Origin of the sequence: Oricola indica (assembly GCF_965227485.1) — a bacterium.
GTDB classification, from domain to species: Bacteria; Pseudomonadota; Alphaproteobacteria; order Rhizobiales; family Rhizobiaceae; genus Oricola; species Oricola indica.
On sequence record NZ_OZ245747.1, the window covers coordinates 557,165 to 777,666 of the forward strand.

Sequence of the window (220,502 nt, forward strand, 5' to 3'; positions counted from 1 at the left end):
CTGATCCTCGCGCGCACGCGCCAGCTTGATCAGCATCGGTAGGTTCATGCCGGCAAGGATCTCGATGCGGCCGGTTTCCATGACGGAGATCGAGAGGTTGGACGGCGTGCCGCCGAACATGTCGGTTACGATGATAACGCCCTCTCCGCCATCGACATCGGCCACGCGCGCGAGAATGTCCCGGCGGCGCTGCTCCATGTCATCATCAGCGCCTATGCAGACCGTGGCGAACTGCACCTGGGCGCCCACGACATGCTCGACCGCATTCTTGAATTCTTCCGCGAGGTTTCCGTGCGTTACGAGCACGACGCCAATCATTACGTTATTTCTCCCGTCCTGCCCAACGGTGTCCGGCCGTTCGACGACGGCCACCTCCCCTCCGGGCGCCCGCATCATGATCAGCAATTTTCCCGCATGACAAGGTGTTTCCGGTCAATTCTCGGCAATCGCTTTCGCTCTGTTCGAGATGTGCGATCAGAGGATGCGATCCGACAAACCGAGCCATCCGAAGATGGCGCAGGCAGACACGGTGTGCTGGCGCATGGGAAGTGCCAGTTCCGGAAGATCGATGCCGTTGGACGAAAAGACCCGGTCCGGATCGGCGACCCGCTCCGTTTCTTCCTGCGGGCACAACAGAGCGGACAAGGCAAGGCGGGTTTGCGGTCGATGCCGGTCCGGCGCGACATTCACTATGCCGAAGCCCCTGAACTCGATCTGGCCGGCAGTCTTTTCCGGAGCCGTCGCGACCAGACCCGCTGAATCAGCATCGGGTCTCAAAAACGCATAATCGTCGGCGATCAGGGCGGATGATATGCCGCAGAGGCGGCACCGGAAGAGAAGCTCGATGGCAAGCGCTGTCTTGCCCGATCCGGAGGCGCCGCGTATCAGCACGCCGCGCCCGTCGATCTCGACCACCGTGGCATGTTCCAGCGATTGGCCAATATCGCCGGTTCCCGCATTCGTCATTCGCGCGGCAACCGCATGATGAAGCGCGCACCGGCCGGCTGACCGTCGGGGCCCCCTGGGATGTTCTCCGCCGTCAGCTTGCCGCCATGCGCTTCGACGATCTGGCGCGAGATCGACAGACCGAGACCGGAGTTCTTGCCAAACTGATCGGGCCCCGGCCGGTCCGTGTAGAAGCGCTGGAAGATGTTCTCGATGTTTTCGGCCCGAATGCCGGGACCGTTGTCCTCCACCGCGACGACCACGTGGGTCGGCGTCATGGATAGATGGACATCCACGCGACCGTTCTTTTTCGGAATGAAGGAAAACGCATTCTGAACGAGATTCGTGATGACCTGGCCGATCCGCAATTCGTGACCGTTGACATGGAAGCCTTTCGCGCCGGCCGGCAGCTTGCCTACATGAAGCTTGAGCTTCGCATTTCCCGCGGCGACACTCTGATCGAGGATACCAATCAGTTCCGAAAGCAGCCGGGACAGATCGACGGTCGATGCGTCCTCGCGAACCAGTTCGGCATCGAGGCGCGAAGCATCCGAGATGTCGGAGATCAACCGGTCGAGGCGGCGGACATCGTGCTCGATCACGTCCGTCAGGCGCTTGCGCATGTCATCGTTCTTCGCAAGCGGCAAGGTCTCAACGGCGCTGCGAAGCGATGTCAGCGGATTCTTCAATTCGTGACTGACGTCGGCGGCGAAACTCTCAATGGCGTCGATACGCGCATAGAGCGAGTTCGTCATGTCGCGCAGCGCGACCGAAAGATTGCCGATCTCGTCCTGCCGGGACGAGAAGTCGGGAATTTCCTCGCGCAGCTTGATCGAGCGCCGGACCCGCACCGCGGCGGCGGCAAGGCGGCGCAGCGGATTGGCGATGGTGCCGGCCAGGGCGATCGATAGGATGATGTTGACGATGACAGCGACCCCGAACACGCGCATCATCGCGAAACGCTCGGCCTTGACAATCTTGTCGATATCACCGCCCTGCGTCGATAGCTGCAACACGCCGAGGACCGCGCGAAAACGCTGGATCGGCACGGCGACCGAGACGATAAGCTCGCCCTGCGGGCTGATGCGAACGATCTGCGAACGCCCGCCAGCGAGCGCCGCCATCACCTCCGAATAGGCCGTCCCGCTGCCGCCCGGCTGCTCTGTGTAGACGCTCAGGTCGCGGCGGCGGAAGATACGCGAGATCAGCCGGTCGATCCGGTCCATCAGGCCCTGATCGTTGTCGTCGATCTCCGGCAGGTCGTAGCGCAGCACCTGTCCGCCAGCGTAGAGACGGCGCGAGTCGAGCAGCAGGATCGCCTCGCGGTCATAGATGCGCGCACGCGTGCGGGTCGGCGAAATCAATCGTTGAAGGACCGGGGCGACGCGCTCCGGATTGATCGGGAAATCCAGATTGTCGAACCGGTCGGCATTGGGAACGATCGACTCGCCGGCCTGCAGTTCGAGCAGCTTGTCGGGATCGATCAGGATCGCGTTGGTTTCGACATTGGCCGAGGCCGCGATCGCACCGGCTATGATCTCGCCCTGGATCATCAGGCTTTCGACGCGCGCATCGATCAGCCCGTCTCGGAACTGGTTGATGTAGAGGATACCCGACATCAACACGCCCAGCGCGGCGAGGTTGAGGAAGAGGATACGATGCGTCAGCGAGGAGAAGATGTACCCGCCGAACAGTCTGCGCAGCGGCCGAAGGAAGCCGCCCCGCGACGCGCCCGGAGCGCGCGGCGCGGCCTTTTCTCGGCCGCCGCGCGTTTCGGGTTTTTCGGTCCCGGTCCTGTAGGCGATGTGATCGGCTTCCAGCGTCATTGCGCCTCGTCTTCAGCCTCGGATCGGCGGCGGTTCAGCTTTCCCGGAACCGGTAACCGACGCCATAAAGCGTTTCGATCATGTCGAAACTATCGTCGACGACCTTGAACTTCTTGCGCAGGCGCTTGATGTGGCTGTCGATCGTCCGGTCATCCACATAAACCTGGTCATCATAGGCCGCATCCATCAGGGAATCACGGCTTTTCACGACGCCGGGGCGCTGCGCCAGCGCGTGCAGGATCAGGAATTCCGTTACCGTCAGCGTGACGGGCTGGTCCTTCCAGGTGCAGGTGTGGCGTTCCTGGTCCAGAACGAGGTTGCCGCGCACGATGGACTGGGCCTGGCTGGCGGCATCGCCCTTGACCGCGATTTCGCGGGCGGCGGTCCGGCGCAGCACGGCCCGGACGCGTTCGACCAGCAGGCGCTGGGAAAACGGCTTGGTGATGAAATCGTCGGCGCCCATCTTCAGGCCGAACAACTCGTCGATCTCGTCGTCCTTGGAGGTCAGGAAGATCACCGGCAGGTCGGTCTTCTGACGCAGCCGGCGCAGGAGCTCCATGCCGTCCATCCGCGGCATCTTGATATCGAGGATCGCGAGATTGGGTGGACGCGTGACCAATCCCTCGAGCGCGGAGGCGCCATCGGTAAAGGTCTCGACCCGATATCCTTCCGCCTCAAGGGCGATCGATACCGAAGTCAGGATGTTCCGGTCGTCATCGACCAGCGCAACTGTCTGCATGCTGAAATTCTCCCCAGCCATAACGCCTTGTCCCTTGCTCGCCTCCAGAAGGTGAGCGGTTGACGCCGAAACTTGGCGCAAAATGTGGCACAGAACGCAACTGGTGTCATGGAGCGCCCCTTTCCATGGGCGGACGATGAAACCGGTGCGCTCCGACAAATTGCCGTACGACAAGGCTCCCAACTACGTCTTTTACGCACAACTTGAACCGATTAAATTATTTTTTTAAAGATTAAATCGATTAATTATTTGAAATCCATGGTTATTTCTGTTTCACGCTCTAACCCTGTTTAAACGCAGACTTAAACAGATTTAAAATTTTCGCGGCTGCTGGCGGCGACAGGAGCAACCAAAAAGAGACCCGACTGGTGAGGACAATGAAGACAAACGGATTGTACAATACGGCGCACGGACTCGAGAAACACGGCTTTCGGGCACCGTCCTCCGTCTATTACAACCTCACCGAGGCGGAACTCTACGAGGAGGCGATCGACCGCCGCGAAGCGCAGCTCAGCGCACATGGCGCCCTCGTCGCAAAGACCGGCGTGCATACCGGCCGCTCCGCCAAGGACAAGTTCGTCGTCAAGGACGGAACCGTCGATGACCACATCTGGTGGGACAACAACAAGGCGATGACGCCGGAGGACTTCGACCGTCTTCTCGAGGATTTCCTCGAACAGGCACAGGGCATGGAGTTGTTCGTCCAGGACCTGATCGGCGGCGCGGACGCGGATTACAGCCTTCCGGTGCGCGTCATCACCGAAAATGCCTGGCATTCACTGTTCATCCGCAACCTGCTGATCCGGCCGGACCGCGACACGCTTTCCGCCTTCGTGCCGGAAATGACGATCATCGATCTTCCCTCCTTCGAGGCGGATCCGGAGCGGCATGGCTGCCGCTCGGGCACAGTGATCGCGGTCGACCTGACCCGCATGATCGTGCTGATCGGCGGAACCTCCTATGCCGGCGAGATGAAAAAATCGGTCTTCACCGCGCTCAATTACATCCTGCCGAAAAAGGGCGTCATGCCGATGCATTGCTCGGCGAATGAAGGCCCGGACGGCGATGTCGCGGTGTTCTTCGGCCTGTCAGGCACCGGCAAGACCACGCTTTCCGCTGATCCGGCGCGTACGCTGATCGGCGACGACGAGCATGGCTGGAGCGAGAACGGCGTCTTCAACTTCGAGGGCGGCTGCTACGCCAAGACAATCCGCCTGTCGCGCGAAGCCGAGCCGGAAATCTACTCGACAACGGAGCGCTTCGGCACCGTGCTCGAAAATGTCGTGCTCGACGACAACAAGATGCCGGATTTCCACGACGCCACGCTGACCGAGAACACGCGCTGCGCCTATCCGCTGCACTTCATCCCGAATGCCAGCGCGACCGGCAAGGCCGGCCAGCCGAACAACATCATCATGCTGACCGCCGACGCGTTCGGCGTGATGCCGCCGATCGCCAAGCTCACGCCGGCGCAGGCGATGTACCACTTCCTTTCCGGCTACACGGCGAAAGTCGCCGGTACCGAGAAGGGCGTAACCGAGCCGGAAGCGACATTCTCGACCTGCTTCGGCGCACCGTTCATGCCGCGCCATCCGAGCGAATACGGCAATCTGCTGCGCGACCTGATCGCCAAACACGGCGTCGATTGCTGGCTGGTCAATACCGGATGGACCGGCGGCGCCTATGGCGTTGGCAACCGCATGCCGATCAAGGCGACCCGCGCGCTGCTCAAGGCCGCCTTGTCGGGCGAACTGAACGACGTGGAATACCGCACCGATCCCAATTTCGGCTTTGCCGTTCCGGTCGCGGTCGAAGGCGTGGACAGCGCCATCCTCGATCCGCGCTCGACCTGGGCCGATCCGCGTGCCTACGACCTGCAGGCCGAAAAGCTCGCCGGCATGTTCACGGAGAACTTCGAAAAATTCGCCAACCATGTCGATCTCGACGTGATGGACGCGGCGCCTCGATTTCTCCAGGCCGCTGAATAACAGCAGCCCGCAAGGGTGAGTCCACGGCGTCTGCTTCGCGGCAGACGCCGTTTTTCTTTTGCCACGGCTTTTTTCGAACCGGTGCAACGCTTAACGTCTCGCTCCATGATGAGACATTCGAACCCGGGCGAGAACAATGAGCGTCGATGACCTGCCGATCCGGCACGGGATGATCCTGCCCGGCTGGTCGATGACGGAGGATTTCGTGCTCGCCTCCGGGCCCGGCGGTCAGAACGTCAACAAGACGTCGAGCGCCGTGCAGCTGCGCTTCTTTCCCGGCTCCGCCGGCGTGTTCAACGATCAGCAATTGAAGCGACTCGTCCAGATCGCCGGCAAACGCGCCGCAAAGGACGGGTCGATCCTCATCCACGCGAGCCGGCACCGGGCGCAGGAGCGCAACCGGGAGGACGCACGGGAACGCCTGAAGGGCCTCGTCCTCAAGGCACTCGAGCCGCCACCCCCTCCGCGCAAGAAGACGAGGCCGACGCGCGGCTCGGTCGAACGTCGGCTGAAGGCCAAAGCCGGCCGGGCGCAGATCAAGAAAATGCGCGGCAGCGTCGATGCCGAGGACTAGCCCGCCGCAATTGTGCGCATTAAGGTCGATCCGGTCGCGAGGCGCGGCGTTATAAGTTTATCGGGAAGGATGTTGCGATGGGATTTTTCGATTTCGTGAAATCGGCAGGCAAAAAACTCGGCTTCGGCGACGATGAAGAGGAAAATGCGAAAGAACTGAAGAAAGAACTCGATTCGCACGCCCTCGGCACGGAAGGCGTGGAAGTCGAGGTGAAGGGCGATACCGCGATCATCAAGGGAGCCGTTGAAGACCAGTCGATTTTTGAAAAGGCGGTCGTCGCGGTCGGCAACACGCTCGGGATTTCCAAGGTCGAGGCCAGCGAGCTCAAGGTCGCCGACGCGCCGGCCGGAGACCCCAAATTCCATACGGTGGAAAAGGGCGACACGCTCTGGGCGATTGCCGAGAAGGCCTATGGCAACGGATCGAAATACAATCTCATCTTCGAGGCGAACACGCCGATGCTGACCCATCCCGACAAGATCTATCCCGGGCAGGTCCTGCGCATCCCGGACGCTGGCTGATACTCGAATAATCCGGCGGCGGCGCATGGCGTTTCGCCGCCGGAAACCCATATCCTGACCATGCTGGTACTTCCAAAGGGTGTCCGCCACATACCCGGCTGTCTGTCGCCGGATGAGCAGCGCGGACTGGTCGAGGACATTCGGTCGGTCGTCACGAAGGCGCCGCTGTTTACGCCGCGCATGCCGCGCACCGGCAAGGAAATGAGCGTTCGCATGACCAATTGCGGGTCGCTCGGCTGGGTCACCGACAAGGAGCGCGGCTATCGCTATCAGGCGACGCACCCGGTTTCCGGCGCGCCCTGGCCCGATATTCCGGCATCCCTCATGAAACTCTGGGAAGACTACAGCGGCTATGCGCATCCGCCGGAGGCATGCCTCGTCAATTTCTACGAGGATACGGCGAAGATGGGTCTCCACCAGGACCGCGACGAGGAGGATTTCGACGCACCGGTTCTCTCGGTCTCGCTCGGCGATACCTGCCTGTTCCGGATCGGCGAGACCACACGATCCGGTCGGACCGTCTCGCTCAAGCTGGACAGTGGCGACGTCATCCTGCTCGGCGGACCGGGCAGGCTTTGCTATCACGGCGTCGACCGGATCTATCCGGCGACGTCGGCGCTTTTGAAGAATGGCGGACGCATCAACCTGACGCTGCGCCGGGTGACGAAGCCCACGTAATCGCGATCAGAGCTTCCTGAGCAGCACTTCCTCGACGAGGTGGTCGGAGCCCTTCTTGAGGATCAAATCGGCGCGCGGGCGCGTCGGCTGGATATTCTCCCTGAGGTTTTTCAGGTTGATATTGGTCCACAACCCCTCCGCGATACCGAGCGCGGAATCCTTCGACAGTTCCGAGTAGCGGTGAAAGAAACTCTTCGGATCGCGGAACGCCGTCTCGCGCAACCGCATGAAGCGGGTCACGTACCAGTCGTGGATCTGCTCCTCGTCGGCATCGATATAGATCGAGAAATCGAAATAGTCCGACACGAAGGGCACCATCTTGCCGTCCTCCGGCAGGTCGCGAACCTGCAGAACGTTGATCCCTTCGAAGATCAGGATATCCGGCCGGTCGATGGTTATGTATTCGTCCGGCAGCACGTCATAGACGAGGTGCGAATAAAGCGGCGCGCGCACCGAATGCTCGCCCGCCTTGATGGCCGACAGGAACCGCAGGACGGCGGGGACGTCGTAGCTCTCCGGAAAACCCTTTCGTTCCATCAGGCCCTGTTCGCGCAGGACGGCGTTGGGCAGGAGAAACCCGTCCGTCGTCACGAGGTCGACCTTCGGGTTGGACGACCATCGCGCCAGCAATTCCTTCAGGATACGCGCCGTGGTCGACTTGCCGACGGCGACCGATCCGGCGATGCCGATGATGAAAGGCGTCTTGATCGCCTCATCGACATTGAGAAAGGTCTTGCGCTGCTCGAACAGGCTCTGCGACGCCTCGACATGGGAATAGAGCAGGCGCGACATCGACAGGTAAATGCGCCGGACCTCCTCGAGGTCGACCGGGTCGTTCAGCGAGCGCAGCCGCATGACCTCGTCCGATGTCAGTGTCAGGGGCGTATCGGCCCTGAATTCGGACCATCTGGCCGCCGAAAAGCGCCGATAGGGCGACAACTCGCTGCCCGACAACTGGTCGAGTGGATCGGTATGCACCGTGTGCCCGCTGCGCTTGACGGATTGGTCCATGAAGTTGCCTGTGATTTACTCCCCGGGACGGGACGTCTTTTCCTCGATCCCGGTCCGGCCCGTGCGGCTTTCAAGTTCTGCCAGAACCTCGTCCAGCGCAACGCCGCGAATGTGGAGGACGACAAGGAGATGGTATAGCAGGTCGGCCGTTTCTCCCACAAGCTGTCCGCGATCCTGACCGATCGCCGCGATCACGGTCTCGACCGCCTCCTCACCCAGCTTCTTGGACGCTTTCTCGATACCCTTGCCGACGAGTTTCGCCGTCCAGGAGCTTTCGTCTCCGGAGGCTGCGCGCGCGGCGACGATTGTCTCGAGGTCGGCAAGCGTGAAATCGGTCATTGTTTCTTTCCGTTCAGGCGTCGCGGCGCACGGCGATGCCGGCTTCGGCCATATGATCCTTGGCCTCACCGATCGTATAGGTTCCGAAATGGAAGATCGAGGCGGCAAGCACGGCGGTGGCATGACCGTCGCGAATACCCTCGACAAGATGATCGAGCGTGCCTACGCCGCCGGACGCAATGACCGGAACGCGCACGGCATCGGCCACAGCGCGCGTCAGCGGGATGTTGTAGCCGATCTTGGTGCCGTCGCGGTCCATGGAGGTGAGCAGGATCTCGCCCGCGCCGAGCTCAGTCACCTTACGCGCGAACTCCACCGCATCGATACCGGTCGGCACGCGACCGCCATGGGTAAAGATTTCCCAGCGCGGCTCGGCGTCCCCCTCGTCAACCGCCTTGGCGTCGATGGCGACGACGATGCACTGGTTGCCGAACTTGTCGGCGGCTTCGGCGACCAGTTCCGGCCGTTTCACGGCAGCCGTGTTGATGGAGACCTTGTCAGCGCCGGCCAGCAGCAGCTTGCGCACATCCTCGACCGCGCGCACCCCGCCGCCGACGGTCAGCGGCATGAAGCACTGTTCGGCGGTGCGGGCGACGACGTCATAGATCGTCTCGCGATCATCGGAGGAGGCGGTGATGTCGAGGAAGCAGAGTTCATCGGCCCCCGCCGCATCATAAGCCTTGGCCGCCTCTACCGGATCGCCGGCATCGACCAGATCGACGAAATTGACCCCTTTGACGACACGGCCGCCGGCGACGTCGAGGCAGGGGATGACGCGGGCTTTCAGGGTCATTTCCCCCTCCCTTCGCCGCGCAGAACCGCCAAAGCCTGTTCCGGGTCGATCCGACCGTCATAGAGCGCACGGCCGGATATTGCACCTTCCAGCTTGGCCGCATCCGGCATCGTCATGCGGACGACATCCGCAATCGAAGCCAATCCGCCAGACGCAATGACGGGGATCGAGACGGCATCGGCCAGATCGATGGTCGACTCCCAGTTGATGCCCGTCAGGATGCCGTCACGGTCGATATCGGTGTAGATGATCGCGGCGACGCCAGCGCCCTCGAATTTCTTCGCCAGCTCGATGACGCCGAGTTCGGAGGCTTCGGCCCAGCCTTCGACGGCAACCTTGCCGCCCTTCGCGTCGATGCCGACGGCGATCTTGCCGGGAAATTGCCTGCAGACCTCGATGACGAGATCCGGATCGCGCACCGCGACCGTGCCGAGAATGACGCGGGATAGGCCCTTGTCCAGCCAGGTCTCGATATGGGCGAGCGTGCGGATACCGCCGCCGAGCTGCACAGGATTGGTCGTTGCGGCGAGGATCGCCTCAACCGCCGCGCCATTGACCGACTGGCCCTCGAACGCGCCGTTCAGATCGACAACATGCAGCCACTCGAAGCCCTGGTCCTCGAAGGCTTTCGCCTGCGCGGCGGGGTCCGGGTTGTAGACGGTCGCCTGGCCCATGTCGCCCTTGACGAGGCGCACGCACTGGCCGTCCTTCAGATCGATGGCGGGAAAGAGGATCTTGTTTGCGGGCATGGCCTTACGGCGTCCATTTCAGGAAGTTGGCAATCAGGGCGAGACCCAGTTTCTGGCTCTTTTCCGGGTGAAACTGGGTGCCGAACATGTTGTCACGCACCACGGCGGCGGTGACCGGTCCGCCATAGTCCGTGCGGGCGACCACCTCCGCCTCGTTTTCGGCGGCAAGGTGATAGGAATGGACGAAATAGGCATGCAACCCGTCCTCGCCGGTCTCGATGCCGTCAAAGAGCGGGTGCGACCGGACAAGATCCAGCGTGTTCCAGCCGATCTGCGGAATCTTCAGGGACGGGTCGGACGGCGTCATCTCGACGACATCACCGGCAATCCATCCCAACCCCTGCGTGACTGTCTTTTCCAGCCCGCGCGACGACATGAGCTGCATGCCGACGCAGATGCCGAAGAAAGGGCGGGCTTTTTCGAGGACCGCCTCGTTCAGCGCATCCACCATGCCGGGCACCGCATCCAGACCGGCGCGGCAATCGGCATAGGCGCCCACGCCCGGCAGGACGATCCGGTCCGCGGAGGCGACACGGGCAGCATCAGAGGTCAGGTCGATCTCGGCGGAAACACCTGCCTCACGCGCCGAGCGTTCGAAGGATTTCACCGCCGAGCGAAGATTGCCCGAGCCATAATCGATTATCGCAACACGCATGGCGCTCATCGTCCCGTATCGTCGTAGCCGAACAGCATGTCGGATTGTGGCGGCAATGGCGGCGGAAGCACGCCGGATCTCATGGCCGCCGGCCGGGGGCGGTCGACCGATTTCGGTGCGCCGCGACCGGCAAACCAGCGAATTTCCGCGTCGTCGAGATTCGACGCGATCACCGCGCCGACCTCGCAATAACCGAGCCGCCGGAAACGCGCGAGCCGCCATGCCGGCCCTTCCAGCGCAACGTAGACACTGACGACCAGACCCGCAAAAACCATGGCCGCGCTTGGCGCGATATATTCGCCCGCCATGCCGATCCCGGCGGAAACGAGCAGCAACATCAAGGCAGCGAACCAGAGGCGGTGCCAGACCAGCCAGACAAGCGGAACGATCAGCGCGGGAAAGGAGAATTCATCACGCACGAAAGTCGTGTCCGGGCGCGACGGTGCCCCGGAGCGACGCTGCATGACAACATAGCTCGCCATGATATCGGCCTATCCGTTCAACGTGCCCTTGGTGGACGGGATCGCGTCCGCCTGACGCGGATCGATCTCGACGGCCGCACGCAGCACCCGCGCCACGGCCTTGAAACAGGTCTCGGCGATGTGATGGCTGTTGGCGCCGTAGAAATTCTCGACATGCAACGTGATCCCCGCATTCTGGGCGAATGCCTGGAAGAATTCGCGCACCAGTTCGGTGTCGAACGTGCCGATCTTCTGGGTCGGAAAGTCGACCCTGAATACCAGGAAGGGCCGACCCGACACGTCGATGGCGGCGCGCGTCAGCGCTTCGTCCATGGCTAGATCGAGGCTCGCATAGCGCGTCACGCCGCGCCGGTAGCCAAGCGCCTTCGCCAGAGCCTGTCCGAGCGCGATGCCGGTATCCTCCACGGTGTGGTGGTCGTCGATGTGCAGATCGCCCTCGGCATTGACCGTCATGTCGATCAGCGAATGGCGCGCGAGCTGGTCCAGCATGTGGTCGAAAAAACCGATACCGGTCTTCATCTCATGCTTGCCGGTTCCGTCCAGATCGACTGCGACGGAAATGGCGGTCTCGTTTGTCTTGCGGCTGATTTCAGCCGTGCGCGCGGTCATGGCGAATGCCCCTTTTTCTCGGCGACTGCGCCTCATAACAAGGGTTCGGGGCAAATGCCAGCGTATCGCCAGCGCGTTTGCATTTGCCGACGGCCCGCTTACATAGCGGGAACGAAACAGGGCCGTCGCGCCCGCGCCAGTTTATAATCGCGTTTCCGAACGGCGAGCCGGATTTCGCTTCGCCCGGAAACGCCCTGCAAAGGACGGACCATGAGCAAGGACGAGAATCCCTACGGCACGATGCATGCCACGACCATCGTCACCGTACGCAAGGGCGACAAGGTGATCATCGCCGGCGACGGACAGGTCAGCCTTGGTCAGACGGTGATGAAGGGCAATGCCCGCAAGGTCCGCCGCATCGGCAAGGACGGCGAGGTGATCACCGGCTTCGCAGGCGCGACCGCCGACGCCTTCACCCTGCTCGACCGGCTGGAGAAGAAGCTGGAGCAATATCCCGGCCAGCTGATGCGCGCTGCGGTCGAGCTCGCCAAGGACTGGCGCACCGACAAATATCTGCGCAATCTCGAGGCAATGATGCTGGTCGCCGACAAGTCGGTATCGCTGTGTGTCACCGGCAACGGCGACGTGCTGGAACCCGAGGAAGGCGTGATGGCGATAGGCTCGGGGGGCAATTATGCGCTTGCCGCCGCCCGCGCGCTGATCGACACGGACATGGATGCCGAAGCCATCGCCCGGCGCGCCATGCAGATCGCCGGAGAGATCTGCGTTTACACGAACGGCAACGTGATCGTTGAAAGCCTGGATGCCGACTGACACGCCATTGATCGCATTCGCGGCGATGACGCCCGCCGACTATCCGATGCTGCAACATTGGCTGGAAAACCCGCCCATGAACGAATGGTGGGGCGATCCGGCAGGCTATATCCAGTATTGGTCCGTCGGCAACGAGGTCGACAGCGGTCATGGCGCCGAAGCGCCGTGGCTGCTCGAGCTGCCAAGGACGGCGGTCGGCGTGGATTTGTCACTCGGCCGGCCAGAGCTCCTCGGCAGGGGCATCGGCACCGCAGTGTTGCGCGCTTTCCTCGCCCGGCTTTTCGCCGAAGGGCACGAAACCGTCGTGATCGATCCCGATGAAGCCAATTCGCGCGCGATCCGCGCCTATGAAAAGGTCGGATTTCGCGAGTATGGCCGCTATCCACACGGATCAGGTGTAACAGTGCTGATGACAATCACCTCGGAACGCTTCGCGGAGATAGAGGGATGATTTCCCAGAACACGCTGTCACACGCCGTGGAGCACGGCATCATCACCGCGGACCAGCGCGACAGGCTCGTTGCGCTGGCGACCGAACCGATCGATCGGGGCAGTGACGATACGATAACCAATGACGAGCCGATGCGGCTTGTCGGAGGCGGAAACGATCTCTTCGTGACGATCGGCATCCTGCTGCTGTTCGCCGGCGGGTTGTTCGCGCTGCAATCGGTCTCGCAGTTTTCCACCCCCGTGATCGCGGCCATTCTCGGCGTTTTCGCGTGGCTGGTCGCCGAATTCGTCACCCGCCAGCGGAGGATGCGTCTGTCGAGCACGGTTCTGGGGCTCGGCTTCATCGCCGCCATACTCTTTCTTCTCGGCAACTATCTGGAGACCCGTTTCGGTCTGGCAGGTGTCGAAAACCCGTTGCAACTGGCCGGCTTGCGCCCGCAGGCCGAGTTGGTCGCGGCCATCCTGTTCGGCGGCACCGCGATTGCTGCGATCATCTATTTCGCCCGTTTCCGGGTGCCGATCATGGCTGCGGTCCTGGCGTTGTCCTTCACCGGCGCGGCCTTTTTCCTGACGACGCTTTATTTCTACGACGGCGTGGTCGATGGCCAAATGCTGCTTCCGACCATGGAGCAGATCCCCGACGTTCTAGCGAGAGCGCTCTATGTCCCGCTCATCTGCGGGTTCCTCGTGTTCGGGGTCGGGCTGGCGCTCGATCTGCACGACCGCGAACGCTTCACGATATGGTCGGACTGCGCCTTCTGGCTGCATGTCATCTCGGCGCCGCTTCTCGTCCATCCCCTCTTTATTCTGGCGACGGGCCAGGATGTCGTCTTCGGCGAGATCGAGCCGGGGGCATCCGCATCGATCATGCTCGGCGTGCTGATCGCGGCATTCGTCTATGTGGCACTCGCCATCGACAGGCGGTCGCTGCTGATCCCCACGCTTGCCTATTTCGGATCGCTTGGGATCTACTATCTGGTGAACAGCGCCGCGAACACGACGGGAATCCCGCCATTCGCCCTGATCCTGCTGGTGATCGGCGCGCTGATCATCCTCTTCGGCGCCGGCTGGCAGCGCATCCGGCGCTTGATTGTCGGCTCGACGCTACCCACATCGCTGCTTTCGAAACTGCCTCCCATCAAATCGTGAGTGCCCATGTCTGAATTCTCTCCGCGGGAAACCGTTTCCGAACTCGACCGCTTCATCATCGGCCAGCAGGACGCCAAGCGCGCGGTCGCAATCGCGCTGCGCAACCGCTGGCGGCGGCAGCGTCTCGAAGGCACGCTGCGCGACGAGGTCATGCCGAAGAACATCCTGATGATCGGGCCGACCGGTGTGGGCAAGACCGAGATCTCGCGCCGCCTCGCGAAGCTGGCGGGCGCACCCTTCGTCAAGGTCGAGGCGACCAAGTTCACGGAGGTCGGCTATGTCGGCCGCGACGTCGAGCAGATCATCCGCGATCTCGTCGAGGCCGGCATCACGCTGGTGCGCGAGAGAAAGCGCGAAGAGGTCAAGGCCAAGGCGCATGTCAATGCCGAACAGCGCGTGCTCGACGCGCTCGTCGGACCGACCGCGAGCCCGGCGACCAAGGAAAGCTTCCGCAAGAAACTGCGCGACGGGCTGCTCGACGACAAGGAAATCGAGGTCGAGGTCGCCGACACGGCTTCGGGCGGAATGCCGGGCTTCGAAATCCCGGGCATGCCCGGCGGCAATATCAGCATGATCAATCTCAACGACATGCTGGGCAAGGCGTTCGGCGGCGCGAAGACGAAAACGATCAAAACGACTGTGCGCGAGTCGCACGACATGCTGGTTGCCGACGAATCCGACAAACTGCTCGACCAGGAACAGATTACCCAGGAAGCGCTGCGTTCGGCGGAAAATGACGGCATCGTCTTCCTCGACGAGATCGACAAGATCGCCGCGTCGGAAGGCCGGTATGGCGCCGGTGTCAGCCGCGAAGGCGTCCAGCGCGACTTGCTGCCGCTTGTCGAGGGCACGACCGTCGCTACGAAATACGGTCCGGTGAAAACCGACCATATCCTGTTCATCGCGTCGGGCGCCTTCCACGTCTCGAAGCCCTCGGACCTGCTTCCGGAACTGCAGGGCCGCCTTCCGATCCGCGTCGAATTGAGGGCGCTGGAGCGCGACGACTTCCGCCGTATTCTGACAGAAACCGAGGCCAGCCTCATCAAGCAGTATGTCGCGCTGATGAAGACCGAGGACGTCACCATCACCTTCACGGATGACGCGATCGACGCGCTGGCGGACATTGCCGTCGACCTGAATTCGACGATCGAGAATATCGGCGCGCGACGGCTCCAGACTGTCATGGAGCGCGTGCTCGACGAGATTTCTTACGAGGCGCCGGACAAGTCGGGCGAGGAATTCATCATCGACGGCGACTATGTCCGCAAGCAGATCGGTGACCTGGCGCGCAATGCGGATCTGTCGCGCTACATACTGTGACCGAACGGCCATAGCCGGATTTTCGTTGCGGCAAACTCTCGACTCCTGCCGGCGCATTTCTTACTAGCAAATGAGGGGCGCGCTGGCGGAAAACCAAATGATGTCGTCATTCCGATCATTAACGGCAGGTATGTTCGTGGCCCTGACGCTGGCCGCGACGCCGGCCGCTGCCGTAACCAAGGTCGAGCCCGGCAATCGCAATTCGGAACAGCCGTCGATCCCCGGAGCGTCGAAAAACCGGACCAAGGCGCTCAAGACCACCTTCGACAGGAAATACGAGAAGGTTCTCGGCCTGTTGCGTCGCGACCGCCGGCTGATCGCGCGGATCAAGGACGCCGCCAAAGACTTCGGCATCGATCCGATTCACATGATCGGAGCCATCGTCGGCGAGCACACCTACAATGTGGACGCCTATGACCGTGCCCAAACCTACTACATCAAGGCGATTTCCTACCTGAAGGGTTCGATCGACTTTCAGTATGACGGCGAGGAAATCGACGATTTCATCGCCAGGCCGCAATTCGACAAATGCAATGAGCTGACCGGCAGCAAAGCGATTTGGACCTGTCGCGAGGATGTCTGGAATGCGAAGTTCCGAGGCAAGAAGGTCGACGGCAAGGCGTTTCCGAACGACCGGTTCAGCGCCGTCTTCTTCCAGCCCTTTTATGCCGGACAGACATTCGGTCTCGGCCAGCTCAACCCCCTGACCGCCCTGATGATGACCGATCGCGTCAATGCGGTGACAGGCGCGCGCAAGCTGTCACACACCGACGGCAAGGACGTCTACAAGGCGATCATGGACCCGAAAGAGACCGTGCCCTACATCGCCGCCACGCTGGCGAGCGCGATAGACGATTACCGCGAGATCGCGGATTTCGACATCTCCGCCAATCCGGGCCTCACCGCAACGCTTTATAATACCGGCGACGCCGCCGGTCGGGCACGCGAGCTTGCGCGGCGCAACAAGCGCTCGGGCAAGACGGTCTATCCGGAAGAAAACTACTATGGCTGGATGATCAACGACCGCGAAGACGAATTGCGGGCGCTGCTGGACAACTGATACCGGCGTTCAAGACATCCGGTCCGGGCGATTGAGCAACACCTTGATGCGATGCATCAGGTGGTCGAGGTCTTCCGGACGCAAATCTCCGATCGACTGTTTCAGAAGATTGGCGAGTTCGGTCGCCATCGGATTGAGGCCCGACGTATCGATCGTGACCTTCGGGTGCGACTGCAGCGCAAGCCGCTGCAATTCGTCCGCTTCGTCCCAGATGATATTGAGACAGGCGATGATCCGCTGGAGCAGCACCCAGGAAGGGACGCCGCGATGGCCGTGTTCGAGCGCCGACAGATAGGCCGCCGATACGCCGACCTTTTCGGCCATCTCCTTCTGACTGATGCCTTTTTCGGCACGAAGCTGGCGCAGGCGTTCCCCGAATGGCGTCATCGGCGCATACTCCCGTCCGGCCGCGAAAGCCGCCGAAGCCGGACATAGATCGCCCCCTCGCCACCATGATGACGACTCGCTGAGGAGTATCCACTCACCAGTTCCGAAAAACGCGGGCCATTGAGCCAGACAGGCACCATTCGTTTCAACACTCCCTCGCTGCCGGGAGACCGGCCCTTTCCGGTGACGACAAGAACGTGGCGGTCGCCCCGCGACCTGGCACTGGCTAGAAACGCATAGAGCCGGTCATGCGCCTGGTCTTGTGTCATGGCATGAAGGTCGACACGGGAATCGATGGAAATCCGGCCCTTGGCGATTTTGCGGGTGGTTGGCCGGTCGATCAGCGGTTCGGGTTTTCGCGATTTCGGCGCCGGCGGCCGGTGAACATGCTGGATCGGCGAGCGAATATCGGCGGCGCGGCTCTTTTCAGGCTTCGGCGATTGGTCCCCGCCGGACAGCGCCTCGCGGAATTCCCGTGCCATTTCGTCCTGATTGAATTCGGGACGAACAACAGCCCGGTCCCGCAGCGGCGTCACCGTCCGCTCCACGCGGTACCAGAGTATGGTCTCTTCATCACTCAGTTTGCGTCGCGTCTTGCCGTCCTTCATGGCGCGACCACTCTGCCGGGCTCGATCGCAGCGGATTTCGGAACCAGCAGGAAGAAATCGGCAGGCGACCGGACCGCGCTCGCGCGATGACCCGCTTCCTCCCCGGAGCCCATGAAGAGATCGCCACGCGCCGGACCGACGATTGCGCTGCCGGTGTCCTGCGCGATCATCAACTTCGCCCAGGCTTCGCCATTGACCGCATCCGCCGAAACGAAAACCGGCGTGGAGAATGTGTGAATCAGGCGGTCCACGGCAAGCGACCGGCCGGCCGTCAGCGGGACCTTGGCGGCGGCGACCGGACCGGCATCGGCGTCTGCGACCCGGGCCTCGCGAAAAAAGATAAAGGAGCGGTTCTCCTGCATCAGCGCGCGCGCCCGATCCGGATGCGCGGCGAGCAAGGAACGGATCGCCGCCATTGAAACCGCATCCGGCGCGATCTCGCCGCGCTCGACGAGTCGTTTGCCGATTGCGGTAAAGGCGTGGCCGGTCTTGCCGTCATAGGTGATGCGCATGACGGAACCATCGGCGAATTTCAACCGTGCCGCGCCCTGTATGTGCGCAAAGAAGGCATCGGCGGGATCCTCGACCCAGGCAATTTCCAGGCCCTTGTGGTCCAGAAAGCCCTCCTCGATCCGCTTTCGGTCCGGATAGGCTTCGAGTGTCCCGTCAGACATGAGACGGGCAAAACGAATTTCGGAATCCCATTCGGAGGGCCGGTTTTCCGACGTTACCGCAACAAGATCGGACGGCCGCCGGTAAAACGGCGTATCGAACCGCGCCGTCCGGTCGCGGGAGGCATCGATTTCAGGTTCGTAGAACGCGGTTACGAAGCCGCGCCCGCCATTATCGTCGGCAAGTGCGTAGCAGTCGAAATTGTCCTCGAAGAAACCGCGAGGATTTTCCCTGGCGGATTTTTCGCCGGCAGCTTCGTACAGCGCGCAAAGGCTTTCCGGTGACACGCCGATCGATCCTCGCCGGTACGCCTCATCCGCGGGTCGGCCGGCATGGCGGGCAAACGCCGCCAATGCCTGCGAAACATCATCCTCGCCCCATCCCGGCAAGCCGGAAAAGGAAATGGGGCGAAGTCTCCACACGACGCGGTGATGTCAGTCTTCGGATTCGGTGGCGACCAGCCGCCAGTTCGGATCGCGGTCGCGGGTATCTCGCGCGAAGGTCCACACGTCCTTGACCTCCACGACCGCGTCCGGATCGCCGTCGATCACGTTGCCGTCCTTGTCACGGGTCGCCGAGATGAGCTGGCTAACCACGCGAATGGTGACCAGCGCGTCATCGTCGCGCATCTCCGCCGCGATGATGTCCGCATTGTCGATGCCGATAAAGCTCGACTGCACGGTTTCGCCCTTGGCCTCGCGTTCATCGAGGGCCGCGGCAAATCCATCATAGACTTCGTTCGACAGGAGATTTTTCAGTGTCTTGCGATCGGCGTCGGCGAACGACATGACGATCATCTCGTAGGCCATCTTGGCCCCGGACAGGAAGCTGGCCGGCTCGAAATCAGCCGAACGGTCCTTGATGGCGCGCATGCCCGTATTGAGATCCGTTCCCGGCTTGGCGACACGATCGATGTCGCGATACGGATCGGCGCGCATTTCGCCGCGTCCGGGAAGAGTGATGACATTGTCCGACTCCCCGTCTGCTTCCGCATCCTGCTCGGTCGGCGCTTCGCGCTTGCTCGAATAGGGATCGAAAGGCCGGCGCTCGTGTCCGGTGCGTTTGCCGAGCACATTGCGCAGCTGCAGGAACACGAAAACCGCCGCTACGACGAATATCAATGTGACGAGGTTGGAGCCTTCCATCAAATGTCCCGCATTAAGAGAAATCCACTGCTCTCCATATAACCATGAATGGCGAGCATTCAAATCGCGTCGCGAATAACTACATTGAGATCACAAAGCTTAACGAAGAAGGCGGTTTGATGCCCTTTTCCCTGATTCCGTTCGCACTGTTGATCATCCCGCTGCTGGAAATCGGCGTGTTCATTGCCGTCGGCTCGCAAATCGGCGTGTTTCCGACACTCGGCATGGTCGTCCTGACGGCGATCATCGGCTCCATCCTGTTGCGGGTTCAGGGCTTCGGCCTGATGACGCGGATGCGCACCGAACTCGACCAGGGACGCATGCCCGGCCGCGATCTCGTCCATGGCGTCATGATCCTCGTCGCGGGCATTCTGCTGCTCACGCCGGGATTCGTTACCGACACGCTCGGTTTTCTCCTTTTCGTTCCGCCGCTGCGCGACGCCGTGTGGCGTTTCGCGCGCTCGCGCGTTCATGTCGTATCGGCTGGCGGAACCCGTTACGAGACGCGCCCCGGCTATGACGCCAATACGATCGACCTTTCGGAAGACGAGTATTCCGGAGAAGGCAGTGACGACAGTCCGTGGTCGAAGGACCGATAGGCGCGGGTACCCTGTCCTTGCCAGCCTGCAAGGGCCGTGCTAGCCAGCCGCGACTCCAATCCGCGCGAGTAAAACCGCGCTCTCATTATTCAGACAAGAGGCTTTCCACATGGCAGAAGACGGCAAGAACGGCGGTGAAAACCAGCCCGCGGGTGCAGCAACCAGCAATGGAAACGGCGCGGCTCCGCAGCTCTCCGTGCTGACCCAGTATGTCAAGGACCTGTCTTTCGAAAGCCCCGGCGCGCCGCTGTCACTGCGTCCGCGCGAGAAGTCGCCGGCGATCAATATCAATGTCAACGTACAGGCCAATCCGCTCGCCGACACCGATTACGATGTCAGCCTGACCCTGACCGCCAAGGCCGAGGACGGCGATAACGTCCTGTTCAACGTCGAACTGGTTTATGGCGGCGTTTTCCGCGTGGCCAACTTCCCGCAGGAACACGTCCTTCCGGTGCTGTTCGTCGAATGCCCGCGGCTGCTCTTCCCCTTCGCGCGCCAGATCATCGCCGAGTGCACCCGCAATGGCGGCTTCCCGCCGCTGATGATCGATCCGGTCGATTTCGCGCAGATGTTCCAGCGCCGCATGGCTGAAGAACAGAGCAAGCAGAAAGCCCAGGCCTGATCGGCTTCGGCTCAATCGGATTTGTCAGAAGGGCGGCTCTGCCGCCCTTTTCATTTTCCGGCGTTCCAGATCGCGCTTTCGCCGAGCCGGGCTACCATCTCGGCATGGGCGGCGACTTCCTGTTCACTCAGGCGTGACGGAAGCGGTTCCGGCCTCGGGCGCAGTTTCACCCCGCCTGCGGAACCGCCATCGGTTTCCTGCGCCGTTTGATCGGCCGATTCCTCGACTTCCAGGCCAAGCTTGGCCTGCTTGCCGCCGACCAGTTCGATATAGACTTCCGCCAGCAATTCGCTGTCGAGCAGGGCGCCATGCTTCTCGCGCATCGAGTTGTCGATGCGATATCGCTTGCAGAGCGCATCGAGCGAATTGGGGCCCATCGGGTGTTTGCGACGGGCGAGGTGCAAGCTGTCGACGACACGGTCCGGGTCGACCGGACCAAAACCGAGCCTGGCATATTCCGCGTTGAAAAAGCCCACATCGAAGCTCGCATTGTGCGCGATCAGGGTCGCGCCCTCGGTGAAGTCGAGCCAACCTTGAAGGACTTCGGCGAATTTCGGCTTGTCGGCAAGCTGTTCATTGGAAATCCCGTGAACGGCCAGCGCCTCCGGATGGACCTCCCGCCCGTCCGGGTTCACGAAGACATGAAACGTCCGCCCGGTCAGAAACCGGTTTTCCAGTTCCACCGCGCCGATCTCGATGATCCGGTCGTTTTTCGCGTCGAGGCCGGTGGTCTCGGTATCGAATATGATTTCCCGCATGTCGTCATCCCTGCTCCAGACCATATCATGGTCATCGTCGCGAAAGCCCTCAATGGGGCGACACGCTCATCCAACGCTTAGTCGGCTTCGGCGCGCCGTTTTTCGCGGCCGCCGGCGGACAGCACGGAGACAAGGTCGCGTACCTTGGCGCGGGCGCAGTCCATGCCAAGCGACGTGTCGATGATGAAGTCGGCGCGGCGTCTCTTTTCCGCATCGGGCGTCTGGCGCGCGAGCAGGGCCTCAAACCGTTCTTCCGTCATGCCGGGCCGGCTCATGACACGCTCGCGCTGCACCTGAGCCGGCGCGGTAACCGTGACGATCCGGTCGACGCGGCTGTCGCCACCGGTTTCGAACAACAGCGGAATGTCCAGGATAACGAAGGGCCGGTTTTCGGCGCGCGCCTTGTCGAGGAATTCGATTTCCGCTTCGCGTACCAAAGGATGGACGATGGCTTCGAGCCTTGCCATCGCATCTGCATTGCCGACGACGTGCTTGCCAAGCTCCGAACGATCGACGACGCCGTCCTTCACCGTTCCGGGAAACGCTTTCTCGATCAGAGGCGCGGCCTTGCCTGAATAGAGCGCATGAACGGTTGCATCCGCGTCATGGACAGGCACGCCTTCGTCGGCGAACATTTTTGCCGTGGTCGATTTTCCCATGCCAATCGAACCGGTCAATCCGACGACGATCATCCGTGAGCAGCCTTGTCGAGATCCGCGATGACGAGATTGCGCAGCACGTCATCCACTTCCGGCCAGGTTCCGAACCAGTGCTCGAAGCCGGGCGCCGCCTGATGAAGCAGCATGCCGAGTCCGTCTGCGGTGCGCAGGCCCGCGCGCGACGCCATTTCGAGGAAGGGCGTTTGCAGCGGCACATAGACGATGTCGGTCGCCATGGCGAAAGTCCGCGCCCGCGTAATGTCGAGCGGCAGCGGCGGCTGGCCTTCCATGCCCAGCGAAGTCGTGTTGACGATGAGATCGGCCTCAGCGAGCCGGTTGTCCGCTTCGTCCCAGCCATGCGCCGAAACAGCTTCTCCGAACCGGGCGGCGAGTTGTTGAGCGCGCGGGACAGTCCGGTTGACGACGTCGATCCGTTCATAGCCTGCTTCGATCAACGCATGCAGGACCGCGCGGCTCGCACCGCCGGCGCCCAGCACCAAAGCCGACGAGCCGTCACGCCAACCGGCGAGGCTCTGATCGAGATTGGCCGCGAAGCCATAGGCGTCGGTGTTGCCGCCGACCAGCTCCTCACCGTCCATCCACAGCGTGTTGACCGCGCCGATGGCCTCTGCAGCGGCATCGCGTCGATCGACAAGTTCGAAAGCCCGCTCCTTGTGAGGGATCGTGACATTTCCACCGGTCCATCGCCCTGCGCGGATGTCGATGAGAAGCGCAGCGAAATCTTCCGGCGCGACATCCACGGCGCTATAGACGCCGTCGATCCCGTAGCGCATCAGCCAGCTTCCGTGAATCAGCGGCGAGCGCGAGTGACCGACCGGATGCCCGGCCACGAAGGCACGAGGCGCGTTAGCCATCGATTTCCCCCAACTCGCGCAGTTTTGCGAGAAGCGGAAGAAGCGGCAGACCGATGATCGTGAAATAGTCGCCCTCGATGCGCTCGAACAGCTGGATGCCCTCGCCCTCATACTGGTAGCAGCCGACGCTGGACAGGGCGCTGTCGCCGACGGATGCGAGGTAGCGTCCGATGAAATCCGGCGTGAGCGGTCGCATCGTCATATGTGCGACCGATACATGCCGCCAGATCGTTTCACCGTCGCGCGCGAGCGCCAGCGCGCTCCACAATTGATGGGTCTTGCCGGAAAAGCGCAGGAGGTTGCGACGCGCTTCTTCCATGTCCGCCGGTTTGTGAAACAGCTCACCTTCCAGCGACAGGGTCTGATCGCCGCCGAGGACAAGCGCGCCGGCATTGCGCTCGGAAACATCGAGTGCCTTGGCTTCTGCGAGAATGGCGGCGACATCTTCGGGCGTCGCATCGGCCTCGAGCAGCGGAGCCTCGACGGCGCGCTCATCGATGTTTGACCCCTCCGCCCTGAACCCGATGCCGGCATTCATCAGGATCGCAGCACGAAACGGGCTGGTGGACGCTAGAACGATGGACATCTCATCTCTTTCTGTTGGGCAGGCGGTTAGACGCTTGAACCGGTTTTTGCAAGTTGGTCCGCCGCGACCTCACACGGGAGAGACTGTGGACAATTCGCGCTCCGACATCACCGGACCGTCCGGCTCGAAACGAAAGTGATGGTCATGCACAATTCACACCCGTCAGACGGCGTTCTGTCCACTGTGGGGAATTGTGTGGATGATACGTCCTTGCCACGAATTGCGGAAACTATCCACAGCCAGCTTCGGACAACGTAATCTAACTCTCTGAATTTACGATGGAAATTCATCCACATTGATTCACAGGCAGATATGGCCTTGTTTCCCGCGGCCGAATTGTCGCGGTGGTCGATCCCGGCTTCTGCATAAGTGGCGATACCTGCTATTCACAGACTCATAGAATCATCAATCAGCTTCGCTGACATATTTTATGGAAAAGAAAGTAAGCGAGGAAACGGGGATAATGGCTGTCGAGCGGAAGATCATGAAGGTCCTGAACGGAGAGACGCTCAGTCCTCCGCCTGTCTGGATCATGCGCCAGGCCGGTCGTTATCTGCCTGAGTACCGGGAAACGAGAGCGACCGCGAAAGGCTTCCTCGATCTCTGTTACACCCCGGATCTGGCCGTGGAAGTGACCCTGCAGCCGATACGGCGTTATGCCTTTGACGCATCGATCCTGTTTTCGGACATTCTGGTTCTCCCCGATGCGTTGAAACGCAATGTTCGTTTCGTGCAGGGCGAAGGACCGCAGATGGATCCGATCAATGCGGAGGGTATCGCGAAACTCGATCCATCGGGCATGCATGATCATCTGGCGCCGGTTTATGAAACGGTGAAGCGCTTGCGGCAGGAATTGCCGGAGGAAACGACGCTTCTGGGGTTTTCCGGTGCGCCCTGGACCGTCGCCACCTACATGATCGCGGGGCATGGGACACCGGACCAGGCGCCGGCGCGCCTTTTCGGTTATCGCGACCGGGCTTCGATGATGCGATTGCTTGACCTGCTTGCGGATATGTCTGCGGACTATCTTTTGCAGCAATTCGAGAATGGCGCGGATGCCGTCCAGATTTTCGATAGCTGGGCTGGTGTCCTCGACGAGGATTGTTTCGATGCTTTTTGCGTCCAGCCGATGAAGCGGATTGTCGGGAAGGTGCGTGCGGTAAGGCCGGACGCGAAGATCATCGGATTCCCGAAGGGCGCCGGTAGCCTTTACCGGGGCTATCGGGAAAAAACCGGTGTCGATGCGCTGGGTCTGGACTGGACCGTGCCATTCTCGTTTGCGGCGGAGCTTCAGAAAGAGGGACCGATTCAGGGCAATCTCGATCCGTTGCGGCTAGTGGCGGGCCGTGACGCGATCCGCGAAGGTGTCGACCGTATTCTCGATGCGCTTGGCAACGGACCTTTGATTTTTAATCTCGGCCATGGGGTGACGCCGCAGGCGGACCCGGATGATGTCGGTTATCTGGTCGATCGCGTGCGGGGCAACGCATGAGCGAGATTTCCGCGCAGAGCGGCCGCAAAGCGGCGAAACGCGCGGTCATCGCGCTGGTTGTTTTCGGCCTGCTTGCGGCGCTGATCTTCTGGCTGGATCCGGACGGGCTCTATCTCTGGATCAAGGCGCTCCATGTGATCGCGATCATCGCCTGGATGGCGGGCATGCTCTATTTGCCCCGGCTTTTCGTCTACCACGCGGATACAGAACCTGGTTCGCAGCAGAGCGAGACGTTCAAGGTGATGGAAGGTCGGCTGTTACGGGTGATCATGAATCCGGCGATGGTCATCGCCTGGGCCGTGGGATTGTGGCTGGCTTGGTCCGGCGGCTTTCTTATGGACGGGTGGTTCCATGCCAAACTGGCCTGCGTTCTCGCATTGTCGGCCGTGCACGGCATCTTTTCGCGTGCGGTGCGGCTCTTCGCCGAGGATCGCAATGATCGGAAACCGCGCTACTGGCGCATGATGAACGAAGCCCCGACGCTGCTGATGATCGCCATCGTCGTGCTTGTTATCGTCAAACCCTTCGCCTGACTGCTTCATCAAAAGTGACTTGAAGTCGAATTGGCTACGGCTTATGTGAAGGTAAACGCGCCCCGGGATTCCCCTCCCCTTTCTACGGGCCGACTTCCCTTCTTCCATTTTTCTTCCAAGAACAAAGCACGTTTTCATGCAACAAATGAAACTACAGGACCTCCAGAACAAGTCCGCCACGGATCTCGTCGAATTCGCCGAGAGCCTCGAGGTCGAGAACGCCAGCACGATGCGCAAACAGGAATTGATGTTTGCGATCCTGAAGAAACTGGCCGCGGACGATGTCGAAATCATCGGCGACGGTGTCGTCGAAATCCTGCAGGACGGTTTCGGCTTCCTGCGTTCGGCCAGCGCGAACTACTTGCCGGGCCCGGACGATATCTACATCTCGCCATCGCAGATCCGTCGCTTCTCCCTGAAGACCGGTGACACGGTTCAGGGTCCGATCCGGGGTCCGAAGGAAGGCGAACGCTATTTCGCGCTTCTCAAGGTCAACACGATCAATTTCGAAGACCCGGAAAAGATTCGTCACAAGAGCCATTTCGACAATCTGACGCCGCTCTATCCGGACGAGCGGTTCAACATGGAAATCGACGGTGCGCCGACGAAGGACAATTCGGCGCGCGTCATCGATCTGGTGGCTCCGCTGGGTAAGGGCCAGCGTGGCCTGATCGTGGCGCCGCCGCGGACCGGTAAGACCGTTCTGCTCCAGAACATCGCCCATTCGATCACGGCCAACCATCCGGAATGCTACCTGATCGTGCTTCTGATCGACGAGCGCCCGGAAGAAGTGACCGACATGCAGCGTTCGGTGAAGGGAGAGGTCGTGTCCTCCACCTTCGACGAGCCGGCATCCCGTCACGTCCAGGTCGCGGAAATGGTCATCGAAAAGGCCAAGCGACTGGTCGAGCATGGCCGCGACGTCGTCATCCTGCTCGATTCGATCACCCGCCTCGGTCGCGCCTACAACACCGTTGTGCCCTCTTCGGGCAAGGTGCTGACCGGCGGTGTCGATGCCAACGCCCTGCAGCGTCCGAAGCGTTTCTTTGGTGCCGCGCGTAATATCGAGGAAGGCGGGTCGCTGACGATCATCGCGACGGCGCTGATCGATACCGGTAGCCGCATGGACGAAGTGATCTTCGAGGAGTTCAAGGGCACCGGTAACTCGGAAATCGTCCTTGACCGCAAGGTTGCCGACAAGCGCACCTTCCCGGCGATCGACGTGCTCAAATCCGGTACCCGCAAGGAAGACCTGCTTATTCCGCGTCAGGATCTGCAGAAGATCTTCGTTTTGCGCCGCATTCTCGCGCCGATGGGTACAACGGACGCGATCGAGTTCCTCATCGACAAGCTCAAGCAGACCAAGAACAACGCAGAGTTCTTCGATTCGATGAACGCCTGATTGGATTATCCGGCTCGTTAGCCGGATTCATATCGCGCTTTTCAGAAGCCTTTCGAGTTCGCCGTCGGTCTTGACCGGCGGCGAACATTTCATTTCAGCGCAGAGGTAAGCGCCTTTGTCCTGAAATTGCGGATTGTCGGTACCTGCAGCAAGGAACACATCCAGTCGGCGCGGGTCGGGGTGACGCGTCGTCCAGGACCATAGGGTTTCGGTCTCGGCGCTGTCTCCGACGACGACCAGTTTGCGCGAGGCGTGCACAGTGTCCGCGGCGTTGAGAAAGCCTGCCTGGCCGAACCGGCTTTGCATGATGCGTCCTGCGGCCTGCGCCATCAATTTGTCGGTCAAGCCGGTTAGCTCGATGTCGTCTGTGGCAAGCGCCAAACGTGAAAGCGCTTCGAGAATTTGTGCCGTCGCCGATGGATTCGCTTCATCGAGATCGTCCCAGGTCAGCATGGGGGTATCAGAGCGGTTCTGCTCCTGCATCCAGAATCCCCGACTCGATTCGAAATCGAAATGATTTTGCTTGAGCAAACCTGCCAGCTTCAGCGCCTTTTCCAGAAATTCGGTGTCAGATGTCGTTTCATACAGAGCGAGAGCTGCGCTGATCATGGCGGCGTAGTCGGTCGCGAAACCGAACTCGCTGGCTTTCTCGCCATCAAAGACATGGGAGAGCCGGGTGTCCGACAACATCCTTTCCATCAGGGCCCGAAAATGCCCGGTCGCCAGCGCGGTCCAGGATTCGGATCCGAAATAACGTGCCGCTTCGGCGATGGCCCGAATTGCATAACCATTCCAGTCGGCGAGTATTTTCCCGTCCTGGCCGGGTGGTATGCGACCGAGGCGGTGGGCTAGCATGGCTTCGCGGCTTTTCGAATGATGAGCGATGACTCTTGCGGCTTCGTCGGGATCAGCGCGGAGGGTCGAGAGGTTGAGGATATTGGTTCCTTCCCAGTTACCGCCGCGCGTGACGTCGTAGTCCGACACAAAAGCCTCGGTTGAGCCGGCGAGGATCTCCTCGATCTGAGGCAGAGACCATACATAGTACTTGCCCTCCTCGCCCTCGGAGTCCGCGTCGAGGCTGGCCGCAAATCCGCCGCCGGGCATCGTCATTTCCCGTTGCAGCCAGCCAATGGTTTCCTCGATTCGTAACCGGAACAAATCGGACTGCGTCTGCGAATGCGCCCAGATACAGTGGCGGATGAAATGGGCATTGTCGTAGAGCATCTTCTCGAAATGCGGCACCAGCCATTGGCCGTCGACGGAATAGCGCGCGAGGCCGCCACCGAGGTGGTCATAGATCCCGCCGAGTGCGATGGCGGTAACCGTCTCGAGAAACCGGTCCCGAGCGTCTTCGTCGCCGTCGCGCAACCACCCTCGCCAAAGGGTTTCGAGAAATGGTGCGTTCGGAAATTTCGGCGCGCCATTCAGGCCGCCGTGATCAGGATCGTACAGCGTCGCGACACGTTTGGAGAAGCTGCGGATCGTTTCCGGGGTCAGCGTAGCGGGCGTCGCGGCGCCTGCGAGCTGGTTTTGCAAATGCGCCTGCAGGCGATCGGCATTTGCGTCTATGTCGTCGCGGCGTTGGCGCCAAGCAGTTTCGACCTGGACAAGAACGTCGATGAAGCCGGGCCGTCCGTAGCGGGCTTGTTTCGGGAAATAGGTGCCGCCCCAGAATGGTTTTCCGTCCGGTGTCAGCACTATGGTCAGCGGCCATCCGCCCTGTTCTCCCATGGCGGTCAGGGCGGCCATATAGAGCTGGTCGATATCCGGCCGCTCTTCGCGATCGACCTTGATGTTGACATAGAGGCTGTTCATCAGCTTCGCGACGTCGGTATCTTCGAAGCTCTCATGCGCCATGACATGGCACCAGTGACAGGCAGCGTAGCCGATGGATAGAAGGATCGGCCGGTCGAGGTTTTTTGCCGCTGCGAGCGCGGCCTCGTCCCAGGGCTGCCAGTGGACAGGGTTGTCCTTGTGTTGCAGTAGATACGGGCTGGCGGCGTCCGCGAGCCTGTTGTGCAGGGCATCCGTCAATTCAGCTTCCTTTGTCGCGTCGGGCCTTTAAGGATATGGAAACCATATATGCATTGTCGAGCGGCGGTCTTCCGTCCGGTGTCGCGGTCGTGCGGGTTTCCGGTCCTGGCGCGGGCGATGCGGTGAAAGCGTTGTCAGGTTCATTGCCGGAGGCGCGAGAGGCGGCGCTTCGTTCGATTCGCAGCCGCAATGATATGGAGATCGACAGGGGGCTCGTTCTCTGGTTTCCGGGTCCCGGCAGTTTCACGGGTGAAGATGTCGCTGAATTCCATCTTCATGGCGGACGGGCCGTTGTAGATCGACTTCTGGAAGAGTTGTCGGGTTGTGATGGTTTTCGGTTGGCTGAGGCGGGCGAGTTTTCAAAGCGGGCTTTCGCCAATGGAAAGTTCGACCTGACCGAGGCGGAAGGCCTCGCGGATCTCATTGCGTCGCAGACGGAAGCTCAGCGAATACTGGCGCTTTCACAGGCCTCGGGCGCTTTGAAGGGGGTGTATGAGGGCTGGCAGAAGCGCCTACTCCATGCGCGGGCGATGATCGAAGCTGAAATCGATTTTACGGACGAAGAGGACGTTCCTGGTTCGGTTTCGGATAGTATCTGGCAGGATATGTCGGCGCTGGCCGACGAAATGCTGCGGCATCTCGCGGGTGCGGATCGAGCCCGGGCTGTGCGAGACGGATTCCGTATCGTGATTATTGGTGCGCCGAATGCGGGCAAGTCGAGCCTGCTGAACGCGTTGGCGGGAAGCGACGTGGCGATCGTATCGGATGTACCCGGGACGACGCGGGACGCGGTTGAATCGCGGCTTTCTATTGGCGGACGGTTGGTCGTCATTACCGATACGGCCGGGATTCGCGATGCGGGTGATGCAATCGAGACAGAAGGCATCCGGCGAGCCCTCATGAAGGCCGGTGAAGCGGATCTTGTGCTTCATCTTTCTCCGGATGGGTCATGGGAAGCGATGGAGGATCTTGGGGATGTTCCGGTGTGGCGCATCGCTTCGAAGGGGGACATCGAGAACACAGGAATCGATTCGGATGCGTTATCGATTTCGGTTCGGCGAGATGATGGCCTGGATGAACTCCTGAATCGGCTTGGTTCCCATCTGGCAGAATCTGTCGGGAATGACGTTAGCTCGCTTCCGACCCGCCAAAGGCACATCGAGAATGTGCGGTCTGCGCTGTCCGAACTCCTGAATGCGACGGAGAATGGCTCTCTGCCGTTTGAACTTCGTGCGGAATCGCTGCGTCTTTCGGCCTATAGCCTGGGGCGCATAACTGGACAGTTTGGCGTAGAGGACGTTCTCGGTGTGATTTTTTCGGAATTCTGTATCGGCAAATGATTCACGTGAAACGGATCAGAAGGCCTGGAATGGAATGTTTCATCAGCGGTCAGTGTTTCACGTGAAACATGGCAACTCTTGACGCGGGCCTGATCCTGCTTCATCTCCCGGACATTCAAACAGGTGGAACCATGAAACGCGAATTCGATGTCATTGTCATCGGTGGCGGCCACGCCGGGTGCGAAGCGGCTCGCGCGGCGGCAGCCGTTGGCGCGCGTACTGCGTTGGTGACGCACTCATTCGCGACGATCGGAACGATGTCTTGCAACCCCGCCATTGGAGGGCTCGGAAAAGGGCACCTGGTCCGAGAGATCGATGCGCTGGACGGTTTGATGGGCCGTGTCGCCGATGCGGCAGGTATTCAGTTCCGAATGTTGAATCGCCGCAAAGGGCCGGCCGTGCGCGGGCCGAGAACCCAGGCGGATCGAAAGCTCTACCGCGAAGCCATGCAGCGCGAAATTTCGGCCATTGAGAACCTTGAGGTTATTGAGGGTGAAGTCGCCGATCTGGAACTGGATTCATCCGGAACGGTTGGCGGCGTGATTCTGGCGGATGGAGAAACCATTTCGTGTCGCGCCGTCGTGCTCACGACTGGGACATTCCTGCGCGGCCTGATCCATATTGGTGACAAGACGATACCGGCCGGCCGAATGGGCGAGGCGCCGAGTGTTGGCCTGTCGGCAACGCTTGAGAAACTCGGCGTTCCACTCGGCCGGTTGAAGACCGGGACGCCACCGCGTCTGGATGGCCGTACGATTCATTGGGATCGGCTTGCCATGCAGGCAGCCGATTCGGATCCGGTACCATTTTCCACGATGACGGAGCGGATCACGAATCCGCAGATTGAATGCGGGATTACCCGCACGACACCGGAAACGCATGGGATCATCGAGGCTAATCTCGGCCGGAGCGCCATGTATTCCGGGAATATCAAGGGCGTCGGTCCGCGCTACTGTCCGTCGATAGAGGACAAGATCGTCAAATTCGGGGAACGGGACGGTCATCAGATATTTCTGGAGCCGGAAGGCCTCGACGAACATACGGTCTATCCAAACGGGATCTCCACCTCGTTACCGGAAGAGGTGCAAAGTGCATTGCTGCGAACCATCCCAGGTCTCGAGGATGCGGTGATACTCCAGCCGGGTTACGCCATCGAATATGATCATGTCGATCCGCGGGCGCTTGAAACGTCCCTGCAGCTGCGTGGAACATCCGGTTTCTTCCTGGCAGGGCAGATCAATGGAACAACCGGATATGAAGAGGCGGGGGCGCAGGGTCTCGTTGCGGGGCTGAACGCTGCGCGTATGGCTTCCGGTGGAGATCCTGTCGTCTTCAGTCGAACGGACTCCTATATTGGCGTGATGATTGACGACCTCGTCTCGCGCGGGGTCTCGGAACCCTATCGCATGTTTACGTCGCGTGCGGAGTACAGGCTTTCTTTGCGTATCGATAATGCGGATATGCGGCTGACACCGAAGGCTATCGAGGTTGGTTTGGCCGGGAGTAACCGCTCTTCTCATTTTGAAGCGGTTTTAGGAGAGCTGAATGCTGCACGGGATTTTGCGAAAGACCATATGGTTACGCCGCAAGAGGCTTTTCGATTCGGACTCGAAATCAATCAGGATGGCGTCCGTCGTTCGGCGTATGATCTGATGTCTTACCCATCCGTCTCCTCAGACGATATCGCGCGTATCTGGCCAGAATTCGCTGAATTCCCCGCTTCGATTCGGGAGCGTCTTGAAATCGAGGCGCAATATGCGGTCTATTTGAGACGCCAGGAAGCGGATATCGCGGCTGTGCGCCGGGAAGAGCAAACGGCGATTCCAGCCGAGATGGATTATTCTATTATCGCGGGGCTTTCGAATGAGCTGCGACAGAAGCTGGAAAGCCGGAAGCCCGAGACACTGGCAGCGGCGCAGCGCATAGAAGGCATGACGCCAGCGGCGATTGCGCTGGTTATCGCCCATATTCAGCAGCAGCGGCGCGCTGCGAAGTCGCGCGTCGCTTGATCATGGTCGGAAACGCTGCCTTCGACGATACCGATTTCCTTGGCGGTGTTTCACGTGAAACACATGCGCGGTTGCGTGATTACGCGACGCTTTATGAGAAGTGGTCGCCGAGGATCAACCTGACCGCACCGTCCACACAGAAAGATTTCTGGCGGCGCCATATCGCAGACAGCGCTCAACTCCTCGATCTCGCGACTGAGGCGCAACACTGGGCGGATCTCGGTTCGGGCGGTGGATTTCCGGGCATGGTGATCGCGATACTTCTGCAGGACCAACCGGATGCGCGGGTTGAGTTGATCGAAAGCAACCGGAAGAAAACGGCGTTTCTGCAGGCGGTCAAGGCACAATGCGCACCGTCGGCGATCATCCATCCTGCCCGTATCGAGGCAGCAATCCCGGCGATGAAGCGGCCCGATATCGTAACGGCGCGGGCGTTGGCCGCGTTGCCGGCGCTTCTCGACATGACCTCCGCCTGGCTCTCGTCCGGCACCCGCGCTCTGTTTCACAAAGGCCGTGGATATGCCGGCGAGATCGAAGAAAGCCGTGCCAAACACGTTTTCGATCTGGTAATACACAAGAGCCGGATCGACGCGGATTCCGTCATTCTCGAAATCTCGAATCTGCAACCGAAACCGGCCTGAATCTTTCCTGCAACCGGGGACTTTCGATGTCGGATCGTTGTCGCGTGATAACCATAGCGAATCAGAAGGGCGGCGTGGGAAAGACGACCACGGCGATCAATCTGGCGACCGCGCTTGCCGCTATTGGCGAGCGCGTTCTCATTGTCGATCTCGATCCGCAGGGCAACGCGTCCACCGGGCTCGGTATCGACCGCGAAGATCGCGAAATTTCTTCCTATGACGTCCTTCTCGGTGAGATTGACGCGCTTGACGCGGCTGTGCCAACGGCTGTGCCCAATCTCTCCATCGTTCCGTCCACAATGGACCTTCTGGGTGTCGAGATGGAGATTTCGGGCAAGCAGGATCGTGTATTCAGGCTGCGGTCTGCGCTCGATCGCGTCTCGACTCGTTTCAACTATGTGCTGGTGGACTGCCCTCCGTCGCTCAATCTGCTGACGCTCAATGCAATGGCGGCCGCCGATTCTATCCTCGTGCCGCTGCAAACGGAGTTCTTCGCGCTCGAAGGCCTGAGCCAGCTTCTCAAGACCGTCGACCAGGTCAAACGGTCGATCAATCCGAAGCTCGAAATCCAGGGTATCGTGCTCACGATGTTCGACAAGCGTAACAACCTTGCCTTGCAGGTCGTCGAGGATGTGCGGTCGCATCTAGGAGACAAGGTCTACGAGACGATCATCCCGCGCAATGTCCGGGTCTCGGAGGCGCCATCGCATGGAAAACCGGCGATCCTTTACGATCTGGGTTGCGCCGGCAGCCAGGCCTATCTGCAACTGGCGTCGGAAGTGATCAGGCGCGAACGCCGGCTGACGGCGGCCTGAAGCGATTCGATAACGAAACAAACGGTACGACCATGGCAGACGACGCTTCCCGCAAACGACTTGGACGCGGCCTCGCGGCACTGATCGGTGAAATGGACCAGCCCGCGGAAGAGGCGAAGCAGCCGCAACCCGCCGATCGCCGGCTGCCGATCGAGTTTGTCGTCCGCAATCCGAACAATCCGCGCCGTGAGTTCGCCGAGGAAGAACTGGTCGATCTCGCGGCTTCGATCCGTGAGCATGGCATTATCCAGCCCGTCGTCGTGCGACCGCAGGCCGGCCATGCCGACATGTTCGAGATCATCGCGGGCGAGCGGCGCTGGCGCGCTGCCCAGCGAGCCGGGCTTGTCGATATCCCCGCCATTATCCGTGACGTGGACGACAAGATCGCGCTCGAACTGGCGATCATCGAGAACGTCCAGCGCGCCGATCTCAATCCGATCGAGGAGGCGGCCGGATATCAGCGGCTCCTCGATGAATATGCCTATACCCAGGCCGACCTTGGCGATGTCATCGGCAAGAGCCGAAGCCATGTCGCCAACACGCTGCGCCTTCTCAAGCTGCCGGATCCCGTCCGCGAGCAGGTTCGTATCGGTGCATTGTCGGCCGGCCATGCGCGGGCATTGATCACCGCGTCCGATCCGGAATCCCTTGCGCGTCGCATAGTCGAAGGCGGTCTTTCGGTGCGACAGGCGGAACAACTCGCGCAAGACGCGGACGGTACGCAAAAGACCAGCCGGTCCGTCGGCGCTGCCGCCAAACAGAAAGACGCCGATACGCTGGCTCTGGAGAAATTGTTGACCGATCAACTCGGCTTACGTGTCGAAATCGCCCATAGCGGTCAGGGCGGGGAACTGAAGGTTCGCTACAAGACTTTGGAACAGCTCGATTCGCTTTGCCATCGGCTGCAGGGCGTCTGAATTCCCGCTATTATAAGCCGGCTAACGTCTTCTGGCGCTTTGTATCGTGATGGCGAGCAAAGCCGTTCTCGCGACCGGCACCGTCAGTGCTGAGTTCATGCGGCTTTCCAGAACGCAATCCTTTAATCGTCTCAATGCGTGGCGAATTCCCTGCGCTGTCCAGCGTGTCAACGCCTGTTCCACCGTTTTGCGCCGGGCAAAGAACACGGGTGGCCGCGCGGCGGCGATGACGGCACCCGCCGGCTTTCCCGATTTGTCCATTTCGGCGCGCAGAAGATCGAGCTGCTGGAATTGTCGGATCGCCGCGGCAAGCAGTGGCTGGGGATTCGAACCGGCGGAAATGAAAGCCTGCATCGAATCATCGAAATCCGCCAACCTGCCGGTTATGACCGCATCCACGACCTCATCGAAGGAGACCGCCGACGCGTCGCCGATACTCTGGCGCGCCATGTCGAGCGTAATTTCCTTCTCGCCATGGGCATAGAGCGCAAGTTTCTCCAGTTCCCCTCGCGACGCGCGCCGGTCGCCCCCGATATGATCCTGGATATAGCGACGCGCATCGAGCGAAAGGCGCTGACCCGCTTCGCCGAACGTGGCGTCGATCAGTCCGTTGAGAGCCTGCGCGTTGTCGGCATAACAAGGGAGCGTGATCCCGTTCGGCGATTTCTCGACGATCGCCCGAAGGCCGGTTCCCTTCTTCAGGTCGCCTGCCTCGACAAGGAGTTTTACCGCTTCGGGCGGTTCCTTGAGAATTTTTTCGATATTGGCCGAGACGTCCTTGTGATTGCCCGCGTTGCGGATCCAGATCAGCCGGTCGCCGCCGAACATCGCAACAGTATATGCTTCATCGACCAGGCGAACGGGATCGCTTGCCAGTTCATTGGCGTCCAGCTTGATGGTGGAAAAGGTGTCGGAAAGATCGACACCGGTCGAACGCGCCAGCCTTTCGGCCCGCTCGGAAACCAGGCCACGGTCCGGCCCATAAACGAGATAGACGAGCCTCGAAGTGTCCGGTTTCGTGAGGAACCGGTCGACCTCACCGGCCTTGAGTTCGCTCACGCCTACTGCCTGCCTGCGCGCGCCAGATCGGCGGCGAGCAATGCACGAATTCGTTCGGCGACGTCACGGGCGGCACGGTTCTCGGCATCCCGCTCGGCGCGCGCATTGGCGAACTCCTGGCCCGAAACATCATAGGATGCGGACGCACTGGCGCGACGTGCGGAGATCTTCGTCTCGTCGACCGTGTCGGTCAGGGTGTAATTCGTGGTCACGGTGACGGTGCTCGCGGTCGGTTCGCCATCGTTTGGCGTCTGGATGACGAGCGTACCGCGATTCGATCTCGAAACCTTGAGGTCGAGTTCGTATGCCGGATTGGCCGGCTGGCCCGACCCGCCATTCAGGAGGAAGATAAGCGCGTTCCGCACCTGCTGACCGACCCGATCGTCAGCCGGCTTAACATATATGGAGGCAAGCGCTGCATTTTGCGCGGCAGATGCCGGACCCGATGGCGCATAGAGCGGCTGAACCGTGCAGGCCGTGGCCAGGAAGCCCGTGATGGCGAGGGCGGCGATCTTCGCGCCAATTCTTATCATCGAACAAGCCTTTTCATTGCAATCGGGCTCCCGTCTGCATCAGGCGACAATGTTGACGATGCGGTTGGGAACCACAATGATTTTTTTCGGCGCGGCCCCGCCGAGGTGATGAATGACGAAATCCGCCTCCAGCGCCAACTTTTCGATCGACTCCTTGTCGGCGTCCTTGCCCACGGAGATTTCGCCGCGCCGCTTTCCGTTGATCTGGACGGGGAGCGTGATCGTATCCTCGCGGACGAGGTCCGGGTCGAATTCAGGCCAAGCGGTTTCGGCGACCATGGTCTCGTGGCCGAGAACGCGCCAGCATTCCTCCGCGAGATGCGGCATGACCGGTGCGATGACCTGTACCAGGATCGAAAGCGCCTCATGGGCGGCTGCCTTGTCGGCGGGAGATCCTTTTCCGGCTTTTTCCGCCGCCGGCGCGATCTCATTGACCAGTTCGTGCACACGGGCGATGGCCCGGTTGAAGCCGAGCCGTGACAGGTCTTCGCCGATCGCCTTCAGCGCCTTGTGGGCGGCCTTGCGCATGCCGAGCGCTTCCGCGCCGGCCTCGTCGGGATTTCCGGCGGCGATTGCAGGCGCCGCGCCCGATACGACACGCCAGATCCGCTGGACGAAACGGTGCGCGCCCTCGGCGCCGCGATCGCTCCACTCCACGTCGCGATCGGGTGGCGAATCGGAAAGCATGAACCAGCGCGCCGTGTCGGCGCCGTAACTCTGGGTGATTTCTTCCGGCCCGATCGTGTTCTTCTTCGATTTCGACATCTTTTCCAAAGAACCGATCGCAGCTTCTTCGCCGGTTTCGATCACGATGGCGCGGCGCTTTCCGCCATTGTCTTCCAGGCGAATCTCGGATGGCGCATGCCATTGCCCCTTCGCGCTGGTTCCAGTGCGGTAGGTCTCGTGCACCACCATGCCCTGGGTAAACAGGCCCTTGAATGGTTCGGCGAGGTCGAGATGGCCGGTTTCGCGCATCGCGCGGGTGAAGAAGCGCGAATAGAGCAGATGCAGGATCGCGTGTTCGATGCCGCCGATATACTGGTCGACCGGCAACCAGTCATTGGCCGCGACCGAATCGGTCGGGTTGTCGGCTTTCGGTGCGGTAAAGCGCGCGAAATACCAGGACGAATCGACGAACGTATCCATCGTATCGGTTTCGCGTTTCGCGGCTTTTCCGCAGGCGGGGCAGTTCACATCGCGCCAGGTCGGGTGGCGATCAAGCGGATTGCCGGGCTTCTCGAAGTCGATGTCGTCGGGCAATTTAACCGGCAGATCGGCTTTCGGTACCGGCACCACGCCGCAATCCTCGCAGTGAATGACCGGGATCGGGCATCCCCAGTATCGCTGCCGCGAAATACCCCAGTCGCGCAGGCGGAAACGCACCTTGCGCTCGGCCTGCGGTGCGTTTCCGATCGCCGTTTCCTCGAGCCGTTTCGCCACTTCTTCGAAGGCGGCTTCCGGGCTCATGCCGTCGAGAAAGCGCGAATTGATCATGACGCCATCATCGACATAAGCCTCCTCGGTGACCTGGAAGGTCGCCGCATCAGCATCCTTCGGCATGACAACCGGGATGACCGGCAGGCCGTATTTGTTGGCGAAATCGAGGTCGCGCTGATCGCCGGACGGACAGCCGAAAATCGCGCCGGTGCCGTAATCCATCAGCACGAAATTGGCGACATAGACCGGTAGCGTCCAGCCGGCATCGAAGGGATGGACAACCCGGATACCGGTGTCGAAGCCCTTCTTCTCGGCTGTTTCGAGCTCTGCGACCGAGGTGCCGGCACGCCGGCATTCCTCGCAGAAGGCCGCAAGGTCCGGATTGTTTTCCGCGGCCTTTTTCGCCAGCGGATGATCGGCCGCGATCGCCATGAACGAAGCGCCGAAGATGGTGTCCGGGCGAGTCGTATAGGCCTCGAGCTCGGTCTCGCCTTGCGGGGCCGTGTCCCCGGTCAGCTCCCAGCGGATCTGCAGACCCTCGGACCGGCCGATCCAGTTGCGCTGCATGACGCGCACTTTCTCCGGCCACTCGTCGAGCGTGTCGAGCGAATCGAGCAGATCCTGGGAAAAATCTGTGATCTTGAAGAACCATTGCGTCAGTTCGCGCTGCTCGACCGGAGCGCCGGAGCGCCAGCCGCAGCCATCGATCACCTGTTCGTTGGCGAGCACGGTCATGTCCACCGGGTCCCAGTTCACCTTGGATTGTTTGCGGTAGACGAGGCCCTTGTCGAGGAAATCGACGAACAGCATCTGCTGGCGGTGATAGTAATCGACATCGCAGGTGGCGAATTCGCGCGACCAGTCGATCGACAGGCCCATCAACTTGAGCTGCTCGCGCATCGTCTCGATATTCGCATAGGTCCATTCGCCGGGATGGACCTTGTTCTGCATCGCGGCGTTTTCAGCCGGCATGCCGAAGGCGTCCCAGCCCATGGGATGCAGCACGTTGTAGCCGAGCGCGCGGCGGTGCCGCGCGACGACGTCCCCCATCGTGTAGTTGCGCGTGTGGCCGATATGGATGCGGCCCGACGGGTAGGGGAACATTTCCAGCACGTAGTATTTCGGCCGCGGGTCGTCGTTGTCGGTCTCGAAAAGCTTCGCGTCCGCCCAGGCCTTTTGCCATTTCGGTTCGGCTTCGCGCGGATTGTATCGTTCGGTCGTCATGGAGTTGAAACTCTTGAATTCTTCGTGGCGGCGTGCAGGTTTGCGCCGCGAAACAAATCAACGGTCTCTTGCCGGTAAAAGGGCAAGCCGTCAACAACTGGCCGGATCGGCCGGAACGAAGCCGGAGGCATGCATGTCGGCAGTGGATGGTTTGAAGGACGTGCAAAGCCGCGTCGATGCGGCAGCGCGGGAGGCGGGCCGCCAAAGCCAGGATGTCGAGCTGATCGCCGTTTCCAAGACCTTTGACGCCGACGCGATCCGGCCGGTGCTGGACGCGGGCCAGAGGGTGTTCGGGGAAAATCGCGTCCAGGAAGCGCAGGGCAAATGGCCGGATCTGAAAGCCGACTATGCCGACGTCGAGTTGCATCTGATCGGACCGCTGCAATCCAACAAGACGAAGGAGGCGGTTGCCCTTTTCGACGTGATCCAGACGGTCGACCGCGAGAAAATCGCGCGCGCCATCGCGAAGGAAATTGAAAAACAGGGCAAACCGGTGCGGCTCTATGTCGAGGTCAATACGGGCATGGAACCGCAGAAAGCCGGGATCGCGCCGGATGATTGCGCGGCATTTATCGCACTCTGCCGCGATGAACTCGGGCTGACGGTCGAGGGGCTGATGTGCATTCCACCCTTCGATGAAAACCCGGGGCCGCATTTCGCGCTGCTGCGAAAGCTCGCCGGCGAGAACGGTGTCGAGAAGTTGTCGATGGGCATGTCAGGCGATTTCGAAACGGCTATTGGGTTCGGCGCGACCAGCGTGCGGGTGGGCACCGCGATCTTTGGCGGGCGCTAAATGGACGTGATTTTGGTACGAAATCAGCGCTGACTTTTCACGTTGAATAGGGCATGTTCCGCGCGGGGTGACCGAATTTACGCTTCATCTGGAGAACATGGCATGAAATCGAGATTGGCGAGACTGGCATTGGGTGTGGTCGTCGCGACGGCGATGCTGACCGGTGTCGGGCACGCGGCCCAGTGCGGCAACAATGCCGGCGGCTTTGAGCGCTGGAAGGCCCAGTTCGCGGCGGAAGCCAAGGCAAACGGCATCCGAAACAGGGGGCTGCAAGCGCTTGCCGGCACCCGCTACGCGACAAAGACCATCCACGCCGACCGCAATCAGAAGAGTTTCCGCTATTCGCTGCAGAAGTTCATGCAGGTGCGTGGTTCCAACACGATCATCTCGCAGGGCAGGCGGCGCAAGGCGTCCAACGCCAGCTTCTTCTCGGCGATCGAGCGCAAATACGGCGTTCCGGCCGGGCCGCTCATTGCTATCCATGGCATGGAAACCGGATTTGGCCGTTTCATGGGCAACGCCAATGTCGTCTCGGCCATCGCGACGCTCGCCTATGATTGCCGCCGCTCGGCGTTCTTCACCGACCATCTTTATGCCGCGCTTAAGCTGGTCGACCGCGGTGTCCTGTCTTCAAAAACCCGCGGCGCGATGCATGGCGAGGTCGGGCACACGCAGTTCCTGCCGGGCAGCGTTCTTCGCTATGGCGTCGATGGCGATGGCAATGGACGGGTCGATCTGGCGGGATCGCAGTGGGACGCGCTCGCCTCGACGGCGAATTTCCTGCGTGCGCATGGATGGCGGCGCGGTGCCGGATATCAGCCGGGACAGGCGAATTTCCGGGCGATCCAGGGTTGGAATGCCGCCGGGGTCTACCAGAAGGCCATCGCCATCATGGCCGCTGAAATCGACAAGTAAAACTCAAACAGAAAAAGGCCCGCATCCTCGTGGATGCGGGCCTGATGCGCATTCGAAGGCGAGAAAGGCCTCAGCCTTCCTTCGGCTCGAGAACCTGGCGACCGCGATACATGCCGGTCTTCAGGTCGATATGGTGCGGACGGCGCAGTTCGCCGGAATTCTTGTCCTCGACATAGGACGGGTTTTTCAGTGCGTCAGTCGAACGGCGCATGCCGCGCTTCGAGCGGGTCACTTTTCGCTTCGGAACAGCCATTTTACGTCTCCAGTTACATCAGGCGAGCCGGTGTGCTGACCGCTCCGGTCGACATTCGCCCGACATGTGCTTGAAAAAGATTGCGGGCCTATACACGCTCAAATGCGTCTTGACCAGACTCGCCGGCAAATTTTGTGCCGCTCTCAGTAGAGGCAGCGGACATAAGCGCCGGATGAGGCCGCGCGTCCAAGTATGACATTCGCCAACCGGCTGAGCCGCGGTCCGGGGGATAGCGGATCGCGCTTATAGGGGTTCGGCAGGGTCACAGCCAGCAGCGCCGCCTGTCGCGCGGTCAATTCGGATGCCGGGCGACCGAAATAGGTCCAGCTTGCCGCCTCGATGCCGTAGATGCCGTCACCCCACTCGGCGATGTTCAGGTAAATCTCCATGATCCGCTTTTTCGGCAGGACGAGATCGATCCATACCGCCAGCGGCACCTCGAGGCCCTTTCGCAGAAAGGAGCGGCTGGACCACAGGAACAGGTTCTTGGCGGTCTGCATGGTGATAGTGGATGCTCCACGCGTCGGAGAGCCGTCCAGCGCATCGATGATAACCGCGTTCAGGGCGCCCCAGTCGACGCCGTTATGGGCACAGAACTGACCGTCCTCGGACATCATGACGGATTGGACCAGGACCGGGGCGATTGCGTCGAACTCGACCCAGTCGCGCTCCCAATGCCTGAGCAGCACGGTGTCGCGCAGCATCAGGGTCGATATCGGACGAACCGCCTCGATGCGATAAAGGGCAGCAACCACGACCGGCGCGATCAGCAGAACCGCAAGGCCGATCAGCCCGTAGCGCAGCACGCGGGCACCGCGATTGCGCCACGCCGCAGCGGACCAGCGGGATTTTTTCTTCCCGGAGGATGCGTTTCCGCTTTTCCTGCCGGCCGCGGCGGCGGTTTTCCGTTTCGGGGCCAAATCGTCGATGGTCCTGGGCGTTGCGTATCTGCCGGGCGCGGCGTCGCAGATTCCTAGGCAATTCGACGGGACCCCGCAACATGGATCGTGTTGCGGACTTGACCGGAACGCGCGGAGCGGCCATCGGAAAGCCATGTCCGACACGTCCTTCACACGAGCGCTCACCGCTCGCGCCGCCGAAATCGAAACCTATCTGGAGCAGGTGCTCGGTTCCGTTGCGTTGCCGGGCGAGACGATGCGTCCGGAACGCCTCATGGCGGCGATTCGTCACGGTGTTCTGAATGGAGGGAAGCGCTTCCGGCCGTTCCTCGTCCTCGAGACAGCACGGCTGTTCGGCGCAGCGGAGGGTCAGGCGTTACCGGCCGCCGCCGCGCTGGAATGCGTGCACTGCTATTCCCTGATCCATGACGATCTGCCGGCCATGGATGATGATGACATGCGCCGTGGCCAGCCTACGGTTCACCGCGCCTATGATGAGGCGGCGGCGATTCTCGCCGGTGACAGCCTGCTGACCTTCGCCTTCGATCTGGTGAGCAGCCGGGACAATGGATTGCCTGGCGATATCCGGGCCGAACTGGCCAACCGGCTGGCGCGTGCCGCGGGGTTCGGCGGCATGGCCGGGGGACAGGCGCTCGATCTGGCGGCGGCGGAGCAGAAACCGGACGCCGACGGTATCGTCACGCTGCAGGCGATGAAGACGGGCGCGCTGATCCGGTTTGCCTGCGAGGCCGGGGCGCTGGTCGCCGGCGCAGGCGATGAGGATGTCGCCCGCATGCGGTCCTTCGGGGAGATCATCGGTCTCGCTTTCCAACTGGCCGACGACCTGCTCGACGTGACGCAGACGCCGACGGCCATGGGCAAGGCGACGGGAAAGGATGCCGACGCGGGCAAGGCGACGCTGGTCAGCCTGCGCGGGGAAGACTGGGCGCGGGGCGAACTGGACCGGCTGGTCAGTTCGGCGGAAGCGCTTCTTGCTCCGTTTGGGACGAAGGGAACGGTACTTGCCGAGGCGGCGTGGTTCGTCGCCGATCGTCAATCGTAGCCGGGAAGAGATCCCGAAAATTCAGGGATCGATTCGGAAACGGAACGGGTCAATTCCGGACAACGACGCATGAAGCGCCGGCGATTCGAAGCCGGTTGCACAGATCGCTCGCCTCGCGCCGGTCGGACGCTCCGATCTGGACCACATGCATCGCCTTGAGACCGATCGCACCGCGCTTGGCGAAAATCGCGGGTTCGACGTCGCCTATGATCCGCGCGTGGCGATCGCGGATGCGCTCCCATTTCTTCACCGCAATCGCGAGATCGAAATTGCCGGCAATCTGTACCCCCCAGGGCGGAATATCGGTCGACGCATAGAGGGTGGCCGTGGCGGGTCTCACCGGCAGTGCGCGGCATGCCTCCTCGAACGGCTTTTCGGCGTCGAGCGGCTGCTGGATTTCGTCTTCGGTCATGTTGCGAAAATTCTCCGCGGACTTGCCGAGAATGGTCAGGACATAGTCCTCGGTCTCGTATGGCAGGCGTCCGCCACGCACCAGCCAGCGCGAAACGCGCTCCTCGCCGGAATTGTAGGCTGCGGCTGCAAGGCCGAGATTGCCGAAATCCCGGCGCAGATCGGCGAGGTAGGCCGCCGACGCCGGAAGTGCCTGTTCCGGATCGAAGGGATTGCGCAGTTTGCGCCGCAGGGCGGTCGCCGGCATGAATTGCGCGATGCCCTGCGCACCGACCGGCGAGACGGCATTGATGTCGAACCGGCTTTCCTTCCAGATGAGGCGGGCGAAAAACGGGCGCGGCAATCCATGCTCGTCCGCCGATGCCGCGATCATGTCGCACAAGGCGCCGATATCGTAGGTTTTCTTGCCCTCTTCGGGATCGACGCGCTCGAAATCGGCTTCCGGAGACGCACCGTCGAGTTGCAACGGCAGGACGACGCGAACGCCGTCATCTTCGGCAAATCCCGGATGGGCGGACAGGAGCAGCGCCGCGATAACGCAAAGGGCGCGAATTGCAGCGGAAACTGCCCCTCGCCGCCTTCTCATTAGCCGGCTTTCCTTTGCGTGCCGTCACCGAATCGCTGTTCGATATATTCGCTGACCATCGCTTGGAAATCGCGCGCTATGTCGGGGCCGCGCAGGGTCGCCGCTTTCTTGCCGTCGATGAAGACCGGTGCGGCCGGTGTTTCGCCGGTGCCAGGCAGGGAAATGCCAATATCGGCGTGTTTGGATTCGCCGGGTCCGTTGACGATGCAGCCCATCACCGCGACCTTCAGATTCTCGACGCCGGGATATTTGTCGCGCCAGACCGGCATGTTGTCGCGCAAATCGCCCTCGATGGTCTGGGCGAGCTCCTGAAAGACGGTGGAGGTCGTCCGACCGCAGCCGGGACATGCGGCAACGACCGGCAGAAACTGGCGGAAGCCCATGGTCTGGAGCAGTTCCTGCGCGACCTGGACCTCGCGCGTGCGGTCGCCTCCGGGCTCCGGCGTCAGCGAGATGCGGATCGTGTCGCCGATTCCCTGTTGCAGCAGGATGCCCATGGCCGCGGAGGACGCCACGACGCCCTTCGTGCCCATGCCGGCCTCGGTGAGCCCGAGATGCAGCGCATGGTCGCTGCGGCGAGCCATTTCGATATAGACGGCGATAAGGTCCTGCACCTGGCTGACCTTGGCCGACAGGATGATCTTCGAGCGCGGGAGGCCGACATCCTCGGCGAGATCGGCCGAAAGCAGGGCCGACTGGACGATGGCTTCGCGGGTCACCTCGCGGGCGGTCAGCGGCGCACCGTTCGCGTGGTTCTCGTCCATAAGGCGCGTGAGCAGTTCCTGGTCGAGCGAGCCCCAATTGACGCCAATGCGTACCGGCTTGTCGTGGCGGATGGCCATCTCGACGATGTCGGTGAACTGGCGGTCGCGTTTTTCGCGGAAACCCACATTGCCGGGATTGATCCGGTACTTGGCAAGCGCTTCGGCGCAGGCCGGGTGATCGGCGAGAAGCTTGTGGCCGATATAGTGGAAATCGCCGACCAGCGGCACGAAGACGCCAAGCCGCTCAAGCCGTTCGCGGATTTTCGGCACGGCCGCGGCGCTCTCGTCTCGATCCACAGTGATGCGCACGATCTCCGAGCCGGTGCGATGCAATGCCGCGACCTGCGCCACTGTCGCGTCGATATCGGCCGTGTCTGTGTTGGTCATGGACTGGACGACGACCGGCGCGTCGCCGCCGACGATCACGCCGCCGACATCGACGCCGACGGTGCGGTGGCGGAGAAGGGGTTCGCTCTGGTACTGGCTCATCGGTTACCTGTGCCTGCCATTGGCGGCTTCCATATCGTGTCGCCGGATCGGGCGCAATCGCGCCCGCATGTCACCGGAAGGCGGCTTCCCACTCCGGTTGTTTGAACCCGGTGAGCACCGTCTTTCCATTTGTGCCGACCGGCCGCTTGATCAGGCGCGGATCGGCGGCCATGGCCGCGATCTTCGCGTCGTCGCTCGCCGTGATCGCCTGCTGTTCGGATTCCGGCATCTTCTTCAGCGTCTGTGCGCGGTCGTTGAAGACGGAATCGATGCCGGCCTTTTCGATCCATTCGGCGAGGCTGGCTTTCAGGTCCGGCAGTTTCGAAAAATGCGCATAGTGCGGATCCAGTCCCTCGGCCTCGGCCCATTCGCGCGCTTTCTTCACGGTCGTGCAGCCCGGATAGCCATAGATATGAACGGTCATCGGATTCATCAATTCCCCTGATAATCGGCAATGCGTGACAGGATTTCGAAACGTGCCCCGGTCCCGCCGTCATCCGCGAAAAGATTCGATCGATTTGGCAAGGTCAAGGCAATCTAAGCCTGACATCGCGATTGCGGCGCACTATGTTGCACCGCAGCAGAAACCTCGCGGAGACGAATCATGACGAAGACGGCTGTCATCACGGGATCGAATTCAGGCATCGGGCTGGGCGTCGCCCACGCGCTCGCCGCCGAAGGGCATAATGTCGTCATCAACTCCTACAGCGATCGCGACGTGGATCATGCGCTGGCCCGCGAGATCGCCGAGAAGCACGGCAACAAGACGGTCTATATCAAGGCGGACATGTCGAAGGCCGATGAGTGCCGCGCCTTGATCACGAAGGCGGCGGCGGAGTTCGGCTGCGTGGATATCGTGGTCAACAATGCCGGCATTCAGCATGTCGCGGCGATCGAGGATTTTCCCGTCGAGACCTGGGACCGGATCATCGCGATCAACATGAACTCGTCCTTCCACACGATGGCCGCCGCCTTGCCGATGATGCGCGAGGCCGGCTGGGGCCGGATCGTCAACATCGCCTCGGCGCATGGCCTCACGGCCTCGCCCTACAAATCGGCCTATGTTACGGCCAAGCACGGCGTTGTCGGCATGACAAAGGTGGTGGCGCTGGAGACGGCCGAAGACCCGATCACCTGCAATGCGATCTGTCCCGGCTACGTGCTGACACCGCTGGTCGAGGCGCAAATTCCCGACACGATGGAGAAATACGGCATGGACCGCGATACGGTGGTGCGCGAAGTGCTGCTGGAACGCCAGCCCTCCAAACAATTCGCCACGGTCGAACAGATCGGCGGCACGGTGGTCTTCCTCTGTTCGCCGAATGCCGAGCAGATCACCGGGACAACGATCTCCGTCGATGGCGGCTGGACCGCGCTCTAGCCATGGCTAAGAACGGCAAGGCTGAGAAACCGAAACTCGTCAATCTCGCGCTGCAGGGCGGCGGCTCGCATGGCGCGTTCACCTGGGGCGTGCTCGATGCGCTGCTGGAAGACGGGCGGCTCGCATTCGACGGGATTTCCGGCACTAGCGCCGGCGCGATGAATGCCGTCGCGCTGGTGGACGGTTATGAGCGGGACGGGCGCGACGGTGCGCGCGAGGCGCTGCACGATTTCTGGTACGCGGTGAGTCTGAAAGGCCGGTTCTCGCCGGTGCAACGTACGCCGATCGACATGCTCTGGGGCAATTGGAGCATGGAAAATTCGCCGAGCTACCGCATCTTCGACCTCTATTCGCGGGTGTTTTCGCCTTACGATCTCAACCCGCTCGATCTCAATCCGCTGCGCGACGTCGTCGAAAGGCGGGTGGATTTCGATCGCGTGCGCAGATGCACCGCCATCAAGACCTTCGTTTCCGCGACCAATGTGTGGACCGGAAAGGTCCGGGTCTTCGACCATAACGAGATCACGCCGGATGTGGTGATGGCGTCGGCCTGCATTCCGACGATCTTCCAGGCCGTGGAAATCGACGGGGTGCCCTATTGGGACGGCGGCTTCGGCGGCAATCCGGCGCTGTTTCCGTTTTTCTATGACTCCGGCACAGATGACTGCCTGCTTGTCCAGATCAATCCGATCGAGACGCGCAAGACACCGCGCACGGCGCTGGAAATCCAGGACCGCATGAACGAGATCACGTTCAATGCGGGTCTGTTGCGCGAATTCAGGGCTATCGAATTCGTTCGGCGGCTGATCGATGCCGGTCGGCTGGAGGGCATGAATTACCGTGACATCCGCATGCACCGGATTGCCGCCGACGCGGTGGTCGAGGAGCTTTCCGCTTCGTCCAAGATCAATGCGGAGTGGAATTTCCTGCTCTATCTCAAGGAGATGGGTCGTGCGGCGGCGGCCGATTTTCTCGAGCAGAGCTTCGATGCCGTCGGAGAACGCGCGACGCTGGACCTCTCGGAGGAGATCAGCCCGCATATCCTGCCGGAGGCGTCGAAGAAGACCACGGGTCACCGCATGCGCGAAGCGATGAACAGGCTGCGCACGAAACGCGGCTAGTGCATTTCAGGTCGCAATCGAACCAAAATGCGCTGCCTCTCGCCTTCGGCTCGAACGCGCATTCCAATGCTGATGTTCAGCCAAGACCTGATTTGCACTCGCTGGTGGTTCTTATGGAAATGGCGAGGGCACCAGCGACGAAATTCACCATGTGGCGAACATCGTCCTCGATCGGTTCTCCACGCAGGTATTTCGCCTTCATGCCTTCCATGGCCTGCATGACGATTGTCGCAACCCGGTGTGCATCCACACCGAGCGGCGCGAGCGCGATCTCGCCCCTGCTTTCGGCTTCGGTGACGCCTTCGGCAATCGCATCGACCATCATGTCGCACCATTTCTCCTCGATGTCGCCTGCGACTTCCGCGTTGACGCCCATGAGTTCCGCGCCATGCGGGGTCGCATCGATCTTGCGGTGCAGCGAGAGGATGCTCTGGTCTATGGAGTTGAAAAGCCGCTCGGCGAAGGGCTTGTCGCTGTCGAACGCGGCACGCGTCTCGTGGCCGAACTTGACGAGAAGGCTCTGGCTGGCGGCGCGGAAAATCTCCGTCTTGTTCCGGAAGACCTGATAGAGCGCCGGACGCGACATGCCGGCGGCGCGTGCGATATCGTCCATCGAGGTTTTCCGGAAGCCGTAGCTTATGAAAACCTCGAAGGCGGCGGCGAGAATCGTTCCGCGTTTGTCTGGAGTGGTGTGGAGCATCATCACTTGACGGTATGACATTTTTCGTTATTTTGTCAATTTGTCAAACGGCGTATGCGCTGAACATCGTTCCGCGTTCACGAGATTTCCAAGAGGGAATACTATTTCGCAACTTGCCTCTTAACAGAGAGATTCAATTCGCGTAGTCGATGATGGATTGTTTTGTGCAGTGCAATATGTGGTAATCCAACAACAATCGATCCCGTAAATGTTAAGAATCGACCGGTCATAAGATCGGAAGTGTTGAACAAGTAGTGCTCGCGGCCATTTGAAGTCAGTTTCCTGGCGCTGGCCCGTTCCCGACGTATCGAAGAGACGAATATGAAAGCGAACCGCTACATAGCCATTCTTGTTTTCCTTGGCTCGGCCGCATGGATCGCCACCGGCGAATTCTCGTCGGTTGGAAGCGCCCAGGAAAGTGCGAGCGAAACGCCGGCCGAACAGGCCGCCGCGTCCGAGCCATCCAAAACGCTGCAGGTTGTCGGCGTCGCGGTGATTCCGCAGATCCGGCACGCGCGTTCGGTCAATATTTCCGGCGTGACCAAGGCTGACAAGGTGACGACGCTGACGGCGCGCGCTCCAGGGATCATCGGTGAACTCGCCGTCAAGCAAGGCGCTATCGTCAAGGAAGGCGACGTCATCGCCCGTATCGCGCCGGAAGGCCGTATTTCCGCGCTGCGTTCAGCCGAACAGGCGCTGGAACAGGCGAAGGCGGAAGCCGAAGCCAAGATGAAGCTCGTTGAACAGGGCACGCTGGCGAAACTGCAGGGCGATGCCGCGCAGTCCGCATTGCGCGCCGCAGAAAGCCAGGTCGAGGCGGCGCAGGCCGAAGTCGACAAACTGGAAGTCGTGGCAGCCTATGACGGGGTGGTCGATTCCGTCGATGTCGAGGAAGGTGCGTCGGTGTCGACCGGGACGCCGGTCGCCACTCTTATCGCGCTCGATCCGATTATCGGCACCGGCGAAGTGAACGAAAGCGACCTTGGCGTGGTCAAGGTCGGCAACCCGGCCGATCTGCGGCTGGTCGACGGGTCCACGGTGACGGGTACGATTCGCTACATAAGCAGATCCGCGCAGGCGGCGACCCGCACCTATACGGTCGAAGTCGAGGTATCCAACCCGGAACTCGCGATCCCGGCCGGAATGACGGCAGAAGTTGTTCTGCGTGGCGAGCCGGTCCTGGCGACGCCCGTACCGCGGTCCGTCGTGGCACTCAACGACGACGGCGAGATCGGCGTGCGCACGGTCAACGAAGATGACGTCGTCGTCTTCCACCCGATCGACATCGTCGACGATTCCACGGGTGCGCTGATACTCGGGGGCATTCCGGAAGGCGCCCGGGTGATCGTCGCCGGCCAGAATTTCGTCGGTGACGGCGTGAAGGTGAAACCGGTCGAGGCCGATGGGGAGACCATCCAGCGGCTTATCGAGGAAGCATCCGCGGGAGCGATCTGAACATGCTGAATTTCCTCGGAGTCGCGGTCAACAACGCGCGACTGACGATCACGGCGCTGATCTTCATCATCGTTGCGGGCGCCGTGGCCTATATCAACGTGCCGAAAGAGGCCGAGCCGGATGTCCAGATTCCGGTGATCTATGTGAGCCTGCATCTTCAGGGCATCTCGCCCGAAGATGCGGAACGCATGCTTGTGCGGCCCGTCGAGACCCAGGTTCAGAATATCAAGGGCGTCGACAAGATGACGTCCAACGCCTACCAGGGCGGCGGCAACGTCGTTCTCGAATTCGAACCTGACGCCGATCTTTCGACGGCGCTGGAGGATGTCCGCTCAAAAGTGGACGACGCCAAGCGCGAGTTTCCCGACGGGACCGACGAACCGTCCGTCAACGAGGTCAACATCTCGGAATTCCCGGTTCTGGTCGTGACGCTTTCGGGCGATGCGCCGGAGCGCGTCCTGACGCGTGCCGCCAAGGAATTGCAGAAAAAGATCGAGGACGTGTCCGGCGTACTTGAGGCCAATTTGCAGGGTTCGCGCGACGAGATGGTCGAGGTGATCATCGATCCGGCGAAACTCTCCTCCTACAATCTCCAGCTTGACCAGATGATCGGCGGCGTGAGGGCCAACAACCAGCTCGTTGCGGCCGGCACGCTGGAAGGTAGCGAAGGCAAATATGCCGTCAAGGTGCCGGCGTTGATCGAGACGGTCGAGGATGTCGCTAACCTGCCGATCGCGGCGAACGGCAATGCCGTCGTGCGCGCCCGGGACCTAGCGACGATCCGGTCCACCTTCGAGGACGAGAAAAGCAAGGCGCGGCTGAACGGCAAGCGGGCTGTCGCGATCGAGGTATCGAAGCGCACCGGCGCAAACCTGATCGAAACCGTGGATGGCGTGAAAGCGGCGGCCGAGGAGTTCAAGGCCAACTTGCCGACCGGTGTCGAAGTCACCTACAGCCAGGACAAGTCGACCGACATCCGCACGCTGCTTGAGGACCTCCAGAACTCCGTTCTGACGGCGGTCATCCTCGTCTTCATCGTGATCCTTTATTTCCTCGGCATCCGGTCGTCGATCCTGATCGGTCTGGCGATCCCGACCTCGTTCCTGATGGGCATCCTCGCGCTTTCGCTGGCCGGGCTGACCGTCAACCTCGTCGTGCTGTTCAGCCTGATCCTGGCCGTCGGCATGCTGGTCGATGATGCGATCATCGTGACTGAATACGCAGAGCGGCGCATGACCGAGGGTATGCCGTCCGGCCCCGCCTTTGCGGAAGCCGCGCGGCGCATGTTCGGTCCGGTCGTGGTGGCGACCGCGACGCGTATCGCCGCGTTCTCGCCGCTTCTGTTCTGGCCCGGCATTGTCGGCGAGTTCATGGGCTATCTCCCGCTGACGCTGATCTTCACCCTGTCGGCCTCCATTCTCTACGCCCTGTTCTTCGCGCCGACGCTCGGCTCTATCTTCGGCAAGGCCGTGGTCGAGGAGCGCAAGCCGGACGGGCTCTATATGGCGGTCGTCAAGAAAGCGGTGCGTCATCCGCTGCCGACGCTTGGCTTCGTTTCGGCCCTGATGGTCGGAATCGTCTTCGCCTATGGCAAATACAATAGCGGGACCGAGTTTTTCCCGAGCGTCGAGCCGCAATACGGGCTCGTCTATGTGCATGCGCGCGGAAACCTGTCGCTCGACGAGCAGGACGAGGCCGTATCGACGGTCGAGGAGCGTGTGCTCGGTTGGCCCGGAATTGAAACCGTCTATACCCGCGTCGGCGCTTCGAGCGGTGGCGGCGGAATGGGCGGTTCGCCGGACGAAGATGTCATCGGAACGATCCAGTACGAATTTGTCGACTGGCGCGAGCGCAAGGAAGCCAGCGAGATCCTGACGGATCTGCGCGGCGCGCTTTCCGGCCTTCCCGGCGTCGAGGCCGAGGTTTCGGTTCCGGATGCAGGTCCGCCGCAAGGCAAGCCGATCCAGGTCGAACTGTCCGCGAGCAATCCGGAGGGGCTCGACGAGGCTGCGGCGACCGTCGCGAATTACCTGCGCACGATTCCGGAGGTCATCGACCTCTCGGACGGCGCGCCGCCGCCGTCGATCGACTGGGAGCTGAAGGTGGATCGCACCGAGGCAGCGAAATACGGCATCGGCCCCGGTTCCGTCGGGACGGTCGTGCAGCTCGTGACGACCGGCCTTAAATTGTCGGATTATCGTCCGGCCGGCGCCGATGACGCGGTCGATATAAGGTTGCGCCTGCCGGAAGACCGGCGCACCCTGTCGACACTCGAGCAGTTGCGGATCGAGACCCCGCAGGGTTCGGTGCCTCTTTCGAATTTCGTGACGCGCGAACCGGCCAAGAGCCTTGGCACTCTCAAGCGCATCGACGGTACACGCACGGTCATCGTGTCAGCGAACCTCACTGAAGGCGCGCAGGATTCGGTTTATCAGCAGCAGGTGGCGGACGCGTTGCCCACGCTCGACTTGCCTGAAAACGTGCGGTGGAAGCTTGGCGGCTCGAACGAGGAAAGCGCGGAGGCTTCGGCCTTCCTCGGCAAGGCGTTCGGGGTCGCGATCTTCCTGATCTTCGCGTTGCTGCTCGCCCAGTTCAACCGGTTCACTTACGTCTGGCTGGTGCTGACAGCCGTCGTCATGTCGACGGTCGGCGTGCTGCTCGGTCTTCTGATCATGCAACAGCCTTTCGTGATCGTGATGACAGCGGTCGGCACGATCGCGCTGGCCGGTGTGGTCGTGAACAACAACATCGTCCTGATCGACACCTATGTGCATCTGCGTTCGGAAGGCTGGGACAAGCTTGAAGCGGTTCTGGAAACCTGCCGCGAACGCGTGCGTCCGGTCATGCTGACGGCGATCACGGCCATTCTGGGCGTGCTGCCGATCGCCTTCGGCGTCAACCTGGCGCTTCTCAGCCATGAGGTGACGATCGGCGCGCCATCGACGCAATGGTGGATCTCCCTCTCGAGCGCGATCGTGTTCGGCCTCGCCTTCTCCACCATGCTGACGCTGGTGGTGACCCCGGCCGCCCTGATGGTGTTCACGCGCGACAATGCCTGGATTGCCGATGATCGCAGCCTGCTCGCCAAGCTGTTTCGTCGCAAGAAGAAGGCAGTTGCCGAACAGCCGAAGAACGAAGAAGCCGAGACCGGAGAGCAGTCCGAGCCCTATGAGAACGTGCACGAGTTTCCGAAAGCCGCCGAATAGGCCCCGGACGACAGATGGATCAAAAAGGCCGGCTGTGTAGCCGGCCTTTTTCGTTCAGGAAAGGGCCAGCAGATCGGTGCGCAGGCGGTCGGGATCGGCGATCATTTTGTCGATCAGCGCATGGGTTTCGCGCCAGATCGGATAGGCCCTGTTCATCAGTTCCTCGCCCTCGGCGGTCAATGCCAGACGCCGGCTGCGACGATCGTTCGGATCGGGAGAAACGACCACGAGGCCGCGCCGTTCAAGCGGTTTCAGATTGGCCGTCAATGTCGTTCGATCAAGCGCCAGCAGTGCGGCGACATCGCCCATGACGGGCGGTTCCGGTCTGTTGAGCGAAATCAGGAGCGAAAACTGCCCGTTGGTAATGCCGAGCGGTCGAAAGGCGTCGTCGAAAATGCGCGCGACCTTGCGCGCGGCGCGTTGCAGATGCAGGCACAGGCATGCGTCGCGCACCTCGAGCGTGGACTCGAAGGGAAAGGCAGATGTTTTTTTCATCGCCGAATTATATTGATATCAACCTAAGCATTCCAGTGCGTCCGCCCGGAATGCACAATTTGCCGCGGTGCGGCGCATGAAAAAGGCGGGAAGGTTCCCCTCCCCGCCCGGTATCGAACAGTCGCCAATCAGGCGGCCTTCTTCTTCGGCTCGATCAGGTGACGATTGACCAGGAGTTCGGCGATCTGCACCGTGTTCAACGCCGCGCCCTTGCGCAGGTTGTCGGAGACGACCCAGATGTTGAGGCCGTTTTCGACCGTGGCGTCCTCGCGGATGCGGCTGATATAAGTCGCGTCCTCGCCGGCGCTTTCGTAGGGCGTGATGTAGCCGCCGTCCTCATGCTTGTCGATGACGAGGCAGCCCGGGGCCTCGCGCAGGATCTCGCGGGCCTCGTCGGCCGTGATCGGCTTCTCGAACTCGATATTGACGGCTTCCGAATGGCCGATGAAGACGGGCACGCGCACTGCGGTGCAGGTAACCTTGATCTTCGGGTCGAGCATCTTCTTGGTTTCGGCCAGGACCTTCCATTCCTCCTTCGTGTAGCCGTCCTCCATGAAGACGTCGATATGGGGAATGACGTTGAAGGCGATGCGCTTGGTGAACTTCTTGTTCTCCAGCGGATCGGATACGAAGACCGCGCGCGTCTGGGTAAAGAGCTCGTCCATGCCTTCCTTGCCGGCGCCCGAGACCGATTGATAGGTCGATACCACGATACGCTTGATGGTCGCCGTGTCGTGCAGCGGCTTCAGGGCGACGACGAGCTGCGCCGTGGAGCAGTTCGGGTTTGCGATGATATTCTTTTTCCGGAAGCCCTCGACCGCGTCGGCATTGACCTCGGGAACGATCAGCGGAACGTCGGAATCGTAACGCCATGCCGAGGAATTGTCGATGACGACGCAGCCCTTGGCCGCGATCTTCGGCGACCACTCCTTCGACACGTTGCCGCCCGCCGACATCAGGCAGATATCGGCTTCCGAGAAGTCGTAGTTTTCCAGCGCCTGGACCTTGAGTGTCTTGTCGCCGTAGGAGACTTCCTGCCCGATGGACCGGCGCGAGGCGAGCGGCACGACCTTGTCTGCCGGGAAGCCGCGTTCTTCCAGTATGTTGAGCATTTCGCGACCGACATTGCCGGTTGCGCCTGCGATGGCGATTGTAAAGCCCATGGCCCTTCTTGCTCCTCTCTCCCCTTTGCTTGGCAAGCACCACTCGTCCCGCCCCCGGGAGAGTGAGGGGCGGAGCGGTCAGGTCGTCTTCGTGGTTTTCGACGTTGCGGTGCTCATGGTGGCGGCGTTTTGATGCAGGACTGTGCGAAAGTCAACATCGGGCTTCAGTCGGCCGCGTTTAGTCTCCTCGCAAACGCCGCTTCCGGCGACGCAAGGAGAAAAGACCATGCACATCCTCATCAAGGCCGCGGCCGTCCTGGCCGTGATTGCCGGCGCGACATCCGAAGCCAGCGCCGACTTCATCCGGTGTCCGCTCGACCAGGCGCGGCGCACGATCACCGACAGTCTCCCTTCCGGCTGGTGGACCACACCCATGATCAACCGGCTGTCGGAAACAAAGGTTCAGGCCATCGGCGGAAAGCCCGCCTTGATGTGCATTTACGGGTCATCGGGCAGCATCCAGCGCGAGGCGCCGCGGGGCCAGACCTGCCGGGCCGCGCGCGGCGGGTTCGATTGCCAGGCGTCCGGCGGTGGCGGACCTAGAACCTCGGCGACCGGGCGGCTTGATATCCCGCAGACTTACCTGTTCGATCTCGACCGTGGCGCGGTGACGCGCAACGGCGCGGATTTCTGGTTCCAGGCCGAGACGCGGGCGTTGCTTTATCTCGTTCCGCAGAACGGCGCACGCATCGGCGTCGGCAACCGCGCCAATCGCGGTGCGGCGGGCTGCGCCTCTGCGCGGATGACCCGGGATCGCGTGTCGTTGAGCGACCTTCCGGTCGGCAGCTATATCTGCGCCAAGACGAACGAAGGCCGGATTTCCCAGTTCCGCATCAATGCGCTTTCCGGCGGATCGCCCAAGACGCTGTCGATCGGTTTCACGACCTGGCAGTAGGCCGCATTCTCCGGGAGTTGACGACCGAGGCGGGGATCACCCTGTCTCGGCGCGTCGGGCTTGGCTAGCCTGTTCCGTCCGGTCGGGTCGCAAGCCGTTCCAGGCTCGACGTTTCGAAACGCAACGACACCTTCTGGCGCTGGATTTCCGCGCCCTCGCGTTCGTAGAAGCGAATTCCGGCGTCGTTGTCGGCCGCGGTTGTCAGGTCGATGCATTCGATGTTTTCGGAGAGACAGAATTCGGCGAGAAAGGTGAGCAGTTCGCGGCCGATGCCAAGGCTTCGCACGCTGTCTGAGACGTACAGCTCTTTCAAGTAGAGCGCGGCGGAAAGCCCCATGGCAGGCGGGGTGACCGCGACGCTCGCATATCCCGCCGCAGTATCATCCACCAGCGCAATGGCGAAGAGCGCATGGCCCGGTTTCGATGTGAGCCAACCAGCGACGGCGGCTTCCGTCGCGGCGGCTGTTTCCGGCTCTTCGCCATAGTGGCGCTTTGTCTGTTCGACGAGGTCGACGATCGCGGTGCGATCGCCGGGTTCCGCCCAGCGGACGGTGATAGCGTCATGCTCCGGCATAGGCTTCGAGCACGGCGTCTCCCATTTCGCCTGTGGTCACCTTCGTGCAACCGTCGGACATGATGTCGCCGGTGCGGAGACCCTTGTCGAGGACGGCGGAAATCGCCTTTTCCAGCCGGTCGGCCTCGTTGATCAGGGCGAAGGAATAGCGCAGGCACATCGCGAAGGACGCAATCATGGCGATCGGGTTGGCGATGCCCTGGCCGGCGATGTCGGGCGCGGAACCGTGTACCGGCTCGTAGAGCGCCTTGCGCTTGCCGGAAACAGGGTCCGGCGCGCCGAGAGACGCCGAAGGCAGCATGCCCAGCGAGCCCGTCAGCATGGCGGCAACGTCGGACAGCATGTCGCCGAAGAGATTGTCGGTGACGATGACGTCGAACTGTTTGGGCCAGCGCACGAGCTGCATGCCGCCGGCATCGGCGAGCATGTGGGTCAGCTCGACATCGGAATATTTCGCCTTGTGGGTCTCGGTGACGACATCCTTCCAGAGCACGCCCGATATCATCACATTGTGCTTTTCCATCGAACAGACCTTGTTGGCGCGAGTGCGCGCGAGTTCGAAGGCGACGCCGGAGATGCGCTCGATCTCGAACGTATCGTAGACCTGCGTGTCGATGCCGCGCTTCTGGCCGTTGCCGAGATCGATGATCTCCTTCGGTTCGCCGAAATAGACGCCGCCGGTCAGTTCACGCACGATCAGGATGTCGAGGCCTTCCACGACTTCCGGCTTCAGCGAGGAGGACGCGGCGAGCGCGGGGTAGCAGATGGCGGGGCGCAGATTGGCAAACAGCGCCATGTCCTTGCGCAGGCGCAGGAGGCCGGCTTCGGGGCGCACATCGTAAGGCACGCCGTCCCATTTGGGTCCGCCGACCGCGCCGAACAGCACCGCATCGGCCGCCATCGCCTTTTCCATGTCCGCGTCCGAAATGGCCTTGCCATGCGCGTCATAGGCCGAGCCGCCCACCAGTCCCTCGTCGGTGACGAAGCCGGCGCCTTCCTTCTCGTTCATGTGGCTGATCAGTTTGCGGACCTCGGTCATGGCCTCGGGGCCGATACCGTCGCCGGGGAGAAGGAAGAGGGAACGCGTCGTCATATCTGGATATCCGTCGGTTTGAAGTGTCGATGAGGGCAATAGAGGCTGTACGGCGCGAATTCAACTGGCCGTTGCTTCCTGCCGCCAGGCGCCTAGCCGCGCAGCGCGGTCACCTCGATCTCGACCTTCATTTCCGGCTGGATCAATCCGGCGACGACCATTGTGGCCGCGGGCCGGATTCCATCGAAATATCGTCCCAGGATCGGAAATACTTCGTCGGCAAAAGATGCATCGGTGACTGTATATTGCGCGCGCACGACATCGCTGCGCGAAAAGCCGGCTTCGGCCAACGCATCGTCGATGGTGCGAAGGATGTTCTCGGTCTGCGCCGCGACGCTTTCCGGCATGGTCATGGTTGCGTAGTCGTAACCGGTGGTGCCGGACACGAAACACCAGTCACCCTGGACGACGGCGCGCGAATAGCCGGCCTCCTTCTCGAAGGGCGAACCGGTGGAAACCAGGCGGCGCGTTTTCATCGTGTGTTCTCCGTCTTGTCGGCATCATCGGAATGGCCGAGCAGGTGAGCGGCGATACGACGCATGCAATCGCCGACCATCTCGCATTCCTCCGGTGTCGACAGCGACATGATGTCGTCGATGATTCCGGCCTGTATCGCGATCGCCTCTTTGGCAAGCGCCTCGCCTTGCGGCGTCAGGTAGAGGCGCAGAGCCCGACGGTCGCCGGGATCCGGCCTGCGTTCCACGAGGTCGCGCTTTTCGAGTTGTGGCAGCAGCATGGTCATGTTGGACCGGCCGACGAACAGCTTGCGGGCGAGGTCCTGCTGGCTGATGCCCGGCGACCGGACGAGATTCACCATGATGTCGAGATGCGGCGTCTTGAGGTCCAGTGACTTCAGCTTGCGCGCCAGCTCCTGCTGAACGAGATGGCAGGCGCGGGCAACGGCGATCCAGTTGCGGAATCGCGGATTCGCCCACATCGGCGCGTCTTCGACGGCGGAGTCCTGCGAGACACCTTGTTTATTGTTCATCGTTGTACTATTCTGTTCATGGTTGAACATAAGGTCTTATGCCGATGATGCATGCGGGACAACGAATTGCAAAGGGATTGGTCGCACGCGCGGGCACCCTCTGGCCAAAAACCACCGCCGACTTCGCGTTCAGGCTCTTCACGCGGACGGCACGGCCGAAGGGAACGTCCGGGACCACGGGAATGCCGGAGGGAGTCCGTCCCCTGATGCTGCAACACGCCGGCGGCCTCGTCGCGACATGGGACATGCCGTCGGCGCAGCCGGTCGGCCGGAAGGCGTTGCTCGTGCATGGCTGGAACTCGCGCTCGCTGCACCTGCTGGCGCTTGCCCGATCGCTCAACGATGCCGGTATCGACACTGTGCTGCTCGACCTGCCGGGTCATGGTGCATCGACCGGTCGCCATCTGCATCTCGGCAAAGGTATCGAGGCGGTCGATGCCGCATGGCGTCATCATGGACCATTCGATGCGATGATCGGGCATTCCTTCGGCGGTTCCGTCGTGCTGAACACGGCGCTCGGCTCGGCGATGTGCGTCCCCGCGCGGCGGCCGGAGAGGCTGGTCACCATTGGAGCACCCAATTCCCTGCCGGCGCTGTTTCGCTGGTTCGGCCGCCGAATCGGCTTGCCGCCAGTGGCGCAGGAGGCGCTGGAGCGGCGCGTGTTGTCATTGCTGGGCCGGTCGCTCGATCTGTTCGTCGCGGGTGACCAGCTCGCCGATACGGATCTCCCGGTCCTTGTCGTTCACGACATGGACGATACGGAAGTTCTCTATACGGATGCGCTACGCATGGCGCGCGCCGGACGGCATGTCCGGCTGCATACGACCAGCGGGCTCGGTCATCGCCGCGTGCTTCGCGACGAAAGCGTTCATGCCGCGATCGCAACCTATGTCACCGCCGGACAGGATGATGCCGACGAAAAGCCGATTGCGCTGGTGCGCGATTACGCCTGATCGTATGCGCGGAACGCCACGACGGCATTGGCGCCCCCGAAGGCGAAGGAATTGCTGACCGCCACGCTTACATCGCGCTTGCGGGCTTCGTTCGGCGTGATGTCGAGATCGCATTCCGGATCGGGCTCGGTGTAGTTCACCGTCGGCGGTATGACGCCGTCACGGATCGCGTTGATGCAGGCGATGGCTTCCAGCGCGCCGGATGCGCCAAGACAATGGGCATGCATCGATTTCGTCGAAGACACCGAAATCCCGTCCGCATGCTTGCCGAATACCTCGCGGATCGCCGCGGTCTCCGTACGGTCGTTGCCGAGCGTCGCCGTGCCGTGCGCGTTGATATAGTCGATGTCGGAAATATCCAGGCCGGAATCGGCGAGGCATTCGCGTATGGCTGTGACCGGACCTTCGAGCGTCGGCGCAACGATATCGCTCGCATCGGCCGACATGCCCGCGCCGAGCAGCTCAGCCAGGATCGGCGCACCGCGCTTTTGCGCGCTTTCAAGCGTTTCCAGCACCAGCGCGCCCGCGCCGTCGCCGAGCACCAGGCCCTCGCGGTCGGCGGAAAACGGCCGGCAGCCGGTCTTGGCGAGGATCCGCATGGATTCCCAAGCCTTGACGACTCCATAGGAAAGCGGCGCATCCGAGCCTCCGGCGACGATCGCGTCCGCACGGCCCGCTCGCAAGAGGTCGAGCGCTGACAAGAATGCGTGATTGGAGGAGGAACAGGCGGACGTGACACCGAAAACCGGGCCGGTCAGGCCATGGATCATGCTGGTATGCACCGCGGCGGTGGACGGCATCGCCTTTGGCACCGTGAAAATATCTGTGCGTTTCTTGTGATTCAGGAAAATCGCCCGGTAGGCCGCCTCGACGGCATCGCCGCCATAGACGCCGACACCGGTTACCGCGCCAATGCGCATCGGTGGGCGGTCTTCGGCCGATAGCCCCGCCTGTTTCAGCGCTTCGGCAGCCGCAAGCGCCGCCAGAAGGCCGATCCGACCTGTCGAGGTCAGCTTGCGGCGGTCGAATTCGTGCGGCGGGAGTTCCTTTATCTCGCCCGCGATGTCGGTTTTCAGATCGTCCTTGTCGGCGATGGTGAGCGGACCGATGCCGCACCGTCCCGCCTGCATCGACTGCCAGATTTCATCGACGTTCCGGCCGAGGCAGCAAAGGCCTCCGATGCCGGTGACGACCACGCGCGGTCTTGTCATTCAATTGCCCTTGTCGATCAGGGCCGATACCGAATCCGCGATATCGGAGACGGTCTTGAGCTTATCCCATGCGGACGCCGCGTTTAGGTCGATATCGATGTCGATTTCGTCCTCGAGCTCGAAAATGATATCCGCGAGGTCGAGCGATTCGATTTCAAGCGACTCCAGCTCGGTGTCCGGCTTGATCTTGTCCGGATCGATTTCCGTCTTTTCCGCGATGATCCGTATTGTCGTGTCGAGAACCGTGGCCGCCATTAAAAAACTTCCCTGAAACGCTTCACCGGCAAACTGTTTGCCGACCCCCGCCCTCCTTTTTGCTCCGAAGGAAAAACGAATGTCAATCTGGCGGACCGGTATGCGTTCGATCAGTTGATGCCGAGGCGGCTCAGCTGAGTGCGTGCCGGCTCGGGCCATTTGTCGAGTTCCGGCCAGTGGGCGACGGTGTTACCGCGCATCTGCGCGAACCAGGCCGTTTCCGACTTCAGATCGACCACGAGCAGCGAATCGGCGCCGCCGCAATTATGCGGCACGCATCCGCTGGCGGCGAACAGGGCGTCGCCGACCTCCTCCATTTCCGAGGAGACGCGCAAGCCTGTCGCATATTCCTCCAGATCGTCTCCCAGCGCGTTTGACGCGGCTGTGAACAGCGCCTCGTTCAGGAAATAGTCGATCGGGTGGCGTGCGGGGTCGGCGGTCAGGTCCGACCACGTCGTGCCCGGTTCGGGTGCGAATCGCAGCATTCCGGCCATCGAGAAGCCCGCATCCGGCTGCCAGCTGCGGATGGCCAGTTCCTCCCCGGGCCCGACCCAGGGAACGAAAAGGATACGGTAATCGGAGACGGCCGGAGCAGGCCAGCCGCAGTCGCCGGGCAGCGAATCGGTCTTCACGCCGCCTTCCCCGTCAGGCCAGACCATCAGCGTGTTGGCCCCGCAGGCATTGCCGCCCGGTCCGATGGAAATCAAGGCGACTTCGGTGTCGTTTATGGAGACGATCCGGTCGAAGAAGACCATGTAGTCGCGCGCGATCTCGCGGTCGTCGAAGGTGACGACACGTTCGTAATCGTCGTTTTCGGCGATGCGGATCGTTCCGCCGGCAAAAGGAATTCCCTGATCCTGGGCCTTGACCGGCATTGCCATGCCGGCAAACGCCATGGCCGCGACCAGACAACCGATGAACGTCTTCATGTCCCGCCTCGCTTTCCGGATCAGTCGGGCTTGACGATCCTGTGGAGGATTTTGCGCACAATCGGCGTGACGACAAGTACCGACGGGAATGCGAGCACCCATGACGACAGCCATGCCTTCGCCCAGAGCGCGGCGAAACCGGCCACGGCGCCGGCCGCGAGAAAGGTCGAGAGGCCGGATACCAGCGCACTCATCATGCCGGTCAGCAGCAATCCGAATATGACGGGCTCGAGCCGCCGGGGAACAAAGAGCTTCAAGGGTACGTCAGGCCCAGGGGCGGTTTTCGGCGAGTTGTGATTCGAACGTGTCGATCTTGGCGGATTTCGCCATGGTCAGGCCGATATCGTCGAGGCCGTTGAGCAGGCAGTGTTTCTTGAAGGCGTCGATATCGAACTTCACCGAGCCGCCATCGGGACCCTTGATCTCCTGGGATTCGAGATCGACCGTCAACGTGGCGTTGGAGCCGCGCTCGGCATCGTCCATCAGCTTGTCCAGGTCTTCCTGGCTGACAACGATCGGCAGGATGCCGTTCTTGAAGCAGTTGTTGTAGAAAATATCGGCAAACGAGGTCGAGATCACGCAGCGAATTCCGAAATCCAGCAGGGCCCAAGGCGCGTGTTCGCGCGAGGAGCCACAGCCGAAATTGTCGCCGGCGACGAGGATCTTCGAATTGCGGTAGGCCGGCTTGTTGAGGACAAAGTCCGGATTCTCGCTGCCATCCTCATTGTAGCGCATCTCGGCGAACAGGCCCTTGCCCAGGCCGGTGCGCTTGATGGTCTTCAGATAGTCCTTCGGAATGATCATGTCGGTGTCGACATTGACGATCGGAAGGGGCGCGGCGACGCCGCTCAGCGTGGTGAACTTGTCCATGGTGACCGCTTTCGCTTGGAATTCTCGGCAGGCCAATAGCAAAGCGCGCAGCAAAAATGAAGCGCTGTCGATGCGTCAAATGATATTGCGCTCGGCGAAAGGCCGTGCGGCGGCGACGCGATCGGGCGCGAAGGCTGTGCAATCGACCGATCGATATTCGCCGAAAAGGATCAATTCGGCGAGCGCTTCGCCTGCCGCCGGGGCCTGCTGTACGCCGTGGCCGGAAAAGCCGGATATCGCGTAAAGCCCGCCGATACCGGGCATGATGCCGATCAGCGCGTTGCGATCGAAGGGATTGTAGTCGTAGTGACCGGCCCATGCAGAGTGCAGCTTGATCGCCTCGAAAGCGGGAACGCGTTCCGCGAGAAGCGGCCAGATCGTCTCCTCGAAAAGCGGCCAGTCCGGGTCGAAATCGTCGGGGTCGGCCGGACCGTCCGCGTCCGGGCGCGGTGAAATGCCCGTGATGTAGCCGTCACCCTCGGGTCGGACATAGAGGCCTGTCGGGTCGACGGTCAGCGGCATGTCCGGAAAACGGTCCTTCGCGTGAAAGAAAAACACGGTGCGTTTGCGCGGCTCGACCGGAAAGTCGAGGCCGGCCATGCGCGCGACCGCGCCGGAGGATGGCCCGGCGGCGATGACGATCGTGCCGCAGCGCCATTGCGAGCCGTCATCGAGGCGCAGGCCGCTGACTCTGCCATCGGCGCTGTCGATCGAAGCGACCGAACCGGTTGCGAGTGTCACGCTCGGATGCGCTTTCAGGCTTCGCCGGAAGGCGGAGAGCAGCGCCATGGCGTCGAACCAGCCCTCGCGCGACAGTCCGAAGGACCCGGCTGCGACGCCCTCCAGATTGAGCCAGCCGAATCTTTGGGCCAGCGCGGCCGGATCGAGCAAGACGACATCGGCCTCGCATGCCTTTTGCACCGCATGATTGGCTGCGAGCGCCTCGCGGCCGGCATCGCTCGCGAGGAGGAGATAGCCGTTTTCGCGAAAGCCGATATTCGTTTCGTTTCCGAAATTTTCTGAGGCATTCAGCATGAAATCCAGCGAGCGCCGGGACAGGGCGATGTTTTCGGCACGCGAGAATTGTTGCCGGATACCCGAGGCCGAAAGGGCCGTGGCGGCGCGGGAAAAGGCGGGATCGCGCTCGAACACGGCGATGGAGGCGCCGGGATCGAGCCGGGCGAGGTGCCAGGCCGTCGCCGCGCCGGCCAGTGCGCCGCCGATGATCGCGATATCGCAGCTTTGATGGGTCATGGGCGACTCCGTTCGCAACGCTACTTGCGGGGTGTCGCGCAATATTGTCAAACGTGGCGATGACCAAGCGCCCGCTTCGCCTTCGCCGCTCCGTTCTCTACGTGCCCGCCTCCAACGAAAAGGCCGTCGCCAAGACCGTTTCGCTGCCTTGCGACGCGGTTATCTATGATCTGGAGGATGCGGTCGCGCCGGCCGCCAAGGAGGAGGCGCGCGAAAGGCTGCGCGATCATTTCAAGGCGAATCCCGAAAGCCGCTGCGAGCGCGTCATCCGCATCAATTCGCTTTCGAGCGCGTTCGGCCCGGAGGATTTCCTCGCCGCGCGCGCCTGCAAACCGGACGCGATCCTGATCCCCAAGGTCGACATGCCGCGCGATATTGCCGATGTCGCCGACATGCTGGCCGAAACGGACGCCGCCGACGCGATCCGGCTGTGGGCGATGATGGAGACGCCGAAGGCCTTTCTCAATGTCGGCCAGATCGCCGAATGGGGCGAAACGCCGGGTTCCCGGCTCGATTGCCTCGTGGCGGGCACCAACGACCTCGCCAAGGATCTGCGCCTGCCGGGCCGGGACCATGCGGTACTGATGCCTCTTATGGCGGATCTCGTCCTGTCCGCCCGCGCCTTCGGGCTCGACGTGCTGGACGGTGTTTTCAACGCGTTTCGCGACGATGATGGTTTCCGTTCGGAATGCGGCCGTTCGGTCGCGATGGGCTTTGATGGCAAGACGCTGATCCATCCGGGCCAGATCGCCGTTGCGAATGAGATTTTCGGCATTTCCGAGGCGCGCGAGGCCGAAGCAAACGCGATCGTCGAAGCTTTCGAGCGGCCGGAAAACCGTGATGCCGGCGTGATCGGGCTTGACGGACGCATGGTGGAACGATTGCATCTTGAAGAAGCGCGCCGCACGCTGGCGCTTGCCGCTCTCCAGCAGGGCGGCTGAAAGGACAGGAAATTCATGCAGCTTTATCGCCTGCTGACAGGCCCGGACGATTCGACCTTCTGCCACAAGGTGACCGCGGCGCTGAACAAGGGCTGGTCGCTGCATGGCTCGCCGTCCTATGCCTTCGATGCCCAGACCCATTCCCTGCGTTGCGCGCAGGCGGTGGTGAAGACCGTCGAGGGCGAGGAATACGACCCCGCGATGAAACTCGGCGAACAATAGGAGCGGCGGTATCCGGGTTCTTGTCGCGATAATCCTTCTCTGCGGCCTCTTGTCGGGCCCGGTCTCCGCTCAATCGCGATGCGGCGTGTCGCTGGTTCTGGCGCTCGACGTGTCCTCCAGCATCGACGAGAACGAGTTTGCCCTGCAGATGGGCGGCCTGTCGCGTGCGCTGCGCGATCCCTCCATCGTGCAGGCGATCGTCGAGGCCGGCGGCATCCAGGCGATGGCGTTCGAATGGAGCGGGCGCACCCAGGTCGTCGACATCGTGCCATGGACGTTTCTTGCCAGCGAGGCGGATGTTTTTGCCTTCGCGGGGGCGATCGGGCTGCATGAGCGCGGGTTCGACGAATTCCCGACGGCGCTCGGTTACGCGCTCGGCCATTCGGCGATCCGCTTGTCTCGCGCGCCGCTTTCCTGCGCGCGCGCCGTGGTCGATGTGTCGGGCGACGGCGTCAACAACGAGGGTTACGAACCGGCGCTCGCCTTCAAGAATTTCGATTTTTCCAATGTCACGGTGAATGGTCTGGTCATCGAGGGCGAGAAGCCGGACCCGGTGGCCTATTACCGCGCCGAAGTGATCCACGGTCCGGGCGCCTTCGTCGAGATCGCGCGCGATTTTGCCGATTACGAGGCGGCGATGAAGCGCAAGCTCCTGCGCGAGATCAATGGTGCGGCGCTCAGTTCCCTGTCCGCGCCGGGCGAGGGAAAAGCGGACGACGTCGCGGGTTCGCGCTACCTCCGCTAAGCCTGCGGAAAAAACCGCCCTTTTGCGGCGCCGATGGCGAAATCCTGCCAGGCAGTATCGCCCGGCCTTACTCGGCTGCTTCCTCGATACGTTCCATGTCGGCGTCGGAGAGGCCGAAATGGTGACCCAGTTCGTGGATCAGCACATGGGTGATGATGTCGCCCAGCGATTCCTCGTTTTCCGACCAGTAGTCGAGGATGGCGCGGCGATAGAGCGTGATGCGGTTGACCTGCTCGCCGGTGCCGGGGTTCCAGCGCTCGGCGACGCCGCGCCCCTCGAACAGGCCGAGCAGGTCGAACGGGGTTTCGAGACCCAGATCGTCGCTGATCTCCTCGGTCGGGAAGTTCGCAATGACGATCTGCACGTCGCCGGTGAGCGCGCGGAATTCCTGCGGCAGGTGCGAATAGGCCGTCAGCGCGATCGATTCGATGGTGGCGAGGTCGGGCGAGAGCCGGTCGGCCCAGTCGCCGCTCTGGTCAGTGCGGTCCATGGTGTTTTCTGCATCGTTTTCGCGCCCTCTATATCGCGTCTTTGCGGCCCGCGCGAGGGGGCGGGAAATGGCGCATATTTAGAGGAATAGTTTCAAAATTATATAGTTGACGTACCAGAATAAATTCCTAGGGTGATTTGTGCGTGACAGGCCGGGAACAATCGATCTATTGGCGCGCTATTTAAGCGACCAGTACGATGTAATTTTTGAGAGCGCGCAGGAGGCTGCGCGGGAGATTTTAGTTATCGTTCAAGAGTCATGTCAGGAAAGTAGCGATATAAGTGATCGCCAAACGAATGAATCTCGCGGGAAAGATCGTGAAAGCGGCTGCTGAAGAACTCAATCTCCGGTGAGCAATACGCGTAGCTCGGCTTGTCTTTAGGAGGGTATTTTTTAGGCATATGATGCGGAACGAGGGAGCAGCATAAGTTCTGGAATTATCGGGGCGTATGCCGGGTTTTCTAAGATATTCTCTCCCACGATATGCTGGTCCTCACCGATCCTTCGCGCTTCGAAGCGATGTGAATCGTTCTCGAAGCCGTTGAACTTATTGGCGTCCTCGTCGGACAAGAGGATGAAAAGCCCCTTTAAAGGTGACCACATGACAGAAACTCCAAAAGACAAAGACCAAGAAAAGGGCGACGAGGTATTGCGTCGCCTGCTCAAAACCCCTCCCGATCCGAAGACCGGGAAGGACGAGAAACAAGAGAAGCCCGGTAAGGACCGGGAAAGCGCTGACCGTTAAGCTGCCTTACGGCGTTCGTTGGCTTCGAACGTTGTCTTGAAGGCAGGCCCGTCAACAAGGAGCTTTGTCCATGCTGCATTGTCCACCTCTGCCACGATTAGAAGATCATTGTTGCTCAGGATACGCTGGACATATTCCCGCAACAGAACTGAGGTTGACGGACCAGCGACATACCAGACCGTTTCAAGAATGCGGGCACGCACGAAGCTTGGCCCCAACGCCTGCAAATGATCATCCATCTGCTTATGTGTCGGGCGAGGCCCGTTCAGGTCATACGAGATAAGAAAGTTCGCCATCGAAGGCTCCTGTTTTTGACCACAGGTTGATTGACCGGATCGATGGCTTGAGTAGAGTGGGTTTCCATATTCGATGCCGGCCCCTGTGGTTGGTTTCTGGAACGGCGGTGCGTGCTCTGGGGAGAGAATCACCGCCGTTTTCTATTGGGGCATGACTTGGGCAGCGGGAACAAGGCGCGAACAGCCTGATTCTCGCAATTCACAGGGCCTTTTTCTTCCGCTTGCGAAGCAGTCGGCGTGCTTTCTGCTTAAGCGTGACCGGACTTCGTTAGTCCTTCGGTAGGTCAGGCGCTTGCCGCGAGCGGCTTCAAGCAGTTGTTCTGCTCGTTCCGTGTTCGAAACCTTCAAGGCGGCGCGGCGATTATAACGGAAGTCGAACTCTACAAAGTAGCGGTGCAGGTGCGCTCCGCCGCAATGCTGGTAAACACAGATCATGCCGCGCTTAAATACGGAGAACGCATTTTCGATAGTGTTGGTGTGAATCACCTTGTCGCCTTCATATCGGACGTACTCGTTGGCCGAATGCTTCACACACAGTCTTGTGCGCGCCGTACTCCTTACCGCCCCACTCAACGAGGGCAACGACAGAGCGCTTCATGGGCTTCTTGCGCTTGAGGTAGGGGCGTCCCTTGCGGTGCGGAGAAACATAGCCATCCTCGCGGCGACCGAAATATGTTTCGTCGGCTTCAATTGTCTGGCCTTCACCGCCCATCGGGCCGGAAGTGGACACGTCCTCTTTCATTGCCTCGCGGATGCGATGCGCCATGAACCACGCGGTCTTGTAGGTCACTCCAAGCATGCGGTGCAGTTGGTGAGCCGACATACCTTTCTTGGATGACGCAAGAAGATGCGTTGCCAGCACCCACTTGTTGAGCGGGATTTTGGAGCGTTCAAACACGGTGCCGACAGTCACGGAGAACGGCTTGCGGCATTCATTGCACTTGTAGACGCCGGGGCGCGTGGACTTGCCCTCCAGCTTCTTGATGCGGGCAGGATCGATATTGCCGCAATGCGGGCAGATCGGGCCATGCGGCCAGTGAATGGCTTCAAGGTGCTCGCGGGCCTTGTCGGCGTCTGTGTAGATCTCGTTGGTGATGTCGAACATGACCGTATCTCCTTGATTCTCATATGTGGAATCTGGCGTGGTACGTTAAGTATATAATTGGGAATAAATTCTTTCCCCCATCCATCTTGACTCTTTGGCGGTTTGTCGGATTCAATAGGAACATAACAAGAACATAGCCGCGAATGCGTGAATGAACACGCTGCGGCCGGATTTTAAAACAGGAACACGGGACGAACGCCATGGCGTCAGCACAACGCGCCGCGGCGCGGGCGACGCTTTTGTCCCTGCGCCGGCAGATTGCCAGCATTGAGAAGGCTCCGCCGGCCCTCGCCGAAGGGGGCCAGGGCTGGTCCGGCGGCCCGGAAGCCGGGCGGGACACGGTCCTGGCCACCGGCGTCGCGGACTTCGACCGGGAACTGAATGGCGGCATCGCGCTGGCCGGACTGACCGAGATTCACGCCCGCGCGGCGCGTGATGCGGGAACGGCCTCCGGCTTCGTCGCCGCGCTGCTGTCGCTGGCGGCCGCGCCGGGCTTCCTGTCGGGGCTTCCCGTCCTGTGGATCGGCGCGCGCGGCGCTTTTGCCGAGGCCGGGCTGCCGCACGGGCGCGGGCTTTGCGCTCTGGGTCTCGCGCCGGAGCGACTCCTGCTGGTCGAGCCGAAACGGCTTTGCGATGCGCTGTGGGTCGCCGAGGAAGCGGCGCGCACGCGCGGCCTCGCCGCAACGGTGCTCGACATGCGCGGCGCGGCGCCGGGCTTTGGCCTGCGCGAGACGCAGCGCCTGCATCGGCGCGGCCAGGCTTCCGGGCGGCCGGTCCTGCTGCTGCGCCAGTCGGCGGAGGCCGACGCGACCGCCGCTCCGCTCCGCCTCGTCCTCGCGCCGGCTCCGTCCGCGCCGGCGATGGTGCTGGCAGGCACGCCGCATGCCCGCGCCGTGCCGGGCGGTATCGGCCCGCCGGGATTCGCCGTGACGATCGAGAAGAACAAGGCCGGTCCCGCCGGGCGGACCCATCTGCTGCACTGGAACAGCCATGAACGCATATTCTTTACCGAACGGGACGAACGCCGCCGCGACCGCCGTGACGCCGCCGCCGGCGAGCGCGGCACGCTCGTCGCATTCCCCGGTGCGGCGCATCCTGGCGCTGACCTTTCCGCATCTTTCGACCGACCGCATCGCGCGGGGCCGCCACGGCAGGACATGGCGGCAGACGGGAGCTGAAGCGCCGCCGCTCGTCACCGCGCACAAGGAGAAGAACGCCATGCGCATCGCCGGCCTCGACGCGGCGGCGGAGGCGCGGGGCCTTCGGCGCGGTCAGGGGTTGGCCGATGCGCGCGCCGCCCATCCCGATCTCGACATCGTGCCCGCCGACGCGGAGGCCGACCGCCGCCTGCTGACCGCGCTGGCCGACTGGTGCGACCGCTACACGCCGCTGGTGGCGCTCGACGCGCCGGACGGGCTGTTTCTCGACATCACCGGCTGCGCGCATCTGTTCGGCGGCGAGCAGGGGCTTCTGGCCGATCTGCTTGCGCGGTTGTTCGAGCAGGGGTTCACGGCGTGTGCCTCGGTCGCCGCGACGCCGGGGGCCGCCTGGGCGGCGGCACGGTTTGCCGACGGGCCGCTGATCGTCGAACCGGGCGCGGAGGCGCCCGTGCTCGGCCCTTTTCCGCTTGCCGCGCTCAGGCTTGACGGCGAGACGCTGGCCGGTCTCGCCAAGGTCGGTCTGAAGACCGTCCGCCAGCTCGCCGAAGCGCCGCGCGCGCCGCTGGCCCGCCGTTTCGGGCGGCAGTGCCTGCTCCGGCTCGACCAGGCGCTCGGCGCTGTCGAGGAGGCGATCTCGCCGCGCCTTCCGGTGCCGGCGCTTTCGGCGGAGCGCCGGCTTGCCGAGCCGGTCGGTCGTATCGAGGATGTCGAGCAATTGCTGCTGGCGCTGGCGATCCGGCTGCAGGGCGGGCTGGAACGTCGCGGCGCGGGCGCGCGGGCGCTGGAATATGCGCTGTTTCGCGTCGACGGCGTCGTCTACCGGCTTTGCGTCGGCGCGTCGCGCCCGGTGCGCGATCCCGAAACCGTCGTCAAGTTGTTCCGCGAACGGCTGGCGAGCGTCGGCGACGAACTGGATGCCGGTTTCGGCTTCGACGTGGTCCGGCTGTCCGTGCTGGCGGACGGCGCGATGGATGACGGGCAGGGCGACTTTTCCGACGGGACGGATGGTGGCGATCCCGATCTCGCCATCCTGCTCGATCGCATCGCCGCGCGGCTCGGCGCCAATGCGCCGGTGGATGCGCGGCATCCGGTTTCACGCCTGCAGGCGGTCGAAAGTCACGAGCCGGAGCGCGCCGAAGAGTTGCGGCCTGCTCCGCAAGATACATCTCCTTTGCCGGCAAATAAAATGTCTGTGCCACCCGCGGTGCCGCGTCCCGCGAGGCTTCTCGCACGGCCGGAACCGGTCGAGGTGGTGGCCGGCGTGCCGGAAGGTCCGCCACAGCACTTCCGCTGGCGCCGCGCGCATTACCGTGTGACCAGGGCGGAAGGGCCGGAGCGGATCGCTGGAGAGTGGTGGGGCCACGAGGCGTCCGAAGACCTGCATCCCGCGCCCCGCGACTATTACCGCGTCGAGGATGAGGACGGGCGGCGCTACTGGCTGTTTCGCCGCGGGCTTTACGGTGCGGCGGGCGGTGGTGTCGCGCCGGAGTGGTTCCTGCACGGGATGTTCGCATGACGGAGGATGAGCCGGCCTATGCGGAACTCGCCGCCGCATCGAATTTCTCCTTCCTGCGCGGCGCGTCGCATCCCGAGGAACTGGCGGTCACGGCAAAGCGGCTGGGGCTTGCCGGGTTGGGGCTCGCCGATCGCAATACGGTTTCCGGTACGGTGCGCGCGCATATGGCGGCCAAGGAGGCGGGGCTTTCCTACCGGCCCGGCGCGCGGCTGGTCTTTTGCGACGGCACGCCGGATGTGCTCGCCTATCCCGTCGACCGGCGCGGATGGGGGAATTTGTGCCGGCTTTTGACTGCCGGCAATCTGCGCGGAGAGAAGGGCGCGCCGTTGCTCGAGCGCGGCGACCTGCTCGAATGGGGCGAGCGGCTGGCGCTTGCCGTCCTGCCGCGCCCGGAGGCGCTGGACGAGGCCTGTCTCGCCTTCCTGAACGCGTTGCGATCCGGCTTCGGCCGGGCGGTGCGGCTGGCGCTGACCCCCGGCTATGACGGGCGCGACCGGGCGACGCTCGAGGCGAGCCGCGCTCTCGCCGCCGCATCGCGCGTTTCGCTGATGGCGGTTGGCGACGTCATCTATCACGATCCGCAGCGCCGCGTTCTCGGCGACGTGCTGACAGCGATCCGCGAGCACAGTCCGCTCGGCGAGGCCGGCTATCGTCTTTCGGCCAACGGCGAGCGCTATCTGAAGCCGGCAAAGGAAATGGCGCGGCTCTTCCGCTCCGAACCTGCCGCCATCGCCGAAAGTATGGCTTTTTTCGGCGAGCTCGACTTTTCGCTCGAGGAATTGCGCTATCAATATCCCGAGGAGCCCTATGGCGACAGCCCCACGCCGCAGGCGGAGCTGGAACGGCTGGCATGGGAGGGCGCGCATAATCGTTACGGCGCGACCATCCCGGAGAAGGTCACGAGCCAGATCCGTCACGAGCTGGCGCTGATCGCGGAGCTTGATTACGCGCCCTATTTCCTGACCGTGCATGACATCGTGCGCTATGCGCGCGCACAGAACATCCTGTGCCAGGGGCGCGGTTCCGCGGCCAATTCGACGGTCTGCTACTGCATCGGCATCACCGAGGTCGATCCGGCGCTGACCGATCTCCTGTTCGAGCGCTTCATCTCGCCGGAGCGGCGCGAGCCGCCCGATATCGATGTCGATTTCGAGCATGAGCGCCGCGAGGAGGTGATCCAGTACATCTACGAGAAATACGGCCGGGAACGGGCCGGGCTGGCGGCGACCGTCATCACCTACCGGGCGCGGTCGGCGGCGCGGGAGGTTTCCCGGGCCTTCGGTCTCTCGGAGGATGTCGCCGGCGCGATCTCCGGCTCCATCTGGGGCTGGTCGAACGCCGATCTCGGCGACCGCGAGGCGCAGGCGGCCGGTCTCGATGCTGACGATCGCACGACGCGCAACGTCCTGCGGCTGTCCTCGGAGATCATGGGCTTTCCGCGGCATCTCTCGCAGCATGTCGGCGGGTTCGTCATCACGCGCGACCGGCTTGACGAGGTGGTGCCGATCACCAAGTCGGCGATGGACGGGCGCACCATGGTCGAATGGGACAAGGACGATCTCGATTCGCTCGGCATCCTGAAGATCGACATCCTGGCGCTCGGCATGCTGACCTGCATCCGCCGCGCCTTCGACCTGCTGGAGGATCATTACGACCGTCCACTGTCGCTGGCCTCGATCCCGAAGGAGGAGCAGGACGTTTACGACATGATCTGCCGGGCCGACACGCTGGGCGTCTTCCAGATCGAGAGCCGGGCGCAGATGACCATGCTGCCGAGGCTCCGGCCGCGCAATTTCTACGATCTCGTCATCGAGGTGGCGATCGTGCGGCCCGGCCCGATCCAGGGTGACATGGTGCATCCCTATCTCAGGCGCCGCCAGGGTCTCGAGGATGTCAGCTATCCGAGCCGGGAGCTCGAAGGCGTGCTCGGCAAGACGCTCGGCGTGCCGCTTTTCCAGGAACAAGCGATGAAGATCGCCATCGTCGCCGCCGGCTTCACGCCCGGCGAGGCTGACCGGCTGCGCCGGGCCATGGCGACGTTCCGGCGGGTCGGCACGATCCATACCTTCCAGAAGAAGATGATCGAGGGCATGGTCGCCAATGGCTACGAGGCCGATTTCGCCGAACGCTGCTTCCGCCAGATCGAGGGCTTCGGCGAATATGGCTTCCCGGAAAGCCATGCCGCCTCATTTGCCCTGCTCGTCTATGCGTCCTGCTGGCTGAAGGCGCATTACCCGGATGTCTTCTGCGTGGCGATCCTCAACGCGCAGCCGATGGGCTTTTATGCACCGGCGCAGCTGGTGCGCGACGCGCGCGAGCATGGCGTCGAGATCCGTCCCGTCGATATCAACGCGTCAGCCTGGGACAACGCGCTGGAAGACCGGGACGCGGACGAGGCGGAGACCGCCGCGCGCATCGCACCGCGCCACCGCGAAATGAAGACTGTCATCGACGCGATAAAGGCGGTGCGGCTCGGCTTCCGGCAGGTCAAGGGCCTGCGCGAGGAGGACATGGCGCTGCTCGCCGCGCGGCGCGGTGCGGGCTACGACTCGGTCCGCGACCTGTGGCTGCGCTCCAGGCTCGACCGGGCATGCATCGAGCGGCTTGCCGACGCGGACGCCTTCCGCTCCATCGGGCTCGACCGGCGCGCCGCGCTCTGGGCGGTGCGGGCGCTGGATCCGAAATCCGCCGAGGAGCACCTGCCGCTGTTCGAGCGCGGAAGCGCGGCCGCCGACCCGGACGAGGCCGGCATCGAGATCGCCGGCGAGGCCGAGATGCGGCTTCCGCCGATGCCGCCGGGCGAACAGGTCGTGCATGATTACCGCTATGTGTCGCTGTCGCTGAAGGCGCACCCGGTCTCGTTTCTGCGCGGACGGCTCGACCGCAAGGGCGTGATGCGCCACGAGGCACTGGACGCTGTCCCGTCCGGGCGTCGGGCCGATGTCGCCGGCCTCGTTCTCGTGCGGCAAAGGCCGGGATCGGCCAAGGGCGTGATCTTCATGACGCTGGAAGACGAGACCGGGGTCGCCAATGTTATCGTCTGGCCGAAGACCTTCGAGCGTTACCGGGCGCTTGTGCTGGGTTCCCGGCTGGTGCGCGTTTCGGGCCGGCTGCAGAACGAAAAGGGCGTGATCCACGTCGTCGCCGACCGGATCGAGGATCTGACCCCGATGCTTGCCGAACTGGAACGCGACGACCTTTGCGACATGGAGCTCGGCGATGCGGGCCTAGCGAATGCCGATGAGGTTCGCCGGCCGGTCATCGAAATCCGCGAGAAGCTGAAACCGCGCTCGCGGCTCGCGCAGCTGCTCAAGGATGCGCCGCAACTGCGAGGCGATTACGAGACGCTGAAACATGACGAGTCCACCGCCAGGGCCATGCCCCGGGGGCGCAATTTTCATTGACGGTCGAGACGGCGGTCTGTCGCGTGTGACAAGGTCTTGGGCTTTGCCAAAGAATTAAGCCTGCTCAGCGCGATGGCAGAACCCGGCTCGACGTCGCGCAGCACGACTCCTGTCGCCCCGTCCGCGCATTTCACCATGCCCGAAAAAGCAAAAGCCCCGGAAACCGGAGCTGCTCCCTGGCTCTTCGCCAGTTACCTCACGGATTGCCGCCCATAGCGCCTGAGAAAGCCGCTGGATGGCTTTGTAGTCATCGCTGAGAGCGAGAGGGCGATTAGGTAGGGTGCAAGCCTGTGATGCGCGTCCGTGGCTTCCCGGACGAATTGCAGGCGGTCGGCTTCGGTGAGGGATTTGCGGCGGGCGGCGCGATCGGACATCGGTAATCCTTCCCTTGGTAAGTGTCGCCGCAATTATCGCGGGCCTTCAACCATGCTCGCTGTACGGACAAGATGCCATCGGCAAGAGCGATCTCCGGATTGTCACGGAGACTCGGACGCCCGGTCGGGCCTGCTGATCCTGCGGGTTCGAAGCGTCTGCGCCGAATGCCTGCCCAAGTTGACAAGACAGACGCGCCTGTTGTCAGATATGACCCTGCGTCAAGAAAGCATGAATTTGCCGATTGCGCTGCGACAAGTCGGGTCTTCGTCTTGAGACGCCGTGATTGACGCTGGCGCACAGTTTCGGGGGGAGCGATGTCCGGCAAGACATTCAGCGGTGCTCATTTCGTCCGGCGGGCGGTTCAATGGCGATGATCTCAAGCTGGTCTCAGGCGGTGACGCCATGACGAGTGCTTCTTCGTCACGGAAAACGCGTTTCGTTTCCGCCATGGCCGGGCTTGCGCTGTGGACGTTGCCGGCCGTGCCGTCGGCGGCCCAGACGATCGAGGATCTGCCGCGCATCGGCCCCGAGATACGGGCGAGCCGGCTGGCCTACGAGACGGCGAAAGAGGAAGAACGCAACTTTGTCGCGCGCATTGAGGCGGTGGAGACGCGCGCGGAGGCGGCGCGACGCTCCTATCTCTTCTCCCTGGTGGAATACAATCGCCGCACCGAAGAACTCGGACAGGCTGTGATCGATGCGCAGAAGGCCGTCGAAACCACCAGCGCGCGCGAGGTCGAGGCTGACAGGCTCTATCAGCAACTCAGGCCGGCGCGCGGCGAACGTGTCTCCGAACGCGCCAGCGAGGCCCAGAAGACAAGGGACGCGGCGCGCGAGGCGAGGCGTCAGGCAGAGGGGAGGCTGGAGGCGGCGCGTGCCGCATTGTTCAAGTTCGAGCCACTCGAAGCCGGCACATTCTACCTGAAATGGCGGGCGGCCGACCTCGCGGCGCAAAGAATGTCGAGAACGCTGGGATATTTCGAGGATCAGGTCGCCAAGGCCTTCGAAGCCTATACCACGCTGGTTCTTCGCCATCCGCCTCCGCACCTCGCCGCAGTCACCATGGATGCGGGCGGTGACGTCTTCTATACGGGCGTCTGGTCGCCGGACCCCGACGCCGATGCCGAGGGCGGCGCGGACGATCCGGAATACGAGGCGCTGCTGGATGGCGCGATCGCGCGCATCGAATCGGAGATCGCCGAGGCCGACAAGATCCTCGAGACCCTCAGCCGGGCGCGCGGCGATCTCATCGGTTATCAGCAATCCTCCAATTTCAGGCTGGTGTTTCTCGCGAAATATGTGGCGCTGACGGAGCGAAACGAGGTTATCGCGCCGGCCTTGCTGGAACTCGCGGCGGCCGTGACGGGTGCGATCAATGCGGGAACGGTCGTTGAAGGCCTGGATGGGGTTTTGGAACTCGCAAAGAAGAACTCCAAAATCACCGCATTGTCGCAGACCAGTCTCGGCGGAGCGAACGATGCGTTCGGCAAGCAGTGGGCTGCCATTCTTCTGGATCACTGGAGCTTCGATTTCATCGGCTGGACGTCGGATTTTGTCGGCATCACCGGGGATCTTCCGATCGCCACCGGCAACGCGAAAGACGTCATCATCGGCGATACGATCGAAACGCTTCTCGCGGCAGGAGCGGACGCCATCACGACCCAGTCGTCCCTGCAGACGTTGAAGTCCTTGCCGGGGCTCAGGAATTTCGTCTCCAAGCTCGGCTCCGAGGCCAAGAACTTCGCGCTCGTCACGGGAATGAAGGCGGTCATCGCTTCCATCACCGAAGCGACCAGCGAAGGGGTCATGAGGGATTTTAATCAGGAACTGGTCACCGCGGTCTGGTTCGCCGGCCAATACGACCTGGCGCTCCGCGCGGGTCGCGGCGTCGAGGAGATGCGGGCGCGGCTGAAGGCGCGGCTTGCCTATCTTCGATACATGAAAGAAGCGGGCGAGCAGCCGCTGGCGCTGTCGGTCGCACGCAATGGCGCGCCGAGCTTCCTGGGGGATCTGACGATCGCAATGCGCTTCTCGCAGCCGCTGGACCGGGCGCCGCAGGTCCTGCTCGATGAAACGCCCATGACCGTGACGGGCGGGGCGGGGAATGCGACCGGCTGGCGGGCGACGCTGGGCGGTGGACGGGGCGTCGGAATCGACACGAACGGCGATGGCTACCTGCAGCTCTCGGTGTCGCCGGGGCCGGGCGCGACGCCGTGGCCCAGCCTCGACAGCAATCCCGCGACGCCGGTGAAGCTCGATCTGGGGCAACTCCTCTGGCTGTCCCGGGAGGACGGCCCCGACCTCAATCACCGTTTCCGGCTGGGTATCGAGGGGTTGTGGAAAGATCAGTGGGGCACGGTCGTCGAGATCAGGGCCAGGGGGGAAACCGACCTGGTCAACACGGACAGCGCGCAGGGAACGCTCTACGAGGCGGCGATGATCGAAGCCGGGCGCCATTGGGCCGATCATGGCTATACGCCCGGCAACCTTCTCTTCTCGTTTCGGGCGAATCCCTCCACCTTGCTGATCTCGGACGGCTCTTTCCGCTACCGCTATCCGCAGGCCACTGGGGCGATCTGCGCGCCGGGCAGCCGCGACCTGCGAGCCAGAATGCAGTACCTCGCGTCGAACGACACGATCTCCGCATCCTTCAACGTGCCGTGGATCAGCGATCGAGAGACCTGCGCGATTTCCGACAATCTGCTGCGGTATTTCGAGTATTCCCGCCTCGATCCTGGCGTAGAGGCCGAATTGCGCAGCAAGTTCGCGCCGGACGGCGGCTAGCATGGAACATGGGCTGCCCATTCTCCGGACTGACGGTATCGTCGGGCTTCGGGACAGCGGCGGCCTCCACGACAATCGCAGGGAAGGAAGCCGGTCATGAGTGATGCGAGAAAAGTCAGTCTGATCGCACTGGCGCTGGCGGGATACCTGTCCGCGTCCGTCGGCGCGAAGGCCGAGGACTGTCCGGTTTGCGAAGCGTTGACCGCGTTCGGAAAGGACGCGCCGACCGAGGAACTCGAGACGGTGTTGAAATCGGTCGATAAGGGCCCGTTCGCGCCTCCCGAGGCCAATCCGGCCGCCGCGTGCTCCAACGCCTCGCTGCTGGCCGATCCGGGCGACCTTCGCGCGATGAGCGACCGGGCGTTCTTGCGCGCCGAACGTCTGGCCGTTTCCATCGAAACCTGCGGCGGAACGTGTGCGCCGGTGCTCAACGAAGCGGAACGGTGCGGGGCGCAGATGGGTCTCGATGCGCGGGCCGCCGCTTTCGAGCGCGCGGCGTCGGCGCTCGGACAGGCGAGCGTTCTGGCGGAGGAGGCGGTGGCGCGGGCGGTCCCGTTCGAAGCCGCGCTCGCCGAACGATACAGCCTCTACGCGGGAGGCGTCTTGCGGCTGCTGGAGCGAGCCATGGCGTCCGTTTCCGGAGGATCGGGAGCATCGGTCGCGGATCCGGAATGGAAGGCGTCGGCCGAGGACCTGTCCGATCTGGCGGCGCTTGTCGAAACACTCGACGGTCTGGAGGTACTGGAAGGCGCGGAGCCTCTGGGTGACTCCATGATCGATATCGCGGAGAGGCTGCCGATTCTCGGCGGCGACATCGAAGCGGCTCTCTCCACACCTGCCGAGCTTCAGCCATCGCAGCAGGGCATGTTGCGCGTTCGCTTGCTCGAAACCGTACGCGATGTCCTCACGCTGGAGGAGCGCCTGACGAAAATGGCCGAAGCCGCGCGGATGGCGTCCGCGGACGTCTCGACGGACGCCAATGCGCCGTCGTCCGAAGATGGCGCGACCGTATTGCGCGACTCCGCGAAGTGCATGGACGATCTGGCGCTCGATCTGGGCGTCGCCGCCACCGCGGAGGAACTTGCCATCGAGCTTCTGGAGTCTTGCGGCGCGAGGCCGACATGCAATCAGTCCATACCGCCAAGGCTGTCATTGCCGGCACTGGCGGATGCGGAAGGCAAGGCCGACAAGGAGATCGCTTCGCTGGCTCACGCCCTCTGCGCGCGATAGCCGCCGGTCAATCTTCCGCGTTCCCGGTGGTCGTCTCGTAATTGGGCTGCAGCACCGACCGGATCGCGGCGGAATTGGTCTCGACCGAACTGCGTATGAAATCCTCCAGATCCCGGTCCGACCGCGCCCCGGCGTCGGTCGCCGCGCGATACTCCAGAACCGCTTGCATGATTTGCCCGGCTTCTTCGGGAAAAGGCGGCTGCGGCATGCGCAACCGATATGTCCAGCCTTCGTCGCCGGACCATCCGCGACCGTCGGGCGCGAACTGCAGTTCGCCGAGCGGCGGCGCGGCCGCGAGGCGGTCGTCGACCGCCAGCACGACATGGACCGCATCGGCGTCGTTCGCGTCCGCTAGGTTTCGCGCGGCCTGGCGCAACAGGACCTCGTGCAGGGAGTTCAGATGCGGCCCGATGGGCGCTGCGGGCGCGATCGTGACCTGAATCCGCGCGCGGCCCTCCATCGACAGGTCCTCGCGGTCGATCTCGGTGAAAAGGATCTTGTCTTCGGCGGGCGTCGGCTGGAAGGCCTCCGGGAACAGCAATTGACCGCCGAAGAAGACGCCGAGCACGACGGCTAGGCTGACGACGACATAGAGCAATGCCCGCTTGGCGAGCCCCCCGACCCAGTCCATCCGTCAGCCCGCGGTCAGGATGGTGACGCCGTCGGCGAGCCGCACCTGGCCCGCCGTGGCGTCCGGATCGGGCTCCAGTTGAAACCGGAAGATGACCGTCGACTCCATCCCGTCTCCGTCTTCCACGCCGGCCAGATCGAGAAACAGGTCGCACTGGAAACCGTCATCCTCCGCTGCGCACTCATGATGCACAGTGACAAGTTGTGGCTCCGCGGCACTCGGCGCATCCGGGTCGTTGATCGTGAGAACCGCGGCCAGCGCGCCCGGCAGATCGGCGCGAAAGCCTGCTTCGGACAGGTATGTCCGGAAACCGGGATCGGCTATCACCACCGGCCGGGAATCCCCCGCGCGAAACAGGGCGGCGAGGACCTGGCCTGAGGTGAGCTCCTGGGCCCGGGCGGAACCGGCGCAAAGGCTCAGCGCGACGGCTGCGATCAGGCTGCGCTTCAAAAACATACTCATGATTGCCCTCGGCTGGTCGGGATCGATGTCGTAGGGGAAGATGCTAGCAGCTTCAAAGGTCGATAGCCAAGCGCTATCGGACCAGTGTGGCGCAGGGCAGAGCTCGACCGCAGGGTCTTCGACATCGGCGCGGGCTGAGCGCCGCCGCCCCTCGGTTCACGACATTCAGGGGATTGCCGTCGAGATAGCCGGAGATGTTGCACCTGAGCTGGTCGGCGAGGGTCTGCGTGGCGCGTCGGCTCGCCCGATGAACGGTTCGAGACATACTCTAGTATCCTGTCGACGATCACGTCTTCATCGAAGTCATTCGGATCAAATGACGGCAGATCGTCGCCGTCACCAGAGAGTTGGCCTTTCGCAGCGGAAAAAATCGGATTTCAGGGCTTTTGCTTGCCTCGCGCGCATGATCACGAGCGCATGGGCGCGCGTATTGCTGAGGAAAAATATTCAGGGTCGTCGGAAAAATTGGTCGGCTATCTTCGGCGCTGTGGCTACTTGGTGGCTACACGGACGCAAGCGAAGCGAAATGGCAGACATCCTGCCGCCAACAATGGGTTGAAATTGTTGGAAGAAAACTGGAGCGGGCGATGAGATTCGAACTCACGACCCCAACCTTGGCAAGGTTGTGCTCTACCCCTGAGCTACGCCCGCTCGGCGCGCCTTGAAATCGGCTGCCGCGCTCTATGCCGCAAGCGCAGATCGAATGCAACACCAAAATACGGGGCCGTCGCGCAGTTTTTCGGCGAAAGGCCGTCCGGCTTGCCAAGTGGCGGGGCCAGACCCTATTGAGACGCCAAACCGGACAAGGGCGGACAGATGAGCGACACGGCGCACAAGACGAGGGATGATCTCTTTTCATTTCTCGACGGTCTCGGCATCGAGGTGACCACGAAGGACCATCCGCCGGTCTTCACGGTGGAGGAATCCAAGGCGCTTCGCGACGAGATTGCCGGCGGTCACACCAAGAACCTGTTCCTCAAGGACAAGAAGGGGCGGTACTTCCTGCTCACCGTGGGCGAGGATGCGACGATCGATCTCAAGACGATTCACACGCTCATCGGGGCCAACGGCCGGGTGTCCTTCGGCAAACCGGAGCAGATGATGGAGTTTCTCGGCGTTATTCCAGGCGCGGTCACGGCGTTCGGCGTCCTCAACGATACGGAAAACGCCGTGACGCTGATTTTCGACGAAGCGCTGGCCGCCCATGACGTGATCAACGCCCATCCGCTGACGAACGACGCGACGACCTCGATCGCGATGTCCGACATGAAGCGTTTCGTCGAGGCAACCGGTCACAGCTGGAATGTCTTGAAACTGGCCGGTGAAAACGCGACATAAGCGGACAAGTTTTGGCACCTGGTGCGAAGGAAGACATCATGAATTCGAACGACAATCCGTTTGCCTCCGATCAAGGTGGTTATGGCGCACAGACGGTGGGTTTCGGCGCGGCCGGTAACGGTGCCGCTCAGCCCGCGCCCGCAATGGGCGGCGCGGCGGCGGGAGACCTGATCAAGGACACGACAACCGCCGATTTCCAGCAGGACGTGATTGCGGAATCGCGCAACCAGCCGGTTCTGGTCGATTTCTGGGCGCCGTGGTGCGGTCCGTGCCGGCAATTGACGCCGCGCATCGAGGCTGCGGTGAAACAGGCCGGCGGCAAGGTCAAGCTGGTCAAGATGAACATCGACGATCACCCGGCGATCCCGGGCCAGATGGGCGTTCAGTCGATTCCGGCCGTGGTCGCCTTTCACAACGGCCAGCCGGTGGACGGGTTCATGGGGGCGGTGCCCGACAGCCAGCTGAACGAGTTCATCGCCAAGCTTGCCGGTGCGTCGAGGGGCGACGACAAGGAAAAGGCGGTCGAGCAGGCGCTCGGCGCGGCCGAAGCGGCGCTCGAGGCCGGCGACACGGGCCAGGCGGCGCAGATCTACCAGATGATCCTGCAGCAGGTTCCCGACAACGCCGCCGCCTATGCGGGGCTTGCGGGCATGCTGCTCGACGCGGGCGAGACGGCTCAGGCGAAGCAGATGGTCGAAGGCGCGCCGGAAGGCATCGCCGAATCGGTGGAACTGGGCTCCATCAAGGCGCGGCTGGAACTGGCCGAAAAAGTCGCGGGTCTCGGCGATCCGGCGGAACTGGAACGCCGGCTGGCCGAAAAGCCGGACGATCACGATGCCCGTTTCGACCTCGCGCAGATCCGTGCCGCGACCGGCGATCGGGCTGCTGCGGCGGACTTGCTGCTCGAGATCATGAAAGCGGATCGCGAATGGCGCGAGGATGGCGCGCGGCTGGAACTTCTGAAGTTCTTCGAGGCGTGGGGGCCAACCGATCCGGCGACCTTGAAAGCGCGGCGCAAGCTTTCGGCGCTGCTGTTTCGCTAAGGGGACGTCCCGCCCCTTGAGTTTGGCGGCGTCCGACACAGATTCGAAATGGTGAACCCGGGGAGGAGCGCTTTCGAAAATGCAGGCCGGCAACAAGACATACAGCACCGAAAAGGACATTCCGGCTTGCGTGCCGGTTTTTCCCCTGTCGGGCGCGCTGCTTTTGCCCGGCGGGCAGATGCCCCTGAACATCTTCGAACCGCGCTACCTCGAAATGATCGACACTGCGCTTCGCGGCGATCGCACGATTGGCATGATCCAGCCGAAATTCTCCGGTGACACCGGTTCCGCCGACAGGCCGCATTTGTGTGCGGTCGGTTGTCTCGGCCGCATCGCCTCCTTCGCCGAAAGCGGAGATGGGCGCTATCTGATTTCGTTGCAGGGGATATGCCGTTTCCGCGTCGCGGAGGAACTGGCCGTGCGCACACCGTTCAGGCAGTGCCGCATCAGCCCTTTCATTTCCGATCTCGACGAGGATGCGGATGGGTCCTGCGTCGATCGCGAGGCGCTTTTGCGCGTGTTTCGGGCCTATCTGGAAGCCAATGAACTCGAGGCCGACTGGGAAAGTGTCAAGCGTGCCGGCAATGATACGCTGGTCAACGCGCTGTCTATGATGTCGCCCTACGGTCCGGCGGAAAAGCAGGCGCTGCTCGAAGCGCCCGACCTGAAGAACCGCGCCGACACGCTGATCGCGATCACCGAGATGGCTCTGGCGCGCGACACGGATGACTCCGCGCCGACGCTGCAATAGGGTCGCTTTGAAGGCGGAGCGCGCGACATGTCCAAGACCACTGCAGAAGCGCCGGAAGAAGGGCGCGCCGAGAAGAGCGAGGGGATCGATCCGAAGCTGCTCGATCTTCTCGTCTGCCCGCTGACCAAGACGCGTCTGACATTCGATCGCGAGCGCTGCGAACTTGTGTCGGACGCGGCGAAGCTCGCTTATCCGGTGCGCGGCGGCGTGCCGATCATGCTGCCGTCGGAAGCGCGTTCGCTCGACAAAGCCTGAATGGCGGATAGGCTGGCGGGAACCGAATCGGGGAACGCGGCAGGTGGAAGAAAAGCCGAAACGAAAACGCGGAGAGGCCCGTCGCGAGGCGCTGGTTCAGGCGGCGGCGGAGCTGTTCTGGACACGCGGTTTCGAGGCATCGAGCCTCGCCGATATCGCTTGCGCCGCCGATGTGCCGCTCGGCAATGTCTATTATTATTTCAAGACAAAAGGCGATCTTGCGGGCGCGGTCGCCGATCTCTTCGTCCACCAGACCGAAACGCTGATCGAGGATGTGCGCACGGAGACGCCGGAGCCGCGCCGCCGGCTGAAACTGCTGGTTGCACGATTGCAGGCGGGCCAGCAGAGCCGGGTGCAGCATGGCTGTCCGATCCTCGCGGGTGCGCGTGAGTTCCGCCACACGCTGCCTGAACATGGCGCGCGCGCGGCCGAGAGCTTTTCCCTCCTGACCGGGTTCGTGGCGACGGAACTCGGGCGCACGGGCCTCAGACCGTCCATTGCATTGCAGCGCGCGCGTGCGGTCATCGCGGACTGGCAGGGCTCGATCGCGCTTGCCCATGCGCTCGGAGAGCCGCCGGTTCTGGCCGAGTGCTTTGCCCGCATGGAACGCACGCTCGGTCTCGCTTCCGCCTGACTTTCGCCGCCGGGCTCCACCGAAATGACTTCCGTATGAACCGATTGCCGCCGCGATCGTCGATTTTGCTGCTGCGGCACTGCCCGATGAGACGGCGGCTTAATTCGTCAGATCGGCTCGCCGCGCAAAAGACGCGGGGCCGGACCGGAAAGCCCGGCGGCCTGTCCGATGAAAAAATTCTTCACGCCCGGCATCCGGTCGACCAGGCCAAGGCCAATATCGCGGACCGCCCTGAGCGGCGTGAAGTCGTTGGAAAAGAGTCGGTTGAGCACGTCCGTGGTCACGCCCATCTGCCAGGTGTCGAAACGCCGCCAGCGCTCGTAGCGCTGCAAGACGTCGAGCGCCCCGAGGTCCAGGCCCAGCCGGTCGGCCTCCACCACCGTCTCCGCGAGCGCAGCGGCATCCTTGAAGCCGAGATTGAGACCCTGGCCGGCGATCGGATGGATGCCATGCGCCGCATCGCCGACCAGCGCCACGCGCGGCTTGACGAAGTCCCGCGCCAGCGTGAGACCGAGCGGATAGGCGCGTTTCGGACCTTCGACCCGGATTTCGCCAAGCTTCAGGCCGAAGCGCTGTTCCAGTTCGACGTCGAAGGTGAAATCGTCGCCGGCGAGCAGCCTTTCGGCGGTTTCCTTCGTCTCCGACCAGACGATGGAGGACCTGTTTCCCTTTAGTGGCAGGATCGCGAAGGGGCCGGCGGGCAGGAAATGCTCCTCGGCGCGCCCCTCATGCGGCCGCTCATGCGCGATCGTGGCGACAATGCCCATCTGGCCGTAGTCCCAATGCACGGTCTTGATGCCCGCGAGACCGCGCAGCGCCGATTTGACGCCATCGGCTGCGACCAGCAGCCGCGCCTTGACCTCCTTGCCGTTGGTCAGAGTCACGGTCAGCGGCGCGCCTGGCGCCTCCTCGAAAAAGCCGGAAACGGCGACGCCCTGCGAGATGGTGACGCCCGAGGCCTCGCATTTGGCGCGCAGCGCGCCGTTGAGCGCGGCATTGGGCAGCATGTGGGCGAAGGGTTCTCCTTGCAGCACCTCGCCGTCGAATGTGAGGAAGACCGGCCGCGTCGGGTCGCCGGTCTTCGAATCGGTGACGATCATTTCCCTGATCGGCTCGGCCTCTTCCAGCAGTGCATCCCAGCAACCGAGTTCGGCGAGCATGCGCGAGGCGGCCGCCGCGATCGCGGAGGCGCGTGCATCCTTTTTCCAGACGCCTTCGGGCGCAGGATCGACCACGCGGATGGCGAGATGCGGCGCGGCATGCGCGATCGCCGCGGCGGTCGCAAGCCCGACATAACCGGCTCCCGCGATCAGGATATCCGGATTTTCGGGCGCTTTGGTTGAGCCTTTTGCCGTGGTCTTGCGCTTGGCGGTGGTGGCCATGGTGTTCTCCGTGGCGCGGAACCTGTCGCGCCGTAAACTTGACTTGTCCGGCTTCCCCTGTAGCAAAGCGCGGTCACATATCCAAACCGGATCACCGTCATGTCGTCTGCCATCGAGGAACTGATCTCCATTCTCGACCTGGAGGATCTGGAGCGCAATCTGTTCCGTGGTCGCAGCCCGCAAACCGGGTGGCAGCGCGTCTTCGGCGGCCAGGTAATCGCGCAGGCGCTGGTCGCCGCACAGCGCACGGTCGAGCCGGACCGGGCCGTGCATTCGCTGCATTGCTATTTCATGCGGCCGGGCGATCCGGCGGTTCCGATCATCTACGAGGTCGACAGGATCCGCGATGGCGGCAGTTTCACGACGCGCCGTGTCGTGGCGATCCAGCATGGCCACGCGATCTTCTCGTTGTCGGCCTCGTTCCAGATCGACGAACCCGGCCTCGAACATGCCATCGAGATGCCCGAGGGTATTCCGGGTCCGGAAACGCTCTTGCGGGAGAAGGACCTGATCGCCCAGTTCTTCGACCAGTTGCCCGAGCACATCAAGCGATACTGGCTCAGCGAGCGACCGATCGAGTTGCGCCCGGTCTCGCTGACCCATTACATCACGCGCGAGAAGCTGCCGCCGAAACAGCATATCTGGGTGCGCGCCACCGGCGAGATACCCGATGACAGGGCACTGCAGTCGGCGGTCCTTGCCTATCTGTCGGACATGACGTTGCTCGACACGTCGCTTTTCGCGCATGGCCGGTCCGTCTTCGATCCGGAGATCCAGGCGGCGAGCCTCGATCATGCGATGTGGTTTCACCGCCCGCACAAGCTCGACGACTGGCTTCTCTACACCCAGGACAGCCCGAACGCGTCCGGCGCGCGGGGCTTCACCCGCGGCTCGCTCTACGCGACCGACGGGACATTGGTCGCATCGGTGGCACAGGAAGGCCTGATCCGGTTGCGGACCAAAAACGCCTAAAAATTCATCATTTCTTCGCTTTTTGCCAATTTGTCAGGCGGCATTCTGGTGAATTTCCGGTCATCCTGGAGAGAGTTCCCCAATTTCCGGCGATTCGGACGAAGCGTGAACTGGCATGGCTTTTGATTATAGAACTGCGCCGGGATCGGTCCGGCGCGGGCGAAACCGCTCATTTGTCAGGGAGGAGCCGTCATGAAACTCATCATGGCCATCATCAAGCCGTTCAAGCTGGACGAGGTGCGCGAGGCGTTGACCGACGTCGGTGTCGAGGGGCTGACCGTATCCGAGGTCAAGGGATATGGCCGCCAGAAGGGCCACACCGAGATCTATCGCGGCGCGGAATACGCGATCAGTTTCCTGCCGAAGATCAAGATCGAGATCGTCGTCGATGACGACATGGCCGACAAGGTGATCGACGCCGTTTCCGGAGCCGCCAAGACCGGCCAGATCGGCGACGGGAAAATCTTCGTCTACAGCATAGAAAACGCGGTGCGTATTCGCACCGGTGAAACCGACTCCAGCGCGCTCTGACGCGGGATTGCACAGGGGCTTTCCATGAAAAGCAAATATCTCTCCGGCGCGGCGGCGCTTTTCTCACTCCTCGTTTCGACCGGGGCGGTCTTCGCCCAAGATGCCGCGACGACAACCATCGACAAGGGCGATACCGCCTGGATGATGATGTCGTCGCTGCTCGTCCTGTTCATGGTCATTCCGGGCCTCGCGCTCTTCTACGGCGGTCTCGTGCGGGCCAAGAACATGCTCTCCGTGCTCATGCAGTGCACCCTGATCACCTCGGTGGTCATGATCATCTGGGTCCTGTGGGGTTACTCCTTCGCCTTCGGGGGATCGACCAGCCCGTTCTGGGGCGGCCTTGGAAAGATGTTCCTCGCCGGCGTGACGATGGACAGCGAGGCTGCGACCTTCACCGACGGCGTCATGATCCCCGAATATGTCTTCATCTGTTTCCAGATGACATTCGCCGCAATCACCCCGGCGCTGATCGTCGGTGCGTTTGCGGAGCGCGCCAAGTTCTCCGGCGTGATGCTGTTCACCGTGTTGTGGGTCACTTTCATCTATTTCCCGATCGCCCACATGGTCTGGGATGGATCGGGCCTGATCTTCAACTGGGGCGCGATCGATTTCGCCGGCGGCACCGTGGTGCATATCAATGCCGGCATCGCGGGGCTTGTCTGGGCCATCATGCTTGGCAAGCGCATTGGCTTCGGCAAGGACAACATGGCCCCGCATTCGATGACGCTGACCATGGTCGGCGCGGCGATGCTGTGGGTCGGCTGGTTCGGCTTCAATGCCGGCTCCAACCTTGAGGCGACCTCCAACGCGACACTGGCGATGATGAACACCTTCATCGCGACGGCCGCTGCGGTTGTTTCCTGGTCGGTGGTGGAAGGCTTCATGCGCGGCAAGTCCTCCGGCCTTGGCGCTGCATCGGGCATGGTGGCGGGTCTCGTCGCCGTCACGCCGGCCTGCGGTACCTCCGGTCCAATGGGCGCACTCGTGCTCGGTCTCGCCGTCTCGCCGATCTGCTACTTCTTCGTGACGACGATAAAATCGAAATTCGGCTATGACGACAGCCTGGACGTTTTCGGCGTCCACGGCGTCGGCGGTATCGTCGGTGCGATCGGCACCGGCATCCTGTGCGCGCCGTTCCTCGGCGGAACGGGTTATGTCGTGGAGGCCGGCACGATGGGCGCGCAGGTCCTTGCGCAGGTCCAGGCCGTGCTGCTCACCGTGGTGTGGTCGGGCGTCGGTTCCGCGGTGCTGATCCTGATCACGAAGGCGATCACCGGAATCCGCGCCAGCAGCGATGCGGAGCGCGAGGGCCTCGACCTCGCCTCACACGGCGAATCGGCCTATCACGCCTGAAAACAGGGATAATTCTCCCGACAGGAAACCCGGGTTTCGGCCCGGGTTTTTGGTTTCCGAAGCGTAAAGATTAAGAAATCATCAAGATTTCAGAAATGCCTATTAATTAGGCATGTTGCACTGCATATGAATCGGTGCGACAAAAAGCATCACGTAAATATGCTTTTTTTTCAACGCGTTGCGCGGTTTTCAACAATTTGGCACGGGTCTTGAATGGTGTTTCCCGACAGCGTTCGGCATCGATGTCGCGCTGCACCCAGTATCGCCGGCCAGCTGGCGAAAATGAGTAAACATAGGGAACTACAGCGCATGAAAATAGTCATGGCCATCATCAAGCCCTTCAAACTGGATGAGGTGCGCGAAGCTCTCACCGGGCTTGGCGTCCAGGGCCTGACCGTCACCGAGGTGAAGGGGTATGGGCGTCAGAAGGGGCACACCGAGATTTATCGCGGAGCGGAATACGCCATCAGCTTCCTCCCGAAGCTGAAGATCGAGCTCGCGGTCGACGACGACATGGTCGAGAAGGTGATCGAAACCATCTCCGGAGCGGCCAAAACCGGCCAGATCGGCGACGGCAAGATCTTCACCTACACGATCGATCAGGCCGTTCGTATCCGTACGGGCGAAACCGATTCCGAAGCGCTTTAAGGCGCCGGTGCAAGTTACTTCAGGAGTTCAATCACAATGACCATATCCAAAGGTTTTCGATACGGCCTCGCCGGCCTTGCCGCAGCGGTGGCGTTGAGTGCGGGACCCGCATTCGCGCAGGACACCGAAGCGGCGGCTGAGGCCGCGTCCACGGTGGCTTCGCCCGACGTGCAATATATCTTCAACACGTTGCTGTTCCTTATCGGCGGCTTCCTCGTGATGTGGATGGCCGCGGGCTTCGCCATGCTCGAGGCCGGCCTCGTGCGTTCCAAGAACGTGTCGATGCAGTCCCTCAAGAACATCGCGCTCTATTCCATCGCCGGCATCATGTACTGGCTGGTGGGCTACAACCTGATGTATACCGGCGTTGACGGCGGCTACATGGGGTCCTTCGGCACCTACGCCTTCGATCCGGTCGGCGGTGACGCTCTCGACGTCGGCTATTCGACGGCTTCCGACTGGTTCTTCCAGATGGTGTTCGTCGCAACCGCCGCCTCGATCGTGTCCGGTACGGTCGCCGAGCGCATGAAGCTCTGGCCCTTCCTGATCTTCGTCGTTGTCCTGACCGGCTTCATCTACCCGATCGCCGGTTCCTGGCAGTGGGGCGGCGGCTGGCTCTCCGAGATGGGCTTCTCCGACTTCGCCGGTTCGACGCTGGTTCACTCGGTCGGTGGCTGGGCTGCTCTCGCCGGTGCATTGTTGGTCGGCGCGCGTGCAGGCAAGTATGAAGGCGGCAAGATCAACCCGATGGTCGGCTCTTCGATCCCGCTCGCCACGCTCGGTACGTTCATCCTGTGGCTCGGCTGGTTCGGCTTCAACGGCGCGTCTCAGCTCGCCATGGGCACGATCAGCGATGTCACGGACGTTTCGCGCATCTTCGCCAACACCAACCTGGCCGCTGCGGCCGGCGTGGTCGTCACCATCATCCTTCTGCAGGTCCTCTACAAGAAGGTTGACGTGACGATGGTGCTCAACGGCGCTCTTGCCGGTCTCGTCTCCATCACTGCCGAGCCGCTGGCTCCGGCCGTATGGCAGGCGCTTCTGATCGGCGCAGTCGGCGGTGCCATCGTGGTGTTCACGGTTCCGCTGCTCGACAAGCTGAAGATCGACGACGTCGTCGGCGCAATCCCGGTCCACCTGTTCGCGGGTATCTGGGGCACGCTGATCGTTCCGTTCTCCAACGCCGACACGAGCTATAGCACGCAGCTGGTCGGTATCGTCGCCTACGGTGTCTTCACGCTGGTTGTCTCCTTCGTCGTCTGGTTCATCCTGAAGGCGATCATGGGCATCCGCGTCTCCGCCGAGGACGAGATGATCGGTCTCGACAAAGCCGAAACCGGCGTCGAGGCTTACCCGGAATTCTCTCGCGGCTGACGTCGCGGGCGAAACCCGGAGACGGGCGATACCTCCTCCCATCGCCCGTCTCCGTGACTTGATCCCGTCGTGATGTTTGACATCACACCAACTGGCCCGGTCATCGCGACCGGGCCTTTTTTATGCCCGTGCGCGATCTCCTGTCGGACGCGATTGCATGGTTAATGCCTGTTTAACCAAGCTTTACTAGGCTGCGGCCGGGAAATTGTGTCCGCCGCCGTGGCGGAGGGAAGACGGGAATTTCGGATGCACGCCGATCACGCCATATCACTTCACGCCGACCGGACGATGGGGAGGAGCCATCGCCGCGACCGATCACTGACAGCGGGAATGGCCGATCTGGTTCGCCGACAGGTGGAGTTCATGGCCGGCATCCTTCTCTGGGTGCTGAGTGCCTTCGCGCTTTTCGCGCTGGCCACCTGGAACGCCGGCGATCCAAGCTGGAGCTATGCCGCCGACGCGCCGGTCAGCAACGCGATGGGCTATCCCGGCGCGATCGTTTCCGACATCTTCATGCAGTTCTTCGGCCTCGCCGCGCTTCCGGCCCTCTTACCGACCGTGTTCTGGGGCTATGCGCGCATTCGCGGCCGCTACTGGCCGCATGCGGCCCGCCGGTTGGCGATGTGGCCAATTGCGGCCATCTTGGCCGCGGCCGTCGCCGGCTGTTTTCCGATGACTGGCACTTGGCCGCTGCCGACAGGCCTTGGTGGCGTGTTCGGCGACATGGTTCTCAGGCTTCCGGGCATGCTGAGCGGTGGCTATCCGGCGGGATGGGTGCGGGTCCTGTCGTTCATCGTCTTCGCGCCGCTCGCCTTCTACGCGCTGGCGGTTTCCTGCGGCTTCCTTTGGGGCGCTGCCGACGCGATCACGGTCCGTGAAGCCGAAACCGATACCGATACCGAGGACGACGAGGACGAGGACGCCGACGGAAACGGCCGCTTCGTCACGATCGGTGCGCTGATCCATGGCTACTATACGGCGCGTGCGGCGGTGCGCCGGATGTTCCGGTCGCGCCGTGCCCATCTTCGCGATGTCGCGCCTCCGGACGTCGGCGATCGCCGGGAACCGGGCTTCGGTGACGAAGCACCGTTCGACTCCGATTTCGACCTTGGCCCAGACGACGATATCGACACCGAACCGCAGGACGACTGGGCGCCGCGAGCCGCGCCTGCGACATCTGAGCATGCCGATGCAGGCCCGTCTTCGCGCGTGGCGTCCGTTGCGCCAAAGCCGAAACCCAGCGTTCGGGTTCAGCGAGAGGCGCAGGCGAGCTTCATCCAGGACGCCGGTTTCGAATTGCCGGCCATCCACATGCTCGCCGAGCCGAAGAGCCAGAGCAAGGATCCGGGCCTCTCGCCGGAGGCGCTGGAACAGAATGCGCGACTGCTCGAGGGTGTGCTGGAGGATTTCGGCGTGCGCGGCGAGATCATCCATGTGCGTCCGGGTCCGGTCGTCACGCTTTACGAACTCGAACCCGCGCCGGGCATCAAGTCCTCGCGCGTCATCGGACTGGCCGAGGACATCGCGCGGTCGATGAGCGCGATCGCCGCGCGCGTCGCGGTCGTTCCCGGCCGTAACGCGATCGGCATCGAATTGCCGAATGCGCGACGCGAGACGGTTTTCCTGCGCGAGCTCATTTCCGCGCAAGCCTACGACAATTCCAAGGCCAAGCTGGCGCTGACGCTTGGCAAGACGATCAATGGCGAGGCGGTCATCGCCGATCTTGCCAAGATGCCGCACCTGCTCGTCGCCGGCACGACCGGCTCCGGCAAGTCGGTCGCCATCAACACGATGATCCTCTCGATCCTCTACAAGATGTCGCCCGAGGAATGCCGCCTCATCATGATCGACCCGAAAATGCTGGAACTGTCCGTCTATGACGGCATTCCGCATCTGCTGACGCCAGTGGTGACCGACCCGAAAAAGGCGGTCGTGGCGCTGAAATGGACCGTCCGCGAGATGGAACAGCGCTACAAGAACATGTCGAAGATCGGCGTGCGCAACATCGACGGCTTCAACGCCAAGGTGCGCGAGGCCCAGAAGAAGGGCAAGGAGATCAGCCGCACGGTGCAGACCGGTTTCGACCGCGAGACCGGCGAAGCGATCTACGAAACCGAGACGCTCGATCTGGAGGCGATGCCCTATATCGTCGTCATCATCGACGAAATGGCCGACCTGATGATGGTCGCCGGCAAGGATATCGAAGGCGCGGTACAGCGGCTTGCCCAGATGGCGCGTGCTGCCGGCATCCATGTCATCATGGCGACGCAACGTCCGTCGGTCGATGTCATCACCGGCACGATCAAGGCGAACTTCCCGACGCGCATCTCCTTTCAGGTCACGTCGAAGATCGACAGCCGCACCATTCTTGGCGAACAGGGCGCCGAGCAGCTGCTCGGCATGGGCGACATGCTCTACATGGCCGGCGGCGGGCGCATCCAGCGAGTGCACGGCCCGTTCGTCTCCGACCGCGAGGTCGAGGATGTCGTGGCGCATCTCAAGATGCAGGGCGTGCCGGAATATCTGGAAGCGATCACCGAGGACGACGACGAGGACGGCGGCGATGGTGGTGGCGGCGGCAACAGCGGCGATATGGGCGATTCCGAGGACCCCTACGACCAGGCGGTGGCGGTCGTGTTGCGTGACGGAAAGGCATCGACCTCCTATGTGCAGCGCAGGCTGGGAATCGGTTACAACCGGGCGGCCTCGATCATCGAGCGGATGGAGGATGAGGGTATTATCGGACCCGCGAATCATGCCGGCAAACGCGAGATCCTGGTGCCAACCGAAAACGACGAGATGTAGTCGGCGCACTGTGGCCAACGCCACAGAGACGCCCAACTGTATGATTATCTATCGCGTACAAACAACAAATCGGAAAACCGGCTGGAGCGGTTCATGACGGATCACACTTTCGCGAAACCGATGGCGATCACGCGGCGCGGCCTTGTTGCCGGCGCCATGGCCACGGCAATTGCAATCACGGCGCTGCAACCGGCCTTCGCGGCGCCCGAGACGGCGCAGCGAATCGCCGATCATTTCTCGAATGTCCGGTCCATGGCCGGCGAATTCGTGCAGTTCGGTCCGTCCGGCGAGCAGACCGGCGGAAAGTTCTATATCGAACGGCCGGGCAAGCTTCTTTTCCTCTACGAGAATCCGTCGCCGATCCGCGTTGTGGCCGACGGCAAGTCACTCGTGGTCAACAACAAGAAGCTGGACACCTGGAGCATCTATCCCCTCGGCAAGACACCCCTCAACGTGCTGCTCGGCGACCGGATCGACCTGAGCGGCGATCGGGTGCGCAATGTGAGCGAAGCGGATGACCTGACCACGATCGTCATCGGCGACAAGCAGATCTTCGGCGACAGCCAGATCACGATGATGTTCGACCCGAAGAGCTTCGATCTGCGCCAGTGGACGATCCGGGACGCGCAGGGCAAGGACACGACCGTCATGGTCTACAACGTCCAGCAGGGTGTGCGCTTCGGCAAGGGGACGTTCGACATTCCCTATCAGAAGATCAACGAAGATCGTTTCCGCTCCGACTGACGCCCGTATCCGTCTCTAAATTGTGGGTTGCCGGCGCGAAGGCGCCGGCTGGCGCTTGCCATAGACCCGGTGCGTTGAGACAAGCAATCGAACGCACCGAGGGCCTCCCATGACATTTTCCGTCGCCACGTGGAACATCAACTCCGTTCGCCTGCGTCTGCCGATCGTCGAGTCGTTCCTGCAGACATATCAGCCCGATGTGCTGTGCCTGCAGGAAACGAAGTGTCCGAACGATCAGTTTCCGACAAAGGCCTTCCACAAGCTCGGATATACGAATGTCGAGATCCACGGGCAGAAGGGCTATCACGGCGTTGCCACGATCTCGAAACATCCGCTGGAGGAGGTCGCATCGCGCGATTTCTGCGGCATGGGCGATACGCGTCATCTCGACAGCATCGTGAGGGCGCCGGGCCGCAGCATCCGGGTTCACAATTTCTACGTGCCCGCGGGCGGCGACGAGCCTGACCCGGCAATTAACCCAAAGTTCCGCCACAAGCTGGATTTCCTGGACGAGATGCGGTCGATTCCGGCCGATCCGGGCAAGGCGGATTCGGCGATTCTCGTCGGCGATCTCAACATCGCGCCGCTGGAGACCGATGTCTGGTCGCACAAACAATTGCTGAAAGTCGTCAGCCACACGCCATTGGAGACGGAGACGCTCGAAGATCTGCGGATGAAAGGCGGATGGTCGGACCTGATGCGGGTTTTCATACCGCCGGAAGAGAAGATCTTCACGTGGTGGAGTTACCGGGCTCGCGACTGGGATGTATCGGACAGGGGCCGGCGCCTCGACCACGTCTGGGGATCGCCGGATCTCGAAAGCCTGGTCGAGGACATTACCGTATTGCGCGAGGCGCGCGGCTGGGAAAAGCCGTCGGATCACGTGCCGGTCATCGCACGCTTCGCAATTTGAGGGCGCGAAGCGGCCTTCAGCTGTCGTTGAAATGAACGTCCAGTTCGCCAATGCTGCGCAGCAGCGCGCGAAGTTGCTTGCTCAGCTTCGCATGCAGATAGGCGGCGCTTTCCGGATATTCCTCCAGCATCCGCTTGAACAGGCTGCGATTGATGCGCAGCAGTTTCGTGTCCTCGGCGGCCACCGCACCCGTGAGACGCGTGGTCTCGGTAATCAGCGCCAGTTCGCCGAGGATCATGCCTGGTTCGACGCGCTTGAGAACACGGCGGCCATTCTGCGAGTCGCGGAAAAGGTCGATCGCGCCGGACACGACGATGTAGCCGCAATCGGCGCTGTCGCCGTCACGATAGAGGTCCGTGCCCTCGGCAAGCGACTTGCTCTCCGCGCCGAAGGCAAGCAGACGCAACTGCTCGCTGGACAATTCCTCGAACAGTGAAACACCGGAGATGATGCGGATGTCGTCTTCAAGAGACAAAAGCTGGACCCGCCGCGCAAAAACTCAGTAAAGCCGCTGTTATATGACCGATTCGCGAATGAAAAGTCCGGGCGGGCGGAACGCCCGGTTTATCCGGACACAATGCGCTTCAATACCGTAATCTGGCGGATCACGGGTTCAGCTTGTAGCCGCCGCTCTCCGTCACGAGAATTGCCGCGTTGGACGGGTCCTTCTCGATCTTCTGGCGAAGCCGGTAGACATGGGTCTCCAGCGTGTGGGTCGTCACGCCGGAATTGTAGCCCCAGACTTCCTCAAGCAGCGTATCGCGCGTCACCACCTTGCGGTCGGCGCGGTAGAGATACTTGATGATCGCCGCTTCCTTCTCGGTCAGCCGGATCTTCGACCCGTTTCCGTCGATCAGCAGCTTCTGGCTCGGCTTGAACGTGTAGGGCCCGACGACGAAAGTGGCGTCCTCGCTCTGCTCGTGCTGGCGAAGCTGCGCGCGGATGCGGGCCAGCAGCACGGCGAACTTGAACGGCTTGGTGACATAGTCGTTGGCACCGGCTTCCAGTCCGAGGATCGTGTCGGAATCCGTGTCGTGGCCGGTCAGCATGATGACGGGGGCCTTGAACCCGGATTTGCGCAGCAGTTTCACCGCCTCGCGGCCGTCCATGTCGGGCAGGCCCACATCGATGATCAGGAGGTCGATCACGCTGCCGCGGGCGGTCTGAATGCCCTTCGTCGCGGTGGCCTCCTCCATGACCACGAATTCCTCGTAGAGTGAGAGCTGTTCGACCAGCATCTCGCGCAGATCCTCGTCGTCATCGACAAGAAGAATTGTCCGTGGGTTCATCGGCTGTCTTGCCTCGATCGTCAGTTTTCTTGCGTTTTCACACTGTTTACACATTTCCTGTCATGAAAATGTGAACGGCGAAAGCGCTTCACGCAGCATTGCACCAAGTTGTGACTGATCGGTCATAAACGTGAGCGAAAAAGGGCAGGCGGAAAAACAGCGTGATTTCAACCATCTTTGTTCGACGGGCGCCGCGCGATGGGCGCAGGGGCGTGCTGGTTGCCGGCGGCTGGAGCTTCGATTGCGCGCTCGGGCGAAGCGGCCTGCGACCGATCAAGCGCGAAGGCGACGGCGCAACGCCGATTGCGGCGATGCGTATCGTTTCCGGCTGGTTTCGAGCCGACCGGATGCCACGGCCGCAAACGGCGCTGGAACTGGAACCGATCGGGCCGCGCGACGGCTGGTGCGATGCGCCGACGGACCCCAATTACAACCGGCCGGTGCGCCTGCCGTTCGGGGCAAGTCACGAGGCGATGATGCGCGATGACCGGCTCTACGACGTCTGCCTCGTGCTCGATTGGAACCTTCCGCCCTTCGGATGCATGCGAAATGGCGGTTCGGCGATCTTCCTGCATGTCGCCAAGCCGGGTTTCCCGCCGACGGAAGGCTGTATCGCGGTCGCGCCGGAGACGATGCGCCGGCTGCTGCCGCGCATCGGCCCGTCGACGATGGTTCAAACGCTGGCCTAGTGCTTTTCAGGGTGCAACGGAATCAGAATGCACTGCCTTTCGCTTTTGGCTCGAAAGCGCATTCCGATTCTGATGTCTCAACCAAGACCTGAATCGCACTAGACGCCGAAGGCGCCGAGAATGCCGCCCATCAGCAACGCGACGATCAGCCAGTGCAGGCCGTCGATCAGGCTGAGATCCCATCCAAAACCCTGATAACGCTGGTTGACGGTTAGTGTGGTGGCCATGAATCCAAGCCACAGCAGGAATCCGGAAATCAGGCCGGTTTTTATGCTGACGTCACCGAAATGGCCGATCACGCCAGCCATGACCCACGCCATGATCAATTCGCAGACGAAGCCGACGACCATGAGCGGCAGCGACATCTTGGCGTCGGCCGGATCGATTCGCGCCGCCTTCATCCACGTCTTACCCATCCAGCCATAATAAATCGCGCCGGCCAGATAGGCCGCGACCGCCGCGACGAGGATCGCGATGTAGTTCGCGCCGCCAAATGACATGAGTCTTCCCTCCCCTAAATCACTCCCGTGGAGAGGAAACACCGCGGCATCCGAAAACTCAAGCAGCCGGGCGCGCTACGGCTCCGAATCGCCACACACATGTGCGTTTTACCTCTGCATCCTCCAGCGCCCGCGTCACCGGTACGGCATAGTCGGCGAGAAGGGTGAGGTTCTCGCGCGGCAGGTAGGCGCGGCCGGGATCGCCGATCAGGATCTCCGTGCCGCTGTCGGCGAGCATCGAAAACCACGGGATGAGGAGGGAGCTCATCTCCCGATCGAAGAACACGTCACCGGCGAGCACCGTCTCGAACTCCGGCAATGGACTGCCAACGAGATCGTGGCCTTCACAGTCGATATCGACACCGTTCAGCGCCGCATTGAGCGTTACGGCGGTTTCGCAGAACGGATCGATGTCGGCGGCGGTCACGGATTTCGCGCCGGCCAACGCGGCTGCGATGGCGACGAGGCCGGAGCCGGTCGCGAAGTCGAGCACCCGACGGTTTTGCACGCATGCGGGATTGTCGAGCACATAGCGCGCCAGGCCCTGCCCGCCGGCCCACGCGAAAGCCCAGAAGGGCGGCGGCAGGCCGATCTGTGCCAGCTCCTCCTCCGTCTTGTGCCAAAGGTCATGCGCCTCGTCGGCGATGTGCAGGCGGATTTCCGGCACGTGCGGCGGCGTCGTGATGGCGGTGTTGGCGCGGATGAAGCCGGCCTTGTCGCCGTTCATCGGATCAGCTTCCGCTATTTCGGCGGATTGTCGAGCCCGCCCATGCGGCAGACCTCGATCCACTCGGCCTCGGTCACCGGCTGGACGGACAGGCGCATCGATGTCACCAGCGACATTTCCGCGAGTTTCGGGTTGGCTTTCACGTCCTTAAGCGTCACCGGCTTCGGCATGTCGCACACTGCCTTGAGGTCGACGCACTCCCATCGCGGGTCGTCTGTGGTCGAATCCGGGTGGATCTCGTTGCAGACCTCGGCGATGCCGACCACCTCAAGCCCCTCGTTCGAGTGGTAGAAGAAGCCCTTGTCGCCGAGTTTCATGGCACGCATGTTGTTGCGCGCCTGGTAGTTGCGGATGCCGTCCCACTCCTCGCCGGCCTCGCCCTTGTCTTTCAGCATCTGCCAGGAAAACTTGAAGGGCTCGGATTTGAACAACCAGTAATTCGCCATGAAACGTCTCCGGACCGGAATTTGCGCTGCGCCCTTGCTAGCGAACACGGCGGCGCGGTCAAGTCTCGGTCTTGAGCGGCCGTGACATCAGTTCGGTCATGGCCGCCTCGACGGTCAGATTGCCGGCGAGAATGGCGTCGATGGCGGAGATGATTGGCGCGTCGAGGTCGTGCTCACGCGCCAACCTCGCTGCCACCGACGCGGTAAAGACGCCTTCGGCAAGCGGCCGGTTCGAAAGGTCCTCGCCGCGGGCAAGCGCCGCGCCATAGGCGAAGTTGCGCGACTTCTCGGAGCCGCAGGACAGGATCAGGTCGCCGAGGCCCGACAGGCCGGCAAGCGTGTCGGGTTTCGCGCCGAGCGCATCCGCGACGCGCTGCAATTCGGCGAATCCCCGCGTCGTCAGGGCGGCGACGGCGCTGGCGCCCAGATTGGCGCCGTGGACGATTCCGGCGGCGATCGCCAGCACGTTCTTCAGCGCACCGCCCAGTTCGACACCCATCAGGTCTTCGGAGGCGTAACAACGCAGTGTTCTGCTCGACAATATCTCCGCCAGTGCCTTCGCCGTTTCGAGATCGTGGGCGGCGACCGTTACCGCAGTGGGCAGGCCCGCCGCGACGTCGGCGGCGAAACTGGGCCCGGACAACACGGCGGAGCGGTCCCGTCCCGCGACTTCGTCGATGATCTCCGACATGGTGTGACCGGTTTCGCGGTCGATTCCCTTTGCGGTCGATACGAAGACCGATCCGGGCGGGGTCGATCCGAGCGTGTCGGCAAGGAAATCACGAAGCTTCTGCGCTGGCACGGCGAGTACGATCACGCCCGCGCCGTCCAGCGCTTCGGCCATGTTTCCGGTTGCGCGCAGAGTTTCCGGCAAGGCGATATCGCCCAGATAGCGTGGATTGCGATGTTGGCTGCTGATCGCGGCGACGGAGTCGTCATTGCGGCCCCAGAGCAGGCAGTCGCGTCCCGCGCGGGCGAAGGAAGCGGCAAGCGCGGTGCCCCATGCGCCGGCGCCGAGCACGGCGATGCGGCTTTCCGGCGGAGCGCTTTTCATGCTTTCGCTCCCCGGCGGCCGCCGCCGATGAGGGCTTCCGCCGACGGGTCGAGCGGCCAGCGCGAACGCGGCGCGACATCGCGATCGCCGGTTTTGCCGGCCTCGAACCGTTCGAGACCGGCCCAGGCGATCATCACGGCATTGTCGGAACAGAGATTGAGCGGCGGCGCGTGCAGCTTGAAATCATTGGTGGCACAGAGATCGCCCAACCTTGTCCGGATTGCGGCATTAGCGGCAACCCCGCCCGCGACGACCAGCGCTGCCGGTCCGTCGCCGAACTCTGCGCGGTAGCGCGCAAAAGCCCGCCCGATCCGATCGGCGAGCGTATCGGTGACGGCGGCCTGGAAGGAGGCGCAGAGATCGGCGATATCCGTCTCCGTCAGCGGTGCTAGCGCGGTTGCTTCGCGCCGTACGGCTGTCTTGAGGCCGGAAAAGGAAAAATCGAGCCGTTCCTCGCCCTTCATCGGCCGCGGGAAGGCGAAGCGTTTCGGATCGCCCTTCGCGGCTTCGCGTTCGACTGCCGGTCCACCGGGATAGGGCAGGCCCAGAAGCTTGGCGGTCTTGTCGAAGGCTTCGCCCAGCGCATCGTCGATGGTCGTGCCCCAGCGGCGATAATCTCCCAGCGCATTGACCAGCAGGATCTGCGTGTGCCCGCCCGAAACGAGCAGCAGGAGATAGGGAAAATCGAGGTCGTCGGTCAGGCGCGGCGTGAGGGCGTGGCCTTCGAGATGGTTGATGCCGATCAGCGGCAGGTTGCGTGCCGAGCAGATCGCCCGCGCCGTCATGACGCCGACCATCAGCCCGCCGATCAAGCCGGGACCCGCGGTCACCGCGACGGCGTCGATCTCGTCGAAACCAGTTCCGGCTTCCGCCATGGCGCGCGCGATGATCGCGTCCAGTCCCTCGACATGGGCCCGCGCCGCGATCTCCGGCACAACCCCGCCATAGGCGGCATGGTCGGCGATCTGGCTGTAGACCGTGTTGGAGAGGATTTCCGCCGGTGCGTCCGGCGCGGCGCGGCGCACCACCGCGGCGGCGGTCTCGTCGCAGCTCGTTTCGATGCCAAGCACGGTGGTCATGGAGGTCGGCGCCGCTTTCTGGAACGCCGCGTCATTGGGTGCGGTTGCCGATGCGCGGAATTGGGGTTACCTGTCCGGCTTCGGGTATCACGGAACGGCGGGCTTGCAAACAATCATGGCGGCAGCGGAAAAAATCAGGATCGGTACGCGCGGCAGCCCGCTCGCGCTCGCGCAGGCGCATGAGGTTCGCGACCGGCTGGTCGACGCGCACGCCATCGCGCCCGACATGATCGAGGTCTGTGTCATCTCGACGGCTGGCGACCGCATTCAGGACAGGCCTCTGTCGGAAGTCGGCGGCAAGGGGCTTTTCACCCTGGAACTGGAGGAACAGCTTCGCGACGGGCGGATCGATCTTGCCGTGCATTCCTCGAAGGACATGCCCACCGTGCTTCCCGAAGGGCTTGCCATTACCGCTTTTCTCGACCGGGAAGACCCGCGCGACGCGTTCATCTCGAACAAGGCGAAATCGCTGGCGGATATGCCGGAAGGCGCGGTGGTCGGTTCCTCGTCATTGCGCCGGCAGGCAATGATCCGGCGTATTCGGCCAGACCTTTCGGTCGTCCAGTTTCGCGGCAATGTGCAAACGCGTCTGCGCAAGCTCGAGGAAGGCGTCGCGGATGCGACGCTGCTCGCCAATGCCGGGCTGCGCCGGCTCGGCATGGAACACATCATCACCGATCTGATGCACCCCGATGTCTTCCTGCCCGCGCCGGGGCAGGGTGCGATCTGCATAGAGGCTCGCGCAGGCGATCCTCGCACGGACGCGCTGGTCGAGCCTCTCAACCATGAACCGACGGCGACAGCGCTTGCCTGCGAGCGGGCGTTTCTCGCGGAACTCGATGGTTCCTGCCGAACGCCGATCGCGGGGCTCGCTCTCGTGACCGAAAGCGGGATCGCCTTTCGCGGCATGATCCTGACCCCGGACGGTACGCAGGCGCACGAGATCGCGAAGGACGGCCCGATGAGTCAGGCCGCCGAAATCGGCCGCGCTGCGGCGCGGCATCTGCGCCTTGAAGCGGGCGACGGTTTCTTCGCCTCGTGGTCGTGAGCGGATCCAGCGCTCCCCTCGTCTGGATCACCCGCCCGCAGCCGGGCGCGGACAAGACCGCCGCCGCTCTGGTTGATGCCGGATACAATTTTCTCGTTCTTCCGCTGACGGAGATCGTCGCGTGCGATCCGGAAATCGATCCGGGCGATATAGAGCGCGCGGATTTCGTCGTCGCGACCAGCGCCAACGCGTTTCGTTTTCTCCCCGAGCCGCTTCTTGCGGCCTTCGGGGACAAGCCGGTCTATGCGGTTGGCGACGCCACGCGCGCCGAAGCCTCGGCGCGGGGTTTCGCGCATGTCCACTCCGCCGGCGGCGCGGTGGACGACCTCGTGTTGCTCGTTTCCAAGGCGGAGCCGGCGGGAGCCCGCTTCGTTTATCTTTGCGGGCAGGTGCGTACCGGCGACCTTGAGCAGAAGTTGGTCGGGAACGGCTTCGATGGGGGTCTCGCAATCGTCTATTCGAGCAGAATAGTCAGTCGTATGACTTATTTATTGGCCGACGCCTTGTCGCACCGCAGGCCGGACGCCATCCTGTTTCATTCCGCGCTATCGGCACGCGCATTCGCCGATGCGGTTTCGACGACGACCGAAGATCTATTTGAAAATACTCGATTTATCGCGATTTCCGCGCGTGTCGCCGATGCGTTGCCCGACATTTTCAGGCCCTGCGTGATAGTTTCCGCCGCGCCGAACGAACACGCTCTATTGGAAGCCTTGCGTGCGGCAGTGCCATCGTCGGGCGCCTGAATTTCAATCAGGCGCTTTTGCTTTGCGAAAGGCATGCTAAGACAGTCGTCAGCAGCCCCGCAGGAGACCTCCGATGGTTCAAAAGCCGAAGAGCCGGCGCAGCAAATCGACCCGCAAGCCCGTGACGATCGATCTCGAAGCAAGCGAAGTCAAAACCGAGTCCGAAACCGGCGGAGAAGCGCCGCGGGCGGAGCCGGTCGCTTTCGAGAACGCGACCGGAACAACCGACGGGCAGATGTCCGGGGACGGGAAACCCGCTGAAGCTTCGCCCGAGCCCGTTGTTCCGAAATCAAAGGTCGATGAAGACGCACGCGAGGCGATCGAAGGCGGAGAAGGTCCGTCGCCCGATCCGGAGCCCGTGCCGTCCGCGCCCCCAGGTGGCAGTGGACGTTTCGCGGCGATCGGCGGCGGTGTGATCGGCGGACTGGTCGCGCTTCTGCTTGCGGGCGGATTGCAATGGGCTGGCGTCCTGCCGTCCATGCGCAGCGCCGAACCGGTCGATCTTTCGCCCTTGCAGGGACAAATCGATGCCCTGTCGTCCGAACTCGAAGCCGTGAAAGGCGCGGCGCCATCTGTGCCTGCCGATCTTGCCGGACGGGTCGAATCCGCGCAAACAGCCGCGACGGCCAATGGCGAGGCGCTTGCCGGATTGCAGGAACAATTCGCCGCGCTTGATGATCGGGTCGCATCGCTCAACCAGGCCGTTTCTTCCGGCGGCGCGGGCGAGAATGCCGGACTCGAGGCGTTGTCCGAACGCGCCGACGCAATCGAGGCAACCCTGTCGGATCTCTCCGGGAAAGTCGCCACGCTCGATGCCGCACCTTCGGATGATACCGCCGGTGAAGCCGATACCGCACTTCGCGGAGAGGTGGCGGATGCGATGCAGGCGGCTCAATCCGCCGCCGATGGCGTTGCGGATCTTCGCAGCGAAATCGAAACGCTTTCGGCCGGACTTGCCGAGGCGCGGTCATCGCTGGCGGCGTTGGGAAACCGGGTTTCCGGCGTCGAGACCGATATCGAGGCGGGCGCCGGCAGCCGCGTCGCCGCAGCCATTGCCGCCTCGGCGCTGAAATCGGCCGCGGATCGCGGCGGTGGCTTCATGAACGAATTGGAAGCCTATGCAGCCGTGAGCGACGATGCGCAAAGCATCGAGGCGCTGCGCGACTACGCGGCCTCCGGCGTGCCGACACAGGCACAGCTGACGGAGCGTTTTCCGGCGGTCGCGAATGTCATCGTCGCGGCGCAGAGCGGCGTGGGGTCCGATGCGGGCATACTCGACCGGTTGTCCGCCAGCGCGCGATCCCTCGTGCAGATCCGTCCGGTTGGCGAAGTCGCGGGCGACAAGCCGGGCGAAATCGCCGCACGCATGGAGGTCGCCCTGCAGCAGGGGGATTTCGACCGGGTGGTGACCGAATGGGAAAGCCTGCCGGAAGCCTCGCAACAAGCCTCGGCGGACTTCATCGCCGACGTGAAGGCGCGGCGCGAACTCGACACGTTGATCAGCCGTGTGCTGAGCGGCGCGATGCAGGCCGGCGAAGCGCCGGCGAGCGAATAGGAGCCGCGAACCATGTTGCGTGTACTTTTCTTCATCGCCGCCGTCGCCGTTCTGGGGCTCGGTTTCGCCGTGATCGCGGATACGCCCGGCACCATCATGGTGACCGTGGCCGGGCGCGAAATCACGCTGTCGCTGATGGTCGCCGCCGTGGCGGTTGCGGCCGCGATTGTCGCGGTCATGCTCGTCTGGTGGGTCGTCAAGATCGTGTTGACCTCGCCGCAGCGCATGCAGCGGTTCTTCCGGGCGCGCCGCCGAGACCGGGGGTATCAATCGCTCTCGACGGGTATCATCGCCGCGGGCGCCGGAGATGCCGTGACCGCGCGCAAGATGCTCAAGCAGGCGAACGGTCTTCTCAGTTCGACGACCGAGCCTTTGCTACAGCTCCTCGACGCACAGGCCAGTATCGCCGAAGGGCATCACGACGAGGCGCGCGGCAAGTTCGAGGCGATGCTGGAAGATCCCGAGGTTCGCATTCTCGGCCTGCGCGGCCTTTACATGGAGGCCAAGCGCCTCGGTGACCGCGCGGCGGCGAAGCATTACGCCGAGAAAGCCGCCGAACTCGCGCCGCATCTTCGGTGGGCGGGGACGGCGGCCCTCGAACTCAAGACCGCCGCCGGCGACTGGGATGGCGCGATCGCGCTGCTGGAAAGCCAGAAGAAGGCCAAACAGGTCGAAACGGATGAGGCCAAGCGCAAGCGCGCTGTCCTGCTGACCGCGCTTGCCCGCGACAATATCGAGAAAGACTCCGCGAAGGCCAAGACGGCCGCGATGGAGGCACATCGCCTCGCGCCGGAATTTGCTCCGGCCGCTGTTGCCGCCGCGCAGGCCTGCTTCCGGCTCAACGAGCTGCGTCGGGGCGTCCATATCCTCGAGGCAACGTGGCGCAAGGCGCCGCATCCCGAAATCGCGCTCGCCCATGTCAATGCGCGCCCGGGCGATTCGTCGCTCGATCGTTACAAGCGGGCTCAGCGGCTGCAGAAGCTGAAACCGAACAATACCGATTCCAGCCTGATCCTGGCGCAGATGGCGCTGGAAGCCGGCGAATATGAAGACGCCCGCAAAGCCATTGCTCTCGTACTGCGCAACGAGCCGCGCGAAGGCGCCTTCATGCTGATGGCCGATATCGAGGACGCCGACACCGGCGACCAGGGCAAGGTGCGCGAATGGCTTGCGCGGGCGGTTCGCGCGCCGCGCGACCCGGCATGGACGGCAGACGGCTATGTTTCGGAGGAATGGGCCCCCGTTTCCCCGATCAGTGGCCGGCTCGACGCCTTCGAATGGAAGGTGCCGGTGGAGCGCCTCGGCCCGGTTGTCGAGAACGACCTCGACCCGATGGTGCGCGGCATCCCCGTCGCGCCGCCGACGGAAGCGCCCGATCAGGCGGAGGACGCCGAAATTGCCGAGATGGCCGGTGAGGGGGACCTGGTCGACGAGGCGGCGGCCGCCGAGGAACCGGGACCGGTTATCGAGGCCGAAGTCGTTGAAGCGCCGGTGAAGAAAGAGGAGCCCGAAACGGAAGCACCGGACGAGGAGCCCGCCGAGACGGAAGAAACCGAACCGGTCGGCCAGGAAGAGCCCGAAAAGGAAGAAGTGTCCGTATCCGAGAAGCCGGAACCGGCCGGCAACGCGGAGCCTGAATCCGACACGGAAGAGACCCGTCCGCCGATCCCGGACGATCCGGGAATCGATCCCGATGCCCAATCGGAGGAACCTTCACGGCGTTTTCGACTTTTTTGAATGTTGCACCGCACGGGGCAAACTGACACTTTCCCCGGACAAGGTGGATGGACATGTTTGAAAAGATCGCGACTTTCCTGAAGACGCTGAACCTGCAGCCGGACGAAGAGGGCGGTGACGCCTTCTCCCAAGACGATCCGAGGCTTGCCGCCGCGGCGCTTATGTATCACGTGATCGGCGCCGACGGCGTGTACACGGAAGCGGAGATGGACCGGCTCGGCGAAGTGCTCAGCGAAACCTACTCGCTGGACGAAGAAACGCTTTCGAAGCTGGTCGCCGCAGCGCGCGCCGCCGACAGCGAAGCGGTCGATCTCTACCAGTTTACCAGCGTCCTCATGCGCAGCCTGTCCGCCGAGGAGCGGGTCGGGTTCATCGAGCTTTTGTGGGAGATCGTCTATTCGGACGGCGAGAACCACGAGCTGGAGGACAATCTGGTCTGGCGGGTCTCGGAACTGCTCGGTGTCGACGGGCGCGACCGCGTTCTTCTGCGTCAGGCTGTACAGGCACGCGCCACCGGGGAGGGCGACGCGCAGGCATGATCTCCGCTCCGGGCCCGAAGCCGATCCTGATCGTCCTGCACCAGGAGACGTCGTCTCCCGGCCGCGTCGGGCAGCAACTCGAACGCATGGGTTTCCCGCTCGATATCCGCCGGCCGCCGCTCGGCGATGCGTTGCCGGACACGATGGAAGCGCATTCCGGCGCGGTGGTTTTCGGCGGCCCGATGAGCGCGAATGACGAGGCCGACCATGTCCGCGTCGAGACGGACTGGATGGCCGTGCCGCTTGCAGAGAACAAGCCGCTTCTCGGCATCTGTCTTGGTGCGCAGATGCTGGTCAATCATCTGGGCGGCAAGGTCGAAGGCCGACAGGATGGCCTGGTCGAGATCGGATGGTATCCCTTGCACCCGACCGAGGCGGGCGCGGCGCTGATGGACTGGCCGGACATGATCTACCAGTTTCACCGCGAGGGCTTTTCATTGCCGTCGGGCGCGGTCCGCCTCGCCGAGGGCGATACCTACGAGAACCAGGCGTTCCGATATGGCGACAATGCCTGGGGCGTGCAGTTTCACGCCGAACTGACGCAGGTGATGATGCAGCGCTGGGTGACGCGCGGCGCGCATCGTTTCACGCTGCCGGGATCTCAGGTCGGGCGAGACCATTTGCAGGGGCGGCTTCTCTATGACCGACCGGTCCTCGCGTGGCTGCAGTCTTTTCTCGATCTTGTCTTCGTGCAAGGGGGAGAAGAGGCCGGCGCGATACGCAAGCGCTCCGCTTAGTGCAATTCGGGTTCGGATTGAAGCATCAGCATCACAATGCGTGTTCGAGCCAGAGGCGAAAGGCCGCGCATTGTGATTCCATTGCAGTCTGAAATGCACTAGCCCTGTCGGTGCAGGTAGCGCGCGTCGCGCAATTTCGGGAACAGGATCGCCCAGGTACCGGCAATCGCGATGGCGCCGAATCCACCCAGAACCACCGCCGGCACGATGCCGATCCATGCGGCCATGAAGCCGGCGCGGAATTCACCCAACTCGTTCGAAGCGCCGAGAAACACCATGTTGACCGCGTTGACGCGGCCGCGCACGTCGTCCGGCGTCCAAAGCTGCAACAGGGTCTCGCGGATGTAGACGCTCACCATGTCGGTCGCGCCGACCAGTATCAGCGCGACAATGGACAGCCAGGCGATGGTCGACATGCCGAAGATCGCGGTAAAAAGGCCGAACAGGGCGACGAAGACGAGCAGGATGCGCCCGGCATGATTGTTGATCGGCGAGGCGGCCAGATAGGCGGCCATGGCGATCGCGCCGATTCCCGGCGCGGCGCGCAGCAGGCCGAGTCCCCACGGCCCGAGATGCAGGATGTCGCGTGCATAGGCCGGCAACAGTGCCACCGCGCCGCCGAGAAGAACGGCGAACAGATCGAGCGAGATCGCGCCGAGCACGACCTTTTCCTTGCGGATGAAACGCAGCCCGTCGAACAGCGACGAGAACGTGACTTTTTTCACCTCGTCGCGCCTCGGAGGTTTCGGGATCAGCGCGACAAGAATCGCCGAGGCGGCGAACAGGCAGACGGCCACCGAATAGGCGACATTGGCGCCGACGCCGTAAAGCAGGCCGCCCGCCACCGGGCCGACGATGCTCGCCACCTGCCATGAGGATGCGTTCCAGGCCACGGCATTGGCGAAATCCACCTTCGGCACGAGATTGACGACCAGCGACTGCGAAGCCGGCCCGTAAAATGCGCGCGCCGTACCCATGCCCACCAGGGCGATGAAGACCGGCAGCGGGTCTGTCAGGCCGCGAATCGAGAAGAACAGGATCGCACCGGCGCACAAGAGCTCGAGGCCGGTCGCCGCGCCCATCACGAGCCGGCGGCCGTAACGATCGGCGACAGTGCCGGTCACGAGCACGAGAAGCAGCAGCGGCAGGAACTGGACGAGGCCGATAATGCCGAGATCCATCGGATCGCGGGTCAGGTCATAGACCTGCCAGCCGACCGATACGGCGACGATCTGCACCGCAAAGGTGGTGAGGAAACGCGCCGACCAGTAGCGCACGAATGCCGGATGCGCGAAAGCGGCGAATCTGCGGTGACTGTTCGTTTCGGGGGAGTCTGCGGACATGGCCAGCCACCGTTATTGGCTTTGCCGCGCTTTGGCAAAGGAGAAAATGTACCCCTTCGGGACATTGGCCGCATCCGCTTTGCCTTGCAGCGGCGTGTGCGAACGCCTAAGTGAACCTTCGGCTAGACAAGGGAGACCGCGCGTGGGCCTGACGATCATTCAAACGCTTCTCTTCGCGATCGGCATCTACAAATGGATCGTGATCGCCATGGTCATCTTTTCGTGGCTGTACGCGTTCAACGTCGTGAACAACTCCAACCGGTTCGTCGCGATGATCGGCGAGTTCCTCTACAAGGCGACAGAGCCCTTGCTGAGGCCGATCCGCAACATCATCCCGGATCTCGGCGGTATCGATATTTCGCCGATCGTGCTGTTCGTGGCGATCTTCTTCATCGAACGCATCATCATCAACGTGCTTGCCCCCGCCATCATCTGATGGCGCTTCCGGGGTTCGTTCGCCGGGGCGATAGCCATTACGATCTCTTCCTGCGGGTGACGCCGAATGCCTCGCGCAACGCTGTCGAGGGCATCGAAATGCGCGATGACGGGCAGGCGCGCTTGCGCGTGCGCGTCACGGCGCAACCCGAGAAAGGCAAGGCGAACAAGGCGGTGACGGCTCTGCTCGCGAAGGCGCTCGGCCAACCGAAATCGGCATTCACCGTCATCGCCGGCGAAACGGCACGCGACAAGACGCTCCGTGTCGAAGCCCGGGATATGGAGCAGGCGCTGGCCGAATTCGTGCCGGCGCCCGAAAGCTGACGTCTGTTCAGGCTTTCGCCGACTTCGCGCGGTCGACGGCTTCCATGATCAGGCGCTTTGCGACCTCGGCATTCTGCCAGCCGCCGATCTTCACCCACTTGCCGGGTTCCAGATCCTTGTAGTGCTCGAAGAAGTGTTCGATCTGCTTGAGCGTGATATCCGGCATGTCGTCATAGTCCTTCACGCTGTCGTAGCGCTTGGTCAGTGCATGCGTCGGCACGGCGATGATCTTCTCGTCTTGACCGGAATTGTCCTCCATCAGCATGACGCCGATGGGGCGCACATTGATGACGCAGCCGGGAATCAGCGGCCGCGTGTTGCAGACGAGCACGTCGATCGGATCGCCGTCGTCGGACAGGGTGTGCGGCACGAAACCGTAATTTCCCGGATAGGTCATCGGCGTGTAGAGAAAGCGGTCGACGACCAGCACACCGGCATCCTTGTCCATTTCGTACTTGATCGGCTGGCCGCCGACCGGAACCTCGATGATGACATTGACATCCTCGGGCGGATTGCTGCCAATGGCGATGGCTTCGATACGCATCCGATTCTACTCCTTCGATTTCCGCGGCTGATACCGGCTTTTTGTGTGCGGTGCAACATCACCGGCGCCGGATCGCCTGCGCCACATTGCCCGTTTCCTTCGCCGATGGCATTCTGCGCCGCAATGGAGACTTTAGGCAATGCGACACAGGATTTCCTGCTTTGCCCTTGCGATATGCCTCTGCACTTCAATGCCACAGGCGGTGCGTGCGGACGGTGAGATCGTCAGTATCTACACGACGCTCGACTTCGACAATCGATGCGTCGAATTGCCGGTCGAGGAGGCGGAAGCGTGGTTGTCCTGCGCCGGCCATGGCGGCTACGGCATTCTCTATTCGGAAGGCGATCTGCGCCAGTCGCTGTTCTTTGGATATGTTGGCGACTGGTACGCGTCCGGTGCCTGGGAGAGCTTCACGAGCTTCAACCACGTCAACGACACGGTCGAATGGCGGCTGCGCGACGGTGTTCCCCTCGCCACGATCCTGCGATGGTTCGTCGACAATCCCAATCCCGAGACCGGCGCGCCGGATGTTCGCCATCAGGGACAGGTACTGGTGGTCTCGAAGGTAGGCCAGCCGCGCGTCGGAGATGCCTGCGTCGTCGGCTATGTCGATGCCCTGCAGAATGCCGATGCCAACGAGATGGCACGCCGCATCGCCGACACGCTTGTGGAGAGCTTTACCTGCCGCACGGACGAGCCGCAGTATCACGGCGATCCGGGCCCTTTTGCGGGTTTTCCGAGCCGTTATTTCGGAATACTCGACAACCCCTGACGGGTTTCTGTCACGGCGCCCAGTCATCGATCGCGAGGACGGAACCGTTTTCTCCCGCACCGCGATGCGTCGAGACATAGATGTCGTTCTCGACAAGGAGAACGCTTCGCGGCTCAAAACCGCCGAAGGATGTGGAGATCGTCCGCAGCAGGCCGAGATCCGCGGAAAAGACAGCTATTTCGCCGGCGCGATCGATGGCGACGACATGGCCGGAATCCGCCGTCAGGGCGGCGAGGAAACCGATGTCGCTGTTTCGGCGTCGTTCCACGCCAGTTGCGGGATCGAACGCCACGATCAGTCCCGATACGCCGTACTCCCCGCCTGCGGCGAACAGGCCGTCTTCGCTCGTGGACAGCATGTAGGCGTAGCCGTCGAACGTGGTCTGATGCGTGACGATGAGCGTGTCGGCGTTCAGGCCGACGAGCTGCGACCGGTTTTCCCCGTCCAGCCGATGCAGTGTCCAGATCGTCGCGTCCGTGGCGGCGATATCGAAACCGTTCTTCGGCAACACCGGGGAGCGCGTCTTTTCACCTGTTGTACGATCGATGCGCACGACCGCAGTTTTGCTCGATGACCCGCCGATCCAGGTGAGGACGTGGATTGCGTTCGGGCTGGCGGCAATTGCCTGCGGATAGTCCTGCAACTGCGCGAGCGTGCCGCCACCATTGCCGGAGCGCCAGATGGTCTTGTCGGTCGCGACCGCCGCGAAGATCTCTCCATCTGGCGAGGCGGCCATGCCGACGGGCAAGCGGCCGACCCGGATACGCTCTGCGACCGTCCGTGTCTTGGGGTCGAGACGGGCGACCCGGCGCGCGCCGCTTTCGGCCACCCATAGGCTTTCGCCGTCATGCGCAAGGCCCTCCGGCCACTTGCCGACCGCAATAACGGCCGCTGTCCGCTCGACGCGGTCGGGTGCGCCCGTTGGCGTCTTGGGCAGTGCTGGAGACTGCGAGGCCGCGTCAGGCGCGTTGCCTGTCAGGAACTCGTAGACATGGTTCGCGGCCGAACCGCCGCATTGCTGCGAGGCGTCTCCCGCGCATGGCGTGTCGCATACGGCGTTCCCGTCGAAACGCCCGTAGTCGGTCCCGCAGTGACACTCGGTCCCGGCCTGCAGGCCGGCGAAGCGATACCCCTCCGCAAAGCAGTATTCGAGACACATGGTGACGGTCATGGCGGTGTCTTCCGTGAAGCCGCCATCCAGGTCGCGCGCGCCTGAAGCCGTGGCGTTATCGGCGTGGCACCCGCGGTCCGCAACCGAGACGGTATCGTCTTGCGCCTGCGCCGCAGCGCCCGGTATCGAGAATGCCAGCGCGGCCAGGAACGCGAACCGGGTGGACGGGTTGATGAGCTTCATGGACCGGTCTTCTTTCCACCTAGTATTTGGCGAGCGCAGCGGGAGGACCTTCCAAAAGGAAGGATGTCGTATAGACGATCGGCTTGCCGTCGCCGATCTCGCAGGATGTTTCCCAGCGGATCGAGAAGGAGTTCTCCGGACCCATCAGCACGCCCTGGTTGCCGAAGAAGAACGGGTAGGCGTGATATCCGCCTTCTCCCGCAAGGGTAACCGCCTTGATCAGCAGTTCCGCGCCCAATCTTATCAGACTCGACGGGTCGAGAATGACCGAGGCGAGGTCGTCGACGCCGATCCCGAACACGTCCCATTCATCGACGGGGTGGGTCGGGTCGATCTGCTCGAAGCGGAACCATGTCACCTGTGCGTCGTCGGGATAGGCATGCGCCGCATCGTCGAAGAACTGGTCGTAGCCCTTCTCGCCGTCATGATCGAATGTTCCGCAATCGGGCACATGCGTCACCAGCATGGCCTTGCCGTTCGGCGTCTCGATCTTCTCGCCGAGACTGTCCCAATCGAGTTTGAGCCATTTGTAGCCGGAGACCCATTTGTAGGACATCTCGGGACCGAATGCGACGGGTTCGGCATTGGCATAGTCGTCTCCCACATGCAGGTTGATCCAGGCCGGATGGGTCGCGAAATACCCCTTGATCGGGGAACTGACGACTCGTGCCTCTATGGAAGTGGATGACCATTTCGTCACATCGAGTTTCACGCTGATGCCGGCCGGACGCGACTCGTCGGGGAATTCAAGCTCCAGCGTACCTGGCAGCTTGCCGTTCAGTATCTCCCCGAACCGCTTGCCCGCGATCACGATTTTACTGCCCGGCTGCAGCCAGGGTTTCTTGTCGAGGCCGCAATGCGGCGTGTCGAGGCGGCCGGGGGCCGGCCAGTAGACATAGTTGTGACTTTCTGGAAGCCGCGACCACGTTTCCGTGCCGATCGGGCAGCAGCAGCCGATTTCTCCGCCGCTGCTTGTCACGGAAGCGATGACCGGGGCGCTGCTGGCATGCAGCAGGACGGACAGTTTAACCTGTGCGCCGTTTGGCTTTACGAGCGCCAGTTCCGCATTGCGAGCGCCGCCGAGCATCTGGCCTGGCAGATCGTCCGGCACGCGAACCACAATCACCGTATCGTGCCAGGCTGCGGCCCAGGAGTCGTTGACCGGTTCGAGTTCGACATCGTGAGACAGGCGTGACTCTGTCAGTTCTCCCGAGCCCGACTCGTAGCGCATAAAGACCCGGCCCGCTTCATCTCCGAAGCCGGTTCCCTTTATCACGACATAACCGCCGGGTTGCAGCGCCTCGGCTTCCGGAAAAACGAGAAGGTCGGTGACCTGCGGCTTGGCGCTGACCGCGTTCATGTCGGGCTTGGCCTGACCGAGGCCGGCGGCGGCCGAGGCCAGGAATTCCTCGCTGATCGCAAGCGCCTTGTTCTTTTGCAGATTGTCGATCAGGTCTGGTCCATCCAGGATCGGAGGACGCAATCCGCCTGGCGCTTCCTTGATGCGCAGTGTCGCGCTTTGTCCGGTCAGCGCATCGAGTTGGTCCATGCTGTCGTTGAGCACGGACAATCCGCTTTGCGTAACGTCCGCCAGTCGGTTCTTCCACTGCGATACATCGATCTGGGGCGCGCTCGGTTTGGTTATCGCGGCATCGGGAATGATCTCGAATTTCGGTTTCTTTTCCGCCTGCTGCGCCTCCGGCGTGATCATGGCGTCGGGAATGATCTGGAATTGTGGCTTCCTCAATGCCTCGAGCGCCTTCGGAATCAGCGTCAGATCGGGCTTTGCGGGTCCTGATTGTCCGGCTTGCGGAACGATGACCGCATCCGGAATCACGTCGAAATGCGGTTTGGAGGTCTCTTCGGGCGAGGGTTGACCGACCTGCGGTAGCGTCTTGGCGACCACGCCACCCGGTAGAGCGCAGTTGCCGTACCATGTGTAGACGTGATCGTTGGACCCGGCGATTGCGATATCGATGATCTGCGGGGTCGTGAATCCTTGCGCATTGTTGACCGCCTGCGGTGGTGTCGCGTCGTCCAGATCGGTCGATGTTCCCGAACTGACCGTCCCATCGTCATACCAGACGAAGACGCGATCGTTTGATCCGGCGATGCCGATTCCGACCACCGAATGCGGTGTCTTGCCAGGTGGCAGGCTGTATGGTCGTGGCGGGCGATAGCTGGCAAGGTCCGTGCTCGATCCGGCGCTCATCGATCCGTCCCGGTACCAGGTGTAGACCCAATCGTTCGATCCCGCGACGGCCATCGCCATGATGTCGGCGGGCGACCGACCCGACGGCATGCTGTAAGGTTGCGGCGACCGGTAACGGGCAAGATCGCCCGTCGATCCGGAACTTACCATCCCGTTTCGGTACCAGACATAAACATGGTCATTTGATCCGGCGATGCCGATACCGACGATGTCGCACAGCGAATAGCCCTGCGGTGCCGAGGAGTCATACGGCGCCCTGTAGGCATCGAGATCGCGGCTCATCCCGGCGCTGACCTCGGCATTCGCCGATGGTGTGAAAAGTGCGGTGGCCAGCGACGCCACGAAAAGCGTGCGCCTCGCCTTTACGAAACTCAAAACGGCTTTGACGGACATCGATAATTCCTCCCGGACCGCCATGCCCCGTGGTTCTCGCTCGCGGTCCTCTAGCGTCGGCGACCCTTGGGCAGGGAAAGCCTAGGAAGGAAAAGATACCCGACATTGACAGGCGTCAACGCACCTGACGTTAGGGAAGAAATTTCGACTTTTTGGAAAGAAGTGACTTACTTCCAGACGAAGGCAAGCTTGCGCAGCGCCTTGCCCTCGAAGGTCTCGTAACCTTGGGCGACATCCTTGCCGTCATGGCCGAGATAGAAGTTCACCGCCATGGCGTTGTCTTCCAGCGCCCAGACGACGAGGCCGTCGCATCCCAGATCCCGCAGGCTGGCGCGGGCGGCGGAAAACAGCCGGGAGCCGATGCCGATTCCCTGATATTCGGGCAGTATGTAGAGTTCGTAGACTTCGCCATCCTGCGGCAGGGCGCGGGCGCGGTTCAGCCCGAACGTGCAGTAGCCCGCGATGGCCCCGCCGAAATCGACCACCATGACCGATGTGCCGCGACCGATCGCCCGTTTCCACCAGCCGGCATGGCGCCGCGCGATCATCGTCTGCAACGATTTGTGCGGTATGAGGCCGGCATAGGCGCCACGCCACGCGATCGCATGGACATCGGCGATCTGGGCGGCGTCACGTTCCGAGGCGGGCCGGATTTCAACGGTTAATTGGGACATGGCCGCGCAAGAATGCGTTAACGGATTCGGGGCGGCAAGTCGCAAACGGTGAATGTTACCTTCTATTCACACCCTGATCCGGTTATCCACTAACGTTGCGTTTCAGACGGCAGGAATTCGCATGGGGGCGACATTCGCGAGCGCCGTGGGGCGGGTCATTCGCCGGTCATACGCGGCAGGATTTCGGTCTCGATCGCCTCTGGCGTGAGCGGGCCCGTATGCTTGTAGAGGATGGTGCCGTCCGCGCCGACGACAAAGCTTTCCGGTACGCCGTAGACGCCCCATTCGATTGCCGCGCGCCCGGAATTGTCGGCGCCGGCATATGCATAGGGATTGCCGAGCCTGCCCAGAAAACCGAGCGCGTTCTCGGTCTTGTCCTTGTAGTTCAGTCCGGCGACGGTGACGCCCGCCTGCTCGGCCAGCGCCATCAGCAGCGGGTGCTCCTGCCGGCAAGGCACGCACCACGAGGCCCACACATTGACCAGCACCGGCTTTCCGCCGAACTGCGCCGGATCGAAAGCGGGTGTCGGCGCGCCGTCGCGCCCGGTCAGTCCTTCGATCGCGGGCAGGGCGATTTCGGGCGCGGTCTTGCCGATCAGCATGGACGGCACTTCCGTGATGTCGCGGCCGGGCCGGAACATCAAAACAGCGAAGACCACCGCCAGCGCCGCAAAGGCGGCGAAGGGAATGAAGACGGCAAGATTGGTCTTTTTCTTCGCCTTGGTTTCGCTTGTCGTCTCGCTCATGGCTTTTTCCGAAATTGTCGTCCGCGCCTGATATAGGGTTCGGCCGTTGTCGCGTCAGCCCGGAAGCGTCACGACGATCGGTCCGTTCCTGGTGGTGACGACGGTGTGTTCATATTGCACGGTCGGCGCCCGCGGTGCGCTGAAAAGCGTCCACGGGTCGTCATCGGTATCGTCCGCCCATTCCGCGCCCATGGACAGGAAGGGCTCGATCGTGAAGACCAGCCCCTCGGTCATCCGCCGGCGTTCGGACCGGTCAGGCCATGTGGCGATTTCACCCGGCTCCTCGTGCAGGGACCGCCCGACGCCGTGGCTCGCGAGGTTCTTCACGAGGGTGTAGCGGTTCTTGCGGGCGAAATCGCCGACCGCATTGCCGATATCGGCGAGCGGCCTGTCGGTCGCCACCGTCCGGATGCCGGCCCACATGGCGCGCTTTCCGTCCCGGCACAGTTTCAGAACCGCCTTCGACACGGGCGGGACCACGAATGAAGCGCCGGTGTCGGCGAAGAAGCCGTCCTTTTCCGCCGATACGTCGATATTGACGAGGTCACCCTTGCGGATCGTCCGGTCCCCGGGAATGCCGTGGGCGATTTCCTCGTTCACGCTGATGCAGGTGGCGCCGGGAAATCCGTAGCAGAGTTCCGGCGCGGGCTGCGCGCCTTCGTCTTCCATGACCTTGCGGCCGATCGCGTCGAGTTCGGCCGTCGTCATGCCCGGCTCGAGCGCGGTGCTCATCGCCTCGACGGCATTGGCAACGATGCGGCCGATTTCCTTCAGGCCGATGAGTTCGTCTTCTTGCGTGATCGTCATGACGGTTCCTGTGCCGGCTAAGCGCTTGGCGGCCCGGCTGTCAGCCTTCGGAGCGGCGGCGCACGCCCGCCTCTTCCAGCCGCTTGAGTTCGGCGAGGCGGCCGCGGCGGTCCAGCCAGAGCCACAGTCCGATGCCGCCGAGAACGATGGCGGTCAGCGCATAGGAGACGAAAACATATTGCTCGTGCGTCATGGCCTACTCCGCCAGCACAGGCCGGGCTGTCGACCGTTGTTCGCGCGCGCTGGCGCGGCGCATCGAGGCTATACGGCGGCGCCAGATTTCCGTGCGCATGGCGACCATGTGCAGGAAGAAGAACAAGGCCGTGAAGCCGACCGCCATGACCAGCAGCGGCCACAGCAGGCTCGGGTCGATCGTCGGGCCATCCATGCGGAAGACGGCGGCGGGCTGGTGCAGCGTGTTCCACCAGTCGACCGAGAACTTGATGATCGGGATGTTGATCGTGCCGATCAGGACGAGGATCGCCACCGGACGCGCCGCCTTGACCGGATCGTCCATGGCGCGCTGCAGCGCGATGACCCCGAGATACATCAGGAACAGCACGAACATCGACGTCAGCCGCGCATCCCAGACCCACCATGTGCCCCACATCGGCTTGCCCCAGAGCGAGCCGGTGGCAAGCGCCAGGAAGGTGAAGGCAGCGCCGATCGGCGCGGCGGCCTTGATCGAGACATCGGCCAGCGGATGACGCCAGATCAGCGTTCCGAGCGCCGAAACGGCCATCACCATATAGCCCATCATCGCCAGCCATGCGGCGGGCACATGCACATACATGATGCGCACCGTAATGCCCTGCTGGTAGTCCTCGGGGGCGGTGAAGGCCATGTAGAGGCCGACAATGAGCAGGATCGCGCTCAACCCGCCGAGCCACGGCAGGATCTTCCCGGAATAGGAAAGATACCGCGTCGGATTGGCGAGGGCGGTGAAACTGAAGCGGGCCTGTGCGGTCGTGTCATTCATGCGCGTTACTTAATGTGAACGGGCCTGCTGTGCAATTGACCCGATCAATCCGAGCTTGCCTTCAGCGCGGCACCGGCCGCGAAGGGTCCCAGAACCGAAAAGAACAGGGTCAGGGCGCACATCAGCAGGAAGGGCTGCGTGAAGGGCGCCGGGTTTTCCACCGCTCCGTAGGCGGCCATCACGCCGAAAATAAGGACGGGGATGACGAAGGGCAGGACCATCACCGACACGAGCAGTCCGCCGCGCGGCAGGGCGACGGCCAGCGCCGCGCCGGTCGCGCCGATGAAGGTGATGGCCGGCGTGCCAGCGAGCAGCGTCGCGGAGGTCGCCAGGATCGCTGCCGGCTGCATGTTCATCAGCAGGCCGAGCGCGGGCGAGACGATCACGAGCGGCAGTCCTGTCGTCAGCCAGTGGGCGACGCATTTGGCGAAGACGGTCAGCGCCAGCGGGTGTTCGTGGCCTTGCAGGATCAGAATGTCGAGCGATCCGTCCTCCCTGTCGGCCTGAAACAGCCGGTCGAGGCCGAGTAGCGAGGCAAGCAGCGCCCCGATCCACAGGATCGCCGGCCCTATGCGTCCGAGCAGATTGAGATCAGGCCCGACGCCGAATGGCACCACGGCGATCACGGCGAGGAAGAACAGGATGCCGATCAGCATTCCACCGCCGGCACGCAAGCCGAGCCGGATATCGCGCAGGATGAGAGCGGTCATGCCGCCACCCCGCCGAATTTCAGTTCCTTCATGCCATCGACCCGGATCGGCAGATGCGTGGCCGCCGCGACGATGCCGCCGCCCTCCATGTGCTCGCGCACCAGTTCGGCGAAATGCAGTTCGGAGGCCGCGTCGAGGCCGGAGGTTGGTTCGTCGAGAAGCCAGATCGGCCGGTGGCTGATCAGCAGTTTGGCGATTGACACGCGGCGGCGCTGGCCGGTCGACAGGTAGGAAAAAGACAGGTCGCGCGTGTGCTCCAGCCCGATTCGCTCCAGCGCCTCGTCGACACCGAGCGCCCGCCGGCCGCAGAAGGTTTGCCAGAAGGAGAGATTCTCGAAGACGGTGAGCGCCGGCTTCATCGCATTGATCGGTCCGAGATAATGCGAGGCCGACGGCACATCCGGCCAGTCTTCCGTAGCGCCCTCGATCTCGGCCGTTCCCGCGGAGGGGCGCAACAGGCCGGCTATGGCTCGGATCAGCGTCGATTTGCCCGCGCCGTTCGGCCCGGTCACCAGCAGCCCCTCGCCGTCCTGCAACGCGAAGGTTATCGCTTCGAAGATCGGTCCGGAACCGCGGTCCGCGGCAAGATCGGTGACGACGAGCTTCATGGTTTCCCCTGTTTCGCCGGGCATGTCGCATGGTTTGCGCCACACAGGCAATAACCCGCGCTTTTTTGCCCCCCGCCGCTCTGGAATCGTTCAAAAAACTGATCTATATCGATTTCGCAGTGCACCAGCGGCCGGTGTTGAAACTTATTGAGCCGACCTGATTGTCGGGCCTCTTCGTGTGGTCTGGCAGGGACGGACAGCGGAAATGGCCGCACCCGCATCTTCTCGGGTGGCGTTATCATGCGCATGCGGAAGAGTTCGTCCCTTGCAAGGCAACCCGAACTCGAAAGGTGAATTCCCGTGTCCAATATCGACAGCTTCAAATGCCGCAAGACCCTGAATGTCGGCGGCAAGGAATACGTTTATTACAGCCTCGCCGAAGCCGAGAAGAACGGCCTCGAAGGCATTTCCCGTTTGCCCTATTCGATGAAGGTTCTGCTTGAGAACCTGCTGCGCAACGAGGACGGCAATTCGGTCAAGAAGGCCGATATCCAGGCCGTCGCCAACTGGCTGAACGACAAGGGCTCCGCCGGCTACGAAATCGCCTATCGCCCGGCGCGCGTGCTGATGCAGGACTTCACCGGCGTCCCCGCCGTCGTGGACCTCGCGGCGATGCGCGACGCGATGGTGTCGCTCGGCGGCGACCCGAAGAAGATCAACCCGCTGGTGCCGGTCGATCTCGTCATCGACCACTCGGTAATCGTCGATGAATTCGGCACGCCGCTCGCCTTCGCCCACAATGTGGAGAAGGAATATGAGCGAAACGGGGAACGCTACCGCTTCCTCAAATGGGGCCAGCAGGCGTTCGAGAACTTCCGCGTCGTGCCGCCCGGCACCGGCATCTGCCACCAGGTGAACCTCGAATATCTGGGCCAGACCGTGTGGACCAAGGAAGACGGCGGCGAGACCGTCGCCTATCCCGACACCTGCGTCGGCACGGATTCGCACACCACCATGATCAACGGCCTCGGCGTTCTGGGCTGGGGTGTGGGCGGCATCGAGGCCGAGGCCGCGATGCTCGGCCAGCCGATCTCCATGCTGCTGCCCGAAGTCATCGGCTTCAAGCTGACCGGCAAGATGAAGGAAGGCGTCACCGCCACCGACCTCGTGCTGACTGTCGTGCAGATGCTGCGCCAGAAGGGCGTGGTCGGCAAATTCGTCGAGTTTTTCGGCGACGGTCTCGATCACCTGACGCTGGCCGACGCCGCGACCATCGGCAATATGGGTCCGGAATATGGCGCGACCTGCGGCTTCTTCCCGATCGATTCGGAAACGCTGAACTACCTGAACATGACCGGCCGCAAGGCCGACCGCATCGAGCTGGTCGAGGCTTACGCGAAAGAACAGGGCATGTTCCGCGAAACCGGTTCCGAGCATCCGGTCTTCACCGACACGCTGGAACTCGATCTCGGCGACGTCGTGCCGTCGATGGCCGGTCCGAAGCGTCCGGAAGGCCGCCAGGCGCTGGAAACCGTCGGCGCGAAATTCCGCGAAGCCTTCGAGGCCGAATACAAGAAGAATCCGGCCGAACTCGACAAGCGCTACGCCGTCGAAGGCGAGGACTACGATCTGGGCAATGGCGATGTCGCCATCGCGGCCATCACGTCCTGCACCAACACGTCGAACCCGTCGGTGCTGATCGGCGCCGGGCTTCTCGCCAAGAAGGCCAATGAGCTTGGCCTCAAGCAGAAGCCGTGGGTCAAGACCTCGCTGGCGCCCGGCTCGCAGGTCGTCGCGGAATATCTGGAAAATTCCGGCCTGCAGAAGGAGCTCGACCAGATCGGCTTCAACCTCGTCGGCTTCGGCTGCACGACCTGCATCGGCAATTCCGGCCCGCTCAACGCCCCGATTTCCAAGACGATCAACGACAAGGGCCTGATTGCCGCCGGCGTTCTTTCCGGCAACCGCAACTTCGAGGGCCGCATTTCGCCCGACGTGCAGGCGAACTACCTCGCCTCGCCGCCGCTGGTCGTCGTCTATGCGCTGGCCGGCACGGTCAATATCGACCTCTCCAAGGAGCCGATCGGCCAGGACAAACAAGGCAACGACGTCTTCCTGAAGGACATCTGGCCCTCCAATGTCGAGATCCAGGAGTTCATCGCCAAATACGTCACGCGCGAGATCTTCGAGAAGAAATACGCCGACGTGTTCAAGGGCGACGAGAACTGGCAGGCGGTGCAGGCGCCGACCGGCCAGACCTACACCTGGGACGACGATTCGACCTATGTGCAGAACCCGCCCTACTTCGTCGGCATGGGCAAGTCGGCCGGCGAGATCTCGGACATCAAGGATGCCCGTATCCTCGGTCTCTTCGGGGACAAGATCACCACCGACCACATCTCTCCGGCCGGTTCGATCAAGGCGCAGTCCCCGGCGGGCGCCTATCTGATGGATCACGGCGTCGGCGTCGCCGACTTCAACCAGTACGGCACGCGGCGCGGCAACCATGAGGTGATGATGCGCGGCACCTTCGCCAATATCCGCATCCGCAACCACATGCTGGGCGAGAACGGGCGCGAGGGCGGCTACACGATCCACTATCCCTCCAAGGAAGAGATGCCGATCTACGACGCCGCCATGAAATACAAGGAAGAAGGCCGTCCGCTGGTCATCTTCGCCGGCGGCGAATACGGCAACGGCTCGTCGCGCGACTGGGCGGCAAAGGGCACCAACCTGCTCGGTGTCAAGGCCGTGATCGCGCAGTCCTACGAGCGCATCCACCGCTCCAACCTCGTCGGCATGGGCGTCGTGCCCTTCGTGCTCGAGGAAGGCACGTCGTGGCAGTCGCTCGGCCTGAAGGGCGACGAGACGGTCACCATCGAGGGTCTCGAAACCGTCAAGCCGCGCCAGAAAGTGATCGCCAAGATCACCTATGCCGACGGCGAGACGAAGGACGTCCCGCTGATCTGCCGCGTCGATACGGCCGACGAGATCGGCTACCTCAACAATGGCGGCATCCTGCAAACGGTGCTGCGCGATCTGGCTGCGTAAGCCATAAGGCGCATTGCTGGACATGACGAACCCGCCGGGCTGCAAGGTCCGGCGGGTTTGCATTATTGGGAGAATCAATATTTTAGCTTTACATTCAGTGCCTTATACGCCGCACGTGTCTCACGTGAGGCGATGAATTAGAGTGCTACTGGCGGCATTTCGCTCGGTCTCGGCGATTAGCCGCGATGTCAAATCATAGAACGTCATCCTCGGACTTGATCCGAGGACCCATTCCGTGATGCCGCCATCGCGCATGGCATCGAAGAACGATCACCACCCCATTCCGCGATAAAGCTCGTACCAGGCGAGACGCACCGCGCCGTAGGTCGAGGTGAAGCTCTTTTTGTTGATGCGGTCCTTGTGATCGAAGACGCGTTGCGACAGGTCGGCGGTCACACTGATATCGATCGTGCCGCCCTTCTTGCTCGCGAGAATATAGACGTAGCCGCCCATGGTTCGAGCTTCACGGAATGGGTCCTCGGGTCAAGCCCGAGGATGACGGAGGGTGAGATGCCGTGCGGAGTATCATCGCAGAGATGCGCAATTCTTCTGCCACCAAACTTATCCACCGCGACGCCGTCTCTTCTACCCTTGCCGAATGATGACCGCGCAAGGAAACACCTTCGACTGGACTCTTGCAATCATCCGCAACCGCGATGCCCTCCTGCGCATCGTCGCGGCGCTGTTCTTCATGGCCGGGCTGGACGAGGGTGGGGCGGATGCGGTGCCGCGCCGGGTCTGGCGGAGGATCATGCGTCTGTTGCGCCCGGCCGAAGCCGCCGTCCGGCGGCTGATCGTCATCGCCGCGCGGGGCATCGCCGTGGATCTCCCGAAACCCCGCGCCGGACGAAAGCCGACAGCCGCCGCCCCGAAAGTCGCCAAACCGCAAGCTCCCGCCTTTCCCCTTGCCGATCCGCCGCGCCGCTTCGACAAGCTGCGCTGGGAGGGCCTGCGTCCCTTCCCGCGGGACGGGTTCGAGCAGGTCGATGCGGACGAGGAGATGGATGCCCGCCCGCTCTGCCTCCGCCTCGTGGCGCTGAAACATGCGCTCGACGATCTCGACGGACAGGCCATGCGCCTTGCCCGCCGGCAGGCGCGCCAGGCTTCAGGGCTGTACCACCGGAAAATACTCCGCGCCGGCCGACCGCCCGGTTATTGCAAGCGGGCGAATCAAGAGATCGATGACGTGCTGCGCGAGTGTCATTCGCTGGCCCTCAGCGCGCTCAAGACGCCGAATTCCTCATGAGACCGGGGGCACGGCCAGACTGCCCCGATCCCGCTTTGGAAGCGAAGCGCGGAGGCGATCACGCACGTCTTTCGAACGCGCTCAGGAAGACGAAACCGGCGCGAAGCGTAACGAGTCGCGCCTTACCCGAAAAAATCGACGATCCCCGTTGCCGCAAGGCTCTCCTTCCAAAGCAGGGCCTCGCCTCCCGGGTTCCGCTCGGGCGGCAACAGCTTCGCCGGGCCGCCTTGGCCGCGGCCTTCGGGGCCATAGAAGGCGCCGCTTTCGACACCTTGTTCGCAGCAACAGCGGGTGATGCCCGCCGCGCCGTCCTCAACGGAATGCGCCGCCTTCAGCGTTCGGGCGAGAATGTAGCGGTCGAACAGTCCGGTGCCGCCCGCCTTGGTCGTCTTGGCCTGCAAGCCGCTGTCGGTGGGGCCGGGATGGGCGCAGAGGCTCTTCACCCGGTTGCCGGCGCGCGCATTGGCGCGCTCGTGCAGTGCATAGGTGAACAGCAGATTGGCGAGCTTGGTCTGCCGGTAGCGCGCCCATTTTGCGAGGCTCGGAAAGCCGTCACCACCGAGATTGCCGCCGTTCTTTTGCAGATATTTCGCGATCAGCTCCTGGCCCGGTTTGCCGCGGGCGCCGGAACTGTGATTGACGACTCGTGCCTCACCGCGCAATTCGGCGGCTTTCTCCAGAAGCGGCCAGACCTCGTGCGTCAGCAGGATATGCGACAGGTGGTTGGCCTGCATCTGCACGTCGAACCCGTCGCCGGTCGCCTGATCCGGCAGGCCCATCACGCCGGCGTTGTTGCACAGCACGTCGCAGCCGCTGTCCGCGAAGCGCTCGCGCAGCATCGTGCCGGCTGCACGCACGCTGTCGAAACTGGTCAGGTCGCAGGGAACGAGGACGGCGTCCGCGCCGGTATCGACGAGTTGCTTCAACGCCCTGTCGGCGCGTTCGGACGGTCGGTTCAGCATGACGACCCGCGCGCCCATTTCGCCGCAGGTTTTCGCCAGAACCAGCCCGGTGCCCGATGTGCAGCCGGTGATGAATACCGTCTTGCCCGTCATCGGCGGGAAGCCGCGGACGAGATCGTGGTAGTATCGCGTGGGAGGCGTTTCATGCGCGGGCATCGTCCGGTCCGATCAAATGTTTCCAGTGTATATATTATCTGCCGTGGACGTGGCCGTGAGTCAAGGCTATATTTACAGCGGAAACAATTGACATTTAAGGCACTGATATTGCGCGATAAAAAATATCATCATGGCAATCTGAAAGAGGCGCTGATCGAGGCGGGGCTGGAAATCCTGTCGGAGTCCGGGCTCTCCGATCTGTCCCTTCGAACATGCGCGGCGCGCGTGGGCGTCAGCCATACCGCGCCGAAAAACCATTTCGGCAACATGAACGGGCTTCTGACGGCCATTGCCGCGCGCGGTTACGAACAGCTCGCCGAGCATATGCGGCGGGGGTTACCGGAGAACCCGACCCGGCATGAGGTGCGCAATGCCGCCTTTGAAGGCTATGTCGATTTCGCCAGGGCGCAGCCGGCCCTGTTCGAACTGATGTATTCGAGCGGCCGGACGAACCGTGACGATCCGGCGCTCAAGGCCGGGGTCGGCGCATGTTTCGAGATCCTGCGCGAGGCGTCGATGAATCTCGACTGGGACAAGGCCAATGCGCCCAACGCCGAGCTGCGCTCGCAGATCATGTCGTGGAGCCTCGTTCACGGCTTCGCGCAGCTTCTCCTCGCGGGGAAACTGGACAAGGACGCCACGAAAGCGCTTGGCGTTCTCGATGTCGTACCCGACTTCGGCTTTCGCGCTTAGGGGAAGCCGAGATCGCATTCCGGTCGCATCGACGTTTCGTTCGATCGGGCTGTTGGGGAATTTTCCCGGAAACTGTCTCAAGGATGAGACAGTTTCGCCGGTCGCGGCGTATCGCAGTCTTCTCCGACCTTTGGCTGGTTTGACGCGTGGGCAGCCGGTGCTACTCTTTTCGGGCTATTGGTTCGGGAGGAGCCCCAGTGGCGCAGGCAAATCATATTGACATGGTCATCGAGGCAGCGCGGTCTTCATCCGCAGCGGCCGTCTCGCCGCTCGCCGCGTCATGGCGGCGATCGCTCGTCAATCACGGGCTCGATCCATCCAATCAGCGCGCGCCGGACCGGGTGGATGAATCGGCGCTCAATATGCGCCGGTCGGCGGTGGACCGGTTGATGACCATCGCCGCGCCCCGGCTCGACCAGCTGTTCGGTCTCGTCGGCAATTCCGGCTGTTGCGTCCTGCTCACCGATGTCGATGGAGTCGTGCTCGATCAGCGCGCCGGTTCCGGCGATGCGGAGACCTTCGACGATTGGGGCCTTTGCGCCGGTGCGGTGTGGAGCGAGGCGGCCGAGGGCACGAACGGCATTGGCACCTGCCTCACCGAGCGCCGGCAGGTTGTGATCCATCGTTCCGACCATTTCTTCGCGCGCAATACGGCGATGAGCTGCATGGATGCGCCGATCTATGGTGCCGATGGACGGCTGATCGGCGCCCTCGACGTGTCGTCCTGCCGCGCCGACCAGACCGAGGCTTTCTCGCGGCTGATCGCGGCGCAGGTTGCCCAGACCGCGCGCCAGATCGAGCAGGACAATTTCCGGGCCGCCTTTCCCGGCGCCCGCATCATCGTGACCTCCGAGGCGAATGCGAGCGATGCGCTGCTTCTGGCGGTCGATGAGGACGACATCGTCATCGGCGCGACCCATGCGGCACGGCGCGCCTTTGGGCTCGGGTCCGAAGAGACGATCCGGCAGCAGCCCGCATCCGATCTTCTCGGACGGACCGGCGAGGCGACCGGTTTCGAGCGGGCGGAGCGCGCGGCTTTGAAACGTGCGCTGGCACGTGCCGGCGGCAATCACTCGCAGGCGGCCAAGGCGCTCGGCATCAGCCGGGCCACCCTCTATCGCCGCCTGAACCGCCTCGATCTCGACTGAACGGCGCGAACTGTCTCAACGGTGAGACAGTCTCCTTCTTCTCCGTCTCCGGCCGGGCTGACCGCCCGGCCTTTTCCGTTCTAACGGTTCCGCATGCCGGAACGGTCCGGCCCAGGAGGAGAAAATCCATGAATGTTATGACCAAACCCGAAGCGGGCCAGCACGTCTCGCCCTTCAAGCAGCGCTACGACAATTTTATCGGCGGCAGGTTCGTCGCCCCGGTCAACGGCCGGTATTTCGATAACACGACGCCGGTCACCGGTCAGGTAATCTGCGAGATCGCGCGCTCGGACGCGGCCGATATCGATCTGGCGCTCGACGCGGCGCATGCCGCCAAGGACGCGTGGGGTCGCACTTCGCCCGCCAACCGTGCCCAGGCGCTTCTCAAGATCGCCGACGTGATGGAAGAGAACGCCGAGCTGCTCGCCACCTGCGAGACCTGGGACAATGGCAAGCCGATCCGCGAGACCATGGCCGCCGACATCCCGCTCGCGATCGACCATTTCCGCTATTTCGCTTCCGCCGTACGCGTGCAGGAAGGCACGATGGGCGAGATCGACAATGATACCGTCGCCTATCATTTTCACGAGCCGCTCGGTGTGGTCGGGCAGATCATTCCGTGGAACTTCCCTGTGCTGATGGCGGCCTGGAAGCTGGCGCCGGCGATCGCTGCCGGCAATTGCGTTGTCATGAAGCCGGCCGAGCAGACGCCGGCCACCATTATGGTTCTGGCCGAACTGATCGCGGATATCCTGCCGGCGGGCGTGCTCAACATCGTCAACGGTTTCGGCATCGAGGCCGGCAAGCCACTGGCCTCGTCGCCGCGCATCGCCAAGATCGCCTTTACCGGCGAGACCTCGACGGGCCGGCTGATCATGCAATACGCCACCGAGAACATCATCCCGGTGACGCTGGAACTGGGCGGCAAGTCACCGAACATCTTCTTCAAGGACGTGATGGCGGAGGATGACGCCTTTTTCGACAAGGCGATCGAGGGCTTCGTCCTTTTCGCGCTCAACCAGGGCGAGGTCTGCACCTGTCCATCGCGCGCCTTGATCCAGGAAGACATCTACGACGCCTTCATGGAGCGCGCCATCGCCCGCACGGCCGCGATCATCCAGGGCGATCCGCGCATTGCCGAGACGATGATCGGCGCGCAGGCGAGTTCCGAGCAGAAGGAGAAGATCCTCTCCTATTTCGACATCGGACGGCAGGAAGGCGCCGAAGTCCTGATCGGCGGCGAGGCGGCGGATCTCGGCGGCGACCTGTCGGGTGGCTATTACATCAAGCCGACGATCCTGCGCGGCCATAACAAGATGCGCGTCTTCCAGGAGGAGATCTTCGGACCGGTGGTTTCGGTCACGACCTTCAAGGACGAGAACGAGGCGCTCGAAATCGCCAATGACACGCTTTACGGCCTCGGCGCGGGCGTGTGGTCGCGCGACCAGAACACCTGCTATCGCTTCGGTCGCCACATTCAGGCGGGCCGGGTCTGGGTCAACAACTATCATTCCTACCCGGCGCATGCAGCCTTCGGCGGTTACAAACAGTCGGGCATCGGCCGCGAGACCCACAAGATGATGCTCGACCACTACCAGCAAACCAAGAACATGCTTGTCAGCTACAATCCGAACAAGCTCGGCTTCTTCTGACCTTCTCCTCCCAAAGAAGCCCGGGGCCCCCGCGGGGGCCCCTTTTCGTCAGCAGGAGGAGGCGGACATGACCGAACGTCCCAACCGGGTCGAGGCGACGGATGCCGCCCGCGAGCTGATCGCGGACATCCGGCAGGAACACCCGGAGATCATTTTCCACCAGTCCGGCGGATGCTGCGACGGCTCCTCGCCAATGTGTTATCCGGCGGCCGATTTTCGTGTCGGCGCGAGCGACGTGAAGCTCGGCGAGATCGACGGCGTCGCGGTCTATATATCCGGCCCGCAATTCGCTGCCTGGAAACACACGCAGCTGATCCTCGACGTGGTGCCAGGACGCGGCGGCATGTTCTCCCTCGACAATGGGCGCGAGAAGCGTTTCCTCGCCCGTGCGCGGATCTTTACGCAGGAGGAACAGGCGGCGCTGGAAAGGGCCTAGCTCCCGGCGGCGCGGCAGCCAAATTTCGAAGGCGGGCCGCACCACGCCTTCAGCCGTGCCGACTGCGCCGGCGACCAGCCATCCGGCGGCGCGACCTCGGCCCAGCTGTCGATATAGTCGTCCACGACGTAGTTGTGCCCGTAGCCCAGCGGCAGATGTTTCGAGACGGCCATGTCGAAGGCCAGCTGGAATTGCGTCACGACGGGCATGAAGCTCAGCTCCGGCGAAACATCGGGTGCCGGGGGCTCGCGCATCCAGACCGGCCGGTTCAACAAGGCGTTCCGGTCGAAGAAAACGATCGGGTCGGAGGCGTATTGCAGGAAGACGATGCGCATGCGCCCCCAACGATCGCCGTTTTCGCCGGGTTGCGCATATTGCGAGGCGAAGCGGAACAGTTCGCCATTCCCGACCCGAGGAAGGACGAAGGGCGAACCGGGATCGCGCCGCGCGACCGCGCGCCGCCACAGGTCCGAGGTGAAGGGCGGGCCGGACCACAGCGCGCCGTCGATCGGGTCGTTGACCATCTGGAAGATGTCGAAGGCGTACATGGAGCTCCATGCGCCAAGGCTGATGCCGTGGATGTAGAATTTCGGCCGGGTTTCGGCGGGCAGCGTGGTCCAGTAGCGGTAGATCGCGTCCATCGTCGCAGTGGCCTGATCGAGGCCGGAGGCGGTATCGAAGACCAGGGCGAGTGGCGATTGCAGGTAGGAATACTGCACGGCGACCGTCGCGACATCGCCGCCATGCATGTATTCGATCGTGTCATGCGCGCCCGGGTCGAGCCAGCCCGTGCCGGTCGGGCTGGAAACCATCAGGATTTCGCGTTCGAACGCGCCGACGCGTTTCATCTCGTCAAGCGCGATGCGGGCCCGTTCCTCCGGCGTGTCCGCCTGGGCGCGTCCGACATAGACGCGGATCGGCATTTTCGCCGCCCTGCCGGTGAAGGCGCTGATGTCGCCGGCGTCGGGACCGTTCAACACGAAGTCGCGGCCCGGCTTGCCCATCGCGCCCCAATCGACGAGCGAGGCGACGCTGCCGGCGATGTGCGGATCGGAGGGCGGCGGGCGCTGCGGGTCGAAGAGGTCCTGCGCGGCCTCGTAGGAATCGTCGGCGAAATTCATCAGCGCGGGGGTGATGCCGTCACGGGTCACCACGATCAGGATCAGGGCGACTGCGACGAGGCCAAGGACATTGGCCGTGCGCCGGCGCATCACCCTGTCCAGCCGGTTGCGGACCAGGTCGTAGAGACGGCGCACGAGGAATCCGATCAGCAGGCAGAGAAGGAAAACCGCCGTCGCGAGAAGGAACAGGCGCAGCGTATGAGCTTCATCGGTCGCTTCCATGCCGACGCGCACCCGCACCGAATTTTGCCAGTCGGCGGCGCGGAGCAGATTCCATAGCGCCAGGCTCGCCGCGGGGAGGAGAACGATCGCATCGCCGGCCGTGGCCAACCGGCCTCGGGGCAGCGGCAGTTCCATCAGCCGCCACACCGTCAGCGACAGACGCCCGACCATATAGCCGATGCCTGCGACCAGGCCCGCAAGCACACCTTCGAGGAGCCATTCGCGGGGAATGAGGGACGGGGTCAGGGCCGCCGCGAAGAACACGAGCCCGACAGACAGCGGCAGCACCGGGATCGGTGTCTCGCGAATCGGATGATAGTCCTTTTCGGCCATGGTTTCCCCGTGATGTCGCCGGTTGGATTTTCCTTCGGCCCAGCGCGCAACCGCGATTGTGATGCAAGGGTTTCAAGCGGACAAGGCATGCGCGGAACGATGCATGCCCATCCGCGTTTTCGAAAGAGAGCGGCGGGCCGCGTCAACTGGGCGTGGTGGTACAGGGCACCGGTCAGGTTTTCCCGGTTTCCCGCCGGGCCCAGGGAATGGCTCCCACCCTTGTCCCACCCGGCCCGCCGCTTCACGGATCCTCGGGCTTGTCTCCTATCAGGTATCTTGGGCCGGCGCCTTTGTTCGCGGCGCGGTCCTGCGGATTGTAGAGCGTGCAGTCGGTCAGCGAGAGGCAACCGCATCCGACGCATTTGTCGAGCCGTTTGCGCAGCTCGGTCAACGTCTCGATCTTGCGGTCGAGTTCAGCGCGGAATGTCTCGCCGATCCGGGTCCAATCCGCCTTGTTGGGGGTCCGGCCGTTCGGCAGCCTGTCCAGCACCTCCCTGATCTGCGGCAAGGTGAAACCGAATTGCTGGGCGATCAGGATGAAGGAGAGGCGACGGATGTCGGAGCGCAGGAAGCGCCGCTGTCCGCCGGTATTGCGCTCCGATACGACAAGGCCCTGATCCTCGTAGTAACGGATAGCGGAGACCGCGATGCCGGTGCGTCGCGCCAGCTCGCCGATCGGCAGGCGGTCGGTCGCTTTCAGGGCCATGAAAACTCCTATGAAAAATAGCTTGACCTCAAGTTAACTTGAGATCGTAAACACTGCAAATCCGAAATCCCGATATGGAGAAAATCATGGCCCAGGCGGCTCTCGAACATGTCAACATTACCGTTTCCGACCCGGAGAAAACCGCGCAGCGCCTGTGCGAATTGTTGGACTGGAAAATCCGCTGGAAGGGGAGCGCCAAGTATGAAGGCTTCACCGTGCATGTCGGCGCAGAGGACAGCTATCTCGCCGTTTACGCCAAGGGCACGCCGGGAGACCCGGCCGCGGAAAGCTATTTCACACGCGGCGGCCTCAACCATATCGGCGTTACCGTGGACGATCTCGACGCGGTGGAAGCAAAGGTCAAAGCCATGGGTTACGAACCGTACAACCATGCCGACTACGAGCCCGGCCGCCGTTTCTATTTCGACGATGAGGACGGCATCGAGTTCGAGGTGGTGAGCTACGCGTGAGTTCTCTCGCCTGCCTGCGGGAAGAGTAGTCGGCGCTCTTCAGGCCAACCCTCCGAGATCGAGCGTCTGCCTCGGCGTCCAGCCGAGCGCTTTCAGCCGCGAGCAGTCCATCGCGTTGTAGGCGGAGGCGTCGGCGCGGCGGGGGAGCGGACGGTCGATGCCCGCAGCTCGCGAGTAGCTGGCGAGCAACTCTGTGCGGTCCAGAAGAAGGTCCGAGACGTTGAAGACGAGGCTCGGCGAGGCGGCGTGGATCGCGTTTCCGTCCTCCTCCAGCATCAGCCGTACGGCTCTTGCCATGTCATCGCCATGGACTTCGGTGCCGACGCGCGGCGCGATGTTGATGCCGGCTTCGTAGTCGGCAAACAACCCCGCCCATTTGTGTGCCCGGCCCGGTCCGGCGGGGCCATAAATGCCGGTGACGCGCAGAGAGGCGGGCAGGAAATTTTCATCCGCCATCTGTCGGAGCGCGTTCTCGACATCCAGTTTCACTGCTCCGTAGAGCGTGTCCGGATGCGGATCGGTCTCCTCGGTCAGTATTGCGCCGGGCGGCTGGGTGCCGTAAACCGCCCGGCTCGACAGGAACATGGCGCGGCCGACGCCGGCCCGTTTCGCGGCCTCGAAAAGCGCCAGCGATCCTTCGACATTGAGCCGGCGAAAGGTCTGCGGATCGTCTCCCTCGCCGCCACGAAATTTCCCCGGCACATGATGAAAGGCGGCGTGGACGAACCCTTCGGCGCCCTCGAACAGCCCGGGCGAGGCGCTTTCAGGGTCGAGATCGCCCGCGATGAAATCCACCGGGGCCGAATAGAACCCATCGTCGGGTCTTGTCCTGCCCATCACGGCGACGCCGTGCCCACCCGCCAGCAAGGCTTCGACGATGAAGCGGCCGGCATAGCCGGTTCCGCCGGTGACGAGGACTTTCATTCGGGCGAAGCCGGATTGGCGAGCGTGTCGATATCCGGGATGTTCTCGCCGGTGCGATATGCCTGCCATAGATCGATTAGGGGCTGCAATTGCGCGCGTTTCGGATGATCGGCCTGCCAGGGCTTTTCATACTGGTAGTGGACGACATGGACGGATTTCCAGTCCCACAATTCCGGCATGTTGAACCAGACATATTGCAGCATGTTGTCGAAGACCGGCAGGCCGTGCCATTGCGGAAAGAAATCCTGCAGGAAGGTCTGGTCGGTGCGTCGCCAGAAGACGTCCGGCCGGTCGAGCCGCTGCATCATAGCGGCGAAGGTCGCCTTCGAGGGCTTTGCGGTGAAGACGCCGGAGTTCAGCCGGTGGAAGTCGCCAAGCCCCTCGTAGACATTCGGCGCCGCGGAAAATTCCGGATAGGCGAACAGCCGGTCGATATTGCGGACCACGAGGGCATCTGCGTCGATGAAGACGCAATTGTCGTATTGTTCGAGTTCCCAGAGCCGCAGCTTGGCGAAATTGTCGAGCGGGGTGTGGAAGGCAGGCTTGTTGCCCTTGGTGAAGGGCGCGTCCGCATGCAGCCGGTCGCGCTGGTGGCGGGCGTTGAACTCAGGCGAGGTGTCGAGCAGGTCCGCCTCGATGCAGCGCGCGCCGAGCGCCTTCAGGGGTTCGAGATCCTTCGCATCGACCGCGCCGGTATGAAGCACGACGATGTCCGCCTTCGCGCCGGTCAGCACGATGGAGCGGACCAGCGCGATCGCGGCATCGGCGTAGTCGCGATTGGTGACGAGCGTGACATAGGCGTTTCGTTCGGCGTTGGCGGTCATGACGATCCTGCTGGCGGTCCCTGTTGGCGGGTGGCGGTGAATGTGTTCAATGAAGGCCGCTACCGGGAGACGTTTCAGTGCATGTGATCGACAATATCAAGACCATTCACGACGGCTGGGGCCGGTTTCATCTGGTGACGATGAAAAGTCCGGACGGATCCGAGCATCCCCGACAGGTCGAGGATCATGGCGACGCGACCTGCGTGCTGCCCTACGATCCGGAGCGCCGGGTCGTCACGCTGGTGCGCCAGCCCCGCGCCGGGCCGCTCTTCGTCGGCGCGGACGCGCTGCTGCTGGAAGCGCCGGCGGGTGTCACCGATGGCGAGGACCCCGCCGATGCCGCGCGGCGCGAGGCGATGGAGGAAACGGGGCTCCGGCTCTCCGATCTCGAGCCGGCGGGCGCACTGTGGACGATGCCAGGCTGCGCGACGGAGAAGATGCATCTCTATCTTGCGGCCTATGGCTCGGCAGACAGGGTGGGCGCGGGCGGCGGCGCGGAAGACGAGCATGAGGAAATCGAGGTCGTCGAGATTTCGGCTGCCGAGGCCGTCCGGCAGGCGGCCAGCGGTGAAATCTGCGACATGAAGACCGTTTTCCTGCTGCAGGCGTTGCGGTTGCGCCGTCCTGAGGTGTTCTGATCCGGGTCAGTTCGCCAGCAATCCGGCGATGACTGCAACAATCGTGATCCCGACCAGAATCGCAACCTGACCGCGCGGCGCCTTCGTGCCGCCACTGGCGAACAGCGTGGTCGTCACGCCGAGTGTTACAAGCCCGATCACGAGGCCCGGGAGCGCGACGAGCGGGGCCGGAACGGCGACACCCGTGGCATAGAGCCAGAGCATCCATGCGGTCGTGCCGGCTGCCGCCATCAGCGCGCCGCCGAACAGGCGCATGAAAGCACCGATGACAGTGCGCACGCCCGGGTCGAGATCCTGCCAGGCCTTGCCGGTAACCTGCTGATGATAGGGAAAATAGGTTTTCGCCAACAGGAGCTTCAGCGCGAAGGCGAAAGTTCCGAGCGTCGCCAGCGCGAAGAGCGCGATTGAAACCGTTTTCATGTCTGTCCCCTCCCGGTGCGCGACTGGTCACGCTACGGAAGGCTAACACGAAAAAGACCTCCGGGCCTATGGCCCGGAGGTCCGCATATCAGGGATATCGCGAGGAACCCGGCTGCAATCAGGAAACCGACTTGAGGCGCTTGCCTTCGGGATCCTTCTCGACCGTCTTGGCGATGTCCTTGGTCCATGCGGACACGGCGGGTACGCGGCTGCGGTCGACGCGGTAGGCGAATTTTTTGGCGACGTCGACAACCTCGTCGAGCAGCCCTTCCTCCAGCGTGATCGGGTCGAGGCCGAGGCCGAGGAACTTGTCGTTCTTCACGATCAGGTCGTTCTCGGCGGCCTCCTTGCGCGGGTTGGGCAGGTAGGCGACTTTCGCACCGGTCATCTTGGAGATCATCTCGGCCAGGTCGCGGACCCGGTGGGTCTCTGTCATCTGGTTGAAGATCTCCACCTTTTCGCCGGCCTTCGGCGGATTGTTCAGCGCGATCTCGATGCAACGCACCGAATCCTGGATGTGGATGAAGGCGCGGGTCTGGCCGCCGGTCCCGTGCACCGTCAGCGGATAGTCGATGGCGGCCTGGATGAGGAAGCGGTTGAGCACCGTGCCGTAGTCGCCGTCATAGTCGAAGCGGTTGATGAGCTGCGGGTGTTTGCGGGTCTGCTCGGTATGGGTGCCCCAGACGATGCCCTGGTGCAGGTCGGTGATGCGCAGCCCGTCATTCTTGGCGTAGAACTGGAACAGCAACTGATCGAGGCACTTGGTCATGTGGTAGATCGAACCCGGATTGGACGGGTAGAGGATCTCCTGGGAGACCGTGTCGCCTTCCAGCGTCTCGATGCCGACCGGCAGGTAGCCTTCCGGAATCGCGGCCCCGATGGTCGAGTAGCCATAGACGCCCATCGTGCCGAGATGGACGAGATGCGCGTCAACGCCCGTCTCGACCAGCGCGTTCAGCACGTTGTGGGTCGCGTTGACGTTGTTGTTGACCGTGTAGTTCTTGTGGCGGTCGGATTTCATCGAATAGGGCGCGGCGCGCTGCTCGGCGAAATGGATGATCGCGTCCGGCGTGTGTTCGACGAGCCACTGTTTGAACACCTCGTAGTCGCGGGCGAGGTCGATCAGGTGGAAATGGATCTTGCGGCCGGTTTCTTCATGCCAGATGCGCGTGCGCTCCTGGATGGAGTCCATCGGCGTCAGGGACTGAACGCCCAGTTCGGTATCGATCCAGCGACGCGACAGGTTATCGACGATATGGACTTCATGGCCCTGGTCGCTGAGATGGAGCGCGGTCGGCCAGCCGACGAAGCCGTCGCCGCCGAGAACTGCGATTTTCATGGGTATATTCCTGATTCCTGACGTCGTTGATGCCTGATAAAAGCGTTTTGTGACAGAAATGAAAAGCGGCTGTCACATTTCTCCGCCTTTAACAGGATTTCGTTGCGAAGGCGCGGGTTTTGCGATATGCGGCGACCAAGTATCGCACGGGAGAGACCGGGTCCACACAGGAGCCGGCGCCGAAGGAGCAACCGCCCCGGAAACTCTCAGGCAGAAGGACCGTGCGATCGGCAACAATCTGGAGAGTGGCGGCTTGCCGCCCACCGAAGGAGAAAGCCCGAGCCGGACGGTCCGGCCAGCGGCATCCAGCCAAATATGGCGGAGCCCTGGGCAAAGCTCTCAGGTTCCTGACAGATGGGGTGCGAGCCGAAAAAGCGCGCGAAGCGCCGGTTCGCCATGGTCATCTGAGAGGAACCGACATGACCCGAATAGCAGTCATTGGTGCCGGCATTGCCGGAACGACTTCCGCATGGTCGCTGATCCGCCGCGGCTACGACGTTACCCTGTTCGACCGCCAGCGTTACGCGGCGATGGAAACAAGCTTCGCCAATGGCGGCCAGCTATCGGCGTCCAACGCCGAAGTGTGGACCCACTGGTCGACGGTGCTCAAGGGTCTGAAGTGGATGATGCGCAAGGATGCGCCGCTTCTGTTCGACCCGAAGCCCGGCTGGCACAAGCTGTCCTGGGTCGCCGAATTCATCGCCAGCATTCCGCACTATGAGCGCAACACGATGGAAACGGTGCGTCTCGCCCTGGCCGCGCGTGGCCATATGGAGCGGATGGCGCAGGAGGCCGGCATCGAGTTCGACCGCGAAAAGCGCGGCATCCTGCATGTGTATCGCGATCGCAAGGGTTTCGATCACGCGGCCAAGGTTTCGTTGCTCTACGCCCAGGCGGGTCTCGACAGGCTTCCCGTTTCGCCGGACGAGATGCGGCGGATGGAACCGGCGCTGACCGGCGATTTCCATGGCGGCTTCTACACCGAGACCGATTCGACCGGCGATATCCACAAATTCGCGACGGGCCTCTCGGACGCGGTCGGGCGGTCAGGCGGGCGCTTCGTCGGCGGGGCGTCGGTGACGCGTCTCCAGCGCGATCCCGACGGCGTGACCGTGTGGTTCGAACAGGGCGGTGAACGCCACGAGGAACGCTTTGACGGCATCGTGATCGCCGCCGGCATCGCCAGCCGGGCATTCGCCGCGCAACTGGGCGACCGCGTCAACATCTATCCGGTCAAGGGATACTCGATCACCGTCAATCTCGACGGGGCCGAGAGCCGCGCCGCCGCGCCGTGGATCAGCCTGCTCGACGACGACGCCAAGATCGTCACCAGCCGGCTCGGCGCCAACCGTCTTCGCATCGCCGGAACCGCCGAATTCACGGGCGAGAACCGCGACATTCGCGCTGACCGGATTCGCCCGCTGACGCAGTGGTGCGAAACGATGTTTCCCGGCGTGAGCACGGAAAATGTCGTGCCGTGGGCCGGCTTGCGGCCGATGATGCCGAACATGATGCCGCGTTTCGGACGTGGGCGTGCGCCGCGCGTCTTCTACAACACCGGTCACGGCCATCTCGGGTGGACCTTGTCGGCCGCGACCGCCGAGGCGGTGGCGGACGTTATCGGAAACGACCTTCCGAGTGAAGGCCGCGCGCCGTTCTTCCGTCCGGTTCTGGTCGCCGCGGAATAGCGCAAAGCCGCATTTCAGCCCGCCGGACACGGTTCGGCGGGCGTTTGTCACCCTAACGTGACTTTCTGTTGAACCGGTGAGTGCCTATTCTCGGGGTCATGAAGGGAATGGGTGGCATTCGGTGAAACGGTCTTTCGCGATAACGGCAATTGCCGCAAGTCTTCTGGCACTGTCTCCGGCGGCCGCGCCGCAGGCGGATGAAAGTGTGCAGAAGCCGCTCGGGGTTGTCGAGCTCTTCACCAGCCAGGGCTGCAATTCCTGTCCGCCCGCCGATTTGGCGCTCGCCAAGTTCGCGGCGCGCGACGATGTGGTCGCCCTGGGCTACCATGTCGACTATTGGGACTATCTCGGCTGGCAGGACACGCTGGGTTCGGACGCCAATACACGACGACAATACGAATATGCCGAAGGGCTGAACCGTCGCGGCGTCTACACGCCGCAGGCGGTCATCAATGGCCGGTCGCATACCAATGGCGGGCATTACCGGGAAATTTCCGAGATGATGGCCCGCGACAAGGACCGCGGGCTCGGCCTGACCGTCGGACTGAGATTCGAGGATATGGGCGACCGCATGCGGGTGAGCGCCGAGGGCGCGCCGACCGGCGGCGACAAGATCCATCTCGTTCTGGTCTATTTCGTCCGGCAGGCGGATGTCGCGATCGACCGCGGCGAGAATGCCGGCAAGACGATTTCCTACGTCAATGCCGTCACCGATTACCAGACCATCGGAATGTGGGAGGGCGAGGCAATGACGGTGGATATTCCGCGGTCGGAACTTGCCGCCAAGAATGCCGATGGCTGCGCCGTCCTGCTCCAGAAAACCACGAAAGGCGGCCGTCCCGGTGCGATCATAGGCGCAGCCATCCTTCCCCGCCAATCATCCTGACGCTTTTTGAGCGATTATCGGCAGATCGCGAAAGCAAGGTACGGACCGGTGCGGTGTGGCATCGGGGGGCTGGGGGGCTAGAGGTTTCCAATACCTCAACCGAACCGGTCCTTCGGTGACAAAGCCTAGCGCCGTGAACCGGCTGCCACCTACCTTGCTAGTTGCGCTCCCCGAAACTTGTCGCGGAACACAATCGGCAACACCCAAAAATTCATCCGCAATCCGGGCCGAGTTGTGTCTCAACTGCGGCGAAAAGGTGTCAGGGATTCACTGATCGGAACACGATGTTCCAAACTGTGAGCGAAACGGCAAGAAATTGTTAAGGATTTGAAATCGGTTCTGTGATGCGATTTTTCGTTCACGCCCTTGCAACCACGCCAAAACACGGCAAACTTCCCATACGAACCAGCGGGAGAAGGAATGTCCGAGGACGAAATATCAAAGGGCGCGGTCCGGCTACGGGAGGAGAGCACGGATCGGGGCGAAAAGGTGGTTCCCCTCCCGACGGCCGCGACAGGCCGGCAGGCCTTCGAAACAGTCCGTTTCGACCGCCGCGAACTGGACCAGATCCTGAGAATCTACAGCCTGATGGTGGGCGCCGGCGAATGGCGCGACTACGCCATCGACAGCCTGAAGGACCGGGCAGTATTCTCGGTCTTCCGGCGGGCGTCGGAAAGTCCGCTTTACCGCATCGAGAAAAACCCGAAACTGGCGCGCAGACAGGGCGCCTACAGCATCGTTTCGGCCTCGGGCATGGTGATGAAGCGCGGCCAGGATCTCGCAAATGTGCTCAAGGTCTTCGACAAGCCGCTGCGAATCGTCGCCTCGAACTGATCTTGGTCAGCGCGCGTTCGCGGGCGGACGATAGAGCGTTCCCGGATAGGCGTTCTCGTCGGGCGCTGTCGTGTCGCCGCCATTGAGCGCTTTCTGCATCAGCACCGTATCGAGCCAGCGGCCGAACTTGAAGCCGGATCCCTTGAAGGTGCCGATCATCTCGAAGCCGAGGCTTTCATGCAGGCGGATCGAGGCGACATGCGCGGAGCCGCCGATGACCGCGATCACCTGCCGGAAGCCGAGTGATTCCGCACGGTCGAGCAGGGCGATCATGAGCGCGCGGCCGGCGCCCTTTCCCTGCAGTGCGGGGTCGATATAGACCGAGTTCTCCACCGCCCAGCGATAGGCCGGCCGGGTCCGGAAGGCGTTGGCGTAGGCGTAGCCGGCAATGCCGCCTTCATCCGTTTCCGCGACGATATAGGGATAGCCGCCCGCCAGAACCGCTTCTTGTCGCTTCGCCATCTCCGCCTCGTCCGGCGGGTCGAGTTCGAAGCTGGCGGTGCCGTTGAGGACGGCGTCGCGATAAATGGCGGTGATGGCGGGAATGTCGGAGGAGCGCGCGTCGCGGATCGAAAGGGCGGGCATGAATCGGGCCTGGAGATGCTGTCGCGCCAGTGAAGCCGTTTTCAGCGCGCCGCACAATTGAAAAAGGCGGCCCGAAGGCCGCCTTTTTGGGTCGGAATACCGACTTGTCCTATTCGCGGTTGCCGAGGAACTGCAGCAGGAACATGAACAGGTTGATGAAGTCGAGATAGAGGCGCAGCGCACCCATGATGGCCTTGCGGCCGGCAACGGCTTCGCCGTCACCCTCGTAATACATCTCCTTGATCTGCTGCGTGTCGTAGGCGGTCAGGCCGGCGAAGACCAGAACGCCGATCACGGAGATCGCGAACTGCAGCGCGGACGATGCCAGGAACAGGTTCACCAGCGATGCGATGATGATGCCGATCAGGCCCATGAACAGGAACGAACCCATCGCCGACAGGTCGCGCTTGGTCGTGTAGCCGTAGAGCGAAAGTGCGCCGAAGGCCGTCGCGGTGATGAAGAAGGTCTGGACGATGCTTGCCGCCGTGTAAACGAGGAAGATCGACGAAAGCGACAGCCCCATCAGGCCGGCAAAGACCCAGAAGGCCATCTGCGCGCCCGAGACGCTCATCTTGTTGATGCGGGCGCTCAGGAAGAACACCATGCCGAGCGGGGCGAGCATCACGACCCAGCGCAGCGGCGAGCCGTAGAGTGCACTGCCGACGCTGGTCAGCATCTTGCCGTTTCCGAGCTGTGCGACAGCTGCGGACGGATCTGTCGTGGTCGCGAGCATCATGGTTCCGAGTGCGGCGAAACCGGTGATGGCGAGACCGAGCGCCATCAGGTTGTAGACGCGGATCATGTAGGCACGAAGGCCCTGATCGATACTCGCGTCGTAAGTTCGAGCCTGGCCGGCGCGCGCGTTCATGTTTCGAAGGTCAGCCATTTTATCCTCTGTGCTTCTCAAATCCCGTCGGGTGTCCGGCCGGCGTCAACATGCCGTACCGCGGCGCCGCTGGCGGGACTCCAGCATGCCTGTGGGTAATATGATGTGCCAATGCGGCGCAGACAAGACCGCGCATGCGCGAAAAGGTGCCGCACATATTCGTCATTTCGCCGCCCGGAGGGCTGCCGTACGGCATGGTTAAGGAATGATTGCCGGAATTCCTACAAATTGCGCAAAACCGGGGCGGCCTTCTGTCCGAGGATGCGCCAAGTGCCCGCGAGCCCGAATCCGACCGTCAGCACGAGCGCGGTAACCAGCGTCCCGGCGGCGACACCCGGCAGCAATTGCCAGGGCAGGTTCATGATCTGCGTGATCACGAACCATGCGGCAACCCCGCCCGCGAAGAGCGCAAACAGCGCGGTCGCCGCCCCGAGCATGAGATATTCCAGCGAGAAGGCCCCGATCAGCATTCTGCGGGTCGCGCCGAGCATCTTCAGCACGACGGCATCGTGAACGCGCGCCCTGTTTCCGGCGGCAAGCGCGCCGCCCAGTACGAGCACCGAGGAAATCAACGCCACGGCGGCTGCCGCCCTGATTGCGGTGGCAAGCTGGCCGATCAGCCGGTTGACGAGATCGATCGCATCCTTGACGCGCACAGAGGTTACGGCCGGAAAGGCCTGCGTCACGTCGCGCAGGATCCGGGCTTCGCGCGCCGTGTCCGCATCGGGCAGGGTGAGCGTGGCGAGCCAGGCATGCGGCGCGCCGGCAAATGTGTTCGGCGAAAAGACCATCACGAAATTGATGGCGAGCGATTCCCACTGGACCTGGCGCAGATTGGCGATGCGGGCGGTGATGTTGCGGCCGAGCACATTGATCGTCACCGTATCGCCGATGCCGACGCCAATCTCGCCGGCTTCCTCGGCGGAGAAGGAGACCAGCGGTTCGCCGGCATAGTCCTCCGGCCACCAGTCGCCCTTGGCCAGCGTGGAATTTTCCGGCAAGACGGGCGAATAGGTGATGCCGCGGTCGCCGCGCAGAACCCAGCCGCCTTCGGGCGGGAGTTCCATCGTGGCGACGTCCTGTCCGTTGAGTTCCACGATGCGTCCGCGCAGCATCGGCACGCGCTGGAGAACGGCTTCCGAACCGGCCTCGTCCGTCAGCAGCGTCGAGAAATCCGAGATGATGTCGTTCTGGATGTCGACGAAGAAGAAGTTCGGCGCGCGCTCGGGCAGGTTTCCGGAGATCTGGCGGCGCAGATTGCCGTCGATCAGCGCGAGGCTGACCAGCAGCGTCAGGCCCAGGCCGAGCGACAGGACGACGGACGGTGTCAGCGCGCCGGGGCGGTGGATATTGCCGATGGCGAGGCGGAGCGAGGTCGAATGCACGCGCGGCGCACGTTTCGCCAACGCCTGGACACCGATCGAAACCGCCCGCAGCACGCCGAAGGAAAAGGCGATCCCCGCAAGAAAGGTCATCGCGATATTCCGGCTGAACGACGTTTCGACGGCGAGCCACGCCAGAAGCGCGATCAGCAGGATCGCGGCGGCTAGGTAGGCCGGTCGCGGATTGGTTTCGCCGTCGAAGGTCTGTTCGCGGAAGAGCGCGGTTGCGGGAATGTCGCGGGCGCGGCCGAGCGGCAGGATCGCAAAGGCCAGTGTGGTGATAACCGCGAAGGCCGTGGCCAGCGCCAACGCACCGGGATAGAGCCCTTGGCTTGCGGGGAGCGGAACGAAATCCGCCAGCGCCCAAGCCGCGACCCACGGCATGAGCGATGCGAGGACGAGGCCCATCGCGATGCCGACCCCGGCGATGGCCAGGATCTGGATCAGATAGACCAGCGTCACGAATCCGCCCGGCGCGCCGAGGCATTTGAAGGTGGCGATCACATTGCGCTTGGAATCGAGGAAGGCGCGCACCGCATTGGCGACGCCGACACCTCCCGTCACCATCGCGGTGAGGCCGACCAGGGTGAGGAACTGCGCGAAGCGTTCGATATTGGCCGTGAGGGATGGCGCGGCATTGCCGCGATTGCGGATCGACCAGCCGGACGTGCGGTATTCGGTGTTGGCGCGTTCCTCGATGGCACGCAATTCATCTGTCGTCGTTCCGGCAGGGGTGCGGATCTTGTAGACATATTCGACGAGCGAGCCGGGCTGGACGAGCCCCGACGCGTCGAGACCGTCGAGCGAGACCAGAAGGCGCGGGGCGAAGGCGAAACCGTCGGAAACGGCGTCGGGCTCGCTTTCGATCACCGCCCGCAACTCGAATGTCGCATTGCCGAGCCGGACACGGTCGCCGGTTTCGAGGCCGAGCCGGTCGAGCAGTATCTGCTGGGTCGCGGCACCATATACGCCATCGCGTTCGCCGAGCAGGACGTCTCGCGCCATGTTCGGCCGCGTGACGAGTTCGCCATAGAGCGGATAGGCCTGGTCGATGGCCTTCAACTCGACCAGCGACTGGTCCGACTGGTCCTCGAGACGCGCCATCGAGCGCATGTCGGCCAGAACGGCCACGTCGCCGAGAGAATCGAGGAAGGCGTATTCGTCGTCCGTGGCGGTGCGGTGGTTCAGCTCGAAACGCAAGTCGCCGCCGAGGATGACCTGGCCTTCCTGCTCGATCCCGTTGGTCACCGATTGCGATACCGCGTTGACGCCGCCGATCGCCGCCGTGCCGAGCGCGATGCAGGCAAGGAAGATGTAGAAACCGGACAGGCCTCCGCGCAGTTCGCGCAGCGCGAAACGGAAGGCGAGCGCAATGCTGCGTCGAAGCGGCATCCGGTTCATTCGGCCGCCTTGTCGAAATCGCCGCGTTCGCGGACCTGCCCGGAATCGACGGAAAGCTGGCGGTCGCACTGTCCCGCAAGCTCGGGGTCATGGGTGACGAGAACGAAGGTCATGTCGCGTTCACGCTGCTTGGCGAACAGCAATTCGGAAATCAGGTGGCCGGTCGCGCCGTCGAGATTGCCGGTCGGCTCGTCGGCGATCAGGATTTTCGGATCGGGTGCGAGTGCGCGGGCGATGGCAACGCGCTGCTGTTCGCCGCCGGACAATTGTCCCGGATAATGCGTCAGCCGGTCTTTCAGGCCGACAGCGGCGAGTTCGGCCTCCGCCTTTTCAAAGGCGTCCCGCTCGCCGGCCAATTCGAGCGGCACGGCGACATTTTCCAGCGCGGTCATGTTGGGGATCAGATGGAAGGACTGGAAGACGATGCCGATATTCTGGCCGCGAAAGGCGGCGATGGCGTCCTCGTTCATCGTGTTGAACGTTGCGCCGGCGACCGTCACGGTTCCCGAATCCGGGCGTTCGAGGCCCGAAAGGACCATCAGAAGGGTCGTCTTGCCGGATCCTGACGGCCCGACCACGCCAACCGATTCGCCGCGGCCGATTTCGAGGTCGACGGATTTGAGCACATGGACGGCGTTGACACCGCCCCCGAGCCGCAAATCCACGTCGGTGAGGGAAATCAGCGCTTCTGTCACGGGAAAACAGTCCTATATGTGCGGCGATTGGGTGAAAATGGTATCGGACACGCAATGTTCAAATCTTTAATCCGCATTTTTCTCCTCGCGGGCGCGTTGGTCGGCTGTGTTTCGGGTGCCAGCGCGGACACGCTCAAGGGTGTCGGATTTGGCGACAGCCTTATGGCTGGCTACCAACTCGCCCCAGGCGAGGGGTTTCCGGAGCAACTCGAGGACGCTCTCAAGGCACAAGGTCACGATATCGTGATCGCCAATGCCGGCGTTTCCGGCGACACGACGTCCGGCGGGCTTGCGAGGCTCGACTGGTCGGTGCCCGACGATACGGATTTCGTGATCCTGGAACTCGGCGCGAACGACGCGCTGCGCGGCGTCTCCCCGGACCTCACGCGGGAAAATCTCGACGCGATGATCTCCGGGCTGAAGGCGCGGGGCATCGATGTCATCCTTGCGGGCATGCTGGCGCCGCCGAATATGGGCGACGATTACGCCGCGGCCTTCAACCCGATCTATCCCGACCTCGCCGAAAAACATGATGTCACGCTCTATCCGTTTTTTCTCGACGGCGTGACGGCGCAGGAAGACAAGCTGCTCGCCGACGGGATGCACCCGAATGCGGTCGGCGTCACGGAGATGGTCGGGCGTTTTCTTCCGCTCATGGAGGATTATCTCGCCGGCCGCGAAAGCTGACGCCTGTGGAGCGGCGAAACGCCGCCGGAATTTTAGCCTTGCACCGCCGGGCGGTCCGTGATTCGATTCAGGTGTGGACAGGGTGATTTGCCCGTCACGCCACGGACAGAGAAGGGAGAGCGCCATGCCGCGTTTGTTTGCCGCCCTTGAAATTCCGCACACTGCGGCGATGTCCCTTTCACTGTTGCGAGGCGGTCTCCCGGGCGCCCGCTGGATCGATACCGAGAATTACCATCTGACGCTGCGCTTCATCGGCGATGTCGAGCACCACATGGCCGACGAGGTCGCCCATGCGCTGGACAGGGTGCGGCGCTACGAGTTCAAGCTCGGCCTGTCCGGGTTGGGTGTCTTCGGCGGAAAGAAGCCGAGGGCACTGTTCGCGACACCCACGGCCTCGCCCGACGTCATCGAGCTGCAGGCCGAAATCGAACGTATCTGCCAGCGTTTGCGCCTGCCGGCCGACCCTCGCAAATTCACGCCGCATGTCACCATTGCCAGGCTGCGCAATACGCCGCCGGAGGTCATTGCGCGCTATCTTTCCAGCCGGGGCAACTTCTTCGTGCCGCCGTTCACGGTCGGCCGTTTCGTGCTGATGTCGTCGAAGGAATCGGTTGGCGGCGGTCCCTACATCGTCGAGGAAAGCTATCCGCTGACCCCGCGCATGTCGGCGCCAAGCTTCTCGAACAGCGAACCCGCGGCAGCGCGGATCATCCGGTAGACTTCCTCGAACCCGTCATCGCCTCCGTAATAGGGGTCTGGCACGTCGCGCGGCGTGCCTGTGGAAAAATCATGGAATTCGGCGATCCGGGCGCGGCTCGAGGCGGGCGCCATCGCCGTCAGGTTCGCCACATTCGACCGATCCATCCCGAGGATGAGGTCGAAACGGTCGAAATCGGAACCCACCACCTTTCGGGCGCGCAGCCGGGAGAGGTCGATGCCGTGACGCCGGCCGACTTCGACAGAACGCGGATCGGGCGGATTGCCGACATGCCATGCGCCCGTTCCCGCCGAATCTATTTCGAAGCGGCGGGCCGCGCCGGCGGTTTCGACAATGTCGCGAAAGACGGCTTCCGCCAGAGGCGAGCGGCATATATTGCCGAGGCAGACGAAGAGGATCGACTTTCGGTTTTCGTGCGTCATGTGTAACCCGAAGCAGAGAAGGAAGCCGCCATGTCAAAACCCAAACTGGATGCCGATGCAATTGCCGCCGGGCTGGAAAAGCTCGAAGGCTGGACCGCGAGCGAGGACGGCAACGCCATTCACCGCAAGTTCAAATTTGCGAATTTTCGCAAGGCATTCGCCTTCATGAGCGAGATGGCGATGGTCGCAGAGAAGATGAACCACCATCCGGAGTGGTTCAATGTCTACAACCGGGTCGAAGTCACGCTGACGACGCATGATTCGGGCGGCGTGACCGAGCTCGATCTTTCCCTCGCCGAGGCGATGAACAAGGCCGCCGCTTGAAGCATCGGGCGGAAAATCCCACATTGTAGCCATGACTGGAACCGGCAACGGCATGGACGAGGCACGGATCGGCGAGATCCTGGAACCGGGCTCCGAGGAGGAGCAGGGCCGGCGCGAGAAACGCGTGCGCGAACGATTCTGGGCCACCGCGAAGAAAGCGGCGCGGCGCGTTCCCTACATGGATGAGGTCGTCGCGGCCTATTTCTGCGCGCTCGACCCGAAAACGCCGGCCAAGGTGCGCGGCACGCTGCTGGCGGCGCTCGCCTATTTCATCCTGCCGATCGACATCATTCCCGATTTCATCCTGTCGATCGGTTTCGGCGACGACGTCGCCGTGCTGATGGCCGCGATCGGCGCGGTTCGCGGCAGCATCACTGATGCACATCGCCTCGCGGCCCGCCATGCGCTCGCCGATCACGACATCGATACGCCGGCGGACGATGACAAGCCGACAATCGACCTCTAACGACGCAAACACTTCCGAAAACCAGACGATCGCCATTCTCGACGCGGCCTATGGAAACGGCTTCGCAGCCGGCGCATGCGTCCTTATCGATGATGTCGCGTCGGCTGCACCTCTCGCCACGCGGCTGATCGTCTTGGCGCATGAGGCCGCGGATTATCGTGCCGGTGAGTTCTACAAGCGCGAACTGCCGGTATTGCTTGCCCTGCTCGACGGGTCGGATGCGCCGGATCTGATCATCATCGACGGTTATGTGCATCTCGGCGCCGACGGCCGTGCCGGTCTCGGTGCGCACCTGCATGCGGCGCTTGGCGGGCGTGTTCTAATCATCGGCGCGGCCAAGACCCCGTTTCGTGGCGACGACTGGTCGTCGCCCGTCTTGCGCGGGCAAAGCACGCGCCCGCTGCATGTAACGGCTGCCGGCATGGAGAGCGGTGACGCGGCGCGGATCGTCCGATCCCTGCACGGCCCGTACCGTATCCCGGCCATGTGCAAGCTTGCCGACAAATTGGCGCGCGAAGCGCTTGCCGATGCCTTGGCGAAGGCCGCCGATCCGGCATAGATCCGGGTTTACGGATCGATGTCGATCAGTTCGTCTGCCGATATCGTTTTGCGCAGGCGTCCGAAGGCCAGCCGAATGCGCGATTTCACCGTTCCGAGCGGCAGCCCGGTCTCCTCGGACAATTCGCTGTGCGACATGCCGAGATAGAATGCCTTGCGGACCAGTTCGAGCTGCTCGGCCGGCAGTTCGTCCAGCGCCGCGCGCACCCGCTCGTCGCGTCTCTCCGCGTCGAGCATCGCGTCGGCAGGCTCGGGTTCCTCGGGGCGGAATACCGGATCGTCGGGATCGAGCAGGTCCGACCGGTCTCGGCGCACGAGATCGATCCTGCGATTGCGTGCAATGCGGAACAGCCATGTGCCGAGAGAGGATTTCGCCGGATCGAACAGGGTCGCCTTGTGCCACAGCACCATCATCACCTCCTGGGTGATTTCCTCGGCCTGCCCGGAATCGAGCGACAGGCGGCGCAAATAGGCATTGATGCGCGGCGCGAAATAGTCGAACAGCTCGGCGAATGCCGACTGGTCCCGGGTCTCCGCAATTGCGCGGGCGAGCGATGCGAAATGCTGATGCTGCGCGTTCGTCATGCGGTTGCCGGTATGCCGGGACCTCTCTTATCGGACATGGTCAAAGGGGATTTTGCCCCGGGACGATGATAGTTCCGTGACGTCGCTCCTGTCATCCGCTTTGGGAAACAAAGTCAAACTGTTGCCTCTTTCAGGGCACATTTCTCGTGCGTTGGGACAACGTGTCGCGAGGCCGAGGACGTTGTGACGGAAATCGATAAACTCATTTGCGTTTCGTTCACAGTTTGGTAACCCTGCTTCATCCAGATTGGGCTGGCCAAATCCTCAAGTTTCATGCGTGACCGATACGAACCGGTAGGGAATATGTTCATCCACACGAAAGCTATTGCGGGATTGATGGCGGCTGGAATGGTTGCGGCGAGCGCAGCCGGCGCCTGGGCGCAAACGCCGACACGAATCGGCGATTACAACGACTGGAGCGCTTTCAGCTACAATTCCGGCGGCTCGAAAGTCTGCTACACGCTCTCCGTTCCGATCCCCGGATCCGAGAAGCCAAGCGGCGTCAATCACGGCACCAATTTCTTCATCGTCACCCAGAGGACGAATCAGAACGTCTCCTATGAGCCGCAGTTCATGGCGGACTACAGTCTGCAGGACGCCTCCAAGGTGACCGTGACGATCGGCGATCAGAGTTTCACCTTCTTCACGAAGGAAAAATCGGCTTGGGCGGAGAATGCCGCACAGGAGCCGGCGCTGGTTGCCGCGATGAAGGCGGGCTCGAAGATGACCGTGACGGCGACATCCGCACGCGGTACGAATACGAGCTACGATTATTCACTGTCCGGCGTGACCGCATCGCTCAACGCCATTCAAGACTGCAACTGACGGTTTTTGTCATCCTTTGCGGATGGATGCCGGGCATGACCCGGCTTTCGCCGTTTGCGGTGGCGTGACGCGGCGTGCGGAGTGTGTTATTGCGCGCGCTTCTTGAGACATGACGGATTGACCATGGGCGTTTCTATCGACCTGACCGAAAAGGCTGCGCGCGACCTGCATGGCGCGCGGGCTTCCGCAGCGCCGGCCGAAAAGCCGACGCTGATCGGCTTGACGCGTCCGCAGCTGGCGGAGGCCCTGAAGGACGCGGGCGTGCCGGAGCGGCAGGCGCGCATGCGCGTACAGCAGATGTGGCACTGGCTCTATGTGCGCGGCGTCTCCGACTTCGACGACATGACCAACGTCTCGAAAGATCTTCGTGCGCTGCTCAGGGAACGGTTCTCCATCGCGCGGCCGGAAATCGTCGAGGAGCAGATTTCCAATGACGGCACGCGCAAGTGGCTGCTGCGCTTCCCGCCACGCGGTGCCGGTCGGCCCGTCGAGGTCGAAACGGTCTACATTCCCGAAGAGGGGCGCGGCACGCTGTGCGTCTCGAGCCAGGTCGGCTGCACGCTGACCTGCACCTTCTGCCATACCGGCACGCAGCGGCTGGTGCGCAACCTGACATCGGAGGAAATCGTCTCCCAGGTGCTGCTGGCGCGCGACCGGCTTGGCGATTTTCCGGACCGGGACACGCCGCAGGGCGCAATCGTTCCCTCGGAAGGCCGCAAGGTCTCCAACATCGTCATGATGGGCATGGGCGAGCCGCTCTACAATTACGACAATGTCCGCGACGCGCTGCTCGTTTTCGCCGATGGCGACGGCCTGTCGCTGTCCAAACGGCGCATCACGCTCTCGACCTCGGGCGTTGTGCCGGGGATCGTCAAGATCGGCGAGGAGACCGGCGTCATGCTGGCGATCTCGCTGCATGCGACAAACGACGAACTGCGCGACGTATTGGTGCCGATCAACAAGAAGTATCCGCTCAAGGAACTGCTCGATGCCTGCCGGGCCTATCCCGGCCTGTCGAATGCGCGCCGCATCACCTTCGAATATGTGATGCTGAAGGGCGTCAATGACAGCCTCGCCGACGCGAAGGACCTGGTGCGGCTGCTCAAGGGCATCCCGGCGAAGATCAATCTGATCCCGTTCAACAAATGGCCGGGCTCGGCCTATGAATGTTCCGACTGGGAAGAGATCGAGAAATTCGCCGATTTCATCAACGCCAACGGCTATGCCTCACCGATCCGCACGCCGCGCGGACAGGACATCCTGGCTGCCTGCGGCCAGCTGAAATCCGCGTCTGAGCGCATGAAGAAGACCGAGCGTCTGGCCTATGAGGCGATGATGATCGCCGGCCATGGCGACTGATCTCAGCGCGCCTGCGTGAAAAGGATCTTCACCGCGAAGGCGGAGAAGACGCTTGCCATCAGCCAGTCGATCACGCGCGTGACGACAGGTTTCCGCCTCAGCGTTTCGGACATCCAGCCCGCCGCCAGCACCATCGCGGAGGTGATCGGCACCGCGATGACGATGAACATCGCGCCGAGGAAGAAGAACTTGCCGGTCGCATGCGGGTCGCCCGTCGCGACGAATTGCGGCAGGAACGTCATGAAGAACAGGATGATCTTCGGGTTGAGCAGGTTGATTCCGACACCGGTCAGGAAGCTCGCGCCGACATGCGGCGCCTGACGGCGTTCCGTCTTCATGGTCAGAGACGATCCCCTGCGGATGGCATCGGTTGCCAGCCAGACGAGATATCCGGCGCCGATAACCTTCAGCGCGGCAAAGGCGGCCGGCGCGGCGACGATCAGCGCCGACAGGCCGAGCGCGACCATCGCGGTGTGCACGACAATCCCCGCATAGGCGCCGAACATGCAGGCAAAGCCCGCCGCGCGGCCCTGGCTCAGCGTGCGCGACAGGAACAGCGTCATGTCGGGGCCCGGCGTGATCGCCAGGACGATCGCGGCGACCGAGAAGGCGGCCAGGGTCGGCCAGTCGGGCATGAAGGCGGGCATTGCGCGTCTGAAGTCCTCGGCGGATCGCTCTTGAAGGTCGAAACGCACCATGCCACAGGGAACGTCAACCCAACAGAGGCCCCGACATCTTGACTGCCCCGAAATCCGACAATCCGTTCGGACGACTGGCCGACCCGCTTGTCGCCACTGTCCTTGCGGCATCCTGGCTGCTGCTGCTGTTGCGCTTCCGGTTGGCACCGGAGATCGACCTGGCGGTTGCGGGTTGGTTCTTCGACGCGGAAGCCTGTGCGGCGAGCGTGGCACCCAACGGCCGGAGTTGCGGGGGATTCCTCTACTCCGAATCCGGATTTTTCGGTTTGATCCGGGAGATACTGCATCCGTTGGCGGCGATTCTCGGGATCGTCATGCTGATCGTCGTTGCGGTCGATATCCGGAAGGGCCGGCGGTGGCGCAATCCCGGTATTCGCATGAAGGTGGTGCTTCTCGCCACCCTGATCCTCGGGCCGGGTCTGATCGTCAACGGCGTTCTGAAAGCCTATTGGGGCCGGCCCCGGCCAAGGGTGACGGAGGATTTCGGCGGAACGCTGCCTTTCGTCGAAGCGGGCAGTATCACCGATTACTGTAGCGCGAACTGCTCCTTCGTATCCGGCGAGGCGGCCGCGGCCGGGTGGTTGATGTGCATCGCGCTCCTTTTCGCGGTGCATCGCCACCGATGGGCTGCAATCGTGGTCGGCGCGGTGTCGGTGTTCATGGCCGGCCTGCGCGTCGCATTCGGGGCGCACTACTTGTCGGATGCCGTGCTCGGTTTCCTGATGACGGTGGCGATTTTCTCAATCCTGGCCGCCATTTCGGAAGCACGCGAGCGCCGCAGGGCCTGATCGGGCGCAAAGCGCTTGCGCGACGCCGCAAACGCAATATGGTGCGCGCGATTTCCCCGATCCGTTATCACTGGACAAGAACAGACATGAGTGCCGCACACAAAGACGTCAAGAAAGTCGTGCTCGCCTATTCCGGCGGGCTCGATACCTCCATCATCCTGAAATGGCTGCAGACCGAATTCGGCGCCGAGGTGGTGACCTTCACCGCCGATCTCGGCCAGGGCGACGAGCTGGAGCCGGCACGCAAGAAGGCCGAGATGCTCGGCATCAAGGAAATCTACATCGAGGATGTCCGCGAGGAGTTCATCCGCGATTTCGTCTTTCCGATGTTCCGCGCCAACACCGTCTATGAGGGCGTCTACCTGCTCGGCACGTCCATCGCGCGGCCGCTGATCTCCAAGCGTCTCGTCGAGATCGCCGAGGAAACCGGCGCGGACGCCATCGCGCATGGCGCGACCGGCAAGGGCAACGACCAGGTTCGCTTCGAATTGTCGGCCTATGCGCTCAACCCGGACATCAAGGTGATCGCGCCGTGGCGCGACTGGGCGTTCAAGTCGCGTACCGATTTGATCAACTTCGCGCAGGACCACCAGATCCCGGTGCCAAAGGACAAGCATGGCGAGGCGCCGTTCTCGGTCGACGCGAACATGCTGCACTCGTCATCCGAGGGCAAGGTGCTCGAGGATCCCTGGGAAGAGGCACCGGAATACGTCCACATGCGTACAGTCTCGCCGATGGACGCACCCGACCAGCCCACCGACATCGAGATCGAGTTCAAGAACGGCGACGCCGTGGCGTTGAATGGCAAGGCGATGAGCCCGGCGACCCTGTTCGCCGCCCTGAACGATCTCGGCCGCGACAACGGCATCGGCCGTATCGATCTCGTCGAGAACCGCTTCGTCGGCATGAAGTCGCGCGGCGTCTACGAGACGCCGGGTGGCACCATTCTCCTGCATGCCCACCGGGCGATGGAATCGATCACGCTCGACCGTGGCGCGATGCATCTGAAGGACGAATTGATGCCGCGCTACGCGGAGTTGATCTATAACGGCTTCTGGTTCTCGCCCGAGCGCGAGATGCTGCAGGCCGCGATCGATCATTCCCAGAAGGATGTCGAGGGCACGGTGCGGCTGAAGCTCTACAAGGGCAATGTCATCACCACCGGCCGCAAGTCGCCGAAGTCGCTCTATTCGGAGGAACTCGTCACGTTCGAGGACGATCACGGCGCTTACGACCAGAAGGACGCCGCCGGCTTCATCCGTCTCAATGCGCTCCGCCTGCGCACGCTCGCCGCGCGCAATCGCAAGGGCTGAGCCGCATCACTACGCAGCGGGCGCGGTGATCTCGTCCTGCATCCGCTGCGTTTCGTCTTCCTCGCGCCGTGCCTTTGCGGTGACGCGGGAGAACAGGAGATAGGTGAAGAAACTCGTCATCCCCATTGTCGGGATGACGACCGTGATCGACAGCACGGGATCCCCGATCAACGTGCCGGTCACGCCACCGGTGAAACCCGACCCGATCTGGAAGAAACCGACCATGGCGGAGGCTTGTCCGGCGATGTGGGGAAAGGGGCGCATGCCGGCCATCAGCATGTACGGCATCATCATCGCCACGCCGAAAGAGCAGATCGCGACCGGAACCATGATCGTGAACAGGGCCGGTCCGACAAGGTTCGGAACAATCGCCAGGGAAATGCTTCCCGTCAGGATCATGATAAAGCCGGGCAGGACCGCCTGACGCGGTGTAATCCAGCGCATGAGCAGCCGGAACGCCACGGACCCGGTCATGAAGGCGCCGGACTGGAACAGCATGGACAAGCCGAACTGGGTCGGCGTCAGGCCGACGACGTCGATCAGGACAAATGGCAGGATCGTCGCCAGCGCGTAGAAAATCCCGACGCCGCAGGCCACTGCGACGGATGCGGTCATGAACTCGGCATTGGAAAGCAACTGACCGTAGGATCGCGCGATCCTGAGCGGCCGGAGGCGTGACAGGTCGGGCACGATCGTTTCGCGCAGGGCAAAGAGCCCGATGGCCGCAATCGCGAAGCCGAACATCGCCATCATCACGAAGACGGAGTGCCATCCCGCCAACCCGATCATGACGCCGCCGATCGCGGGCGACATGGCCGGCGCGATCGCCAGGATGATTCCGACGAGATTGAGAATGCGCGCGCCACGGTCGCCGGGATAAAGATCGCGTATGATCGCGCGCGATACGGTTACGCCGATCGCCGCGCCGATGCCCTGGACCAGCCTTGCGGCCATGAGGATCTCGACCGACGGCGCGAGGACGGCTCCGAGGCTTCCGAGGATATAGATCGAAATGAATACCAGGGTCGAAGACCGCCGGCCGAATGCGTCGGCAATCGGGCCGGCGAAAAGCTGCGAGAAGGCGAAACCGGCGAAATAGGCCGTGAGCGTGGCCTTGATCACGCCCGGCGTGCTGTCGAAGGCCCTGACAAGTTCGGGCATGGCGGGGGTGTAGAGCGCCATCGATGTCGGACCGAGAGCGACGAGGGCGGAGGCGATCAGCGTGGTCCGGCGCACGCTCATGACGGGCTCGGTCATTGGCCCGCCTCGTCGTCGTCAAGAGGTGTCGAGAGTTGGCGGGCAAGGTTGGAGCGGGCGCGGCGAAGCGCCGCCATCAGCGTTTCGCGTTCCGCCGGGTCCAGCCCGTCCAGCGTCTGCTCACGCATGCCGGCGGCCTGCTCGACGACGGCGTCGATCAATTGCCTTGCCGTGTCGGTTGTCCGGACCTTTTTTGCGCGCCGGTCGTCCGGATCGGTTTCGCGCACGACAAGGCCCTGTTTTTCGAGCCGGTCGATATAGCTGCACGCGGTCATCGGCTCGACGCCCATGCGTTCGGCGATCTGTGTCTGCCGGCGGCCTTCCCGGGCGGCGATGTGAAGCAGCGTCCGGGCCTCGCCCGGCGTGATGCCGAGGCTGGCGGCGGCGATGCGGCGTTCCAGCATTGCGCGCGACATGCGCGCGATGTCGGTCACTATGAAGCCGAATGCATCCGGATCGACCAAGGGGCGGCTTTCGTAAGCAAGAAAGATAATAAGGCAGGCTTAGTATATTGCGACGCGCTGTCAAGCGCCGATTTCGCGCCAGTCGGCGCTTGCACCCGTTCCGGGGCCCCTCTACAGCTTTGAAAACAGGCGGGTCGGACGGGATCGAACGGTGGCGGTGAAGGGGACAGGCAGGGCGACTGTGGCGGCCGAAGGCGTCGTGCCGAATGCCGCGTCGTACACGGTGCGTGTCCGCCGTCTCTCGTTTTTCCTGGCGCTTGTTGCGGTGGTGCTGGCCGTGGCCGGAACATGGTTCTGGATCGAACGCGAGCGCGAACCGGTCACGCTGGCCGTCGCGACCGGACCGCTCGGCTCCGACACCTACAATCTGATGCGTGAGGTGGCCGACGTCGTGGCGCGGCACTCCGAGACGGTGCGGCTCGACATTCGTGCCTCGCGCGATTCCTCGGAGAATATCGCGCGTCTCAACACCCACGATGTGGATCTGGCTGTGATCCGGTCGGATACGCCGGTCGTTTCGGACGTGCGTGTGATCGCACGGCTGTTTCCGGATCTTTTCCAGATCATCGTGCGCGGCGATACGGCGATCCGCGCGGTGACCGACTTGGCGTCGGGCTCGGTGTCCATCCCGCAATTCGGCACCGACGCCTTCCGGTCCTTCTGGGTGCTGGGCGATCATTACGACTTGCCGATCGACCAGTTCGACTGGCGCGCCGAACCTTTTGAAAAAGGGGCACAGCGATTGCTCGCGGGCGATGTGGATGCGCTCTTCACGATCCGGTCGTTGCGCGATTTCGATCTGATCCGCCTGTTCGAGGATGCGCAGCTGAAGTCGATATCGTTGCGCTATGTCCCAGTCGGACAGGCGGAGGCGATTGCGCTGAAACGTCCGTTCCTGACAGCCGGCGCCATACCGCAGGGTGCCTTCACGGGCGCGACGCCGGTGCCGTCTCGCGATACGCCGACGGCGGCGGTTGACCGCATTCTCGTCACGCGGACCGGAGTGGGCGCGGAGGCGATCCGTGAAGTAACGCGGATCCTGTTCGAATATCGGCTCGACCTGACGATCCGCTTCGCGCTGGCGTCGGCGATTGCCGCGCCCGACACGGATGCCGGGCTCAGCGTGCCGCTGCATGAGGGCGCGCAATCCTTCTATAATCGCGACCAGCCCGGGTTCCTGCAGGAAAACGCCGAACCGCTGGCGCTTCTCGTGACCGTGTTGACCCTGATCGTCTCGGCGTTGCTGGCGTTACGTTCGCGTTTCGTCGCGAACCAGAAGAACCGGGCGGATACCTATAACTACCAGTTGCTGGAAATACAGAAGCATGCCGAGGATGCCGCCGATCCGGTCGAGCTGCGGCGGCTGAAGCAGGAACTCAATGCCGTGTTGGAAACCGTCGTGGTCGCGCTCGATACCGATGCGGTCACCGACGAGGGTTTCCAGTCCTTCTCGCTCCTGTGGGACGCGGTGCGCGAGACGATCAACGACCGAATGGTCGAATTGTCGAGAACGCGACGCCCGGCAACACGCCATTGACGGTTGCGGCCCCTTCTGACCTTGGCAAGACGGGCCGCACCGCCTAGCTGATAGGCGACACGTCATCACTCGAAGGACCCGCCATGACCGCCTCTTCCGCCGCCCTGACCGACTGGACCGGACCTTATGGCTTGCCCGATTTTACGGCGATCAGGGACGAGGATTTCGAACCGGCGATCCGCGACGCCTTCGCGGCGCATCTCGGCGAGATCGCGGCGATCGCCGCCGACCCGTCCGAACCGAGTTTCGAAAACACGATCGAGGCGCTGGAGAAAGCGGGCGAGGCCCTCTCGAGAGTGTCTGCCATCTTCTTCAACCGTGCCGGGTCGCACACCAATGACACGATCCGCGCCACCGAGCTGACCGTTTCGCCACTTTATGCCCGCCATCGTACCGAGATCGCCATGAACGGTCCGCTCTTCGAGCGGGTCGATGCGCTCTGGCAGATGCGCGACGAACTCGGGCTCTCGACCGAGCAGATGCGCGTGCTCGAACGGCGCTGGAAGGGCTTCGTGCGTTCGGGCGCGGCGCTGGCCGGCGATGACCGGACCCGTTACGCGGCCATCACCGAGCGGTTGGCGACGCTCGGCACGCAGTTCGGCCAGAACGTGCTCAAGGACGAATCCGACTGGATGCTTCTGCTCGAAAGCGAAGACGATCTCGCCGGCCTGCCGGGGTGGCTGGTCGATGCGCTTGCCTCGGTCGCCGAGGAGCGCGGCCATCCCGGGAAGCATGCGGTCTCCCTGTCGCGTTCCATCGCCGACCCCTTCCTGACGTGGTCTTCGCGTCGCGACCTGCGCGAAACGGTCTACAAGGCTTGGCTGGCTCGCGGCGAAAATGGCGGTGAGACCGACAATGGCGAGGTTATTGCCGAAACGCTGAAGCTGCGCCAGGAACAGGCGGCGCTGCTCGGCTATGCGACCTATGCCGCCTACAAGCTCGACGACACGATGGCGAAGACGCCGGACAATGTCGGCCAGTTGCTCGACACCGTCTGGGAAAAAGCGGTCGCGCGGGCGAACGAGGAAGCCGGCGATATCGCCGAGCTGATCGTTGCGGAAGGACACAACTACCAGCCGGCGAAATGGGATTGGCGCCATTATGCGGAAAAGATCCGCCAGCAGCGCTTCGATTTCTCCGATGACGAGGTGAAGCCCTATATGCGGCTCGACAAGATGATCGAGGCCGCCTTCGCCGTGGCGACCCGGCTTTTCGGCATCACCTTCGAGGAAATTCCGGATGTGCCGCTTTATCATCCGGATGCGCGGCTGTGGTGGGCGAAGAACCCGGACGGATCGCACCGGGCGCTGTTCATCGGCGATTATTTTGCGCGGCCCTCGAAGCGCTCGGGCGCGTGGATGAGCGGGCTGCAGTCGCAGTCGAAACTCCTCGGCGAGACGCCGATCATTCTCAACACGATGAATTTCGCCAAGCCGCCCAAGGGCAAGCCGGCATTCCTCTCATTCGACGACGCACGCACGCTGTTTCACGAATTCGGCCATGCGCTGCACGGCATGCTGTCCGACGTGACCTACCCGTCGGTCTCCGGTACGTCTGTTTCGCGCGACTTCGTGGAACTGCCGTCGCAGCTCTACGAGCACTGGCTGACCGTGCCCGAAGTGCTGAACACCTACGCGCTGCACTCCGAAACCGGAGAACCGATGCCGAAGGAGCTGCTGGACAAGGTGCTAGCAGCGCAGACCTTCAATGCCGGCTTCGAGACGGTGGAATACACCGCTTCCGCGCTGGTCGATATGGCCTATCATGCGCGGCCCGACGCGCCGGAAAAGCCGCTCGACTTCGAGGCGAAGGTGCTCGCCGACATCAGCATCCCCGATGCCATCGCGATGCGGCACCGCTCACCGCATTTCCAGCACATCTTCGCCGGCGACGGCTATGCCGCGGGCTATTATTCCTACATGTGGTCGGAAGTGATGGACGCCGACGCTTTCGCGGCCTTCGAGGAGACCGGCGATCCGTTCAACGCCGAGATCGCCGAAAAGCTGAAGACCCACATCTATTCATCCGGCGGCACGGTCGATCCGGAGGACGCCTACACGGCGTTCCGCGGTCGCCTGCCGACACCGGACGCGATGCTGAAGGGGCGCGGGCTGATCTGACCCGCCGGTCGGCGCATCCGAAAATTATCGGGTTCCCGGCTTCTCCTTTTCGTGAACCGCAGCTATAGGACGGCGAGGGCCTCGGGCGCCCGCCGCCTGCGGACGAAAGTCACGGTGAAGTCCCGCCAGTCGTAGCCACTGACCCTCGAAGCGTTTCGAAGGTGGGTAATGCAGGCTCCCATCATGCGCGAAACGCCTCTTGCGGGGAGTGTGCCATGCCGACTGAATTCTCGTCCGAAAACCGGTTCCTGACCGCGCCGACCGGGCGGCTTTTTGCCGCCAACGCGCTGCCGATGCTGCTGATCATGACCATTAGCGGCCTGCTGAATGTCGTCGATGCGGCCTTTCTCGGCCATTTCGTCGGCGCGGACGCGCTGACCGCCGTCAGCATCGTCTTTCCGGCGGTGATGATAACCATAGCGCTCTCGACGCTCGTCAGCGGCGGCATGTCGAGCCTGCTGGCGCGACGCCTTGGCGCCGCCTCTCGCGACGGCGCGGCGGCGGTCTTTGCTCACGCGCACGGTCTGTCGCTCTTCGTCTCCCTGCTGCTGATCGTGACCTTCGCACTCGGCGGGCGCGTCGCGGTCGACCGGCTCTCGGGCGGCGAACCCAATGTCGCCGGCATGGCTTACACCTATCTGTCGATCATGATTTTCGCGACGCCGGTGCAATTCCTGCTCGGGGTTCATGCGGATGCATGGCGCAACGAGGGCCGGGCAGGGCTGATGGCGGCGATGTCGGTCGGCGTAACGCTCGCCAATATCGCGCTCAACTACGTTCTGATCGTCATGCTGGACTTTGGCGTCGCCGGTTCGGCATGGGGAACCGTGCTCGCGCAGTCGCTCGGGCTTGTGCTGCTGGTCGGCATCCGGCTGCGCGACGACGATTTCCTTCCGCTCTCGTCGCTTCTTAAATATCGCTGGACCGGACAATGGCGCGAGATGCTGTCGCTCGGCGCGCCGCTCAGCCTGAGCTTCATCGGCATCGCGCTGGTTTCAGCAACGGTGATCGCGACGCTGCGTTTGACCGCGGGGAGGGTTACTCCGATACCGTTGCGGCCTATGGCATCGTGACGCGCATTCTCAGCTTCGCCTTCATGCCGCTGATGGCGATCTCGCTGGCGATGCAGGCCATCGTCGGCAACAATGTCGGGGCAGGGCTCTTCCGACGCTCGGATGCGGCGCTGCGCCTCGCGGTCATGGTTTCATTCGCCTACTGCCTTGGGCTGGAACTGCTGTTCATCGGTCTGAGCGAGCATATCGGCGCGCTGTTCGTCGGCTCCGACGCGGTCGTCGCGAGGACCGGGGCCATCCTGCGCCCGATGGTGTCGTTCTATCTCTTTTCCGGCCCCGTGCTGGTGCTCGCGCTCTACTTCCAGGCCGCCGGCCGGCCGCGCCGTACCGCGTTGCTGACGCTGGTGCGGCCATATTTGCTGGTCCCCGTCCTGATATTCGCATTGACAGCGACATGGGGGACGCAGGCGCTGTGGTTCGCGTTTCCCGCCGGCGATGCGGCGGTCGCGCTGATAGCGGGGCTGATTGCGTTTGACGGGTTGAAAGGCAGCCGGGCGGGAACGGGCTTCGGGCTCGGGCCGGCCGCCGATCGGGCGTGAGTCAGGATTTCTTCTCCAGATGCCCGCCAAAGGCGAGGCGCATGGCCGAGAGCGTCCGGTCCGCGAAGTCGGACTGGCCGCGCGAGGAAAAGCGCTGGAACAGGGCTGCGGAGAGGACCGGCATGGGGACGGCGGTGTCGATGGCGGCGTCCAGCGTCCATCGGCCTTCGCCGGAATCAGAAACATGGCCACTGAACGTTTCGAGCGCCGGGTCGTCCTTCAGCGCATCGGCCGTGAGGTCCAGCAGCCAGGACGAGATGACGCTGCCGTGGCGCCACACCTCGGCGATTTTCGGGACGTCGAGGTCGAAGCGGTAATATTCGGGGTGGTCGAGTGGCGTCGTCTCGGCATCCACCTCGTGGTCCTGCGACCCGGTATTGGCGGCCTTCAGGAGGTTCATGCCTTCCGCATAGGCCGCCATCATGCCGTATTCGATGCCGTTGTGGACCATTTTGACGAAATGGCCGGCGCCGGCCGGGCCGCAATGCAGATAACCCCGCTCGGCGGGCGTAGCGCCGTCGCCGCCCGGCGCAAGGGCCGCGAAAACAGGATCGAGGCGGGCGACGGCCTTTTCGTTGCCGCCAATCATCAGGCAATAGCCGCGTTCCAGCCCCCAGACGCCGCCGCTGGTGCCGACATCGACGAAGTGCATGCCTTTTGGCGTCAGCCGTGCCGCAATATCGACCGCGTCGGTGTAGCGGGAATTGCCGCCGTCGATGATGACGTCGTCCGCCTGCATCAGGGCCGCCAGTTGTTCGACCGTCTCGCCGACGATTGCCGCCGGCAGCATGATCCAGGCGGCGCGCGGCGGTTTCAGCAAGGCTGTGAATTCCTCGAGGCTGGCCGCGCCCGTCGCGCCTTCGGCGACCAGCGCCGCGACGCTGTCCGGGTGGATGTCGTGGACAATGCATTCGTGTCCGGCGCGCAGCAGCCTGCGCACCATGTTGCCGCCCATACGGCCGAGCCCGATCATTCCGATCTGCATGCGTCTGTTCCTTGCTGATTTGTCCCTTGAGGACCACTTAAGTAGAAAACAGTCACCTTGTCAGCCGCGCCAGGGAGATTTCACCCTTCGCGCGGCGGTTTCGGAGTTGATGTCATGCAATGGTCGTTTCCGGTCGCGAAGGTCGCGGGCAGCGAGATCCGCATCCACCTGACCTTTTTCCTTTTGCTGCTGTGGATCGGGATCGCCTCGTTCCAGCAGGGCGGCGGGGCGGCGGCCACCGAGGGCGTGGCGTTTATCATCGCGGTGTTCGCCTGCGTCGTGCTGCACGAGCTTGGTCATGCCGTCGCCGCGCGGCGCTATGGCATCAAGACGCCGCGCATCACGCTCCTGCCGATCGGCGGTATCGCGCAGCTGGAGAGGATGCCGGAGGATCCGCGCGAGGAGATCGTCGTCGCCATTGCCGGGCCCCTGGTCAATGTCGTCATCGCCGCCGTTCTGATCGTGATCCTGGGGGCCTTTCCCAATCTCGCGGCCATATCGAATATCGACAATCCGGAACCGGGTTTCCTGGCGCGGCTGGCGACGGTCAATGTCATTCTCGTGCTGTTCAACCTGATCCCGGCATTCCCGATGGATGGCGGACGGGTGCTGCGGGCGCTGCTGGCCATGCGCTTCTCGCGGGTGCGGGCGACCGAGATCGCCGCGACGGTCGGGCAGGTCGCCTCCTTCATCTTCGGTTTTCTCGGTCTCCTGTCCGGAAACGTGCTGCTGATCTTCGTCGCGATCTTCGTCTACATCGCCGCGACGGGTGAATCGCAGGCGACGTCATTCCAGGCGATGGCGGCGCGGGTTCCGGTTCGCAGGGGCATGATCACGAAATACGAGGCGCTTGGATCGGCATCCACGCTGGGGGATGCCGCGGATGCGCTGTTGAGGACGACGCAGCACGAATTTCCGGTCATCGATGGCGGCGGCAATCTGCGCGGCGTGCTGACGCGTTCGGCCATGGTTGCCGCGCTGCAGCAGCACGACCGGAGCTATCCGGTTCACGAGGTGATGGCGCGCGAAATTCCGCTGGTGCCGGACACCGCGATGCTGGACGCGGCCTTCAAGCTTCTGCAATCGCCGGGCGCCGATGTTCCGGCCGTCGGAGTGACCGACCGCGAAGGCCGGCTGGCCGGCTATGTCACGACGGAAAATATCGGCGAGTTGATGATGGTCGGCGAAGCCGCGCGCCGCTAGCGCGGCCTATTCGGGAAAGCAGGCGAGCGGGATATCGGGCCATTTGGCCGCGTCGCATCCGTTGACCCTTTGCTGCTGCCTGAAAGACTTGCTCGTCGGGCCGGTCACCATCGCATCGACACCGTAAGGCGCATCGGCATAGGCCAGCTCCGCCTCGGTTGGCGTATCGTCCGGGCCGGGCGCGACCACGCCGCCGAAAATCGTCAGGGCGGATGCCAGAGCGGCTGCGGGCAGGATGTGAAGGGCCATCATTCGTTCTCCTTGGAACGCAGATTGCGCTTATTGCGTTAATGCTTCGTTAGGAAACAGGTTCCGCCGCCGCTAATTTTCAATGGTCTTTCGCATTTGCGAAAAAGCCTGTATGAGCGCGGCAACGACAATGCCGGGCGTTTGGCTCGGCCCTCGATTTCCGGATACACACAATGGCACTACGCAACATCGCGATCATCGCGCATGTCGATCATGGCAAGACAACGCTCGTCGACGAACTTCTCAAACAGTCGGGCGTCTACCGCGACAACGAGCGCGTGCAGGAACGCGCGATGGATTCCGGCGATATCGAGAAGGAGCGCGGCATTACCATTCTCGCCAAGGCGACCTCGGTGGAATGGAAGGGCACGCGCATCAACATCGTCGACACGCCCGGACACGCCGATTTCGGCGGCGAGGTCGAGCGCATCCTCTCGATGGTGGACGGCGCGATCGTGCTGGTCGATGCCGCCGAGGGTCCGATGCCGCAGACCAAGTTCGTCGTCGGCAAGGCGCTGAAGGTCGGACTTCGTCCGATCGTCGCCGTGAACAAGATCGACCGGTCCGACGCGCGCGCCGACGAGGTGATTAACGAGGTGTTCGACCTGTTCGCCGCGCTTGACGCGACCGACGAGCAGCTCGATTTCCCGATCCTGTACGGGTCCGGCCGCGACGGCTGGATGGCGCCCGAGACGGAGAAGCCGGCGGATGCCTCGCTCGCGCCGCTGTTCGACCTCGTCGTCGAGCACGTGCCGGAGCCGAAGGTGGAAGCCGGCCCGTTCCGGATGATCGGAACGATCCTGGAAGCGAACCCCTTCCTCGGCCGCATCATCACGGGCCGCATCGAATCCGGCTCCATCAAGCCGAACCAGACGGTCAAGGTTCTCAATGCCGATGGAAAGCTCGTCGAAAACGGCCGCATCTCGAAAATTCTCGCCTTTCGCGGGCTGGAGCGCCAGCCGGTCGAAGAGGCGCATGCGGGCGATATCGTCGCCATTGCGGGCCTGTCGAAGGGCACCGTCGCCGACACATTCTGCGATCCGTCGGTCACCGAGCCGTTGACGGCCCAGCCGATCGACCCGCCGACCGTGACGATGAGCTTCCTGGTCAACGATTCCCCGCTTGCCGGTACCGAGGGCGACAAGGTGACCAGCCGCGTCATCCGCGACCGGCTGCTCAAGGAAGCCGAGGGCAATGTCGCGCTGAAGATCGAGGAAGCCGATTCAAAGGATTCCTTCTACGTCTCCGGCCGCGGCGAATTGCAGCTTGCCGTGTTGATCGAGACAATGCGCCGCGAAGGCTTCGAACTCGCCGTCTCGCGACCCCGCGTCGTGATGCACAAGGACGAGAGCGGCACGCTGATGGAGCCGATCGAGGAAGTCGTGATCGACGTGGATGACGAACATTCCGGCGTCGTGGTGCAGAAGATGTCGGAGCGCAAGGCGGAGATGGTCGAGCTGCGCCCGTCGGGCGGCGACCGCGTCCGGCTGGTTTTCCATGCGCCGACACGCGGCCTGATCGGCTATCAGTCCGAGCTTCTGACGGATACGCGCGGCACCGCCGTGATGAACCGCCTGTTCCATGGTTATCAGCCCTACAAGGGCGAGATCGGCGGCCGCGTGAACGGTGTCCTGTTGTCCAACCAGGCCGGCGAGGCCGTTGCCTATGCGATGTTCAACCTGGAAGATCGCGGTCCGATGGTCATCGATCCCGGCGCGAAGGTCTATCAGGGCATGATCATCGGCATTCACACGCGCGACAACGATCTCGAGGTCAACGTTCTCAAGGGCAAGCAGCTGACCAACATCCGCTCGGCCGGCAAGGACGAGGCCGTCAAGCTGACCCCGCCGATCAAGATGACGCTCGATCGGGCGTTATCCTGGATTCAGGATGATGAGCTTGTCGAGGTGACGCCGAAGAACATCCGTCTGCGCAAGGCGTTCCTCGACCCCAATGACCGCAAGCGGTTCGAAAAGGCGAAGGCCACCGCCTGATGGCGGAACACGTAATCGACCTTGCGACATGGCCGCGCGCGGAGACCTTCCGGCTCTTCCGCGGCTTTGAGCGGCCGCATTACGCGATCACGTCGCGCGCCGATGTCACGCGTCTGGTCACGGAACTGAAGCCGGCCGGTGTCTCGGCCTATCGCGCCTGTATTTATGCGATCGGCGCCGGCATTCACGCGGTGCCGGCGCTCAGGATGCGGTTTCGCGGTGACGTCGTCGTCGAGCACGACCGTGTCGATCTCTCGATGACCGTACCGCGGGCCGATGGCAGTTTCGGCTATGGCTATGTCGGGTTCGATCCCGCCTGGGCGGTGTTCGACCCGCTTTGCGCCCGCGAAATCGCGGAGGCGGCCGAGCGGGACGGGCTCGGCGCGAATGAAGGCTTTCGCGACGACGTCGCCTATCTGTCCTGCCTGCCCTGGATGGACTTCACCGGTCTCAACAATGCGATGCCCGGTCCCGACGAGTGCATTCCGCGAGTGTCATGGGGGCGGTTCACCGATGACGGCAACGGCCGCCACTCCGTCGCCGTGACGATCGAGGTTCACCATGCGCTCGTCGACGGGCGGCACCTCGGACTTTTCTACGAGGCGTTGCAGGCCGCGTTGGATGCTATCGAACCGGGCTGAGCTTGCACGGAGCGGGCGCCGGGCCTACTGAGCAGAAAGCTCACCGGAGTTGTCCCGCAGTGTTTTCATCCCTTGCGCTTGTGCTTCGCGATCCGCTGCTGCGGCTGATCCTGGCCGGCCTGTTCCTTGTCGGGGTGGCGGTCTCTTCGGTCATGCCTTTTGCCTCTCTGGTGGGGGTCGAGCGGTTTGGCCTTGCCGACGCGACCTATTCGAGCATCCTTTTCGTCGCATCGCTCGTCACCGTGTCGGCATCGATCGTGATCGGCATCGTTTCCGACCAGCGCGCCAATCGCCGCAAGTTGCTCGTTCTGACATTCGCGATTGCGGCCGTCGGGTATTTCCTCGTCTTCGCGGCGAAATCTCCGCTGGTTTTCGCGGTCGCGCACATGACGCTGATTCCGCTCGGGGGGACGGCCTTCAGCCAGCTCTTCGCGCTTGCCCGCATCGCGGTGCGCACGCGCGCACCCGACAGTTACGACGAGATTTTCGGCGTCGTGCGCGCGAGCTTTTCGCTGGCTTTCGTCATCACGCCGCCGCTGTGGTCGATGGCGCTGGCCAGCGGTGCGGACCTGACCGACATCTACATTTCGGCGGGTTTGGCGACGGTCATATGCTTCGCGCTGGTCGCGATATTCTGGCCGGCGGGTGCGGCCGGCGCGCTGGAGGACACGAGATCGGGGCTCGGTATCATCGCGGCCCTGAAGGAAATGCTGGCGCCGTCGATCCTCGCTCGGATGCTGGCCGTCGGGTTCATCACCGGTTCCAACCAGCTCTATATGGTCCTGTTCGGGCTTCTGATCGTCAGGGAAATCGGCGGCGAGACGGCCGATGTCGGGCGGTTTCACGGCGCGATCGCACTGCTCGAAATCCCCTTCATGCTGATGTGCGGGATCGCCCTGAGGCGCCTGTCGAAGCCACGGCTGATCGCGCTGGGCGGGACGATCTATGCGGGCTTCCTGTTCCTGTTCGCCTCGATGACGTCGATGGCCGTCGCCTACTTTCTGGTCGTTCCGGCGGCGCTCGGCGCGGCGGTGATCCTGTCTGTCTCGATCTCCTATCTGCAGGACCTGATGTCGGCGCGGCCCGGGGCCGGCGCCGCGCTGATGGCGGCATCGAATTTCGTCGGGCAGATGGTCGCCGCGATCGCCTTCGCCGTCGGTACGGCGGTGACGTCCTATGCGGGAACGGCGGTTATCGGGGGGATGCTGGCGTTGGCGGGCGTCACGGCATTGCTGGCGATGGACAGCCGAAGCGGACAGGCGCGGGCGCGGGCCTGAAGCGGCCGCCCGCGCGAGGCGGGCAGCCGGAACGATCGAGCGTCAGAGCGCGGGGAGATCCGGCAGTTCCTGGCCGAGCCATTTTTCGGAGAGGCTGTTCAGATCGCCGCCAAGCTTCTTGTGCAGGATGAAGACATTTACCCACTGGAGAAGATCGACATTGCCCTTCTTCACACCGATGAAGGCCGGCGATTCCTTGATGATGAACTTGGTCTCGACATCGAGGTCCGGATTGTCGGCCGCAAGCTGGGCGGCGACGGTGTTGCCGGTCACGATGACATCGGTCTGGCCGGAGACATAGGCGGCGAGGTTTGCCGCGTTATCGCCGAAGCGGATGATCTCGATGCCTTCCGGTCCCTTCTCGGTCAGTTCGAGGTCTTCCAGCGTGCCGCCGGTCACGCCGACCTTGAATCCCGAGAGCTCTTCCACGGAGGAGATCGCCTTGTCCGACGAGGCGAATGCGCCGGAGAAGAAGGGCGCATAGGCGCTGGAGAACCAGATCGACTTGGCGCGTTCCGGATTGGCGCCCATCGAGGAGATGACGAGGTCGACCCGGTCGGTTTCGAGGAACGGAATACGTTGCTTCGAGGTCACCGGAACAAGCTCGATCTCCACGCCGAGATCGGCGGCGATCAGGTTGGCGACATCGACGTCATAGCCGACATAGTCGCCTTCGGCTCCGAGCGAACCGAAGGGCGGAAAGTTCTCGGGAATGGCGATCTTGATCGTGCCGGCCGAGAGGATGTCGGAAAGCTCCGCCTTTGCGGGCACGGCGACGATCAGGGCGGGCAACAGCGCCGCGATTGCGGTCTTCATCAGTCTTTTCAGCATGTCGATTTCCTTTCTTCTGGGTGAAACGGGTCAGGCCGCTGGTTTGACCACCCTGCCGCGCACGCCGCCGAGACGCTTTTCGAGATGGCGCGAATAGAGCGACAGCGGGTAGCAGAGGGCGAAATAGATGAGGGCCATCAGCGGGAAGATGACGAAGGGCTCCGGGGCGTTGGCCCAGCGCTTTCCGGTGTTCATCAGGTCGTGGAAGCCGATGATGTAGGCGAGCGACGTGCCCTTGATGATCTGGACCATGAAGCCGACAGTCGGCGCGAGAGCGAAGCGCACGGCCTGGGGCATGATGACGAGGCGCAAAACGGGAATGAAACGCAGCCCGAGCGCGGCGGCGCCTTCCCATTGCCCGCGCGGGACGCTCTCGATCGCGCCGCGCCAGACATCGGCGAGATAGGCGCTCGTATAGAGCGTCAGCGCGCAGGAGGCGGCGATCCACGGATTGATGTTCGAGCCAGTCAGGCGCGGTACGCCCAGCCCGAGCAGGAACAGGAGCATGAGCAGCGGCACGGACTGGAAGACCCAGGTGTATGCCGCCGAGACGCGCTTGGCATTCTTCGAGGGCGCGACGCGCAGAATGGTGATTGCCAGCGCGACCAGCCCGCCGCCCAGAAAGGCAATCAGCGCGAGGTAGATCGTGAACTGGGTCGCATCAAGCAACTGGTAGAGGACGATGCCGAAGGGCTTCCCGAAGATTTCCGCGAACAGATCCTTCATGCGGTGGCCCGCCATTTGAACATCGTGCGGTAGAGCAGGTTGAGCAGGCCTTTGAAGGCGAAGGCCGTCAGCAGGTAGATTACCGTCAGGACGATGAAGACCTCGAAGGACCGGAAGGTCCGGCTGTCGATATAGAGCCCGGCATAGGTGAGGTCGCGGACGCCGATCTCGGAGATGATGCCGGTGGTCAGGAACAGGAAGATGAACTGGCTGTTGAGCGAGGCGTACATTTTCCCGATCGCCTGCGGTAGCACGATCTTGATGAAGATCAACCGCTTACGCACGCCGAGTGCGGTGGCCGCCTCGATTTGCCCGTCCGGCACCGAGCCGTAGCCCGCGCGCAGGATTTCGGCGAAATAGGCGGAGAAGTTGATCGTCAGCGCGAGCAGGGCATGCGCGGTGAAGTTCCACTGGTAGCCGAACAACATCGGCAGGCCGAAGGCGACGAAGAAGAGCTGCACGATCAGCGGGGTGTTGCGGATGAATTCGACAAAGGCGGCGGAAACTTGCGCCAGCACCGGCACGTGAAAATAGCGCGAGGCGGAGAGGAGGATCGCGATAGTGAGACCGATCAGCCCGGCCCCTGCCGACAGCAGCGCGCTGCGCAACGTGCCCTCGAGCAGCAGCTCAAGATATTCGGCATTTCGGTAGATCTCGAAGAACCGGAATTCCATGCCCCTTGATCAGGCAGGTTCCGTGCCAAGCGGCGAAATGCCGCAACTGGCCGCCGCAAGTTGTAAAATTATGCGAGTTCAGGCGGAAGGACGCTCATTTTTTGAGCATCTGGCCGAAATCAGGCTTCGTCGGGATTTTCGTCCAGCGAATGGCGGTTGATCAGCGGCATCTGCGCCATGGTGAAGATGATCGCCAGCGGGGTGAAGCCCCAGACCTTGAAGGCGACCCAGAAATCGGTCGAGAAATTGCGCCAGATGACCTCGTTGACCGCGGCCATGGCAAGGAAATAGAGGCCCCAGCGAAGGGTCAGCTTGTTCCAGCCTTCGGCATCGATCTTGAAGGCGCTGTCGAAGACGTAGCGCAGAAGCGACGTCTTGAAGAAGACGAGGCCGCCGAGCAGGATCGCCCCGAACATCGTGTTGATGATGGTCGGCTTCAGCTTGATGAAGACTTCGTCCTGCAGCCAGAGCGTCAGCCCGCCGAAGACGACGACCACGACGCCGGAGACGAGCGGCATGATCGGCAGGGTCCGGGTCAGTACCCAGGACACGATGAGAGCGACCACCGTGGCGGCCATGAACAGAGCGGTGGCGATGAAGATCGGACCGCCGATGTCGGCCAGCGCCGGGAAGCGCTCGGCCAGCCATCCGCCGCGCGAATTGCCGAAGAAGAACACGACCAGCGGCCCGAGTTCCAGAGCCAGCTTGAGGAGGGGATTGATCTTTTCGCGTTCGGGATCGGCGGGGTCGCGCTCGAAAACCGGCTTTGTCATGGGGTATCCGCTTCGAATGGGGCCGTTCGCTTTCACCTAGGCGATTGAATCGCGATTTGCCAGTGCGAAGCGCGAAAAGCCGGACCGGCGGATTATGTTGCAGTGCAGCAAAAACTGGTGTTATGCTTAATCATTCGTCAACGAATCGGGCTCACACTCGGTTGGCGATGCTACTTTCGTAGCAGCATCACGAACCGGGAGGACACGGCCGTCTAGCGAGGCCCGCCTCCCGCGCGCTTCGCTCAATGCAAGGAGCGCGACATGCCGAATCCGTTGATCAAGTCAGTCCTGTCAGTCTTTCTATGCCTCGCCGCGAGCGGGGCATTTGCCTGCGAGTTCCGTCCGAACGGTGCGAGCGGGCCGGAGCCGGCGGCGACGCTCGACATGCTGCCGGAGGGCATCGTTTCCGGCACGCTTCGCTGCGGTGCCAGGGCGCATGCGGCGCTTGTCTGGACACTCGGCGTCGATGGCGGCCAGGAAAATCTCGGCGTTCGCGACGACAAGCTCTTCGAGATTCGTCACACCGGACCGCTGAACCGACTGATGGCGGCGCATGTCGAGGACCACGCGCACATCACGGTGTTCGAACGCAGCGAGACGGTGAAGATTTCGAGCGGTCCTCTTCCCGAGGGGCGCTTCAGCATCCGCCGGTTTTTCACCTTCTGCGATATCGACCATGCGGCCGACCCGCTGGACTGCTCGATCGGAAAGGCGCGCATCAAGGGCCGGCGCACGGCGCAGGACACGAACAAGGACGGGTATCTCGATATTTCCGAGCACGAGATCAGCTATTACGACGGCGACTCGAAGCTGCACGTCTTGAGTTTCGCGACGCCCTATGGCGACAGCCTCACCGCCGATGCCGGACTGTGGATCGAGGCGGTCAATGCGGTGAGCGACGTGCTGAAGCCGCGGGAACTTGCCTCGGCCGAATAGCGTCAGGCGGCCACGCCAGCGATCGCGGCGGCGAAATCCTTCGCGCGGAACGGTTCGAGATCGTCGACGCTTTCGCCGACGCCGATGAAATAGACCGGCAGTTTGTATTTCGCCGAGATGGCGACGAGGATGCCGCCGCGCGCCGTGCCGTCGAGTTTCGTCATGACGAGGCCGTTCACGCCCGCGACGTTGCGGAAAATCTCGACCTGATTGAGCGCGTTTTGACCCGTGGTCGCGTCGAGTGTCTGCAGAACGGTGTGCGGGGCTTCGGGATCGTGTTTCTGGAGCACGCGGACGATCTTGGCCAGTTCGTCCATAAGTTCGGCCTTGTTCTGCAGGCGCCCGGCTGTGTCGATGATGACAACGTCCGAGCCATTGTCCTGCGCCGTCTTGAAGGCGTCCCATGCGAGGCCGGCCGCATCCGCGCCGAGCTTCGTGCCGACGAAGGTCGAGCCCGTCCGGTCGGCCCAGATCTTGAGCTGTTCGATGGCGGCCGCGCGGAATGTGTCGCCCGCGCCCAGCGTCACCTTGAGGCCGGCGTCGCGCAGCTTGGCGGCGAGCTTGCCGATGGTCGTGGTCTTGCCGGTGCCGTTGACGCCGACGACCAGGATAACATGCGGCTTGTAGGAGAGGTCGAGTTCCAGCGGGACGGCGACCGGGTCGAGCACCTTGGCGACCTCTTCCGCCATGATGGTGCGGACTTCCTCGTCCGAGACCTCGCGTCCATAGCGGCCCGAGGCCAGCGTGTCGGTGATGCGCATTGCCGTTTCCAGGCCGAGATCGGCCTGCAGGAGGACGTCTTCCAGTTCCTCCAGCGTGTCCTCGTCGAGCTTGCGCCGCGTGAAAATGCCGGAAATGGAATCGGAAAGCTGGCGTGAAGATCGCGACAGGCCCGACGTGAGGCGGTTCAGCCAGTTGCGGCGCTCGGGCTCTGCGGGGGCGGCTGCCGCGACGGGAGCACGTTCCTCGCCGATGAGCACCTTGCCCGCCGGTTCGGTCGGGGGCGCATCAGCGGCAGGCTCGACATCGGCTTCGTTTTCGGATGCCGTTTCAGGCTCAGGCTCAGGCTCAGGCTCAGGCTCAGGCTCAGGCTCAGGCTCAGGCTCAGGCTCAGGCTCAGGCTCAGGCTCAGGCTCAGGCTCGACCGTTTCGGAAATCGCGGGCTCCGGCGCGGGTTCGCTTGCCGGTTCCGGTGATTTCGCTTCGGCAGATGTGAATTCCGCCGGGAAACTGCCCGGCGGAATCTCTGACGGCGTGTAGGACGGAACCTCATTGGGCTCCGATGGAACCTCGTTCGGCGGTTCGTAGACGGGCTCATGGACGGGTGGCGCTTCCGGCGGAGAATCCGGCGGCGAGATGTCGGGTCCGTGATCGGGCTCCGGCGTTTCCGGGCCCGGCGGCAATTCCTCGGGCCATTCTCCGGGAACGGGTTCCTCCGATGGCGGCGTCTCGGGCGGCGCGTCCGGCGCCGGTTCCTCGGATGGTTGCGGTGGTTGCGGCTGCTCCGGCGGTATCGGCGGAATATCCGGCTCGCCACCGGCGGCGATCACGCTATCGGGCGCGGTTTCGGCGATGGTCGTTTCGGGTGTTTTTTCCGCAGTGTCTTCCGCGGGAACGTCCTCGACGGTCTTCCTGCCGAAGGAGAAGATTTTCTTGACGAATCCTAGAGCCATGGCGCGGACTATACTTACTCGGCCGCAACCGCGAAAGCGGGTTTCGCCGTGAGTTTCGCTCCGTCATGCCCGTCGATGACGACCGGGACGATATCGCCGGGCTGCGCATGGGTCGCGCCGACCTCGACCAGCGAGAAGTCAGCCGCCCGGCCGAGCGTTTCGCGCTCGATCAGGACGTCCTGCCGCGTGCCGATCAGTCCGTCCATGTGGCGCAGCCACGCGGCATCGGCGGCTTCGCGCAGTTGCTTGGCACGTGCCTTGACGATCTCGCGCGGCACTTGTGGCATGCGGGCCGCGGGCGTTCCCTCGCGCGGGGAAAACGGAAAGACGTGGAGATGGGCAAGGCCGCATTCCTCGACGATCTTCAGCGAATTCGCGAAATGCGCGTCCGTTTCGGTCGGAAAGCCGGCGATGATGTCGGCGCCGAAGGCGGCATCGGGGCGCAGGCGGCGAACCTCTTCGCAAAAGGCAATCGAGTCCTCGCGGGCGTGGCGGCGCTTCATGCGCTTGAGAATCAGGTTGTCGCCATGCTGCAGCGACAGGTGGAAATGCGGCATCAGGCGCGGCTCGTTGGCGATCGCTTCCATCAGGTCGTCGTCGGCCTCGATGGAATCGATCGAGGAGAGGCGCAGCCGGTCGAGTTCCGGCACCTCGCGCAGGATCGAGCCGACCAGGCGGCCGAGCGTCGGCTTGCCGGGCAGGTCGGGGCCGTAGCTCGTCAGGTCGACGCCGGTGAGCACGACCTCGCGATAGCCGTTCTCGGCCAGCCGCTTCACCTGGTCGACGGCAGCACCCATCGGCACGGAGCGCGAATTGCCGCGTCCGTAGGGGATGATGCAGAAGGTGCAGCGGTGGTCGCAGCCATTCTGGACCTGCACGAAAGCGCGCGCTCGGCCCTCGATGGCATCGACCATGTGCGACGCCGTCTCGGTGACCTCGAAAATGTCGTTGACGCGCACCTTCTCGAACTGGTTGACGCCGAATTCCGGCAGGGCGCGGTAGCTCTGCGCCTTGAGCTTGTCGTCATTGCCGATGACGAGGTCGACTTCCTCCATCTCGCCGAAGGATCCCGGCTCGGTCTGGGCCGCGCAGCCTGTGACGATGATGCGGGTATCCGGATTTTCCCGGCGCGCCTTGCGGATCGCCTGCCTTGCCTGGCGGACGGCCTCGCCGGTGACCGCACAGGTGTTGAAGACGATGGCGCCGTTTTCCAGTTGCCCGAGGCCGGCCGCCTCGGTCTCGCGGCGCATGACCTCGGATTCATAGGTGTTCAGCCGGCAGCCGAATGTGACGATGTCGACCGCCATTACATCGCCTCTTGTGCCGGCGTGTCCGTGTCGCGCGCCCATGCGCCGGTGGCGGCGTCGAGATGGCCGGAGAATTCCCATTCCGCGGGTCCGGTCATGATGATCCGGTCATCGTCGCGCCATTCGATCAAAAGGTCGCCGCCGGGCGGCGTCACGGTCGCCTTGCGCTCGGTCTTGCCGATGCGCGCCGCGCAGACGAGCGTGGCGCAGGCGGCGGAGCCGCAAGCCTCGGTCAGGCCGGCGCCGCGTTCCCATGTGCGGATGATGACGTGATCGCGCGAAACCACCTGGGCGATGGTGATGTTGGCCTTTTCCGGGAAGATCGGATGATTTTCCAGCAACGGCCCGAACCGTTCCAGGTCGTAGGACCAGACATCGCCGTCAACCCAGAAGACCGCATGCGGATTGCCGATGCTGGCAACCGATGGCGTGTGCAGCACCGGCGCGTCGATCGGCCCGATCTGCAACTCGATGCCGGTCGTGTCGTGGAATTCCTCCTCCAGCGGGATCTCGTCCCACCGGAAACGCGGGCGGCCCATATCGACGGAAATCGTCCCGTCCTCATGCTCCTCGGCGTTGAGAATGCCGGCAGGCGTCTGGAACGTGTAGACGGCCTTGCCGGTTTCGGCGGCCAGCGCCTGCACGACGCAGCGCGTGCCGTTGCCGCAGGCCTGGGCGCGGGAACCGTCGGAGTTGAGGATGTCGATGTAGTTGTCCGTGCCGTCGATGCGCGGATCGTGGATCGCCATGATCTGGTCGAATCGGGTCGCCGGATCGGCATTCAGCGCCACGGCCGCCTCGGGCGCAATCGTCCCGTCGCGGCCGCGCATGTCGGCCACGATGATCAGGTTTCCAAGCCCATTCATTTTCGCAAACGGAACGTCGAGCGCCATTTCGTCCGGTTTTCCCTTGTTTCCGGGCCTATATGGCGGATCGGACGTTAAAAAACCAGTGTCAGGAGCGTTCGCGAAGCGGCTTGCTTTCGCAACCGGTTCCAACGCAGTCTCTGCGCCGCCAATGACCGCCACGATCGACAACAAAACCGCCCGTCGCGCCTTCCTCGCGCTGCAGGGGCTTTCGGACCCGCCGCACAAGGGGCAATCGCGCGGTGATCTCATGGAAACGATCCGCCGGCTTGGTTTCGTGCAGGTCGATTCGATCAACACGGTGGCCCGCGCGCATCACCAGATCCTGTTTTCGCGCAATGCCACCTATCGCGAGAAGAACCTGAAACATCTGGTCGAACGCGACTGCCATCTCTTCGAGAACTGGACCCACGACGCGTCGATCATCCCGTCGGAGTTCTTCTGCTACTGGCGGCACCGCTTTGCCCGCGAGGAAGCGCGGCTGCAGGCGAAATACGAGAGCTGGCAGGGGTCTCGCTTCCTGCACGAATGTGACGGCATCCTGGACCGGGTCGCGCGCGACGGGCCGGTCATGACGCGCGATTTCGAGGGCGACAAGCCATCGACGGGCTGGTGGAACTGGCATCCGTCGAAGACGGCGCTGGAATATCTGTGGCGGACCGGAAAGCTGGTCATTGCCCGGCGAGACGGTTTCCAGAAGGTCTATGATCTAACGGAACGGGTCATCCCGGACCATTGCCACCGCGCCGAGGTGGAGCACGATACCTTTGTCGATTGGGCCTGTCGCTCGGCGCTCTCGCGGCTGGGCTTTGCCACGCGCGGAGAGATCGCGGCCTTCTGGGACCTGCTGAAGCCCGACGAGGTGGCCGCCTGGATCGCGGAGTACGATGACGAACTGGAAACGGTTCTGGTCGAAAGCGCCGATGGCTCGAAGCCGCGCGCCTGCCTGCGTTTCAAGGATTATCCGCGCCTTCTGGACAATCCGCCGGAGCCGCCGGGCCGTGTGCGCGTGCTCAGCCCCTTCGATCCGGCGCTGCGAGACCGCAAACGCGCCGAGCGCCTGTTCGGCTTTTCCTATCGCATCGAAATCTTCGTGCCCGAGCCGAAGCGGGTCTATGGCTACTACGTCTTCCCGATCATGCGGGGCGACCGCATCGTCGGACGTATCGACATGAAGGCCGATCGCAATGCCGACGTGCTGGCGGTGAAGCGGTTCTGGCCGGAAAAGGGTGTTCGGCTGTCGAAAGCGTTCCTAACGGAACTCGAGGCTGAACTGGATCGAGTCAGGCGTTTCGCGGGCGTTGAAGGTCTTGAATTCGCCCGCGACTGGATCGCGACGGCCTGATTCAGGCAGCTATCGCCTGCGTCCGGCGGTATTCGCGAAACGAGATCATGCGGCTCTGCGTTTCGTCCCAGAGCGCCAACGGGATCGTCTTGAGGCTGTCGAGCAGCGTCATCCGGTTGATCTTGCGCAGTTCCGGATGGTCGCGCAGCACCCGGCCGAGACGGTAGAAGGGGATGCGCGCCGACAGGTGATGGACGTGGTGGACGCCGATATTGGCGGTGAACCAGCGAAGCGGCTGCGGCAGGTCGTAATGCGAGGAACCGTGCAGCGCCGCGTGCTGGCGCTGCCAGGCGGGAAGCCGCTCCCAGCTCGTTTCCTCGAACTGGTGCTGCACGAAGAACAGCCATACGCCGGCGGTTGCCGCGAGCAGGGTGATCGGCAGTTGCACGACAAGGAAGACCTTCCAGCCGACAAGCCAGATCAGGGCGGCCACGAGCGCGGCGAGCGCCAGATTGGTGCCCATGGTCGAGATCCAGGGCTGCCAGCCGCGGCGCATCGATCCCAGCGGGAGACGATGGTCGAGAATGAAGAGATAGGCCGGGCCGATGCCGAACAGGACGAGCGGATGCCGGTAAAGCCGATATTTGAATTTTTCCCAGGTCGACAGGGCTTTGTACTCCTCGACGGTCAGCGTGGCGATCTCGCCAAATCCGCGATGATCGAGGCAGCCTGAACCCGCATGGTGCAACGCATGGGAGCGCTTCCAGTTGGAATAGGGCGTCAGGGTCACCACGCCGACGGTCCGCCCGACCCAGTCATTGGCCCGGGTGCTGCGGAAGCAGGCGCCATGGCCGCAATCGTGCTGGATCATGAACAGGCGCAGGAGGAAACCGGCAGCCGGCAAGGCGAGGATCAGGCCGGCCCAGTAGCCGTGGCTGATCAGGAGGGCCATCGCTGCCCATATCAGGGCGAACGGTACAAGCGAGAGCGCGAATTCGAGGCTGCCGCGCGCATTTGACGGCTGGCTGTAGGCGGCGATGGTCTTCGCCCAGGTACGGGCGTCTTTCGTCGCGGAGGGGTGATCGGTTTGAGACACGTGTAGGCTTCCGGTTCTGATTTCACGGCGGATACGCGGTAGCGAGCACGATCCCTTGCTTTTCAAATGGGGGAATTCGATCCCGAATACCAGCAATAATCCGTCATGCGACGATCTGGAGCGTCTCGCGGTAAAGCGCGCGCCGGCCCTATAGCGGCACGTCCCACGTTTCGCCGGGTTTGAGCGGGCGGAACACGTCCGGCGCGACTCCATGCTTCGCAAGTGCCTCGTCGAGCGCGGTCAGCGGGTCCTCGATTCCCTCGTCGGTCAGGTTGAATGTGCCCCAGTGATGGCCGGCGGTATGCGCCGCGCGGCAAAGCGTGTGGCCGCGCACGGCTTCGTCGGGACTTTGATGCTGGGGTGTCATGAACCAGCGCGGTTCGTAGGCCCCGATCGGCAGAATGGCGAGGCGGAAGGGCCCGTGTTTTTCGGCGGCCGCGCGATAGTTGATGCCATCGTGAAACCCGGTGTCGCCGACATGGTAGACCTTGCCGCCCGGTGCCTCGATGACGAAGCCGGCCCAGAGCGCCATGCGCCGGTCGGTTCCACCGCGCGCCGACCAATGATGGATCGGCTCGAAATGGGCCGTGACATCCGGTGAGAGAGAGGCCGTGTCGCCCCAGTCGCCGGTGACGATCCGTTCCCGATCGACGGCGTTGCCGATGATCGCGTCATTGCCGAGCGGTGTCACGAAAATCGGGTCGTGTTTCCGGGCGAGGCGTTGCAGCGCCGCGAGATCAAGGTGGTCGTAGTGATTGTGGCTGATGAGAACGGCGTCGATTTTCGGCAGTTTCTCGAAGCGCACGCCCGGCGGATTGCGCCGCTTCGGGCCGAACCATTGAACCGGGCTCGCGCGCTCGGCGAAAACCGGATCGAAGAGCATGTTCAGCCCGGCGGTTTGCAGGAGTATGCTCGCATGGCCGATCATGGTGATGCGCAGACCGGTTCCCTCGACGCGCTCCTCCGGATGATGATCGTCATGCGGGCTCGCATAGGTTTTCGGCCAGGACGTTTTGCCGCCCGCGAAGCGCCAGCGCAGCACCTGGAGAAAACCCGGTGGCGGGGTCCCGCCGGGATTGAAGAAAACCGTACCGTCGAAATGGTCGGTGACGGGGCCGCTGTAGTAGCGGTTGGCGGATTCGCGTTTCGAGGCGCGGAGGGGCTTTGATGGCGATTGCTGGTCCATCTGAGCAAAGTGGACGGTTCGGCCGCAATTGCAAGCCTGTGACGGCGCGTTGAGCACGTCGCGACCTTGACTCGCTCCCCCTTTTCCGCCATAGCCCGCGCGACTAGCGACGAGTGACAACTCCGAGCCACCGACCGGGACCCGCAAAGGTATAAAGAGATCCCGGAGGTCAACACCCGGCAGCGCGATGCGCCCCCGGGTGCTTTTTGGCTTTGGGGTTTGCGCGGCGCAACGGACACCTACCTTCCGGAAAAGACCGGAAGTGGAGAAACGCATGTTTGAATCGCTTCAGGACCGCCTCGGTTCGATCCTGAGTAACCTGACCGGACGCGGCGCGCTGTCGGAGAAAGATGTCTCCGCGGCGTTGCGCGAGGTGCGCCGTGCGCTCATCGAGGCGGACGTGGCGCTGGAAGTCGTGCGCGGCTTCACCGACCGGGTGCGCGAGAAAGCGGTCGGGGCCGACCTGCTGAAAAGCGTCAAGCCCGGCCAGATGGTCGTCAAGATCGTCCATGACGAGCTTGTCGAGATGCTGGGTTCGGAAGGCGAGGTGATCGACCTCAACGCCCCGGCGCCCGTCGTCATCATGATGGCTGGCCTGCAGGGCTCCGGCAAGACGACCACGACCGGCAAGATCGCGAAGCGGCTGAGCGAACGACAGGGCAAGAAAGTCCTGATGGCCTCGCTCGACACGCGGCGTCCCGCCGCGCAGGAGCAGTTGCGCCAGATCGGCGAACAGACCGGCATCGCCACCCTGCCGATCATCGAGGGTCAGGGCCCGGTCGATATCGCGAAACGCGCGGTGCAGGCGGGCAAGCTCGGCGGCCATGACGTCGTCATCCTCGACACGGCCGGCCGGACCCATATCGACGAGCCGATGATGGTCGAGATGGCGGACGTGGCGAAGGCCTCCAATCCGCACGAGACACTGCTCGTCGCCGACTCGCTGACCGGCCAGGACGCGGTCAATCTCGCCAAGAGCTTCGACGAGCGTATCGCGCTGACCGGTATCGTCTTGACCCGAATGGACGGCGACGGCCGCGGCGGCGCGGCGCTCTCGATGCGCGCCATCACCGGAAAGCCGATCAAGCTGATCGGTACCGGCGAAAAGATGGAAGCGCTGGAGGAATTCCATCCCAAGCGCATCGCCGACCGCATTCTCGGCATGGGCGACATCGTCTCGCTGGTCGAAAAGGCCGCCGAGACCATCGACGCGGAAAAAGCGCGGCGATGGCGAAGAAGATGCAGTCGGGCAAGTTCGACCTGAACGACCTCGCCGACCAGCTTCAGCAAATGTCCAAGATGGGCGGCATGGGCGGCATCATGGGCATGATGCCGGGCATGGGAAAAATGAAGGACCAGATGGCTGCGGCCGGGCTCGACGACAAGGTTTTCAAGCGCCAGCTCGCGATCATCTCTTCGATGACGCCGAAGGAGCGGTCCAACCCGGATCTCCTGAAGCATTCCCGCAAGAAGCGCATTGCCGCCGGCTCGGGCACCAGCGCCGCCGACATCAACAAGCTGCTGAAGATGCACCGTCAGATGGCCGACATGATGAAGTCCATGAAGGGCAAGAAGGGCGGCGGCATGATGGGCAAGATGATGGGCGGCCTCGCCGGCAAGATGGGCCTTCCCGGCGGCGTGGGCGGGATGGGCGGCATGCCCGATCTTTCCAAGATGAGCCCGAAGGAACTCGAGGAACTGCAGAAGCAGGCGCAGGCCGCCGGTCTCGGCGGTGGCGGAATGCCCAAGCTTCCGGGCCTCGGCGCTTCCGGGCTTCCGGGCCTTGGCGGCGGACCGGGATTGCCCGGCCTGCCGAAGAAGAAGTGAGGCGGGGGAAATGGAAACGGTGAACACGGCGGAGCAGGCCCAGTCAGTCCTCAAGGATCTTCGGCGCTCGATCGACAATTTCGATGCGATCCTGATCCATACGCTGGCCGAGCGCTTTCGCTGCACGAAAGCCGTCGGCGAGATGAAGGCGACGCATGGCCTTCCACCGTCGGACCCGGACCGCGAGAAGCGACAGATCGAGCGGCTGCGCCAGTTGGCGAAGGATGCCGATCTCGATCCCGATTTCGCAGAGAAATTCCTTGCCTTCATCATTCGCGAAGTGATCCGCCATCACGAGGCGATCGCGGCGAAGACCGAGGATAACGCCGGCTAGCGCCGGCATGAAAACAAGAGACGAACGAACAGGCTGTTACAGGAGTAAACCATGGCACTGAAAATCCGTCTGGCCCGCGCGGGCTCCAAGAAGCGTCCCTACTACCACGTCGTCATCGCCGACGTGCGCAGCCCCCGGGACGGCCGCTTCATCGAACAGGTCGGGTCGTGGAACCCGATGCTGCCCAAGGACGGCGAAGCAAAGCGCGTGACGCTGAATGAGGAGCGCATCAAGCATTGGCTCGAAGTCGGCGCGCAGCCGACCGACCGTGTCCTGCGCTTCCTCGACGAGGCCGGCCTTGCGAAGCGCGACGCGCGCAGCAACCCGAACAAGGCGAAGCCGGGCAAGGCCGCGCAGGAACGCATCGCCATGAAGGCGCAGAAGGAAGAGGAAGCCAAGGCCGCCGCGGAAGCCGCTGCCGCCGAGGCCGCCGAAGCCAAAGCCGCCGCAGCGGAAGCGCCTGCCGAAGAGGCTGCTGCACCGGAAGAAGCCGCCGCGGAGTAATTCGCGACAGGCGACACCGTTTCGGGAAGGCGGGCTTTGCGGCCCGCTTTTTCGTTTTCTGCACGGAAAGCTGGCCGGCGCTGTTTCAGTTTGGGACCGCCGGGTTGTAAGGAGCAGTTTGTGCAGAAAAGAAATCGTCCGGTCGGTTAAGGTTGTGTTTTCCTTATTTCGCCATTTTATTGGGTGACTGAAGGGCGTATCTGCCCGTGGCGCAAGCGCGGGCGAACAGGAGAGATTAATGCAGAAATCTGCGTTTGCCGCGGGTGTGTGTCTGGTCGCCGCGGCTATTGCCGTCAGCGGGTGCACGAGCTCGCGATTCGGGACCTACCCCACCCAGGGGCAACCGGCTCCGCTCGATCCCGCGCCCAGAGGCTCGGTAACGTCAGGCCAGCTGCCGCCGCCGTCGCAGCCGGGTGTCGATCCCAATGCGCAGGGGCAGTTCCCCAACGCGCCGGGCGCCAATGGCGGTATGCCGGGTGATCCCAATGCGCCCGATTCCAGCGTTCAGGAGGTTGCGACCGCCCAGCCGGTGACGCGCGAAGCGCTCGTCGGGGCCTGGAAAGTCACGACCGCCGGTTCGTCCTGCCAGATGTTCATGGCGCTCACCAAATGGACCGGCGGTTTCCGCGCCGCCTCGCGCGGCTGTCCCGGCGATGCGGCCAGTGTCGCGGCCTGGGACGTACAGGGCCAGCAGGTGGTCCTTAGCGATTCCAACGGCAACAAGGTGGCGTCGCTGTTCGCGTCGGGCGCCGGCGCGTTCAACGGACAGACCACCAGCGGCGCAGCGATCTCGCTCACGCGCTAGGAGCGGCGGGCGCCGATGCCTGACCAGCTACATCCCGGAGATTCGGTGCGGGCGCGTTACGATGCGCTCGCATCCGATGGCAAACTCGATCCGGATCCCGCGCAGGAAGCGCTCGCCAGCCGGTTCGACGCTCTCAACGACGAAATCGGATCGCTGCGTCTCGCCTCGAAATCCTCATCGCTCGGGTGGCTTTTTGCCAAGAGCGCGCCGAAGCCGGGCGTCGTGAAGGGGGTTTATGTCCACGGCAGCGTCGGGCGCGGCAAGACGATGCTGATGGACTTCTTCTTCGCGGCCTGTCCGGCCAAGCGCAAGCGGCGTGCGCATTTCAACGATTTCATGGCCGATATCCATGACCGGATCGCCGCGCATCGCGCCGCGCTCAAGGAAGGAATGGTCAAGGAGAACGATCCCATCGGGCCGGTTGCGAAGGACGTGGCCAGTGAGGCGCGGGTCCTGTGTTTCGACGAGTTCTCGGTGACGGATATCGCCGACGCGATGATACTGTCGCGGCTGTTCACGGCGCTGTTCGCGCAGGGCGTCATCCTCGTCGCCACCTCCAATGTGGCTCCCGACGATTTGTATCGCGACGGCCTCAACCGGTCGCTTTTCCTGCCCTTCGTCGATGTGCTCAAGGAGCACACGCAGATCATGAGTCTCGATGCCGACCGGGATTACAGGCTCGATCGGCTGTCGAATTCCAAGCTCTATGTCGCGCCGCTCGGCGATGGCGCCGACAAGGCGCTGGACGATGTGTGGGGCCGCCTGACGGGCGGCGTGGAAGCGCATCGCGAAATGATCGAGGTGAAGGGCCGCGAGATTGTCATTCCGGCGGTCGCCATGGGCGCGGCGCGGTTTTCCTTCGCCGATTTGTGCGAAAAGCCGCTTGGCGCGCGCGACTATATGGCGATCGCGCGCAATTATCACACGGTGTTCGTGGAAAACGTCCCGGTGCTGCGCGAAGGCCGGCGCGACGAGGCCAAGCGCTTCATCAACCTGATCGACACGCTCTACGACAATCGCAACCGCATCGTCGTGTCCGCGGAAGCCGAACCGCAAGAACTCTACCAGGCGAAGACCGGCGTCGAGGTGTTCGAATTCGACCGCACGGCCTCGCGCCTGATCGAGATGCGCTCGGAGGAGTGGGTGGCCAGCGCGGGGAAGGCTGGATGACCGGCCGCATGGCCGCGGTTACGCTCGTGGTGCCCGACTACGATACCGCGATCGCGTTCTATTGCGGCGCACTCGGTTTCGAACTCCTCGAGGACACGAAATTGTCGGAAACGAAGCGCTGGGTGCGTGTCGCGCCGGCGGGCGGCGGAGCGGCGTTACTGCTGGCAAGGGCCGAGGGCCTGGCGCAGCAGGCGGCGATCGGCAATCAGACCGGCGGCCGAGTGGCTTTCTTTCTTGAGACGGAGGATTCGGCCGTGATCATCAGGCCTTCACACAAGCCGGTGTATCCTTCCTGGAGGCACCGCGCCAGGAGACCTACGGGATCGTCGCCGTCTTCGCCGATCCCTTCGGCAACCGTTGGGATTTGATTGAACACACGGTTCCGGGTCGCTCAAAATAGCGCCATGTGAGAAAAATTCGGAAATAATTCTTACGTTTACGTAAATCCTAAATTATCTAAACGTTTGAAAACATTAATGACGAAAGTTTCAGTTGATTTTTTTCCGGGAGTGAGTCACGTCCGTTCCCGATAATGCGGTTTGTGCGACCAAGGGTCGCGCCCGGTAAATTCACCTTACGGCACTTCAACGGAAACATTCCCACATGGCACGCAACAAGATTGCACTCATCGGTTCCGGCATGATCGGCGGGACGCTCGCACACATGATCGGTTTGAAGGAACTGGGCGACGTCGTCCTGTTCGACATCGCGGAAGGCATTCCGCAGGGCAAGGGTCTCGACATCGCGGAATCCTCGCCGGTCGATGGTTTCGACGCGACGTTCGCGGGTGTGAATTCGTATGAGGGCATCAAGGGCGCCGATGTCTGCATCGTGACGGCCGGCGTGCCGCGCAAGCCTGGCATGAGCCGCGACGATCTCCTCGGCATCAACCTGAAGGTGATGGAGCAGGTCGGCGCGGGTATCAAGAAATACGCCCCCGACGCTTTCGTGATCTGCATCACCAACCCGCTCGACGCGATGGTCTGGGCGCTGCAGCAGTTCTCCGGCATGCCGAAGAACAAGGTGGTGGGCATGGCCGGCGTTCTCGACTCGTCGCGCTTCCGCTACTTCCTCGCCGAGGAATTCAAGGTGTCCGTCGAGGACGTCACCGCCTTCGTGCTCGGCGGCCATGGCGACACGATGGTGCCGCTGGCGCGCTACTCCACGGTCGCCGGCATTCCGCTGACCGACCTCGTCAAGATGGGCTGGGTCTCCAAGGACCGGCTGGACGAGATCATCCAGCGCACCCGTGACGGCGGCGCGGAGATCGTCGGACTGTTGAAATCCGGTTCCGCCTATTACGCACCGGCCGCCTCGGCGATTGCGATGGCCGAATCCTATCTCAAGGACAAGAAGCGGGTTCTGCCCTGCGCGGCCTATCTCGAAGGACAGTACGGCGTCTCCGACATGTATGTCGGCGTGCCGACGATCATCGGCGCCGGCGGTGTCGAGCGGGTTATCGAGATCGAGCTCAACAAGAGCGAACAGAAGCAGTTCGACAAGTCCGTCGAATCCGTCGCCGGCCTCTGCGAGGCCTGCCGCGGTATCGCCCCGAACCTGAAATAGGGTCCGCGCGATGCCGCAAGACGCCGACCCGATATTTTCCCGAGCCGCCCTGCGGAGCATGGCGGCCGGGATTCTCGTGATCGGTGCGTGGGCCGGTTCCGCGCAAGCGGCGGAAAGCGTCTATACGGATCTCGATCTCGACGCCTGCACGGTTCTCGAAACGCATGAGGAAGGCGCGGGCGTCGAACTCGAATGCGCGGGCCATGACGGCATTCCCGTCTATGTCAGCGACGGCGATGCGCGCATGGATGTCGATTTCGGCGCGCCGAACGATCTCTTCGAGACCTTCGGCCCGTTCAACACGATCGGCGACAAGGTTGAATGGCGGCTCGACGAGAACGGCGTGCCGTTTGCGGCGATCATCCGTTTCCATCTCGATTCCGGCGTAACGGGCGGTCCGGAAGACCGCGCACAGGTTCTGGTCGTCTCCAGCATCGGGCAGCCGGGCGCGCCGGGTTGCGTTGTCGCGGCGGTCGATGCGGCGACCGAACAGGCCAACGGCGTTGCCCGTGGCGCTGCCGCCTTCGCCGCGCGCCATGTATGCGGAACGGATGCGCCGATCGTGATCGGCGGTAACGATCCGAAAGTGTTTTCAATGGGCGGCGCAGTGCCCGAAGGCCAATAACGGCAAGATTTTGAACAAGGGAAATCCTCATGAATATCCATGAATACCAGGCCAAGCGGCTGCTGCATGAATATGGCGCTCCCGTCGCCGGCGGCGTGGCTGTCTACTCCGTCGAACAGGCAGAGGAATGGGCCCAGAAGCTGCCCGGACCGCTTTACGTGGTGAAGAGCCAGATTCATGCCGGCGGACGCGGCAAGGGCAAGTTCAAGGAACTGGGCGAGGACGCCAAGGGTGGCGTGCGGCTTGCGAAGTCCGTCGAGGAAGTCGTCGAGAACGCCAGGGAAATGCTCGGCAACACGCTGGTGACCAAGCAGACCGGCCCGGCCGGCAAGCAGGTCAACCGCCTCTACATCGAGGACGGCGCCGACATCGACCGCGAACTCTATCTCTCGATCCTGATCGACCGCACCGTCGGCCGTCCGGCCTTCGTGGTGTCGACCGAGGGCGGCATGGATATCGAGGCGGTCGCGGAAGAGACGCCCGAGAAGATCCTGACGCTGCCGATCGACCCGGAGACGGGCGTCACCGATGCCGACTCGAAGAAACTCAACAAGGCGCTGAAACTGACGAAGGACGCGGCCAAGGACGGGCTCAAGCTGTTCCCGATCCTCTACAAGGCGTTCATCGAGAAGGACATGAGCCTGCTCGAGGTCAATCCGCTGATCGTCATGAAGGACGGCCATCTGCGCGTTCTCGACGCCAAGGTTTCCTTCGACGGAAATGCGCTGTTCCGCCACGATGACATCATGGCGCTGCGCGACAAGTCGGAAGAGGACGAGAAGGAAATCGAGGCGTCGAAATACGACCTCGCCTATGTGGCGCTGGATGGCGACATCGGCTGCATGGTCAACGGCGCCGGCCTTGCCATGGCGACGATGGACATCATCAAGCTCTACGGCAAGGAGCCGGCGAACTTCCTCGATGTCGGTGGCGGCGCCTCGAAGGAGAAGGTCACCGCGGCCTTCAAGATCATCACCGCCGATCCGAGCGTCAAAGGCATCCTCGTCAACATCTTCGGCGGCATCATGCGCTGCGACGTGATCGCCGAGGGCGTTGTCGCCGCCGTGAAGGAAGTGGGCCTGAAGGTTCCGCTGGTCGTCCGCCTCGAAGGCACCAATGTCGAGAAGGGCAAGGAGATCATCAACGAAAGCGGCCTGAATGTCATCGCCGCCGATGATCTCGACGACGCGGCGCAGAAGATCGTCAAGGCCGTCGAAGACGCGTAACCGAGCCGGATCGGCCTGCGCGGCCGGACCACAGGAGAACCCGAAGTGAACCAGCTCGACACGATGATCGTCGCAAGCGCCGCCGTTCTGGCCGCGGCGTTCGTCGTGCTGTTCGCATTCGGCAAGCCGGCATCCTTCGGCAACTGGTGCCGTCGCCGGCTGCTGCCTGGCGTGGCGGGTCTTGTCGGCCTGACCGCGCTATCCTTGTGGTGGCTTTACGGGGTCGCGAAAACGGACGCGGCCGCATGCCGGATCGAGGCCGCGAAGGGCCTCACCCATGATTGCGAGGACGCCTTCCTGATCGTGCCGGCGGCGATGTTTGCCGGTGCGCTGGCGGTGCTGCTATTCATCATCGGGCTTTCGGGCGTCCATGCCGCCCGGCACCACGGGCAGGTGAGGGCATCGTCGTGACTGGTTTGTTTCGCGCCATTGCGATCCTCTCTGCCGTTTTCGCGTTCTCGGGCGCCGCGAAGGCGCATGTGCCGGACGGTGAAACCTTCGTCAATGCGTTCCGCCAGGCCTGCGTGCCGCAACGGCTGAGCTATGCGGGCACGCGCGACCATGTCCGTTCACTGGGCTGGAAGGAACTCGAGCCTACCGACGATGCAGACCTTCAGAAGCTGTTGCAGAAATCGGACAAGGCGATCCTCGAGGAGGCGGAGAAGGGCTGGACCTACGAGCGGTCCGCCTTTGGCGGTTTCATCGGTGGCGATCCGCATTTCGTGGTGGTGACCCGTGTGCATGCGCCCGAGATCATCACGCTGATCGGCTGCTATCTCTACGATTTCGGCGCAACCGCGCCGGTCGACCCACAACTCGTCACCGATTTCCTCGGCACGCCGCCCGGCGAGACCATCGAGGAAAAGGGCATGACGGGCTATACATGGGGGCCGTCGCCGAAGCTGCCGCGAACCCTCGACACCAATCTCTTCTTCATCACCAAGGGCAGCCCGATGCGCGATGCGTCGGGATTTGCGGGTGTACTTTTGAAATTCGAAACGTCCGAGCCGGACGGCGCGGAATAAGGAGCTGCAAGGCATATGTCCATTCTGATCAACAAAGACACCAAGGTTCTCGTGCAGGGGCTGACCGGCAAGACCGGCACCTTCCACACCGAGCAGGCGCTGGCCTATCACGGCACGCAGATGGTCGCCGGCATCCACCCGAAGAAGGGTGGAGAGACCTGGACGGCCGGCGAGGGCGCGGGCGAGAAGGCCGGTGCGGAACTGCCGATCTTCGCCACCGTCGGTGAGGCCAAGGAAGCGACCGGCGCCAATGCGTCGGTGATCTACGTGCCGCCGGCAGGCGCGGGCGCCGCGATCATCGAGGCGATCGAGGCCGAGGTTCCGCTCATCATCTGCATCACCGAGGGCATCCCGGTGATGGACATGGTCAACGTCAAGGCGAAACTCGACAAGTCGAAGTCGCGCCTGATCGGACCGAACTGCCCGGGCGTGCTGACGCCGGAAGAATGCAAGATCGGCATCATGCCGGGTTCGATCTTCAAGAAAGGCTCCGTCGGCGTCCTGTCGCGCTCCGGCACGCTCACCTATGAGGCAGTGTTCCAGACCACGAATGAAGGACTGGGCCAGACGACGGCCGTGGGCATCGGCGGCGACCCGGTCAAGGGCACCGAATTCATCGACATGCTGGAAATGTTCCTCGCCGACGACGCAACCGAGTCGATCATCATGATCGGCGAAATCGGCGGCTCGGCGGAAGAGGATGCCGCGCAGTTTTTGAGGGACGAGGCCAAGAAGGGCCGCTCGAAGCCGATGGTCGGCTTCATCGCGGGCCGCACCGCGCCTCCCGGACGCACCATGGGCCATGCCGGCGCGGTGATCTCCGGCGGCAAGGGCGGCGCGGAAGACAAGATCGCGGCGATGGAGGATGCGGGCATCCGCGTCTCGCCCTCCCCGGCGCAACTCGGCAAGACGCTTGTCGAAGTGCTCAAGGGCTGAAGACTGAACCGGGGCGGTTCGCCGCCCCGGCCAAGACGGGGCAGGCGGCGAAAGACCGCCAAGGAAACGCAAAAGCGCCGCAGGCGTATCGAACCCAGGAGGGCCGCAGGGCCCGCACAAGGTGAAGCAAATGGCACGCACCGACGAACTCAACGATCTTTTCGCGCAGACCTCGTTCCTCTATGGCGGCAACGCCCACTACATCGAGGAACTCTACGCGCAGTACCAGGACAACCCGGCGTCGCTGCCGTCGGAATGGCAGGCGTTCTTCGGCGATCTGCACGACAAGCCAGAGGATGTGCGCAAGAACGCGCAGGGCGCGTCGTGGGAGCGCGACAACTGGCCGCTGACCCCGAATGGCGACCTGACCTCGGCGCTCGACGGCAACTGGGCGGAAGTCGAAGCCCATATGGGCACGAAGCTGAAGGAGAAGGCGGCCGGGAAGGCGCTTTCGATTTCCGACGAGGACATCGTCAAGGCGCAGCGCGATTCTGTGCGCGCGATCATGATGATCCGCGCCTATCGCATGCGCGGTCACCTGCATGCCGAGCTCGACCCGCTGGGCATCGCCAAGCCGCTTGAGGACTACAACGAATTGTCGCCGGAGGCCTATGGCTTCACCCCGGAGGACTACGACCGGAAGATCTTCATCGACAATGTGCTCGGGCTGGAATTCGCCACGATCCCGGAAATGCTGGGCATCCTGAAGCGCACCTATTGTTCGACGATCGGCGTGGAATTCATGCACATCTCCAATCCGGAGGAGAAGTCTTGGATCCAGCAGCGTATCGAGGGGCCGGACAAGGGCGTGACCTTCACGCCCAACGGCAAGAAGGCGATCCTGCAGAAGCTGGTCGAGGCGGAAGGCTTCGAGCAGTTCATCGACGTCAAGTACAAGGGCACCAAGCGGTTCGGCCTTGACGGCGGCGAGTCGCTGATCCCGGCGCTCGAGCAGATCATCAAGCGCGGCGGCGCGATGGGCATGAAGGACATCGTCTTCGGCATGGCCCACCGCGGCCGCCTCAACGTGCTGAGCCAGGTCATGGCGAAGCCGCATCGCGCCATCTTCAACGAGTTCAAGGGCGGATCCTTCACACCCGACGAGGTCGAAGGTTCCGGCGACGTGAAATACCACCTCGGCGCGTCTTCGGACCGCGAGTTCGACGGCAACAAGGTTCACCTGTCGCTGACCGCGAACCCGTCGCACCTCGAAATCGTCGATCCCGTGGTCATGGGCAAGGCGCGCGCCAAGCAGGACCAGCTTGCCGGTGGTTCGCAGCGCGACGAGATCGTCGGCCTCGAGCAGCGCTCCAAGGTGCTGCCGCTGCTGATCCACGGCGACGCCGCCTTCGCGGGCCAGGGCGTTGTGCCGGAATGCCTCGGCCTGTCGGCGCTGCGCGGACACCGCGTGGCGGGCACGCTGCATTTCATCATCAACAACCAGATCGGTTTCACCACCAATCCGCGCTTCTCGCGGTCCTCGCCCTATCCGTCCGACGTGGCGAAGATGATCGAGGCGCCGATCTTCCACGTGAATGGGGACGATCCGGAAGCGGTGGTCTATGCCGCGAAGGTGGCGACCGAGTTCCGGATGCTGTTCCACAAGCCGGTCGTCATCGACATGTTCTGCTATCGCCGCTTCGGCCACAACGAAGGCGACGAGCCGGCATTCACCCAGCCGCTGATGTACAAGAAGATCCGCCAGCACAAGACGACGGCGCAGATCTATGCCGACCAGCTGATCTCGGAAGGGCTGATCACGGTCGACGAATACGACAAGATGAAAGCGGACTGGCGCGAGCATCTCGAGGTCGAGTTCGAGGCCGGCGAAACCTTCAAGCCCAACAAGGCGGACTGGCTCGATGGAAAATGGTCGGGTCTGTCGAAAGCCGACAACGAGGACGAACGCCGGCGCGGCAAGACCGCGATGCCGATGAAGGCGCTCAAGGAGATCGGCAAGAAGCTGACGTTGGTGCCGGACGGCTTCAACGTCCATCGCACTGTCAAGCGCTTCATCGACAACCGCGCCAAGATGATCGAGACCGGCGAGGGCATCGACTGGGCGACCGCCGAGGCGCTGGCCTTCGGGGCGCTTGTCCAGGAAGGCTATGGCGTGCGGCTGTCCGGTCAGGACTGCGAGCGCGGCACCTTTTCGCAGCGCCATTCGGTCCTGTACGATCAGGAGAATGAAAGCCGCTACGTGCCGCTCAACGCCATCTCGGCCGGCCAGGGCCGCTTCGAGGTCATCAACTCGATGCTTTCGGAAGAGGCCGTGCTCGGTTTCGAATACGGCTACTCGCTAGCCGAGCCGAACGGCTTGACGCTTTGGGAAGCCCAGTTCGGCGACTTCGCCAACGGGGCGCAGGTCGTCTTCGACCAGTTCATCTCGAGCGGCGAGCGCAAATGGCTGCGCATGTCGGGCCTCGTCTGCCTGCTGCCGCATGGCTATGAAGGGCAGGGACCGGAGCATTCCTCCGCGCGTCTCGAACGCTTCCTGCAGATGTGCGCGGAAGACAACATGCAGGTGGCGAACTGCACGACGCCGGCCAACTATTTCCACATCCTGCGCCGGCAGTTGAAACGCGACTTCCGCAAGCCGCTCATCCTGATGACGCCGAAATCACTTTTGCGCCACAAACGCGCGGTCTCGACACTCAACGAGATGTCGGGCGAGAGCGCGTTCCACCGCCTGCTGTGGGACGACGCGGAATACCGCAAGGACGGCCCGATCAAGCTGGTGACGGATTCCAAGATCCGTCGCGTCGTGATGTGCACCGGCAAGGTCTATTACGATCTCTACGAGGAGCGCGAGGCGCGGGGCATCAACGACATCTACCTGCTGCGTCTGGAACAGCTCTATCCGTTCCCGGCAAAGGCGCTGATCACCGAATTGTCGCGTTTCAAGAACGCCGACATGGTGTGGTGTCAGGAGGAACCGAAGAACATGGGGGCATGGGCCTTCATCGATCCCTATCTGGAATGGGTCCTCGCCCATATCAATGCCAAGCACCAGCGCGTCCGTTACACCGGCCGTGCCGCTTCGGCGTCGACGGCGACGGGCCTGATGTCGAAACACAAGGAACAGCTCGCGGCCTTCCTGGAAGACGCGCTCGGCGACTAAAGCCGCACCGAAACACGGATCTGGAAAGACGAAACGATGGCAAAAGAAATTCGCGTACCGACGCTTGGCGAATCCGTCACCGAGGCGACGATTGGCCAATGGTTCAAGAAGCAGGGCGAGGCCGTCAGCGACGGCGAGACGCTGCTGGAGCTCGAAACCGACAAGGTGACGCTGGAAGTGCCGGCGCCGGCCGCGGGCACGCTTGGCGAGATCATCGCCAAGGAGGGCGACACGGTCGAGGTGAACGCACTGCTCGGCATGCTGGAGGAAGGATCAGGCGCAGGAGCCGCCGCATCCGACTCCGGTGGAAAGAAGGACGAAGCACCCGCGAAGAAAGAGCCTGAACCGGCTCCGTCCGGCTCCGAGGTCGACACGGTCGGCATGGAAAATGCCCGTGGTCGCGACAGCGACATGCCGCCGGCCCCGTCGGCCGCCAAGATGATGGCCGACAAGGGCGTTTCCGCCGAGCAGGTTTCCGGCTCCGGCAAGCGCGGCCAGGTGCTGAAGGGTGACGTCATCGAGGCCTTGGCCTCGGGTGCTCCGTCGAGCCCCGCCGAGACGCCGAAGGCCGCCCGCCCGGAATCGCCCTCGGCGGATGCCGACCGCGAGGAACGCGTGCGCATGACCAAGCTGCGCCAGACCATCGCGCGCCGGCTCAAGGATGCGCAGAACTCGGCTGCCATGCTGACCACCTATAACGAGGTGGACATGACGGCGGTCATGGAGATGCGCAAGAAATACAAGGACCTGTTCGAGAAGAAGCATGGCGTGAAGCTTGGCTTCATGGGCTTCTTCACCAAGGCCGTGACCCACGCGCTGCAGGAAGTTCCGGCGGTCAATGCCGAGATCGACGGCACCGACGTGATCTACAAGCACTTCTGCCACATCGGCGTCGCGGTGGGCACCGACAAGGGTCTCGTCGTTCCGGTGGTGCGCGATGCGGACCAGATGTCCATCGCCGAGGTCGAGAAGGAAATCGGACGTCTCGGCAAGGCGGCGCGTGACGGCAAGCTCGGCATGGCCGACATGCAGGGCGGCACCTTCACGATCTCGAATGGCGGTGTCTACGGCTCGCTGATGTCGTCGCCGATCCTCAATGCGCCGCAGTCGGGCATTCTGGGCATGCACAAGATCCAGGAGCGCCCGATGGCGATCGGCGGACAGGTTGTGATCCGTCCGATGATGTATCTGGCGCTCTCCTACGACCACCGGATCGTCGACGGCAAGGAAGCCGTGACCTTCCTGGTGCGCGTGAAGGAAAGCCTCGAGGATCCGGAGCGTCTCGTCCTCGATCTCTGATCCGGAGCAGCGAAAGGCGGCCGGCATGCGGATGCAGGCAATCGGTGCGATCCTGGCGGCGGGCACGTTCTTCACGTATCCCGCCGTCGCGGCCTGTCCGCAGGAGCTTGCGGTCTATGAAAGCGCCGACGGCAACACCGCGCTTGAATTCGTCGGCCGTGGCGACGCGGTGATGATGGCGCATGAGGTGCGCCTGATTTTTCGCGACGGGCCGGTGATGACCGGCTATGTCGAGGCGACGCACGGGTTGCGCCAGCCGGAGATCGTTACGCCGCACAATTGCCCCGAGGGCGACGTGACGGGCGAGGAACTCGACGCCTGTCTCCTCTACCGCAGCGTGGTCTACGGCACCGACGAGACCGGGAAGCTCATCGAACTGCCGGTGGCGGGCGAGGACGCGGCACGCCAGATCCTCCTGCCCAACCTTACCGCCATGCTCTGGATGAATCCTGCCTACGATGGTGAAGGTCCCGTGCACAGGCCGGCGGAAATCCTCGAACTCAGCGGATGTCAGGAATGAGCGCCGATTCCAAGGTTCTGATCGTCACCGGCGGTTCGCGCGGTATCGGCGCGGCGACGGCTCAATTGGCCGCACGACGCGGCTGGCGGGTCGCGGTCAACTATGCCCGCGACGAGGCGGCCGCCGCTTCCGTGGTATCGCAAATCGTCGCGGAGGGCGGCGAGGCTTTTGCGATCCAGGCCGATATGGCCCGCGAGGCGGATATCCTGGCCATGTTCGATGCCGTCGATACCCGTTGGGGCCGGCTCGATGGCCTTGTCAACAATGCCGGCATCGTCGATGTGTCCGCGCGGGTCGACGAGATGAGCGCCGAACGAATTTCGCGGATGTTCGCGATCAATGTCACCGGTGTTTTCCTTTGTGCGCGGGAGGCGGTAAGGCGCATGTCGACGCGACATGGCGGCGATGGCGGCGCCATCGTCAACCTGACCTCGGCGGCGGCCAGGATCGGCGCGGCCAACCAGTATGTCGATTATGCGGCGTCGAAGGGCGCGATCGACACGCTGACGATCGGCCTGGCGCGGGAGGTCGCGACCGAGGGTATTCGCGTCAACGCGGTGAGGCCCGGCATCATCGACACTGAAATCCATGCCTCGGGCGGCGAGCCGGAACGCGTGGCGCAGATGCGGGAACAGGTCCCCATGCAGCGCGGGGGATCCGCGGACGAAGTCGCGCAGGCGATTGTATACCTCCTGTCGGAGGATGCCTCCTATTCGACGGGCGCCACGCTCGACGTGACCGGCGGGCGCTAGGGCGACCATGGCGATCGTCGCGAGCAGTATGAGCGTGGTGCGGCCGGTCGACGGCGGATATCGAGTTGCAGCACGATCTGATCGGCATTTCGACCATTTTCGGCATTGGCATATCGTTGCTGGTTGAAGGTATGATAGTCCTCGTCATATCCCTTGCATCCGTCGATGGAACGCGAAACCGCATGCCGCGCGGAGCGGCCGAACCTCAAAGCGAAACCATTCATGAAAGTCAGGAAATCTCATGAGCAGCTATGACGTCGTCGTAATCGGATCGGGACCGGGCGGGTATGTGTGCGCTGTCAAATGCGCGCAACTCGGCCTCAAGACCGCGATCGTGGAAAAACGCGAAACGCTTGGCGGCACCTGCCTGAATATCGGCTGCATTCCCTCGAAGGCGCTTCTGCAGGCGTCCGAGGCTTTCCAGGAAGCCGAGCACACGCTGCCGAAGATGGGCGTGAAGGTGAACAAGCCCAAGCTCGATCTCAAGGCGATGATGGCGCACAAGGATGCGACCGTGAAATCGAATGTCGATGGCGTCGCCTTCCTGATGAAGAAGAACAAGATCGACTGGATAACGGGAACCGGCAAAATCCTCGGTGAGGGCAAGGTCTCGGTGACCGGCGAGGACGGCAAGGAGCAGGAGATCGAGGCGAAGAACATCGTCATCGCCACCGGCTCCGACGTCGCGGGCATTCCGGGCGTCGAGGTCGAGTTCGACGAGAAAACGATCGTCTCGTCGACCGGCGCGCTGGAACTGTCCAAGGTTCCCGGTCACATGATCGTGGTCGGCGGCGGCGTCATCGGCCTGGAACTCGGCTCGGTGTGGAAACGCCTCGGCGCTGAGGTTACGGTCATCGAGTATCTCGACAAGATCCTCGGCGGCATGGATGGCGAGGTGTCGAAGCAGTTCCAGCGGATGCTGGAGAAGCAGGGCATCAAGTTCAACCTCGGCGCGAAGGTGACCGGCGTCGAGAAATCCGGCAAGGGCGCGGATGTGACGTTCGAGCCGGTGAAGGGCGGAGACGCGGAAACCGTTTCGGCCGACATCGTGCTGGTCTCCACCGGCCGCAAACCCTTTACCGACGGTCTCGGACTGGAAAAGGCAGGCGTCGTGCTCGATGAACGCGGCCGCGTCCAGATCAATGATCACTGGCAGACTTCGGTCACCGGTATCTATGCGCTCGGCGACGTGGTCGAGGGGCCGATGCTGGCGCACAAGGCCGAAGACGAGGGAATGGCCGTCGCCGAGATCATCGCCGGACAGCACGGGCACGTGAATTACGACGTCATTCCGAGCGTGGTCTATACCGAGCCGGAGGTCGCGTCCGTCGGCAAGACCGAGGAAGAACTGAAGAAAGCCGGGATCGAGTACACGTCCGGCAAATTCCCCTTCGCGGCGAACGGGCGTGCGCGGGCGATGCTGGCGACCGACGGGTTCGTCAAGATTCTCGCCGACAAGAAAACCGACCGCGTGCTCGGCGTGCACATGGTCGGCCATGGCGTGGGCGAAATGATCCACGAGGCGGCGGTGCTGATGGAGTTCGGCGGGTCGTCTGAGGATCTGGCGCGGACATGCCACGCGCATCCGACCATGTCGGAGACCGTACGCGAAGCGGCGCTGGCGACTGCCTTTGGCAAGCCGATCCACATGTGATCGCGGTTGAAATGCCGCACAAAAAAACGGGCCCTCGCGGGCCCGTTTTCGTATCGAGGCGGTTATTCCGCTGGCGGGGCCGGAACGACCTCCTCGGGAACGTCGATCGTAACGCTGACATCGTTCGAGCCTGTCAAAGCGCCGGACTGGTAGAGGTAAAATCCACCCATGCCGATAACCACGAGCAGCAGGGCGGCGATGAGCCAGCCGGCGCCGCCATTCGTGTAAACGATACGAGTTTCACGGTCCTGAGTCGTCATAATCGTCTCCTTTGTGCGATTGGGATGACAACGACGACATGCGCAAACCGTTCCATCGGCGCGGATGACAAAAAAACCGGCGCCACTTGGACGCCGGTTTCAGTCGATTGGAGATCAGTCTTTTCTCAGGCCTGTTCCCAGGCGTCGAGATACTTGATGAGCCATGCGTCGACAGGCACCTTTGCCACTTCCATCTTCTCGAGTTTGGAATAGTCGACGGGCGTCTGGTTTTCTGCAACCACGTCATGCATCGGGCAGGCGATTGCGCTGCCGGATACGAAGAGCGCCGCTGCAAGGCCGAGGGCCAGTGCTTTCGGTGTCATGCGCTGCTCCTATTGCTGACCCGGACAGGTCCGGGCAGGGAAAGGCTAGCGCAGAAAGGGCAAATCGCCAAGTTTCACGCCGATCACAAGACCGGGAGCGGTTTATTCGTAGACCGGCGTCACCTTGTAGCCCGCTTTCTCGAACAGTGCTGCGAGCCCCTTGTCGCCCGGCAGGTGCAGGGCGCCGACGGCGATGAAGGCGCTTCCCTTGTCGAGCAGCGGCAGGGAGCGCTCGACCATGGTCTCGTTTCTGACATGAACCATGGTTTCCTCGAACTCGGCATAGCTGTCGGCGAGTTCGCCGTCCGTATCCATCTCGGGGCTGACTGTGCGCAGCATCGGCCAGATCGCGCCGGTATCGCCCGCGACGTAGAGCTGGATCATGGTCTCGATGATGTCGTCGATGCGGTCGCCGAGCGCGATGGTCTCGACGAGACCGGCGACATGGAATTCCATCGGCAGCGAGGCCATCGCCTCGAACTGTTCCATGATCGTTTCCAGCCCCGCCAGGTCCTTGCCCGCCTTGTCTGCATCTTGCGCCAATTTCAGGTCGAGAAAGGACTGGCCCGCCTTCTTGCGGTCGAGTTCGCAGGGCGGCAGGGCGATCATGCCGGTGATCAGCCAGGGCTTCATGCGCTCGACAAGAGCAAGCTGGACGCCGCGCGCGGCAAGTCCCGTTTTGAGGATCTCGCGCTGTTCGTCGGTCAGATAGTCCGAGAGATCGTCGCTCCCGGTGAACATTGTAAGCTCGGGCTTGGAGAAAAGCGCAAGCTGCGCCTTGGCCGGATCGAGGATTTCCGTCGATTCGATCGCCACCGTGGCCGAGGTCTCGAAAGCCTTGCGGGCGTTCTCCGGCAGGTCGATCACTCGCTCGTCGGTCAGGTGCATGGTGCCGAAGAGCCAGGAGGGCTCGACGCCCGGCTTGTCGATGCGGAAAAGGAGCGTGTCTCCGTTGCGCGTTGCCTCCGCCTCCGCGCGCAGGCGCTTGTAGGCCTCCGGGTCGTCGTCGCGCATGGCGGCGAGGATATTCTCGCCCCGGCAGTCGTCGGCCGCTGCCGGCATTGCATGCATGGCGACAAGCAGCACGGCGAGGAAAATCAACGCGAAGAGCGCGTTGACGGCGCCGAGCGCGGCGAGGAGCGGACCGGTCATCCGGTCAAGACGGTCTGTCATGGCGTTCATACGGGCAATCTGGCAGCCAAGGGCAATGATTCCGTTAATATCGGCGCAAAATTCCGTCGCTATCCGCCCCGCGCGCGCGGATGCGCGTTGCGATAGACGTCGAGCAGTCGCGCGGTATCGACCCCTGTATAGACCTGTGTGGTCGAGAGGCTGGCGTGGCCCAGCAATTCCTGGATTGTCCGCAGGTCGCCGCCGCTGCCCAGCAGATGGGTTGCGAAGGAATGGCGCAGCGCATGCGGCGTCGCCGTCTCGGGCAGGCCGAGGGCGCCGCGAAGCGCCCGCATGTCGCGCTGAAGGACACCGGGCTGCAATGCTCCGCCGCGCGCGCCGCGAAACAGCGGCTGGTCGAGTTCGAGATCCCAGGGGCAAAGCCGGCGGTAGAGATCGACCGCATCGAAGACTACGGGCAGGAGTGGCACCATGCGGGTTTTCGAGCCTTTGCCGGTAATCGCGATCGCCTTTTCGCGGCGGTCGCGCAAGGCTTCTCCGGTCAGGTCGAGCGCTTCGCCTATGCGCAACCCGCAACCATAGAGCAGCGTCAGGACGGCCGCGTTTCGCGCCGCGATCCAGGGCTCGGCGTGCAGCTGCTCGGATGCATCGACCGCCTTGCGCGCGTCGGCGACGGTCAGGGGCTTGGGAAGCGATTTGGGCTGCCGCGGCGCGCGCAGGCCCGTGGCCGCGGCGGCATTGGCCAGCCCTTGCCGTTCGAGATAGCGCATGAAGGACCGAATGCCGGCGAGGCCGCGTCCCAGCGTCCGCGCGCGCGCACCGCCTGCGCGGCGCCTGGTGAGGAAGGCGCGGTAGTCGAGCGTCTTCAGTTGCGCGATATCGGCAAGGCCGGGCGGCCCGCCGAGATGGCCGGTCAGGAATTGCAGGAACTGGCGCGTGTCGCGCTCATAGGCCTCCAGCGTTTTCGGCGCGAGGCGGCGTTCGCCTTTCAGCTGTTCGAGCCAGGCGCGCCGCGCGGCGGCGAGATCGGGTTTCGCATTGACGAGAAGGGCGCTGTCATCGGACATGCCCCCATTCTGCCTCGCAATGGTTACCGGGGGATTTCCCGAATGCTTGGCGAAACCCGCAAAAGCCTGTAATCGGCGCGCACCGAAACGGAGCAAGACATGGCAAAGCCCGACAATCCGGTCCTGATGGGTGTGATCGGCGCGCCGCATGGCGTGCGCGGGGAATTGCGCGTGCGACCCTATACGGGCGACCCGCTGGCGCTCGCGGATTATGGCACGCTCTACGACATGCAGGGCCGCGCCTTCGACGTGGTCGATATCCGGCCGCAAAAGACGGTCGTCGTCGTGCGTTTCGAGCAGGTGCGCGACCGCAGTGCGGCGGAAGCGCTGAACGGTGTCGAACTGTTCGTGGATCGGACCCGGTTGCCGGATGAGGAGCTCGAGGATGATGAATTCTTCATCGCGGATCTCGTGGGCCTGTCGGTGCTGGAAGACGGCGGCAGGACGGGGGAAGTGATCGCCGTTCACAATTTCGGGGCCGGCGATCTTCTGGAGATCGCACCCGTCACGCCCGGCGGCGGTCTGGCGCGCAAGCGGACCTTTCTCATGGAATTCTCGCGCGAGACCGTGCCGGAGATCGATTTCGATGCCGGCACGCTGGTGCTGGTGCGGCCCGACGAAATCGAAGTGCGCGGCGAGGAAGGCGAGGAGGCATGAGCTTCCGTGCCACGGTTCTGACGCTCTATCCCGAAATGTTCCCGGGGACGCTCGGCCAGGCACTGGCCGGCAAGGCGCTGGGGCGCGGCGACTGGTCGCTCGAAACCGTGCAGATCCGCGATTACGCCACCGACAAGCATCGCAGTGTCGATGACACGCCGGCCGGCGGCGGCGCGGGCATGGTGATGCGCGCCGACATTGTCGCGGCGGCACTCGATGCCAATGCCGGCGATGACGATCCGCGTCCGCGGTTGCTGATGAGCCCGCGCGGCAAGCCGCTGACGCAGGCGCGGGTGCGCGATCTCGCGGCAGGTCCGGGCGCGGTGATCGTCTGCGGCCGTTTCGAAGGGGTCGATCAGCGCGTGATCGATGCGCGCGATCTCGAGGAGGTCTCGATCGGCGACTATGTGTTGTCGGGCGGCGAGGTCGCGGCGCAGGTGCTGCTCGATGCGGTCATCCGCCTCCTGCCGGGCGTCATGGGCAATTCCGCTTCCGGCGAGACCGAGAGCTTTGAAGGCAATCTGCTGGAACATCCGCATTACACGCGGCCGCCGGAATGGGAGGGTCACGCCATCCCCGACGTGCTGACCTCCGGCAATCATGCGAAGATAGACCAGTGGCGGCGCGAGGAAGCGGAGAAGCTGACGCGGGAGAGAAGGCCGGATCTGCTGGGCAAGTAAAGCGCCGCGCGCCTCGTCACTTCGTGAAGTAATACCAGCTCAGCAACAGGCCGACCGCGATCACGAGCGCGCGGACAACCCATTGCGGCACGCGCTTTGCCATCCAGACGCCGGCATAGCCGCCGAGCGCGCCTGCCGGGATCATGATCGCCGCCGGAAGCCAGGCGATCACGCCGCCGCCGACAAAGACGACGATCGCCACCGCCGCGATCAGCACGGCGATGAAGTTCTTCATCGCGTTGAGCCGGTGGTAGTCGCCGCCCTTCGCGATGCCGAGGACGGCCAGCGTCATGATGCCCAGGCCGGCGCCGAAGAAGCCGCCATAGATGGAGGTGACGAATTGCGCGAACAGGCCGATGGGCCCCATCGGATGGTCGGGACTGAGCGATCTCGGCCGCAGCCATGGCCCTGCGGCGAACAGCGCGGTCGCGCCGATCAGCAGCCATGGCACGATCTGCTGGAAGGTTGGATTGGAGAGCGCGAGCAGCGTCAGCGCGCCCGCGAGGCCGCCGACCACCGAGATCGCGCCAAGCTTCAGCGCTTCGCGCAGATCCTTGCGGATCTCGGTGTAATAGGCCAGCGCAGACGTCACATAGCCCGGAAACTGCGTCACCGAAGAGGTCGCATTGGCGACGATCGGCGGTATGCCGATCAGCGTCATCGCCCCAAAGGTGAGGAAGGTGCCGCCGCCGGCGATCGCATTGACCGCGCTTGCGAGAAATCCCGCCGCAAACAGCATCAAAATACTGAACAATGTCATGGCGCTCCACCCGGTCGGGCCGAATGCCCGTTTTTGCCTAGCCGACGCCATGGCCTGCGTGCAATGGGTGTCATGTTGTCCTCGTCGCCGGTCGCCCGATTTACGGTGAAAAGGCGTGACAAATGTCCCTTTCTCCTGTATGGACGCGCGGAATTCGGGCGGATTGCCCTAACTCAACAGCAAATACGATCTCGTGAATACGCTCCGGTCTTCGGGCCAGGCATGACGGTCAACGCACTTTCAGCCCTTGTCGAGCGCTCTGGCGGTTCAAAAGAACAAGAGGAATGAAATCATGACGGACATCATCCGCCAGCTCGAGGCCGAACAGGCCCAGAAAATTCTCGACAAGCGTACCTTCCCGGATTTTTCCCCGGGTGACACGGTTCGCGTGCAGGTCCGTGTTACGGAAGGCAAGCGCACCCGTCTGCAGGCCTATGAAGGCGTCTGCATCGCCCGTAGTGGTGCCGGCTTCAACGAGAACTTCACCGTTCGCAAGATCTCCTACGGCGAAGGCGTGGAACGTGTGTTCCCGATGTTTTCGCCGATGGTCGAGGCCGTCGAAATCGTTCGCCGAGGCAAGGTGCGTCGCGCCAAGCTCTATTACATGCGCGGCCTGACCGGCAAAAAGGCCCGTATCTCCGAGAACACCAATGCCCGTTCCCGCAAGCTGAACGACGCCGAACGCCAGAAGATGCTCGACGAGAAGGCGCGCATCGAGGCCGAGAAGGTCGCCGCAGCCGAAGCGCTTGCCGCCGAGAAGGCAGCCCAGGAAGCAGCGGAGGCGGCAAAGGCAGCCGAGGCGGACGCCGCGGCAGCCGAAGCACCGGCAGAAGACAACAACGCATAAGATATTCCCTGCTCCGGCAGGTCCTTCAAAGGCGGGCTTCGGCCCGCCTTTTTTGTTTGCGATCAAGGCCGCGTCGCAAGGGCGATGCCGGACAGCCGCTTTGTTTCAGCGGCATTCGCCCTGATCGCCATAGAGATCGTCCGGCGGCCGATATTCGACACCGATACGCCGCGCACCGTCCCGTTTCGCCTCGTCGAGGCGATCACAGGCGGGTGCCCGAAATTTCGTTTCGTCCTTTTATTGTCAAAATGAAAATGAACTGCAACTATCAGCTGTAACAAGAGGATAGTTCATGGACCGCACGGAGGAGCGCGCGTCCGGCGAGGCATCGCACGACGCCGACGCACAGGACGATGAAGAAAGATCCGGACGCGAGAGCGGTTCCGGGGTCGTGGATGGTCACCTCCCGCAGCTGCATGCGTGCCTGCGAGACTACTTCGCCGTCGATGACGATGACTTCATCCGTTTCATGGAAGAAAATTCGACCTTCATCGAACTCTATTCCGGTGATGTCCTGATCGAGCAAGGCGCCCGCGACGATGACGTGTTCTTCGTCCTGTCGGGCCGGTTGAGAGCAATCCTGATCGAGGCCGATGGCAGCCGGCGGGTTCTCGGCGATATCGGCCGGGGCGAGCCTGTCGGCGAGCTGGCGATGTTCACCGACGAGGCGCGCAGTGCGGAAGTGGCCGCGATCCGCAATTCGCTCGTCGCCCGGGTGTCGCGCAAGGTGGTCGAGCAGGCGATCGGCCGCCAACCCGAACTTGCGCTGGTGATGACCCGCCACGTGATCTCGCGGTTTCGCCGCCAGCAGCAGAAGACCCGCGCGCCTGCGCCGCCGGTCATCGTCACGATCCTGCCCGTCGGCGGAAATATCGATATCCAAAGCTTCGTCCACCGGTTGGCCGATGCGCAGAAACCATGGCGCGAGAGGATCGCCATCCTCGATTCCGATACGGTGCATGAGCGTTTCGGGCATCTGTCGCGCCCCGATATCCTGCGTCCGCGCGGCGAGATCTCCACCGAGATCGGCGCGATGGAAGGCGAGCACGACGCGATCTTCCTCATCGGCGATCCGGAGGATTCTGTCTGGTCCACGACCGCGATCCACCACGCGGACGAGATCCTGCTTGTCGCCAATGCGGATGACGATCCCGCGCCCGGCCGCTTCGAAAAGCAGATGCTGGAGGGCGACCATTCGGTTCAGGGTCGCGTGGCCCTCGTCCTGTTGCATCCCGCCGGCGCGGTCGCGCCGCGCGGCACGTCGCGCTGGCTGGCCGCCCGCAAGGTCGACCGTCATTTTCACATTCGCCCGACGCTCGACCGGGACATGCGCCGGCTCGGCCGTATCCTGACCGGCAATGCGATCGGTATCGTCTTTGCCGGTGGAGGCGCGCGCGGTTTCGCGCATATCGGCGTCGCATGCGCCCTGACCGAGATGGGCGTCGAGTTCGACTATGTCGGCGGTACGTCTGCAGGCGCCATCATGGGCGCGTTTCTGTCCATGGAGGTCGAGGGCGATGATTTCATCGACATGGCCCGGCGGGTCTTCGTCACCTCGCGCTTCGGCAACCTGACAGGCGACTACAGCTATGCGCCGCTGGTGTCTCTGATCAAGGGACAGCGCGCGCGCCAGATCACCGATATGCTCGTTGCCGAGCGCACCGGCGGACAGGAGCTCGACCTCGAGGATACGTGGAAGACCTTTTTCGTCGTCGCCTCGAATTTTACGAAACATCGCGAGCAGGTGCTGATGCATGGCGACTTCGCCCGCAATCTGGTGGCAAGCTTCTCGATACCGGGTCTCTTTCCGCCTGTTCTGAAAGATGGCGAGGTTCTGTTCGACGGCGGCAGCTTCAACAATTTTCCGGTCGACGTAATGCGCGGAAAGCTGGGCGCCGGCAAGATCATCGGCGTCGATCTGCTGCCCAATGTCGAGAAACGCTACAATCTGGAGGATGTGCCTTCGCCGCGGGCCATCCTGATGGACGCGCTCCTGCCGCGCAGGAAACGGCGCTATCGCCTGCCAAGCCTGCCCGACACGCTGCTGACCGCGTCCATCGTGACGGCGATGGCACGTCAGAAGGCGATGCGCGACGAGGTCGACATGCTGTTCCAGCCGAATGTGCGTGGCGTGTCGATGCTCGACTGGAAAAAATACGATCAGGTCGTGGGATCGACCTACAAGCAGGCGCTTGGGCGATTGAAAGAGATGGAGCCGTCCGAGCTCGCTGCCTTCGTGCCGCCGCCGGCCACCTGAACGCGGTTTACGCAGCGCCGGCTTGCGTCCTGCTCTCCAGTGGATAGTCTCTGCGGTTCCAGCTTAGCCACAAATGGAGCCATCCATGATATCCCGTCGTCTCCTCCTCGGCCTTGGCGCCGTCCTCACCCTTTTGCCGGTCGCCGCATCGGCGCAAGACCTTCCCGATCTGGGCGGGCGCACCGTTGTCATCGTCACGGAGAACGCCTATCCGCCGCTGCAATTCGTCGACCCGAAGACGGGCGACGCGATCGGCTGGGAATATGACGCGGTCGCCGAAATCGCGAAGCGTCTGAATTTCACGGCCGAATACCAGAACACGTCCTGGGACGCGATGATCCAGGCGGTTTCGGACGGACAGTACGACATGGGCATGACCGGCATCACCATTACCGAGGAACGCGGTGAAAAGGTCGATTTCTCCGATCCCTATATGCGGTCCGAAATGCACATGCTGGTGCGTGCCGACGAGGAGCGTTTCACCGACGCCGCGTCGTTCAACGCGTTTGAAGACGGGCTTGTCGGCGCGCAGGCCGGCACCACGCCTTTCTATGTCGCGGTTTATGACGTGCTCGACGGCGACGAGGGCAACGCGCGCATCAAGCTGTTCGAAACCTTCGGCGCCTCGGTGCAGGCGCTGCGCACCGGCGATGTCGATCTTGTCCTGACAGACGGTACTGCGGGTCAGGGCTATGTCGAATCCTCCGGTGGCGCTCTCAAGATGATCGGCGAGCCGCTCGGAACCGAGGATTTCGGCTTCATCTTCCCGAAGGGCTCCGACCTCGTCGCGCCGATCAACGCCGCCATCGCCGCGCTGAAGGCGGACGGCACGTTCGATGCGCTGAACAAGAAATGGTTCCTCGACTACAAGCTCGGCCAGTAGCCGCGCCGTGAGGTCAGGGGCAGGGGCGGGGCGGCGGTAACAGCGTGGTGCGTCGCGAGAATTCCGGCGAGAAGGACTTTCCGTGGTGGCTGCTGGCGATTTGCGCCATCGGCGCCACGCTGGCATTGGTGATCGCTTCCAGCGATCTCTACGCGCAGGTCTTTTCCACCGTGGCGCGGGGCGTGCGCATCACCATCTTCGTCACGCTGGTTGGTTTCGCGCTCGCCACGTTGCTCGGTCTCGGTCTGGCGCTGATGGGCCTTTCCGGTTCGCTGATATTGCGGCAGGTGGCGCGCTTCTATGTCGAGGTGATCCGCGGCATCCCGATTCTGGTGCTGCTGTTCTACATCGCCTTTGTCGGCGCGCCGGCCCTGGTCTGGCTGATCAATCTCGTCACCCAACCGCTGCAGGCGGCGGGGATCATGGATCCGGTTCTGGTGCGCGATATCTCGCTTCTCTGGCGGGCGATCCTGGCGCTGATGATCGGCTATTCGGCCTTCATCGCAGAGGTGTTTCGCGCGGGTATCCTCGCCGTCGACGATGGTCAGGTCGAGGCGGCGGAAGCGCTCGGGCTCAATCGCTGGCAACGTTTCCGGCTGATCGTCTTCCCGCAGGCGATCCGCACGATCCTGCCGCCGCTCGGAAACGATTTCGTCGCCATGGTCAAGGATTCCTCGCTGGTCTCGGTACTCGGCGTCGCCGACATCACCCAGATGGGCAAGGTCTATGCGGCGGGCTCTTTCCGCTTCTTCGAGACCTATTCCATCGTCGCCTATATCTACCTGATCCTCACAATCGGCCTGTCTCTCCTGCTGAGGCGGTTGGAGAAACGGATGCGTCGCGCGCAGGAGCGAAACTGAGCCATGCAACGACTCGTCGCCTCGCGTGTTATGCTTCGACCATGCAGGAGACCCTGACCGCTCATTTCGCAACCGTGTTGCCGTTCTCCGTCATCGCGCTTCGCCTCGTGGCGGCGTTGCTGCTCGGCGCGGTGCTCGGCCTCGAGCGCGAGTGGCGGGAACGACCCGCGGGATTGCGCACGCATATCCTCGTCAGCGTCGCCTCGGCGACTTTCGCGTTGATCGCCATCGAACTCGTCAACCAGCCGGAATTCTCGTCCGACGCGCTTCGCACCGACCCGCTCCGGCTGGTCGAGGCGATCACCGGCGGCGTCGCCTTCCTGGCCGCAGGTTTCATCGTTTTCTTCAAGGGCGAGGTTCACGGCGTGACGACGGGCGCCGGCATGTGGCTGGCTGCGGCGATCGGGCTCGCGGCCGGCCTTGGCCTATTCTCCATTGCGGCGCTCGCGACTTTCCTCGGTATTCTCACGCTGACGCTGATCCGCCGCTTCGAGTTCTGGTTCGATTTGAAGGAAAAGAGTCGCCGCCGGCGGAAAGAACACAGCGGTTCGGGGGACGAGGCTTGAGGGCGCGACCCTTGCATCGACCGTGCGGGATCCCAGATTGCCGTCCATGACGAAACTTGGTATGAGCGCCGCCATGGAACAGCTGTTCGGACATCCGGGCTTCAAGAGCTTCACGCTGCAGGACCGCAAGCGCCTGCCGTCGCGCTTTTTCGCGCGTGTCGCGCTGACGCAGCTTTCGCGGCTCGGCTAAGCGTCCTCCGCTCCCGGCCGAGGCCGGTTTCCTTACGAATTTCATAGCCCTGAATGGAAAATACCATGACCGCACCGCGCACTCTCTACGACAAGATCTGGGACGACCACGTCGTCGATACCGACGAGAACGGCACGTCGCTTCTCTATATCGACCGCCACCTCGTCCACGAAGTCACCAGCCCACAGGCCTTCGAGGGTCTGCGCATGGCGCATCGCCAGGTACACGCGCCGGCGAAGACGCTGGCCGTCGTCGATCACAACGTGCCAACCACGCCGGACCGTGTCGAAGGCATCAAGAACGAGGAAAGCCGCATCCAGGTCGAGGCGCTGGCAAAGAACGCCGCCGATTTCGGCGTCGAGTATTACTCCGAAAAGGACAAGCGCCAGGGCATCGTGCATATCGTCGGACCGGAACAGGGCTTTACCCTGCCGGGCATGACGATCGTCTGCGGCGACAGCCACACCTCGACGCATGGCGCTTTCGGCGCGCTGGCGCATGGCATCGGCACGTCGGAAGTGGAGCATGTGCTCGCCACCCAGACGCTGATCCAGAAGAAAGCGAAGAACATGCTGGTCCAGGTGGACGGCGAGATTCCCGAAGGTGTCACGGCCAAGGACATCATCCTCGCCATCATCGGCGAGATCGGCACGGCCGGGGGCACCGGTCATGTCATCGAGTTCGCCGGTGAAGCCATCCGCGCCCTGTCGATGGAAGGCCGCATGACGGTCTGCAACATGACCATCGAGGGCGGTGCGCGCGCCGGGCTGATCGCGCCCGACGAGAAGACATTCGCCTATATCAAGGACAAGCCGCGCGCGCCCAAGGGCGAGGCGTGGGACATGGCGCTCGAATACTGGAAATCCCTGAAGACCGACGAGGGCGCGCATTTCGACAAGGTGGTCAAGCTCGACGCGGCCGATCTGCCGCCGATCGTTTCCTGGGGGTCCTCGCCGGAGGACGTCGTGTCCATCGAGGGCTCGGTGCCGAACCCCGACGATATCGAGGATGCCAACAAGCGCGCCTCCAAGAAGCGCGCGCTCGAATATATGGGCCTTGAGCCGGGCACGAAGATGACCGACATTTCCATCGACCGCGTCTTCATCGGTTCTTGCACAAACGGCCGCATCGAGGATCTGCGCGAAGTGGCGAAGGTCGTCGAGGGCAAGACGGTCGCCTCCACGGTCAACGCGATGATCGTGCCGGGCTCCGGCCTCGTCAAGGAACAGGCGGAAGCCGAGGGGCTGGACAAGATCTTCCTCGCCGCCGGTTTCGAGTGGCGCGAGCCGGGATGTTCCATGTGCCTTGCGATGAATGACGACCGATTGGCGCCGGGCGAGCGCTGCGCCTCGACCTCGAACCGCAATTTCGAGGGCCGTCAGGGCTTCAAGGGCCGCACCCATCTCGTCTCGCCGGCCATGGCGGCGGCGGCGGCAATCGCCGGACATTTCGTCGACGTGCGCACGCTCTGACCGGGCGAGTTTCGGGTTTTGAAACGGCGCCTTCGGGCGCCGTTTTCGTTTCAGCCCTGCGCATCTCCAGCGCGATAGCGCAGCCCGTCCACCAGCAACGCCACCATGCGCCTCGCGTCATCGCCTCCCGCGCTCGCCAGCCGCGAGATGGCGTGCAGCAATTCGATCGCGTCCATGCCGGGGCGGATTTCGCCGGCCTCTTCCGCCGCCTGCAACAGATTTTCCAGCGCGGGCCGGAGCCGCTCGTCGAAATAGGCCGGCAGCGGTTCGTAGGCCGGGTCGCCTGAATGCAGCGCCGCCGACAAGCCGCGCTTGGCCGAAACGAAATCCACGAAACGCTGCATCCAGCGCGCCAACGCCACGCCTGGCGGATAGTGCGCCGCCAGCACCGGCGCATCGTCCGCGCAAGCGTCGATCTCGCGCCTGAACACCGCCACGATCAGGTCCGAGCGCTGCGGGAAATGGCGGTAGAGCGTGCCGACACCGACGCCGGCCCTGCCGGCGATTTCACGCACCGGCGCATCCACGCCCGACGTCGCGAAGACCTCCATCGCCGCCTTCAACAAGCCGTCGAGATTCCGCCGCGCATCGGCGCGTACGCGCCGTTCCTGCGCTTCGTCCTGTCTGTTTTCGTCTTCGCTCACGGCATGCCTCTTAAAAGCGGAACACGATTCCACTTGATAAGCGGAACAACGTTCCGTATATGCAGCGGAACATGGTTCCGTTTCTGCCGAATAACACGGCCCGGCGGCCATGGCCACACGGATCGCAAAGCGAAGGAAATCGTCATGAACAAGCTCATCGACAAGGCCGCGAACATCCCGGTCGCGGACGCCGTCGCGGTCGTCTCCGTCGCGCCGGTCACGCTGGCCGCGCCAGGCCGTGGCATCGACCTGGAATTGCGGGTGTCCGCGCCGGTGACCGGAGACCGATTGCCGGTCATTGTCCTGTCGCACGGCCACGGTCCGTCGCTCTATCTTCCGTCGCTCGACGGTTATGGGCCGGTGGCCCATTTTTGGGCGGCGCACGGCTTCGTTGTCATCCAGCCGACCCACCTGAACGCGAAGATCTACGCTCTTGGACCCGATGCGCCGGGCGCGCCGCTGTTCTGGCGCTCTCGTGTTGAGGACATGTCTATGATTGTCGATCGTCTCGACGAGATCGAGGCGCAGGTCCCGGCGGTTGCCGGGCGGATCGACCATGAGCGCATTGCCGCCGTCGGACATTCCATGGGCGGCCAGACCGTCGGCATGATCCTCGGCGCCGGGCTGATCGATGTCGAGAATGGCGGGCCGACCGTCGTCATGCGCGACGACCGTTACAAGGCCGGTGTGCTTCTGGCCGCGCCCGGGAATGGTGGCGACAGCCTCAGCGACTTCGCGCGCGAGAATTATCATGTCCTCAATCCGGACTTCTCCACCATGACGACGCCGACGCTCGTGGTCGCCGGCGACGCGGACGACAATCCGCACCTGACGACCCGCGGCGCCGAATGGCATCTCGACCCCTTCACCGACGGCCCCGGCGCGAAGGACCTCCTCAGCCTTGCCGGCGGCAAGCACGGGCTCGGCGGCGTCGCAGGCCATGACGCCAAGGAGACCGACGACGAGGATCCCGACCGGCTGGAGCTGACCCGCCGGATGGTTTGGGCCTGGCTGCGTAGCGCGCTTTATTCTGAGGACCCGGCGTGGCCGGAAGCCTGCAGAGCACTCGCCGACAAGGCGGGATCGCTTGGCCGGACCGACTGCAAGTAACACAACGGCGCCTCCGGGCGCCGTTTTCGTTTCGACAATTGCGCTGCCCAGGATTAACGGGATGGCAAGCGCGGGCTGCTAGTCATTTCGCCCGACACGATGGCCGCCGCGTGCAGCCAACCGGATAGACGGATGTTCGAGCAGTCTTACTTTCAGCTCCTGACACCTTTGATCTCGCTCACCTTTTCGGGCGGGTTTCTCCTGCTGTGGCGAACTGCGCGCGATATCGGTTCGTTGCGCTTCTTCGCGGTTTCTTATTTCGCCGCTTCCTGCGCGATGATCGTGGATTTCCTGCAGTCCGCGTTTTATCCGGGTGTCGCCTCTGCGGTTCTCAGCACGCTATACCTTGCGACAACCGTCTTCTTCTGCGCGGGCCTCCATGCGCGTTACCGGAACCGGGTGCCCTGGAAAACACTGACGATATCCGCAGCGGCAGTGATGGTTTGTTATGCGGCGCTGCGGTACGGCCTCTCCAATGTCGTCCCCAGCGCATGGGCCATCAATACCGGCCTCGCCTTGATCTATCTCCACGCGATCCATGCACTGCGCCACGAGATGCGGGATGGGATCCACCGAATCCTGCAAACGGTGATCGTGGCCAGCGTCGTTTTGCTTCTCCTTCGCACGGGTGTGATCTTCTGGTTCGTCGGCGCGACAATGGCGGATACCGATTATGCGGGGTCTCTGGCGTCGGTAACGCTGCAGATGCTGCTCGCCGTCGTCTCATTGGCCGTCGCCGGCGCTCTTTTCACAATGTACGGCACGGAAATTCTGCGGAGGCTGACCGAAAGCAGCGAAACCGATCCGCTGACCGGCACGCTCAACCGGCGGGGTTTTGAGGCGCGCATCGATTCATTTGTCCGCGACGGACAGGCGGGCGGTTCTTCCCGGGCTGTCGTCATGGCCGATATCGACTGGTTCAAGGCCGTCAACGACCGCTATGGTCACGAGGCTGGCGATCTCGTCATCAGCGCGTTTGCGCGTCTCTTGTGCGATGCCGCGAGCGAAGGCGATTTCGTCGTCCGCTGGGGCGGCGAGGAGTTTCTTGTTATCCTGTCCCATGCCGACGCCTCGGCGGCGCGGCTATTCGCCGAGGGCGTGCGGACCCGATGGGAAGCGTTCGCGCATGACTGTCTCGGCGGCCGTACGGTCACGGCGAGTTTCGGTGTTGCAGCTTGCCAGAACAACCGCGATGTCCGGGTCATCGGGCGCCGTGCGGACGTGGCGCTTTACCGCGCCAAGCGCGAGGGCCGAAACCGCGTCTGTGTCGACGGCCTGGACCCGGCAGGACAGGCATCCGCCGTCGCCTGACCGCAGGTCACCTGCCATCATCCCAGAACGACGTGGTTGAGGACGTAAATCCAGAACGTCACCGTGATCACGGAGAGCGTCGTCGCCAGCAGGAAGGCGGAGGCGGCGAGATTGACCGCGCGGTCGTACATCACCGCGAAGAGGTAGATGTTCAGGCCGGGCGGCATCGCGGCGACCGTCACGGCGGCGCGCACGGTATTCGCCGGGAGGTCGAAGACAAAGTGCGACAGCACGAATGCGATCGCCGGATGCAACAGGAGCGACAACGCGGCGACCATGCCGGCTTCGGGCAGGTTCGCCTTCATCTGGTAGCGTGTCATCGCCGCGCCGACGCCGACAAGGGCGACGGGAATGGCAGCCACCGCCATCATGTCCACCGCCGCCATGACCGGGGCCGGAACCCAGTGCCCGGTCACGTTGACAATGATACCCAGCAGGATCCCGATCATGAGCGGATTGGCGATGATGGAGCGTCCGGCGACAGAGAAGGTCTCGACCAGCGTTCGCCCGTTGCGGCGCATCAGTTCCATCGTCACCATGCCGACGGCGTAGATCGATGGCGCATGCAGGGCGACGATGCCCAGGGCGGCCGTCAGGGACGCTTGGCCATGCGAGCGCTCGACGATAGCGATGCCGAGCAGGACGGAGTTGGAGAAAGTGGCGGCAAAGCCGACGGCGACGGCCTCGCCCGGGCGGCGATTGAAGAACTTGCGCGCCAGGATGATGCCGAGTGTGAAACAGGAAAACGCGCCGGCATAATAGCTGATCAGCAGAGGCGGCGAGAAGGCGGCGGCAAGGTCGAGCCTTTCGAGCGCGCGGAAGAGAAGCACGGGAACGGCAAGTTTTACGGCGAAGGCGTTCAGCGATTCGGCAATGCCGCCCGGCAGATACCCCGTTCTGACCGAAATCCACCCAAAGGCAATGAGGAGGAAAACCGGCGCGACGGTGGCGAGAATGGTGAGCATGATACCGCTTTAGAGCGGAACCGGGCGAATCGGAAGTGGCTTGGTGCCATGCGGGCAGGCTGTGGGGCGCTTTGGTCGCAGCCCCTTATTAACTCCCTATCAAATTTGACGGCATAGGGTGTACGCGCCCGGGCTGCGCCGCCCGCGGCGTAGTGAGGTCAGGGGTCGTGCAGGAACAGTCCTACTTTCAGTTGATCAGCCCGATGATCTTCCTGGTGTTTTCCTGCGGGTTCGCCGTTTTGTGGCATTTTGCGCGCGATGTCCGCGCATTGAAGGTTTTCGCCTTCTCCTATCTCCTCGGGGCAGTCGGATTACTGTTCGATTTCATACGGCCGCTGCTGGCGACGGACGTTGCGATATTTGTCATCAACCCGGTTTACATGGCCACAGCTGCGACCTTCAGCGCGGCCATGTTCGTCTTTTATCGCGCACGCGTACCTGTGCGTGCGCTGGTCGGCGTTTCCGTCTGCACGCTCGCTCTCCTGACCTGGTTCCGGTTTGGCCATGACATGATCACGGCGCGAACATTGCTGATGAACGCCGGCGGGTTCGTGATGTTCGCCTATCCCGCCATCGCCTTGAGGAGGCAGATGCGCCGAAAGGTCGATCGCGTCCTGCAGGCCCTGGTGTTTTTGAACGGTCTTCAGTTGCTGGTGCGCACGCTTGTTGTGATCTGGTTCGAGGGCGGAACGCTCACCCAGGCCAATTATCCGCAGTCGGCGGCCGCGCTGACATTTCAGCTCTCGGTCTCGTTCGCGGCGCTGGCAATCGCCGTGAACCTGTTCGTCATGTTCGGAATGGAGATCGTCGCCGGGCTGACCGAAACCAGCGAGACCGATCCGATGACGGGCGTCCTGAACAGGCGCGGGCTGGAGTCGCGTGTCGCCGGCTTCGCCGCCGGACAGGACCGGATGGTGATCATGGCCGATATCGATCGCTTCAAATCGATCAACGACCGCTACGGGCACGAGGCCGGCGACAGGGTGATAACGAATTTCGCCCGGATCCTCGATTGTTCCGCCCGCGAGGGCGATCTCGTCGTGCGCTGGGGCGGAGAGGAGTTCATGGTCGTGTTCGCGGCAGCGGACCCAGCACTGGCCTGTCTTTATGCCGAATCCGCCCGGTGCGCGCTTGAGGCGCTGAATCAGGACTGTGTCGATGGAGCGACCGTGACGGCGAGTTTCGGTATCGCCTGCTGGCCCGCCGGCGCGCCGTTCCCGGAGGCTGTCCATATGGCCGACAAGGCCCTCTACCGGGCCAAGCGGAACGGACGCAATCGAGTGACCGTCCACGAGCGGAACACGCGAATTACGAAGGGCACAATCGCCGCCGCATAACGGCTTGCCCGTCACAAATGCCGGGACTATGACGGCGACATGACGCTTTCCCGTTCCTTCCTTCCTCTCATCCTTCCGATTGTCCTTGTCGGATGCCAGTCCATCGGTTTCGACGGATTTCCGTCCTCGCAAGGCGGCGATGCACGCTATCGGTGTTCGGACAATGTGACGCTGACCCTCGAGCGCGCGGGCGCGACCGTGACGGCTTCTGACAGCCGCGGCTATTCGGCCGCCATGCCGGCGAGCCCGGCGGGCCAGAAAGTCCGCTACGCGGAAGGTATCCATGCGCTGATCCTGGAAGGGCGCAGCGCGACCTGGTTCGTTTCCGGCCAAAAGCCCATGGTATGCACCCGGTGATGGCTTTTCGCGTTACGAAACAGCGCCTTGAATGCAACCCTCGGAGACCTTTCCGTCCGCACGCCAATTCCAATCGATTGAAATGCGGCGATGCTGTTGCAATGCAGCACAATCCCACTAAGGGATGAAACCTATGATGCCGCGTTCCTTTGACGCGGCGCGAATGCCGCCCTATTAACGGGTGCACTCCAACGTGCACCGGCCCGAGTCACATATGAGGAGCAGCCAGTCGTGAGCGCTTCCAGTCCTGCCAAGAGCGAGCGTCCGCTTTCGCCGCATCTTCAAATCTACAAGCCGATTCCGACAATGATGATGTCGATCGCCCATCGCATCACCGGCATGGCGCTCTATGTCGGCACCATCCTTGTCGCGTGGTGGCTGATCGCCGCGGCGTCGGGTCCCGATTATTTCGCGCTCGTCAACGGTTTCTTCGGCTCGTGGTTCGGCGTGCTGATCCTGTTCGGCTACACATGGGCGCTGATCCACCACATGCTGGGCGGGCTGCGCCACTTCGCTTGGGATCTCGGATATCTGTTCGGGAAAAGCACTTCGACGAAGCTCGCCTATGCGACGATCACCGCCTCCGTGGCGCTGACATTCGTCATCTGGATCATCGCCGCGATTGCGGGCTGAGGGGAGAAACGCCATGTCCATCCTGACACCCTACAAGCGCGCCGCCGGTCTCGGTTCGGCAAAGGACGGCACCAGCCATTTCTGGCGCCAGCGCGTCACCGCGGTCGCCAATGTGCCGCTGATGATCGCCTTCGTGTGGATCGTCGCATCCTGCGCCGGCGGATCCTACGAGGAGGTCCGCGCGACGCTCGGTCACCCGCTCGTCGCGGTCATCCTTCTGCTCGTCGTCGTCAGCGGCCTGTACCATGCCAAGCTCGGCATGCAGGTCGTCATCGAGGATTACGTGCACGGCGAAGGCGCGAAATTCGCGGCGCTTCTCCTCAATGTCTTCTTCACTTTCGCGATTGGCGCACTCTGCGTCTTCGCCATCCTGAAACTGGGTTTAGCGGGCTGATTGCCCCGGCGAACCCGGATAGCGGCTCCAGGGAACGATACGGATGAATACTGACGCTTCCAAGAACGGCTCGGCCTATCGCACCGAAGACCACAAGTTCGACGTGGTCGTGGTCGGCGCGGGTGGCGCGGGTCTGCGCGCCACGCTCGGCATGGCCGAACAGGGGCTGAGAACGGCCTGCATCACCAAGGTGTTTCCGACGCGCTCTCACACGGTCGCGGCGCAGGGCGGCATCGCCGCCTCGCTGACAAACATGACGCCGGACTGCTGGCAGTGGCACATGTACGACACCGTCAAGGGCTCCGACTGGCTCGGCGATGTCGACGCCATGCAGTATCTCGCCATGGAAGCACCGAAGGCGGTCTACGAGCTTGAACATTACGGCGTGCCGTTCAGCCGTACCGAGGACGGCAAGATCTACCAGCGCCCGTTCGGCGGCCACATGCAGAATTACGGCGACGGCCCGCCCGTGCAGCGCACCTGTGCGGCGGCGGACCGGACCGGTCACGCCATCCTGCACACGCTCTACGGCCAGTCGGTCAAGAACAAGGCGCAGTTCTTCGTCGAGTATTTCGCGCTCGATCTGATCATGTCCGACGACGGTGTCTGCACCGGCGTCGTTGCCTGGAACCTCGACGACGGCACCATCCACCGCTTCTCCGCCAAAATGGTCGTGCTTGCGACCGGCGGCTACGGGCGCGCCTATTTCTCCGCTACCTCCGCGCATACCTGCACGGGCGACGGCAACGGAATGATCGCACGGGCGGGTCTGCCGCTGCAGGACATGGAGTTCGTGCAGTTCCACCCGACCGGCATCTACGGCGCCGGCTGCCTGATTACCGAGGGTGCACGCGGCGAAGGCGGCTATCTCGTCAATTCCGAGGGCGAGCGCTTCATGGAGCGCTATGCGCCGTCGGCCAAGGATCTCGCATCCCGCGACGTCGTCTCGCGCTGCATGACGATGGAAATCCGCGAAGGCCGTGGCGTTGGCAAGGACAAGGACCACATCTTCCTGCATCTCGACCACCTCGATCCCGCCGTGCTGCATGAGCGCCTGCCGGGCATTTCCGAGTCCGCCAAGATTTTCGCCGGCGTCGACGTGACCAAGGAGCCGATCCCGGTGCTGCCGACCGTCCACTACAATATGGGCGGCATCCCGACGAATTTCTGGGGCGAGGTGCTCAATCCGGCCAATGGCGGTCCGGACGCGGTCGCGCCGGGCCTGATGGCTGTCGGCGAGGCGGGCTGCGCGTCGGTTCACGGCGCCAACCGGCTTGGCTCGAACTCGCTGATCGACCTCGTCGTCTTCGGCCGCGCCGCGGCGATCCGCGCCGGCGAGGTGATCGACCGCGAGGCGTCGATCCCCGAAGTCAACGAGGCGGCCTGCGACAAGATCATGGCCCGCTTCGACAAGCTGCGCCATGCCGACGGCGGCACGCCGACGGCGGTGCTGCGCGAGAAGATGCAGCGCGCCATGCAGGAGGACGCCGCCGTCTTCCGCACGCAGGAATCGCTCGAGACCGGGTGCAAGCGCATTTCGGAAATCTGGGGTGAACTCTCCGATCTCAAGGTCACCGACCGCTCGATGATCTGGAACTCCGATCTCGTCGAGACGCTGGAGCTGGAAAACCTGATGGCTTGCGCCATCACCACAGTTTACGGCGCCGAGGCCCGCAAGGAGAGCCGCGGCAGCCACGCCCGCGAGGACTACGCGGAAGGCAAGTTCGCCGGGCGCGACGACGAGAACTGGCGCAAGCACACGCTGGCCTGGGTCAACGAGGCCGGCAAGGTCACGCTCGACTATCGCCCCGTTCATACGGAACTGCTCGCAGACGGCATCGACCCGAAGAAGATCGAACCGAAGGCGCGGGTGTACTGACGATGGCACTCGCGGCGGCCGGATATTCTGGAAAGCCCCTGCCGGACAAGCTCGGCATGAAGGACGGCCATGCCGCGTTGTTCGTCGGGCTGCCCGACGAGGTTGCCGAACTGGCCGGCGCGCGCGAATTCGCCTTTGTCGAAAAGATCGGCTGGGACGCGCTTCCGGGCGAAGGGCACTACGATTTCGTGCATGCCTTCACGGTCGAGAAGTCCGATCTGGCGGAAAACGCCGAGACCCTGCGCGACCGCATCATGCCGGATGGCATGGTGTGGGTGTCGTGGCCGAAGAAGGCCTCGAAGGTCGCGACCGATATTACAGAGGATGGCGTGCGCGATGCGCTGCTGCCGTCCGGCCTTGTCGACGTCAAGGTTTGCGCCGTTTCCGATGTCTGGAGCGGTCTGAAGCTGGTCGTCCGCAAGGAATTGAGAACGCACTGATGCGGAGCCGATAGAAATGGTTGAACTCGCACTTCCCAAGAACTCCAAGATCACGCAGGGCAAGACTTGGCCGAAGCCCGAGGGCGCGACCAATCTGCGCGAATACAAGATCTATCGCTGGAGCCCGGATGACGGGAAGAACCCGTCCATCGACACCTATTTTGTCGACATGGACGATTGCGGCCCGATGGTGCTCGACGGTCTCCTCTACATCAAGAACAAGATCGACCCGACGCTGACGCTGCGCCGGTCCTGCCGCGAAGGCATTTGCGGTTCCTGCGCAATGAATATCGACGGCACCAACACGCTGGCCTGCACCAAGGGCGTCGAGGAAGTCGACGGCGTCGTGAAGGTCTATCCGCTGCCGCACATGCCGGTGGTCAAGGATCTCGTGCCCGACCTGACGAATTTCTACGCCCAACACGCCTCCATCGAGCCGTGGCTCGAAACGAAGACGCCGGCGCCGGAAAAGGAATGGCGCCAGTCCCACGAGGACCGCGCCAAGCTCGACGGCCTCTATGAGTGCATTCTTTGCGCCTGCTGCTCGACATCCTGCCCGTCCTATTGGTGGAACGGCGACCGTTATCTCGGCCCGGCCGCGCTGCTGCAGGCCTATCGCTGGCTGATCGACAGCCGGGACGAGGCAACCGGCGAGCGGCTCGACAATCTGGAAGATCCGTTCCGGCTCTATCGCTGCCACACCATCATGAACTGCACCCAGGCTTGCCCGAAGGGTCTGAACCCGGCGAAAGCCATCGCGGAAATCAAGAAAATGATGGTAGAGCGGCGGGTGTAGGGCGAGGCGATCGGGCTTTGAATATTGTGCTTTGCCTGCCTGGGAATAACGGCGTGAATCGCCTAGCCGCGGAGTGCGCAAATCGGCTAATCATCATCGGATGAGCCAGGAACCTCTTCCCCATCTGAATCCCGTCGAAGCGCGCGTCCTCGGCTGCCTGATCGAAAAGCAGCGGCTGACGCCTGATGTCTATCCGCTGACCTTCAATGCCTTGCAGGCGGCTGCCAACCAGAAGTCGTCGCGCGAGCCAGTCATGGCGCTCGAGCCTGCCGACATCCAGCGGGCGCTTGAGTCGCTTGAACAGCAAAAGCTTGTCCGGCGGGCCTCCGGTTCGCGCACGGAACGGTTCGAACAGGCGGCGAGTGCCGTGTTCGTCCTGACGATTCCGCAATCGGTGCTGCTGGCGCTGCTGCTGCTGCGCGGGCCGCAGACGATCAACGAACTGCTGACCCGCAGCGAACGCATGACGGGTTTTGGTTCCGCCGATGGTGTCCGGGAGGAACTGGACATGCTCATCGGCCGCCGTCCGCCGCTGGTGAAGGAGATAGGCCGTGCGCCCGGTCAGCGGGAGACCCGCTTTGCGCATCTTCTGTCCGGAGACGTCGACATTGCCGATATCTCGCCTGCGAGTCCGGCGCGGGAAGCGGCGCCGTCCCGGATGACGGAACTGGAGCAACGCGTACAGACCCTGGAAGAGGAAGTCGCCGCACTGAAAGCGCGCCTCGATGCTGCCGGCGCGTGAGGCGGCCTGTGTGATCCCGGTCGGTACTATCGGCAGCCTTCGAGCCAGACATCGCCATTATCGAGCGGCGCGCATTCGCCTTCCGTCAGGCGCGCGATCCGCGCCGTCCTTTCCTCCAGGTCGGCGTCGGTGCCCTGCAAGTCGTATTTTCCCGGCGCGATCATCACGGCAACGAGCTTGAGAAATTCCGTGCGGCCGATCTCGGCCGGCGGCGCGCCGAAAATCGTCTGCGATGCGTTGAAGAACCCGGTCATCCAGCCATCCGGTCCGCGGCCCATCTCCAGCGTATCGAGCCAGAGCGCCATGATCTCGTCCTTCGAAAGCCGCGCCTCGAGGCCGAGTGCGTAGCCGGTCTGGCGGATCTTGCCGATGCCGGGACGGAAATTCTCGAACGCGAGCCGCTTGGCAAGCGACTGCGTGACCGTGGTGACCCCGGCGCCGGGCGTGCTCATGTCGATGCCGCCATGGTCGCGGAAGGCCGGGTCCTGCACTTTGAGAAGATCGTCGAGCCGGCCCTCGCCCAGACCGTTGCCGCCGCGCCCGTCGGCGATCAGCGCGTCGGCGCGTACGCGCAACTGGTCGGCGTCGGCCAGCGCGTCGAGATAGCCCTTGCCGCCATAGGCAAGCCCGGTGACGACGATTGCCAGCACCACGACAGCGACGATTTTGACGAGACGTTTCATCTGCGGACCTATTCCATTTTTTCGATGATCGAGGGCAATTCTTTCCGGCGGGGTTTCGGCACTCAACCGGGCGGAAATGCGGCGAGGGATTTCCCGATTTTTTCGCGAGCACGAAAACGGATTTTGCGCGGCGGCGATTTCGTGATGTGACGATTTTACCGTGACGGGTTTTCCCGCCGTGCCATTTTGCAGCTCGACGCGTTTTCTCGCGCTGACCGATCGAGCGATTTTTCGACGGCTCTTTCTGATCGCGGTGCCCGAAATTTTTCGCGGCCGGGTTTTCAGTTTTCGCAACCGCGGCCTTTTTCCCCCGCTTTTCGATTCGAGAGGGCTGCCTCTCGCAACGCGGTGGTTGCAGATCGCTTCTCGCGCCGCTTATGAGAGTGAAGCCTATCGTCTTGTATGGCCAAGACGATTCGATAGGTTCTCATATAACGGTAAGCGAAAAACCATATGAAACAGTGGCTTGAGGGTCACCCGAAGGCGAAGCTGATGGCGCGAAAGCGCGCCGCGATTCTTGACGCCGCGCATCGGCAATTCATGGCGCATGGCTTCGACGGGACCACGATGGAGGCCGTCGCGGCGGATGCAAAAGTGTCGATCATGACGCTCTATCGTCACGCCGACGACAAGGACGATTTGTTCCGCGCGGTCGTTGTGCAGGCCTGCGATCGAGCCGTCGAGGCGGGGTGGATCGACCCGGGCGCCGGGTTGACGCAGCCGCTCGGCGAGGCGCTGCAGGCCCGCGCCATGCGGTTCCAGGCGCTGCTGGGCGACAGGGAGACTGTCGCTCTTCTTCGCGCCGTCACAGTCGAGACGGACCGCTTTCCCGATCTCGCGGACAGGACATGGCACGCCCTGATCGGCACGCATCGCGATGCGGTGGCCGCCTTCCTCGCATTTCGGGAGGAGACGCGGAGCCTTGGCGCGGAGAAGCGAAACCGCCTCGCCGCCGCTTTCTTCGACCGGCTCGTCGGAACCGACATGCTCGTTTCCCTGCTGGGCGGTCATGCGGCGCCGTCCGGGTTGCAGGAAGCGCGCGCCCGCGCCGCTGCTGCTGACATCCTCGCCGCCGTTCCGCCCTACGCGCCTAGCCGTGGAATGGTCTGAGGATTTCAAAATCGGCTGATCGGCATGGGCACTTTCTTGAGTAGCCGCCCCTTCCTCTTGCCAGGAAGGAGATCGCCGTTCCTCCCGAACAGTTCTGGCCCGCGATGGGGGACGAGGATGGCGCGACATATCTCCTTGACCCGCATCAACTCGCCATCGCCGTTTCCGCGATAGGACGTCCGGAAAAATGAAAGGAATGGCATATGGCCGAGACAGACTGGGTTGCATTCACCGATCAGACCAACCAGCGCATGGCGGAACTGCGCAAGGCGATGCCGGAGCCCGCGAAGGGCTTCAGCGCTCTGGCGCAGGCGGCGATCAAGCCGGGCGCACTCGATTCGAAAACCAAGGAACTCATCGCGCTCGCCATCGGCATCACCGCGCGTTGCGACGGCTGTCTCGCGTTCCACGCCAAGGCCGCGAAAAAACATGGCGCTTCCCGCGAAGAGGTGATCGAGACGATCGCCGTGGCGCTCTATATGGGCGGTGGCCCGTCGATGATTTATGGCGCCGAGGCGTTGTCCGCCTTCGACGCCATGGGCGAGTAACGCTCAGACCAGCTTCGCGTCCAGCGTGATGGTGATCGCCGCCAGCGCACCGGAAACGGGGCAGCCTTCCTTGGCCTTGGTCGCAAGTTCCTGGAAGGTTTCGTCCTCGATGCCCGGGACGGAGGCCTCGAGCACCAGCGCGCTGCCCTTGATACCCTCGCCGGGCACCACTTCCACGGTTGCTTTCGCCTCGAGCTTGTCTGCCGGCGTGCCGTTTTCCGCGAGGAAATGCGACAGCTGCATTGCGAAGCACCCGGCATGTGCCGCGGCGATCAGTTCTTCCGGATTGGTGCCGGCTGTGCCGTCCTCATCCTCGAAACGGGTGCGGAAGTCGTAGCGCTTGTCGTTGAGCGCGCCGCTCTGCGTCGTCAGGCGACCTTTGCCCTCCTGAAGATTGCCTTCCCAGACGGCTGAAGCATGGCGTTTCATGTTGGTCTCCTTTTGTGAATTCGGGAGTCTAACTGCTGTACCCGGCCTTCGGTTCAAGCCGCGATCAAAAATATTGCTCACGCAAGCGTGTTCAAATCTGATTGGGCGCGGGGTCGGCATTGTGAAATGGGTGCTCCATGTGAGGATGCAGGAACACGAACGGAGGACATCCGATGACCTTGCTCAAAAAGACGATTGCTGCGCTGTCGCTGGCCGCAACGGCCCTGACCGCCATGCCTGCTTCCGCCGAAACCAAATCCCTGGTTGTCGCCGGTGGTTGTTTCTGGTGCGTTGAAAGCGATTTCGACCATATGGAGGGCGTCGTCGCGACGACGTCGGGCTATGCGGGCGGCGAGATGGACAATCCGACCTACCGCGACCACGGCAAGCACCGCGAGGTCGTCAAGGTCGATTACGACGACACCAGGACGGATTATCGCACACTGGTGACGAATTTCCTTCGCACCATCGACCCGACCGATGCCGGCGGACAGTTCTGCGACCGCGGCCACAGCTACACGACCGCGATCCATGCGGGCACCAGCGAGGAGGCGGAAGCGGCCCGCGAGGCGATCGCCGACGCGCAGGAGACGCTCGGGAAGCCGGTCGTGACGCCGGTCGAGGGGCCTGCGACCTTCTGGAAGGCCGAGGATTACCATCAGGACTATTATCTCAGCCAGGAGAAGGTGCTGAGCCGATTCGGAATCGTCACCCGCGCCAAGGCCTACAAGGGCTACCGCAAGGGATGCGGCCGCGATGCGCGTGTGAGAGAGCTGTGGGGCGCGCAGGCCTTTCGCGGGGTCGAAAAAGCCGGCAGCTGACGTTACCGTCGTTAACGCACTATTATTTCTTTGAAATTCACGCTGTGGCATAATATGTCGCAGCGTGACGCTTCACTGTATTGGCGGATGTGTCATACTATCGATATACAAATCGGTGAGAGGACGGCGACGACGCCCACCGGACACATGGCCATGGAATTCCAGAGCGCATCTTCGACTTTCTCCGACATCGTGACGGGTCGGGCGGATTCCCGTGTGCTGAAAGACCGCCACATCGTGGATCAGCTGATCGAGGAGCGTGGCCAGACGCTGATCAAGCATCCGATGTGGC

The 220,502-nt window shown here is 63.0% G+C and carries 230 protein-coding genes, 1 tRNA gene, 3 pseudogenes and 1 riboswitch (2 of these 235 running past the window's edge); of the genes and pseudogenes, 131 read left to right on the forward strand and 103 right to left on the reverse strand.

Features of this window, described 5'->3' with window-relative positions; all coding sequences use genetic code 11:
* From ACQK2M_RS02925 to ACQK2M_RS02940, 4 genes are all read right to left on the reverse strand, one after another.
* On the reverse strand, positions 1-318 hold the 5' portion of the coding sequence (locus ACQK2M_RS02925; RefSeq protein ID WP_223477718.1) for a PTS sugar transporter subunit IIA. 84 nt of this gene lie to the left of the window's left edge; only the first 318 of its 402 coding nucleotides appear in the window; the start codon lies at positions 316-318; its stop codon lies beyond the left edge, outside the window.
* Positions 319-474: 156 nt separating this feature from the next.
* Positions 475-966, reverse strand: a complete 492-nt coding sequence (locus tag ACQK2M_RS02930) for an HPr kinase/phosphorylase (RefSeq protein WP_425416557.1) — start codon at positions 964-966, stop codon at positions 475-477.
* On the reverse strand, positions 963-2,771 hold the full coding sequence (locus ACQK2M_RS02935) for a stimulus-sensing domain-containing protein (RefSeq protein WP_425416558.1): 1,809 nt from the start codon (positions 2,769-2,771) through the stop codon (positions 963-965). The genes ACQK2M_RS02930 and ACQK2M_RS02935 overlap by 4 nt, the downstream gene beginning before the upstream one ends.
* Before the next feature lie 34 nt (positions 2,772-2,805).
* A complete protein-coding gene (locus ACQK2M_RS02940; RefSeq protein ID WP_223477646.1) occupies positions 2,806-3,510 on the reverse strand; it encodes a response regulator transcription factor in 705 nt (234 codons plus the stop codon).
* 377 nt (positions 3,511-3,887) lie between these two features.
* On the opposite strand from ACQK2M_RS02940, the gene ACQK2M_RS02945 reads away from it, so the two are divergent.
* The 4 genes from ACQK2M_RS02945 (at position 3,888) to ACQK2M_RS02960 (ending at position 7,271) form a co-directional block, all read left to right on the forward strand.
* On the forward strand, positions 3,888-5,498 hold the full coding sequence (locus ACQK2M_RS02945) for a phosphoenolpyruvate carboxykinase (RefSeq protein ID WP_425416559.1): 1,611 nt from the start codon (positions 3,888-3,890) through the stop codon (positions 5,496-5,498).
* A 136-nt stretch (positions 5,499-5,634) separates the two neighbouring features.
* The gene (gene arfB / locus ACQK2M_RS02950) at positions 5,635-6,072 is read left to right on the forward strand and encodes an alternative ribosome rescue aminoacyl-tRNA hydrolase ArfB (protein ID WP_425416560.1); all 438 of its coding nucleotides are present in this window, start codon (positions 5,635-5,637) and stop codon (positions 6,070-6,072) included.
* Positions 6,073-6,149: 77 nt separating this feature from the next.
* Positions 6,150-6,593, forward strand: a complete 444-nt coding sequence (lysM, locus tag ACQK2M_RS02955; RefSeq protein WP_425416561.1) for a peptidoglycan-binding protein LysM — start codon at positions 6,150-6,152, stop codon at positions 6,591-6,593.
* 60 nt (positions 6,594-6,653) lie between these two features.
* Entirely contained in the window at positions 6,654-7,271 is a 618-nt protein-coding gene (locus tag ACQK2M_RS02960; protein ID WP_425416562.1) for an alpha-ketoglutarate-dependent dioxygenase AlkB family protein, read from the forward strand.
* 6 nt (positions 7,272-7,277) lie between these two features.
* Here ACQK2M_RS02960 and coaA read toward each other — a convergent pair whose 3' ends face one another.
* The 7 genes from coaA to hisB are packed head-to-tail and all read right to left on the reverse strand — an operon-like array spanning position 7,278 to position 11,909.
* Entirely contained in the window at positions 7,278-8,282 is a 1,005-nt protein-coding gene (gene coaA / locus ACQK2M_RS02965) for a type I pantothenate kinase (protein ID WP_223477641.1), read from the reverse strand.
* Positions 8,283-8,297: 15 nt separating this feature from the next.
* Positions 8,298-8,621 (reverse strand): phosphoribosyl-ATP diphosphatase, encoded by a 324-nt coding sequence (locus tag ACQK2M_RS02970; RefSeq protein WP_425416563.1) that lies wholly within the window; start codon positions 8,619-8,621, stop codon positions 8,298-8,300.
* Positions 8,622-8,634: 13 nt separating this feature from the next.
* Positions 8,635-9,414 (reverse strand): imidazole glycerol phosphate synthase subunit HisF, encoded by a 780-nt coding sequence (hisF, locus tag ACQK2M_RS02975; RefSeq protein ID WP_223477639.1) that lies wholly within the window; start codon positions 9,412-9,414, stop codon positions 8,635-8,637.
* Positions 9,411-10,163 carry a 1-(5-phosphoribosyl)-5-[(5-phosphoribosylamino)methylideneamino]imidazole-4-carboxamide isomerase gene (hisA, locus tag ACQK2M_RS02980; RefSeq protein ID WP_425416564.1) on the reverse strand — a complete coding sequence of 251 codons (753 nt, stop codon included), beginning with the start codon at positions 10,161-10,163 and terminating at the stop codon, positions 9,411-9,413. The genes hisF and hisA overlap by 4 nt, the downstream gene beginning before the upstream one ends.
* Before the next feature lie 4 nt (positions 10,164-10,167).
* The gene (gene hisH / locus ACQK2M_RS02985; RefSeq protein WP_425416565.1) at positions 10,168-10,818 is read right to left on the reverse strand and encodes an imidazole glycerol phosphate synthase subunit HisH; all 651 of its coding nucleotides are present in this window, start codon (positions 10,816-10,818) and stop codon (positions 10,168-10,170) included.
* Between the two features lie 5 nt (positions 10,819-10,823).
* Complete coding sequence (locus tag ACQK2M_RS02990; protein WP_425416566.1) at positions 10,824-11,300, reverse strand: DUF2628 domain-containing protein; 477 nt, start codon at positions 11,298-11,300, stop codon at positions 10,824-10,826.
* 9 nt (positions 11,301-11,309) lie between these two features.
* Entirely contained in the window at positions 11,310-11,909 is a 600-nt protein-coding gene (gene hisB, locus ACQK2M_RS02995; RefSeq protein ID WP_425416567.1) for an imidazoleglycerol-phosphate dehydratase HisB, read from the reverse strand.
* A gap of 210 nt (positions 11,910-12,119) precedes the next feature.
* Here hisB and hslV point away from each other — a divergent pair, with 210 nt between their 5' ends.
* The 5 genes from hslV to ACQK2M_RS03020 all read left to right on the forward strand — a co-directional run bounded on the left by hslV (position 12,120) and on the right by ACQK2M_RS03020 (position 16,662).
* Positions 12,120-12,683 (forward strand): ATP-dependent protease subunit HslV, encoded by a 564-nt coding sequence (hslV, locus tag ACQK2M_RS03000; protein WP_274384775.1) that lies wholly within the window; start codon positions 12,120-12,122, stop codon positions 12,681-12,683.
* Positions 12,673-13,134, forward strand: coding sequence for a GNAT family N-acetyltransferase (locus tag ACQK2M_RS03005; protein WP_425416568.1), 462 nt, complete (start codon positions 12,673-12,675; stop codon positions 13,132-13,134). Before hslV ends, ACQK2M_RS03005 begins: the two co-directional genes overlap by 11 nt.
* Positions 13,131-14,282, forward strand: coding sequence for a hypothetical protein (locus ACQK2M_RS03010; protein WP_223477632.1), 1,152 nt, complete (start codon positions 13,131-13,133; stop codon positions 14,280-14,282). Before ACQK2M_RS03005 ends, ACQK2M_RS03010 begins: the two co-directional genes overlap by 4 nt.
* 6 nt (positions 14,283-14,288) lie before the next feature.
* The gene (gene hslU, locus ACQK2M_RS03015) at positions 14,289-15,602 is read left to right on the forward strand and encodes an ATP-dependent protease ATPase subunit HslU (protein WP_425416569.1); all 1,314 of its coding nucleotides are present in this window, start codon (positions 14,289-14,291) and stop codon (positions 15,600-15,602) included.
* Positions 15,603-15,672: 70 nt separating this feature from the next.
* Complete coding sequence (locus tag ACQK2M_RS03020; RefSeq protein WP_425416570.1) at positions 15,673-16,662, forward strand: DUF1402 family protein; 990 nt, start codon at positions 15,673-15,675, stop codon at positions 16,660-16,662.
* Positions 16,663-16,671: 9 nt separating this feature from the next.
* Here ACQK2M_RS03020 and ACQK2M_RS03025 read toward each other — a convergent pair whose 3' ends face one another.
* From ACQK2M_RS03025 to ACQK2M_RS03040, 4 genes are read right to left on the reverse strand one after another with little or no spacing between them, the layout of a single operon-like run.
* Positions 16,672-17,049: a helix-turn-helix domain-containing protein gene (locus tag ACQK2M_RS03025; RefSeq protein WP_223477630.1), complete on the reverse strand. Its 378-nt coding sequence runs from the start codon at positions 17,047-17,049 to the stop codon at positions 16,672-16,674.
* Positions 17,046-17,657, reverse strand: coding sequence for a Smr/MutS family protein (locus ACQK2M_RS03030; RefSeq protein WP_425416571.1), 612 nt, complete (start codon positions 17,655-17,657; stop codon positions 17,046-17,048). Before ACQK2M_RS03030 ends, ACQK2M_RS03025 begins: the two co-directional genes overlap by 4 nt.
* Positions 17,654-18,751, reverse strand: a complete 1,098-nt coding sequence (gene mltA, locus ACQK2M_RS03035; protein ID WP_425416572.1) for a murein transglycosylase A — start codon at positions 18,749-18,751, stop codon at positions 17,654-17,656. The genes ACQK2M_RS03030 and mltA overlap by 4 nt, the downstream gene beginning before the upstream one ends.
* A 12-nt stretch (positions 18,752-18,763) precedes the next feature.
* Entirely contained in the window at positions 18,764-19,474 is a 711-nt protein-coding gene (locus ACQK2M_RS03040) for a Tim44/TimA family putative adaptor protein (RefSeq protein ID WP_223477627.1), read from the reverse strand.
* A 119-nt stretch (positions 19,475-19,593) separates the two neighbouring features.
* Here ACQK2M_RS03040 and ACQK2M_RS03045 point away from each other — a divergent pair, with 119 nt between their 5' ends.
* Positions 19,594-20,073, forward strand: a complete 480-nt coding sequence (locus ACQK2M_RS03045) for an FxsA family protein (RefSeq protein ID WP_425416573.1) — start codon at positions 19,594-19,596, stop codon at positions 20,071-20,073.
* 109 nt (positions 20,074-20,182) lie between these two features.
* Complete coding sequence (secB, locus tag ACQK2M_RS03050) at positions 20,183-20,695, forward strand: protein-export chaperone SecB (protein WP_223477625.1); 513 nt, start codon at positions 20,183-20,185, stop codon at positions 20,693-20,695.
* 50 nt (positions 20,696-20,745) lie between these two features.
* Here secB and dnaQ read toward each other — a convergent pair whose 3' ends face one another.
* The 4 genes from dnaQ to ACQK2M_RS03070 all read right to left on the reverse strand — a co-directional run bounded on the left by dnaQ (position 20,746) and on the right by ACQK2M_RS03070 (position 23,573).
* Entirely contained in the window at positions 20,746-21,453 is a 708-nt protein-coding gene (gene dnaQ / locus ACQK2M_RS03055; RefSeq protein ID WP_425416574.1) for a DNA polymerase III subunit epsilon, read from the reverse strand.
* Positions 21,454-21,530: 77 nt separating this feature from the next.
* Positions 21,531-22,145 carry a dephospho-CoA kinase gene (gene coaE / locus ACQK2M_RS03060; protein WP_425416575.1) on the reverse strand — a complete coding sequence of 205 codons (615 nt, stop codon included), beginning with the start codon at positions 22,143-22,145 and terminating at the stop codon, positions 21,531-21,533.
* Positions 22,142-22,987, reverse strand: coding sequence for a shikimate dehydrogenase (locus ACQK2M_RS03065; protein ID WP_425416576.1), 846 nt, complete (start codon positions 22,985-22,987; stop codon positions 22,142-22,144). The genes coaE and ACQK2M_RS03065 overlap by 4 nt, the downstream gene beginning before the upstream one ends.
* A complete protein-coding gene (locus ACQK2M_RS03070) occupies positions 22,980-23,573 on the reverse strand; it encodes a Maf-like protein (RefSeq protein ID WP_425416577.1) in 594 nt (197 codons plus the stop codon). The genes ACQK2M_RS03065 and ACQK2M_RS03070 overlap by 8 nt, the downstream gene beginning before the upstream one ends.
* A gap of 463 nt (positions 23,574-24,036) precedes the next feature.
* On the opposite strand from ACQK2M_RS03070, the gene hemE reads away from it, so the two are divergent.
* From hemE to rho, 3 genes are all read left to right on the forward strand, one after another.
* Entirely contained in the window at positions 24,037-25,065 is a 1,029-nt protein-coding gene (hemE, locus tag ACQK2M_RS03075) for a uroporphyrinogen decarboxylase (RefSeq protein WP_425416578.1), read from the forward strand.
* Positions 25,062-25,598 (forward strand): protoporphyrinogen oxidase HemJ, encoded by a 537-nt coding sequence (gene hemJ, locus ACQK2M_RS03080; RefSeq protein ID WP_425416579.1) that lies wholly within the window; start codon positions 25,062-25,064, stop codon positions 25,596-25,598. Before hemE ends, hemJ begins: the two co-directional genes overlap by 4 nt.
* A gap of 136 nt (positions 25,599-25,734) precedes the next feature.
* Complete coding sequence (rho, locus tag ACQK2M_RS03085; protein WP_223477618.1) at positions 25,735-27,000, forward strand: transcription termination factor Rho; 1,266 nt, start codon at positions 25,735-25,737, stop codon at positions 26,998-27,000.
* Between the two features lie 27 nt (positions 27,001-27,027).
* Here the strand turns inward: rho and ACQK2M_RS03090 are convergent, their stop codons facing one another.
* Positions 27,028-29,034 (reverse strand): thioredoxin domain-containing protein, encoded by a 2,007-nt coding sequence (locus ACQK2M_RS03090; protein ID WP_425416580.1) that lies wholly within the window; start codon positions 29,032-29,034, stop codon positions 27,028-27,030.
* 35 nt (positions 29,035-29,069) lie between these two features.
* On the opposite strand from ACQK2M_RS03090, the gene mnmE reads away from it, so the two are divergent.
* The 5 genes from mnmE to ACQK2M_RS03115 all read left to right on the forward strand — a co-directional run bounded on the left by mnmE (position 29,070) and on the right by ACQK2M_RS03115 (position 34,756).
* Complete coding sequence (mnmE, locus tag ACQK2M_RS03095) at positions 29,070-30,374, forward strand: tRNA uridine-5-carboxymethylaminomethyl(34) synthesis GTPase MnmE (RefSeq protein ID WP_425416581.1); 1,305 nt, start codon at positions 29,070-29,072, stop codon at positions 30,372-30,374.
* A gap of 131 nt (positions 30,375-30,505) precedes the next feature.
* Complete coding sequence (mnmG, locus tag ACQK2M_RS03100; RefSeq protein ID WP_425416582.1) at positions 30,506-32,383, forward strand: tRNA uridine-5-carboxymethylaminomethyl(34) synthesis enzyme MnmG; 1,878 nt, start codon at positions 30,506-30,508, stop codon at positions 32,381-32,383.
* A gap of 2 nt (positions 32,384-32,385) precedes the next feature.
* A complete protein-coding gene (rsmG, locus tag ACQK2M_RS03105; RefSeq protein ID WP_425416583.1) occupies positions 32,386-33,024 on the forward strand; it encodes a 16S rRNA (guanine(527)-N(7))-methyltransferase RsmG in 639 nt (212 codons plus the stop codon).
* Positions 33,025-33,050: 26 nt separating this feature from the next.
* Positions 33,051-33,839 (forward strand): ParA family protein, encoded by a 789-nt coding sequence (locus ACQK2M_RS03110; RefSeq protein WP_425416584.1) that lies wholly within the window; start codon positions 33,051-33,053, stop codon positions 33,837-33,839.
* 32 nt (positions 33,840-33,871) lie between these two features.
* Positions 33,872-34,756, forward strand: coding sequence for a ParB/RepB/Spo0J family partition protein (locus ACQK2M_RS03115; protein WP_425416585.1), 885 nt, complete (start codon positions 33,872-33,874; stop codon positions 34,754-34,756).
* A gap of 21 nt (positions 34,757-34,777) precedes the next feature.
* On the opposite strand, the gene holA is transcribed toward ACQK2M_RS03115, so the two are convergent.
* The 3 genes from holA to leuS are packed head-to-tail and all read right to left on the reverse strand — an operon-like array spanning position 34,778 to position 39,009.
* Entirely contained in the window at positions 34,778-35,815 is a 1,038-nt protein-coding gene (holA, locus tag ACQK2M_RS03120; protein ID WP_425416586.1) for a DNA polymerase III subunit delta, read from the reverse strand.
* A 2-nt stretch (positions 35,816-35,817) separates the two neighbouring features.
* Positions 35,818-36,348, reverse strand: coding sequence for an LPS assembly lipoprotein LptE (gene lptE, locus ACQK2M_RS03125; RefSeq protein ID WP_425416587.1), 531 nt, complete (start codon positions 36,346-36,348; stop codon positions 35,818-35,820).
* A 39-nt stretch (positions 36,349-36,387) separates the two neighbouring features.
* On the reverse strand, positions 36,388-39,009 hold the full coding sequence (gene leuS, locus ACQK2M_RS03130; RefSeq protein WP_425416588.1) for a leucine--tRNA ligase: 2,622 nt from the start codon (positions 39,007-39,009) through the stop codon (positions 36,388-36,390).
* A gap of 133 nt (positions 39,010-39,142) precedes the next feature.
* On the opposite strand from leuS, the gene ACQK2M_RS03135 reads away from it, so the two are divergent.
* Together ACQK2M_RS03135 and ACQK2M_RS03140 are read left to right on the forward strand one after the other, a co-directional pair.
* Positions 39,143-39,802, forward strand: coding sequence for a YggS family pyridoxal phosphate-dependent enzyme (locus ACQK2M_RS03135; protein ID WP_425416589.1), 660 nt, complete (start codon positions 39,143-39,145; stop codon positions 39,800-39,802).
* 102 nt (positions 39,803-39,904) lie between these two features.
* Entirely contained in the window at positions 39,905-40,717 is an 813-nt protein-coding gene (locus tag ACQK2M_RS03140) for a lytic murein transglycosylase (protein WP_425416590.1), read from the forward strand.
* 70 nt (positions 40,718-40,787) lie between these two features.
* On the opposite strand, the gene rpmF is transcribed toward ACQK2M_RS03140, so the two are convergent.
* Both rpmF and mtgA read right to left on the reverse strand, forming a co-directional pair.
* The gene (rpmF, locus tag ACQK2M_RS03145) at positions 40,788-40,970 is read right to left on the reverse strand and encodes a 50S ribosomal protein L32 (RefSeq protein ID WP_223477607.1); all 183 of its coding nucleotides are present in this window, start codon (positions 40,968-40,970) and stop codon (positions 40,788-40,790) included.
* 143 nt (positions 40,971-41,113) lie between these two features.
* Complete coding sequence (gene mtgA, locus ACQK2M_RS03150; protein ID WP_425416591.1) at positions 41,114-41,776, reverse strand: monofunctional biosynthetic peptidoglycan transglycosylase; 663 nt, start codon at positions 41,774-41,776, stop codon at positions 41,114-41,116.
* A 247-nt stretch (positions 41,777-42,023) separates the two neighbouring features.
* On the opposite strand from mtgA, the gene ACQK2M_RS03155 reads away from it, so the two are divergent.
* The gene (locus ACQK2M_RS03155) at positions 42,024-42,932 is read left to right on the forward strand and encodes a polyprenyl synthetase family protein (RefSeq protein WP_425416592.1); all 909 of its coding nucleotides are present in this window, start codon (positions 42,024-42,026) and stop codon (positions 42,930-42,932) included.
* Positions 42,933-42,981: 49 nt separating this feature from the next.
* On the opposite strand, the gene ACQK2M_RS03160 is transcribed toward ACQK2M_RS03155, so the two are convergent.
* The 3 genes from ACQK2M_RS03160 to ACQK2M_RS03170 all read right to left on the reverse strand — a co-directional run bounded on the left by ACQK2M_RS03160 (position 42,982) and on the right by ACQK2M_RS03170 (position 45,606).
* Entirely contained in the window at positions 42,982-43,929 is a 948-nt protein-coding gene (locus ACQK2M_RS03160; protein WP_425416593.1) for a lytic transglycosylase domain-containing protein, read from the reverse strand.
* Positions 43,929-45,182, reverse strand: coding sequence for a flavodoxin-dependent (E)-4-hydroxy-3-methylbut-2-enyl-diphosphate synthase (gene ispG / locus ACQK2M_RS03165; protein ID WP_425416594.1), 1,254 nt, complete (start codon positions 45,180-45,182; stop codon positions 43,929-43,931). The genes ACQK2M_RS03160 and ispG overlap by 1 nt, the downstream gene beginning before the upstream one ends.
* A 70-nt stretch (positions 45,183-45,252) precedes the next feature.
* Positions 45,253-45,606, reverse strand: coding sequence for an arsenate reductase family protein (locus tag ACQK2M_RS03170; protein ID WP_425416595.1), 354 nt, complete (start codon positions 45,604-45,606; stop codon positions 45,253-45,255).
* Between the two features lie 180 nt (positions 45,607-45,786).
* Here ACQK2M_RS03170 and ACQK2M_RS03175 point away from each other — a divergent pair, with 180 nt between their 5' ends.
* Both ACQK2M_RS03175 and ACQK2M_RS03180 read left to right on the forward strand, forming a co-directional pair.
* Entirely contained in the window at positions 45,787-46,563 is a 777-nt protein-coding gene (locus ACQK2M_RS03175; RefSeq protein WP_425416596.1) for a 3-hydroxybutyrate dehydrogenase, read from the forward strand.
* 2 nt (positions 46,564-46,565) lie between these two features.
* Positions 46,566-47,684: a patatin-like phospholipase family protein gene (locus ACQK2M_RS03180; RefSeq protein ID WP_425416597.1), complete on the forward strand. Its 1,119-nt coding sequence runs from the start codon at positions 46,566-46,568 to the stop codon at positions 47,682-47,684.
* A gap of 76 nt (positions 47,685-47,760) precedes the next feature.
* Here ACQK2M_RS03180 and ACQK2M_RS03185 read toward each other — a convergent pair whose 3' ends face one another.
* Positions 47,761-48,405 carry a TetR/AcrR family transcriptional regulator gene (locus ACQK2M_RS03185; protein WP_425416598.1) on the reverse strand — a complete coding sequence of 215 codons (645 nt, stop codon included), beginning with the start codon at positions 48,403-48,405 and terminating at the stop codon, positions 47,761-47,763.
* 300 nt (positions 48,406-48,705) lie between these two features.
* Between ACQK2M_RS03185 and ACQK2M_RS03190 the strand changes: the two genes are divergently transcribed.
* Positions 48,706-49,839 (forward strand): efflux RND transporter periplasmic adaptor subunit, encoded by a 1,134-nt coding sequence (locus ACQK2M_RS03190; RefSeq protein WP_425416599.1) that lies wholly within the window; start codon positions 48,706-48,708, stop codon positions 49,837-49,839.
* 5 nt (positions 49,840-49,844) lie between these two features.
* Positions 49,845-53,045: an efflux RND transporter permease subunit gene (locus tag ACQK2M_RS03195; protein WP_425419973.1), complete on the forward strand. Its 3,201-nt coding sequence runs from the start codon at positions 49,845-49,847 to the stop codon at positions 53,043-53,045.
* A 54-nt stretch (positions 53,046-53,099) separates the two neighbouring features.
* Here ACQK2M_RS03195 and ACQK2M_RS03200 read toward each other — a convergent pair whose 3' ends face one another.
* Together ACQK2M_RS03200 and ACQK2M_RS03205 are read right to left on the reverse strand one after the other, a co-directional pair.
* On the reverse strand, positions 53,100-53,540 hold the full coding sequence (locus ACQK2M_RS03200; protein WP_223477598.1) for a MarR family winged helix-turn-helix transcriptional regulator: 441 nt from the start codon (positions 53,538-53,540) through the stop codon (positions 53,100-53,102).
* Positions 53,541-53,668: 128 nt separating this feature from the next.
* Entirely contained in the window at positions 53,669-54,703 is a 1,035-nt protein-coding gene (locus ACQK2M_RS03205) for an aspartate-semialdehyde dehydrogenase (RefSeq protein WP_425416600.1), read from the reverse strand.
* A 226-nt stretch (positions 54,704-54,929) separates the two neighbouring features.
* Between ACQK2M_RS03205 and ACQK2M_RS03210 the strand changes: the two genes are divergently transcribed.
* The gene (locus tag ACQK2M_RS03210) at positions 54,930-55,598 is read left to right on the forward strand and encodes a hypothetical protein (RefSeq protein ID WP_425416601.1); all 669 of its coding nucleotides are present in this window, start codon (positions 54,930-54,932) and stop codon (positions 55,596-55,598) included.
* 64 nt (positions 55,599-55,662) lie between these two features.
* On the opposite strand, the gene ACQK2M_RS03215 is transcribed toward ACQK2M_RS03210, so the two are convergent.
* The 4 genes from ACQK2M_RS03215 to ACQK2M_RS03230 all read right to left on the reverse strand — a co-directional run bounded on the left by ACQK2M_RS03215 (position 55,663) and on the right by ACQK2M_RS03230 (position 58,253).
* Positions 55,663-56,172, reverse strand: a complete 510-nt coding sequence (locus tag ACQK2M_RS03215; protein ID WP_425416602.1) for an N-acetyltransferase family protein — start codon at positions 56,170-56,172, stop codon at positions 55,663-55,665.
* Complete coding sequence (gene leuB, locus ACQK2M_RS03220; protein WP_425416603.1) at positions 56,159-57,265, reverse strand: 3-isopropylmalate dehydrogenase; 1,107 nt, start codon at positions 57,263-57,265, stop codon at positions 56,159-56,161. Before leuB ends, ACQK2M_RS03215 begins: the two co-directional genes overlap by 14 nt.
* A gap of 92 nt (positions 57,266-57,357) precedes the next feature.
* Positions 57,358-57,741, reverse strand: coding sequence for a RidA family protein (locus tag ACQK2M_RS03225; RefSeq protein WP_425416604.1), 384 nt, complete (start codon positions 57,739-57,741; stop codon positions 57,358-57,360).
* Positions 57,738-58,253 (reverse strand): MarR family winged helix-turn-helix transcriptional regulator, encoded by a 516-nt coding sequence (locus ACQK2M_RS03230; protein ID WP_425416605.1) that lies wholly within the window; start codon positions 58,251-58,253, stop codon positions 57,738-57,740. The genes ACQK2M_RS03225 and ACQK2M_RS03230 overlap by 4 nt, the downstream gene beginning before the upstream one ends.
* A gap of 206 nt (positions 58,254-58,459) precedes the next feature.
* Here ACQK2M_RS03230 and ACQK2M_RS03235 point away from each other — a divergent pair, with 206 nt between their 5' ends.
* A complete protein-coding gene (locus ACQK2M_RS03235; protein ID WP_425416606.1) occupies positions 58,460-59,206 on the forward strand; it encodes an alpha/beta hydrolase in 747 nt (248 codons plus the stop codon).
* Here ACQK2M_RS03235 and ACQK2M_RS03240 read toward each other — a convergent pair.
* The 6 genes from ACQK2M_RS03240 to ACQK2M_RS03265 form a co-directional block, all read right to left on the reverse strand.
* Positions 59,197-60,417 carry a beta-ketoacyl-[acyl-carrier-protein] synthase family protein gene (locus ACQK2M_RS03240; protein ID WP_425416607.1) on the reverse strand — a complete coding sequence of 407 codons (1,221 nt, stop codon included), beginning with the start codon at positions 60,415-60,417 and terminating at the stop codon, positions 59,197-59,199. The two genes, ACQK2M_RS03235 and ACQK2M_RS03240, sit on opposite strands and share 10 nt — an antisense overlap.
* Positions 60,418-60,672: an acyl carrier protein gene (locus ACQK2M_RS03245; protein WP_425416608.1), complete on the reverse strand. Its 255-nt coding sequence runs from the start codon at positions 60,670-60,672 to the stop codon at positions 60,418-60,420. It abuts the gene before it with no gap.
* Positions 60,673-60,782: 110 nt separating this feature from the next.
* Positions 60,783-61,601, reverse strand: coding sequence for a hypothetical protein (locus tag ACQK2M_RS03250; protein WP_425416609.1), 819 nt, complete (start codon positions 61,599-61,601; stop codon positions 60,783-60,785).
* Positions 61,602-61,621: 20 nt separating this feature from the next.
* Positions 61,622-61,858, reverse strand: a complete 237-nt coding sequence (locus ACQK2M_RS03255; RefSeq protein WP_425416610.1) for a DUF2798 domain-containing protein — start codon at positions 61,856-61,858, stop codon at positions 61,622-61,624.
* A 7-nt stretch (positions 61,859-61,865) separates the two neighbouring features.
* On the reverse strand, positions 61,866-62,471 hold the full coding sequence (leuD, locus tag ACQK2M_RS03260) for a 3-isopropylmalate dehydratase small subunit (RefSeq protein ID WP_223477587.1): 606 nt from the start codon (positions 62,469-62,471) through the stop codon (positions 61,866-61,868).
* Positions 62,472-62,546: 75 nt separating this feature from the next.
* Positions 62,547-63,725 carry an NAD(P)/FAD-dependent oxidoreductase gene (locus tag ACQK2M_RS03265; protein WP_425416611.1) on the reverse strand — a complete coding sequence of 393 codons (1,179 nt, stop codon included), beginning with the start codon at positions 63,723-63,725 and terminating at the stop codon, positions 62,547-62,549.
* A gap of 59 nt (positions 63,726-63,784) precedes the next feature.
* Here ACQK2M_RS03265 and ACQK2M_RS03270 point away from each other — a divergent pair, with 59 nt between their 5' ends.
* From ACQK2M_RS03270 to ACQK2M_RS03280, 3 genes are all read left to right on the forward strand, one after another.
* Positions 63,785-64,666 carry an HpcH/HpaI aldolase/citrate lyase family protein gene (locus ACQK2M_RS03270; RefSeq protein WP_425416612.1) on the forward strand — a complete coding sequence of 294 codons (882 nt, stop codon included), beginning with the start codon at positions 63,785-63,787 and terminating at the stop codon, positions 64,664-64,666.
* Between the two features lie 15 nt (positions 64,667-64,681).
* The gene (locus ACQK2M_RS03275; RefSeq protein ID WP_425416613.1) at positions 64,682-64,888 is read left to right on the forward strand and encodes a DUF1737 domain-containing protein; all 207 of its coding nucleotides are present in this window, start codon (positions 64,682-64,684) and stop codon (positions 64,886-64,888) included.
* Positions 64,889-64,973: 85 nt separating this feature from the next.
* Entirely contained in the window at positions 64,974-65,633 is a 660-nt protein-coding gene (locus tag ACQK2M_RS03280; protein WP_425416614.1) for a DUF1194 domain-containing protein, read from the forward strand.
* A 67-nt stretch (positions 65,634-65,700) separates the two neighbouring features.
* Here ACQK2M_RS03280 and ACQK2M_RS03285 read toward each other — a convergent pair whose 3' ends face one another.
* Entirely contained in the window at positions 65,701-66,123 is a 423-nt protein-coding gene (locus tag ACQK2M_RS03285; protein WP_425416615.1) for a metallopeptidase family protein, read from the reverse strand.
* A 574-nt stretch (positions 66,124-66,697) separates the two neighbouring features.
* Between ACQK2M_RS03285 and ACQK2M_RS03290 the strand changes: the two genes are divergently transcribed.
* The gene (locus ACQK2M_RS03290) at positions 66,698-66,868 is read left to right on the forward strand and encodes a hypothetical protein (protein WP_425416616.1); all 171 of its coding nucleotides are present in this window, start codon (positions 66,698-66,700) and stop codon (positions 66,866-66,868) included.
* Here the strand turns inward: ACQK2M_RS03290 and ACQK2M_RS03295 are convergent.
* Together ACQK2M_RS03295 and ACQK2M_RS03300 are read right to left on the reverse strand one after the other, a co-directional pair.
* Positions 66,865-67,164, reverse strand: a complete 300-nt coding sequence (locus tag ACQK2M_RS03295) for a hypothetical protein (RefSeq protein ID WP_425416617.1) — start codon at positions 67,162-67,164, stop codon at positions 66,865-66,867. The two genes, ACQK2M_RS03290 and ACQK2M_RS03295, sit on opposite strands and share 4 nt — an antisense overlap.
* Before the next feature lie 267 nt (positions 67,165-67,431).
* Positions 67,432-68,269, reverse strand: a pseudogene (locus ACQK2M_RS03300) (IS1595 family transposase); the annotation flags it as partial.
* Between the two features lie 200 nt (positions 68,270-68,469).
* On the opposite strand from ACQK2M_RS03300, the gene ACQK2M_RS03305 reads away from it, so the two are divergent.
* From ACQK2M_RS03305 to ACQK2M_RS03325, 5 genes are all read left to right on the forward strand, one after another.
* Positions 68,470-69,447: an ImuA family protein gene (locus ACQK2M_RS03305; protein WP_425416618.1), complete on the forward strand. Its 978-nt coding sequence runs from the start codon at positions 68,470-68,472 to the stop codon at positions 69,445-69,447.
* Complete coding sequence (locus ACQK2M_RS03310; RefSeq protein WP_425416619.1) at positions 69,353-70,945, forward strand: DNA polymerase Y family protein; 1,593 nt, start codon at positions 69,353-69,355, stop codon at positions 70,943-70,945. The genes ACQK2M_RS03305 and ACQK2M_RS03310 overlap by 95 nt, the downstream gene beginning before the upstream one ends.
* Positions 70,942-74,349 carry an error-prone DNA polymerase gene (locus ACQK2M_RS03315; RefSeq protein WP_425416620.1) on the forward strand — a complete coding sequence of 1,136 codons (3,408 nt, stop codon included), beginning with the start codon at positions 70,942-70,944 and terminating at the stop codon, positions 74,347-74,349. Before ACQK2M_RS03310 ends, ACQK2M_RS03315 begins: the two co-directional genes overlap by 4 nt.
* 711 nt (positions 74,350-75,060) lie before the next feature.
* A complete protein-coding gene (locus ACQK2M_RS03320; RefSeq protein WP_425416621.1) occupies positions 75,061-77,508 on the forward strand; it encodes a hypothetical protein in 2,448 nt (815 codons plus the stop codon).
* 96 nt (positions 77,509-77,604) lie between these two features.
* A complete protein-coding gene (locus tag ACQK2M_RS03325; protein WP_425416622.1) occupies positions 77,605-78,738 on the forward strand; it encodes a hypothetical protein in 1,134 nt (377 codons plus the stop codon).
* A 7-nt stretch (positions 78,739-78,745) separates the two neighbouring features.
* On the opposite strand, the gene ACQK2M_RS03330 is transcribed toward ACQK2M_RS03325, so the two are convergent.
* From ACQK2M_RS03330 to ACQK2M_RS03340, 3 genes are all read right to left on the reverse strand, one after another.
* Positions 78,746-79,369 (reverse strand): hypothetical protein, encoded by a 624-nt coding sequence (locus tag ACQK2M_RS03330; RefSeq protein ID WP_425416623.1) that lies wholly within the window; start codon positions 79,367-79,369, stop codon positions 78,746-78,748.
* 3 nt (positions 79,370-79,372) lie between these two features.
* Positions 79,373-79,831: a hypothetical protein gene (locus tag ACQK2M_RS03335; RefSeq protein WP_425416624.1), complete on the reverse strand. Its 459-nt coding sequence runs from the start codon at positions 79,829-79,831 to the stop codon at positions 79,373-79,375.
* Between the two features lie 576 nt (positions 79,832-80,407).
* A tRNA-Gly gene (locus tag ACQK2M_RS03340) sits at positions 80,408-80,482 on the reverse strand.
* A 165-nt stretch (positions 80,483-80,647) separates the two neighbouring features.
* Between ACQK2M_RS03340 and ACQK2M_RS03345 the strand changes: the two genes are divergently transcribed.
* The 5 genes from ACQK2M_RS03345 to ACQK2M_RS03365 all read left to right on the forward strand — a co-directional run bounded on the left by ACQK2M_RS03345 (position 80,648) and on the right by ACQK2M_RS03365 (position 83,852).
* Positions 80,648-81,169: a prolyl-tRNA synthetase associated domain-containing protein gene (locus tag ACQK2M_RS03345; RefSeq protein ID WP_425416625.1), complete on the forward strand. Its 522-nt coding sequence runs from the start codon at positions 80,648-80,650 to the stop codon at positions 81,167-81,169.
* Between the two features lie 38 nt (positions 81,170-81,207).
* Positions 81,208-82,212, forward strand: a complete 1,005-nt coding sequence (trxA, locus tag ACQK2M_RS03350) for a thioredoxin (protein ID WP_425416626.1) — start codon at positions 81,208-81,210, stop codon at positions 82,210-82,212.
* Between the two features lie 79 nt (positions 82,213-82,291).
* Positions 82,292-82,963 carry an LON peptidase substrate-binding domain-containing protein gene (locus tag ACQK2M_RS03355; protein WP_223477567.1) on the forward strand — a complete coding sequence of 224 codons (672 nt, stop codon included), beginning with the start codon at positions 82,292-82,294 and terminating at the stop codon, positions 82,961-82,963.
* A 27-nt stretch (positions 82,964-82,990) separates the two neighbouring features.
* Positions 82,991-83,218: a Trm112 family protein gene (locus ACQK2M_RS03360; RefSeq protein WP_425416627.1), complete on the forward strand. Its 228-nt coding sequence runs from the start codon at positions 82,991-82,993 to the stop codon at positions 83,216-83,218.
* A 43-nt stretch (positions 83,219-83,261) separates the two neighbouring features.
* On the forward strand, positions 83,262-83,852 hold the full coding sequence (locus tag ACQK2M_RS03365) for a TetR/AcrR family transcriptional regulator (RefSeq protein ID WP_425416628.1): 591 nt from the start codon (positions 83,262-83,264) through the stop codon (positions 83,850-83,852).
* 107 nt (positions 83,853-83,959) lie between these two features.
* On the opposite strand, the gene ACQK2M_RS03370 is transcribed toward ACQK2M_RS03365, so the two are convergent.
* Positions 83,960-85,234 (reverse strand): ubiquinone biosynthesis hydroxylase, encoded by a 1,275-nt coding sequence (locus tag ACQK2M_RS03370; RefSeq protein WP_425416629.1) that lies wholly within the window; start codon positions 85,232-85,234, stop codon positions 83,960-83,962.
* 99 nt (positions 85,235-85,333) lie between these two features.
* Here ACQK2M_RS03370 and tesB point away from each other — a divergent pair, with 99 nt between their 5' ends.
* The 8 genes from tesB to xth all read left to right on the forward strand — a co-directional run bounded on the left by tesB (position 85,334) and on the right by xth (position 94,574).
* Positions 85,334-86,206 carry an acyl-CoA thioesterase II gene (gene tesB / locus ACQK2M_RS03375; protein WP_425416630.1) on the forward strand — a complete coding sequence of 291 codons (873 nt, stop codon included), beginning with the start codon at positions 85,334-85,336 and terminating at the stop codon, positions 86,204-86,206.
* A 192-nt stretch (positions 86,207-86,398) separates the two neighbouring features.
* Positions 86,399-86,737: a P-II family nitrogen regulator gene (locus tag ACQK2M_RS03380; RefSeq protein WP_223477562.1), complete on the forward strand. Its 339-nt coding sequence runs from the start codon at positions 86,399-86,401 to the stop codon at positions 86,735-86,737.
* 24 nt (positions 86,738-86,761) lie between these two features.
* On the forward strand, positions 86,762-88,090 hold the full coding sequence (locus ACQK2M_RS03385) for an ammonium transporter (RefSeq protein WP_425416631.1): 1,329 nt from the start codon (positions 86,762-86,764) through the stop codon (positions 88,088-88,090).
* A 309-nt stretch (positions 88,091-88,399) separates the two neighbouring features.
* Positions 88,400-88,738: a P-II family nitrogen regulator gene (locus ACQK2M_RS03390; protein ID WP_223477560.1), complete on the forward strand. Its 339-nt coding sequence runs from the start codon at positions 88,400-88,402 to the stop codon at positions 88,736-88,738.
* A gap of 36 nt (positions 88,739-88,774) precedes the next feature.
* Entirely contained in the window at positions 88,775-90,112 is a 1,338-nt protein-coding gene (locus tag ACQK2M_RS03395) for an ammonium transporter (RefSeq protein WP_425416632.1), read from the forward strand.
* Positions 90,113-90,400: 288 nt separating this feature from the next.
* The gene (locus ACQK2M_RS03400; protein WP_425419974.1) at positions 90,401-92,917 is read left to right on the forward strand and encodes a DNA translocase FtsK; all 2,517 of its coding nucleotides are present in this window, start codon (positions 90,401-90,403) and stop codon (positions 92,915-92,917) included.
* Between the two features lie 93 nt (positions 92,918-93,010).
* A complete protein-coding gene (locus tag ACQK2M_RS03405; RefSeq protein ID WP_425416633.1) occupies positions 93,011-93,661 on the forward strand; it encodes an outer membrane lipoprotein carrier protein LolA in 651 nt (216 codons plus the stop codon).
* A gap of 109 nt (positions 93,662-93,770) precedes the next feature.
* Positions 93,771-94,574 carry an exodeoxyribonuclease III gene (gene xth, locus ACQK2M_RS03410; RefSeq protein WP_425416634.1) on the forward strand — a complete coding sequence of 268 codons (804 nt, stop codon included), beginning with the start codon at positions 93,771-93,773 and terminating at the stop codon, positions 94,572-94,574.
* A 16-nt stretch (positions 94,575-94,590) separates the two neighbouring features.
* Here xth and ACQK2M_RS03415 read toward each other — a convergent pair whose 3' ends face one another.
* Together ACQK2M_RS03415 and ACQK2M_RS03420 are read right to left on the reverse strand one after the other, a co-directional pair.
* Positions 94,591-95,049: a cyclic nucleotide-binding domain-containing protein gene (locus ACQK2M_RS03415; protein ID WP_425416635.1), complete on the reverse strand. Its 459-nt coding sequence runs from the start codon at positions 95,047-95,049 to the stop codon at positions 94,591-94,593.
* A 130-nt stretch (positions 95,050-95,179) separates the two neighbouring features.
* Positions 95,180-95,863, reverse strand: coding sequence for a response regulator transcription factor (locus tag ACQK2M_RS03420; protein ID WP_425416636.1), 684 nt, complete (start codon positions 95,861-95,863; stop codon positions 95,180-95,182).
* A 161-nt stretch (positions 95,864-96,024) separates the two neighbouring features.
* Here ACQK2M_RS03420 and ACQK2M_RS03425 point away from each other — a divergent pair, with 161 nt between their 5' ends.
* Positions 96,025-96,552, forward strand: coding sequence for a L,D-transpeptidase family protein (locus ACQK2M_RS03425; RefSeq protein ID WP_425416637.1), 528 nt, complete (start codon positions 96,025-96,027; stop codon positions 96,550-96,552).
* A 98-nt stretch (positions 96,553-96,650) separates the two neighbouring features.
* On the opposite strand, the gene ACQK2M_RS03430 is transcribed toward ACQK2M_RS03425, so the two are convergent.
* The 5 genes from ACQK2M_RS03430 to tsaD are packed head-to-tail and all read right to left on the reverse strand — an operon-like array spanning position 96,651 to position 100,358.
* Positions 96,651-97,052, reverse strand: a complete 402-nt coding sequence (locus ACQK2M_RS03430) for a DUF1761 domain-containing protein (protein ID WP_223477553.1) — start codon at positions 97,050-97,052, stop codon at positions 96,651-96,653.
* Between the two features lie 58 nt (positions 97,053-97,110).
* Positions 97,111-97,842: a class I SAM-dependent methyltransferase gene (locus ACQK2M_RS03435; protein WP_425416638.1), complete on the reverse strand. Its 732-nt coding sequence runs from the start codon at positions 97,840-97,842 to the stop codon at positions 97,111-97,113.
* Positions 97,794-98,225 carry an EVE domain-containing protein gene (locus ACQK2M_RS03440; protein ID WP_223477551.1) on the reverse strand — a complete coding sequence of 144 codons (432 nt, stop codon included), beginning with the start codon at positions 98,223-98,225 and terminating at the stop codon, positions 97,794-97,796. The genes ACQK2M_RS03435 and ACQK2M_RS03440 overlap by 49 nt, the downstream gene beginning before the upstream one ends.
* Positions 98,226-98,283: 58 nt before the next feature.
* On the reverse strand, positions 98,284-99,279 hold the full coding sequence (locus ACQK2M_RS03445; RefSeq protein WP_425416639.1) for an NAD(P)H-dependent glycerol-3-phosphate dehydrogenase: 996 nt from the start codon (positions 99,277-99,279) through the stop codon (positions 98,284-98,286).
* Positions 99,276-100,358, reverse strand: a complete 1,083-nt coding sequence (tsaD, locus tag ACQK2M_RS03450; RefSeq protein WP_425416640.1) for a tRNA (adenosine(37)-N6)-threonylcarbamoyltransferase complex transferase subunit TsaD — start codon at positions 100,356-100,358, stop codon at positions 99,276-99,278. The genes ACQK2M_RS03445 and tsaD overlap by 4 nt, the downstream gene beginning before the upstream one ends.
* A gap of 103 nt (positions 100,359-100,461) precedes the next feature.
* Between tsaD and hemC the strand changes: the two genes are divergently transcribed.
* The 6 genes from hemC (at position 100,462) to ACQK2M_RS03480 (ending at position 106,720) form a co-directional block, all read left to right on the forward strand.
* On the forward strand, positions 100,462-101,406 hold the full coding sequence (hemC, locus tag ACQK2M_RS03455) for a hydroxymethylbilane synthase (RefSeq protein WP_425419975.1): 945 nt from the start codon (positions 100,462-100,464) through the stop codon (positions 101,404-101,406).
* Positions 101,403-102,152 (forward strand): uroporphyrinogen-III synthase, encoded by a 750-nt coding sequence (locus ACQK2M_RS03460; RefSeq protein ID WP_425416641.1) that lies wholly within the window; start codon positions 101,403-101,405, stop codon positions 102,150-102,152. Before hemC ends, ACQK2M_RS03460 begins: the two co-directional genes overlap by 4 nt.
* A 73-nt stretch (positions 102,153-102,225) precedes the next feature.
* The gene (locus ACQK2M_RS03465) at positions 102,226-103,707 is read left to right on the forward strand and encodes a mitofilin family membrane protein (protein WP_425416642.1); all 1,482 of its coding nucleotides are present in this window, start codon (positions 102,226-102,228) and stop codon (positions 103,705-103,707) included.
* 12 nt (positions 103,708-103,719) lie between these two features.
* Positions 103,720-105,444 carry a heme biosynthesis HemY N-terminal domain-containing protein gene (locus ACQK2M_RS03470; RefSeq protein WP_425416643.1) on the forward strand — a complete coding sequence of 575 codons (1,725 nt, stop codon included), beginning with the start codon at positions 103,720-103,722 and terminating at the stop codon, positions 105,442-105,444.
* A gap of 53 nt (positions 105,445-105,497) precedes the next feature.
* Positions 105,498-105,983 carry a TerB family tellurite resistance protein gene (locus ACQK2M_RS03475; RefSeq protein ID WP_425416644.1) on the forward strand — a complete coding sequence of 162 codons (486 nt, stop codon included), beginning with the start codon at positions 105,498-105,500 and terminating at the stop codon, positions 105,981-105,983.
* Positions 105,980-106,720, forward strand: a complete 741-nt coding sequence (locus ACQK2M_RS03480; protein ID WP_425416645.1) for a glutamine amidotransferase — start codon at positions 105,980-105,982, stop codon at positions 106,718-106,720. Before ACQK2M_RS03475 ends, ACQK2M_RS03480 begins: the two co-directional genes overlap by 4 nt.
* 98 nt (positions 106,721-106,818) lie before the next feature.
* On the opposite strand, the gene ACQK2M_RS03485 is transcribed toward ACQK2M_RS03480, so the two are convergent.
* Complete coding sequence (locus ACQK2M_RS03485) at positions 106,819-108,063, reverse strand: MFS transporter (RefSeq protein ID WP_425416646.1); 1,245 nt, start codon at positions 108,061-108,063, stop codon at positions 106,819-106,821.
* Positions 108,064-108,205: 142 nt separating this feature from the next.
* On the opposite strand from ACQK2M_RS03485, the gene ACQK2M_RS03490 reads away from it, so the two are divergent.
* Positions 108,206-108,499 (forward strand): YggT family protein, encoded by a 294-nt coding sequence (locus ACQK2M_RS03490; RefSeq protein WP_223477542.1) that lies wholly within the window; start codon positions 108,206-108,208, stop codon positions 108,497-108,499.
* Positions 108,499-108,822, forward strand: a complete 324-nt coding sequence (locus ACQK2M_RS03495) for a DUF167 family protein (protein ID WP_425416647.1) — start codon at positions 108,499-108,501, stop codon at positions 108,820-108,822. The genes ACQK2M_RS03490 and ACQK2M_RS03495 overlap by 1 nt, the downstream gene beginning before the upstream one ends.
* Before the next feature lie 7 nt (positions 108,823-108,829).
* On the opposite strand, the gene ppa is transcribed toward ACQK2M_RS03495, so the two are convergent.
* Complete coding sequence (ppa, locus tag ACQK2M_RS03500; protein ID WP_223477540.1) at positions 108,830-109,366, reverse strand: inorganic diphosphatase; 537 nt, start codon at positions 109,364-109,366, stop codon at positions 108,830-108,832.
* A gap of 139 nt (positions 109,367-109,505) precedes the next feature.
* Here ppa and ACQK2M_RS03505 point away from each other — a divergent pair, with 139 nt between their 5' ends.
* The gene (locus tag ACQK2M_RS03505; RefSeq protein WP_425416648.1) at positions 109,506-110,138 is read left to right on the forward strand and encodes a hypothetical protein; all 633 of its coding nucleotides are present in this window, start codon (positions 109,506-109,508) and stop codon (positions 110,136-110,138) included.
* 10 nt (positions 110,139-110,148) lie between these two features.
* On the opposite strand, the gene ACQK2M_RS03510 is transcribed toward ACQK2M_RS03505, so the two are convergent.
* The 9 genes from ACQK2M_RS03510 to ccmA form a co-directional block, all read right to left on the reverse strand.
* A complete protein-coding gene (locus ACQK2M_RS03510) occupies positions 110,149-111,492 on the reverse strand; it encodes a WSC domain-containing protein (protein WP_425416649.1) in 1,344 nt (447 codons plus the stop codon).
* Between the two features lie 19 nt (positions 111,493-111,511).
* Positions 111,512-114,097, reverse strand: coding sequence for a hypothetical protein (locus ACQK2M_RS03515; protein ID WP_425416650.1), 2,586 nt, complete (start codon positions 114,095-114,097; stop codon positions 111,512-111,514).
* Positions 114,098-114,264: 167 nt separating this feature from the next.
* Positions 114,265-114,771, reverse strand: a complete 507-nt coding sequence (locus tag ACQK2M_RS03520; RefSeq protein ID WP_425416651.1) for an N-acetyltransferase family protein — start codon at positions 114,769-114,771, stop codon at positions 114,265-114,267.
* A gap of 155 nt (positions 114,772-114,926) precedes the next feature.
* Entirely contained in the window at positions 114,927-115,517 is a 591-nt protein-coding gene (locus ACQK2M_RS03525) for a DsbE family thiol:disulfide interchange protein (RefSeq protein WP_425416652.1), read from the reverse strand.
* Between the two features lie 54 nt (positions 115,518-115,571).
* The gene (gene map / locus ACQK2M_RS03530) at positions 115,572-116,324 is read right to left on the reverse strand and encodes a type I methionyl aminopeptidase (RefSeq protein ID WP_425416653.1); all 753 of its coding nucleotides are present in this window, start codon (positions 116,322-116,324) and stop codon (positions 115,572-115,574) included.
* A 40-nt stretch (positions 116,325-116,364) separates the two neighbouring features.
* Entirely contained in the window at positions 116,365-116,517 is a 153-nt protein-coding gene (ccmD, locus tag ACQK2M_RS03535) for a heme exporter protein CcmD (RefSeq protein ID WP_425416654.1), read from the reverse strand.
* Between the two features lie 3 nt (positions 116,518-116,520).
* Complete coding sequence (locus ACQK2M_RS03540) at positions 116,521-117,303, reverse strand: heme ABC transporter permease (RefSeq protein WP_425416655.1); 783 nt, start codon at positions 117,301-117,303, stop codon at positions 116,521-116,523.
* Between the two features lie 44 nt (positions 117,304-117,347).
* Positions 117,348-118,013 (reverse strand): heme exporter protein CcmB, encoded by a 666-nt coding sequence (ccmB, locus tag ACQK2M_RS03545; RefSeq protein ID WP_223477531.1) that lies wholly within the window; start codon positions 118,011-118,013, stop codon positions 117,348-117,350.
* The gene (gene ccmA, locus ACQK2M_RS03550) at positions 118,010-118,621 is read right to left on the reverse strand and encodes a heme ABC exporter ATP-binding protein CcmA (protein WP_425416656.1); all 612 of its coding nucleotides are present in this window, start codon (positions 118,619-118,621) and stop codon (positions 118,010-118,012) included. The genes ccmB and ccmA overlap by 4 nt, the downstream gene beginning before the upstream one ends.
* A 300-nt stretch (positions 118,622-118,921) precedes the next feature.
* Between ccmA and acnA the strand changes: the two genes are divergently transcribed.
* Positions 118,922-121,612, forward strand: coding sequence for an aconitate hydratase AcnA (gene acnA, locus ACQK2M_RS03555; protein WP_425416657.1), 2,691 nt, complete (start codon positions 118,922-118,924; stop codon positions 121,610-121,612).
* A gap of 270 nt (positions 121,613-121,882) precedes the next feature.
* On the opposite strand, the gene ACQK2M_RS03560 is transcribed toward acnA, so the two are convergent.
* The gene (locus ACQK2M_RS03560) at positions 121,883-122,065 is read right to left on the reverse strand and encodes a hypothetical protein (RefSeq protein ID WP_223477529.1); all 183 of its coding nucleotides are present in this window, start codon (positions 122,063-122,065) and stop codon (positions 121,883-121,885) included.
* A gap of 148 nt (positions 122,066-122,213) precedes the next feature.
* On the opposite strand from ACQK2M_RS03560, the gene ACQK2M_RS03565 reads away from it, so the two are divergent.
* Positions 122,214-122,858 carry a hypothetical protein gene (locus tag ACQK2M_RS03565; protein WP_425416658.1) on the forward strand — a complete coding sequence of 215 codons (645 nt, stop codon included), beginning with the start codon at positions 122,214-122,216 and terminating at the stop codon, positions 122,856-122,858.
* Positions 122,859-122,980: 122 nt separating this feature from the next.
* Here the strand turns inward: ACQK2M_RS03565 and ACQK2M_RS03570 are convergent, their stop codons facing one another.
* Complete coding sequence (locus ACQK2M_RS03570; protein WP_425416659.1) at positions 122,981-123,976, reverse strand: SDR family NAD(P)-dependent oxidoreductase; 996 nt, start codon at positions 123,974-123,976, stop codon at positions 122,981-122,983.
* Positions 123,977-124,084: 108 nt separating this feature from the next.
* Between ACQK2M_RS03570 and ACQK2M_RS03575 the strand changes: the two genes are divergently transcribed.
* The 4 genes from ACQK2M_RS03575 (at position 124,085) to ACQK2M_RS03590 (ending at position 127,905) form a co-directional block, all read left to right on the forward strand.
* Positions 124,085-124,669, forward strand: coding sequence for a TetR/AcrR family transcriptional regulator (locus ACQK2M_RS03575; protein WP_425416660.1), 585 nt, complete (start codon positions 124,085-124,087; stop codon positions 124,667-124,669).
* 197 nt (positions 124,670-124,866) lie between these two features.
* Positions 124,867-125,817, forward strand: a complete 951-nt coding sequence (locus tag ACQK2M_RS03580; RefSeq protein ID WP_223477525.1) for a GAF domain-containing protein — start codon at positions 124,867-124,869, stop codon at positions 125,815-125,817.
* A 137-nt stretch (positions 125,818-125,954) separates the two neighbouring features.
* Positions 125,955-127,469, forward strand: a complete 1,515-nt coding sequence (gene adh / locus ACQK2M_RS03585) for an aldehyde dehydrogenase (RefSeq protein ID WP_425419976.1) — start codon at positions 125,955-125,957, stop codon at positions 127,467-127,469.
* 67 nt (positions 127,470-127,536) lie between these two features.
* Complete coding sequence (locus ACQK2M_RS03590; RefSeq protein ID WP_425416661.1) at positions 127,537-127,905, forward strand: DUF779 domain-containing protein; 369 nt, start codon at positions 127,537-127,539, stop codon at positions 127,903-127,905.
* Here the strand turns inward: ACQK2M_RS03590 and ACQK2M_RS03595 are convergent.
* Complete coding sequence (locus ACQK2M_RS03595) at positions 127,902-129,581, reverse strand: alpha/beta hydrolase (RefSeq protein WP_425416662.1); 1,680 nt, start codon at positions 129,579-129,581, stop codon at positions 127,902-127,904. The genes ACQK2M_RS03590 and ACQK2M_RS03595 overlap by 4 nt on opposite strands.
* Positions 129,582-129,822: 241 nt before the next feature.
* Positions 129,823-130,287 carry a redox-sensitive transcriptional activator SoxR gene (gene soxR / locus ACQK2M_RS03600; RefSeq protein ID WP_425416663.1) on the reverse strand — a complete coding sequence of 155 codons (465 nt, stop codon included), beginning with the start codon at positions 130,285-130,287 and terminating at the stop codon, positions 129,823-129,825.
* A gap of 86 nt (positions 130,288-130,373) precedes the next feature.
* Here soxR and ACQK2M_RS03605 point away from each other — a divergent pair, with 86 nt between their 5' ends.
* A complete protein-coding gene (locus tag ACQK2M_RS03605; RefSeq protein ID WP_425416664.1) occupies positions 130,374-130,757 on the forward strand; it encodes a VOC family protein in 384 nt (127 codons plus the stop codon).
* Positions 130,758-130,796: 39 nt separating this feature from the next.
* Here ACQK2M_RS03605 and ACQK2M_RS03610 read toward each other — a convergent pair whose 3' ends face one another.
* Entirely contained in the window at positions 130,797-131,681 is an 885-nt protein-coding gene (locus ACQK2M_RS03610; RefSeq protein ID WP_425416665.1) for an NAD-dependent epimerase/dehydratase family protein, read from the reverse strand.
* Complete coding sequence (locus tag ACQK2M_RS03615) at positions 131,678-132,505, reverse strand: glycosyltransferase (RefSeq protein ID WP_425416666.1); 828 nt, start codon at positions 132,503-132,505, stop codon at positions 131,678-131,680. The genes ACQK2M_RS03610 and ACQK2M_RS03615 overlap by 4 nt, the downstream gene beginning before the upstream one ends.
* Positions 132,506-132,582: 77 nt before the next feature.
* Between ACQK2M_RS03615 and ACQK2M_RS03620 the strand changes: the two genes are divergently transcribed.
* Positions 132,583-133,143, forward strand: coding sequence for an NUDIX domain-containing protein (locus tag ACQK2M_RS03620; protein ID WP_425416667.1), 561 nt, complete (start codon positions 132,583-132,585; stop codon positions 133,141-133,143).
* Between the two features lie 6 nt (positions 133,144-133,149).
* On the opposite strand, the gene ACQK2M_RS03625 is transcribed toward ACQK2M_RS03620, so the two are convergent.
* Together ACQK2M_RS03625 and ACQK2M_RS03630 are read right to left on the reverse strand one after the other, a co-directional pair.
* The gene (locus ACQK2M_RS03625) at positions 133,150-133,563 is read right to left on the reverse strand and encodes a hypothetical protein (RefSeq protein ID WP_425416668.1); all 414 of its coding nucleotides are present in this window, start codon (positions 133,561-133,563) and stop codon (positions 133,150-133,152) included.
* Between the two features lie 118 nt (positions 133,564-133,681).
* The gene (locus ACQK2M_RS03630) at positions 133,682-134,902 is read right to left on the reverse strand and encodes an NAD-dependent epimerase/dehydratase family protein (RefSeq protein ID WP_425416669.1); all 1,221 of its coding nucleotides are present in this window, start codon (positions 134,900-134,902) and stop codon (positions 133,682-133,684) included.
* Positions 134,903-135,039: 137 nt separating this feature from the next.
* A riboswitch (glycine riboswitch) is annotated at positions 135,040-135,134 on the forward strand.
* Between the two features lie 187 nt (positions 135,135-135,321).
* Here ACQK2M_RS03630 and ACQK2M_RS03635 point away from each other — a divergent pair.
* The 3 genes from ACQK2M_RS03635 to ACQK2M_RS03645 all read left to right on the forward strand — a co-directional run bounded on the left by ACQK2M_RS03635 (position 135,322) and on the right by ACQK2M_RS03645 (position 138,310).
* A complete protein-coding gene (locus ACQK2M_RS03635) occupies positions 135,322-136,590 on the forward strand; it encodes a D-amino acid dehydrogenase (protein WP_425416670.1) in 1,269 nt (422 codons plus the stop codon).
* A 205-nt stretch (positions 136,591-136,795) separates the two neighbouring features.
* A complete protein-coding gene (locus ACQK2M_RS03640; protein WP_425416671.1) occupies positions 136,796-137,476 on the forward strand; it encodes a DUF1223 domain-containing protein in 681 nt (226 codons plus the stop codon).
* A gap of 420 nt (positions 137,477-137,896) precedes the next feature.
* The gene (locus tag ACQK2M_RS03645; protein WP_223477513.1) at positions 137,897-138,310 is read left to right on the forward strand and encodes a DUF2794 domain-containing protein; all 414 of its coding nucleotides are present in this window, start codon (positions 137,897-137,899) and stop codon (positions 138,308-138,310) included.
* Between the two features lie 6 nt (positions 138,311-138,316).
* Here the strand turns inward: ACQK2M_RS03645 and ACQK2M_RS03650 are convergent, their stop codons facing one another.
* From ACQK2M_RS03650 to ACQK2M_RS03665, 4 genes are all read right to left on the reverse strand, one after another.
* Positions 138,317-138,895 carry an N-acetyltransferase family protein gene (locus ACQK2M_RS03650; RefSeq protein ID WP_425416672.1) on the reverse strand — a complete coding sequence of 193 codons (579 nt, stop codon included), beginning with the start codon at positions 138,893-138,895 and terminating at the stop codon, positions 138,317-138,319.
* A 109-nt stretch (positions 138,896-139,004) separates the two neighbouring features.
* Positions 139,005-139,781: a Bax inhibitor-1/YccA family protein gene (locus ACQK2M_RS03655; protein WP_223477511.1), complete on the reverse strand. Its 777-nt coding sequence runs from the start codon at positions 139,779-139,781 to the stop codon at positions 139,005-139,007.
* 221 nt (positions 139,782-140,002) lie between these two features.
* Positions 140,003-142,555 (reverse strand): ABC transporter permease, encoded by a 2,553-nt coding sequence (locus tag ACQK2M_RS03660; protein WP_425419977.1) that lies wholly within the window; start codon positions 142,553-142,555, stop codon positions 140,003-140,005.
* A gap of 5 nt (positions 142,556-142,560) precedes the next feature.
* Positions 142,561-143,259: an ABC transporter ATP-binding protein gene (locus tag ACQK2M_RS03665; protein WP_425416673.1), complete on the reverse strand. Its 699-nt coding sequence runs from the start codon at positions 143,257-143,259 to the stop codon at positions 142,561-142,563.
* A 54-nt stretch (positions 143,260-143,313) separates the two neighbouring features.
* On the opposite strand from ACQK2M_RS03665, the gene ACQK2M_RS03670 reads away from it, so the two are divergent.
* Together ACQK2M_RS03670 and thpR are read left to right on the forward strand one after the other, a co-directional pair.
* Positions 143,314-143,946 carry an arylesterase gene (locus tag ACQK2M_RS03670; RefSeq protein ID WP_425416674.1) on the forward strand — a complete coding sequence of 211 codons (633 nt, stop codon included), beginning with the start codon at positions 143,314-143,316 and terminating at the stop codon, positions 143,944-143,946.
* A gap of 124 nt (positions 143,947-144,070) precedes the next feature.
* Complete coding sequence (gene thpR, locus ACQK2M_RS03675) at positions 144,071-144,664, forward strand: RNA 2',3'-cyclic phosphodiesterase (RefSeq protein WP_223477508.1); 594 nt, start codon at positions 144,071-144,073, stop codon at positions 144,662-144,664.
* Here thpR and ACQK2M_RS03680 read toward each other — a convergent pair.
* Positions 144,589-145,086, reverse strand: a complete 498-nt coding sequence (locus ACQK2M_RS03680) for a low molecular weight protein-tyrosine-phosphatase (RefSeq protein WP_425416675.1) — start codon at positions 145,084-145,086, stop codon at positions 144,589-144,591. The genes thpR and ACQK2M_RS03680 overlap by 76 nt on opposite strands.
* Before the next feature lie 30 nt (positions 145,087-145,116).
* Between ACQK2M_RS03680 and ACQK2M_RS03685 the strand changes: the two genes are divergently transcribed.
* From ACQK2M_RS03685 to ACQK2M_RS03695, 3 genes are read left to right on the forward strand one after another with little or no spacing between them, the layout of a single operon-like run.
* Positions 145,117-145,410, forward strand: coding sequence for a 4a-hydroxytetrahydrobiopterin dehydratase (locus tag ACQK2M_RS03685; protein ID WP_425416676.1), 294 nt, complete (start codon positions 145,117-145,119; stop codon positions 145,408-145,410).
* A 52-nt stretch (positions 145,411-145,462) separates the two neighbouring features.
* A complete protein-coding gene (locus ACQK2M_RS03690) occupies positions 145,463-145,876 on the forward strand; it encodes a YkvA family protein (RefSeq protein ID WP_223477707.1) in 414 nt (137 codons plus the stop codon).
* Positions 145,851-146,435, forward strand: a complete 585-nt coding sequence (locus tag ACQK2M_RS03695) for an endonuclease V (protein ID WP_425416677.1) — start codon at positions 145,851-145,853, stop codon at positions 146,433-146,435. The genes ACQK2M_RS03690 and ACQK2M_RS03695 overlap by 26 nt, the downstream gene beginning before the upstream one ends.
* A gap of 8 nt (positions 146,436-146,443) precedes the next feature.
* On the opposite strand, the gene ACQK2M_RS03700 is transcribed toward ACQK2M_RS03695, so the two are convergent.
* A complete protein-coding gene (locus ACQK2M_RS03700; RefSeq protein WP_223477504.1) occupies positions 146,444-147,019 on the reverse strand; it encodes a sigma-70 family RNA polymerase sigma factor in 576 nt (191 codons plus the stop codon).
* Between the two features lie 303 nt (positions 147,020-147,322).
* Between ACQK2M_RS03700 and ACQK2M_RS03705 the strand changes: the two genes are divergently transcribed.
* A complete protein-coding gene (locus tag ACQK2M_RS03705) occupies positions 147,323-147,844 on the forward strand; it encodes an invasion associated locus B family protein (RefSeq protein WP_425416678.1) in 522 nt (173 codons plus the stop codon).
* A gap of 123 nt (positions 147,845-147,967) precedes the next feature.
* The gene (gene rlmN, locus ACQK2M_RS03710; RefSeq protein ID WP_425416679.1) at positions 147,968-149,203 is read left to right on the forward strand and encodes a 23S rRNA (adenine(2503)-C(2))-methyltransferase RlmN; all 1,236 of its coding nucleotides are present in this window, start codon (positions 147,968-147,970) and stop codon (positions 149,201-149,203) included.
* A 2-nt stretch (positions 149,204-149,205) separates the two neighbouring features.
* Here rlmN and ACQK2M_RS03715 read toward each other — a convergent pair whose 3' ends face one another.
* Positions 149,206-149,850 carry a LysE family translocator gene (locus tag ACQK2M_RS03715; RefSeq protein WP_425416680.1) on the reverse strand — a complete coding sequence of 215 codons (645 nt, stop codon included), beginning with the start codon at positions 149,848-149,850 and terminating at the stop codon, positions 149,206-149,208.
* 89 nt (positions 149,851-149,939) lie between these two features.
* Between ACQK2M_RS03715 and ACQK2M_RS03720 the strand changes: the two genes are divergently transcribed.
* Both ACQK2M_RS03720 and ACQK2M_RS03725 read left to right on the forward strand, forming a co-directional pair.
* A complete protein-coding gene (locus ACQK2M_RS03720; protein ID WP_425416681.1) occupies positions 149,940-150,689 on the forward strand; it encodes a phosphatase PAP2 family protein in 750 nt (249 codons plus the stop codon).
* Positions 150,690-150,775: 86 nt separating this feature from the next.
* Positions 150,776-152,002, forward strand: coding sequence for an argininosuccinate synthase (locus ACQK2M_RS03725; RefSeq protein ID WP_425416682.1), 1,227 nt, complete (start codon positions 150,776-150,778; stop codon positions 152,000-152,002).
* A 9-nt stretch (positions 152,003-152,011) separates the two neighbouring features.
* Here the strand turns inward: ACQK2M_RS03725 and ACQK2M_RS03730 are convergent, their stop codons facing one another.
* Both ACQK2M_RS03730 and ACQK2M_RS03735 read right to left on the reverse strand, forming a co-directional pair.
* The gene (locus ACQK2M_RS03730) at positions 152,012-153,259 is read right to left on the reverse strand and encodes a multidrug effflux MFS transporter (protein ID WP_425416683.1); all 1,248 of its coding nucleotides are present in this window, start codon (positions 153,257-153,259) and stop codon (positions 152,012-152,014) included.
* Positions 153,256-153,723 carry a MarR family winged helix-turn-helix transcriptional regulator gene (locus ACQK2M_RS03735; RefSeq protein WP_425416684.1) on the reverse strand — a complete coding sequence of 156 codons (468 nt, stop codon included), beginning with the start codon at positions 153,721-153,723 and terminating at the stop codon, positions 153,256-153,258. The genes ACQK2M_RS03730 and ACQK2M_RS03735 overlap by 4 nt, the downstream gene beginning before the upstream one ends.
* Positions 153,724-153,874: 151 nt before the next feature.
* Between ACQK2M_RS03735 and ACQK2M_RS03740 the strand changes: the two genes are divergently transcribed.
* From ACQK2M_RS03740 to ACQK2M_RS03755, 4 genes are all read left to right on the forward strand, one after another.
* Complete coding sequence (locus tag ACQK2M_RS03740) at positions 153,875-155,260, forward strand: TAXI family TRAP transporter solute-binding subunit (protein ID WP_425416685.1); 1,386 nt, start codon at positions 153,875-153,877, stop codon at positions 155,258-155,260.
* An 83-nt stretch (positions 155,261-155,343) separates the two neighbouring features.
* On the forward strand, positions 155,344-157,380 hold the full coding sequence (locus tag ACQK2M_RS03745) for a M3 family metallopeptidase (RefSeq protein WP_425416686.1): 2,037 nt from the start codon (positions 155,344-155,346) through the stop codon (positions 157,378-157,380).
* A 215-nt stretch (positions 157,381-157,595) separates the two neighbouring features.
* Positions 157,596-158,453 (forward strand): MATE family efflux transporter, encoded by an 858-nt coding sequence (locus ACQK2M_RS03750; protein WP_425416687.1) that lies wholly within the window; start codon positions 157,596-157,598, stop codon positions 158,451-158,453.
* On the forward strand, positions 158,450-158,992 hold the full coding sequence (locus ACQK2M_RS03755) for an MATE family efflux transporter (RefSeq protein WP_425416688.1): 543 nt from the start codon (positions 158,450-158,452) through the stop codon (positions 158,990-158,992). The genes ACQK2M_RS03750 and ACQK2M_RS03755 overlap by 4 nt, the downstream gene beginning before the upstream one ends.
* Position 158,993: 1 nt before the next feature.
* Here the strand turns inward: ACQK2M_RS03755 and gnd are convergent, their stop codons facing one another.
* Entirely contained in the window at positions 158,994-159,977 is a 984-nt protein-coding gene (gene gnd, locus ACQK2M_RS03760; RefSeq protein WP_425416689.1) for a phosphogluconate dehydrogenase (NAD(+)-dependent, decarboxylating), read from the reverse strand.
* 114 nt (positions 159,978-160,091) lie between these two features.
* On the opposite strand from gnd, the gene ACQK2M_RS03765 reads away from it, so the two are divergent.
* Positions 160,092-161,180: a site-2 protease family protein gene (locus tag ACQK2M_RS03765; protein WP_425416690.1), complete on the forward strand. Its 1,089-nt coding sequence runs from the start codon at positions 160,092-160,094 to the stop codon at positions 161,178-161,180.
* A gap of 6 nt (positions 161,181-161,186) precedes the next feature.
* Here ACQK2M_RS03765 and ACQK2M_RS03770 read toward each other — a convergent pair whose 3' ends face one another.
* Positions 161,187-161,432, reverse strand: coding sequence for a hypothetical protein (locus ACQK2M_RS03770; protein WP_223477491.1), 246 nt, complete (start codon positions 161,430-161,432; stop codon positions 161,187-161,189).
* 170 nt (positions 161,433-161,602) lie between these two features.
* On the opposite strand from ACQK2M_RS03770, the gene typA reads away from it, so the two are divergent.
* Genes typA through ACQK2M_RS03785 form a run of 3 tightly spaced genes read left to right on the forward strand, consistent with a single transcriptional unit; the run spans position 161,603 to position 165,341 of the window.
* Entirely contained in the window at positions 161,603-163,423 is a 1,821-nt protein-coding gene (typA, locus tag ACQK2M_RS03775; RefSeq protein WP_425416691.1) for a translational GTPase TypA, read from the forward strand.
* On the forward strand, positions 163,423-164,064 hold the full coding sequence (locus ACQK2M_RS03780) for a CatA-like O-acetyltransferase (RefSeq protein WP_425416692.1): 642 nt from the start codon (positions 163,423-163,425) through the stop codon (positions 164,062-164,064). The genes typA and ACQK2M_RS03780 overlap by 1 nt, the downstream gene beginning before the upstream one ends.
* A gap of 59 nt (positions 164,065-164,123) precedes the next feature.
* Positions 164,124-165,341 (forward strand): MFS transporter, encoded by a 1,218-nt coding sequence (locus ACQK2M_RS03785; RefSeq protein ID WP_425416693.1) that lies wholly within the window; start codon positions 164,124-164,126, stop codon positions 165,339-165,341.
* A 42-nt stretch (positions 165,342-165,383) separates the two neighbouring features.
* Here the strand turns inward: ACQK2M_RS03785 and ACQK2M_RS03790 are convergent, their stop codons facing one another.
* The 4 genes from ACQK2M_RS03790 to ACQK2M_RS03805 form a co-directional block, all read right to left on the reverse strand.
* A complete protein-coding gene (locus ACQK2M_RS03790; protein WP_425416694.1) occupies positions 165,384-166,172 on the reverse strand; it encodes a transporter substrate-binding domain-containing protein in 789 nt (262 codons plus the stop codon).
* Between the two features lie 30 nt (positions 166,173-166,202).
* Positions 166,203-166,898: an amino acid ABC transporter permease gene (locus tag ACQK2M_RS03795; RefSeq protein WP_425416695.1), complete on the reverse strand. Its 696-nt coding sequence runs from the start codon at positions 166,896-166,898 to the stop codon at positions 166,203-166,205.
* The gene (locus ACQK2M_RS03800) at positions 166,895-167,572 is read right to left on the reverse strand and encodes an amino acid ABC transporter permease (protein WP_425416696.1); all 678 of its coding nucleotides are present in this window, start codon (positions 167,570-167,572) and stop codon (positions 166,895-166,897) included. The genes ACQK2M_RS03795 and ACQK2M_RS03800 overlap by 4 nt, the downstream gene beginning before the upstream one ends.
* 119 nt (positions 167,573-167,691) lie before the next feature.
* Entirely contained in the window at positions 167,692-168,345 is a 654-nt protein-coding gene (locus ACQK2M_RS03805; protein WP_425416697.1) for a septation protein A, read from the reverse strand.
* A gap of 261 nt (positions 168,346-168,606) precedes the next feature.
* Between ACQK2M_RS03805 and ACQK2M_RS03810 the strand changes: the two genes are divergently transcribed.
* On the forward strand, positions 168,607-169,281 hold the full coding sequence (locus tag ACQK2M_RS03810) for a hypothetical protein (protein ID WP_425416698.1): 675 nt from the start codon (positions 168,607-168,609) through the stop codon (positions 169,279-169,281).
* A 2-nt stretch (positions 169,282-169,283) separates the two neighbouring features.
* Here ACQK2M_RS03810 and ftsY read toward each other — a convergent pair whose 3' ends face one another.
* Genes ftsY through dapF form a run of 3 tightly spaced genes read right to left on the reverse strand, consistent with a single transcriptional unit; the run spans position 169,284 to position 173,154 of the window.
* Positions 169,284-170,954 carry a signal recognition particle-docking protein FtsY gene (ftsY, locus tag ACQK2M_RS03815; RefSeq protein ID WP_425416699.1) on the reverse strand — a complete coding sequence of 557 codons (1,671 nt, stop codon included), beginning with the start codon at positions 170,952-170,954 and terminating at the stop codon, positions 169,284-169,286.
* 14 nt (positions 170,955-170,968) lie between these two features.
* Complete coding sequence (gene mtaB, locus ACQK2M_RS03820; RefSeq protein WP_425416700.1) at positions 170,969-172,261, reverse strand: tRNA (N(6)-L-threonylcarbamoyladenosine(37)-C(2))-methylthiotransferase MtaB; 1,293 nt, start codon at positions 172,259-172,261, stop codon at positions 170,969-170,971.
* A complete protein-coding gene (gene dapF / locus ACQK2M_RS03825) occupies positions 172,261-173,154 on the reverse strand; it encodes a diaminopimelate epimerase (protein ID WP_425416701.1) in 894 nt (297 codons plus the stop codon). The genes mtaB and dapF overlap by 1 nt, the downstream gene beginning before the upstream one ends.
* 124 nt (positions 173,155-173,278) lie before the next feature.
* Between dapF and ACQK2M_RS03830 the strand changes: the two genes are divergently transcribed.
* Entirely contained in the window at positions 173,279-174,472 is a 1,194-nt protein-coding gene (locus ACQK2M_RS03830) for a winged helix-turn-helix domain-containing protein (RefSeq protein ID WP_425416702.1), read from the forward strand.
* Position 174,473: 1 nt separating this feature from the next.
* On the opposite strand, the gene ACQK2M_RS03835 is transcribed toward ACQK2M_RS03830, so the two are convergent.
* Together ACQK2M_RS03835 and ACQK2M_RS03840 are read right to left on the reverse strand one after the other, a co-directional pair.
* Positions 174,474-175,508, reverse strand: a complete 1,035-nt coding sequence (locus ACQK2M_RS03835; RefSeq protein ID WP_425416703.1) for a fatty acid desaturase — start codon at positions 175,506-175,508, stop codon at positions 174,474-174,476.
* 148 nt (positions 175,509-175,656) lie between these two features.
* Positions 175,657-176,694 (reverse strand): MBL fold metallo-hydrolase, encoded by a 1,038-nt coding sequence (locus tag ACQK2M_RS03840; protein WP_425416704.1) that lies wholly within the window; start codon positions 176,692-176,694, stop codon positions 175,657-175,659.
* Positions 176,695-176,968: 274 nt separating this feature from the next.
* On the opposite strand from ACQK2M_RS03840, the pseudogene ffh reads away from it, so the two are divergent.
* The 18 genes and pseudogenes from ffh (at position 176,969) to lpdA (ending at position 194,058) form a co-directional block, all read left to right on the forward strand.
* Positions 176,969-178,521: pseudogene (gene ffh, locus ACQK2M_RS03845) on the forward strand (signal recognition particle protein).
* Positions 178,522-178,531: 10 nt separating this feature from the next.
* The gene (locus tag ACQK2M_RS03850) at positions 178,532-178,855 is read left to right on the forward strand and encodes a chorismate mutase (protein WP_425416705.1); all 324 of its coding nucleotides are present in this window, start codon (positions 178,532-178,534) and stop codon (positions 178,853-178,855) included.
* A 51-nt stretch (positions 178,856-178,906) separates the two neighbouring features.
* On the forward strand, positions 178,907-179,359 hold the full coding sequence (gene rpsP, locus ACQK2M_RS03855) for a 30S ribosomal protein S16 (protein WP_425416706.1): 453 nt from the start codon (positions 178,907-178,909) through the stop codon (positions 179,357-179,359).
* 238 nt (positions 179,360-179,597) lie between these two features.
* Complete coding sequence (locus tag ACQK2M_RS03860) at positions 179,598-180,164, forward strand: AprI/Inh family metalloprotease inhibitor (protein ID WP_425416707.1); 567 nt, start codon at positions 179,598-179,600, stop codon at positions 180,162-180,164.
* 15 nt (positions 180,165-180,179) lie between these two features.
* On the forward strand, positions 180,180-181,334 hold the full coding sequence (zapE, locus tag ACQK2M_RS03865) for a cell division protein ZapE (RefSeq protein WP_425416708.1): 1,155 nt from the start codon (positions 180,180-180,182) through the stop codon (positions 181,332-181,334).
* Positions 181,331-181,734: pseudogene (locus tag ACQK2M_RS03870) on the forward strand (VOC family protein). Before zapE ends, ACQK2M_RS03870 begins: the two are co-directional and overlap by 4 nt.
* Before the next feature lie 203 nt (positions 181,735-181,937).
* Positions 181,938-182,900, forward strand: coding sequence for a malate dehydrogenase (gene mdh, locus ACQK2M_RS03875; protein WP_223477468.1), 963 nt, complete (start codon positions 181,938-181,940; stop codon positions 182,898-182,900).
* Between the two features lie 10 nt (positions 182,901-182,910).
* Positions 182,911-183,525, forward strand: a complete 615-nt coding sequence (locus tag ACQK2M_RS03880; protein ID WP_425416709.1) for a hypothetical protein — start codon at positions 182,911-182,913, stop codon at positions 183,523-183,525.
* A gap of 29 nt (positions 183,526-183,554) precedes the next feature.
* Positions 183,555-184,751: an ADP-forming succinate--CoA ligase subunit beta gene (sucC, locus tag ACQK2M_RS03885; RefSeq protein WP_425416710.1), complete on the forward strand. Its 1,197-nt coding sequence runs from the start codon at positions 183,555-183,557 to the stop codon at positions 184,749-184,751.
* Positions 184,752-184,796: 45 nt separating this feature from the next.
* Complete coding sequence (locus ACQK2M_RS03890) at positions 184,797-185,162, forward strand: hypothetical protein (protein WP_425416711.1); 366 nt, start codon at positions 184,797-184,799, stop codon at positions 185,160-185,162.
* Entirely contained in the window at positions 185,159-185,776 is a 618-nt protein-coding gene (locus tag ACQK2M_RS03895; RefSeq protein ID WP_425416712.1) for a hypothetical protein, read from the forward strand. Before ACQK2M_RS03890 ends, ACQK2M_RS03895 begins: the two co-directional genes overlap by 4 nt.
* A 15-nt stretch (positions 185,777-185,791) precedes the next feature.
* Positions 185,792-186,712: a succinate--CoA ligase subunit alpha gene (gene sucD / locus ACQK2M_RS03900; RefSeq protein ID WP_425416713.1), complete on the forward strand. Its 921-nt coding sequence runs from the start codon at positions 185,792-185,794 to the stop codon at positions 186,710-186,712.
* Positions 186,713-186,842: 130 nt separating this feature from the next.
* On the forward strand, positions 186,843-189,833 hold the full coding sequence (locus ACQK2M_RS03905; protein ID WP_425416714.1) for a 2-oxoglutarate dehydrogenase E1 component: 2,991 nt from the start codon (positions 186,843-186,845) through the stop codon (positions 189,831-189,833).
* A 36-nt stretch (positions 189,834-189,869) separates the two neighbouring features.
* Positions 189,870-191,132 (forward strand): 2-oxoglutarate dehydrogenase complex dihydrolipoyllysine-residue succinyltransferase, encoded by a 1,263-nt coding sequence (gene odhB, locus ACQK2M_RS03910; RefSeq protein WP_425416715.1) that lies wholly within the window; start codon positions 189,870-189,872, stop codon positions 191,130-191,132.
* A gap of 25 nt (positions 191,133-191,157) precedes the next feature.
* Positions 191,158-191,652, forward strand: coding sequence for a hypothetical protein (locus ACQK2M_RS03915; protein ID WP_425416716.1), 495 nt, complete (start codon positions 191,158-191,160; stop codon positions 191,650-191,652).
* A complete protein-coding gene (locus ACQK2M_RS03920; RefSeq protein WP_425416717.1) occupies positions 191,649-192,404 on the forward strand; it encodes an SDR family oxidoreductase in 756 nt (251 codons plus the stop codon). Before ACQK2M_RS03915 ends, ACQK2M_RS03920 begins: the two co-directional genes overlap by 4 nt.
* Before the next feature lie 65 nt (positions 192,405-192,469).
* A complete protein-coding gene (locus ACQK2M_RS03925) occupies positions 192,470-192,649 on the forward strand; it encodes a hypothetical protein (protein WP_223477458.1) in 180 nt (59 codons plus the stop codon).
* Positions 192,646-194,058, forward strand: coding sequence for a dihydrolipoyl dehydrogenase (gene lpdA, locus ACQK2M_RS03930; RefSeq protein WP_425416718.1), 1,413 nt, complete (start codon positions 192,646-192,648; stop codon positions 194,056-194,058). The genes ACQK2M_RS03925 and lpdA overlap by 4 nt, the downstream gene beginning before the upstream one ends.
* Before the next feature lie 62 nt (positions 194,059-194,120).
* On the opposite strand, the gene ACQK2M_RS03935 is transcribed toward lpdA, so the two are convergent.
* The 4 genes from ACQK2M_RS03935 to ACQK2M_RS03950 form a co-directional block, all read right to left on the reverse strand.
* Entirely contained in the window at positions 194,121-194,318 is a 198-nt protein-coding gene (locus tag ACQK2M_RS03935) for a hypothetical protein (RefSeq protein ID WP_223477456.1), read from the reverse strand.
* A gap of 125 nt (positions 194,319-194,443) precedes the next feature.
* Positions 194,444-194,641, reverse strand: a complete 198-nt coding sequence (locus tag ACQK2M_RS03940; protein ID WP_223477455.1) for a hypothetical protein — start codon at positions 194,639-194,641, stop codon at positions 194,444-194,446.
* Positions 194,642-194,743: 102 nt separating this feature from the next.
* Positions 194,744-195,814: a TraB/GumN family protein gene (locus tag ACQK2M_RS03945; protein WP_425416719.1), complete on the reverse strand. Its 1,071-nt coding sequence runs from the start codon at positions 195,812-195,814 to the stop codon at positions 194,744-194,746.
* 68 nt (positions 195,815-195,882) lie between these two features.
* Complete coding sequence (locus tag ACQK2M_RS03950) at positions 195,883-196,839, reverse strand: tyrosine recombinase XerC (protein ID WP_425416720.1); 957 nt, start codon at positions 196,837-196,839, stop codon at positions 195,883-195,885.
* Positions 196,840-196,938: 99 nt separating this feature from the next.
* Here ACQK2M_RS03950 and rimM point away from each other — a divergent pair, with 99 nt between their 5' ends.
* Entirely contained in the window at positions 196,939-197,496 is a 558-nt protein-coding gene (gene rimM / locus ACQK2M_RS03955; protein WP_425416721.1) for a ribosome maturation factor RimM, read from the forward strand.
* Positions 197,493-198,176, forward strand: coding sequence for a tRNA (guanosine(37)-N1)-methyltransferase TrmD (gene trmD, locus ACQK2M_RS03960; protein ID WP_425416722.1), 684 nt, complete (start codon positions 197,493-197,495; stop codon positions 198,174-198,176). The genes rimM and trmD overlap by 4 nt, the downstream gene beginning before the upstream one ends.
* A 16-nt stretch (positions 198,177-198,192) precedes the next feature.
* Here the strand turns inward: trmD and ACQK2M_RS03965 are convergent, their stop codons facing one another.
* Positions 198,193-198,936: a sulfite exporter TauE/SafE family protein gene (locus ACQK2M_RS03965; protein WP_425416723.1), complete on the reverse strand. Its 744-nt coding sequence runs from the start codon at positions 198,934-198,936 to the stop codon at positions 198,193-198,195.
* A gap of 292 nt (positions 198,937-199,228) precedes the next feature.
* On the opposite strand from ACQK2M_RS03965, the gene rplS reads away from it, so the two are divergent.
* From rplS to leuC, 7 genes are all read left to right on the forward strand, one after another.
* Positions 199,229-199,783 (forward strand): 50S ribosomal protein L19, encoded by a 555-nt coding sequence (rplS, locus tag ACQK2M_RS03970; protein ID WP_425416724.1) that lies wholly within the window; start codon positions 199,229-199,231, stop codon positions 199,781-199,783.
* Positions 199,784-200,075: 292 nt separating this feature from the next.
* Entirely contained in the window at positions 200,076-202,040 is a 1,965-nt protein-coding gene (locus ACQK2M_RS03975; RefSeq protein ID WP_425416725.1) for a patatin-like phospholipase family protein, read from the forward strand.
* 85 nt (positions 202,041-202,125) lie between these two features.
* Entirely contained in the window at positions 202,126-202,923 is a 798-nt protein-coding gene (locus ACQK2M_RS03980; RefSeq protein WP_223477447.1) for a transporter substrate-binding domain-containing protein, read from the forward strand.
* Positions 202,924-202,967: 44 nt separating this feature from the next.
* Positions 202,968-203,783: an amino acid ABC transporter permease gene (locus ACQK2M_RS03985; RefSeq protein WP_223477446.1), complete on the forward strand. Its 816-nt coding sequence runs from the start codon at positions 202,968-202,970 to the stop codon at positions 203,781-203,783.
* Positions 203,784-203,824: 41 nt separating this feature from the next.
* Positions 203,825-204,349 carry an MgtC/SapB family protein gene (locus ACQK2M_RS03990; RefSeq protein WP_425416726.1) on the forward strand — a complete coding sequence of 175 codons (525 nt, stop codon included), beginning with the start codon at positions 203,825-203,827 and terminating at the stop codon, positions 204,347-204,349.
* 46 nt (positions 204,350-204,395) lie between these two features.
* Positions 204,396-204,539, forward strand: coding sequence for a hypothetical protein (locus ACQK2M_RS03995; RefSeq protein ID WP_223477722.1), 144 nt, complete (start codon positions 204,396-204,398; stop codon positions 204,537-204,539).
* Between the two features lie 65 nt (positions 204,540-204,604).
* Positions 204,605-206,011 (forward strand): 3-isopropylmalate dehydratase large subunit, encoded by a 1,407-nt coding sequence (leuC, locus tag ACQK2M_RS04000; RefSeq protein ID WP_425416727.1) that lies wholly within the window; start codon positions 204,605-204,607, stop codon positions 206,009-206,011.
* A gap of 50 nt (positions 206,012-206,061) precedes the next feature.
* Here leuC and ACQK2M_RS04005 read toward each other — a convergent pair whose 3' ends face one another.
* A complete protein-coding gene (locus ACQK2M_RS04005) occupies positions 206,062-206,655 on the reverse strand; it encodes a TetR/AcrR family transcriptional regulator (protein WP_425416728.1) in 594 nt (197 codons plus the stop codon).
* A 144-nt stretch (positions 206,656-206,799) separates the two neighbouring features.
* On the opposite strand from ACQK2M_RS04005, the gene ACQK2M_RS04010 reads away from it, so the two are divergent.
* Both ACQK2M_RS04010 and ACQK2M_RS04015 read left to right on the forward strand, forming a co-directional pair.
* Positions 206,800-207,765 carry an alpha/beta hydrolase family protein gene (locus tag ACQK2M_RS04010; protein WP_425416729.1) on the forward strand — a complete coding sequence of 322 codons (966 nt, stop codon included), beginning with the start codon at positions 206,800-206,802 and terminating at the stop codon, positions 207,763-207,765.
* A 132-nt stretch (positions 207,766-207,897) separates the two neighbouring features.
* On the forward strand, positions 207,898-209,076 hold the full coding sequence (locus tag ACQK2M_RS04015; protein ID WP_425416730.1) for a diguanylate cyclase: 1,179 nt from the start codon (positions 207,898-207,900) through the stop codon (positions 209,074-209,076).
* Between the two features lie 17 nt (positions 209,077-209,093).
* On the opposite strand, the gene ACQK2M_RS04020 is transcribed toward ACQK2M_RS04015, so the two are convergent.
* Positions 209,094-210,041 (reverse strand): AEC family transporter, encoded by a 948-nt coding sequence (locus ACQK2M_RS04020; RefSeq protein ID WP_425416731.1) that lies wholly within the window; start codon positions 210,039-210,041, stop codon positions 209,094-209,096.
* A gap of 167 nt (positions 210,042-210,208) precedes the next feature.
* Between ACQK2M_RS04020 and ACQK2M_RS04025 the strand changes: the two genes are divergently transcribed.
* The 8 genes from ACQK2M_RS04025 to ACQK2M_RS04060 all read left to right on the forward strand — a co-directional run bounded on the left by ACQK2M_RS04025 (position 210,209) and on the right by ACQK2M_RS04060 (position 216,619).
* Positions 210,209-211,378 (forward strand): diguanylate cyclase, encoded by a 1,170-nt coding sequence (locus ACQK2M_RS04025; RefSeq protein WP_425416732.1) that lies wholly within the window; start codon positions 210,209-210,211, stop codon positions 211,376-211,378.
* A gap of 39 nt (positions 211,379-211,417) precedes the next feature.
* Positions 211,418-211,735, forward strand: coding sequence for a hypothetical protein (locus tag ACQK2M_RS04030; protein WP_425416733.1), 318 nt, complete (start codon positions 211,418-211,420; stop codon positions 211,733-211,735).
* Between the two features lie 231 nt (positions 211,736-211,966).
* The gene (gene sdhC / locus ACQK2M_RS04035) at positions 211,967-212,368 is read left to right on the forward strand and encodes a succinate dehydrogenase, cytochrome b556 subunit (protein ID WP_425416734.1); all 402 of its coding nucleotides are present in this window, start codon (positions 211,967-211,969) and stop codon (positions 212,366-212,368) included.
* A 13-nt stretch (positions 212,369-212,381) separates the two neighbouring features.
* A complete protein-coding gene (gene sdhD, locus ACQK2M_RS04040) occupies positions 212,382-212,762 on the forward strand; it encodes a succinate dehydrogenase, hydrophobic membrane anchor protein (protein WP_425416735.1) in 381 nt (126 codons plus the stop codon).
* A 43-nt stretch (positions 212,763-212,805) separates the two neighbouring features.
* Entirely contained in the window at positions 212,806-214,641 is a 1,836-nt protein-coding gene (sdhA, locus tag ACQK2M_RS04045) for a succinate dehydrogenase flavoprotein subunit (protein ID WP_223477435.1), read from the forward strand.
* A 2-nt stretch (positions 214,642-214,643) separates the two neighbouring features.
* Positions 214,644-215,081: a DUF3052 domain-containing protein gene (locus ACQK2M_RS04050; RefSeq protein ID WP_425416736.1), complete on the forward strand. Its 438-nt coding sequence runs from the start codon at positions 214,644-214,646 to the stop codon at positions 215,079-215,081.
* Between the two features lie 16 nt (positions 215,082-215,097).
* A complete protein-coding gene (locus ACQK2M_RS04055) occupies positions 215,098-215,877 on the forward strand; it encodes a succinate dehydrogenase iron-sulfur subunit (RefSeq protein WP_425416737.1) in 780 nt (259 codons plus the stop codon).
* 100 nt (positions 215,878-215,977) lie between these two features.
* The gene (locus ACQK2M_RS04060) at positions 215,978-216,619 is read left to right on the forward strand and encodes a YceH family protein (RefSeq protein WP_425416738.1); all 642 of its coding nucleotides are present in this window, start codon (positions 215,978-215,980) and stop codon (positions 216,617-216,619) included.
* Between the two features lie 26 nt (positions 216,620-216,645).
* Here the strand turns inward: ACQK2M_RS04060 and ACQK2M_RS04065 are convergent, their stop codons facing one another.
* Positions 216,646-217,302 carry a transglycosylase domain-containing protein gene (locus tag ACQK2M_RS04065; RefSeq protein ID WP_425416739.1) on the reverse strand — a complete coding sequence of 219 codons (657 nt, stop codon included), beginning with the start codon at positions 217,300-217,302 and terminating at the stop codon, positions 216,646-216,648.
* Positions 217,303-217,755: 453 nt separating this feature from the next.
* Here ACQK2M_RS04065 and ACQK2M_RS04070 point away from each other — a divergent pair, with 453 nt between their 5' ends.
* Positions 217,756-218,412 carry a TetR/AcrR family transcriptional regulator gene (locus ACQK2M_RS04070; RefSeq protein ID WP_425416740.1) on the forward strand — a complete coding sequence of 219 codons (657 nt, stop codon included), beginning with the start codon at positions 217,756-217,758 and terminating at the stop codon, positions 218,410-218,412.
* A gap of 203 nt (positions 218,413-218,615) precedes the next feature.
* A complete protein-coding gene (locus tag ACQK2M_RS04075) occupies positions 218,616-218,960 on the forward strand; it encodes a carboxymuconolactone decarboxylase family protein (RefSeq protein WP_223477429.1) in 345 nt (114 codons plus the stop codon).
* 3 nt (positions 218,961-218,963) lie between these two features.
* Here the strand turns inward: ACQK2M_RS04075 and ACQK2M_RS04080 are convergent, their stop codons facing one another.
* Positions 218,964-219,389: an OsmC family protein gene (locus ACQK2M_RS04080; protein ID WP_223477428.1), complete on the reverse strand. Its 426-nt coding sequence runs from the start codon at positions 219,387-219,389 to the stop codon at positions 218,964-218,966.
* A gap of 173 nt (positions 219,390-219,562) precedes the next feature.
* Between ACQK2M_RS04080 and msrA the strand changes: the two genes are divergently transcribed.
* The gene (msrA, locus tag ACQK2M_RS04085; protein ID WP_425416741.1) at positions 219,563-220,210 is read left to right on the forward strand and encodes a peptide-methionine (S)-S-oxide reductase MsrA; all 648 of its coding nucleotides are present in this window, start codon (positions 219,563-219,565) and stop codon (positions 220,208-220,210) included.
* Between the two features lie 153 nt (positions 220,211-220,363).
* Positions 220,364-220,502: the beginning of a 1-acyl-sn-glycerol-3-phosphate acyltransferase gene (locus ACQK2M_RS04090; protein ID WP_425416742.1), read on the forward strand. 761 nt of this gene lie beyond the right edge of the window; only the first 139 of its 900 coding nucleotides appear in the window; the start codon lies at positions 220,364-220,366; its stop codon lies beyond the right edge, outside the window.

Excerpts from the sequence above, each read along its gene's own strand:
- ACQK2M_RS02930 (WP_425416557.1), bottom strand. The coding sequence starts at position 966 with ATGACGAATGCGGGAACCGGCGATATTGGCCAATCGCTGGAACATGCC.
- ACQK2M_RS02935 (WP_425416558.1), bottom strand. The coding sequence starts at position 2,771 with ATGACGCTGGAAGCCGATCACATCGCCTACAGGACCGGGACCGAAAAA.
- ACQK2M_RS02940 (WP_223477646.1), bottom strand. The coding sequence starts at position 3,510 with ATGCAGACAGTTGCGCTGGTCGATGACGACCGGAACATCCTGACTTCG.
- ACQK2M_RS02945 (WP_425416559.1), top strand. The coding sequence starts at position 3,888 with ATGAAGACAAACGGATTGTACAATACGGCGCACGGACTCGAGAAACAC.
- arfB (WP_425416560.1), top strand. The coding sequence starts at position 5,635 with ATGAGCGTCGATGACCTGCCGATCCGGCACGGGATGATCCTGCCCGGC.
- lysM (WP_425416561.1), top strand. The coding sequence starts at position 6,150 with ATGGGATTTTTCGATTTCGTGAAATCGGCAGGCAAAAAACTCGGCTTC.
- ACQK2M_RS02960 (WP_425416562.1), top strand. The coding sequence starts at position 6,654 with ATGCTGGTACTTCCAAAGGGTGTCCGCCACATACCCGGCTGTCTGTCG.
- coaA (WP_223477641.1), bottom strand. The coding sequence starts at position 8,282 with ATGGACCAATCCGTCAAGCGCAGCGGGCACACGGTGCATACCGATCCA.
- ACQK2M_RS02970 (WP_425416563.1), bottom strand. The coding sequence starts at position 8,621 with ATGACCGATTTCACGCTTGCCGACCTCGAGACAATCGTCGCCGCGCGC.
- hisF (WP_223477639.1), bottom strand. The coding sequence starts at position 9,414 with ATGACCCTGAAAGCCCGCGTCATCCCCTGCCTCGACGTCGCCGGCGGC.
- hisA (WP_425416564.1), bottom strand. The coding sequence starts at position 10,163 with ATGCCCGCAAACAAGATCCTCTTTCCCGCCATCGATCTGAAGGACGGC.
- hisH (WP_425416565.1), bottom strand. The coding sequence starts at position 10,818 with ATGCGTGTTGCGATAATCGATTATGGCTCGGGCAATCTTCGCTCGGCG.
- ACQK2M_RS02990 (WP_425416566.1), bottom strand. The coding sequence starts at position 11,300 with ATGGCGAGCTATGTTGTCATGCAGCGTCGCTCCGGGGCACCGTCGCGC.
- hisB (WP_425416567.1), bottom strand. The coding sequence starts at position 11,909 with ATGACCGCGCGCACGGCTGAAATCAGCCGCAAGACAAACGAGACCGCC.
- hslV (WP_274384775.1), top strand. The coding sequence starts at position 12,120 with ATGAGCAAGGACGAGAATCCCTACGGCACGATGCATGCCACGACCATC.
- ACQK2M_RS03005 (WP_425416568.1), top strand. The coding sequence starts at position 12,673 with ATGCCGACTGACACGCCATTGATCGCATTCGCGGCGATGACGCCCGCC.
- ACQK2M_RS03010 (WP_223477632.1), top strand. The coding sequence starts at position 13,131 with ATGATTTCCCAGAACACGCTGTCACACGCCGTGGAGCACGGCATCATC.
- hslU (WP_425416569.1), top strand. The coding sequence starts at position 14,289 with ATGTCTGAATTCTCTCCGCGGGAAACCGTTTCCGAACTCGACCGCTTC.
- ACQK2M_RS03020 (WP_425416570.1), top strand. The coding sequence starts at position 15,673 with ATGAGGGGCGCGCTGGCGGAAAACCAAATGATGTCGTCATTCCGATCA.
- ACQK2M_RS03025 (WP_223477630.1), bottom strand. The coding sequence starts at position 17,049 with ATGACGCCATTCGGGGAACGCCTGCGCCAGCTTCGTGCCGAAAAAGGC.
- ACQK2M_RS03030 (WP_425416571.1), bottom strand. The coding sequence starts at position 17,657 with ATGAAGGACGGCAAGACGCGACGCAAACTGAGTGATGAAGAGACCATA.
- ACQK2M_RS03040 (WP_223477627.1), bottom strand. The coding sequence starts at position 19,474 with ATGGAAGGCTCCAACCTCGTCACATTGATATTCGTCGTAGCGGCGGTT.
- ACQK2M_RS03045 (WP_425416573.1), top strand. The coding sequence starts at position 19,594 with ATGCCCTTTTCCCTGATTCCGTTCGCACTGTTGATCATCCCGCTGCTG.
- secB (WP_223477625.1), top strand. The coding sequence starts at position 20,183 with ATGGCAGAAGACGGCAAGAACGGCGGTGAAAACCAGCCCGCGGGTGCA.
- dnaQ (WP_425416574.1), bottom strand. The coding sequence starts at position 21,453 with ATGCGGGAAATCATATTCGATACCGAGACCACCGGCCTCGACGCGAAA.
- coaE (WP_425416575.1), bottom strand. The coding sequence starts at position 22,145 with ATGATCGTCGTCGGATTGACCGGTTCGATTGGCATGGGAAAATCGACC.
- ACQK2M_RS03065 (WP_425416576.1), bottom strand. The coding sequence starts at position 22,987 with ATGGCTAACGCGCCTCGTGCCTTCGTGGCCGGGCATCCGGTCGGTCAC.
- ACQK2M_RS03070 (WP_425416577.1), bottom strand. The coding sequence starts at position 23,573 with ATGTCCATCGTTCTAGCGTCCACCAGCCCGTTTCGTGCTGCGATCCTG.
- hemE (WP_425416578.1), top strand. The coding sequence starts at position 24,037 with ATGGCTGTCGAGCGGAAGATCATGAAGGTCCTGAACGGAGAGACGCTC.
- hemJ (WP_425416579.1), top strand. The coding sequence starts at position 25,062 with ATGAGCGAGATTTCCGCGCAGAGCGGCCGCAAAGCGGCGAAACGCGCG.
- rho (WP_223477618.1), top strand. The coding sequence starts at position 25,735 with ATGCAACAAATGAAACTACAGGACCTCCAGAACAAGTCCGCCACGGAT.
- mnmE (WP_425416581.1), top strand. The coding sequence starts at position 29,070 with ATGGAAACCATATATGCATTGTCGAGCGGCGGTCTTCCGTCCGGTGTC.
- mnmG (WP_425416582.1), top strand. The coding sequence starts at position 30,506 with ATGAAACGCGAATTCGATGTCATTGTCATCGGTGGCGGCCACGCCGGG.
- rsmG (WP_425416583.1), top strand. The coding sequence starts at position 32,386 with ATGGTCGGAAACGCTGCCTTCGACGATACCGATTTCCTTGGCGGTGTT.
- ACQK2M_RS03110 (WP_425416584.1), top strand. The coding sequence starts at position 33,051 with ATGTCGGATCGTTGTCGCGTGATAACCATAGCGAATCAGAAGGGCGGC.
- ACQK2M_RS03115 (WP_425416585.1), top strand. The coding sequence starts at position 33,872 with ATGGCAGACGACGCTTCCCGCAAACGACTTGGACGCGGCCTCGCGGCA.
- lptE (WP_425416587.1), bottom strand. The coding sequence starts at position 36,348 with ATGATAAGAATTGGCGCGAAGATCGCCGCCCTCGCCATCACGGGCTTC.
- leuS (WP_425416588.1), bottom strand. The coding sequence starts at position 39,009 with ATGACGACCGAACGATACAATCCGCGCGAAGCCGAACCGAAATGGCAA.
- ACQK2M_RS03135 (WP_425416589.1), top strand. The coding sequence starts at position 39,143 with ATGTCGGCAGTGGATGGTTTGAAGGACGTGCAAAGCCGCGTCGATGCG.
- ACQK2M_RS03140 (WP_425416590.1), top strand. The coding sequence starts at position 39,905 with ATGAAATCGAGATTGGCGAGACTGGCATTGGGTGTGGTCGTCGCGACG.
- rpmF (WP_223477607.1), bottom strand. The coding sequence starts at position 40,970 with ATGGCTGTTCCGAAGCGAAAAGTGACCCGCTCGAAGCGCGGCATGCGC.
- ACQK2M_RS03155 (WP_425416592.1), top strand. The coding sequence starts at position 42,024 with ATGTCCGACACGTCCTTCACACGAGCGCTCACCGCTCGCGCCGCCGAA.
- ACQK2M_RS03160 (WP_425416593.1), bottom strand. The coding sequence starts at position 43,929 with ATGAGAAGGCGGCGAGGGGCAGTTTCCGCTGCAATTCGCGCCCTTTGC.
- ispG (WP_425416594.1), bottom strand. The coding sequence starts at position 45,182 with ATGAGCCAGTACCAGAGCGAACCCCTTCTCCGCCACCGCACCGTCGGC.
- ACQK2M_RS03170 (WP_425416595.1), bottom strand. The coding sequence starts at position 45,606 with ATGACCGTTCATATCTATGGCTATCCGGGCTGCACGACCGTGAAGAAA.
- ACQK2M_RS03175 (WP_425416596.1), top strand. The coding sequence starts at position 45,787 with ATGACGAAGACGGCTGTCATCACGGGATCGAATTCAGGCATCGGGCTG.
- ACQK2M_RS03180 (WP_425416597.1), top strand. The coding sequence starts at position 46,566 with ATGGCTAAGAACGGCAAGGCTGAGAAACCGAAACTCGTCAATCTCGCG.
- ACQK2M_RS03185 (WP_425416598.1), bottom strand. The coding sequence starts at position 48,405 with ATGTCATACCGTCAAGTGATGATGCTCCACACCACTCCAGACAAACGC.
- ACQK2M_RS03190 (WP_425416599.1), top strand. The coding sequence starts at position 48,706 with ATGAAAGCGAACCGCTACATAGCCATTCTTGTTTTCCTTGGCTCGGCC.
- ACQK2M_RS03200 (WP_223477598.1), bottom strand. The coding sequence starts at position 53,540 with ATGAAAAAAACATCTGCCTTTCCCTTCGAGTCCACGCTCGAGGTGCGC.
- ACQK2M_RS03205 (WP_425416600.1), bottom strand. The coding sequence starts at position 54,703 with ATGGGCTTTACAATCGCCATCGCAGGCGCAACCGGCAATGTCGGTCGC.
- ACQK2M_RS03210 (WP_425416601.1), top strand. The coding sequence starts at position 54,930 with ATGCACATCCTCATCAAGGCCGCGGCCGTCCTGGCCGTGATTGCCGGC.
- ACQK2M_RS03215 (WP_425416602.1), bottom strand. The coding sequence starts at position 56,172 with ATGCCGGAGCATGACGCTATCACCGTCCGCTGGGCGGAACCCGGCGAT.
- leuB (WP_425416603.1), bottom strand. The coding sequence starts at position 57,265 with ATGACGACGCGTTCCCTCTTCCTTCTCCCCGGCGACGGTATCGGCCCC.
- ACQK2M_RS03225 (WP_425416604.1), bottom strand. The coding sequence starts at position 57,741 with ATGAAAACGCGCCGCCTGGTTTCCACCGGTTCGCCCTTCGAGAAGGAG.
- ACQK2M_RS03230 (WP_425416605.1), bottom strand. The coding sequence starts at position 58,253 with ATGAACAATAAACAAGGTGTCTCGCAGGACTCCGCCGTCGAAGACGCG.
- ACQK2M_RS03235 (WP_425416606.1), top strand. The coding sequence starts at position 58,460 with ATGCTGCAACACGCCGGCGGCCTCGTCGCGACATGGGACATGCCGTCG.
- ACQK2M_RS03240 (WP_425416607.1), bottom strand. The coding sequence starts at position 60,417 with ATGACAAGACCGCGCGTGGTCGTCACCGGCATCGGAGGCCTTTGCTGC.
- ACQK2M_RS03245 (WP_425416608.1), bottom strand. The coding sequence starts at position 60,672 with ATGGCGGCCACGGTTCTCGACACGACAATACGGATCATCGCGGAAAAG.
- ACQK2M_RS03250 (WP_425416609.1), bottom strand. The coding sequence starts at position 61,601 with ATGAAGACGTTCATCGGTTGTCTGGTCGCGGCCATGGCGTTTGCCGGC.
- leuD (WP_223477587.1), bottom strand. The coding sequence starts at position 62,471 with ATGGACAAGTTCACCACGCTGAGCGGCGTCGCCGCGCCCCTTCCGATC.
- ACQK2M_RS03265 (WP_425416611.1), bottom strand. The coding sequence starts at position 63,725 with ATGACCCATCAAAGCTGCGATATCGCGATCATCGGCGGCGCACTGGCC.
- ACQK2M_RS03270 (WP_425416612.1), top strand. The coding sequence starts at position 63,785 with ATGACCAAGCGCCCGCTTCGCCTTCGCCGCTCCGTTCTCTACGTGCCC.
- ACQK2M_RS03275 (WP_425416613.1), top strand. The coding sequence starts at position 64,682 with ATGCAGCTTTATCGCCTGCTGACAGGCCCGGACGATTCGACCTTCTGC.
- ACQK2M_RS03285 (WP_425416615.1), bottom strand. The coding sequence starts at position 66,123 with ATGGACCGCACTGACCAGAGCGGCGACTGGGCCGACCGGCTCTCGCCC.
- ACQK2M_RS03290 (WP_425416616.1), top strand. The coding sequence starts at position 66,698 with ATGAAAAGCCCCTTTAAAGGTGACCACATGACAGAAACTCCAAAAGAC.
- ACQK2M_RS03295 (WP_425416617.1), bottom strand. The coding sequence starts at position 67,164 with ATGGCGAACTTTCTTATCTCGTATGACCTGAACGGGCCTCGCCCGACA.
- ACQK2M_RS03305 (WP_425416618.1), top strand. The coding sequence starts at position 68,470 with ATGGCGTCAGCACAACGCGCCGCGGCGCGGGCGACGCTTTTGTCCCTG.
- ACQK2M_RS03315 (WP_425416620.1), top strand. The coding sequence starts at position 70,942 with ATGACGGAGGATGAGCCGGCCTATGCGGAACTCGCCGCCGCATCGAAT.
- ACQK2M_RS03325 (WP_425416622.1), top strand. The coding sequence starts at position 77,605 with ATGAGTGATGCGAGAAAAGTCAGTCTGATCGCACTGGCGCTGGCGGGA.
- ACQK2M_RS03330 (WP_425416623.1), bottom strand. The coding sequence starts at position 79,369 with ATGGACTGGGTCGGGGGGCTCGCCAAGCGGGCATTGCTCTATGTCGTC.
- ACQK2M_RS03335 (WP_425416624.1), bottom strand. The coding sequence starts at position 79,831 with ATGAGTATGTTTTTGAAGCGCAGCCTGATCGCAGCCGTCGCGCTGAGC.
- ACQK2M_RS03345 (WP_425416625.1), top strand. The coding sequence starts at position 80,648 with ATGAGCGACACGGCGCACAAGACGAGGGATGATCTCTTTTCATTTCTC.
- trxA (WP_425416626.1), top strand. The coding sequence starts at position 81,208 with ATGAATTCGAACGACAATCCGTTTGCCTCCGATCAAGGTGGTTATGGC.
- ACQK2M_RS03355 (WP_223477567.1), top strand. The coding sequence starts at position 82,292 with ATGCAGGCCGGCAACAAGACATACAGCACCGAAAAGGACATTCCGGCT.
- ACQK2M_RS03360 (WP_425416627.1), top strand. The coding sequence starts at position 82,991 with ATGTCCAAGACCACTGCAGAAGCGCCGGAAGAAGGGCGCGCCGAGAAG.
- ACQK2M_RS03370 (WP_425416629.1), bottom strand. The coding sequence starts at position 85,234 with ATGGCCACCACCGCCAAGCGCAAGACCACGGCAAAAGGCTCAACCAAA.
- tesB (WP_425416630.1), top strand. The coding sequence starts at position 85,334 with ATGTCGTCTGCCATCGAGGAACTGATCTCCATTCTCGACCTGGAGGAT.
- ACQK2M_RS03380 (WP_223477562.1), top strand. The coding sequence starts at position 86,399 with ATGAAACTCATCATGGCCATCATCAAGCCGTTCAAGCTGGACGAGGTG.
- ACQK2M_RS03385 (WP_425416631.1), top strand. The coding sequence starts at position 86,762 with ATGAAAAGCAAATATCTCTCCGGCGCGGCGGCGCTTTTCTCACTCCTC.
- ACQK2M_RS03390 (WP_223477560.1), top strand. The coding sequence starts at position 88,400 with ATGAAAATAGTCATGGCCATCATCAAGCCCTTCAAACTGGATGAGGTG.
- ACQK2M_RS03395 (WP_425416632.1), top strand. The coding sequence starts at position 88,775 with ATGACCATATCCAAAGGTTTTCGATACGGCCTCGCCGGCCTTGCCGCA.
- ACQK2M_RS03400 (WP_425419974.1), top strand. The coding sequence starts at position 90,401 with ATGGGGAGGAGCCATCGCCGCGACCGATCACTGACAGCGGGAATGGCC.
- ACQK2M_RS03405 (WP_425416633.1), top strand. The coding sequence starts at position 93,011 with ATGACGGATCACACTTTCGCGAAACCGATGGCGATCACGCGGCGCGGC.
- xth (WP_425416634.1), top strand. The coding sequence starts at position 93,771 with ATGACATTTTCCGTCGCCACGTGGAACATCAACTCCGTTCGCCTGCGT.
- ACQK2M_RS03420 (WP_425416636.1), bottom strand. The coding sequence starts at position 95,863 with ATGAACCCACGGACAATTCTTCTTGTCGATGACGACGAGGATCTGCGC.
- ACQK2M_RS03430 (WP_223477553.1), bottom strand. The coding sequence starts at position 97,052 with ATGTCATTTGGCGGCGCGAACTACATCGCGATCCTCGTCGCGGCGGTC.
- ACQK2M_RS03440 (WP_223477551.1), bottom strand. The coding sequence starts at position 98,225 with ATGGCGAATTACTGGTTGTTCAAATCCGAGCCCTTCAAGTTTTCCTGG.
- ACQK2M_RS03445 (WP_425416639.1), bottom strand. The coding sequence starts at position 99,279 with ATGAAAAGCGCTCCGCCGGAAAGCCGCATCGCCGTGCTCGGCGCCGGC.
- tsaD (WP_425416640.1), bottom strand. The coding sequence starts at position 100,358 with ATGACCACCGTGCTTGGCATCGAAACGAGCTGCGACGAGACCGCCGCC.
- ACQK2M_RS03465 (WP_425416642.1), top strand. The coding sequence starts at position 102,226 with ATGGTTCAAAAGCCGAAGAGCCGGCGCAGCAAATCGACCCGCAAGCCC.
- ACQK2M_RS03470 (WP_425416643.1), top strand. The coding sequence starts at position 103,720 with ATGTTGCGTGTACTTTTCTTCATCGCCGCCGTCGCCGTTCTGGGGCTC.
- ACQK2M_RS03475 (WP_425416644.1), top strand. The coding sequence starts at position 105,498 with ATGTTTGAAAAGATCGCGACTTTCCTGAAGACGCTGAACCTGCAGCCG.
- ACQK2M_RS03480 (WP_425416645.1), top strand. The coding sequence starts at position 105,980 with ATGATCTCCGCTCCGGGCCCGAAGCCGATCCTGATCGTCCTGCACCAG.
- ACQK2M_RS03485 (WP_425416646.1), bottom strand. The coding sequence starts at position 108,063 with ATGTCCGCAGACTCCCCCGAAACGAACAGTCACCGCAGATTCGCCGCT.
- ACQK2M_RS03495 (WP_425416647.1), top strand. The coding sequence starts at position 108,499 with ATGGCGCTTCCGGGGTTCGTTCGCCGGGGCGATAGCCATTACGATCTC.
- ppa (WP_223477540.1), bottom strand. The coding sequence starts at position 109,366 with ATGCGTATCGAAGCCATCGCCATTGGCAGCAATCCGCCCGAGGATGTC.
- ACQK2M_RS03505 (WP_425416648.1), top strand. The coding sequence starts at position 109,506 with ATGCGACACAGGATTTCCTGCTTTGCCCTTGCGATATGCCTCTGCACT.
- ACQK2M_RS03510 (WP_425416649.1), bottom strand. The coding sequence starts at position 111,492 with ATGAAGCTCATCAACCCGTCCACCCGGTTCGCGTTCCTGGCCGCGCTG.
- ACQK2M_RS03515 (WP_425416650.1), bottom strand. The coding sequence starts at position 114,097 with ATGTCCGTCAAAGCCGTTTTGAGTTTCGTAAAGGCGAGGCGCACGCTT.
- ACQK2M_RS03520 (WP_425416651.1), bottom strand. The coding sequence starts at position 114,771 with ATGTCCCAATTAACCGTTGAAATCCGGCCCGCCTCGGAACGTGACGCC.
- ACQK2M_RS03525 (WP_425416652.1), bottom strand. The coding sequence starts at position 115,517 with ATGAGCGAGACGACAAGCGAAACCAAGGCGAAGAAAAAGACCAATCTT.
- map (WP_425416653.1), bottom strand. The coding sequence starts at position 116,324 with ATGACGATCACGCAAGAAGACGAACTCATCGGCCTGAAGGAAATCGGC.
- ccmD (WP_425416654.1), bottom strand. The coding sequence starts at position 116,517 with ATGACGCACGAGCAATATGTTTTCGTCTCCTATGCGCTGACCGCCATC.
- ACQK2M_RS03540 (WP_425416655.1), bottom strand. The coding sequence starts at position 117,303 with ATGAATGACACGACCGCACAGGCCCGCTTCAGTTTCACCGCCCTCGCC.
- ccmB (WP_223477531.1), bottom strand. The coding sequence starts at position 118,013 with ATGACCGCTCTCATCCTGCGCGATATCCGGCTCGGCTTGCGTGCCGGC.
- ccmA (WP_425416656.1), bottom strand. The coding sequence starts at position 118,621 with ATGAAGCTCGTCGTCACCGATCTTGCCGCGGACCGCGGTTCCGGACCG.
- ACQK2M_RS03560 (WP_223477529.1), bottom strand. The coding sequence starts at position 122,065 with ATGGGCGGCTACGTCTATATTCTCGCGAGCAAGAAGGGCGGCACGATC.
- ACQK2M_RS03565 (WP_425416658.1), top strand. The coding sequence starts at position 122,214 with ATGACCGCGCAAGGAAACACCTTCGACTGGACTCTTGCAATCATCCGC.
- ACQK2M_RS03570 (WP_425416659.1), bottom strand. The coding sequence starts at position 123,976 with ATGCCCGCGCATGAAACGCCTCCCACGCGATACTACCACGATCTCGTC.
- adh (WP_425419976.1), top strand. The coding sequence starts at position 125,955 with ATGACCAAACCCGAAGCGGGCCAGCACGTCTCGCCCTTCAAGCAGCGC.
- ACQK2M_RS03590 (WP_425416661.1), top strand. The coding sequence starts at position 127,537 with ATGACCGAACGTCCCAACCGGGTCGAGGCGACGGATGCCGCCCGCGAG.
- ACQK2M_RS03595 (WP_425416662.1), bottom strand. The coding sequence starts at position 129,581 with ATGGCCGAAAAGGACTATCATCCGATTCGCGAGACACCGATCCCGGTG.
- soxR (WP_425416663.1), bottom strand. The coding sequence starts at position 130,287 with ATGGCCCTGAAAGCGACCGACCGCCTGCCGATCGGCGAGCTGGCGCGA.
- ACQK2M_RS03605 (WP_425416664.1), top strand. The coding sequence starts at position 130,374 with ATGGCCCAGGCGGCTCTCGAACATGTCAACATTACCGTTTCCGACCCG.
- ACQK2M_RS03610 (WP_425416665.1), bottom strand. The coding sequence starts at position 131,681 with ATGAAAGTCCTCGTCACCGGCGGAACCGGCTATGCCGGCCGCTTCATC.
- ACQK2M_RS03615 (WP_425416666.1), bottom strand. The coding sequence starts at position 132,505 with ATGACCGCCAACGCCGAACGAAACGCCTATGTCACGCTCGTCACCAAT.
- ACQK2M_RS03625 (WP_425416668.1), bottom strand. The coding sequence starts at position 133,563 with ATGAAAACGGTTTCAATCGCGCTCTTCGCGCTGGCGACGCTCGGAACT.
- ACQK2M_RS03630 (WP_425416669.1), bottom strand. The coding sequence starts at position 134,902 with ATGAAAATCGCAGTTCTCGGCGGCGACGGCTTCGTCGGCTGGCCGACC.
- ACQK2M_RS03635 (WP_425416670.1), top strand. The coding sequence starts at position 135,322 with ATGACCCGAATAGCAGTCATTGGTGCCGGCATTGCCGGAACGACTTCC.
- ACQK2M_RS03645 (WP_223477513.1), top strand. The coding sequence starts at position 137,897 with ATGTCCGAGGACGAAATATCAAAGGGCGCGGTCCGGCTACGGGAGGAG.
- ACQK2M_RS03650 (WP_425416672.1), bottom strand. The coding sequence starts at position 138,895 with ATGCCCGCCCTTTCGATCCGCGACGCGCGCTCCTCCGACATTCCCGCC.
- ACQK2M_RS03655 (WP_223477511.1), bottom strand. The coding sequence starts at position 139,781 with ATGGCTGACCTTCGAAACATGAACGCGCGCGCCGGCCAGGCTCGAACT.
- ACQK2M_RS03660 (WP_425419977.1), bottom strand. The coding sequence starts at position 142,555 with ATGCCGCTTCGACGCAGCATTGCGCTCGCCTTCCGTTTCGCGCTGCGC.
- ACQK2M_RS03670 (WP_425416674.1), top strand. The coding sequence starts at position 143,314 with ATGTTCAAATCTTTAATCCGCATTTTTCTCCTCGCGGGCGCGTTGGTC.
- thpR (WP_223477508.1), top strand. The coding sequence starts at position 144,071 with ATGCCGCGTTTGTTTGCCGCCCTTGAAATTCCGCACACTGCGGCGATG.
- ACQK2M_RS03680 (WP_425416675.1), bottom strand. The coding sequence starts at position 145,086 with ATGACGCACGAAAACCGAAAGTCGATCCTCTTCGTCTGCCTCGGCAAT.
- ACQK2M_RS03685 (WP_425416676.1), top strand. The coding sequence starts at position 145,117 with ATGTCAAAACCCAAACTGGATGCCGATGCAATTGCCGCCGGGCTGGAA.
- ACQK2M_RS03690 (WP_223477707.1), top strand. The coding sequence starts at position 145,463 with ATGGACGAGGCACGGATCGGCGAGATCCTGGAACCGGGCTCCGAGGAG.
- ACQK2M_RS03695 (WP_425416677.1), top strand. The coding sequence starts at position 145,851 with ATGACAAGCCGACAATCGACCTCTAACGACGCAAACACTTCCGAAAAC.
- ACQK2M_RS03700 (WP_223477504.1), bottom strand. The coding sequence starts at position 147,019 with ATGACGAACGCGCAGCATCAGCATTTCGCATCGCTCGCCCGCGCAATT.
- ACQK2M_RS03705 (WP_425416678.1), top strand. The coding sequence starts at position 147,323 with ATGTTCATCCACACGAAAGCTATTGCGGGATTGATGGCGGCTGGAATG.
- rlmN (WP_425416679.1), top strand. The coding sequence starts at position 147,968 with ATGGGCGTTTCTATCGACCTGACCGAAAAGGCTGCGCGCGACCTGCAT.
- ACQK2M_RS03715 (WP_425416680.1), bottom strand. The coding sequence starts at position 149,850 with ATGCCCGCCTTCATGCCCGACTGGCCGACCCTGGCCGCCTTCTCGGTC.
- ACQK2M_RS03725 (WP_425416682.1), top strand. The coding sequence starts at position 150,776 with ATGAGTGCCGCACACAAAGACGTCAAGAAAGTCGTGCTCGCCTATTCC.
- ACQK2M_RS03730 (WP_425416683.1), bottom strand. The coding sequence starts at position 153,259 with ATGACCGAGCCCGTCATGAGCGTGCGCCGGACCACGCTGATCGCCTCC.
- ACQK2M_RS03745 (WP_425416686.1), top strand. The coding sequence starts at position 155,344 with ATGACCGCCTCTTCCGCCGCCCTGACCGACTGGACCGGACCTTATGGC.
- ACQK2M_RS03750 (WP_425416687.1), top strand. The coding sequence starts at position 157,596 with ATGCCGACTGAATTCTCGTCCGAAAACCGGTTCCTGACCGCGCCGACC.
- gnd (WP_425416689.1), bottom strand. The coding sequence starts at position 159,977 with ATGCAGATCGGAATGATCGGGCTCGGCCGTATGGGCGGCAACATGGTG.
- ACQK2M_RS03765 (WP_425416690.1), top strand. The coding sequence starts at position 160,092 with ATGCAATGGTCGTTTCCGGTCGCGAAGGTCGCGGGCAGCGAGATCCGC.
- ACQK2M_RS03770 (WP_223477491.1), bottom strand. The coding sequence starts at position 161,432 with ATGATGGCCCTTCACATCCTGCCCGCAGCCGCTCTGGCATCCGCCCTG.
- typA (WP_425416691.1), top strand. The coding sequence starts at position 161,603 with ATGGCACTACGCAACATCGCGATCATCGCGCATGTCGATCATGGCAAG.
- ACQK2M_RS03780 (WP_425416692.1), top strand. The coding sequence starts at position 163,423 with ATGGCGGAACACGTAATCGACCTTGCGACATGGCCGCGCGCGGAGACC.
- ACQK2M_RS03790 (WP_425416694.1), bottom strand. The coding sequence starts at position 166,172 with ATGCTGAAAAGACTGATGAAGACCGCAATCGCGGCGCTGTTGCCCGCC.
- ACQK2M_RS03795 (WP_425416695.1), bottom strand. The coding sequence starts at position 166,898 with ATGAAGGATCTGTTCGCGGAAATCTTCGGGAAGCCCTTCGGCATCGTC.
- ACQK2M_RS03800 (WP_425416696.1), bottom strand. The coding sequence starts at position 167,572 with ATGGAATTCCGGTTCTTCGAGATCTACCGAAATGCCGAATATCTTGAG.
- ACQK2M_RS03805 (WP_425416697.1), bottom strand. The coding sequence starts at position 168,345 with ATGACAAAGCCGGTTTTCGAGCGCGACCCCGCCGATCCCGAACGCGAA.
- ACQK2M_RS03810 (WP_425416698.1), top strand. The coding sequence starts at position 168,607 with ATGCCGAATCCGTTGATCAAGTCAGTCCTGTCAGTCTTTCTATGCCTC.
- ftsY (WP_425416699.1), bottom strand. The coding sequence starts at position 170,954 with ATGGCTCTAGGATTCGTCAAGAAAATCTTCTCCTTCGGCAGGAAGACC.
- mtaB (WP_425416700.1), bottom strand. The coding sequence starts at position 172,261 with ATGGCGGTCGACATCGTCACATTCGGCTGCCGGCTGAACACCTATGAA.
- dapF (WP_425416701.1), bottom strand. The coding sequence starts at position 173,154 with ATGGCGCTCGACGTTCCGTTTGCGAAAATGAATGGGCTTGGAAACCTG.
- ACQK2M_RS03830 (WP_425416702.1), top strand. The coding sequence starts at position 173,279 with ATGACCGCCACGATCGACAACAAAACCGCCCGTCGCGCCTTCCTCGCG.
- ACQK2M_RS03840 (WP_425416704.1), bottom strand. The coding sequence starts at position 176,694 with ATGGACCAGCAATCGCCATCAAAGCCCCTCCGCGCCTCGAAACGCGAA.
- ACQK2M_RS03850 (WP_425416705.1), top strand. The coding sequence starts at position 178,532 with ATGGAAACGGTGAACACGGCGGAGCAGGCCCAGTCAGTCCTCAAGGAT.
- rpsP (WP_425416706.1), top strand. The coding sequence starts at position 178,907 with ATGGCACTGAAAATCCGTCTGGCCCGCGCGGGCTCCAAGAAGCGTCCC.
- ACQK2M_RS03860 (WP_425416707.1), top strand. The coding sequence starts at position 179,598 with ATGCAGAAATCTGCGTTTGCCGCGGGTGTGTGTCTGGTCGCCGCGGCT.
- zapE (WP_425416708.1), top strand. The coding sequence starts at position 180,180 with ATGCCTGACCAGCTACATCCCGGAGATTCGGTGCGGGCGCGTTACGAT.
- mdh (WP_223477468.1), top strand. The coding sequence starts at position 181,938 with ATGGCACGCAACAAGATTGCACTCATCGGTTCCGGCATGATCGGCGGG.
- ACQK2M_RS03880 (WP_425416709.1), top strand. The coding sequence starts at position 182,911 with ATGCCGCAAGACGCCGACCCGATATTTTCCCGAGCCGCCCTGCGGAGC.
- sucC (WP_425416710.1), top strand. The coding sequence starts at position 183,555 with ATGAATATCCATGAATACCAGGCCAAGCGGCTGCTGCATGAATATGGC.
- sucD (WP_425416713.1), top strand. The coding sequence starts at position 185,792 with ATGTCCATTCTGATCAACAAAGACACCAAGGTTCTCGTGCAGGGGCTG.
- ACQK2M_RS03905 (WP_425416714.1), top strand. The coding sequence starts at position 186,843 with ATGGCACGCACCGACGAACTCAACGATCTTTTCGCGCAGACCTCGTTC.
- odhB (WP_425416715.1), top strand. The coding sequence starts at position 189,870 with ATGGCAAAAGAAATTCGCGTACCGACGCTTGGCGAATCCGTCACCGAG.
- ACQK2M_RS03915 (WP_425416716.1), top strand. The coding sequence starts at position 191,158 with ATGCGGATGCAGGCAATCGGTGCGATCCTGGCGGCGGGCACGTTCTTC.
- ACQK2M_RS03920 (WP_425416717.1), top strand. The coding sequence starts at position 191,649 with ATGAGCGCCGATTCCAAGGTTCTGATCGTCACCGGCGGTTCGCGCGGT.
- lpdA (WP_425416718.1), top strand. The coding sequence starts at position 192,646 with ATGAGCAGCTATGACGTCGTCGTAATCGGATCGGGACCGGGCGGGTAT.
- ACQK2M_RS03935 (WP_223477456.1), bottom strand. The coding sequence starts at position 194,318 with ATGACGACTCAGGACCGTGAAACTCGTATCGTTTACACGAATGGCGGC.
- ACQK2M_RS03940 (WP_223477455.1), bottom strand. The coding sequence starts at position 194,641 with ATGACACCGAAAGCACTGGCCCTCGGCCTTGCAGCGGCGCTCTTCGTA.
- ACQK2M_RS03945 (WP_425416719.1), bottom strand. The coding sequence starts at position 195,814 with ATGACAGACCGTCTTGACCGGATGACCGGTCCGCTCCTCGCCGCGCTC.
- ACQK2M_RS03950 (WP_425416720.1), bottom strand. The coding sequence starts at position 196,839 with ATGTCCGATGACAGCGCCCTTCTCGTCAATGCGAAACCCGATCTCGCC.
- rimM (WP_425416721.1), top strand. The coding sequence starts at position 196,939 with ATGGCAAAGCCCGACAATCCGGTCCTGATGGGTGTGATCGGCGCGCCG.
- trmD (WP_425416722.1), top strand. The coding sequence starts at position 197,493 with ATGAGCTTCCGTGCCACGGTTCTGACGCTCTATCCCGAAATGTTCCCG.
- ACQK2M_RS03965 (WP_425416723.1), bottom strand. The coding sequence starts at position 198,936 with ATGACATTGTTCAGTATTTTGATGCTGTTTGCGGCGGGATTTCTCGCA.
- rplS (WP_425416724.1), top strand. The coding sequence starts at position 199,229 with ATGACGGACATCATCCGCCAGCTCGAGGCCGAACAGGCCCAGAAAATT.
- ACQK2M_RS03975 (WP_425416725.1), top strand. The coding sequence starts at position 200,076 with ATGGACCGCACGGAGGAGCGCGCGTCCGGCGAGGCATCGCACGACGCC.
- ACQK2M_RS03980 (WP_223477447.1), top strand. The coding sequence starts at position 202,126 with ATGATATCCCGTCGTCTCCTCCTCGGCCTTGGCGCCGTCCTCACCCTT.
- ACQK2M_RS03990 (WP_425416726.1), top strand. The coding sequence starts at position 203,825 with ATGCAGGAGACCCTGACCGCTCATTTCGCAACCGTGTTGCCGTTCTCC.
- ACQK2M_RS03995 (WP_223477722.1), top strand. The coding sequence starts at position 204,396 with ATGACGAAACTTGGTATGAGCGCCGCCATGGAACAGCTGTTCGGACAT.
- leuC (WP_425416727.1), top strand. The coding sequence starts at position 204,605 with ATGACCGCACCGCGCACTCTCTACGACAAGATCTGGGACGACCACGTC.
- ACQK2M_RS04010 (WP_425416729.1), top strand. The coding sequence starts at position 206,800 with ATGAACAAGCTCATCGACAAGGCCGCGAACATCCCGGTCGCGGACGCC.
- ACQK2M_RS04015 (WP_425416730.1), top strand. The coding sequence starts at position 207,898 with ATGTTCGAGCAGTCTTACTTTCAGCTCCTGACACCTTTGATCTCGCTC.
- ACQK2M_RS04020 (WP_425416731.1), bottom strand. The coding sequence starts at position 210,041 with ATGCTCACCATTCTCGCCACCGTCGCGCCGGTTTTCCTCCTCATTGCC.
- ACQK2M_RS04030 (WP_425416733.1), top strand. The coding sequence starts at position 211,418 with ATGACGCTTTCCCGTTCCTTCCTTCCTCTCATCCTTCCGATTGTCCTT.
- sdhD (WP_425416735.1), top strand. The coding sequence starts at position 212,382 with ATGTCCATCCTGACACCCTACAAGCGCGCCGCCGGTCTCGGTTCGGCA.
- sdhA (WP_223477435.1), top strand. The coding sequence starts at position 212,806 with ATGAATACTGACGCTTCCAAGAACGGCTCGGCCTATCGCACCGAAGAC.
- ACQK2M_RS04050 (WP_425416736.1), top strand. The coding sequence starts at position 214,644 with ATGGCACTCGCGGCGGCCGGATATTCTGGAAAGCCCCTGCCGGACAAG.
- ACQK2M_RS04055 (WP_425416737.1), top strand. The coding sequence starts at position 215,098 with ATGGTTGAACTCGCACTTCCCAAGAACTCCAAGATCACGCAGGGCAAG.
- ACQK2M_RS04060 (WP_425416738.1), top strand. The coding sequence starts at position 215,978 with ATGAGCCAGGAACCTCTTCCCCATCTGAATCCCGTCGAAGCGCGCGTC.
- ACQK2M_RS04065 (WP_425416739.1), bottom strand. The coding sequence starts at position 217,302 with ATGAAACGTCTCGTCAAAATCGTCGCTGTCGTGGTGCTGGCAATCGTC.
- ACQK2M_RS04070 (WP_425416740.1), top strand. The coding sequence starts at position 217,756 with ATGAAACAGTGGCTTGAGGGTCACCCGAAGGCGAAGCTGATGGCGCGA.
- ACQK2M_RS04075 (WP_223477429.1), top strand. The coding sequence starts at position 218,616 with ATGGCCGAGACAGACTGGGTTGCATTCACCGATCAGACCAACCAGCGC.
- ACQK2M_RS04080 (WP_223477428.1), bottom strand. The coding sequence starts at position 219,389 with ATGAAACGCCATGCTTCAGCCGTCTGGGAAGGCAATCTTCAGGAGGGC.
- msrA (WP_425416741.1), top strand. The coding sequence starts at position 219,563 with ATGACCTTGCTCAAAAAGACGATTGCTGCGCTGTCGCTGGCCGCAACG.